The sequence below is a fragment of the Algibacter sp. genome (assembly GCF_039977455.1).
Taxonomy (GTDB): domain Bacteria; phylum Bacteroidota; class Bacteroidia; order Flavobacteriales; family Flavobacteriaceae; genus Algibacter_B.
Genome location: NZ_JBDWDG010000029.1, coordinates 57,672 through 223,503 on the forward strand (window position 1 = coordinate 57,672; position 165,832 = coordinate 223,503).

Sequence of the window (165,832 nt, forward strand, 5' to 3'; positions counted from 1 at the left end):
ATATAATCTGAACAATAAGCTTAATGTAAATGGTGGTAAAATCGAAATAGGTTTGCGCTTCATTAACAAAAAGGCCCATCCAAAGTGGTGTTAAGGCTATACCAATAATCCCGGAGATACTCGCATTAAAAATGGCAGCAGGAATATTCCCTTTTGCCATAGATACCATTACTACAGACGACGATACTGTAGATGGTAGCGCAGCTAAAAAAAAGAAAGCTAGCCAAATGGTTTCATGCGTTTCATTTTGTATTAACGGACGTAACCCTAAAACTAACATAGGAAAAATTAAAAACGTAGCGCTTTGTACTAAAACATGTAATTTCCAGTTTTTAAGCCCCGCTTTAAGCTTTTCCGGACTCAATTTAAGCCCATAAAAAAAGAATATAAGCGAAATTCCTACCGTACTAATTGTATCGATAGGAATTTTGCTGTCACTTACGCCCCATTGCGGGAAAAAGTAAGCCAATATGATTACGCCAATAATAGATAAAACAAATTTATCAATCTTAATATTCTTCATCCTTAAATGTATAAACTATACAACAAGAAATAAATATGGATTTCCAGTAAAACTCAATTCAAAAGAAATTTATTTATTTCCACTAAAATTACTTAGGAAACTTGTTGCGAATTTCATCTAGGCATAAATTATGAATACTACCAGCGTGTGTATGTTTTTTAGAAGTATCAGGAACATATGTACCATCTTGAACTTGTCCGCCTATTTTTTGGTAAGCTTCTCTAAAACTTTGCCCCTCAACAACCAACGTATTAATATTATCTACGGTAAACAAGTACTTGTATAAATCGCTGTTTACATCAACATCTTTCACAATAATTTGTTGAATCGAATAATTAAAAATATCAAGAATATCTTTTAACTCTTCAAAAGCAGCAATCATGTTTTCCTTTAATAACTGGTAATCTCTATGGTATCCACTTGGTAAATTACTAGTTATCAATACCATTTCACCTTGTAAAGCTTGGATTTTGTTACACTTACCACGAATCAATTCAAATACATCCGGATTCTTTTTATGAGGCATAATACTACTACCTGTTGTTAACTCATCTGGGAACGAGATAAAGCCAAAATTCTGACTCATATATAAACACGTATCCATAGCAAAACGCGACAAAGTATTACATAAACTACCTAAAGCTGCTGCAATAGTTCGCTCGTTTTTACCACGCCCCATTTGTGCTGCAACCACATTGTATTTTAGTGTAGCAAACCCCATTTCTTTAGTCGTTAATTCTCTATCAATAGGAAATGAACTTCCGTAACCCGCAGCCGAACCTAAAGGGTTTTGGTCTACAGTTTTTATTGCGGCATCCAATAAAAACACATCATCAATCATAAGTTCTGCATAAGCCGAAAACCATAAACCAAATGATGATGGCATAGCCACTTGCAAATGCGTATAACCTGGTAAAACCTTGTTTTTATAAGTATCTGCTAAACCTAAAAGCGTTTCGAAAAGTGTTTTTGTTTTATCTTTAATAATACCCAAGTTCTCTTTGTAATATAAATGACAAGCCACTAAAACTTGGTCATTTCTAGAACGTGCGGTATGAATTTTTTTTCCAACTTCGCCTAAAGACTTTGTTAATTCAAATTCAATTTTAGAGTGTACATCTTCAAACTGCGCATCGATAACAAAGGTTCCTTCTTCAATTTGCTCTTCAAGAACTTTTAATCCGCCCAATAATTCCACCAATTCTTCAACCGAAATAATTCCGATTTTCTGCAGCATTTTTGCATGCGCTTTTGATGCAATAACATCATATTTTGCAATATGAATATCAATTTCACGGTCGTTACCTACTGTAAATTGTTCTATTTTTTTATCGATTGATATGCCTTTATCCCAGAGTTTCATTTTAGTAAATTTTAATTCTTAAAATTTAGAATAAAGAGAAAAGACTGCTTCGCTTTTAGAACAAAGACTACTAACATACTATTTTTAAGTCTTGTCTCTTGATTCTATATCCTTATTTCTATAATACTTTTTCTAATAATTCAATATATATCTGTACACCTTCCTCAATTTCATTTAAGTAAATAAATTCGTTTGCTGAATGTGATCGTGTGCTATCTCCTGGCCCTAATTTTAAACTCGGACATGTTAATACCGCTTGATCGGATAAGGTTGGTGACCCATAAGTGGTTCGTCCCATAGCAACGCCTGCTATTACCAAATCGTGTTCCACAGGAATACTAGACGAATTTAAACGTAAACTACGTGCTTTTATACTTGTAACTGGAGCCTTTTCTTGTAAGATTTCGGCAATTTCTGCATTGCTATACGCATCGTTTACACGAACATCAATCACTAAATCGACGTGCGCTGGCACTACATTATGCTGCGATCCTGCATTAATTTGTGTTACGGTTAGCTTTACATCGCCTAAAGCTTTAGAGCCTTTTTCGAACTTAAAATCTTTAAACCATTGTAACGCATCAATAGTATTATAAATGGCGTTATTTTCGTTTGGATGTGCTGCATGACTTGGTGTACCTTCTATAACTGCATCAAAAACCACCAAACCTTTTTCGGCAACGGCCAAATTCATTAAAGTAGGTTCGCCAACGATGGCTACATCTACTTTCGGGATTATTGGAAGCATACTATTAAGCCCGTTTGGACCACTACTCTCTTCTTCCGCGGAAGCGACAATAACTAAATTATATTTTAAATTTTCCTGATTATAAAAATGGGTAAATGTCGCTATTAAAGACACCAAACAGCCACCAGCATCGTTACTTCCTAAACCATATAATTTACCGTCTTGAACAAAAGCCTCTAACGGATTATTGGTATACGCCGAATTTGGTTTTACCGTATCATGATGCGAATTTAACAATAGCGTTGGCTTGCTTTCATCAAAATGCTTATTGACTGCCCAAACGTTATTTTTTGTGCGTTTATAATCGATTTTATAACGTGTAAACCAATCTTCAATATGCAACGCTGTTTTATCTTCTTCGGAAGAAAAAGACTGTGTTTCTATCAGCTTTTTTAATAGCGATATAGCATCTTGTGTTAAGTCTTGTATGGGCATATTATAGTGTTATGGTTGTAAAATTATCATTTTCTTGCGTTAACATAGATGTATTACCCATATTTATAGAATTTACACCACCACGTAAGGCATCAAAACAGTTTTCTAACTTAGGTAACATGCCATCTGCAATAATACCTTTAGCTAACAAATCTTGATAGGTTTTTGTGTTGATATGTTTTACTACCGAGTTTTTATCATCTATATCTTCTAAAACGCCATTTAATTCAAAACAATAATAGATTGATGTGTCGTATAATTGACTCATACCTACCGCCACTTGAGAGGTAATAGTATCAGCATTAGTATTTAACAACTGTCCGTTTCCGTCGTGTGTAATAGCACAAAAAACAGGTGTAAAATCGGCTTGAATTAATTTATCGATTGACTTATAAGCCACCGCTTTAACATCGCCAACAAAACCAAAATCGATGTCCTTTACCGGACGCTTATCAGATTGTATGCTGTTAACATCGGCTCCTGTTAATCCAATGGCGTTGGTATTTAAGGCTTGCAGTTTGGCTACCACATTTTTATTAACCAAACCACCGTAAACCATAGTTATAACTTCTAAAGTTTCGGCATCGGTAATTCTTCGACCATTTACCATTTTAGACTCAATACCTAACTTGGAGGCCATATGCGTTGCACGTTTACCACCACCATGAACCAATATTTTCTTGCCTTCTAAATTCGAAAATAATTTTAAAAATGCCTGTAAAGCGTTTTCATCTTCAATAATATTTCCTCCTATTTTTACTATGGATAGTTTTTCTTTCATATTTATCTTGAAATCTTTTTGGCTTTAAAAATTTATGGTTTATTTATTTAAAAACCACCAAGAAGTTTGAGTAACCTCACAAGTTGCGTGTTACTTTAAATCTTCTAATATCTTTTTAAGCACTAATTGCGCTGCATAGGTTCTGTTATTTGCTTGCTGTATTACCAAAGAACTATCAGTATCCAATACAGCATCTTCAACTACTACATTTCTTCTAACGGGTAAACAGTGCATAAATTTTGCATCGCCAAGTTTAGCTTTAGTTATCATCCAATTAAGATCTGTATTGATTACTTTTCCGTAATCCTGATACGAGCTCCAATTTTTAGTATACACAAAATCGGCATCTTTAAAAGCTTCCTCCTGATTGTGATAAATTGGTGTATCTCCTGTTATTTCTGGGTTTAAATCGTAGCCTTCTGGATTAGCAATTACAAACTCAACATCCATTTTTTGCATGGCTTGAGTAAAACTATTTGCAACAGCATGAGGTAATGCCTTTATATGAGGCGCCCAACTTAAAACCACCTTTGGTTTTTTAACCTTAGCATGTTCTGAAATGGTAATCGCATCGGTTAACCCTTGTAGTGGATGCCCTGTGGCACTTTCCATATTTACAATAGATACTGAAGCATATTTTTTAAAAGCATTTAAAACCTGCTCGCTATTATCTTTTTCTTTATCGGTTAAGGTAGGAAACGCTCTTACTGCTATAATATCGCAGTATTGAGATACTACGGCAGCAGCTTCTTTAATATGTTCTGCTGTATTACCATTCATAATAGTACCATCTCCAAACTCAATTCCCCAAGCATCGCCAGAAACATTCATAACAATAGGATCCATACCTAAATTTAAAGCTGCTTTTTGAGTACTTAACCGCGTACGTAAACTAGAATTAAAAAATAATAAACCCAATGTTTTATTTTTTCCTAATGCTTTATGCTCAAGCGGGTTTTCTTTAAGTTTTTTGGCCTCTTTAATCCAAGTATTGATGTTGTCTATATCGTTTATTGACGTGTAATTCTTCATTATATGCTCGCCTATGCGGGTATTTTTTTAATTTAACTTTATTTCTTTTATATGTACTACAAGGGTTTTGAAACATTGCAGGATATTTTTGTAAACGCCACTTTATCTTCCATGGCATTTATCATAAAATTATCCTCTAATCCGTTTACAATCCAAGTTTCTATATTTGCAGCCTTAGCTACCGTTGCGGCTTCTATTTTAGATTGCATGCCACCACTTCCGTGTGTAGATTTCGAATTTACAACTTGAGCTCTTAAAGCATCAAAATTATCCACGTCACTTATGGTTTTAGGTGTTCCTTTTTCGATAGATTCCTTGGTATAAATACCATTTGTATTGGTGGCAATTATAAATAAATCAACATTTAAAAGTGATGCTGTTAAAGCTCCTAATTTATCGTTATCACCAAATTTAATTTCATCAGTTGCAACGGTATCGTTTTCATTAATAATAGGAATGTAATTATTGTTTACCAATACATTAATAGTATTTACAATATTGGTTTTACTTTCCTGCTTTTCAAAATCTGAATACGACAATAAACACTGCGAACTCAACAAGCCGTATTCTCTAAATATTTCTTGATAGATTCGTATTAAATGTGGCTGCCCAATAGATGCCAAGGCTTGTTTTACAAAAACTTCTTCCCGTTGGCTTTCTAGCTTTACAAATTGTTTTGCCACAGCAATAGCGCCAGAGCTTACAATAATAAACTCGTGAGTATCTTGAAGTTTTTGTATTTGATTTGCAATATCTTCAATTTTACCACGCGATAAATTATCGGTTTCTTTCGTTAGCGTATTAGAGCCAATTTTTAGTAAAATGCGTTTTTTCTTCATTATTTAAAACTTCACCTGCTTATTTTAAAACACTAATTATGCGTAGTTTGGTTATCTTACTTGTCCACTACCATGAACATACCATTTATTAGTTACTAAATGTTGTAAGCCAATTGGTCCGCGTTGGTGTAATTTATCGGTACTGATGGCTAACTCGCCACCTAAACCAAACTCGAAACCATCAGTAAAACGTGTTGATGCATTATGATAAACAGCACCACAATCTACGCTAGCCATAAAATTTTCGGCAGCACCTTGCGCACTAGTTACTATTGATGCCGAGTGGCCACCACTATATTTATTAATCATTTCAATCGCCGCTAAAGTATGTGGTATACTTCCAATAACGATCTTATAATCTAAAAACTCTTTATACCAAATATCATCGTTTTCAATCGGTTTAACCGATTTATAATCAGCTAAAGAATCATCTCCTAAAACTTCAACATGATGTGATGCTAAGCGTAATAATAAATCTTCAATAAATTGTGCCTTATTAGGTAAATCACTGTCGATTAACACCTTATCCACAGCATTACATCCAGAAACCTTTTGGCATTTTGCATTTACAATAATATCCAAAGCCATTGCAGCATCGGCATGTTTATGCACATACACAAAGTTATTACCGCGTCCGCTAACAATAACAGGACATTTAGCATGTTGCTTTACAAATTCGATTAAACGTTCGCCACCACGTGGCACAATTAAATCTAAGGTTTGTGTTGGGTTTTCTAAAAACGCTTGTGTTTCGGTGCGATTATAATTTAAATACTCTACCCATTCTGTACTTACATCATGTGCTTGTAATGCTTTATGCCATAAATCCACAATAGCTAAGTTAGAATTTAGAGATTCTTTACCGCCTTTTAATAAAATTTTGTTTCCCGATTTAAAAGCAATTCCTCCGGCTTCTATAGTAACATCCGGACGCGACTCGTATATAATCATGACCGTACCAAAAGAAGCTGTTCGGTTATAAATTTGCATGCCATTATCGTGTGTAAAGCTAAAACGCTCCACACCAACAGGATCTTCTAATTCTGCTAACTGACGTAAAGACTCAATCATGCCTTCTATTTTAGCGTCGTTAACTTTTAAACGATCACTCATAGCCAAATCACTATCATCATAGCTATCCATATCTATTTTATTAGCATCTAGGATAGTTTGTGCGTGTTCTTTAACCAATTCCTTCATGGAATTTAATACGGCATTACGTTTATGTATACTTAGTGTTTTGTTCATTTTTCTAGCTTACTTTTACAGCTTCTTCAATCTCAACCAACGCTTCAACCAACGCTTCAAAAAACATATTAATATGATCTCTTCTTAATGTTAAAGGAGGTAATATTCTTAATAATTTTTTATTTGAGGCACCTCCGGTAAAAATATTATGATTATAAATTAAATTCTTTCTAAGGTCTCCAACTTCAAAATCGAATTCTAAACCTAACATCAATCCTCTACCTTTTATATTTTTTATTTGCGGAATAGTTTTGGCTAATTTCATGAAATAGCACGACATCTCATTTACATTATCTATTAACTTATGCTCTTCAATAACGTTTAAAACCGATAAACCTGCAGCACAAGCTAAATGGTTACCACCAAAAGTTGTCCCTAACATTCCAAATTTAGCTTCAATATCTGGATGAATTAAAATCCCTCCAATAGGAAAACCGTTCCCCATGCCTTTTGCTATCGAAATTACATCTGGCGTTACATTATAGTGCTGAAATGCAAAAAACTTGCCTGAGCGTCCATAACCAGACTGTACCTCATCGGCAATAAACATGGTGTTATTTTCTTTACAAAGTGCATCAACAGATTCAAAAAACTCGGCAGAACCTTCATCTAAACCACCTACACCTTGAATAAACTCGACAATAACCGCACAAACATCACCTTTTTCAAGTTCCGCTTTTACACCTTCAATATCGTTTAACTCAAGAATAGTTACTTTTTGCTGCGCATTAATTGGCGCAATAATATTTGGGTTATCGGTTGCCGCTACAGCAGCCGACGTACGACCATGAAAACCATTTTTAAAAGCAACCACACGAGATTTTCCCGTTTTAAACGATGCCAATTTTAAGGCATTCTCGTTAGCCTCGGCACCAGAATTACATAAAAACAACTCATAGTCTTTACAACCAGAGAGCGCTTCTAATTTATCGGCAAGCTCTACCTGTAATGGGTTCTGAACTGCATTAGAGTAAAACCCTAATTTAGCAACTTGCGATGCTATTGCATCAACATAGTCCGTATGCGCATGTCCAATAGAAATTACAGCATGACCTCCGTAAAGATCTAAATACTCGGTTCCTTTTTCATCATAAACATAAACACCTTTTCCTGAAACAGGCGTTACATCATACAACGGGTAAACATTAAATAGTGGCATATTATTTGGTTTTAATTTGGTTTATTTTTTCAAACGATGCGTTAATTCCTTTAATAAGCGACGAGCTTAAACCTTGGTGTTCCATTTCGTTTAAGCCTTCAATAGTACAGCCGCTAGGTGTTGTAACACGATCTATTTCTTCCTCTGGGTGTTTGCCAGATTCTTTTAATAAGGTTGCCGCACCAAAACATGTTTGCATAGCCAATTCGTGCGCCTCATGAGCCTCAAAACCTAACTGAATAGCGCCTTGTGTTGTAGCCCGAATTAAACGCATCCAAAAGGCAATTCCGCTCGCACAAATTACTGTTGCTGCCTGTAATTGTTCCTCAGGAATTATCATAGATCGCCCCATACAATTAAAAATAGTTTTTGCTAATTCTACTTTAGCCTTAGCCATTTCATTTACCGAAATACAGGTCATAGATTGCCCCACAGAAGCCGCCGTATTAGGCATAGCGCGAATAACAAAACTATCTATCCCAACAATATCTTCAATTCTTGAAATTGCAAAACCTGTTATTACCGAAATAATAACATGATTTTTATTAAGTAACGGTTTTAAATCCTTTAAAATAGCCTCAAAATGACGAGGTTGAACCGCAAAAATCAAAATATCAGAATTTTTAACAGCTAAAGCATTATCCGAAGTAAGCTGAACATTATCAAACTCCTCAAACCCTTTAATTGAATTTACGTTTCGTTTGGTTAAATACAACGTTGTTAAAGCAGATGTCGTTACTAGTCCTTTTGCAATAGACTGTCCTAAACTTCCTGCTCCTATAATTGCTACTTTCATATTAACTCTTTTATCGCACCCTTAAAAAAGGGAATCTATTTATTTAATTTTGGCGCCTGCCTGCCGGCAGCCAGGTTACCACACCTTTCGTCTATGCTCAGGCTAGGCGGCCGAGCTTGGATCCTGTCTTGAGCGCAGTCCAAACGTTGCAAGTCCCTCACCTCCTTTGTCGGACTGTGGGCTTTCCACTGCAATCCCTAACGCGGCAAAAAACCTTATAGGCATTAACGAAAACTTTCACGCTACTCTTCCTTTTGAGGAACCTAAGTCGACTTCCTAAAAATAAGTTGCCTTTAAACCTAATCCTAAAGTTTCTTCTAATCCATACATTAAATTCATGTTCTGTACCGCTTGACCAGAAGCGCCTTTTAATAAGTTATCAATTACACTGCTAATTAACAATTTACCGTTGTGTTTATGTACATGCACTAAACATTTATTAGTATTTACAACCTGCTTCATGTGTAAAAAATCATCAGCTACAAATGTAAATTTAGCATCTGCATAAAATGCTTCATATATTGCTTTTGCATCTTCTACTGTACCCTCATAATCGGTGTAAATTGTAGCAAAAATACCTCTAGAAAAATTACCTCTATTTGGCATAAAAATAATTTCAGAATTAAAGCTAGGTTGCAATTGATTAACCGACTGGTTTATTTCTCCTAAATGCTGATGTGTAAACGGCTTGTAATACGAAAAGTTATTATCTCGCCACGTATAGTGTGTGGTTGCAGACAACGAAGTTCCTGCGCCTGTTGCACCTGTAACAGCATTAATATGCACATCGTTTCCAAGTAAACCAGCATCTGCCAATGGCAACAACCCTAATTGAATAGCCGTGGCAAAACATCCTGGGTTTGCTATATAATTGGCACTTACAATAGCTTCTTTGTTTAATTCTGGTAAGCCATAAACAAATGATTTACCGTTAAAAACCTTATCGGCTTCTAACCTAAAATCGTTACCTAAATCAATAATTTTTGTGTTATCAGAAAACGTATTAGCCTCTAAAAACTTAACAGAATTTCCATGACCTAAGCATAAAAATAAAACATCCACATCTGGATTTACGGTGTCTGTAAATTTTAAATCTAAAGTCCCAACTAAATCCTGGTGTATTTTACTAATCTTATTACCAGCGTTACTTGTACTAAACACAAAATCAATTTCGGTTTCTGGATGGTTAATTAATAATCTAATTAACTCACCTGCCGTATAGCCTGCACCACCAATAATTCCTGCTTTTATTTTTTTCATTTCTTATACTTCTTTCAGACCTGCACTGTTTTTAAAACCTCGCAGGTCTTTTAAATTCGTATTATGAGTTTACTTGTCTGTAAATTTTATTTTGATTCCCTATAATTTTGATAAATCCTTTTGCATCCTCTGCGGTCCACGCTTTATTTTCTTCGCCATACGTACTAAACTTACTAGACATTAAATCATGATCTGAAACAATACCGTCTAAAGAAAAGTGGTATGGTTTTAAAGTCACTACAACATTACCAGAAACCATTTTTTGTGAACTTTGCAAAAATGCTTCTGTATCTCGCATTACAGGATCTAAATATTGTCCTTCATGCAAATGCATGCCGTAAAAACTAGACAGATAATCTTTATGTTGTAATTGCCATTTTGTTAAGGTATGCTTTTCTAACAAATGGTGCGCCTTTACTGTAATTAAAGCTGCAGCGGCTTCAAAACCAACACGCCCTTTAGTACCTACAATAGTATCGCCAACATGAATATCTCTACCAATAGCGTAAGCCGAGGCAATATTATTTAGGGTTTCTATATTAACTTCCGGAGTATTTTCTTCGCCATTTAGCGCAACAAACTCCCCGTTTTTAAAAGTTAAGGTTACTTTTTCTTCCCCTTCTTTTTCTAACTGAGAAGGATAAGCCTCACTTGGCAATGGTTTTTCAGACTTTAACGTCTCTACACCACCAACACTTGTTCCCCAAAGTCCTTTATTAACCGAGTATTTAGATTTCTCCCATGGCATATCAATACCTTCAGATTTTAAATAATCTATTTCCTCTTGTCTGGTTAATTTTTGATCTCTTATAGGCGTAATAATTTTAATATTTGGTGCCAAAGTTTGGAAAATCATATCGAAACGTACTTGGTCATTTCCTGCCCCTGTACTACCATGAGCAATATATTCAGCGTCAATACTTTTAGCATATTCAATAATTTCTATAGCTTGAATAATACGCTCTGCACTTACAGAAAGTGGGTATGTACCATTTTTTAATACGTTTCCAAAAATTAAATACTTCACTACTTTTTGGTAAAATGTAGCTACAGCATCAATATTTTTATAAGTTGAAACGCCCATTTTATAAGCGTTACTTTCAATATGCTTAATTTCTTCAGTTGTAAAACCACCAGTATTTACACTAACGGCATGTACATCATATTCTTTTGATAAACTTACTGCGCAATATGAGGTATCTAAACCTCCACTATATGCTATTACTAATTTTTTCATTTTATTATTTTGTATAACTTATTCTATAATCTAAATTTGTTTTAAATGACCTATTTCAGACTTGAAACATTCATTAACATAATATTTAAAATTCAACTCATCACGTAATTTTCCTAGTTTCTCTAGTTCCTCAACTAATCCCACAGACATTTTAGCTAGGGTAACGTGAGTCATCCCCAATAATTCGTTATAATGATGTACTTTAGGAGTTTGTGCAACCGAAATTAAAAAGGAATTAGAAAACAACTCGGTCATTCTGGACATTAGTAATAACCCAAGGTTATAATTACGACATTCGCGATCTACCCACAAGGAGGTACGTTCATAAACAGAATGCCCTTTTACCTGATGCTCATGAACAAAAATATGACCATAAATTCTATCATCTTTTTTCAATATAAAACAGCCATTTTCAGCACGAGTTCTCAACATGTCAACATCTACATAATACAAGGTAGAGAGCTCTTTAGATCGTTCTGAAATTAATTCCAATGTTTTATTTGAAAGTTTATAAACTAGCTTTATTTCTATGTCCTCATTAAAACAATAGTCTTCAGCTTTCTCTATAACACTTATAATATCTGTATCCAATATAGTATCCATTTTACAACCCCTTTAAGGTATATTTTTAAATCATTCAAAATCAACAAATGACCTTAAAACAATTGATTAGATTAAGTATCTATTACAAAATAATTACTTAAAAAATCTATTCCAAAAAAAATAACGAAACTTAGAAAGCGAATAGCTTTCTTAAACTGAATAGCCCCTAGGGGCGAGTTTTAGGAAAACGTACAACAGTTGCTTTAGTATTTGCTACTAAAACAGAAGAGATAAGAGATATGTTGTTTCCTGTTTTCACTGAATAACTACCTTAACTATTAACTCTAAATCGTCGGCGTAAGCCCCTTTCGTTAATATAAGCAGCAAAATTACAACTAATTATGGATTACACAACATTAAATACAAAAAAATAAAGGCTCTATGGTTTTTCTCCATAGAACCTCTTATAAATTATTTTATTCATAATATTTAATGATACTAACCAAATCATAACATGGGTTACTAAATAAAACCCTAATTGCCTATTTTGGCAAAACAAATGGTCTTAAAGATGTTTTATTAGCAGAAGGAAAATCTTCAGGTAATTCCGTTTGGGTTACTTTATTTGTTGCAGCCCATTCTGTTCCTCGCTTTAATAGGGTTATAAAACCAACACATTCAAAAGATGTGGCATCGTGTCCCAATGTGGTATGAAAAATTCTTCCCTGACCATATTTTACTACCATAGCAACAGGCTCTTTTTGTTCCAATTCTGGTTTTTTCTTGGTAGATACTGCGGTTGCTAAAATGGTTACATTTTCGGCGGGCCCTCTCAGGAAAGCATAACATTCGTCTGGTGCATGCATCCAAACCTTTGGCATTCCTTTTGTAATTGGGTGCTCTGTATTATAATTTGTTACTGGGAAAGCCTCTCTTTTACCGTGGGTTCCTCCTTTCCCCGGACTATAATCTTTTTTTGGCTTATTATCCTTATCTATATATAAGTATGGGCCGTGTTTTTCGGTGCGACCACCCCAACCACCAATCGCAATCATTTCATTATAAGCTGTCCAATCTGGAAAACTATTATCGGCAGCATGAACACTAACAAAACCTCCGCCATTTTTAATGTATTTTTCAAAATTCAACTGAACTTTTTCTGGCCATGAAGCAGCTTTATAGCCAAAATTAGAAATTATCACATCATATTTTGAGAATTTTGGATTAAAATCCGGATCGGTTTTTGGCTTACCCTCAATACCTTCAGGTACATTTGCAAAGCCTAACCAACTTTTGTTTTCCTCACTATTATTTAAATATTTAGTTCGGGCAATATCTACGGTAAACAAGCCAGTTTCTTCAAGGTACCGCTTCATCATAATGGTCGATTTTGGCCATACCGTATGGTTATTTTGTCCGTCTACTATTAGCACTTTTATTTTACTCTTAATTGGGTTATTTGCATAGCCTTTTGTAAAAAAACAAAGACTTATTAGTAATACAACAATACGATTTATCATCATTTCTATTTTTTTTATAATTCCCTTACCCAAATATTTCTATAACTCACACCACTATTATCGCGGTGGTCTTGCAATTTTATTGGCGCTTTGCCATGTGGTTTATTTTTGGGCCAACCAATAAACTCGGTAGTGCCTTTAATTTCATAATGGTCTTGAATTAACACACCATTATGCAGTACTGTAATAGTACCTGATTTTGTTTTATTACCAGCGTCTTCAAACATGGGTGCATGATAAATAATATCATAAACATTCCAATACCCTGTTTTTGAAGACGCCTTAGCCAACGGAATACCCTGTTTGTATATAGATCCTACTTGACCATTTACATAGGTTTCATTATCGTTATTATCCAAAACTTGCACCTCATACCTGTTTTGCATAAACACACCACTATTAGAACGGTGCTGACCACTCCCTATAATTTCTTCTGAAGATTTCCATTCAATATGAAGCTGGATATCGCCAAAATTACGTTTGGTTTGTATATCGCCTGCCTTGTTTTTAACCGTCATACTTTTATCCGAGTTTAAAACCCATGTCACATTTGAAGAATCAACAGAAGACACCCACTCATTAAAACTCTCACCATTAAAAAGCACAATGGCATCCGACGGAATTTGAGTCTCCTCGTTTACCGTAACGACTTTAGGTATTGGCTCCCAAACTTCGGTTGCTTTGGGCTTTTTTGGCTCTATGAGACCTTCGGTAGATTCATTTTTATGTTTAGAATCCACGGGAACAATCTTGCTGCTACAAGACGTAAAAACTAAGACTATTAAAAGTATTAAAACTTTATTCATTAAATACCTAGGATGCTTTTTAAATAATCTTCATCAATTTCGCCTCCAGCAAAATCATCAAAACTACGTTCGGCAGATTCAATAATATGCTTTTGAATAAATGGCGCGCCTTCTCTAGCGCCCTGATCGGATGATTTTATGCAACATTCCCATTCCATAACCGCCCAAACATCACAATTATATTTTGTAAGTTTTGTAAAAATCCCTTTAAAATCTACTTGGCCATCACCTAAAGAACGGAATCGGCCTGCACGATCTTTCCAGTCTGAAAAGCCACCATAAACGCCCTGCTTTCCGGAGGGATTAAACTCAGCATCTTTAACATGAAACGATTTAATACGCTCGTGATAATAATCGATAAACGTTAAGTAATCTAGTTGCTGAAGCACAAAATGACTTGGATCGTAAAGTATATTAGCACGTTTATGATTTCCTGTAGCTTCTAAAAAACACTCGAACGATACACCATCGTGCAAATCTTCTCCAGGGTGAAGTTCATAACACACATCGACCCCTTGCTCATCAAAATGATTTAAAATTGGAGTCCAACGTTTTGCTAATTCTCCAAAGCCCATTTCTACCAAACCTTGAGGACGCTGTGGCCAAGGGTACACCGTATGCCACAATAAAGCTCCTGAAAATGTAGCGTGCGATTTTAAACCTAATCGCCCACTAGCGGTTCCTGCTTTTTTAACAAAATCGATTGCCCATTCTGTTCTGGCCTTAGGATTTCCGCGTACATATTCTGGTGCAAAACCATCAAACATAGAATCGTAAGCCGGATTAACCGCCACTAATTGTCCTTGTAAATGCGTTGATAGCTCTGTAATTTCTAAACCATACGAATTTACTTTTCCTTTAAGCTCATCGCAATATGTCTGACTTTTGGCAGCCTTTTCAACATCGATTAAACTAGATTCCCATGTTGGTATTTGAATTCCTTTATATCCTAAATCGGCAGCCCATTTACACATACCATCTAAACTATTAAATGGTTCTTCACTTCCCGCAAACTGTGCTAAAAAAACTGCTGGTCCTTTTATTGTTTTCATCTGTTTAAATTTTATTATTTTTTATCGGTCAGACTAGCCTGCCGGCTGGCAGGTGAAATGCGCCATTGAACACCTCGATTTGTAAACCAAAATGTAATGGCTCATTTCATATTTTAATTGGTTTTATAAATCTAGCCAAACATTACCCGACTTGTTCGACTCTACACATTTTTCGATAAATTTCATCCCACGAACACCATCGTAAACGTTGATAAATTCGCCCTTATCATAGTCTAAACCACGAATTGCTTTTGCTACACCATAGTAAATATTCCCCATAGAATCAAAAATACCTTCTGGATGTCCTGGAGGTAATTTTGTTCCATCTAAAGACACTTCGCCATTGTAAGCATGACCAGGTTTTAATATTTGCACTGGCTTATCATCTGTTAGATGGTATAAAAAATTTGGGTTTTCTTGCTCCCAATTAAATCCGCCTTTAGAACCATAAATTTTAACTGTAAGTCCATTTTCTTCGCCTGTTGCAATTTGGCTTGCTCGAATAACCCCTTTTGAATAATCGGAGAAACGAATTAACACCGTACCATCAACATCCAATTGAACATCTTCATAGCGTGTGTTTAGGTCGGCTAAAACAGATTTTACTTCGTTACCCGTAAGGTATTCTGCCATATTAAAAGCATGAGTTCCTATATCGCCAATACAACTACTAATTCCAGCTTTTGTAGGATCCAAACGCCAAATAGTTTTACGTACTTCTTTATCGTGAAGTATTGGATTTATCCAACCTTGATAATATTGAATATCTACTTTATGAACTTCACCAATTACGCCAGATTGAATCATTTCGCGCATTTGCCTAACTATTGGATATCCCGTATAGGTATAGGTTACAGCAAATACTGTTTTTGCTTTTTTAACAGCTTCTTCTAGTATTTCTGCCTCTTTTAATGAAGTCGTTAAAGGTTTTTCGCAAATTACATGAAAACCATTATCTACCAATTTTTTCGCCATTGGAAAATGCAAAAAATTAGGCGTTAAAACGGAAACTACTTGAATCTTTTCATCTTCAGGCAATTTTGATTCCCCCTCAACAAAGGCATCTAAATCTTTATAAATTCGATTTGTAGGTAAGCCAATTTTTTCAGCGAAAGCGATACTATCATTCACATCTGGATTAAAAACACCACCAACAATTTCAAATTGATCATGCATTGCCGAAGCCACTCTGTGAAGTACTCCAATTAGCGAATCGCCTCCACCTCCTAAAATTCCGAGTTTAATTTTTTTTGCCATTACTATTTTGTTTGTTTTTTTATTTTACACTCATTTTAACCCCTTTTAGCTTTGATTAAAAAAAGTTAAATGTATTATTTAACAACTAACAAGCCACATTAAGCCTGTTGTGTTTTTTCTCTTTTTTTCATGTATATATTTAATCCAATAAAAGCCACAATAAGAATTGCAGGCAATATCGACATGGTTCTTAAGGCTTCAACAGCATTGGCATCGTCCATAAGTTTTCCCATAACAGGAAGTACTAATGATACCGAAAACATTCCTGCACCACCCATAATTGAAAGTCCTAAGGCTCCTGTTTCTGGTAAATATTCTGCCACAAAACCTAACATGGTTGGCCAAAAAAATGTTACTCCCACAGCAAATACTGCTGCGGCTACAAAGGTCATTCCGCCACTAGTAATGGTTAGTAACCATAAACCTATAAAGGTGAATATGGCCGAATACAAAAGCATTCCAGATGGTTTCAACTTATGCACTACTTGACCAGCAAATAAGCGACCTAAAGCCATAATACCGTTAATAAACGCTAAAACTAATAAAGGTACTGCCACCGACTCTTTTAATAGTGATTCAATTCGTTGTGTGGTTCCTAATTCGGATGCTGCTGTTAAAAACATACATAACACCATAAATATAAACAACGGTTTACCAACACTTGAGAACATTTTTTTATTGCTAATTCCCATTTGAACACGCTCTGTAACTGGGAATTTTTGTCCAAAAAACAGTATAGCATAAGCAAACAAAGGAACAAACAAAGTAGCCACCATTATTTGCCAACTTAAGCCCATTACATCCATAACTAACCAACCAACAATGGAGCCTATTACAATTCCTCCAGGAAACCAAACATGAAAACGATTTAACATTTTAGTTTTTTGATCGCTATACATCGAAGCTACCATGGGGTTTAATGCTGCTTCCACCATACCGTTACCGATACCCACAAATAATGTTGCCAAAAACAAAGAGGTCATGGAGTCTGCCATAATAGTCCAAACAATACCTATAGCATGGGTTATAAATGCTATCCATGTAATTTTTTTAATTCCTAAAAAATCAACCATCGGGCCACCAAAAATCATAGCTAATGTAAACCCGAAAAAAGCAGGTGTAAACGCATATCCAATTTGTTCAAGTGTAAGTCCTACGCCTTCTGGCCCAAAAACGGTTTCTAATCTTGCTCGAATAGCAAAAGTCATTGCAGTTGTAATTAAAGCAAGGCAACTCCCTAGAAAGAGTCTTCCTTTGTTAATGTTTTCCATCTTAAAATATTTAGTTTAGTGAGTGTGAAATTTACTATATCATATTTAATTTTGAACAAAAAATATTAAAGTAAATTATACCTAGTGAAAATAGGTAATAGAAATTAAAACAATGTGTGTAATTATTCAATGAAAGATTTTAAACACTTTCCAACTGCAAAATAGCATGTTCTACCCGATAATTATTTGGAGAACATTTTTCGTGTTTTTTAAATACAGTTGCAAAATATTGACTTGTGGTAAATCCAGCCATATACGCTACCTCCGAGATTGAAAGCTCGCTCTGCTCCAAAAGTAATTTTTTAGCTAACTCTAACCTTTTCATAGTTAAATAGCGCATTGGCGTAACATTTGTTAAGCGCTTGCAATGGTGTGTAAATCGAGTAACACCAACACCTGCGGACTCAGCCATAAGTTCAACCGTCCAATTTTCGGAAAGATTATTACCTAGCTCCTCCAAAAAATATTTTACACTTCTAGAACTATCTGTTAAAGATTCGTTTAAAACAATATCATCGGTATTTAATAAATCTAATAATAGAATTAATAAATAATTTACTAGTAACCTGATTTTTGAAGCATTACTTCCAGCCACGTCCGTATTAACGGCTTTATAAATCCTAGAAAAACAATCTCGAATTTTTTGATCGGTTTTCCAAACAGACTTTTCGTTTTGTCTTAGTATGGTTGTTAATCGATCTAAATCTGATGGTGTTAAAGTAATCCAATCTGGCCAAACCCAATCTTGATGAGGCCTACGCACGCCTAAATCGATTATAACCCAATAAAATTTTCCCATCCCAACATACGGATTTCCCACTTTATGAGCTTCCCAAGGACGCGTAATTGTTAAATGATTTGGTGAAAGTATGACCTCCTTGTTTTCTTGAGCATAAGGCATACTACCCGATTCTAAAAAATGAAACTCTAAGCCTTCATTTCGGTGCCAATCCAAACCCCAATCCTGAGGCTCACTAGCATCCCAATAACCAATACTATTAAGGCCTATTGTATTTTGGTCTAGACGATCTCCAGGATAGGTGTGTCGTGCTAAGGCTTTAAATTTTATTTTTTTTCTATTGAAAGCATCTATTAAAGGCACACAAGTGTCTGCATGATATACAATACCATCGCCTTTAAAAGGTTCTATTTTAACTTTATTAACTTTCACTGAAATTATTTAAACAATACAATGGCAAATTAGTCAATTAAACACAATCAAACAAGTATACTATTTTCACATCTATTCAGATAAAAAAAACAACCTTAAAAACTTATTTTTTTAACTGAAACAACAACGCCGCTAATGCCATACTTAAACCAATAAACTCCCTTGACCCCTCTAAATATGCCTTTTCATAAACCATTTTTCCAAAAATCTCAGATTTATTATCCGTTTTAAACCAATCTAACAGCAAACTAAAATGCATTGCAGCATAAACCACTAAACCTGCAGAAAATAAAATGATAATTACTTTAGGGATTACAATATAATTAGACACTAACATAATAACTGCTATACTAAAATAAATTAAAAACCATATTACTGGGTCTGGGTCATTTAACTGAACTACAGCAAAAATGACAAACAAACCAAAAAGTATAAAATTGATTATTTTTTTTACCCCTGAGGATTGTGCTTTAATCATATTGTTTTTAGAATTAACATTAAAAATCAAAAATAGATAATCTAAAATTAAATTACAGATTTCGTATTAAAGTCATCAACATTGACCTTGAAAATATTTCATTCACTTATAACGAACATTATTAAGATTATATTTTTATAAATTTGCGTTCTCTTAAAAAAAACCAATTATATCTACCCTAAGAAATATTATGAATAATTTAAAATTTACTTTTTACGTTTTAATAGCAGTTCACTCCTTGTTTATTAGTGCTCAAACATCAATTACCGGCACAATAAAGGACACAAACAACCAACCTATTACTGGGGCAAGTGTGATTCTTAATTCTGAACCAAATAATTTTGGCACTACTAATTTATCAGGTCAATTTACTTTAGTAAACATCCCCAATGGAAATTATACTTTAACCGTTTCTCATATAGGCTTTAAAACCATTAACGACCAAATAACCGTTAATTCCAATAGCACAAATTTCAATTATACACTAAAAACAGATATATTAAACCTGCATACCATAGTTGTTACCGGCAATTTCTCTCCTAAAACCCAATTAGAATCTAGCACATCGGTAACAACACTAAATGCAAAATCGATTAACCAAGTTTACCCACAAGGCACCGCTAATTTACTTCAAAATATCCCTGGAACGTATACCGATGCTTCTGCTGGCGAAGTTTTCACTAGAGTGTATACTAGAGGGATTTCAGCAGCTTCAGAAGACGATATGGGTTGGTATTACGTTTCCTTACAAGAAGACGGTTTACCTATAAGCTTGGTACAGCACTCGTATTATGGACCAGATCTTTTCCATCGTGTTGACTTAACAACTTCTAGGGTTGAAGCTTTACGAGGCGGCACCGCTTCAATAACCACTATGAATGCTCCTGGAGGCGTTTATAACTTTATATCTAGAACTACTTCGGAAAAATTAAATGGTGAAATACAATTGCAAAATGGTATTCAAGGTGAAGGCAACCCATTATACCGCGTTGATGCCGTTTTAGGAGGTGGCTTTGGCAATGATTGGTTTTTTAACCTTGGTGGACATTACCGCCATAATGATGGCGCAAGAAACACCGATTTCACTTTTAGTAAAGGTGGACAATTTAAGTTTGATGTTAAAAAGGAAAACTCACGAGGCTATTTTAAATTCTATGGAAAATATTTAAACGATTACACCAATAGATATAATGGTGTAGCTGCGACAAATTGGAACAATCCACAAGCCGCTTTTGGGCAAGACTTTAATACCACAGCCTTATTAATGCCTGAGTTTAATGCCACCATTCCGGATGGGCGACATTTAAATACCACAAACAAATTCAACCCTTCTAATGGAGTTCATGCTAAAGATTTAGCTTTTGGAGTGGATTTATTTCAAAACTTAGGTAATAATTGGTCTGTTAAAAATAATATGAAATTTTCTGCTAAAAACGCAAACTGGCAAACCTCTATTAGCAACGCTTTTGTTTCAATTAGCGACCCTACGGTTTATTATTTAGTGAGCAACGGAAATCCTTTTCCTGTTGGACAAATTGTATTTAAAGATGCAAACTCAGGAAACGAACTTGCTAGAATTGATAATAGCGGTATTTTTAGTGGCAACCCTTCTGAGTATTTAACAGATGGCACTTTACCAAACGATGCTGTAATGGGAACCTCAACATGGTACAAAGACAATGCTGCCGACGAATTTATGCAGCAACTAACCCTAAGAAAAGAGTGGGATAATCATGATTTAAATTTTGGCTTTGCTACTGGTTTTTCAGATACATCGGTATTTACTCAAGGTAGTTTTGCATTTTCAACTTACGAAAACAATCCTAGAATGTTACAAGTTACTTTAGAAAACCCTGGGGATCCTGTATTAGCGTTATCCGATGAATATGGAATAAGTAATTATGGCGGGTTATTTTTTACTAATAGTCGTGCTAAAATTAGTCAGATTGCAACATTTGCAAACGACCGATGGAAATTGTCTGATAAGCTAAACCTAGATTTAGGACTGCGATTTGAATCCATAACCCACAAAGGAAGCAACGACCGTTTTGCGCCTTTTACCCAAGATGGCGGACTAGATGGTGATGAAACCACGGCCTACGACAACAATATTTTAACACCAACTGGCGAACGCGATAATTTTAATTACAACTATAATTATGTATCGTATTCTGCCGGTTTAAATTACAAACTAACTGACGACGCCTCTTTATTTGGTCGTTTATCACAGGGCAATAAAGCACCAGAATTAAACTATTATTTTAACAATTTTGCAAATGTCCCTATCAATAAAGCAGGAGCTATTCAAAAAATTAATCAAGTTGAAATTGGATTAAAATCTGCAGTAAAATCGTTTTCGTTCACCAGCACCTTATTTTGGAGTGAATTAAAAAACGTTGGTGTTTCTAATTTTGAATTTGATGGTGAAACAAGCAGTATTTTCTATACACCAATTCAATTTAATAGCTCACGCACATTAGGACTAGAATGGGAAACTAGCTACACTCCTTTGTCATACCTAACATTTCGTTTTAACGGCATTCTGCAAGACCCTAAAGCAACAAACTGGAACATATATGATGCTGCCGGAACGGTTGATGTAAGTGATGATAGTATTACCGATTATTCAGGAAACACCCTAGCCTTTAACCCTAAATTGATGTTTAATGCTGCAGCCGAATTTTCAAAAAACAAACTATCTTCATTTTTAAAGTGGAAGTATACTGGAAAACGCGAAGGAAACATTGCTAATGCGTTTCAATTAGATGCCTATAGTGTTTTTGACGCAGGACTTGGTTATAAAATAAGCAAAAACATAAGTGCTAATTTACTAGTAACAAATCTGTTTAATTCTGATGGACTTGCTAACTTTTTTGGAGCCAACTCTTTTGGAGCGAATGCTAATGGGGTAACTTCTGAATATATTAACGAAAACCCAGATGCTAGCTTTATTGTAGTACCTATTTTACCAAGATCTACCTTATTACAACTAAATTATAAATTCTAAACTAACACAAGCCTTCATAAAGTTATTGTTAGCCTAATTAATGACATTAAACTGAGCATTATTGGTATTTTAACACCAAAGGAAATTATAAAATAATAAACCATAAAAAAAGCGAATCTAATTAAAAACTAGATTCGCTTTTGTTTTGAGATAAGACTAAAATTATTTTCTTCTTCTCTTTTTCTCTTCCTTTTTAAGTTCCTCTAAGGTCCAATAGTCTTCCCTGTCTTTAGATTGTGCTCTAGCGTTTCTAACCACTTTTCTATCAACATTATCGGCATCATTCATAGCTCTTACATAACTAAGTACATCTGCAATCCATTGATCGCTATTATCTTTAAGAGGCATCATTATACCATACTCTTTACCTTCAATTGGGCCAATTAGTCCGTTTAATAAAATCTTACTTAACGTACCCTTATCTCCTGTAACTCTTTCGCTACCTATTAAAGATGGTGCAATTAGACCTCCATCTTCTGTTGGCAACCCTTTTAAATCGGCACCGTGACAAGTAATACATAATTGTTTATAGGCATCATAACCCTTAACAATACTTAATCTAGAACCTAAACCTCTACCAGAAATCCTCTTTTTAAGTTGTGCTAACTGAGAGTCATCTTTCTTTAAACTTTCAACTACAGCATGGGAGATAATTTCATGACCTTCATATTGTGTTTTAATAGTGTTTAGGAGTTCTGTAGCCTTTTTATCTTTACTATAGCGTAAACTTAAAGCCAATTGGTTTACTACATTTACATCAGCATCAACAATTAACTTTTCTAAATCTTCAAGAATATTTGTATCGCCTGCCTTTAGGAAATTTTCGCTCAACCTAATTGCGGTAAGTCTAACGCGATAATCTTCGTCATGTAATTTTTCAGTAATTAAGGTTTGATCAATATTATTTAAACCTTCTAAAGTCCACAAGGCTGTAACACGCTCTAAACCTAAATCTTTATCACTATTAAACAAGCCATCCATAAAAGAAGTATTATCTCGAGCTATAGCTTGTAATTCTGGAATAACGGATTCATCACCTTTTAAAACAATTAACTTTTGTGCTGTGTTTCTATACCAACCATTTCTATGACTTAGATATGGTATTAATTCGGATGCTTTCTTTCCAATTAAATTAGGTTTTTTATCCAACTCTATATCCTCATGTACAATTCTATAAATTCTACCTTTTCCAATATTTTTATCCAATTCCTTTCGCAGAATTACTGGTCTTAAAAAACTTCCTTTTTTGGTCCAGTTACTTTCTTGAATAATACCGCGATACATATCTACAATATAAAGTGCACCATCAGGACCTGTTTTTGCTTGTAATGGTCTAAAATTTAAATCTGTTGAAGCCATAAACTCAGCGTTATCATAGGCATTATAAAGTACCTTTTTGCCGTTTTCATTTTTTATTTTCGCTCTACGAATTAGCCTTCCTACAGGTTCAGGAATAAAAAGATCGCCATATAAACTAGGAGGTAATTTATGTCCTCTATAAATTTCTTGTCCAGCCACACCCGTAAAATGGTTAAGTGTACCGTCTTCACGCAATCTTTTTGGACCTCCTTGAACATCTGGAGTACCAACTACCGGCCAAGGCTCCGAAAAACCTTCTGAAAGACGACCTTTTGCATTAAACTCACCGTAAACTGGTGGCTGTTGGAATCCGTAAGCCGGATTTTCACTACCCGCAGAAGAGTAATACATATTACCTAAGTCATCTTGAGTAAGTCCCCATTGCCCTCTACTTGGCATGTTTTCTAGAGAATCTACCTCTACTTCCCCATTACTTTTAAATTTAAATCGAACTGGATTATACGTTGTATATAACCAGTTATCTAAATTCCAAATTAGCCCACTTTGTTGATGTTCTAAATTTCCACCACGACGGTTTGGATTATAGTAAACACGTTCTTTTTTATCGGCAACACCATCGCCATCGGTATCCTTATAACTCCATAAATCGTATGAAAATGTTTCATTAACAATTAATTCGTTTTCAAGAGGTAAAATCATTCTTGGTAATAATAAGCTATCAATAAAAACGGTGCTTTTATCCATTTTACCATCACCATCTAAATCTTCAAGCATTTTAATTTTACTAATGTTTCTATTAGTACCGCTACCATTAACATCTTGCATATATGTATTCATTTCTGCCACATACATTCTACCATTCCCATCCCATGCAATGGTTACAGGTTCATCAATCATTGGTTCGCTAGCAACAAGCTCCACTTTATAACCTTCAGGTAAATAAAATGTTTTCATGCTTTCCTCTGGCGAAAGAAATTCTGAGGAAGCCTCTTTTACTATTTCCGGTTTTTCGTAAATTTTATCGACATATTCTTTTTTTCCACAACTGAAAAGTGACAAGAAAACAACTGAAAGTGTATAAACATTTTTAAATTTCATGGTAAATGGTTAGAGTTTAGATTATTATTATTTGTAAAAAAGTCAATTAGAAGCCTTTTATTAATATGTAAAATTACTAGTACTATTAGAAGTTTATGATAATTTATTGCTCCAATGCTATAACAAGGATTTCAAAAGGGCGAAACATCCATTAATTAATATAAATACTTTTAAGCATAGAGTCCAGTTTTAGTAAAAAAAAAGTCTTTCTGTGTGTTTACTTATAAACTAAGCACAATAGAAAGACTTGAGTATAACTTAAAAAAATTGTCAATGTTACTCAACAATTAACTTTCCTTTCATTAAAGCATAATGCCCAGGGAAACTACATAGAAAATCGTAAGTACCAGCTTCTGGCGCATCAAATTCTATAACGGTTGTTTCACCAGCACCAACAAGGTCTGTATGTGCAATAACATCTTTACCATTTTCAGGAATATATTGCGTGGCTTTAGCTGTAGCTGCTTTGTTTCCAAATGCGGTTAAATTCACCCCTTTTTTTAATAAAACAAAATTGTGTCCCATAACATTTTTGTCCATTTTACCTATATGCTTTAAAGTAACCTTTACTTTTTGACCCGCTTTTACACGAATTTCCTTTTTGCTAAATTGCATAGCATCATTTCCGGTAATAACCACATCGTTTTGGTTACTTTTTGTTTCCTTAACTACCTCTGTTTTCTTATCGTATGAAAACCCTTCTTTCTTTTTTTCTTCCTTACCACCACATGCTACTAACACCATTCCAGAAAAAATAGCTACTGCCAAATACTTAATTGATTTCATCTTATAATTTTGTTTAAATTTAATTTACTTGCTTTACTATAACCTCAAATATACACATATAAAGGCTTAGTATAGTACAATATTTTTCAGTGAAAAATTCTATACTATACTAAGCCTAAATTAAAATAATTCCTTAAAGAATTACAAATTACTTAAAACCAATTTTTACTTGGAAAAATTAAGCTTTATAAAATATAATCGGTGCTAATAAAATTAGAAGTTTTCTTATCTAATAATTCGTTTAAAATAGCATTATTATAAGGGTTGTCTTTTGACGCCACAAAGGTTCTTATTGAGAACGAACGTAAAGCATCATGTACACTTAGTGTACCAAAAGCAGAATCTTTTCGTCCTGTAAATGGATATACATCTGGTCCACGTTGGCAAGAGCTATTTAAGTTAACGCGACAAACTAGGTTTACTAAGGTATCAATTAATGGTGATAATGTTGTGATATTTTTACCAAACAAACTTACTTGTTGACCATAATCAGATTCAGCCATATCATCTAAAGGCTCTTCAATATCCGAGAATGAAACCACAGGTACAACAGGTCCAAATTGCTCTTCGCTAAACACACGCATGTCTTTAGTAACCGGATATAAAACGGCTGGAAATATAAAATTCTCTAATATTTCACCACCTTTTTTATTAATGACCCGCGCTCCTTTTTCTTTTGCATCATCAATTAATTCTTGAATATAAGCAGGCTTTTCGGTTTCTGGAAGTGGTGTTAATTTAACACCAGATTCCCAGGGGTTACCAAACTTTAATTGATCGACTTTAAAAGCAAAACGCCTGTTAAACTCTTCCACTACAGATTCGTGAACATATAACACTTTTAATGCTGTACAACGTTGACCGTTAAAGGACAAAGTTCCTGCAATACACTCTTCAACAGCTAAGTCTAAATCGGCATCAGGTAAAACAATTGCAGGGTTTTTAGCTTCTAAACCTAAAACCATTCTAAGTCTATTTCCTTTAGGATGTTGAGATTGCAAAGCATTCGCCGAAGCACTATTCCCTATTAAAGCCAGTACATCTATTTTTCCCGATTGCATAATTGGAGTTGCCAATACACGGCCACGACCGTAAACAATGTTTACAACGCCCTCTGGGAAACTTTTTTGAAACGCTTCTAATAATGGTGATATTAATAAAACCCCTAGTTTAGCAGGCTTAAAAATAACAGGATTTCCCATTATAAGCGCTGGAATTAATAAGGTAAAAGTTTCATTTAAAGGATAATTGTAAGGTCCTAAACACAACACAACTCCTAATGGACCACGACGAATATGCGCGTAAACTCCTGAGTTTTTCTCAAATTTAGCAGAATCTCTATCTATTTGCTTATAAGCCTCAATAGTATCATAAATATAATCAACAGTTCTATCAAACTCTTTTTCAGAATCCGGTAGGTTTTTGCCAATTTCCCACATTAATAATTTTACAACTTCTTCACGCTTGGTTTTCATTTCTTCAACAAAACTCTCCATGCATGCAATTCTATCGCCAACTTTCATGGTTGGCCATAAGCCTTTACCATTATCGTAGGCTCGAGTTGCAGAATCAAGAACCTCTAAAGCTTCTTTTTCGCCTAACTGCGGAATTGTTCCTAGTAGTGTTTGCTTATAATCGCTAGTAGAAGATATAGTTGAATAAACCTCGGCAGTTTCGCCTTCCCAATGTTTTAATTCACCATCGGACAAATAAGTTGACTGATGCAAAAGGGATTCAATTTTATAATCCTCTGGAATATCTTTAAAAGGATGCTTCATAACTCTTTTTAGTTTTTTTAAAGTCTAAAACCCGTATAGATTTTAAACTTCTCTTATTAATTTGTTTATAACCAAAATAACTAAATTTTACTTAGAATTATACTCAGAAATTCAAATAACCACTAAAATTAGAACGCAAACGATTTCGCAAATAAGATGACATAAAGTTGTACAAAATCACACTAAAAACTGAAACAAATTAGGCTTATCATTTAAATAATCGCCATAAAAATTACGTTGTTTCATTTTGGAAATTAAGGGTTCTAAATCGGCTGCCGATTTTAGTTGTACACCTACCACTGCAGCCCCGTTTTCTCGGTTGGTTTTTTTAGCATACTGAAAATACGTGATATCGTCATCCTCTCCTAAAATATCTACCACAAACTCCTTTAAAGCACCTGCTCGTTGAGGAAAGTTTATTATAAAATAATGTTTTAAATTGGCGTACAGCAGTGCGCGTTCTTTAATTTCGGGAGTTCGCGTGATATCATTATTACTGCCACTAACCACACAAACAACATTTTTACCTTTAATTTGTTCAGCATAAAAATCTAGAGCAGAAATACTCAATGCCCCAGCAGGTTCAACCACAATAGCATCTTTATTATAAAGTTCTAAAATGGTTTCGCATACTTTGCCTTCAGGCACGGTAATCATATCGGTTAAATTTTCTTTACAAATGGCAAAGGTTAAATCGCCAACACGTTTTACAGCTGCTCCATCTATAAATTTTTCAATTTTTTCGATGGTTGTATTTTTATTGTTTTTAAGTGATACAGACATGGAAGGAGCACCTTCTGGCTCGACTCCAATAATTTTAGTTTGAGGCGATAAAGTTTTAAACACCGTTGATAAACCTGCTGCTAAACCACCCCCACCAACAGCTATAAACACATAATCAATTGGATGGGTTGCTTGTTCTAAAATTTCTAATGCAATAGTAGCTTGTCCTTCAATTACTTTTTTATCATTAAAAGGATGAATAAACGTTTTACCCAACTCATCGCATTCTAACATAGCAGCATGATACGAATCATCAAAAGTATCCCCAATTAATTTAATTTCTATAAAATCTTCACCAAACATTTCCACCTGTTCCACCTTTTGGTTAGGGGTTGGCGCTGGCATAAAAATAGTTCCTTTAATTTTTAATAGTTTACAAGATAAAGCTACACCTTGGGCATGATTACCAGCACTGGCACACACTACACCATTTAAAGCTTGTTGTGGCGTTAGCGAGCTAATTTTATTATAAGCACCTCTAATTTTATACGACCGCACTTGTTGTAAGTCTTCGCGCTTTAATAAAACATTGGCGTTATACTTTTTTGAATACCTTAAACTTTCACTTAAAGGTGTTACTGTGGATACCGTTTTAATAGTTTCCGCAGCAGCTTTTACGTTTTCTATACTCGGAAAATAAGTGTGTTTATTCTGACTCATTTGTTAGTGCTTATCATGCTTATGCAAGGTACTTAATCCTTTTTTTTTATTAAACCATTTCTCACTTAAATTAAGAAATGGCATAAAAAAACCTGTCTAGATGAAAACATCAGACAGGTTTTTGAAATATAGTTTAGTTTAGTTGTACTCGGAACTTATACTATTGGCTTCATAGCCGTCATAGATCCTCTTAAGAACTCACCAACTTTTTCAACTGGGTGATTTCTTAAAGCAGCATTTACTTCTATAAGTTTAGCGTTATCAACACCTTCACCATTATCTTTAGCGTAAGGTTTTCCAATAACATCTGTTTTTATATTTTTCATAAAATCAGCTAATAAAGGCTTACAAGCATGGTCGAACAAATAACATCCGTACTCTGCAGTATCAGAAATCACACTATTCATTTCGTATAATTTACGTCTTGCAATAGTGTTTGCAATAAGTGGAGTTTCGTGTAAAGACTCATAGTATGCCGATGCATCGATAATTCCAGAATCTGTCATAGCTTCAAAAGCTAATTCAACACCTGCTCTTACCATAGCTACCATTAACACACCGTTATCGTAGTACTCTTGCTCAGAAATTTCAACATCACCTGCTGGCGTTTTTTCGAAATTAGTTTCAGCAGTAGCTGCTCTCCATGTTAATAAATCATGATCATTGTTAGCCCAATCCGCCATCATTCCGGCAGAAAAACGACCTTCAATAATATCATCCATATGTTTTTGGAATAATGGACGCATAATATCTTTTAATTCTTCTGATAACTCAAAAGCTTTAATTTTTGCTGGGTTAGACAAACGATCCATCATGTTAGTTACACCACCATACTTAAGACCTTCTGTTACAGTTTCCCAACCGTATTGAATTAATTTTGAGGCATAACCTGCATCAATACCTTCTTCAACCATTTTATCGAAACAAAGGATAGAACCTGTTTGTAACAATCCACAAAGGATAGTTTGTTCTCCCATTAAATCAGACTTTACCTCAGCAATAAAAGACGATGCTAAAACACCGGCTCTATCACCTCCAGTTGCTACTGCATAAGCTTTAGCTTGTGCCCAACCTTTTCCTTCAGGATCATTTTCTTCGTGTACAGCAATTAATGTTGGCACACCAAAACCTCTTTTATACTCTTCTCTCACCTCTGTTCCAGGACATTTAGGCGCCACCATAATAACGGTAAGGTCTTCACGTACTTGAGTACCTTCTTCAACAATATTAAAACCGTGAGAATAAGATAATGTTGCTCCTTTTTTCATTAAAGGCATAACAGCATTTACAACACTTGTATGTTGCTTATCTGGTGTTAAGTTTAATACTAAATCTGCAGTAGGAATTAATTCTTGGTAAGTACCAACTGTAAATCCGTTTTCAGATGCATTAATAAAAGATTGACGTTTTTCTGCAATAGCAGCATCACGTAAAGCATAAGAAATATCTAAACCAGAATCTCTCATGTTTAATCCTTGGTTTAACCCTTGAGCTCCACACCCAACGACTACAATTTTCTTTCCTTTTAATGCGGTTACTCCATCAGTAAACTCAGAAGCATCCATAAATCTACACTTCGATAATTGATTTAATTTATCTCTTAAAGATAGTGTGTTAAAATAATTTCCCATTTTATATTTAATTGTTATTATTGGTTATCGAATGCTTTTAGCAATTCGGTTATTTTCATTTGATCTTTTGTAACTGCAATGCGTCCAGAACGCACAAATTGCATTATGCCAAAACCATTTAAATCGCGTCGCAGAGATTCAATTTCGTTTCGTCTACCCGATTTTTCAAGCACAAAAAACTCTTTGTTTACGGTTACAATTCTAGCATAGCTTTCCTTAATAATATTCTGAATTTGCGGTTCGTTAAACAACAAATCAGATTTTATTTTAAACATACAAGACTCTGTAAATATGGTTTCGTCTTCAGTATGGTAATATGCTTTTATGGTTTCAACTTGTTTTTCAATTTGCTTAACAATTTTACACGCTGTGTCTTCGTTAATATTAACAACAATTACAAAACGATTGACACCATCAATCTCAGATTGTGATGTTGTTAAACTTTCGATATTGATATGTCTACGCTGAAAAATAGCTGAAATACGATTCAATAAACCGATATTATTTTCGGTATAAATTGATATTGTGAATGATTGTATATCTTCGTTCATCTCTATAATCTTAACTTAATCTTACATCTGAAACCGATGCTCCTGATGGAATCATTGGAAACACGTTATCTTCTTTTTCAACACAAACCTCTAAAAAATAAGACTCTTTTGATGCCATCATTTCTTTTACAGCTTCTGCCAATTCATCACGTTTAGTAACTTTTCTAGCCTTAATGTAATAACCTTCGGCAATAGCTACAAAGTTTGGATTTGTCATTTCGGTTGATGCATAACGCTTATCAAAAAACAACTGTTGCCATTGACGCACCATACCTAAAAATTCATTATTTAAAACCACAATTTTAACAGCGGCTTTTTGCTGAAAAATGGTTCCTAACTCTTGAATATTCATTTGGTAACCACCGTCGCCAATAATAGCAACTACCTCACGGTCTGGCGCTGCCATTTTTGCTCCAATAGCTGCGGGAAGCGCAAACCCCATAGTACCCAAACCACCCGAAGTAATATTACTTTTTGTAATATTAAAATCGGCATATCTACAAGCAATCATTTGATGCTGTCCTACATCTGAAACAATTGCTGCATTCCCATTACTTTCTATATTGATTTGCTTTAAAACCTCGCCCATGGTCAACCCTTCTTTTGTTGGGTTGATATCACCATTAATAACTTGGTCGAATTCAATAGCATATAAATCTTTAAATTCTTTTAACCACGCGTCGTGAGTATTAGTATTTAAAGCTTCAGATAACATGGCTAAACTTTCTTTAGAATTTCCTAAAACAGCAACATCTACTTTTACGTTTTTGTTAATTTCTGCTGGGTCAATATCAAAATGAATAATTTTAGCCTGTTTGGCGTAACTATCTAAATTACCGGTAACACGATCGTCAAAACGCATACCTATAGCAATTAAAACATCGCACTCGTTAGTTAATTTATTTGGTGCATAATTACCATGCATACCAACCATACCAATATTTAAAGGATGTGATGTTGGAAATGCCGACGCACCAAGAATTGTCCACGCCGAAGGAATACCAGCCTTTTCAATAACGGTTTTAAGTTCTGCTTCGGCTTGACCTAAAATAACACCTTGCCCCCAAACAATCATTGGTTTTTTAGCATTATTAATCAATTCCGCAGCAGCGTTTATAGCCTCTTGACTAGTTTTTGGTACAGGGTTATAACTTCTAACACCTCTACATTTTTCGTAATTAAAATCTAACTCAGCAACTTGCGCATCTTTAGTAATATCGACCAATACTGGTCCTGGTCTTCCGCTTTTAGCAATGTAAAATGCTTTGGCAATAGCCGCAGGAATATCTTCTGCTTTAGTAACTTGGCAATTCCATTTTGTTACTGGTGTAGAAATACCAACTATATCGGTTTCTTGAAAAGCATCACTACCTAATAAATGTGAAAACACTTGCCCAGTAATACACACTAATGGTGTAGAATCTATTTGAGCATCTGCAATTCCTGTTATTAAATTGGTTGCCCCTGGTCCTGAAGTTGCCATTGCAACGCCAACTTTACCAGATATACGCGCATACCCTTGAGCGGCATGTGCTGCACCTTGTTCATGACGCGTTAATACGTGATGTATTTGGTCTTTAAATTTATATAATTCGTCATACACAGGCATAATTGCTCCTCCTGGATATCCATAAAGAATATCAACACCCTCTGCCATCAAACTTCTTACTACAGCTTCGCTACCTGATATACGTTGTGTTTTTTCTGCCACTTCTTGGTTCTTGTTAAATGTTTGTGTTTTCATAGTCTCAACGTTAAATGATGAGATTCCTACCCGCGCAGGAATGACAATTTATTACAAATCAGTTACACAGCCTTTTGAAGCCGATGCTACCGTTTTTGCGTATTTGTATAATATTCCTTTATTGTGTTTTAATGCTGGTTGTACCCATTGCGCTTTTCTTTCTGCTAATTCTTCATCAGATAGTAAAACATTAATGGAGTTATCTTCAGCACTAATTCTAATTTTATCACCAGTTTTTATTAATCCAATAGTTCCACCATTTTGTGCTTCAGGTGTAATATGTCCCACAACAAAACCATGTGTACCACCAGAAAAACGTCCATCGGTAATTAATGCTACCGATTTTCCTAAACCTGCTCCCATAATTAATGAGGTTGGTTTTAACATTTCGGGCATTCCTGGACCTCCTTTTGGACCTACATATCTAATTACGACCACATCACCTCTTTCAACTTCACCATTAGAAATCCCAGTATTTGCTGCTTGCTCACCATCGTAAACCACAGCTTTCCCTTCAAATAATAAACCTTCATTTCCTGATATTTTTGCAACGGCACCTTCGGTTGCTAGGTTACCATAAAGAATCTGTAAGTTACCTGAAGATTTTAATGCTTTATCCTTTGGAAAAATAACATCTTGATCATCCTCAAAGGAAAGAGGCTCAACATCAGCTAAATTTTCAGCTAAGGTTTTTCCTGTTACGGTTAAACATTCCCCATGTAAGTAACCATTATCTAGCAGATACTTCATAACAGCTGGCGTTCCACCAACACCATGAACATCTTCCATAAGGTATTTTCCAGATGGTTTTAAATCGGCTATTAACGGCGTTCTATCGCTTACACGTTGAAAATCCTCTAACGTAAACTCAATATCTGCAGCATGTGCAATAGCTAAAAAGTGCAACACTGCATTTGTAGAACCTCCTAAAGCATTTACTAACGCAATCGCATTTTCAATAGATTTTTTCGAAATAATATCTAAAGGCTTTAAATCTAATTCTAAAAGGTTTTTAATAGCTCTTGCTGTTCTTTCGCTTTCCGATAATTTATTAGGATTTTCTGCAGGAATAGATGAGTTATATGGTAATGCAAACCCCATACATTCAATTGCCGAAGCCATTGTATTTGCGGTATACATACCACCACAAGCTCCTGCTCCTGGAATAGCACTCTTTATAATTTCTCTATATTCTTCTTCACCAATTTCGCCAGCTACTTTTTGACCTAAAGCCTCGAAAGCCGAAACGATATTTAATTTTCTTCCTTTATATTTCCCAGACGCAATCGTTCCTCCATACATCATAATTGACGGACGGTTTAAACGCAACATCGCAATAACTGCTCCTGGCATATTTTTATCGCATCCAACAACAGAAACTAAAGCATCATAACTTTGCGCGTTCATTACCGTTTCAATTGAATCTGCAATAATATCACGAGATGCTAAAGAGTAATTCATACCCGAAGTTCCCATAGAAATACCATCACTAACACCAATAGTATTAAACCCTAAACCTACCATATTGGTTATTTTACACTCAATTTTAACCTCGGCAGCTAAATTATTTAAGTGCATGTTACATGGGTTTCCGTCGTAGCCAGTACTTGCAATACCCACTTGAGCCTTTTGCATGTCTTCATCTGTTAAACCGACTGCATATAACATGGCTTGAGATGCTGGTTGAGATTCGTCTTGTGTTAGTCTTTTACTATGTTTATTAAGTTCTTTCATATTTATTGCAAACAACTTTAGTCTTTAGCTTATTTTATTTTTGTATTCTCAGTAAATTCAGCTTTTTATTAAAAACTCTTCAATTTCACCAAAACAACTTGTCGAAATTAATTTATTAGCTTCTTATAGCCGATAACCTTTGTCTTTTCAGGTTAAATCCATGACTGTAAAAATCAACTCAATCACCTGTTTACCAGCTTTTTAGATGGATTTTTTTATGATGTTCAAAACAAAAAAAAAGTTCATAAAAAAACCTTCCTAATTCAGGAAGGTTATTATTATTTAATTTTGTTTTAAACACCCTTCCTTAGCCTTGTGAAATAATCACAAGGACATAAATAGGGCGCATATTCAAAAAATGTTTTTTCATCAGGATTGTGCAAATATTTACATTTAAATTTTAACAGCCAACTTATTGCCAAAAAAAACAAAAACAGACACACATATTCTTTTATTTTTTTACTTTTGCGAAAACAAATAATAAGAGGAAAGATTTGACTGATTGCAACCTCTTTACATTAAAATTTAAGTTAATGTAAACAAAAATGCTAAAGGCAGTGTAAACTTCCTTCGACGTTCTCGTCAAATCTTACCGTAAAATAATAATTATGGCATATTTATTCACTTCAGAGAGTGTATCTGAAGGACACCCAGACAAGGTCGCAGACCAAATTAGCGATGCATTAATTGATAACTTTTTAGCTTTTGATGCAGCATCGAAAGTAGCTTGTGAAACATTAGTTACAACAGGACAGGTTATACTTGCGGGCGAAGTAAAATCGACCACCTATTTAGATGTACAAAAAATAGCAAGAGACACCATAAACAAGATTGGTTATACCAAAGGCGAATACATGTTTGATGGGAATTCTTGTGGCGTTTTATCGGCCATTCATGAGCAATCTCAGGAAATTAATCAAGGTGTAGACCGTGGTATCAAAGAAGAACAAGGTGCTGGCGACCAAGGCATGATGTTTGGTTATGCCACTAACGAAACCGAAAACTTTATGCCTTTGGCTTTGGATTTATCGCACAGAATTTTAATTGAACTTGCTGAATTACGTCGTGAAGAAAAAGACATTACGTATTTAAGACCAGATTCTAAAAGCCAGGTGACTATTGAATATAGCGATGACAACGTGCCGCAACGAATTGATGCTATTGTGGTATCGACGCAGCATGACGATTTTGATGAAGATGAAACCATGCTTGCTAAAATTAGAAAAGACATCGTTGAGATATTAATACCAAGAGTAGTTGCTAAACTTCCTGAAGATACTCAGAAACTATTTAACGACGATATTACCTACCATATTAACCCAACAGGAAAATTTGTAATTGGTGGCCCACATGGCGATACTGGTTTAACTGGACGTAAAATTATTGTTGACACCTATGGTGGAAAAGGTGCTCATGGTGGTGGTGCATTTTCTGGAAAAGACCCAAGTAAGGTAGACAGAAGTGCTGCTTATGCAACAAGACATATTGCTAAAAACTTAGTTGCAGCTGGAGTTGCAGACGAAATTTTAGTACAAGTAAGTTACGCTATTGGTGTTGTTGAACCTATGGGGATTTTTGTAGATACTTACGGAACTTGCCCGTTCAATTTAACCGATGGTGAAATTGCCGAAAAAGTTTCTGAAATTTTTGACATGAGACCATTTGCTATTGAAGAACGTTTAAAATTACGCTCACCAATGTACAGCGAAACTGCCGCTTACGGACACATGGGGCGTAAAAACGAAACCATAACCAAAACTTTTTCTCAGCCTAATGGCGAAAACATAACACTAGATGTTGAGCTATTTACTTGGGAGAAATTAGATTATGTTGATAAAGTAAAAACCGCTTTTGGGTTGTAAAACTTAAAGCTTAATTTATAATTAAAAGACCACTTTTTTTAAGGTGGTCTTTTTTTATGCGTTTGACTTTATCAAAATTTTCACCTAAATTCGTTTAACATCGGTTAGCTTTAATAAAATAACAAAGCGCAATATGCCACTCTAAATTAAATCCTTAGCTATGAAATATACCATTTCAAACACCATTAACAAGCCTATTAAAGTAGTGGCAGAAAAGTTTATGGAACCTGATGGCGCTTTACAATGGATGGAAGGCCTACAAAAAATAGAGCGCTTGTCTGATAAGCCTTATGAAGTAGGTGCTAAAAGCAGATTTCATTCCTTGCATAAAAATAAAAAGTTTGTCATAAATGAAACCATCATTGAACAAAACATGCCTTACCAAATCAAGTTTGCATTTACCAGTTCGATGGGATACAATGAAGTGGAAATGGTATTTGAAAAACTAAATGATAATACCACAAAACAAATCAACAACAGTTATTTCCAATTAAAAGGAATTATGAAATTTATTGGCCCTTTAATGAAAGGGATGTTTAAAAAGCAATCCATGAAATATTTGAACGCTTTTAAAGAATATGCAGAGAAATAACTACTATTACCAACAACTTGTGTAATTCAGTGCGTGGCATTTAATGGTTTTAAGAGAAACCTAACAGATTTCTGCATTTTCTTCCCTTTTTGCTAAATTTATCATAGCACTCAATCGTAACAAAGCGACACGCAGACACGTAAAACAAACTTGCCAAAACCCTTAGAATATGAAAACTCTCAAAATTTTACTTTTTATAATTGCAATTATAAATTCCAATAAAGGAATGTCTCAAAACATAGCATCACATCAGTGGGAAAATCGGGTTTTATTAGTTTTAACAGATGCTACTGACACCATTACTTTTCAAAATCAAATAAAAGAATTACAAACACAAGAAAACGAGCTAACAGATCGAAAACTTATAGTTTACCAAATAACAAAACATACTTACCATATTGGTTTAAAAGATGCCGAATGGCAGAATGCATCCAAACTTTATAATAAATACAATTCGGCAAACTCCCCTTTTGAAGTTATATTAATTGGTTTAGATGGGGGCATAAAGTTAAGACAAAGCCATTTACTAACCTGTAAGACCTTATTCGAGACCATAGACGTTATGCCAATGCGAAAATCTGAATTAAAGCGAAAGCGCAAATAATTTAAAAATAAAACCCAAAGCTCCCGGTAACACCAAATTTACTTGCATCAGGCTATAGCGCTTAATCTTTATAAATTCCTCTACAAATAAAGTCTATTCTAAGCACTTTAAAAATAATAGCTACACCTAAACTGCATTCCTAGCACAACGCCTTAAAAAAACTAAAAGAAACAGAAACGGCAGTTCAATTCCGATAAATTTTGGTCCTACTATATTAATATTTAGAAGCTACATATTTTGGAATAAAAACCTACCTTTAAAAAAAACTGTATTATTACCTTACCAAAACTAAGCTTATTTACAACTGCAAGTATTTGATTACCAATACATTACAATCTGTTGATTCGTCTTTTAACGCACAAAAATGCGTTTAATCGAAAAAAGACAGTTTATTTCTAGAAATAAACTAACTTCTGTTTTCTAACACTTAATTATATAAAAAGATGCAAACAAAAAACAAAGCTATTACATTTGCGTTTATCCTTTTAGCATTGACTTTTACTACAAATATGAATGCCATACAAGGAAATAGTGGCAATGGACAAGGAGGAGGAACAAGCAACAACGATGGACAGCACAATTCTACCAGCGGGAGTACACAAACAAATGGTGCTTCAACCAATAATAATGGTAACGGTGGAAACAGTGGGGTTCCTCTAGACGGTGGTCTCGGCGTTATATTAGCTGCTGCCGCCATATTTGGAATTAAAAAATTACGTGAAAAATAGTAAGTAATTTATTATTTTAACCAAATTGCATTCATAAAAAAGGGCTTATATAAGCCCTTTTTTATATTTTACAAATAAAAAATAATACTTTGGCATGTTAAAAATAAAACCCAAAGCTCCCCGTAACGCCAAATTTTCTTGCATCAGGATATAGCGCTTTATCTTTGTAATTTCCTCTAAAATTAAAATCTATTCTAAGTACCTTAAAAATATTACCTACACCTAAACTATATTCGTAATATGGCTCATTTGATGGTGCCACTAACTCGATATTATTAGGATTACTTGGCACATTATTTAATACAACGTTTTTGTCTGTTATACTTCCCATAACACCGCGTACACTTACAATTTCTCGCAGATTTAACTTACGTAAAAACGGAATTCTTGAAAATAAGCGCCCGTTAAAATTATGCTCAAAATGAAAAGAAGCATAAGTATCGGACACAAACTCGTAAAAATCAAGCTGTGAAAAAGTATTATAAATTGAAAAATACGATTGATTTCCTGGAATAACACTCAACAAACCAAGTGGTACTTCACCAAAGGTTTTACCAGCCTCAAAGGTAGTATTTAACCTTCCAAAACCACCCATTTGCCAAGGTTGTGTGTATGAAAACTGCACTTTAGTATAATCGAAGTCGCTATTAAACAAACTTTTATCCCCACGTGTTACTTGAGCAAACAAACGCGAGTAATAATCGTTAGCTACTCTACGTTCCACCCCAAAACCAGTCATTTTACGTCCTGGAAAATAAGACACCGATAAGTTGGATTCAAATTGTGTTATTTCTGAAGCTATACCAGTTGGCGTATTATAATCTAAACTAAAAGTTGGCGATGCCGATTCTAAAGTCCTGTAATTCCCTCCTAATCTAAAAATAACATTACGCCAAGGTTCTGCTTCAACCGCCAAACTTGTTAGATTAATATTGGTAAGTTTATCGTTTGTACTTGTTCCCACTACTGAAGACGATGCTAAACTCCTTCCCAATACATCGGTACTAGTAGTTAAGCTAGCTCCTATTTGCTCGATATCACGTCGGTTTCCTCCAGAAATAATGAGTCGGCTTTTTTTATCGACTAGCCATTTACCAGAAATTCCATATTTAAATTTATCGTCGTCCACTCCATAGGCTAAAAACCCTTCTAATCGCCATAAATCATTCGGCCCAAAATAGGTTCGCCCTCCAGTTCTTAAACGTAAACCTTCAACTTCGTTATATCCAAAAGTTGAAAAAACGGGTCCATAATCTAAAGGCAACGTATTAAACTCAATATACCCCGAAGCTAAAATGCTACCTAAATTATACAAACGTTTAAACTTTTTAACCGTTTTAAGAGTGTCTAACATTTTATAAACCCCTTTCTCGTCTTTATTTAAAGCTTCTAATCGGTTTTCACCCCAAAACTCATCATCTCTATTATAAACATCCTTATCATAATTATAAACTTCTGCATCGTAGAATTTTTTATCCTTTTCAATATCAAACTTATAATTATTGTATAATGTGGTACGTTTTCCGTAAACACCTCGAGACTTTTCTTTTTTATTAAAAGCAAAATCCGACAACATATAATCTCTTGTCACCAAGAAAAGAGAATCGCTTAACACCTCGAATTCCTGCTCAATATAAATTTCTTTAACCCAGTTAATATTGGCACTTTTTGAAGCTTGAAGATTAATTTCCTTAAGAGCATAGGTGGTATCTGCCACCCAAAAATCGCCTTTAAAAGTCAATTCATTTTTTCGTCGTGGGTAGTAAATAATATTATAACACCATTTATTATCGATAAAAGCACTGTCGGACAAAACATAGTTATAAGTGTTAATGCCTGTTTTAGATATAGGACTAACAAAACTTTTATCGAAAAATTTCATGTAATTATCGTACACGTTAAAATCAGAATACAAATCGCCTATAAAATCTATAATAATTTGATTATCACTAAATCCGGAGTTTTTGTTACCTAGTAAGTCTTCTTTGGTTTTATTAATAACATTATCGCCATATACTTTTGAAACGGCTTCGTTTATAAAAATAGGCAAATAGGTTTTTCCTGTAACGTTTGATGTATCTACCTCGTTAAACACAAACTCCATACCCTTAAACAGCTTGCTTTTAATAAGCGCACTATCTATGGTATTTAAATCGAATTCTACTTTTTCGTATTTATCGAATTCGTATTGTTTAAATTGCTTTAAACCATTACTTCGTTTATGTGCCCAAATTTTTCTTAAAATGTCTATAGCCGGATTATCCTTTTTAGATTGTTTTCCAGACACAATAAGTACCGTATTTAATTCGGCGGTTTCTTCTTTAAGGACAAACTTTAAATTGTAGTTTACCTTTTTTTCTAATGGTACATGTAACGTTTCGTAACCTATAAAGGTAACAACCAACCCATCCCAAGTAGCATCAGACTCTAAATAGAATTTTCCATTTTCGTTAGTTATGGTACCTTCTGTAGATCCTTTAAACACAATATTTGCGAAGGAAACAGGTTCATTATATTCATCGAACACAAAACCACTAACTTTGGTTTGTGCATACGCAGAAGATAATCCGAGGTAGAAAAGGGCAATAATTAATCTTATATTCATAATACAAAAAAACTTCATCAACAATTATGCTAATGAAGTTTATATAACGTAAAAAATGTTGTTTTATTTATATAGTACCTTTTTAACAGCTTTGATAACTTCGGTATAATCCGGTAACCATTCTGCCAATAAAGTAGGAGAATAAGGCGCTGGAGTATCAGCTGTGTTTATTTTTACTATTGGCGCATCTAAATAATCAAATGCTTCAGATTGCACTAAATATGTAATTTCGGTTGCCACATTTCCAAAAGGCCATGCTTCTTCTAAAATTACTAATCTGTTTGTTTTTTTAACCGACTCAACAATAGCCTTTCTATCTAAAGGACGAACCGTACGTAAATCGATAATCTCACAAGAAATACCTTCTTTCTCTAACTCATCGGCAGCCTTGTAAGCTTCTTTTATAATTTTACCAAAAGATACGATAGTAACATCTGTACCTTTACGTTTTAATTCGGCAACACCAATTGGTACAATATACTCACCTTCTGGCACTTCACCTTTATCACCATACATTTGCTCACTTTCCATAAAAATAACTGGATCGTCATCTCTAATTGCAGCTTTTAATAAACCTTTTGCATCGTAAGGATTAGATGGTACAACTACCTTTAACCCTGGAGTATTTGCAAACCAGTTTTCGAAAGCTTGCGAGTGTGTTGCTCCTAATTGACCTGCAGAACCTGTTGGCCCACGAAATACAATAGGACATTTAAACTGCCCACCAGACATTTGTCTAATTTTTGCAGCATTATTTATTATTTGATCAATTCCAACTAAAGAGAAGTTAAAAGTCATGTACTCTACAATTGGTCTGTTTCCCGTCATTGTAGACCCGATAGCGATACCAGCAAAACCAAGTTCTGCAATAGGCGTATCGATAACACGCTTTGCTCCAAATTCATCAAGCATTCCCTTTGATGCTTTATAAGCTCCGTTATACTCAGCTACTTCTTCACCCATTAAATACACGCTTTCGTCTCTGCGCATTTCTTCGCTCATTGCTTCGCAAATGGCTTCTCTAAATTGAATTGTCTTCATTGAATATATTTTGATTCGAATAGCAAAAATAACAATAAATGAGTTACCCTCTTACAAGTTTTTTTTAAAATTTACTATGCATGCATAGTAAATATTTAGAATTTTATATTTAACTTCGTAAACTGAAAAAAACAAGACATCTAAATACATAAAAAAATGAAAATATTAGTGTGTATAAGTCACGTACCGGATACAACATCGAAAATTAATTTTAGCGAAAACGATACTAAATTTGATACTAGTGGCGTACAATTTGTTATTAACCCAAATGACGAATTTGGTTTAACACGTGCTATGTGGTTTAAAGAGAAGCAAGGTGCTTCGGTTACCGTGGTTAATATTGGTGGTGCAGAAACTGAACCTACTTTAAGAAAAGCATTAGCTATTGGCGCAGATGAAGCTATACGTGTTAATACCGTAGCTACCGATGGATTTTCTGTAGCAAAACAACTAGCTAATGTTGTTAGTATTGGCGGATACGATCTAGTTATTGCTGGTCGTGAATCTATTGATTACAATGGCGGAATGGTTCCTGGTATGGTTGCTGGTTTGCTTAATGCTAATTTTGTAAATAATTGTATTGGATTAGAGGTTGATGGCACTTCAGCTAAAGCCATAAGAGAAATTGATGGTGGAAAAGAAACTGTTTCAACATCCCTTCCTTTGGTTATTGGTGGCCAAAAAGGATTGGTTGAAGAGAGCGATTTACGCATCCCTAACATGAGAGGTATAATGATGGCTCGTAAAAAACCATTAAATGTTGTTGAACCTGTAGATGCCAATCAAGAAACGGCCTCAGTTTCATTTGAAAAACCAACACCAAAAGGTGCAGTTACTTTAGTATCTCCAGATAATTTAGACGAATTAGTAAGTTTACTTCATAACGAAGCTAAAGTGATTTAATCATATATTAAATCATCCTGAGTTTATTTTCAGGATCTTTTTGATGTAAACGATAAAAAATAATTAAGATTCCCTTCATTACGGGAATGAAAAACAAAGTAATATATGTCAGTCTTAGTATATACAGAATCAGAACAAGGTGCCTTTAAAAAAACAGCTTTCGAGGTGGCTTCTTATGCAAAAGCAGTTGCAAATCAATTAGGAACTACGGTTACTGCTGTAGCCATAAACGCAAACGACACTAGTACCTTAGGTACTTATGGCGTAGATAAAGTGTTAAATATAACCAATGCGCAACTTGATAAATTTAATGCGAACGCATACGCTTCTGCCATTAAACAAGCTGCCGAAAGTGAAAGTGCACAAGTTGTTGTTGTAAGCTCCAGTGCAGATAGCAAATATTTAGCACCCTTATTAGCCGTAGGTCTAAATGCGGGTTACGCGTCAAACGTGATAGCAGCGCCATCAAATACGAGTCCCTTTACTGTAAAACGTACCGCATTTACCAATAAAGCTTTCGAAAACACTCAAATAAGCACCGATATTAAAATTGTAGGTGTATCTAATAACGCCTTTGGGTTAGTTGAAAATAGTGGTAGCGCTTCCGCGGAAGAGTTCTCGCCTAATATTCCAGAACTAGGAGTTACAGTAGAATCGGTTGATAAAGCTACAGATAAAGTATCAATTGCTGATGCTGAAATAGTAGTGTCTGGCGGTCGAGGGTTAAAGGGTCCAGAAAACTGGGGCATGATTGAAGAACTTGCAGATGTTTTAGGAGCTGCAACAGCCTGCTCTAAACCAGTTTCAGATTTAGGGTGGCGTCCACACAGTGAACACGTTGGGCAAACAGGAAAACCTGTAGCATCAAACTTATATATAGCTATTGGAATTTCCGGAGCTATACAACATTTAGCCGGAATTAATGCTTCAAAAGTAAAAGTAGTAATTAATACAGATCCAGAAGCACCTTTCTTTAAAGCTGCAGATTACGGTGTTGTTGGAGATGCTTTTCAAGTGGTTCCCGAATTAATAGAGAAATTAAAAGCTTTTAAAGCACAGCAATAATATTTTGTAATAGCAATTATAGCTTATTTTTAAATTATAATTGGTATAATACTATAGAACTGCTTAAATTAGCATTTTGACTTAAAATTGCCTTGTGCAGTTGGTAAAGTTCTAATTTAAGCAGTTCTTTGCGTTTTTAATACATTATGAGTTTAGTAAGATTAAATATAAAAGGCATTTCCTACAGCCAAACACAAAATGGCGCATATGCTTTAATTTTAAATGAAGTAGAAGGGGACCGCAAACTACCTATTGTTATAGGGGCGTTTGAAGCGCAGTCTATTGCCATTGCATTAGAGAAGGAAATTAGTCCGCCTCGACCATTAACACACGATTTATTTAAAAACTTTGCCGATAGATTTGATGTTGTTGTTAAACAAGTTATCATACATAAATTGGTTGATGGCGTTTTTTACTCTAGCTTAATTTGCGAACGCGATAAAATTGAAGAAATTATTGATGCCCGAACTAGTGATGCTATTGCGTTAGCACTTCGTTTTGAAGCACCAATATTTACATACAAAAATATTCTTGATAAAGCCGGTATTTACTTAAAAGTGAACCCTAAAGAAGAAGACGAAAACGAAACTCAAGACAGTATTTTAATGGATGAGTTAGTGGCTTCTGAGTTAGAACCTAAAGACGAACCACGCGAACGTTTCCAAGGTAAAACTTTAGAAGAACTTCAAACAATGCTTGAAGAAGCCGTTATAAATGAAGATTATGAGAAAGCCGCTCATATTCGTGATGAAATCTCAAAACGAGAATAACCCTTAATTTTTAGTATGAAAAAGCTGTTTTTGCGCATTGCTGTTATATTTTTATGTTTCACCTCATCAGTTATAGCGCAAGATATAGACAAAACAGATGCCACTGAACTTATTGAAGAAATCTCGCAAACAGAAACTGTTTTAGTAGATTCTACATCTATTAATTTGGCTGAAATCAAAACAGAAGCAACTCAAATATCACAAATTCCTACAAGTACAAATACCATTACACCAAGTCAAGGATTCTCCATAACTAGTTTGTGGCGAGGTGTATTAGGAATGGTTACTTTAGTTTTCGTGGCCTTCCTTTTTAGTAGTAACCGCAAAGCCATTAATTGGAAAATTGTTGGTATTGGGTTAGCCTTTCAATTACTTATTGCAATAGGTGTTTTAAAAGTTGAAGTCATAAAAACTATTTTTGAATTTATTGGCAGCCTATTTGTTAGCGTTTTAGATTTTACAAGGGCTGGAAGTAAATTTCTATTTGAAGGCTTGGTTGTAGACATGGATACTTTTGGCTTTATTTTTGCCTTTCAAGTACTCCCAACTATCATCTTCTTTTCAGCATTAACCTCCGTACTTTTTTACTTAGGAATTATTCAAAAGGTAGTAAAAGTAATGGCTTGGTTACTTTCCAAAACATTAAAAATATCCGGAGCAGAAAGCTTAAGTGTTGCCGGAAACATCTTTTTAGGACAAACCGAAGCCCCACTTTTAATTAAGGCTTACTTAGAAAAAATGAATAAGTCTGAAATGCTGTTGGTTATGATTGGTGGTATGGCCACTGTTGCAGGGGCAGTGCTAGCAGCCTATATTGGCTTTTTAGGTGGAGACAATCCAGAATTAAGATTATTTTACGCCAAGCATTTATTAGCAGCATCGGTAATGGCTGCACCAGGCGCAATAGTAATTTCAAAAATTCTATATCCGCAAACCGAAGATGTAAACACCGATGTATCAGTCTCACAAGAAAAAATAGGTTCAAACTTTTTAGATGCTATTGCTAATGGCACGACTGAAGGCTTAAAACTTGCTGTAAATGTTGGCGCCATGCTTTTAGTATTTGTTGCTTTTATTGCTATGTTTAATGGTATTTTAGGTTGGGTTGGCGATGTTACTTCAATTAATGGTTGGATAGCCACTAATACTACCTATAAAAATTTATCTCTTGAGCTTATTTTAGGCTACATTTTTGCTCCGCTTATGTGGCTTATTGGTGTTGCAAAAGAAGATATGGCTTTAATGGGGCAACTATTAGGAATCAAATTGGCAGCTAGTGAGTTTATTGGTTATATTCAATTAAGAGATTTAAAAGAAGTATCAAACGTTGTGCATCTTAATTACGAGAAATCAATAATCATGGCTACTTATATGCTTTGTGGATTTGCTAATTTTGCATCTATAGGAATTCAAATTGGCGGAATTGGTTCTTTGGCTCCCGGACAGCGCAAAACGCTTTCTAAATTTGGAATGAAAGCCTTAATTGGTGGTACTATTGCTTCGTTAATCTCAGCTACTATTGCCGGTATGATTATTGGCTAAAGGTAAACCGTTGCAGAAAAATACTTTTTTTCTAAAGCCAACACCTCGTTAATAACTTTTAATATCTAACGGGGTTAAAAAACACCAATAACCTCTCTTTTTCTTTAATTTCGTAACTGCAAAGAAATGAGCTTCATTGCTACCCAAATAACTTTTTAAATAAAAGATTTCTGCTTTGACAGGAATATCGCTTATGAAACAATATCACGACTTAGTAAAACACGTTTTAGAAAACGGTAACGAAAAAGGAGATCGCACAGGAACAGGAACTAAAAGTGTTTTTGGTCACCAAATGCGATTCGATTTAAGTGAAGGCTTCCCTATGGTAACCACCAAGAAACTACATTTAAAATCTATTGTTTATGAATTACTTTGGTTTTTAAAGGGGGATACAAACACCAAATATCTTACCGAAAACGGTGTGCGTATCTGGAATGAATGGGCTGATGAGAATGGCGATTTAGGACCTGTATATGGTCACCAATGGCGTAATTGGAATAATGATGATATTGACCAAATTAAAGACATCATACATACATTAAAAAACAACCCAAATAGCAGGCGTATGTTGGTTTCAGCATGGAATCCATCGGTTTTACCAGACACCTCTAAAAGCTTTGGTGAAAATGTAGCTAATGGCAAAGCGGCACTTCCGCCTTGTCATGCCTTTTTTCAATTTTATGTAGCCAATGGAAAACTGTCTTGTCAACTATACCAACGTAGTGCAGATATATTTTTAGGCGTGCCTTTTAACATTGCATCCTATGCTTTATTCACCATGATGATGGCGCAAGTTTGTGGTTATGAGGCTGGTGAATTTATACATACCTTTGGCGATGCACATATTTACAGTAATCATTTTGATCAGGTTGAATTACAACTCTCTAGAGATATTCGTCCGTTGCCAAAAATGATTTTAAATCCAAACATTAAAGATATTTTCGACTTTGATTTTGAGGATTTTACTTTGGTTGATTATAATCCGCATCCGCATATAAAAGGTGCCGTAGCCATTTAGTAACACCAAAAAGAGTGGTCTAAATAGTTACAGAAACATTACAAAAAAAGGAACAAAAAAGCACTTCAAACGAGGTGCTCTTTTGTTTATATGTAAGCGTGATTATAATTTTATAATCCCGTTTTCTGCTCCAGCAAAATCATTCCACGCATAAGCATCAGCTGCATCGTCGTTTACATAAACACCATCAACAACATACTTAAACTCGTAAGAATTACCAGATTCTAAATCAACAGTCCCCTTAAAAGATCCATTTTTTAATTTTTTAAGTGGAGCCTTTTTAGCATTCCATTCATTAAATGATCCAACTACAGATACCTTTTTAGCATCTTCTGCTGGTACAGTAAATGTTACTTTACAAACTGGTTTACTTTTTAAAAATTGTTTTTTAATAGCCATAATTCTATGTTTTAATATTTTAATTTAATACTTAAAAGCATTACAAATTTACTAACAAATTGAAATCCGTAACTATTTAAGTCTCTTTACTTTTAAAAAATTATCGATTTGGCAAAATGTATTCTTCAAAACAATCAAGTATGTAATAAATTACCTATTAATTTAAAGTATTATCATATACAAACAACCGCTTTACACTGATTATCAGGTCGTTTTAAAACCAAAATCTTTTAATTTATATATTTAAAGTAAGTATTTTATTATTCTATTTAAATTTAGTAAAAAGGATTAACTTTACACTCTTTATTTTACAAATATGTTCGGAAAAAAGAAATCTATACCACAAATTGACAAAGACCAATTAGAGCTTATTGAAAATGCTCAAAAACGTATAAAACAGAAAAAAAATTTATATGTGCATTTTGTTTTGTTTCTATTAGGCTGTGTTTTTTTAATTATAGCTAATACAGTTTTAAATATTGCACCAGATTTTAAACCATTTGGTAAAGAATGGTTTTTAACGGCAATTATTATTTGGCTATTCTTGTTTATATACCACTTATTTAATGTGTTTGTTACTCATAAATTTATGGGAAAATCATGGGAAAAAGCGCAGTTAGAAAAATTAGTAGCTAAACAACAAAACCGGATAGAAAAATTAAAAGCTGGTTTTATTAAAGAAGAAAGCAAACTAGCAAAGAGTGAAGTGTTTAATCAAGAAAGCACCAAAGCCGTTAAATCTGGTAAGGAATTAACCATTATTGTAGCTGCAGCCGAGAACAATGCCATTGGTTTAGGCAACAAATTAATTTGGCATTTAAGTGACGATCTAAAACGCTTTAAGGCGCTTACAAATGGTCATCATATTATTATGGGGCGCAAAACATTTGAAAGTTTCCCAAAACCTTTACCAAATAGAACTCATGTTGTTATTACACGCCAAAAGGACTATGAAGTACCAGATGGTGTTATTGTTGTGCATAATTTAGAAGATGCTATTGATGCATCAAAAAAAGATACTAATCCTTATATTATTGGTGGCGGACAAATATACAAGCAAGCCATGGCTATAGCCACTAAAATTGAGCTTACACGTGTACATGAAAGCTTTGAAGCAGACACTTACTTTCCAGAAATTGATACTAACCTTTGGAAAGAAACTGCAAATACGTTTCATAAAAAAGATGATACTCATGCTCATGAGTTTTCATTTTTAACTTATACTAGGGTTTAATTTTTTTAATGGTTTTATAAATAACACAACAAAAGTGTTGAACTAAACCAACAAAAAAATCAATGGTTCTGTTACAAATTTCAGTAATTTTGCCACATGGTAAAAGAGATACAACTTCGTATTACATTAAAGGAAGAGGAACAACCTAATATTCTCGTATTAAAATCTGCGATTAAGTTAGATATTGATAGGCAAGACATTACTGGAGTTAAAATACTCAGAAAGTCTATTGACGCCCGAAAACCAAAAATAATCCTTAACTATAAAGTTGCTGTTTATATTCGCGAAGCTTTACAAAAATCCTCCGCGTATCAATTTGAATATAAAAACGTATCAAAAGCCAAACCTATTCATATTATTGGTTTTGGTCCTGCTGGTATGTATGCTGCTTTACGCTGTATTGAACTAGGCTTTAAACCCATAGTTTTAGAACGTGGCAAAAATGTACAGGATCGCAGACGCGATTTAAAAGCCATAAACCAAGATCATTTTGTAAACGAGGATTCCAATTATTGTTTTGGCGAAGGCGGTGCCGGAACCTATAGCGATGGGAAACTATACACACGTAGTTTAAAACGTGGTGATGTACGTCGTATTTTCGAAAACTTGGTATTTCATGGGGCCACCGATCAAATTTTAATCGATGCGCATCCACATATTGGTACCAACAAATTACCTAAGGTAGTTCAAAACATTCGTGAAACCATATTAAATTTTGGCGGCGAAATTCATTTTGAAACCCGCGTTACAGATTTCGTAATAAAAGATAATCAAATAAAAGCCATTGAACTTCAAAACGGCAATGTACTAGATGTTGAAAAAGTAATTCTTGCTACAGGGCATTCCGCTAGAGATATCTTTTATTTACTACATAGAAAGGCCATTGCTTTAGAGGCTAAATCCTTTGCTATGGGCGTTCGTGTTGAGCATCCGCAACATATTATCGACTCCATTCAATACCATTGTTCTGGTAATCGCCATGAGTTACTACCCGCAGCTTCTTATGGTTTGGTTGAGCAAGTAAAAGATCGTGGTGTGTACTCATTTTGCATGTGTCCCGGTGGTTTTATCGTGCCTGCCGCAACTGCCAATGGCGAAGTGGTAGTAAATGGTATGTCGCCATCAAAACGAAATAATTTATTTGCCAACTCTGGTATTGTAGTAGAAATTAATGTCGATACCGATCTACCAAAATATGAGCAATTTGGTGTATTAAAAGGCTTAGAATACCAAAAAAACTTAGAACGTTTAGCATTTACTGCGGGCGGCCGAAGTCAGGTAGCACCAGCACAACGATTAACCGATTTTGTAGAAGGTAAACTATCAACAACTTTAAACGATACCTCGTATCAGCCGGGACTAAAATCTGCGCCATTACACTCTTTATTACCTAAATTTATTGGTGGCAGACTCCGAAAAGGCTTTGAGGCTTTCGGTAAAAAAATGAAAGGCTATTACACAGAGGAAGCCAATATTGTGGGGGTAGAATCTCGAACCTCATCGCCAGTTTCTATTCCAAGAAAAGAAAATTTACAACATACACAAATTACCAACCTTTATCCTTGTGGCGAGGGTGGCGGTTATGCTGGCGGTATTGTATCGGCAGCCATGGATGGCGAACGTTGCGCAGAGGCAGCAACAGGAAACCTTTAATTTAATAATTTGGGCATTACCACAAAGGTTGGGCTTTACGCAGTCGCTTTTTTGAGTGGAATACCTGCCTATCGGCAGCTAGGAGTGCAACAACACAAAAGAGCTTCAACAAATACTTAAAATGTTTTACATACACGATTTCATTAATTTAAAATCAATGAGTAACCCCTAACCCAAAACTCCAAACTTTCAAAAAACACTCTAGCTAGGTCTAAAGATTTATTGTTATTTTAGCCCCACAAAAACGAACAAACATGAACGCATACATTTTTCCAGGTCAAGGCGCGCAATTCTCAGGAATGGGTTTAGACCTTTACGAGAATTCACCTTTAGCACAAGAGTTATTTGAACAAGCCAATGAAATTCTTGGATTTCCTATCACAGATATTATGTTTGAAGGATCTGCCGAAGATTTAAAAGAAACCAAGGTAACGCAACCTGCCATATTTTTACACTCTGTCATATTAGCAAAAACATTAGGAGATAGTTTTAAACCCGATATGGTTGCAGGACATTCTCTTGGAGAGTTTTCAGCATTGGTAGCAAATGGTGCTTTAACCTTTAAAGACGGCTTAAAATTGGTCTCGCAACGTGCTTTAGCTATGCAAAAGGCTTGCGAGTTACAACCAAGTACCATGGCAGCTGTTTTAGGACTTGAAGATGATATTGTTGAAAAAATATGTGCCACAACCGAAGGTGTTGTTGTTGCCGCAAATTACAACTGCCCAGGACAATTAGTAATTTCTGGCGAAGTTGAAGCTATAAATAAAGCCTGCGAAGCTTTAAAAGAAGAAGGTGCACGTCGAGCATTAGTATTACCTGTAGGAGGTGCTTTCCATTCACCTTTAATGGAACCAGCACGTGAAGAACTTGCTGCAGCAATAAAAAACACCACATTTAGTAAACCTAACTGTCCTATATACCAAAACGTAACAGCCAATGCGGTAATTGATGAGGAAGCCATTAAAGCCAACCTTATTTCTCAATTAACAGCTCCTGTGCGTTGGACGCAATCTGTTCAACAAATGGTAGCTGACGGTGCTACGTTGTTTACCGAAGTTGGTCCAGGTAAAGTTTTACAAGGCTTAGTAAAAAAGATTAACAGAGCATCTGAAACCGCTTCTGCAACTTTCGAAATTAAAGGTTAAATGAAGCTTACCAAACGTTCTATATATATTATTTTAGTTATTGTTTTAACTATTGCAGCCGATCAAATATCAAAAGTAATAGTAAAACAAAATGTAACTTTAAGAACCGAAGTAAATCCCGGTGAACGCATTCCTATTATTGGGGATGCTTTTATTTTAATGCATGTAGAAAATACAGGGGCATTTCTTGGTATGGGTAGCGAACTTAACGAAACACTAAGAATTGTTCTTTTATTAGTGTTACCAATATTAGTTTTAGGTTTTGTCCTTCGTCATATATTTTTAGATAAATCTTTAGACAATTGGTCACTTTTTGCCTTTGCAAGTATTATTGGCGGTGGTATTGCTAATGTTTACGATAGAATTGTTTACGGAAGAGTTACCGATTTCCTATTTATAGATCTTGGCGGGGTTTTTAGAACTGGTATTTTTAATTTAGCCGATTTATCGGTTACAACGGGCATGATTATACTGCTTTTTGTGAGTTTTAGGAAGAAGAAAAGTAAAGAATAAAACAAAACCCGAAACATGTGTTTCGGGTTTTGTTTTTAGAGAGGTTTCTTGATTAACGTCCTAATGTTCATCCTCTAAGAAACCCGTTCTTTTATAACCTTCAAAATGATAAACATTACCAGGGTCATCTGAAAATTCACCATCAAACGAAATCATATCAGCAGTTACACCAAATGTACTAGTTGTACCATTTTTTACGATAGCTCCATTAGTAATAGTAACCGTTATCGCACCACTTATAAGATTAGTTCCTGAAAAGGTTAAATCACCTAGGTTAGCAGGCACTACAGCCTTAAAAGGCCAAATATGATTATCGGTTATTTGAATTTCTGTACCATTATCTGCATTTGAGTTTGATATGGTTATAAATTCATAATCCAATACTAGATTACCGTCTAAAAAAGTTTGCACGTAATAATCTCCAGACATTTCTATTACACTAGATGTTGTCACAGGAAAATCTTCAAACCCTTCTTCTGTTTCGCAAGCCAATACTAATAAGCAACTTAACAAGAATGTTTTTAAATATATTTTCATAATATCTCTAATTTTTATTAATTAATTTTTAAGAAATCTTCGAGTGAATATGCCACAACACCCAATAAATGTATTTAAGGTAATATCACCTGTAGCTAGTATTGTTCCGCTACTTCCAGCCTCATCGCTAGGATCAATAACAATATCACCAAAACGACTAGATTGCCTAGGTGCAATTATCTCTGTACTAGAGATTTGGAATAAAACAACGGCAATGTTGTTTGTTGGCAAAACATCATCTGCTTGGTAAACACCATCTGAAATTTTAGTTAGCGTCATTACGTGTGCAGAATTAGAGTCTCTTGTATAACTCCCACTTATATCACTAGATGCAATAAAGCTTGGATCATCCACCACTGCAACATACCTAAACGCTGTCCCGTCAAAACCATCAGCATTTGTAGCCGCATATTCTAATTTATATACTCCAGGTTGACTTGTATTTACTGTTCCTGATGTAGTAAATGGTAACTCATCGGTACCTGCTAAAGCTTTGACTCCAGAATCTGTAAAGGAAGAACCTGTTTGAATAAGAGCAAAGGGCTCATCAATTTCAAAACTTGGAAATATTGTAACTTCTGATGTAATTGGTGTAGTTTCAGAACAAGAAATTAACACAATTAACAAGCAAAGCACTGAAACCATTCCTGTGAATTTATTTTTTATTTTCATTATCTTATATTTTAAATTAAAAAATACTTTTCGGTTATTTTTGGTCCCACCATACTTTCTCAGTTAGTGAGGTTTTTTGAGTGATATTGGGGTTTTTAGAGGTTTCTGTATCAGGATAAAAAAGTGTATTAGGTGTTTGGTTACCCGTTAATACTGAACCTACAGATACCACAAAATTCCCAATGCTATAATCTTGATTACCTAGGGTTACTGTTTCTGGATATTGAGTTCTATTTGTCTCAAAAAAACCTTCTATATTATTCACATTAGCCAAGGATACCCATTTTTGAATTATAACCTGTCTTAAAGCTGTTTCAATATCTGGTGAAGCAACATACTCGTAGGTTCCGCCTGGATCTGTTAAAGCCATAGCTAAACTTGGGTCGAGTCCATACGTTAAAAAGGAATTTAAAACTCCGGCATCATATTTATCTTTGGCTCCTGAACCACCTGAATACCTGATTAATGCTTCTGCTTGCAGAAAATTACTTTCAGCTACTGTAATTAAATAAACTGGAGTCGTAGCTATAATGTTAGGTCTTGAAAAATTGGAAGCAACTTCAGAAGCGTAAGTGTCACGATCACCTTGATCAATACCTCTAAATATACCCGGAGTATCATCATTAAGTCTATAAATAGCGGCATCTCGAGGATCGCTATTTGTTCGTAAAAATTGAAGCAATGAATTACTCGCTATATTATTTACGTCTCCTAAACGGTCTATTTGAACATCATAAAAGGGGTTAGCTTTATTTTCGGCATCCTCATAAAGAGCAAATTTTGCATCAGTACTTATAAAATTATCGGCAGCTAAAAGTGCATTTACCGCTGAAGCATTTGCTTGACTAGTATAAGCCATTCTAATATAAAGCTTGAGCTTCAAAGTGTTTGCAAATTTAACCCATTCTTCCATCTCGGCATTATAAATGGCATCTTGAGCCCCCACATTTGATGGTATAGGGTTATTGGTATACTTACTTAATGCCGCATCAATTTCACCGATTAAACCAGAATAAATATCGCTTCCTAAATCGGGATTTGGCGTAATATTTTGATCTCCTAATAACGCTTCAGAATAAGGAATATCACCATATAAATCAGTTAACACCTGAAAAGTGTAAACTCTTAAGGCTGATGCTATTAAAAAAGAACCTGTATCACCTTCTTCGTCAGACTTTTCTAAAACAAACTTTAAGTCGTTTAAGCAACCTGCCCAAAGTTCATTCCATAATCTGTCTGAAAAATCAATATTCATATTATAGGTATCTAAAGAAAGATATTGCGAAGCACTAGGAGGTTGCGTATGATATTGCGCTAGAAAACCTCCAAGATTAGCTAATTGCCCACCCATTCCTGTTGCCAACGATCCTTGTGCAGCGGTTAACACAAAGCTTTTATCGACATTCACAGGGGTATTTGGATTATCATTTATATTCAAATGTTCTTCACACGAAGTAAAAAGCAGGAAGAAAAAAAGAAGTCTTAGTATATTTTTCATTTTTATATTTTTTTAATTAATTAAAATCTAGCCTTTAATGTAACCCCAAGACTTCTTGTACTTGGACTAGCGGAAAACTCACCAAATAGGCTGGTTAAATCTGTACCAAATGTGGACACTTCTGGATCAATATATTGATTGGATTCTGGAGTAAATAATAGCAAGTTCCTTCCTACAACCGTTATTGATAGCGATTCAAAAGGTGTGTTGCCTAGTATTTTATCTGAAAAATTATATCCAAATGTAAGTTCCCTCAACTTAACAAAAGATTTGTCGATAACATCGCCTCTTTCATTAGCTACAGCTCTATAATAATCATCCCAATGTTCATTATCTATAGCCGTTGTATTCTCTACGAAGCTTATATTCCCTGAACCATCATCAACTCTAATTACCGAGCCTGGAATGATGTATGGATTTCTATCATTTATTGTAGTTGTTATTGAATTTCCTGTAAAACGGGTATTACTAGCTGTACGGCTAAACATTAATCCGCCTTGCCTTATATCAAGAGAAAAACCTAGAGAAAAACCTTTATATGAAAAATTGTTATTAATCCCTAAAGTATAGTCATATTGCGTATCACCATAAACCTCTTTTTCTGGAGAGGCTATAGGTACACCATTATTATCTACAACAATATTTCCATTTGGATCCCTTAGTGGTACACTACCTTCAAGAAGCGCAATAGGCTCGCCTTCTCTAGCTACTAGACTTATGGTACTTAAACCACCAAGAGCAATTTGCTCTACCCTATCATCTAATTCCTTTAAAATAGCATCATTGGTTGAATAATTAAACGCCATGTCCCAATTAAAACCGTCGGTATTTCTAAAAAGACCTAGAGATAAAAGCGCTTCATAACCTTTATTCGATATGGTACCAATGTTTGCTGTTTGATTTGTAAAACCAGAAGTTGCCGCTAAGGGTAAACTTAAAATTTGATCTTCTACCGTTGCATTATAGTATGCAAAATCGATACTAATACGATTCTTTAAAAAAGATAATTCGGTACCAATTTCAAACTCTTTTCTTCTTTCTGGAGTTAAAACAGGGTTACCTGCTCTATTACCAACCTCAAAAGCATTTAATCCTCCTACAGGAAAAAGCAAATCCCTAAAACCCTGATTATCATTATTTCCAGCGACATTAACTGGGGAAACTTGATAAGGAGTTGTATCAACTCCTGTTTCTCCATAACCTACCCTTAATTTACCGTAACTAAGCACATCTTTAATATCTGGGAAAGTCTCTGTTATAACCCAAGAGGCATTTACACCTCCGTAAAGCACAGATCTATTTTCTTCGGGTAATGTAGAATACCAGTCATTTCTAACATTGGCTGTTACAAAGAGCATATCTTTGAAAGAAAATGTAGTTGAATTTAAAACGCCGTACAATCGCCTTTTAGACACTGAAGATGCTGCAGCTACCGGACTTGCAGAGTTAGATAATGAGTAAAAATCAGGAATATCTTGCGATGCTACGGTTGAGCTAGCCCCTAATGCTGTTCTATCGTTATAGTTAAAACCAAAAGTTGATGCGATATTGAAATCTTCATTGACATCAAAATTAAAATTCAATAAAATATCGTGATTTACTTGTTTTACAAAATTTTGGAACTCACCATAAAAACCAGGTTGCTCCGTAGTAGTTCCATCATTAGGAGTTCCTGGAGCAGCATCTATAATTGCGTTCCAAACTTTGGTATAATCTGAATATGAATCTAGACCTAACCTGTAAGTAACACTAACCCAGTCCGTAATTTTTGCACTAACATCAAATGAGCCATAAACTCTTTCTTTAGTATATTTAGCACCATCTTCATTAAGTGTAAAGTATGGGTTAGTAACACCAAAAGGGGTATAATAATTATCTACAGTATTAAAAGGATCATTTTTATAATCCTTGAATTCCGTAATATCAAAATCAGTTGGGATTTGCATTAAATTATTAATTACAGATCGACCTTGACCACCTTGAATTCCTGCCCCACTTGTACTAACATAATTCATGGTACCTCCAAAGGTTAAGAAATCCATTTCCGAATTAAAGGAAACTGAGATTGTGTTTCTTTCATTAGAATCATTGGCTGTTGGAAAAATACCATCGGCAGTTGTATTGTTAAAAGATAACCTACCAGTCGTATTACCAGAGCCTCCAGAAATTGCCATATTTGTTACATAAGCAGTTCCAATATCAAAAAAGTTTCTCCACTGATCCTCTTGAAAAGCATAACGTTTAATTTTTTGAGAGTTGTTAACCACATTACCCCAAACAAGAACTTCATCATTAAATCTTGGTCCCCAAGACCCATTTTCTCCTAAAAAGTGTTGCCCATCCCAACCTTGCCCAAATTCAGTTTGGTAGTTCGGTGCCCTCAAAAGGTCTGTAAAAGTAGCTTGTGTAGAAAATTCAATCCGCAATTTGTCTTTAGAGCCTTGTTTGGTGGTGATAATAACAACACCATTTGCAGCTCTAGAACCGTAGAGTGCTGTACTAGAAGCTCCTTTTAATATGGAAATTGATTCAATGTTTTCTGGATTTATATCTCCAGCGCCGTTACCAAAATCATACGAACGATTTAAACCATCAACCGAAGATGAGCCATTGGTTTGACTTGATGTTGAACCATTATTCACAGGAACGCCATCAATAATATACAAAGGTTGGTTACTCCCACTAAGTGAACTAAAACCTCTTATAATTATTCCAGATGAAGCGCCCGGATCTGTACTAGCATTCGAGATAACAACACCAGCAACTTTTCCTTTTATAGCATCAGATATATTTGTCTGAGCTCCTTGATTTAAATCTTCACTTTCAATAGTTGTTACTGCTGATCCAAGGGATTTCCTCTCTCGTTTAATACCTAAAGCAGTTACAACAACCTCTTGTAAGGCTTGTGTATCTTCAAGTAATTTCACATCCATTCTATCCGATAAGCCAACAACGACTTCTTTTGTGGCATACCCAACATAACTAAAAACAAGGGTTGAACCTTGATTAGCTTGAATTAAAAATTTACCATCAAAATCGGTTGAAGTACCAGAAGCGGTGCCTTTCACTAAAACTGTTGCTCCAGGAAGCGGCATTCCATTGCCATCTGTCACGGTACCAGAAATAGTTTGTCCTTGTGCAAACGTAAATTGCACAGTTAACGCCAAGATTAGCGCTAACAATCTACTAAACTTTTTTTTCATTTTAATAATATTAGAGTTAGTCTTCGCAGATTGAAAAAAGGTGGTAGCAAAGATTTTTCAAGTGACTAATTCAAAAAATTATACTTTACTATTTGTAAAAAAAGTTTAGAGGAATCTAAAGCAAGCAAAGTCCTTTTACTACCTACCTTTAACAATTGCGAGTTAAAAGAAGTTAAAATGACAGTGATAATGGGCAATCCTGATAATAATTAACCTAAGCCGTTAAACTATTACCTATTATTTACTTGTAGAATTTGTAAGCAAAGTATTAATATAATGAGAAGGCGTTGTTTTTGTAACTTTTTTAAAGGCTTTATTAAAGGTTACTTTATTATTGTATCCAACTTCGTAAGCAATATCAATAATATTTAAATTACCATGCGAATCTTCTTCTAAGATTTTAATAGCTTCTTTAATTCTGAAGCTATTTATAAGTTCAAAAAAATTCATTTTAAAATGCTCATTTATTATTTGAGACGCATTATGTCGTGTGGTATTTAATTTAAAAGCCAACAATTCTAAATTAATATTATTTTCTTTAAAAACTTTATCTTGAACAAGAAGCTTTTCTAGGTTTTCCTTTAACTCTGTAGATAGCGTACTTGTAAGTCCAGACTTTTGATATTTTTTTGAAAACAGTCTTTTATTTAAAGGTACAAAGGTATTATTAAACACATCGGACTGTACATACCCCAAATACACAATATAAATTAACATGAAACACATAAGTCCCACCATGGCATTATATATAATTATGGAAATATTGCCTAATTCCGTTAGAATAGACAGTCCATATAGTACATACGAAATAATATAAGCTATATAGACATTAAATATTCCGGCCTCCCATTTTCTTTTAAAAGCCGCATTTTTATAAATTTCGGAATATCGATTTGCTTTGAACAATCGCCATATAAAAAAGGAATAAATGATTAGCGATACTACTTTAGCTAAAAACACAACTACATTATAACTATAAGTTGATGCCTTTAATCCCAACATCATGCTGTACTTTTCATTTGCTGAAGCTAAATAAACTGGCAGTAAGAAAAACAATAAGCAAAGGCTTGGTAATAAATGTAAGGCATCTTTAGGTTTAAACTTAAAATTAGGAGAAACACTTTTAAAATAGAAATAAATCACAGGACCTAAAAGTAATACACAAGCAGAAGACAATCTATAGGTATGAGGGTATTGGTATCTCAAATTAGTGGCATACAAAACAAACTCCAAAATAAATAAACTTTGGATACCCACAAAAGTGGCTATTAACACCCTAGAATAAGGTTTAGCTTTTTTACTAAAATTAATGACTATTGTAAAGAAAAAGCCAATTAGTGCGGCATAAAAATAAAAAAAACACAATCCATCAATTTTAAAACTAAACAAGTCATTTAGCTTTTTATACTCGTCGGTTTCCTTAATGGGTTTAAAAGAATTGTCTTTTAATATTGAAAAATCAAAAGTATTATAAATATACTTTAAAGTGTATTTATAAGCATCTTTAGGCTGCTCTAAATCGGCATTTAAAAGAGCTAGTTTTTTAAATATATTAACAGAATCGGGGTGTTTGCTATTTGCGGCCTGCTCATATAAAACTAAAAGACCTAATTGGTTCATGTCGTTATTATGATTAACTTCATTCAACAAACTATCTAATTGTTTTTGATGCCCATCATGAGATAGATTTATTCCAGCAGTTTGAGCCATCGTTTTATTTATGAAAATAGAAAGACAGACAAATACAAAAAATAATTTGATTCCCTTAGTCATGAATAAGAAATTAGTAAGAGCGAAAATTGCAATTGTTAAACTACAAACTAACTTTTCCTTTCAAGGTATAAATAAAAATTCATGAATTTTCATATTTTTTCATTAAAAAGGTAAGCTCCGATAATAACTTCTACTTTTTGAACCTAAAATCAATATATACTTATAAACAAAAAGGCCGCTATATTAGCGACCTTAAGAACTTTTTATATTTAAAAATTATTAGCTTCTAACTTTCTGTTCCCATTTCCATGCAGAGCGCATAGCATCATCAAGAGACAATTTAGTTTTCCAACCTAATTCTTTATTCGCTTTTTCAGTATCAGCATAGGCAGAAATAATATCACCTTCTCTTCTACCAACTATTTTATAATTTAACTGTTTACCCGAAACTTTTTCAAAAGATTTTACAACTTCTAAAACCGAGCTTCCTTTTCCTGTTCCTAAGTTAAAGGTTTCATAGTTTGATTTGTTTTTATTTTGAAGCAACCTTCCTAAGGCAATAACATGCGCTTTTGCTAAATCGACTACATGAATATAATCGCGAATACATGTACCATCTGGTGTAGGATAATCATCGCCAAAAACAGATAATTCTTGACGTATACCTATACCTGTTTGTGTAATAAAAGGCACTAAATTTTGTGGCACTCCAATAGGTAATTCACCAATTTCAACAGACTCATGTGCTCCAACGGGATTAAAATAGCGCAATGCAATAGCTTTAATATTTGGTGTAACTTTACAGGTATCACTAATTATTTCTTCGCCTATTTGCTTTGTATTACCGTATGGCGATTCAGCTAACTTAACTGGTGCATTTTCTGTTATTGGTAATTCATCGGCTTGCCCGTAAACTGTACATGAAGAACTAAAAATAAATCCTGCCGATGGTAACTTTTTTAATTCTTTAAGAATATAAACTAAGGTCGAAATATTGTTTTCATAATATAACAAAGGTTCCTGCACACTCTCTCCTACCGCTTTGCTTGCTGCAAAATGAATAACACCTTTAATATCACCATGCCTAGCAAAAAATTGTTCTACTTTATCTTTTTCTTTTAAATCTAATTTTTCAAAAATTGGAGTTTTCCCCGTAATAGCTGTAATACCGTCTAATACTTTTTCTGATGAGTTTGACAAATCGTCAATAATAACAACTTCATAACCTTCGTTTTGTAATTCTACTACGGTGTGCGAACCAATAAATCCTAATCCGCCAGTAACTAATATTTTATCCATTTATAAATTTTATTATTGTTGTTGTTATAAACTCAATTTGTTCATCATCTAACTCGGTGTGCATTGGTAAAGAAATAACATCTTTTACTAATTGATTTGTTACCTCAAAATCAGATTCTACATATCTTTCATCTAAATACGCTTTCTGTTTATGTAACGGAATTGGGTAGTACACCCCACATGGAATATTTTTTTCGTTTAAATGCTTTACCAAAGCATCTCTATCTACACCTTTTACCCTTAATGTATACTGATGAAAAACATGACAATCGCATGTTTCGCAAATACCATCACATTTATTTACGGTTTTTGGAGTTATTATACTATCAATATCCTTAAAGGCGGCATTATATTTTCTTGCAGCCGTTTGTCTTGCCCTATTATAAGCATCTAAATTTGGTAATTTAGCATTTAGCACAGCCGCTTGTATACTATCTAAACGAGAGTTAACGCCAACTACATCATGATGGTATCGCTCGTACATCCCGTGGTTTACAATGCCTCTAATAGTATGCGCTAAATCATCATCGTTAGTAAAAATGGCTCCACCATCGCCGTAACACCCCAAATTTTTAGAAGGAAAAAAAGATGTAGCTCCAACATTTGCAATGGTTCCAGCCTTAACCTTTTTGCTACTACTATTTGTATAATCTGCACCAATAGCTTGGGCGTTATCCTCAATAACAAAAAGATTATGTGCTTTAGCAATTTCCATTATAGCCTCCATATTTGCACACTGTCCAAACAAATGTACAGGTACAATAGCTTTTGTTTTTGGTGTAATAGCTTTTTTTATGGCTTCTATATTAATGTTGAAATCATCCTCATTAACATCAACTAAAACAGGTGTTAATTTTAACAGTGCGATCACCTCTACGGTTGCAGCAAAAGTAAAATCGGCAGTAATAACCTCATCACCTTGCTCTAGGCCCAAGCCCATCATTGCTATTTGTAAAGCATCTGTACCATTGGCACACGGAATAACATGTTTTACGCCTAAATAATCCTCTAAAGATTTTTGAAACTTGTGAACTTCAGGTCCGTTTACAAATGCTGTATTTTCAATTACTTCTTGAATAGACGAATTAACAGCATCTTTTATGCCCGAATATTGACCTTTAAGATCAACCATTTGAATTTTCTTCATGTATAAAAAATTATAGTCTATTCTATTATATAACAACAATAAAGACTAATATGTACGCCTCCTTTTTTAGGGTTTGCTAAAAACAAAATTACAAAATTGATAGACGTTAACCAATGTATTTATTTTAAAGAAATGTATTTTAGCACTAAAAGAAAAAATATTGAGCATAATATATGACATAGGAATATATCTTACAGGACTTATGTTAAAATTAGGAGCCCACTTTAACACTAAGCTAAGAAAAGGCGTTATTGGTAGAAAAAACACCTTTCTAATTTTAAAAAACAACTTAAAAAAGGGTGATAAAACGCTTTGGTTTCATTGTGCTTCATTAGGGGAGTATGAGCAAGGTCTCCCTGTTTTTTTAGAACTCAGAAAACATTATAAAAACCATAAAATAGTTCTGAGTTTTTTCTCGCCTTCAGGTTATGAGATTCGAAAAAACTCACCTATTGCTAATGTGGTTATTTATCTTCCATTGGATACTAAAAGGAATGCTAAACGCTTTTTAGATCTATTAAATCCAGAACTTACCATTTTTGTTAAGTATGATATTTGGCCCAATTTTTTAAATGAATTAAAAGCAAGACATTTACGTGCCATCCTTATTTCTGCGGCTTTTAGAAAAGAGCAATCTTATTTTAAATTTTATGGAAAACAATTAAAACAAGCTCTTTTTGCTTTTGAACATATTTTTACTCAAAATGAAACCTCAAAAGCGTTACTTGAATCTTTAAATTATAAATCAGTTACGGTTAACGGCGATACGCGTTTTGATAGAGTTTACAGCCAATTAAGTCTAGATAACTCATTAAATTTTATTGAAACTTTTAAAAACAATCAACTTTGTATTGTTGCTGGTAGCACCTGGCCAGAAGGCGAAGCTTTATTTACTGAGTTTATAAACTCTCCAGTTTCAAAAGATTTAAAATTTATAATAGCCCCACACGATATTAAACCAGATCGCATAAAAAAATTACAGGAAAAAATTAATTCTAAAACGGTTCTGTTTTCTGAAAAAGACAACCATAATATAGCAGAACATCAAGTTTTTATTATTGACACGATTGGGATCCTTACTAAAATCTATAATTATGCCGATATTGCATATGTTGGTGGTGCCTTAGGCAATACAGGATTACATAACACCTTGGAACCTGCCGTTTTTGGTATTCCTATAATCATTGGCAATAATCACGTAAAATTTCCAGAAGCACAAGCCTTAATTAATAATGGCGGTATGTTTGTTATAGATAATCAAATAAATTTTAATAAAACACTTAATAGTTTAATATCGGATTGTGACTTTAGAGAACAAGCAGGGTCTCATAATAAAGCTTTTATAGAAATGAATAAAGGAGCTGTCATCCAAATACTAGATTATCTACGTATATAATATGTTCTTAAAGATGAGTTTTATAAAAGCAAAATTTAAAAACTAATTAATTAAAAAACACTAAAACAAAAACCGATGAAAAAATTATTATTAAGTTCAATTCTATTATTAGCACTAAGTTTCACGTCTTGTAGAGACACAAAAAAAGGCGAATCAATTGGAGATGCCATTGAAAACGCTGCTGATGCTGCAGGTGAAGCTGTAGAAAACGCTGCTGATGCAACTGGCGATGCTGTTGACTCTGCCGTAGATGCTACAGAAAATGCAGCTAACGAGGCAGGTGAAGCTGTTGAGAATGCTGTTGATGCAACTGGAGACGCTGTTAACTCTGCTGTTGATGCTGCAGGTAATGCCGTTGAAGAAGCTGGAGCAAAAGCTGGAGAAGTTGTAAATGATGCAAAAGAAAAAACTAGTGAAGCTGCTAATAAATCTGCAGATGCAATTAAAAAAGAAGCTGAGAAATTAAAAGCTACTCACTAATTAGAGATTAGTTTTTTAACAATTTATATAAACCACCTTTTAGGTGGTTTTTTTATGTCCAATTATCTTATAGCTTACACAGCATACGAAAGTAAACCAATATAATTATGGGTAAAATTAGGAAAGTATACTTGTTAGGCCTTTACTAATTAAACGTATTATAACTATTCTAAGGTCATTTTAACACCCTTAATTTAATAATACCAAACGCACGCTATATTACTTAAAATAATAAAGCGCTACTGTATTTCTACAATAGCGCTTTTATATTCGGTTGTAAAATATGATTTCTCATACCTTACCTTAACTACTAAAATTAGATTCCTAAACCTTGTCCACCACCAACTTGAATAGTTTCGGCAGTTAAGAATGAAGCATCGTCACTTACTAAGAAAGAAACAACAGAAGCAACATTTTCTGGTTGACCTAATCTACCTAATAAGATATTGTTTTTCCATGAAGCGAATACTTCTGGCTTAGTAGATTTAATTTGCTTATGGAAATCAGTATCAATAGTACCAGGAGATACTGCGTTTACTCTAATGCCGTATTCAGCTAAATCTTTAGCCAATGCTCTTGTAATAGCATGAACTCCGGCTTTAGAAGTTCCGTAAATACCAGCACCTGGTCCACCAGCATTCCAACCAGCGATTGATGTATAATTGATTATAGATGGATTCTCACCTTTTTTAAGGTAAGGGATTGCTGCTCTAGAAGCAAAAAATGTAGAATCTAAATTCAATGCCATTACGAATCTGTAGAATTCTGTAGTCATTTCTTCAAATCTAGAACGACCTCCTAAACCACCTGCGTTATTTATAAGCGCATCGATTTTTCCATATTTTTCACCAATTTTTTTAATGTTTTCTGAAACTTCATCTTCTTTAGTTACATCAAAACCATAATACTCTGAGGTGATTCCTTCCGCACTAAGTTCTTTTACTCTTTTTGCTCCAGCTTCATCATCAATACCATTTAATACAACAGTATATCCGTCTTTACCTAATCTTTTTGCTACTTGAAAACCAATACCACCTGTAGCACCTGTTATTACTGCTACTTTTCCATTTGAATTACTCATATTCTTTAAATTTGCGTTAATTATTCTATTATTTTTATAAATTTTATTTTTCTTTTAATGGCTCAATTTTTGGACATAATATCCATACACTGGCCATGGTAATAATTGCTAATGCTGCACCTATAATAAATGCAGGTGTATAATTACCCCCAGAAGTTAGCCAAGGTACTAATGCAGTTAAGCCAAATGCACCTAACTTAGCAGCCATTCCTGCAAACCCCGAAAGTGTACCTACTGTTTTACCTCCAAACAAATCGCTTGGTAACGTTTGCACATTTCCAATAGCAGTTTGGAAACCAAACAAAATAACGGCCATTAATAATACAGCTGTTACAGGTCCACCTGGATCTGCCATGGCCAATAATGCAGGCAACATTATAATACAACCTAGGGAGATAACAAACTTTCTTGTTTTATTTACTGTCCACCCCACTTTTATACGGTTTTGAGCTAAAAGCCCTCCAAACCAAGCACCTATCATAGCCCCTACATAAGGTACCCAAGCATAAAAACCAATCGATTTTACATCCATCCCATAAACCTCGTTTAAGTAAAGTGGAATCCAAAAAATAAATAACCACCAGATAGGATCTAATGCGGCTGATGCAATGATTACACCCCAACTTTCCTTATGTGATAACATCTTGGTTGTTTCCGGGTTATAACCCTCATCAAACTCTCCATCGTTATTTTCATCTTGATTTTGCTGTCCTGTTAAAATATACTCACGTTCTTCATCCGATATCCAAGGGTGGTTTTTAGGTGGCGATTTTACTAAAATCCACCAAGGAATAAGCCATAACAACCCTGTTATACCTACTAAGATAAAAATCCAATTCCAACTGAAATACACAGATAACAATCCAATAGTTGGAAAGGCAATAATGCCTCCAATTGCTGCACCAGAATTAAATAATCCTTGAGCAAAAGCACGCTCTTTGGTAGGAAACCATTCGGCATTTGCTTTTGCCGCACCAGGCCAGTTACCAGCTTCTGATATTCCCAACAACGCACGGAACAAACTCAAAGAGAAAATACCCTTTGCAAAGGCATGTAAAGCTGTTGCAATTGACCAAAACCCTATGGATAAGGTAAAACCAATTCTCGTTCCTAATTTATCGAAAATTTTCCCAAAAATAGCTTGACCAAAGGCATAAGAAAATATGAAAATAGTTGAAATTATAGCATAAATACTTTTTCGTTCATCGGGCGTTTTATCCGGATACAAATCCTTAGCAATATCTGGCCAAAGTACAGGCAATGCTTGCCTATCAATGTAATTTATAACAGTAGCTAAAGCAATTAAGCCTATAACCCACCATCTTAAACCTTTTAATTTCATATTTTTGGTTTTTACGAGGTTTGAACCTCTGGTTGTTACTAATTTAATTTTATTTATTTAACATTATAACAGTATTGATATAAGACGCTAAAATGGTCTTTCATTTTTTGTTTTGCCATTACAGTATCTTGCTTTTTAATGGCTTTGTAAATCTCATTATGCTCTTGGATACCAACAAGTGACTTTCTTTTATCACAAACATGATACTTTTCGAAATCCATAATAATTTGAGGAGTAATAGTTAACATAAATGTATTCATAGTACTATTACCACTTGCTTTAGCTATTGCTAAATGAAATAACAAGTCTTCTTGCACGGCATCTTCACCTAAATTCACTTTGGCTTCATAAGCATCTAATGCATCTTTAATTCGCTCTAAATCTTCTTCTGAACGTCTTAAAGCTGCCAACCTAACTGTTTTTAGTTCTAATAAAATTCTTGTTTCAACTAAGGACTTAAAATCTGGCTTCTCTAATCCTAAAATATCATCAATCATTCCGTTCATGGCTATAACTCCAATATTTGCGACAAACGTTCCGCTTTGAGGAATGGATCTTAACAAACCATAAAACTCCAATTTTTGAATGGCATCTCGAACATTACTTCTGCTTACCTTAAACTTTTCAGACAACATTCTTTCGGAAGGTAATTTATCACCTGGCTCAAGATTTTTAAAATTTATTAAATCTCTTATTTTGCCAATAATGGTGTTTTGCACCATTTGATTTTCACTTACCGATAATGATTCTAATTTCATATTTACTAATTTAATCGTTGGTTATAGGTCTTTTTTTTAATTAAAAAAAAGCAAACATACGTCTTATTTAAAGTATACTAAAATCAATGACTTACTTCTAACTCGTAATACTCTATTTTAGAATATGCTCCTTCATCTCTTGATTGAAAATAGTTACCTGCTTTAAAGTAGTTTTCGAAAATACCCCAACGACGCATATGTATATCTTCGTAAACTTTATACTCATTTCCATTTAAAATAACCACCATTTTACCTTTAGAAACCTTAACCTCTAAAGCGAATTTCCTAAACCCAACTTCTTGTTCAAAATTAAAGCCTTCATCATCACCCCATGCATCTTCATGCAATAATTCCTCATCAGATGCATTTAAATTTTTAAGCACTTTTGTTTTAACTCGAACCTTTCCATTATCCCAGTATATTTTTAAAATAGGAGGTGCGTTATTATCATCTTCACCAATTAAATCACGTTGTGCGTTTGTTAATCGACCATGAATCTGCATTATAATGGTCCGATGATATTTACCATTAGAATCTCTAGTAGTTTCGCCCATTCGTAAAACACCTTTCATAGATGCACCATCTTCGAAAGTCCAATTTTTATTATTACTCCCTGGTTCCATCTGCTCTCTTAATTCCGAACGTGTATACTTTGTATTAGCCGTTTTAGAATTGGTAGGCATAGCATGAAACACTATGGCTCCTCGAGTAGAATCGATATACATATAAGGTTTTGCAACTTCGATATTAGCAAAACCTAATATTTCTGGTGGCTCAATTTCATAAGGCTTTCCCTTTTCATTAGTTACAGGAAGCGTTACTTTCCAATGGCTTAAATCAATATCTGGCAGTTTGTATTTTTTCTTCTTTTTCTTTTTTGTTCTCTTTTTCTTTTCAACTTTAACATCCGATTCTGTATTGCCATCTTTTTGTGTTTGGCTAATAGCTGTTACAGATAAAAATGTTATCAATAAAATGCTTAATATTTCTTTTCGGAAGTTTGTCATTTCTATTTATAATTTATAAAAATTAGAATCCAGGAGTTTGAATTGAAATGTCATCTAAATATACTTCAGAACTACCATCTACACCACTAAAAGGAACCGCATAAAACACAGCTGTAGTAGTGGTAGCAGTAAATGTAAAGGTATGCTCTACGTATGAATTTGGATTCCCTGATACGGTGTATACCTTATCACTATTTCCTGCTAAATCATTCTCATCTTGAACTTCATTATTTAGCATATATATATTAAAATCGTCCATTGTTTCAGTCCTTACAAACATTGAAATAGTATATTCTACTCCAACTTCAACCGCAAATGGTTGGTATGCTCTACGTTCTGCCCCACTAAATTTTAAAGCATAGGTCCCTGAATTCTCGGATGTAGTAATACCAGCTGCTTTTAATCCTAAAGCCTTAAGACCTGCATTGGCCCATAAATAAGGACTATCAGATCCATCTTTTAATGTATTTGGAGGATCTACTTCCCATGCATCATTATTATCATCTTTATTTACTGTAAATTCATCCATGGTTCCGTTTAAAATTTTAGCTTCAACGGTTGCAGTAACACCTGTTGGCTGCCCAGAAGAGTCAAACCCTGGAGTTTGAATTGAAATATCATCTAAATATACTTCAGAGCTACCATCTACACCACTAAATGGGACTGCATAAAACACAGCAGTAGTTGAGGTAGCAGTAAATGTAAAGGTATGTTCTACGTATGAATTTGGATTTCCTGACACGGTGTATACCTTATCACTATTTCCTGCTAAATCATTCTCATCTTGAACTTCATTATTTAACATATATACATTAAAATCATCTGCTGTTTCCGTTCTTACAAACATTGAAATAGTATATTCTACTCCAACTTCAACAGCAAAAGGCTGATATGCTCTACGTTCATTTCCACTAAATTTTAAAGCATAGGTCCCTGAATTCTCGGATGTAGTAATACCAGCGGCTTTTAATCCTAAAGCCTTAAGACCTGCATTGGCCCATAAATAAGGACTATCAGATCCATCTTTTAATGTATTTGGAGGATCTACTTCCCATGCATCATTATTATCATCTTTATTTACTGTAAATTCATCCATAGTTCCATTTAAAATTTTGGCAGCAAAAGTAGCTTCAATACCTCCAATTGGAACGCTCTTTGTTATGGTTTTAGATACTCCAGCATCATTTGTGGTAGTTAATGTTACCTCATAAGTACCTTCACCAGCATACATGTGCATTGGATTAACCTCTGTTGATGTGTTACCATCGCCAAAGTCCCAACTATGAGAAACGGCTAATATGGATGCATCTGTAAACTGTACGGTAAAACCAGAAACGGCAAATGTAAAATCTGGAATTGTAGACAATACTAACCCTTCTATGTTTTTGGAAACCGAAACTTGAACACCTAAAAAGGTGGTTGCCGTAAGGGTTGCTTTAAAAGTTTCAGCCGTTTTATATACATGTATCGGATTAAAATCAGGATCTTCTTCTGAATCTTCTACACTCCATTCTAAAGTTTCTCCATCTCCAAAATCCCAAACTAAAGACATGGCACCAGAGGTTAAGTTTTCAAAAGTAACTTCTGAGTCTATTTTAGAAAAATTAAAATCAACAAAAATGGGAGCTACAACTGATGAATCTTCAGCAACCAAACCATCTGAACTTTTGGTCGTTAATGTTACTGTATACTCACCTCCTGTTTGATAAGTATAATTAGGATTAGCCTCTGTGGAGGTATTTCCATCTCCGAAATCCCATAAATACGATACGGCATCTGTTGAATAACTTCTAAACACAAATGACATAGTATCATCGGCACTTGTACTAGTTGTAAACAATGTGTTTGGTTGAATATTATTTACATTACCAGTTGGCGGAACGAATTCGTCGTAACCACTATCGTAACATGAAATAAAACCTAAAAACAGAGTAAACAGCGCCAATATGCCTCTATTTTGTTTTTTTATTAATTTATAAATCATAATATTAATGTTTTAAATTATTTATTGTTTTACTGATATTGCAAAAGCATCTAATCTACTTTCAACACCAGAATTTGTTAGCAAAATAATAACAGACTCGTATTCTCCAGCTTCAAACGTAATAGCATGTTGTTTAAAAACATCTGCCACACGACCAATGTTATTATCAGTTCTCGTTGCCACTATATTAGCTTCCAATCTGGCATCGGCAAGAGAAGCTGTTCCAGGTGCAATTAAAGACACGGTTAATTCACCATAAGCATTTTCTTCGAAAGCACTAAAGTATGTTAACACATAAGTCGCTCCAGGTGTTACTTCGATTTCTTGATAACCAACTCGAGTACCATCCGCAGGAAATTTAGCGGCTTGTAAACCGTCTGGTAAAATACCTAATTCGGATTTTGTATTAATTTGAAAAACGCTACCCCAAGCACTACTACTAGGAGCCCTCCACGAATCTCTTCCATCGCCAGTGCCATCAAACAAAGTATTATCATCAAAACCAGGTTCTCCAATTTCCGGTACAGGTATTGTTGGCACCACTTGAATAACCTCTACTCCTTTTTCTGTATAATCAGATTTACCAAGGTTATCGGTTACTGTTAAACCAATAGTATATTCGCCAGGTCCAGGGAAAGAGAATATTAACTCTTGGTCTTGAAGTGTTGCTGGTGGTAAGTTTGCAATCTGATTTTCTAAATCGGCTACATTTTGAATTACATCATCACTAAGATTGTTTTCAGCAGCTTCTAATTGAGCTTCTAACTCAATAATAGAAGCATTCATAACATCGACTTTAGCTGAATCTGATTCGCAAGGTATTTTAAATTTCAACTTTGCAATCTCCGCTTCTAAAGCAACAATTGTTGCCAATTCTGCATCTATTAATTGTTCTAATACAGGTAAATCTTTATTTATTAAGGATACCCCTTCTGCCGGTGCAATTGACCATTGATACGAAGTACCGTTTACCGCTAGATTTGAACCTGCTTGAAAATTATAATCATAATTTGCCGATAACTCTACTTCGTTACAATCGAACTCTGAGGTTGTAACATTGGTAAAACTGTAAAAAGGTGTTGGTCCGGTAATGTCCTCTAAATCTCCAACATCAGGAAGATCATCACTAACACAAGCTGTTAAAGAAACAAATGTTCCTAAAACTATATACTTTAAATTAATTAAATATTTTTTCATGATTGTTAAGATTTTAGTATCCGTTATTTTGTGTATAAAAACCAGGTAAGTTATCTATTTCTCTTTGTGGAAACGGAAGGTATTTCTTTTCAGATGTATAAAACAAACTGTTCTCATTAGAAAAGTTTTGAAGAACCTCATCGGCTTGACCAAATCTAACCAAATCATATAATCGTTGGTTTTCGTATACAAACTCGACTCTTCTTTCTTCTAATAATTGGCGCTTAGTTAGGTTAACTACCTCCTCTAGACCTGCTCTAGTTCTTACTTGATTAAATGCATCTAAAGCTCTAGTATCGGTTGTGCTTCCATCAATACCTACATCGCCTAAAATAGCTTCGGCGTATAGCAATAAAACGTCTGCATATCTTAAAACAATCCAATCGTTATCTCCAATTTCTCCATCGGTTGGAAATTTATCATTAAAAGTATCGTTAGTTTCATCAATAGGATTATAAGATAACACCTTAATACTAACCGGAAACCTTACTGGTTGCAATTCTGGCGTCATGACATCTAAAAAATCTAAAGACGCGATATTAACACCATTGGAAGGCCCTTGCAAGGTCATAGCAAAACTATGAGATTCTGAGTCCGTTTCTATTTGATCATCCAAACCACTATCGCTAGTTACATAGTTATCACTACTTACCAAATCATATGCAATTGAGAAAATTATTTCGTTGTTAATTTCGAAACCAGAATTATTAGACCAAGACCCATCAAGTACCACATCTGCATCTGCTGTAAATCCACCTGAAAATTCGTTTCCAAAAACACGACCATACTCTAAAGCTAAACCATAGTAATGTTCTTTATCAGATATAATAGCATCAGAATTTTGATCGACTGCATCCTCTCTATCTTGAGTTAAAAGACCATATCCAAAAGCGGCACTATTTTCTACAACTGAAGCTAATAAAAGTTCTGCTTCGCTATAATTAGGTGATGGTTGACTTAAATACGCCTTTGCAGCTAAGCAAATGGCAGCACCTGCCGATGGACGGTATTTATTTTGATCTACACCAGTTAAAAATGCGATTGAAGTTTTAAAGTCTTCAATAATTTTCTCGTAAACTTCTGCTTCTCCCAATTGCGGATAATCTAAAGCTTCACCTTTTGTTACATCTAAAACTTTATCTACATATGGAATATTTTGATAAGCTCTTACCAAATTAAAATGACATAAGGCTCTCATAAAATAAGCTTCACCTACAGTATATTGTTGACTTTCAGGAGCTAAAAAGCGGTTGTCAATTATGGTGTTTGCATGTTTAATAGTTGCCATATTATTGGAATAATACGTAGCAACATCGCCATTATTAGGATCTACATTATAAGCATTAATTGCTGGGAAATTTCCGTTTTCTGAATTGGCTCTTACATTATCTGACCTTAATTCTACTAACAAAAACTCGTTAGCAGGAACTTTTTGGTAGGCATCTAAAATTCCATTAGACAATAACTCGAAACCATTATCCGTTTGCAATAACTCTTCAATTGAAAGTGCTGTTGGATTACTAAGATCAAGTTCTCTTTCACAACCTACTAAAACGGCCATAAAAGAAAAACATAGTATTAAATTTATATATATATTTTTCATAATTAATTAAAATTGTAAGTTAATCCCTGCTGAAATGGTTCTCACTATTGGACCATCACCTCTTTGGTAACCAGAAGTTAATGCGGTATTTGCATTGTTTGATGTTTGTCCTTGTGCTTCTGGATTAAACCCTTCATAATCCGCTGCTGTAAAGTAAAATAAATTTTCACCTGTTACATAAAATCTAAGTTTACTTATGTTAACCTTTGATGTAAATGAATCTGGTAAAGAATAACCTAAGGTAATATTTCTTAATGTTACGAAAGATGCATCTTGAATATGATCGTCTGTAAACCTTCTATGCACCGTTAAATCTGCATCTGGAAAATTTGCTACTTCATTCACTGCCGATTCACTTGCATAGTAAAGTTGATCTAAATCTGCAACCCTAACTTCCGCTCCATGTGAACCTGACCATTGAAAAGATAAATCGAAATCATTATAATAGAAATCTGAACTAAAGTTCCACGTAAAATCTGGATAAGGACTTCCTAATTCTGTTCTATCTTCATCGTCAATAATACCGTCATTATTTAAATCTTTTACATAAACATCGGCATAATCATTATTGAATCTATTAAAAGGATTATCAACCCATTCCAATGGAATTTCCTTATCATAAACCCATCCATAAAAAGATGTTATTGGTTGTCCCACTCTAGCAATAAACTCGGTAGGTCTAGTATCTTGATCTATTCTAGAAATAATTTGCTCGTTAGACCCTAAGTCTTGAACCGTATTTCTATTTAAAGCAAAGTTACCAGAAGCCTGCCAGCTAAAGTTTTCGTTGGTAATAATTCTAGAATTTAATTCTATTTCGAAACCTTCATTTTTAACTTCACCTAAATTCTGTAACCAATTATCCGTACCATACGTACCCGATACTGGAGCAAAAAGAATTAAGTCATCACTTGTTTTTGTATAGTAATCTAGTGTTAAATTCATTAACCCTCTTCCAAATGTAACATCGATACCTGGATTAAACTCAATAACTTTTTCCCATCCTAAATCTTGGTTAGCTAATGTTAACCCTTTAACACCTGTTTCTCCATTATAACCAATTGTACCAAATGTTTCTTCAAATCTGTAAAGCGACTCGAATATGTTGTTGGAAATTTCATTTGACCCAGAAACCCCATAACTTGCTCTTAATTTTAAGAACGATACAAAATCACTATTGGATAAAAAGTTCTCGTTAGACATTACCCAACCTACAGATGCTGCAGGAAAGTATCCAAATCTTGAATTTGGTCCAAACCTTGTACTACCATCAGCACGCGCAGATAATTGTACTAAATATTTTTCTTTGTAGTTATAGTCAATTCTTCCAAAATAAGATACTAGCTTATCGGTACCATTATCAGTGTAAGTTGTACCACCGTCTGCAAGAGCTATATTATTATTAAAATCGTTTGTATACCCTACAGCTTCAGACTCTTGCCTATAAAAATCACGTTGTTGGTATTCGAAACCTAAAATTGAATTAAAATTATGACTTCCAATATCCTTTTTATATCTAAGAAGAGACTCAAATGTATATTGATTTAAAACATCTCTCCTTTCTAAACGGTAAGATTCCTGATCTCTATTTTCTTGACCTAATAAATAATCAAACTCATTGGTTTTATTATGTCTAAAAACACTAGAAACAGTTTGTTTAAAACTAAGGCCATCTGCTAATTGAAAATCAATATAAGAGGATGCATTTAAACTTAATTTTTTCTTAGTTCTAGAACGTTCTAAAAAGTGGACTAATGGATGAACATTTTTTGTAGTAGATAATGTTAAACCGCCAGAAGTTAAATCGCTAGCTACAGGAAGTCCTGTAATAGGATCTCTAAGAATTGCCCTTGGGTTATTTGGGTCTACAGTAAAAACATGATCAAAAGCTCTTGAAAAGCCATAGCTACCAACACCAAGGTTTTCGAATAATTTACCGGCATCTGTTGGGGTTCCAATATCTGTAGAGAAGTTAGTAACATAATCTAAATGATCTTCATTTAAATATAATGGAATATGCCCATACTGTCTTAAAGGATCTGTAAATCGAGCTGGCAATTTATTTTGATCGTTATAATTAACACGCAAGTTAGCCCCGTATTTAATTTTTTTGTTTTTTGATTTACTATCTACTTTTATTCTAGCATTATACTTTTTAAAATTATCTATTAGAGCTACACCTTCGTCCTCAAGATACCCTAATGAAGCTGTATAACTAGTTAATTCTGTTCCGCCTCTAGCAGCAAAAGAGTGGCTACTAATTACACCTCCTTCAAATACCTCGTCTTGCCAATTTTTTTCGCCATCGCCTAAAGACGCTATAAAATCCATAGCCTCAAGCTCTGCGTAAGCTGAGTTATAGTCACCTATAATTCTATCATAGTTTTGACTATCTGTTGAAATAGCGTTTACTTGACCTTGTAACCCATCTAACCTTAACCTTTCGTCGGCTATTGATGTATTGAAGTTATCATTTTTCTTTGCAAATTTAAATCCTGTAAAAGCATTATAGGAAAATGTTGTTTTACCAACAACACCTTTTTTAAGTGACACTAAAATCACACCGTTTGCACCACGTGAACCATAAATAGCTACCGAAGAGGCATCTTTTAAAACACTTATGGATTGAATATTATTATTATCAATTGAACCTAAAATATCAGAATCTGTTCCCAGCACAATCCCATCTACAACAATAAGTGGTGATGACGACCCTGTTATTGACCCTGGTCCTCTTAATGTGATTTTAGGATCTCCACCTGCTTCTGACGATACTGTTTGAATTCTTAAACCTGCAACTTTACCTCTAAGTGCATCTTCAACACGAGACACAGCCGCATCTTCTATTGCTTTTCCAGACACTTTAGTTAAGGCACTTGTAACATTTTTTTGTTTTTGATCACCATAACCAATTACAACCACTTCGTTTAATTGTGCTATATCTTCTTCTAAAGCTACATTAATTATTTTTTGATCGGCTACAATTACTGTTTTAGACACATAACCAATGTAGGAAAACTGCAGTACATCTCCACTATTTGCGTTAATTTGATAAAGCCCATCAAAATCTGTTGAGGCCCCAGTTGAGGTATTTAACACAATAACATTAACACCCGGAATAGGGATGTTATCGGCAGCGGAGACAACAGTACCTTTTATGGGCGTGCCCTGTGCATACAAGGTAATGTTGAACACCAACAGTACCATAAAAAAAAGCTTAGTTTTCAAATTCATAATAAGATAATTTGATTTTTAGTTTAGTTTGTTACTTACTTTTTTAATAACGAAAGCAAAAAAAATTTTAAAAGTGCAGTTTGATTAAACTTTTAAAACTGGATTTACATTGAGTTATAGAATTCCCAATGTAAATTGTTTAGTTTATTGGGAAACCAATTTGGTTAACCAAATTGGTTTCCCAAATATATGTTAATTTTTAGTATTAACAAAAAATAAAAACGGCTTTAACACTTTTACTCCACAAAACCCCTGTTATAGGGATAAAGACCACAATTGGCAACCTCCATTATAGGCTTACAACCAAGTAAAAGCGGAATAAGAACATCAATTGAGCTTCCTCCTTTACCTTTTTATATACATTTTTTAAGGTAAGTTCTCATTCTTGGCCATCCATGAGCTACTTACCAATTGTGAACTAGGATAGTAACCCATACTTCCTGCATCAAAAAACACATTAACAAGCAATAAATTGTTATAATAGCAGGTTTTTCCCTAAGTCTATTTCTCACCAAAATAGGACACATCACCACCACTTAAGAAATCTTCTCTTACCGGACTAAATGTGTCAATTAATTCACCTTCTTCCAAGCAAAGAGCACTATGTAATAAATTAGGCTCAATATAAATACCATCACCTGCTTCAACAATTTTCTTTACGCCATCAATTTCAAATTCAAATTTACCCGAAGCACAAAAAGTAGCTTGTGTGTGAAAATGTTGATGTGGAGAACCAAATGCTCCTTTTTTAAACTTCACTCTTACCATCATGATTTGGTTGTCGTAACCTAAAAACTTTCTTGATACACCTCCACCAAGGTCTTCCCATTCCATGTCTTTCGATATGACGTACTTTTCACTAAATCTTTTCATATTTATTATTATTTTAAAGGTTAATATTCATCCCTACATAATCCTTAATTTGAGTATCAAATTCTCGTTAGGGAAGGTTTATAATTTTTAATTTAGGTTGATTGTTTTATTTGAAATAATAAGAACCTGACCATTCATAATTCTCATTATTAATTTCTAATTTATGTTTCGTTTCCTTTTGAGTATTAGTATTGGCCGTAATAAACAGTTTAAAAACACCTTTTACATTGGTAATACCAATTGCTGTATAATCTTGGCTATCTAAAAGAATTTTTAAATCGCTTATATTACTGTTAGAATTTACTGCTGATTCCGTTACCGGACTATAACTACCGTGGGATTCTATTGCAGATACAAAGGTTGTGTTTTTAACATTTTTTCGTCTTAAAAGTAAAGCTGCCTCGCGTCTTAAATTAAAATCAGGATCGTTGGCACCTATTCTAGTAAATAACAAATCATCGGTATTATTGGTAACTGAAGTTAAGGTATAAAATTTACCCTTATTTAACCAAGACAGTTTACTATTATTACTTTGCGCCTTTGCAGCCCCCTCAATAAATAAATGTTGATACCCATTTTTATTCCCTAAAGGCTTTAGTATTTCCGGTGTTTTATAGTCAAAATTGGTTTGCAAAACCTGACCTAAAAAATAATATGGAAAATCATACTGGTTTGCTTTTTTGGAAGTTACCTTCATAATATCTAACACATAAGGTTTTTCAAAATCTTCATCCTTAATAACTGCCATAGTACGAAGCATTTCTGTACCCGGATAAGCGTGAGTATCAATGGCACTTGCTACCTGAACACTTTCATTCTCTGAAGAAAAATAATGTAACTCTGGATGATACTTATTACCGGTTTCAAATTTACCGTTAAAATGAGAAGTTTCGTTTTGTGTAACGGTGTTATGAGCTATGGTTTGTTTAGCCCAAGTTTTATTTTCTTTTAAATAATTTCCGCCGCCTTTTTGCTCAATATTTACAAAGCGTGCTAAACCATAATCCTGAATAACCTCATCGCCTTTTTCGTATAACGAATACGATAATTTATCGTAATGCCCATGACTAGAACCTTGTGCTGCGTATTTAAAAACCAGTTCTATACCTTCATTACGCAAAATACCTACACCACCTTGTGTTCCATCTGGCCCATCGGATAAGTTAATAGACTTTTTCTCGAAGGGCTTATCTTGTCCATTTTTTATTCCAAGGGCTACAGCCAAACCAGAATCATCTAACAATACTTTATTTTGTTGTTTAGCTATACTTAACAGCCCTGGATCTTGACCTCCAAAATGATAGGAGATATCTACAGCTGTTACTAACGCACTATTGTAATACGACATGCCTTTTTGACCATCGTTTAGTGGAAAAAAATCACCATCGCCATCAGACAAATTTAGAAGGGCGTTAATTGACTTTAAAAGCACCCCGTCTTTATATTCAAAAATCTTAACCTCTGGTCTTACATTATGTAAACCTTCAGCAAAAATTAAAAAAGGATACATGGCATACCTTTGGTAATATGGACCTTCATTATAATAGCCATCTGGAGAAAAAGGCTCTTCAATATTTGCTAAAAAACCAGCTTTTCCATCCTTATTAATGTATCCGCCATCATCATCTTTAGCAGTTTTATCCATTTGTAAGCCTTTAATACCGTACAAGGCACGCTCAATTAAATCCTCGTCACCCATAACCAAACCAATCATACCAACGGCAGCATTTCCCCATGTACTATGGTTGTGTACTCTATTGTAAAATTGTGGATTTTCTACAGAAATATAATCTGCAAACGGCTTAAATAAATTGGTTTCTAATTTGTTTCTTTCTTCCTCAGTTAAGTAATTATAAACGCAATCGTAGGCTTGACTAACATATACCAGCCAATTAGAATCGTTTAAACATTGCCAGAATAACTTGCCTCTAGCGTACGATCTTGTTTTAGGATGCACAGGTAAGGTTTTGTACATATCTTCGTATTGCATTAGCATATCTTTTACATACTTTGCATACTTTTGGTCATCTAAAATTTGATATAAAACACCAGCTTTTTGCATTATAACCATGTTACGTTTATGACGATCATGCGTATACCCACCCGAATAATCTTTTGGGATTGGCGTGTCTATACCTAATTTAATTTCGGCATCAATTTCTTCTTTTACTTCCTTTAAGGTATTATCGAAAATTGGAATATTACCTAATTGGGCTCTAATCTCTTTTACACCTTCCTTTGTCAAAATTAAATTTGGATGACCTCCTTGTTCATGATCCACAACAACGGCTTCTGTTTTATTATTACAAGAAAATAAAGAAATAAGCAGTAAACTTAAAAGTAAGGTTCTTTTTAATTTCATAGTTTAGTTTAAAATTTAGCTCCCAAAAACAGGATAGTTTCTTTTAAATTTAATTGGTGAATTACTAGCAGTATCAAACAAACTATTCAATCCCGCTTTTACATGAATAGCTTTTCTGTTGTTTAACACCGCTAATGATTCTAATTTTTAAGCAATCGTTAAAACCCAAAGATTGGTACCCATTCTGCTTAAACCATAGTAATTTTTTTTTGCTTTTCCAGAGATAAAAAAACCTATTTCTCAATCTGGCATGTACTATAATAAAGGCTCAAAATCAAAAATGATACCAATCTGGTTAACCAATTTGGTTTACCAAATATATAAGTATTTCCAACTTTAACAAAAAAATAATGCTTAAATCTTAAATTTAACATAATTTAATAAGAAAATACCTATAAAATAAGCGTTTAAAGTTATCTGAACTTTAAATAGTTTACTCCATTTTACATACCAAACATTCCATAAAAACTAATACATCAACTTCATTTCTAAGTTTTCTTGAACTTTAATCTGCCCAGAATTACTTAAGGTATTATTGGATTGTGAATTATTTTTTGCGCCCCATAAAACTGAAACAAAGGCCACTGGATTATTTTTAAAAGTATTTCCCGTAATATTTACATTTACAATACCATGATGATTTAGTAGTATACGGTTTTCTTCATTAGAGCCGCAATTTGTAAAGGTTGAATTTGAAACGAGAAGGTTTCCTCCAATTGTAGACTCATCATAACCACCTCGATAATAATCAACCACATTGGCTTTTACATTATTGAACTTACAATTATCTATGGTTAAGTATTCGGTGTTATAATCTCCTTTATCATTAATTTCTTCCGACAATTCAATACCATTCGCACAATCTGAAATGTTAGAATTATTAAAAGTAATACGCTCTGCAAAGGCTTCTTTATAAACCTTTAAAACGTAATTAAAATTACTTATTTCGGTATTTGAAACTGATAAACCAAAATGATTAGACATGTTTTCTTTTAAACTTGCAAAAGCATAATTGCCATTATTTCCCTTTAAATCTACATTATTAACCGTTAGTTTTCCTTTAGGATTAAGTGCAAAAAGCGGAGTATTAACAGCTCCTGAAAATAAAACCTGAGCTTTCCCTCCATCTGTAGATTGAATTGTTACCGTTTTATTAATAACTAATGACTGCTCTACCGTATAAACACCCGGATTTAAAACTATAATATCACCATTATTTGCCGCATCTAATTTTATTTGAATCTCGCTAGCATTAGAAACCTTGTGATAAACAGGTGTTTTGGCTTCACTTTCATTTGAAAACCAATCTGTACCGTATTTAGATTTATCAAGAATATTAGGATTTGCAATATCTTCTCCAATTATAGCTCCAATACTATTATTATCTTTTCTTGACTTACCGAATAAATCTGTTTCTATATTCTCGAAATCAAAGCCTTTGTAAGGTTCAATATCACTTGGTACACCAGTTGGAATTTTAATATTCTCAGATAGCGATTTTAACGTTAACGAAGCCTCCTTTATTCCACCAGCAAAATCCTTAAAATCAACACCTTTATTATCAACTATGTTATTTATAAAAGTAACTCCATCGGCTTTATCATTTTCAATTACAATAGCCTCTAAACCCTTTTCATTGTAAATAACATTGTTTGCCACAGTAGTTCTAATGGCTCTTGCCGAACGAATTTCAGACTTTGGTAACACCTCGGCTAGATCAATATTTGTACCCACACCAAATTGCCACGGTGTGCTACAATTGACATAAGTATTATAAGCCACCACAACATCGGTAACTTGATTATATCTGTTTTGTGGCGATTTTGGTATTCCGTTCATAACAGCTAACGGACTTCTAAAACTCGTACCTTTTAGGTTAAAAAAATAGTTGTTTGTTACCCAATGTCCGGTGTTAATAATTCGGATACCCCCATAATTTTTGTTAACACCATCTCCTATAAAATAGTTACCATCAATCGTACAATAATTACCATGTCTGGTTACTAAAGACCCTTCACTTTTATAAAACACATTGTTTCTAAACTCGTTAAAGTTGGTTTTGCTTGATATAACCTCAACCTCTCCATTACATTCTTCAAATAAGTTATTGGCAACCATAGTATAACTTGGAGCCATTGATGTAAAACTATTTCCTAATTGAATAGTCTCGCCACTTGGTCCTCCTTTTACAGGCCGTGGACCAAAATGATTATTAATAATTTGATGGTAGTTATTTATACTTTCAATTCCTTCTAAATTAACTCGTATTGTTGGTCCTCTATTGGTTTTGCCAGCAATATAGCAATTACTTAACTCGTTATGTCTACCCCAGAAATTAACCCATAAATCGCTATCATCGCGTTTAAGTTTATTAAAATCTTCTATAACGCAATTTGTTATTTTACAATTATTTGCAATTTCATCATCATTTATTTTAAACTCGACTACTGCTCTAGATGGCGAATACCCATTTTTAAAATGCAACCCTTGAACCACTAAAAACTGACCTCCAAATTTTAAATATGATTTACCTTCAATAGAAACTTTACCGGCTGTTTCTGCGCTTAAAACTATAGGACTGTCTTTTGTACCTTCGCCTCTAAACTTAATTTCTACATCTTTCCAAACACCATTTGCTAGAACAATGTTATCTCCAGGTTTAGCATCTTTAATCGCCTCATTTAAAGCCTGAATATTATCAACTTTAATACCGCTAACGCTTGTATTAGCGGATTCTTTACAACCAAAACTAAGGAGTAAAATACTTAGATAGATTAAAATAGTATTCTTGAATTTAAAATTAATGGAGTAATTCATTAGTATTATTTCTTTTAAGTTTATGTATTAATATCAACCAACTATAATATTAGGATTCATTCCACAATTTTTGAACAGCATTTAAGTCTTTTTTCATGGCATCAAAAACGACTTTTTTATCAACATTTAATGTAGTATGTCCCTTTTCTGCGCCTCCCAAATCATATTCTAAATGCAAAGAAACTGGAGGTTTTAATTTATACTTTTTTAGTATTTTAAAATAGGCATCAAAATCAACCATTCCCTCACCAATAGGCACATTAATAGTTTTCCATTGGCCATTAACCTTACCCCATTTAAAGTCTTTTAAAACAATAACTTTAATATGATTTTGTAAAAGTTTGAGTCCGTTTACCCAAGAATTCCCGCCTTCAACAACCGCATGTCGAATATCGTATTGGGTACCAAAAAATTGGGTGTTTGCTAATTCTAAAATAGCTTTAATTTCCCAAAAAGAAGCCCCTACTTTTACACCTGCATGATTTTGGTAACTACCAACAATATTATGCTGTGCATTTAACTCGCTAAGTTCTTTTATTTGATTTTTATAGATATTAATAGAATCTTCTAAGCTATGGTCTTCTAAATACTCAAACCAATTTGAGCGATAGCAATTAACACCACATTGCCCTGCCGTTTTTATTACATCTACATCGAGAGGGTTATTCACATTCTCAATACTTGTTGTAATTATTTTACATTGGGAACCACCAGATTCTATATCAGCAACGGCTTTAGGTAAATCTATTTTCACACGTTCTGGCAATACATGTCCTTTTGGCCTCACCGTTAAATCGACTCCAGAAAAGCCCATTCGTGCCGCCATTTCACCTGTAGTTTTATAATCTAAAAACTGAAGGTGTTTAGAAAAAATATGCACGGACAAATCATCATTATTGGAAGCGTTAACCCAATTTAACCCATTATTAGAAAACCCTAACATAGGTATTGCGCCTAAGGCTAAGGCCGATTTTTTTACAAATTCTCGTCTATTTTTTGATACCATAATTAAATTTTAGTAAACTAAAAAAAGCCTTTTATCTTAAAAAAAGGCCTTTTAATTAAACTATTTTACTGGTTACTCTACTATTATTTTTTTAGTTAAGCTTCCATCAGTAGCATTTACCTTTAAAATATAAATACCACGATTTAAATTAGAAATATCCAATTTACTATTAACCAAGTTGGTTTTTGAAATAACTTTTTGCCCAATTAAGCTATACATTTCTACTGAAATAACTTTTACAAATCGTTTTGTTACTTAGTCTTACTAAAGGTAATTTTGTTTTCATAATGTAATATTTTAGTTATAGTTTTAGTTTTAAATTCCTTTGGACGTAAAATTCAGTTTTTGGTTTTCCAAATTGGTTAACCAATTATAGATTTCCCAAATATATTACAAAATTTACGAATACACCTAAATTTTAACACAAAAAAAGAATTCTAACATCACATATTGGTATATTTTAATCAATTCTTTAAATACAATATTATAATTACACCTTAAGCTGAAGATCATGAATACCTTTTATTCATAAAAACCTTAACATTATTTCTAAAACGTGAGCTTTTAAGTTTTCACAATAATCTCTAGTGTTTTTCTAATTTGAAAACCAGATTGTTTTAACCGCTTCGAAATGACTCACATAAAACACATAAAAGCGATCTATAAAGCTTAGGATATGTTAAAATTAGTGAACAGCATTTAACAGAAAACGAATTTGATACAGGTAACTTGTCTGACACCTATACCTACTTAAAATCTTAATATTACTTCAAATTGTAGTTAATAAAAAAGCCCATATAATAACAACAATGGGCTTTAATAATAGTTTTTAATTTACTACGTGTGGCTTTTAAGCCATATCTAATTAATTATACATCTACTCCACCATTTCATTTCTAGTTAGATTCATTTTCATATCATGGTCATATTGGCAACAACCAGCTAAATCTTTATACGCTTCAACATTTCCAGAAACTTTTTCTGTATCATATCCTGATGCCCCAATTGCTTTGTGAATTGCCATTACATCTGTTTTTGTATCATCAAAAGACACATCAATTTTCTTTTTATTTACATCCCAATTTGCACTTGCAACGCCTTCAATAGCATTAGCTGCTTTTTCGATGGTTTTTTTACACATACCACAATTACCTCTAACACCAAAAGACACATCTGTCATAGCTATATTTTTAGACACTTCCGTTTTTGTTTCTGTGGCTACCTGCTTGGTGTCGTTTTTACAACTCGTTAAACCTATAGCCATAATTACAGCTACACTTAAAATTACATTTTTCATTGTTTTAAAATTTATTTATTGTTATTCTATTACTTGTTTTACTTCTCCACAGGTTAGCATTGCACCACCAAAATATGGATTGATTACTTTTTCTTCCCTGCTCAACCAATATGCTCCATTGTTATCGTCTACCATCGGACAAAACTCAACAAAGACTTTTTCGTTGACACCAAAGGTCTGAATCGCTCCAATTAAATGGGATGAGAGCTGCTTAAAATGATTTCGTTGTGATTCCAATTTTGAAGTATTTGAAATTGATGTTGCTGAAGCTTTTATTTCTTTTTCTAATAACATCCAATAAGCATGAGCCTCTTTATCTTTTAATCCCTTTATTTCCACGTTAGATAAATGACCCAATAGTCGTTTTGATTCTGTTATAACCTTATTATATTCGTCTTTCACCAAAGCATCTTTTAATTTGATATAATCATTAAAAACCACTTTTAATTGATTCTGAAAGTCCTTAGACACTTTTATTCTTTCTTTCCTATTATAAAGACTCGCATTATTTATTGAAGTATTCCTTTCCATACCTAGGTGGCCTTCATGACCAGTAATAACTTTACCGCCTTCTTTATTCATCATAGATTTCTTGCCTTGTAATTGCGCCGCAGCATCAACCGTAAATGTTCCATGAGTTACTATTTCATCTTCAATTTCCAAACCCTTTAGCACTTCATAATTATCGCCAATTTTATGACCTAAAGTTATCTCTCGCATTTCAAAAACAGGTTGATTGGGATCTGTTTTTAAATATACAACTGAACGCTCTCCAGTCCATAAAACTGCGGTAGATGGAATAGTTAATACCGGCTCTTTACTTGAAGTGATTCCTTTTACTTTTGCTTCAACAAACATTCCTGGTTTAAAGGCATCCTGTTTATTAGCAAGTACAGCTCTTAATTTTACAGTTCTTGTTTTGGTGTTTAAAACAGGATCTATAAAATCTACCTTAGCTTTAAACACTTTATTAGGATATGTATTGGAAGTTATAGAAATGGCTTGCCCTATTTTAAATAAATTAATTTGATTTTCATACACATCAAAATTGGCCCAAACCGTATTTAGATTCGCTATTTTGAGCAAAGGCTGACCTTGTTTAACAAAATCACCTTGTTCTACTAGCTTTTCAGAAACTGTTCCTGAAACCGTTGCATAAATCGGAACGTTTTCTTTAACCAAACCAGAAGTTTCAATTTGATTAATTTGACTTTCAGAGAGTTTCCATAATTTTAATTTGTTTCGTACTGCCTTATACAATGAAGGTTGCGATTCTTTTATTGAAGCCGCTGTAATAAGTTCTTGTTGCGCTGCATATAGTTCTGGAGAGTAAACAGTTGCTAATAATTGTGCTTTATTTACTTTTTCGCCTGTAAAACTCACATTTAGCTGTTCTATTCTTCCTGAAAAATAACTGACTTGAACTGCATTAGCGTCTTCATTTTCTACAATTTTTCCCGATAATTTAATTGTATTATCTTCTGATTTACCATGACCAACCATTGATGTTTGAATGTTTGCCAATGCCATAGCGTTTTCTGAAAGCTTGAATTGGTCTGCTAATAGACCCTCAGAGCTACTCGCCACAGGAATTAAATCCATACCACAAATTGGACAATCCCCTGGCTCTGGTTGCATAATCTGTGGATGCATAGAACACGTCCACATCTGGTTGGTTTCTGTCGCTGCATCATGATTGTGTTCTGATTCTATATTTGAGGACCCGCCAAAGAGCAGCCATCCTAACAACATTCCAACTGCAAATATCCCTACGTAAATTATATATTTTTTCATTTTTATATTTTTTTGTTCCTTAATCTCAATGCATTCCCAATAACCGAAACAGAGCTAAAACTCATGGCTAATGCAGCAATCATTGGCGATAATAATATTCCAAAAAATGGAAATAACACTCCTGCTGCAATGGGTATACCTAATGTGTTGTAGACAAGAGCGAAAAAGAGATTTTGTTTAATATTTTTCATTACAACATGACTTAGATTTTTTGCTTTTACAATACCATCTAAATCACCTTTAACCAAAGTAATCATAGCACTTTCAATAGCTACAGATGTTCCTGTTCCCATGGCGATACCTATATCACTTTTAGCCAATGCTGGTGCATCATTAATGCCATCGCCTGCCATAGCAACCACTTTTCCTTTTCCCTGTAGTTTATCTACTTCCCTAAGTTTATCTTCAGGCAACATACTAGCTTTAAAATCGGCAAGATTTAATGCTGATGCTACTGCTTGTGCAGTATCGTGATTATCGCCTGTTAACATAAGGACTTCAATACCTTTTTCCTGAAGTTTCTTAATGGCTTTAGCACTTGTTTCTTTAATTTTATCACCTATTACCACATAACCAATAACTGTTTTATCTATTGATAAATAAGACACTGTTTTACCTTGTTTTTGATAGGTTTTAGCCGCTTCAGCCATTTCCGAGCTTATCGCTGCATTGGCATAATCCATCATCTTAGGATTTCCCAATGCTACCTTTTTATTATTTATAGTACCTTCTACACCTTTACCTGTAACTGCACTAAAATCATCGGACTTTAAAATGTCAGCATTTTGCTCTTTACCATAGCTAACGGTAGCTTCTGCTAATGGATGTTCGCTATTTCTGTTCAACGAAACAATGTAATTAAGAATGTCATTTTCGGTTAAACCATCATCAAAAGACCCCACTTTTTCAACGGATGGCTTTCCTTCTGTAATGGTTCCTGTCTTATCTACAATTAGCGTAGTAACCTTATCCATTTTTTCGAGCGCTTCAGCGTTTTTAATCAATACACCATTTTGAGCACCTTTACCCACACCAACCATAACCGACATAGGTGTTGCCAAACCTAAGGCACATGGACACGCAATTATCAATACTGCAATAGCATTAACAAATGCATAAACATAAACGGGTTCTGGTCCCCAAATAGCCCAAACCACAAACGTTAGTACAGAGATAACAACGACAATAGGCACGAAATATCCTGATACTTTATCGGCTAAATTCTGGATTGGCGCACGACTTCTACTGGCATTGTTAACCATGTGGATAATTTGCGAGAGTAGTGTATCACCTCCCACTTTTTCAGCTTTCATTAAAAATGATTGATTACCATTTATCGTTCCGCTACTTACTTTATCATTAACTGTTTTATTAACTGGAATGGGTTCTCCTGTAATCATAGATTCATCAATAGTTGTATCGCCTTCTATTACCTCACCATCTACAGGAATTTTATCACCTGGTTTAACTTTAAGAATATCATATAATTCAATAGCATCTATGGATACTTCAACATCTTTACCATCTACTACTTTTATAGCTTTATTGGGCGCTAATTTTAATAATTCTTTTACTGCCGAATTGGTTTTACTATGTGCGCGAGCTTCTAAAAGTTGACCTAAAAGCACCAATGTTAATATGACGGTTGCTGCTTCAAAATAAACGTGTACTGCACCAGATTCCGTTTGGAACTGACTTGGAAAAATATTTGGAAAAAACATACCAAAAACACTAAATAACCAAGCTACACCAGCACCTATACCAATAAGTGTAAACATATTAAGATTCCACGTTTTTATACTTCTATAAGCACGTTCAAAGAACATCCAGGTAGCATAAAACACAACTGGAATGGATAACGCAAACTGAATCCAATTCCAGTATTTCTGTTCCATTATTTCGTTCAATGGATTGTTGGTTAGCATTTCACTCATGGTGATTAAGAAAACCGGTAATGTGAATATTAATGCAAGCTTAAACTTCTTTAATAGCTTTTTATAGGTTTTCTCTTCTGCTGAAATATCGGCCTCCATTGGCACCAAGTCCATTCCGCAAATTGGGCAAGCTCCAGATTGATCTTTTACAACTTCTGGATGCATGGGGCACGTCCATTGCTCTGATGATGTTGTGGACAGATTTTGTTCTTCGACTAAATCCATACCACAAACAGGACAATCACCAGGCTTATTATAGGTTTTATCGCCTTCGCAATGCATTGGGCAATAAAACACACCTGTACCTTTACCTTTAGGTTGTTTATCCTTTTCTTCTTTGGCATGATGATGTTCCCCTAATCTATGAATACTATAGTTTCCACCATCCTTCTTCAAAGCGTCTTGAAACCGTTCAATTGGAATATGAGATTCCATTTCAATTGTTGCTTCTGCTTTTTCGAAATTAACAGAAGCCTTTAAAACATTTTCCACTTTTGAAAGTGTTGCTTCAACATGAGCGCGACAACCGTTGCAAGTCATTCCGTGTATGTGATATGTATGTTTCATCTGTTGTTATTTATTTTTCCAAATGGTCAGGATATAATTCGCTAATAAAAACCTTGAATTGAATTATTATAATACCTCTGCTCATTTCATTGTTTACTGAATTAAATAATTAATTATAGTACTTTGAATATAATAGGTTTTAACAGCCTCTATTTGGTTCATCTGGAATTTCAATTGCAATTCTTGAATATCCAAAACATCATTAAAATCTATCATTCCTGTTTCATAATTTTTAATTAATATGCTCTCTGCATCCTTTGCTTGTTTTAAGTTCTTGGTTTGGGTTACATAACTTATTCTTGCTGAAACCCTATTGTTTACAGCTTTATCTAAAAGTGTTTCCAAAGTATTTAGGCGCTCTTGCTTTTGAACTGTTATTTCTTGCTGTTCTAACTCATTTTGCTTGGTGAGAGATTTATACTTTTTATTAAAAATTGGAATTGACAATGAAACCATGGGCATTACAATATCTTTTCCGTTATCCGTGAAGCTCATATCTGGTCTTTCAGAAACATTGATATAATCTAAACCGAAACCAATTATAGGGCTACTTTCTTTTTGGTTTAGCAATTCAGACTGCTCTATCGATTGATAAAGTTTATCATACTTCAACAATTCAGGATGTAATTCTAAATTTCCTGAAGTGATTTCAACCGCTCCCGAAGGCATCATTAAAGTATCAACCAGGGTAACAGCAACATCATTGTCCCTGTTCAAAAGATTGTTCAATTTAGTTTGTTCTGATAAATATTGTTGTCTCAAAACATCTAATAGTTGTTGCATTTCATTTTGACGCATTTGTAATCGTAATACATCTACTGCTGAAGCTTTACCAACTTCAACAGAGCTTAACGCCAATGTTTCATAGGTATCAAGTAATTTTATATTTTCAATGAGCACCTTTTGTTTCGCTTTGTTGGCGTTTAAATTGTAATAGGATTGCGATACCGATGCCATCAATTTTCGCTTCGCGATAACAATGTCTTCATATTTTGCATCTACCAATGAACTCACATAATTTTCTCGTGAAGAAATTGTTCCAAACCATGGCATCATCTGCTTTACTGAAAGTTTAAAACGTTGCGGACCAGTTCGGGTTTCTGGTTCGCTTACAAAATAACCTACACTAAATTCGGTATTAGATAGGGCATTGACCTCATTCACTTTTTCAGTAGCTCTTCTATACTGTAATTCAAACTTTTGAATTTCAGGATTGTTAGTTAATGCTTCATTAATAAGTGTTTCTAATTCTTGTGCATTTGCTTCTAGGACAAAGCATAAAGAACAAAGAATAAAGACTGTTTTGAGTACAATATGTTTATTGAAATTTTTCATTATTTATTTTTTTGTCTAACTTCTATTCTCTTTTTCCCTTATTCTTTTTAAAAGAAACTCTTCTCTCCAGCTATATAAAACAGGTACAATAAAGTAAGAGGTGATATCTATAACCATGCCTCCAAAAATGGGAATTGCCATAGGTATCATTATATCGCTTCCTTTTCCTGTGGATGTTAAAACGGGTAACAGCGCTAAAATGGTAGTTACTGTAGTCATTAAACACGGGCGAATACGTTTTTCGGCTGCTTGTAAAGCGGAAGTTCTAATACTCTTTTTATCTGAAGGTTTTTCTCGCTCAAATGTTTGTGTAAGGTATGTTGCCATAACAACGCCATCATCTGTGGCGATACCAAATAGTGCTATAAAACCAACCCAAACTGCGACGCTTAAATTGACCGTTTTCATATTAAAAAGGTCTCGCATATTCTCGCCAAATAAACTGAAATTGAAAAACCAATCTTGACCATAAAGCCATAACATAATAAATCCACCTGCAAAGGCAACAGTTATCCCTGTAAACACCATGAGTGAGGTAGGAACAGATTTGAATTGGAGATACAAAATCAAGAAAATAATAGCTAGTGCTAAAGGCACAACAACAGACAATGTTTTTTCTGCTCTTAATTGATTTTCATAAGTTCCTGTAAATGTATAGCTAATACCTTTTGGGACCGTTAATTCTTCAGAATCTATTTTTTGCTGAAACAAGGCTTGCGCATTTTCGACAACATCTACTTCTGCAAATCCATCTAATTTATCAAACAACACATAGCCAACTAAAAAGGTGTCTTCACTTTTTATAACTTGCGGCCCTTGTTCATACCGGATAGTTGCTAATTCACTTAATGGAACAGGACTGCCTTTTTCAACAGGAATATAAATACCTTTTATATCTTCTGGATTTTCTCGCAGCTCCCTAGGATAACGTACTCGAACAGTATAACGCTCTCGTCCTTCAACCGTTTGCGTTATAGCCATACCGCCAATGGCTACTTTTAGCACACTTTGCACATCTTCAATAGACACACCGTAACGGGCGATTTTTTCTCTATCAATATCAATTAGAAAATACGGTTTCCCTACAATTCTATCGGCAAAAACAGCTTCAACCTTAACGCCTTCAGCTTGCTTCAACAGAGTTTCCAATTGCATACCAAAGGCTTCAATTTGCTTTAAATCTTGTCCTTTTACTTTTATGCCCATGGGTGCACGCATGCCTGTTTGAAGCATGACCAATCTAGTTTCTATAGGTTGTAATTTTGGTGCAGAAGTAACCCCAGGAAATTTGGTAACTCTAACTATGTCTTTCCATATATCATTAGGACTATTAATTTCTGGTCGCCAATTTCGATAGAATTCCCCATCTTCATCTTCTATTAATTGAGTATGTTTAACGTTAGTAAAAACAGCATGTTCTGAAGTATTAGGGTTCGCGATAAACCTTCCGTCTTTCAACTTGAAAGCGCCATCATTATTTACTTTGTAACGTTGTATTTGCCCTTCGGCATTTCGCATGTATTCTGACTTATACTGAATCATGTTTTCATACATCGATAAAGGTGCAGGATCTAAAGCCGATTCTGTCCTTCCTGCTTTTCCCACTACGGTTTCAATTTCTGGAATGGTGGCTACAGCCATATCTAATTGCTGTAGCACGCGTTTATTTTCTTCAACACCAGAATGTGGCAAAGACGTTGGCATTAACAAAAAAGAGCCTTCATTTAAAGATGGCATAAATTCTTTTCCTGTATTATTCATTATCCATACTCCAGAAACAAGCACAGTTGCAGGAATCATTAAAAACAATAACTTGTTTGCTAATGCCCAATTTAAAATTTGTCCATAATACCGTCGTAAAATTGAAAATATCCCTAAAACTCCGAAGCAAATAATCGCTACAAAAATTAAGTTTACTAGAACACTTCTGTCAAAGCCTAATGGCCTCCAATATTCGGCTAGTAAAAATATAATGGCAGTACACGAAATAATAATATTTATAAGGTTGTTATTTTTCTTATTTAATTTACCCAAAACTCCAAGTAAACCTGTAATACCAAAAGCAATTAAAATAATTCCTAACCAATATCCAATACCCACAACTGCGATTCCAGCAACTATTAAAACACCATTTACAATGTATTTAAACGAGCTTTTAAGTGCTGTTTTTCGAAATAAATAAGCTGCAAAAGGTGGAATTAAAAACAAGGCAACAACCAAAGATGCTGATAATGCCATCGTTTTGGTAAATGCTAAAGGTCTAAACAATTTTCCTTCGGCACCTATCATAGTAAATACAGGCACAAAGCTGATTATTGTAGTTAATACTGCTGTTAAAATTGCCCCAGAAACTTCGGCGGTTGCGTTATAAACCACCTCATTTGTGGATAAGGCAGTACCATCTTCTCGTAATCGTAATGTGTCATCATCGAGATGTCGAATCACATTTTCGGCAAGAATAACGCCAACATCTACCATAGTTCCAATAGCAATAGCAATACCAGAAAGCGCTACAATATTGGCATCTACATGAAATAGTTTCATGGTAACAAATACCATTAATACTGCAACAGGCAACAACCCTGAAATTAAAATAGAAGCTCTTAAATTGAACACCATAACAATAATAACCAAAATGGTAATTAATATTTCTAGTGTCAAGGCTTCATTAAGCGTGTCTAATGTTTCTTCAATAAGTTCGGTACGATCATAAAAAGGAACAATTGTTAATTGAGATTTTCGTCCATCTGCCAAAACTTTTGAAGGTAATCCGCCTTCTAGCTCTTCAATTTGAACCTTTACATTGTTGATGACTTCCATTGGGTTAGCACCATATCGTGCCACTACAACACCACCAACAACCTCTGCTCCTTCCTTATCTAATATACCTCTTCGTGTTGCTGGACCTAATGCTACTTTACCAATATCTTTAATTTTAATTGAAGTAAAATCTTCGGAAGTCACTACAGCATTTTCAATATCTTCAACAGATTTTAAATAACCTAAACCACGAACTAAATATTCAGCTTGATTGATTTCTAAAGTCTGAGCACCAATATCTTGGTTACTACTTTTAACCGCTTTTACAACTTGGTTCAAACCAATGTTATATTGACGCATCAATTCTGGATTAACATCCACTTGATACTCCTGGACATAACCACCAATGGAAGCCACTTCGGAAACACCACTTGCAGAAGACAAGGCATACTTAACGTAGTAATCTTGTATACTTCTCAGTTCGTGTAAATTCCAGCCACCAGTAACATTCCCGTTTTCATCGCGACCTTCAAGCGTATACCAATATATCTGTCCTAAACCTGTAGCATCTGGTCCTAATGCAGGATTAACACCCTCTGGCAATAACCCATTTGGTAATGAGTTGAGTTTTTCAAGAATACGACTGCGACTCCAATAGAACTCTATATCTTCTTCAAAAATGATATAAATACTTGAAAATCCAAACATAGAAGAACTACGAATGGTTTTAACTCCAGGAATCCCTAATAAGGATGTGGTTAACGGATAAGTAATTTGGTCTTCTATATCTTGAGGCGAACGACCATCCCACTTTGTGAATACAATTTGTTGATTCTCTCCTATATCCGGAATGGCATCTACAGCCACAGGATTGGTAGGTAAAAATCCTGTATCCCAATTAAAAGGTGCATTTACTGTTCCCCACCCAACAAAAAGGACGAGTAACAGCACCGCTACGAGTTTGTTTTCTATTAAAAATTTGATGCTTTTATTCAGCATTAGTTTTGATTATTAAACAGTTAGACAATGGCGTTATTAAAACACCGCATACAACAAATTATCCTTATGACATTATACAGCCATAGGATAAAACAGTCTATCGTTTAAAAATCAAATTAAATAAGTCTCGTCAATCTTGAAGATGTCTTTTATGACGAGAGGTGGTTTGTATTCTTCAAAAGAAAATACCTTATTATCTAAACCTTCAAAAAGGTTAATATAAGTGTAAACAAAGGAAGCAATGATTACTTGATGCTCAAAAGAAATTTTGTCGACTTGCACTTGTAGTTCATCTTGACCATCAACAACCAACTGCTCATCATTACAACAATTCTTTTTTGTAATAGAACAACCTTCGGTTGAAGGTTTCTCCATGTCCATTCCACATCCTTCCGCTTTAAGCAACATAGCAGTTTCAACCAAAGTATCTCCACAATAATGCATATTAAGCGCAAATGACATGGTAGAGAATAACACTACAAAAGCCATGACCAAAGCTATTATTTTATGGAATACTTGTTTCATACTGCCTGTAAAGTTACAAAATTTTGAAATGACAGTCATTAATTAACAAGAGTTTAAGTATTCTGTAATAGGATTTGCATGTAAAAACCAATAATTAATTTCCAATAAACTAAGGGTAAATAAAACATCAATTTATAGAGCCTAAACTCTACCTAAATAAAAAGCCTTATCAAAATTTTGACAAGGCTTTTTATAAAGACGGGAATAGACTTCGTCGGGTCCCCGTTTTAATATGTTTATAAAGTCAATCCTAATCCTTGGATTACTTTTTTGTTTTAAAAATAAATATGAATGCGAGATTGCAGTACATTTTTAAATAAAAAAAGCCTTATCTAATAAAAGATAAGGCTTTAGTACTGAAGACGGGACTTGAACCCGTACGTCCTAATGGACATTGGATTTTAAGTCCAACGTGTCTACCAATTCCACCACTTCAGCATTGGTATATTTTATGAAAGTTTCAGAGCGAAAGACGGGATTTGAACCCGCGACCCCCACCTTGGCAAGGTGATGCTCTACCCCTGAGCTACTTTCGCAGTCATTTTAATGAACGTGCAATATTGCTATTGCGGTTGCAAATTTAAAATAATTCTAGGAATACCAAAGCCTTTTGCAAAAATAAATTAAAAAAATTTTAAGCCTGCTTTTTTTTGATCAACATTCGCTTAATTTCATTCAATTTCATAAGCGCTTCTACGGGCGTAAGTGTATCAATATCAATGTGTAATATTTCTTCTTTTATGTTTTCTAACAAAGGGTCGTCCAAATTAAAAAAACTAAGTTGCATGTCATCATTTATCGTTTTTACCTTATCGGTAAGCTCTTCACTTGAATGTGACTGCTCTAATTTCTTCAAAATCTTGTTAGCACGATGCAAAACTTGCTGTGGCATACCTGCCATTTTTGCCACATGGATACCAAAACTATGCGCACTTCCCCCTTCAACCAATTTTCTTAAAAACAATACATTGTCCTTTAACTCTTTTACCGACACATTAAAGTTTTTTATGCGCTCAAAAGTTTCACTCATTTCATTAAGCTCATGATAGTGCGTTGCAAACAATGTTTTTGGTTTTGCAGGATGCTCATGTAAATATTCGCTAATAGCCCATGCAATAGAAATCCCATCATAAGTACTCGTTCCACGACCAATTTCATCAAGTAACACCAAACTTCTATCGGAGATGTTATTAAGGATAGACGCTGTTTCATTCATTTCTACCATAAACGTAGACTCACCCATCGATATATTATCGCTTGCACCAACTCTAGTAAAAATTTTATCCACCAATCCTATTCTTGCTTCTTTAGCAGGCACAAAACTACCTATTTGAGCCAACAACACGATTAAGGCGGTTTGACGCAGTATGGCCGATTTACCAGACATATTCGGACCCGTAATCATAATAATTTGCTGCCCGGTTCTATCCAAAAACACATCATTAGCAATGTAAGGTTCTCCTATTGGCAATTGCTTTTCAATAACTGGATGGCGACCGTCTTTAATTTCTAAATCGAAAGAATTATCGAGCGCTGGGTAAATGTAATTATTATCCTTTGCTAATTGTGCAAACCCACACAAACAATCTATTTTCCCTATTAAAAAGGCATTTTGCTGTACAGGTTTTATATATTGATTTAACCATGTTACTAATTTAGCAAACAACTCCTGTTCTATGGCTTGTATTCTATCTTCGGCACCTAATATTTTGGCTTCGTATTCTTTAAGTTCTTCGGTAATGTAACGCTCTGCATTGACTAAAGTCTGCTTACGTATCCATTCTTCAGGAACTTTATCTTTATGGGTGTTTCTTACTTCTATATAATATCCAAAAACGTTATTGGATGCTATTTTAAGCGATGTAATACCGGTACGCTCACTTTCGCGCTCCAACATACTATCTAAATAGTCTTTTCCAGATTTCGACAAGCCTCTTAACTCATCTAATTCAGCAGAAAAACCAGGTGCAATACTATTACCTTTTAAAACATTTACAGGCGCATCCTCATTAACTGTTTCCTTTATTTTTTCGCGCAATACTTGACAACTTTGTAATGTATCGCCAATAATTTTTAAAGACTCATTATCGCAACTGGAAGCCAATTCTTTAATAGGTACAATAGCTTCTAAGGAGTTTTTAAGCTGAATAACCTCTCGCGGATTCACCTTACCAGTGGCTGTTTTAGAAATTAAACGTTCTAAATCGCCAATTTGCTTAATATGATTTTGAATGTTTTGAAGCACAGCCTCCTCTTTAGTTAAAAAACTAACCACCTCATGGCGCTGTTTTATTTTTTCAACATTTTTTAAAGGAAGCGCCAACCAACGTTTTAACAACCTTCCTCCCATGGGCGAAATGGTTTTATCAATAACATTTAAAAGCGTTACCGCATTGTTGTTTGTGGAGTTATAAAGTTCTAAATTTCTTATTGTGAATCTGTCCATCCACACATAATCATCTTCAGCAATTCTAGAAACGGAAGTGATATGTTGTAATTTATGATGCTGGGTTTCACCTAAATAATGCAGTATGGAACCCGAAGCTATAATACCTTCGTATAAATCTTCTATACCAAATCCTTTTAAGGTTTTTGTATCGAAGTGTTTGGTTAATGTCTCATAGGCATAATCGGTTTGATACACCCAATCTTCTAAATAAAAGGTATGAAAATCTTCTCCAAAAGTCTTATTAAATAAGCTCCGCTTTTGTTTAGACACTAAAACCTCGCTTGGACCAAAATTCTGAAGCAACTTATCAATATATTCTGCATTACCCTGCGATGTTAAAAACTCGCCCGTAGAAATATCTAAAAAGGATATCCCTATATATTTTTTATCGAAATACACCGAACATAAAAAGTTGTTCGACTTAGACACTAAAACCTCATCGTTTAAAGCAACTCCAGGCGTTACCAATTCTGTTACACCACGCTTTACAATGTTTTTGGTTTGCTTTGGGTCTTCTAACTGATCGCAAATAGCAACACGCTCACCAGCTTTTACTAATTTTGGTAAATAGGTATTTAACGAGTGGTGCGGAAACCCTGCCAATTCAATTTCGCTTTCACTACCTGCGCCACGTTTGGTTAAAATAATGCCTAAAATGCCAGCAGTTTTTACAGCATCGCTACCAAAGGTTTCGTAAAAATCGCCCACACGAAACAACAATAAAGCATCGGGATACTTTGCTTTTATAGCATTATATTGTTTCATTAACGGTGTTACTTTTTTTGCTTTTTTCATTTAACCTTTTTTCATTCTCATGAAGATGATAATCTCATCGAGAAAGTGATTTATAAGTGTTATTTTTACCAAAATTGTAGCTTGCAATGTACCATTAATTTCATGTTTTTTAAGGTTGATTCCTTAGAAGTTATCTACAATTGGAACGAGATTTCAACAAATAAAGGATTCCGTCTTCGCGGAAAAGAAAAAAAATATTATTAATGCGAAAACTTAAAAATAGCGAATTAGATAGATTAAGCGTTGATGCTTTTAAAGACGCCAAAAAAACACCATTAATTATTGTATTGGATAACATTAGAAGCTTAAATAATATTGGTTCGGTTTTTAGAACTAGTGATGCTTTTTTAATCGAAAAAATTTACCTCTGTGGCATAACTGCTAAGCCGCCGCATAAAGATATCCATAAAACAGCATTAGGAAGCACAGATACTGTGGATTGGGAATATGCTGAAAACACCTTAGATATAGTTGAAAAACTACAAGCCGACAACATTAAGGTATGCGCCATAGAGCAAGCTGAAAACGCCATTATGCTTAACAATTTTAAAACCGAAGCCAATACCAAATACGCTTTAGTTTTTGGTAACGAGGTAAAAGGCGTAGCTCAAAATGTTGTAAATACAAGTGATTTTGTAATTGAAATCCCCCAATTTGGCACAAAACACTCTTTAAACATTTCGGTAAGCTGTGGTGTAGTTACTTGGGACTTATTTAGTAAATTACAGCTATAGGTTATTAATAGATTCTTAATCTGCACCCATGCCAAAAAAAGCAAAAACACCATGGCCCACTAAAGATGCTATGAGTCAGATTTATGAGCAAAACCTTTGGGGAGGCGAAACGTCCGAATTTTATTCAGGATTCGGCTCCCACGATCCTAATATTATAACACCGTATTTAAACGCTATAATCGGTTTTTTAAAAACTCACAATACGCCTTTAGTGGTGTGCGATTTAGGCTGTGGCGATTTCAATATTGGCAAACATATTTTGCCACACACTAAAAAATATAAGGGTATTGATATTGTTGAAAGCCTTATTAACAGAAACCAAAACACCTTTAAAGCAGAGCATCTAGAATTTGTTTGTTTAGATATTTGCAAAGCCGAACTTCCGGAAGCAGATTGCATTATTCTTAGGCAAGTATTACAGCATTTATCTACCGCCGAAATTTTGGAGGTCGTCCAGAAAATCACCAAATACAAATACGTTATCCTTACCGAGCATGTACCCAATGGCGAATTCACCCCTAATAAAGATATTATTTCTGGTCAAGGCATTCGCATCAAAAAAAATAGCGGTGTAAACCTTCTAGAAGCGCCTTTTTTCTTAACCATTAAAGACCAAAAAATTATTGACGATTATATTTTAGAACACAATAAAGGACAAATCCTAACAACCTTATACACATTATTTTAAAGACTACACACGCCTAAAACAAGCCTTTTAAAGTGTTTTAAAATAGCAATTCAATAAATAAAAAACGGCGTTCTTAACAAGCTACTAAAAGAACACAGTAAAAAATTCCAAATAGATAATACTTAAAAAACAGAGCCCTAATTGAATAATTCTTGCAATTATTTTACCTAAATTGTTTCAGAAATTATTAATATTTATTTTATGGCTAATAAAAATCCAGAAGCAGAACGGTTAGAAGTTGATGACAATTACAGAAACTGGAAAAAATGGGGTCCATATTTGGCAGAAAGGCAATGGGGAACGGTACGCGAAGATTATAGCGACCATGGCGAATCATGGGAGTTTATAGACCACGACAAAGCTAGAAGTAACGCCTACCGCTGGGGAGAAGAAGGCATTGGTGGTTTTTGCGATTCGAGAGAAATTTTATGTTTAGCACCAGCCTTTTGGAACGGAAACGACAACATTTTAAAAGAGCGTTTATTCGGGCTTACCAATAACCAAGGTAACCACGGTGAAGATGTTAAAGAACTTTATTTCCACCAGGTATCTACACCAACACACACCTACAATAAATACCTATATAAATATCCGCATAGCAAATTTCCGTATTCGGACTTGGTAAACGTTAATGCATCACGAGGCAGACACGAAGACGAATACGAACTTTTAGATACCGGTTGCTTTAAAAACAATGCCTATTTTGATTGTTTTATAGAATATGCCAAAGCTGGTGTCGATGATATTTTAATGAAAGTAACGGTAGTTAACCGAGGTGATAAAGCGGCCGAAATTCATGTGTTACCACACTTTTGGTTCCGGAATTTCTGGAAACACAATATAAAGCACGAACGCCCAACCATAAAATCGACCAACAACTTCGCAGCACAATCTAGTAGCCCGCGAAATGGCGACTACTATTTTTATAACGAAGGTGGCGAGCAGTTATTTTGCGATAACGAAACCAATAACAAACGCATTTACAATATAAAAAACGATGTGCCCTATGTTAAAGATGGTATTCACGAGCATGTTGTAAACAGCAAAAAAACGGTCAACCCTAAAAAAACGGGATCTAAAATGGCTGTTTGGCATACATTTAATTTAAAAGCCGGCGAAGAAAAAAGCGTAAAAGTAAGACTCAGCAAAGACCCTTTAAATGATCCTTGGTCAGATTTCGATGCTATTTTTAACCAACGTATACAAGAGTGCGAAGATTTTTATAGCGACATTATACAAAAGGATTTACCAGAACAAAGACAGGAACTAGCAAGAAAAGCATTTTCTGGCTTGTTATGGACCAAGCAATTTTACTATTTCGATGTTTTTAAATGGTTATTTGGTGGCCCAGGAGAAGGCAAACCACAACGTACCAACATGCGAAATTTTAGCTGGCAACACCTTACCAACCGCCATATTATTTCCATGCCCGATAAATGGGAATACCCTTGGTATGCCGCCTGGGATTTAGCATTTCATATGGCATCGTTTGTAGAAATAGACCCGTATTTTGCAAAACAGCAGTTACTATTGTTTTTAGAAGAAAGCTATATGCATCCTAACGGACAGATTCCGGCTTACGAGTGGAATTTTAGCGATGTAAACCCACCGGTACACTCGTATGCCGTATGGAAAGTTTACGAAAAAGATAAAGCAAAAACAGGTAAAGGCGATAGGCAGTTTTTAGAAAAAGCCTTCCAAAAACTTCAAATAAATTACACCTGGTGGGTAAACCAAAAAGATAAAAGCGGCACCAACCTTTTTGAAGGTGGCTTTTTAGGACTAGATAACATTGGGGTTTTCGATAGAAACCACATGCCCGAAGGTATAACCCGTATGCAACAAGCCGATGCCACCAGTTGGATGGCCATGTTTTCTATTAATATGTTACGCATATCCTTAGAACTTGCCGAAACCAATAAAGTGTACGAGGAAGCGGCAGCAAACTTTTTTAGACACTTTTTAAATATCGCTTGGGCCATGCACCATATTGGTAAAAAGGATATTTCGCTTTGGGACGACCATGATAATTTCTATTACGATGTTGTGGAAATGGATAATGGCAGCACCGATCGTTTACGCGTACGCTCCTTAGTAGGAGTTATACCTATGTTTGCCGTAGAAATTATTCATAAAGATTTATTCGAAGATTTAAAAGAATTTAGATTTCGTGCCAACCGTATTATTAAAACCAGACCCGATTTAGCCTCTTTAATTTCTAATTTAGAAAAAACCAATGAAGATGGTAATTTTATGTTCTCCATAATGCGCGGGTTTAGGTTAGAGCATTTGTTAAAACGCTTGTTGGACGAAGACGAATTTTTATCAGATTATGGTATCCGATCGCTTTCAAAATACCATGAAAAATACCCCTTTGTATTTCAGCATCATGGGCGTCATCAAATACAGTATGAATCTGGCGAGAGTCGCTCCAACATGTTTGGAGGTAACTCCAATTGGCGCGGACCTATTTGGATGCCATTAAATTATATGATTATTCAATCGTTACGAAAATACTATACCTTTTATGGCGACGAGTACCAATACGAATTCCCTACAGGCTCTGGCAACAAGCTAAATTTAAAGCAAATTGCAAACGAGCTAACCAAAAGGCTTATTAAACTTTTTGAACCCAATGAAGATGGTAAATTCCCGTACCACTCTGAGGATGCCGACCAAGTATTTACAAAAGACGAACATTTTAAAAACGAACACTTTTTCTATGAGTTTTTTGATGGCGATAGCGGTAAAGGCCTTGGCGCCTCACACCAAACCGGATGGACCTCACTTATTGCTAATTTAGTAATGGAAATGGACGAGGATTAAAACTTTATAGCTTATAACAAAATCCCTTATCGGAAGGTCTTTATAAACGGATTTTCCTGTAAGGGATTTTTTTGTTTTTTGTAGGAGGAATTGGTTATATTTACGAGGTAACAAGAGCAAAAAACTTGCTTTATCCTGATATATTTTCAGGATATGAGTAATAAAAGTTATTATTTAACGAGTTACCTGCAAGCACAAAAACGAGACCTGAGCTAAAAATCAATTACAATAAATGGAAAACATAGGAGCTAAATTTTTACGAGCTGATTTACACATTCATTCATTTGGTGAGTTTGGTTCATTTGATGTTAATGATACATTAATGACTCCAATTGCAATAGTTGATACCGCAATTGAAAAAAAACTTAGTATAATTAGTATAACTGACCATAATGAAATTCATAATTCTCATACTGCAATAGAATACGCTAAAGGGAAAGATATTCTTGTTTTACCAGGTGTTGAATTAAGTACAACTCAAGGGCATTTATTAGTTTATTTTGAATCTTATAAAAACTTGAGAGATTTTTTCGGAAACTTAACTATAACTGAAGATAAAAAGATTTGCAATCAAGGAATTGTTGAATGCTTAAATTTAGCAAAAAACTATAACGGATTTGGAATCCTTGCGCATATAGAATTATCATCTGGATTTGAAAAAACAATTGGGCGATTTGGACCACCTATTGAAGAAATTTTAAAGCACGAAAATTTGTATGGTTTAGAGATTAGTTCAAGAACAAGTCTAAATTTCTATACTGATTTAGATGACAGTCCAGACAGGAAAAGACTCTTAAAACTGCGAAGAGAACACTTAGAATATGATGATAGTTATACACTTCCTAAATTAATGTCTTCTGATGCACATACATTAGACAAGCTGGGAACAAATGCAGAAGGCGAAACTAAATTAACAAGATTTAAAGTTGATGATTTAAATTATCATTCGATAAAGATTGCTTTACTAACTCACGAATCAAGAATAAGATTAGAAAATGAAGTACCCGAAATGCGTCCTATTATTCAAAGTATTGAAATTGAAGGTGGATTGCTAGATAGTATTAATGTAAAACTTAGCAATAACCTTACTTGCATTATTGGTAGTAGAGGTGCTGGAAAATCGACATTATTAGAAATAATTCGAGAGACATCAGGTAATAAATCTAAATCTACTGTTGTTGACTCAGATGTTTGGCCTCAAAAAATTAAATTAAAATATATTGATGAAGCTAATCAAATAATTGATTTTACAAGAGAGAAAAACAGTGAGTTGCAAAATATCACAGACCCAATAAATGGAATTTCAAAAGTAGATATAGAAACTTATGGTCAAGGAGAAACAGCTGACACAATTCAGCATAGTGACGAAAATCCTAAAGTTTTAATTAACTTCTTAGATGGCTTCTTAAAACTTGGAACTAAGAATTTAGAGGATATCGAATTAATTTCCTTGTTACTTGAAAATCAAAGTGAATCAAAAAAATTAAGAATAGGGTTATTAAGTTTTAAAGAAACCGAAAAGGCACTAAAAAATGAACAGAAAAAATTAGAAAAACTGCAAAAAGAAAAAGCAGGTGAATTAGTCAAATATCAAAATGCTTTAATCAAAGAGCGAGGTATAAGAAGTGAGTTAATAGATAGCTTAAAACAACTTATCAAAAATTACAAAGAAATTTTGAGTGATGACGATACCTTTACCAATTTTGAAGCATTGGTTGATACAGATATTATTGTAGGAAAAGACTATTTCAAAAAAGTTAAAGAGATTGTTTCAGATTTTTCAAAGGTTGTCAAAGCGAAGTCAAGTGAATTAAATGCAGAACTATCCACCAAAATAGCAGAGCTTAATGAACAACTTAATAATTGGAAAGCAAAAGAGAAATCAATTCAAGATAAAATCGATACTAAAAAAATTGAATTAGAAAAACAAGGTATTCCGTTTGACTTAGGTAAAATAAATCGAATATCTAAGGACATTGTAGATTATCAAAAAATAATAGCCAAACTGAATTTAGACAAGAAAAAACTAAAAGAGTTGGCTACTGAAAGAGAAACCTTATTAGCTAAAAGAATTCAGTTAAAAGATGATGTATACACAGAACGGAACAAGTTTGCTAAAAAGGCAAATGCAGATTTGAAAAACACAATTGATGGTTTCTTTATTTCAATAAAATATAAGAAAGGAAAGTTCTCTCCTGATTTTGATGCTTTGTTGAGGTCTAAAATGGATTGGAGAAATTTGAAAAAATCCAAAGTGATTTCAGAAAACCTCTCTCCTTTCGATTTTGTAGATGCTTGTAAAAATGGTAATAAAGACATTTTAACAGCAATTTATGATAGTGAAGGGAATCAATTACTCTCCGATATAGAGGCAACTAGTATAATTGACAAAACAATAAAGGAAAACAATTTTGAGGAATATGAAGCTCTTCATTTTGAAGACTTTCCTTCGATTATTGTAACGAAATCTATAAAAGAGGAAAGTGGTGACATAAAGTATTACAGTAAACCAATTTCCCAATTATCTTTAGGTCAACAACATTCTGTTCTATTAGGTATTCTTATGCTTTCTGATAGCAACAAACCATTAATTATTGACCAGCCAGAAGACAATTTAGATAGTGAATTCATTTACAAAACAATAGTCAAAAATTTAAGGAAAATTAAAGAGCAAAGGCAGGTTATTATAGTCACGCATAATGCAAATATTGCTGTATTGGGTGATGCAGAATTAATAATTCCATTGAAAAGCACTAGCATAAAATCTCACGTTTTAAGTTCTGGTTCAATAGACAGACAAGAAACTAGAGAAATTTGTTGCGAAATACTAGAAGGTGGAAAAAGAGCATTTGTTCAAAGACAAGATATTTACGGAATAAAATAAAGCCAGCAGGTAAAAATGTATATAAAAAAACAGGCGGAACAGCACTAAATTCAAAGGTTTTGGCTCTTATCAGAGTTCGTGCTTAACCGAAATTTTGGTGTTTCATAATCGCCTACTTTTCATATACTAACCGTAATCCACATCAAAAACAATTTCACCTTTCACCGAACCCCAACAAAATGATCATAGACCAAGAACAAATATTTAAAGACGTGCTTTCTAAACTAGAAGGCACAATTAACGAACAACGTTTTTTTAATACGTTCTTGGAGTTGTATCCTGAGGTTTGGAAAAAGCAAAAAATTATGTTTTCAAAATTTAATAAAAGTAAAAAGTTCGGGCAAACCATTCCGTTAGCAAAACCTGAGATTTCTTTACGAAAAGACATTAGGATCTGGTTACAAAAAAATCAAAAGAAGTCTTGATTTTAATTAGGTTTACAAAGCCTTTTAAGTGGTTTCAATTATAAACCACCTCAACCACTTTCCGTTTTTTATGCAACCTAAAATCTTTAAAGCTATCATTAATATCGAGCTTAATAATATTAGAATGCTCACTAATAGCGATTAAAAATTCATTGGTAATTTTAACCGTTTTTATCTGTTTTGTGGTTTCAGATAACAAACAAATCACTTTACTATGATGCCCTTGCTGTTTTAGGCTTAAAACCTGCGGTATAAGTATGTCGCCATCAATTTCCCAAATGGTTGTTTTATTTAGATAGGTGCTAAAATCTGCTTTAGTAACCTCAGCATTTTTAGACGGGTTTATTTTTAGGTAATTATCCATATCGAAATCTATTTCTAGCATTAAAACATGCCCTCTTTCAATAACATTAAAGGTTGCCGAAACAGAATCGTGAGCCACCATACCCGTATTACTAGAATTAAAAAACGCGATACATATTAGTATTAAAAATCTCATTTTACAACAATTTTAAGGGTTCCTAATACGCTGCCACTTTTTACAATACGCAACACATACACACCCGAGCTTTTTATGTTTTTAAACTCTAAAACGCCAGTACCCGATGTTTCACTAACGTTTTGCCCTGACATAGAAAACAACTCTGCCTTATAACTTTCTAAATGCGTCGATATTACCGAAAAGCTCCCGTTATTGGGATTGGAGTTTACGTAATACCCGAGATCTTCTAAATCGACATCGTGCGTGCTTAAATTAGCGCCACAACTCTCATCAAAAGATGTTTCAGGATTATCGGTAGCAAAAGGGTTTATATTGGGGTTGGTATCATCGCAATCGTAAGCGGTTACAAATCCATCACCATCGGCATCGGTATCATTTAAACCACCTGCCGAACTTATAAAGCTGTCGTTAAAATTCCCTTTCATACATCTTGAAATTTGAGGAAAATCTTGAGTTACCACATAGTAATATTCAAAGGTTTCTTGGCCTTGCGCTGTGGTTAAGGTTACCGAAGCTTCAATACCATTACAATCGTCTAAATCGCCTTTACCAGCAATGTACTCGAAATCGTTGGTATATTTCCCCGAATACGGTCCGCAAGGTGCAGAAACGCCATCTCCAGGACGTAAACCGCTTTTTAATTGAAAGCTAGGAAACAGTTCTTTAACGTTGCCATCTTTATCGGGCCCGAATCGATATAGAATAGGAAATCCATCGGACGCCCAACCTACTTGTAACACCTCTTGAGGTACGGTTTGGGTTGTTGAAATACCAGATGCTAGCTCCTCGACATATTCAAACATATTACCATGATAATGATAGCCCGAATTAGGATTTACGTGTGCCGAGGCACAATCTAGACCTACAAAATCTCTTCCATCGCCAATATTTGTTGTGGGCTCGAACACCCAATCCCAGTTGTATTCCCCAGTATTTTTATCTTCAAAAATAAATGGTGTTGCTGGTGCAGGCATCATATAAACGCCATTAAGGCTGATACCAAAATAGTTTACAGGCCTACCATTAGTTCTAGAAATACTGGTTGTAGTCCCTGATAATTCCGGATTTAAATCAAATTTATAAAGTCGGTAATACGGTTCTGGCGTTCTGTCTTCAACAAAACAAAAATTATGATTTGGGTAATTATTAGAGTACACCACACGCTGATTGCCTTCTAAAAACTCGTAATAAACACTTGGGTTTATTGGTGTACCGCAACAATCAATAGTATCGTAAGTTAACACATCGGTATCGCCACAGGTGTTATTACAATCGTCAATAGTAGTTTCGGTACCGTTTTGTATACCATCATTACAAGACCAATCAGTTCTTATAACTTGGGCTTCTTGTTGCAGCATGCTTTTAATGGTTTCCTGCTCGGTAGTTAGGTTTCCAATTAAATTGGTTTCTTCCATAATGTCATCAACAATATTGTAGAATTCCTGGTTACCATTTTCATCTTCAATAAGCTTATACGTCGCTGTTCTTGTGGCCCAAGATTCGGTATTATTACTTTCGAAATCGGTATAATTTATAGGTCTTGCTATTTGATTTGCAAAAGATAAAGCAGGTTTAAGACTCAGGCTATTTTCGGTACCGCCAAGTAATTGCACGCCTGCCAATTCTAAGATGGTAGCGTGTAAATCGGTAGCTTGGGTTAACCCCGCTTCAACTTCATTAACACGTGCTACAGATTTCCCTGTAATAATCATAGGAACACGAACACCGCCTTCGTACAACGATGCTTTGGCGTGTCCGTTTGGCCAATAGGTATTAGCGCGTCCTGGAGTGCCGTTATCGCCAATAAAAATAATGACTGTATTTTCTAGCGTTTCGGCATCCATACTTTTAATTAATCTATCGATCTCGTAGTCTAAATTTTCGATCATGGATAAATACGTACTTCTATCGTCTGTAGGTGTTGTGGTAAACGTTCCTTCGGGTGGTGTTTGAAAAGGCACATGAGGCGCCACGTGTGACAGCCATAAAAACCAAGGTTTTGTTTGATTGTCAACCCACGAAATGGCGCTATTGGTTAAATGCGTAGTGGCGTATTCGGTAATTTGCTCTTCGTTACCTTGGGCGTTTAATTTTGTCCAATCGTAATAATCGTCTACTTGAGCCGTAAAAATACCTTCGTAATAAGGCACACCAGAATCTGCTGGATGACCATAATTACTACTGCTATTACCACCAATGTGCCATTTACCTATAACAGCCATACTATAATCGGTAGTGCTTTGTTCTTTTATTTTAGTAAACAACGAAGTGTGACTTGTTTCTAGCACTAAAGGCGGTCTCATAACGCCTGTTTTTATGCCAAATTTACCACTCATAACTGCGGCTCGTGTTGGCGAACATTGTGGCGCTGCCCAACAATTGGTAAACGAAAGGCCTTGTTCTCGAAAGCCATCTATGGTTGGTGTTACCGGCAGACCCTCTTCTATTCCAAATCCTGAAACAGCGTCGATACCTAAATCATCGGCTATAATTAATAATATATTTGGAGATTGCTGTTGCCCTGATAGTATGGATGTAAAAAACAATATTGAGAACAGCGTTTTAAATAGTTTCATACTAATTATAGGTTTTCTGTGGAAGGTCAAAGCGTTATTTCATTTAGCGCTTTTAGAATCATTAGACCCTATGAACTAGTAAAAGTTTAATTGAACCTGAAAAACATATGAACACTACCGATATTTTATTCGGCAGAAATTTCATTTAATACCCACAAATAATCGGCACGATTGCCAACAAAATCCCTATTAGACACATCGATTATTTTTACATTAAAATCTTTTTGAGTCTTTAAAAACTCCAGATACCCAGCGTTTATTTTCTCTAAATACTCAATGGCTATATTTTGCTCGTAATCGCGACCTCGTTTTTTTATGTTTTCCTGTAAACGCTCGGTGTTTTGGTATAAGTAAATGTATAATTCGGGTTTAGCAATATCTTTATACATTAAGTAAAACAACTTGCGGTATAAATTAAATTCATCATCATTTAAAGTAATTTTAGAAAATATAAGCGATTTAAATATATCGTAATCGCTCACGATAAAATCTTTAAACAAATCGAGTTGCGATAAGTCGTCGCTAATTTGCTGGTAACGATCTGCAAGAAATGACATTTCTAAAGTAAAGGCGTATCGGCTTGCATCTTCGTAAAACTTAGGTAAAAAGGGGTTATCGGCAAAACGCTCCAAAACTAAACGCGCGTTAAAATCGTGAGCCATTTTTGTAGCTAAACTTGTTTTTCCTGCCCCAATATTTCCCTCGATAGCAATGTAATTCAACTTCGAAAATTGGTGTTGCTTACTCGGGTTTTTTAACCAGATGTTTATAGGTTCTAAAACCGAATCATCGTCGCAGTTGTCCAACAAAACAGATACTTGCGTGTTGTTTACCGGATGCTTTAGTTTAGAAGCTATATCATTAAGCGGTAACAAAACAAACCTGCGTTTAGCCATTTCTGGATGCGGCACTTGCAAGGTTGCTGTGTTTATAATCTCGTTTTCGGCAAAAACAATATCTAAGTCTATAATTCTAGCTTCGTAGGTGTTTGCTTGCGTTCGAGTTCTTCCTAAATCATTTTCAATTTTTAATAGCAAATCTAAAACCTCTTGGGGTTGTAAATAGCTTTCTAGCACAAGACAGCAATTAAAAAAGTCATCACTTTCAAAGCCAAATGCAGGCGATTTGTAAATTTTAGAAATTAGTTTTACAGTACCAATACGCACGTAAATGGTATCGATAGCATCTTGTAAATTCTTAAATTTATCACCTTTATTGCTTCCTAAAGCAATATGGTATGTTTTGGGTTTTAACATAGGGCGGCAAATTAATAAAAAGTAAATGGTTTCCTTTATATTTACAGAGCCTATTTATTCACAATCATATATGACATTAAAAGACAAACTTGCCGCTCAACGTATATACCTGTTATTAGGAGCGCTTTTCATAACATCGTTGGTGGTTTCCAATCTTATTTTTCAAAAGTTTTTTTACTGGTACCCCTTCGATTTTGAAATTTTTGGCAATAAGCTTTTTGAAATTTCGGTGGGCATACTACCCTATCCACTTACATTTTTAATTACCGATTTAATAAGTGAAATTTATGGTAGAAAACGGGCTAACGATGTGGTTGTCATTGGTATTTTCGCTTCTTTATTTTCGCTTTTAATTATTTTTATGGCCGATGCGGTTCCTGCAACCCCTTGGTCTTACGTAAGCGATAAAACATTTACAACCGTTTTTGGAAACTCTATGATTGCCGTTTTTGCAAGTATGCTTACTTACCTGTTTGCTCAGTTTGTAGACATTCAAATTTACCACTTCTGGAAACGCTTAACCAAAGGCAAACACTTGTGGCTAAGAAATAATTTTTCCACTTGGTTTTCGCAGTTTCTAGACACCTTTACTATTGTATTTTTACTCTGTTCGTTTGGCATTATAGATTGGGCAAACTTTAAAGGTCTTTTAGTTAGTGGCTTTTTATTTAAAGTTATTGTAGCTGCCTGCGATACACCATTATTATATTTAGGTGTATACCTTTTTAGAAAACGTTTTAAGTTAATAGTAAACGAAGAGATTGATTTGTTGTAATACCGAATGCGTTAAAATTACTAGTGCTTAGGTTAAAATTATATTAAACTTTTAGTTTACTTAGACCTAAAATAATTCACTCTCGTATATTTATACAAATCCCGAATACAATGAAAAAAGCCTTAAAAATTATTGGCATCACTTTACTTATTACACTTGCACTTTTAATAGCCATTCCGTTTGCTTTTCAAGGAAAAATTAAAGACATCGTAAAACAAACTATTAATAATAACCTAAACGCAAATGTAGAGTTTAGCGATGTGTCTTTAAGCTTAATAAAAAGCTTTCCGCAGGCACACGTAAGCGTAAGCGATTTAGTAATAACAAACCTAGAGCCATTTAAAGACGAAACTTTTGCCTCCATTAAAGATATTTCGTTTACCATGTCTATTAAAGAAGTTTTTAAAACAGCTAGCGAAGAGCCTATAACCATAAATTCAATTTATATAGACGAGGCACTTTTAACACTAAAAACCGATAAATTAGGAAACAATAATTACGACATTACTAAGGAAGATACGACTAGCACACCAACAACCGAAACTACTTCTAGTAATTTTACCTTTAGTATTGATGACTACCAAATAAAAAACAGTGCTTTAACTTATATTGACGATATTTCTAAAACATTAATTCACGTTTCCGAGTTAAACCACGAAGGGCATGGTACGTTTTCTGCAGAAACCTCAGAGCTTGATACCTATAGTGAAGCCAATGTAAGTTTCACATTAGATAGTGCAAACTACCTAAGCAGTAATCCTGTAAAGTTAGACGCATTAATAGGTCTCGATTTAGTAAATAGCAAATACACCTTTAAAGAAAACAAAGGGTACATAAACGATTTACCTTTAGAGTTTCAAGGCTATGTACAACTTGTAGAAGCCGGACAAGATATCGACATTACTTTCGAAAACCCGGGTTCAGATTTTAAAAATTTCTTAGCCGTTATACCTAAAACATATTCTAAAGATATTGCCAATGTGCAAACTTCTGGCGATTTTAAAGTAAAAGGGATAATTAAGGGATTAAGTTCGGACACTACAATACCTAAATTAGATATTAGTATAACATCCAACAATGCGTCTTTTAAATATCCTGACTTGCCAAAAAGTGTGGAAAATATTGTTATAAACACCGAAATAAAAAACACCACAGGAAACGTAGATGACACGTACATCGATATTAAAACTTTAAACTTTAAAATTGATGACGATGTATTCAAATCTTCGGCAACCATAAAAAACATCACTAAAAATATGTTAGTAAACGCCTATTTAGATGGCACTTTAAATCTTGCTAACATAACAAAAGCGTATCCTATAGAATTAGACAATACCCTTACCGGTATATTAAAAGCAAAACTTAATACAGCATTCGATATGGATGCCATAGAAACCAATGCCTATACGCGCATAAAAAACAATGGTTCGGCAAGCATTTCTAATTTTGTGTTTTCTTCGGAAGATATTGTTAATCCTTTTCATATTTCAGATGCCAATTTAACTTTTAACCCAGAAACGGTTTCGTTAACTAATTTTAATGCCAAAACTGGCGGAAGCGATATTCAGGCCAATGGAAAAATATCTAACTTATTAGGGTTTTTACTAAGCGACAATACCTTAAAAGGTAACTTTAATGTAAACTCAACTACATTTAAAGTCAGTGATTTTATGACAGAAAGTGAAACCGCTCCAGCAGAAAACAAAACCACAAGTAACGCCGAATCTTTAAAAATCCCAGCGTTTTTAGATTGCACCATAAATGCCTATGCTAAAACCGTAGTTTACGATAATTTAAACCTTAAAAATGTTACTGGAACCCTTTATATAAAAGATCAACAAGCAAAACTAGAAAACCTAAAGTCTAGTATTTTTGATGGTGCATTGGCTGTTTCTGGCGCTATTTCAACCAAAGAAGACACCCCATCATTTAGCTTAAATTTAGGGGCAGACGGCTTTGATATTGCTCAATCTTTTAAAGATCTAGAATTACTTAAAAGCTTAGCACCTATTGCAAAAATTCTTCAAGGAAAATTAAACACAAATATTAACCTTTCTGGTAAATTAGATAAAGAATTCACCCCAGATTTAGGTACCGTATCTGGCGATGCACTTGCCGAATTACTCGCTACACGAATAGGCACCGACCAAAGCGAATTAATGAATAAACTAGAAGGCTCGCTAAGTTTTATCGACTTTAGCAAACTTGATTTAAATGATCTTAAAACCAAATTATCCTTTGCCAACGGAAAAGTTAGTGTAAATCCTTTCGGTTTTAAATACCAAGATATTGCCATTACCGTTTCGGGCTCGCATAGTTTCGACCAAACTATGAGCTATAGTGCCATTTTTAATGTACCAGCAAAATATTTAGGCAGTGACATTAATAGACTAATTGGCAAAATAAATGATACCGAAGTAAACAAATTAACCATACCTGTTACGGCAAATATTGGTGGTAGTTTTACAAGCCCTACCGTTAAAACTGATTTAACAAGCGGCATTTCAAACCTTACCAATCAACTTATACAAATCGAAAAACAAAAACTCCTTAACCAAGGCCAAGACAAAGTAAAAAGTCTAATTGGCGATGTTATAGGGAGCAACAAAACCGAAACCGATTCGGCAAAAACACAACAAAATAATACCATAAAAGATGTTTTAGGAGGTATTATTGGAGACAACAAAACCAGCGATACCACAAAAACAACTACCACAAAAACAAACACTCAAGAAACCGTTAAAAACGTACTTAGTGGCTTATTAAGTAAAAAGGAAAAAGATACCGTAAAATAATATTTGGAAGCTACTACAATCCTGAGCCCACCCTAAGGATTGAATATTACTAAAGTTGTCATTGCGAGAAATGAGCAATATGGTAATCCTTAACCTATTTTAATTAGCATAATTATAGTTAGTTGGCTTAAAAAAGGATGCCGTTTCCATCTGTATTACGAACTAATTGGCTAGTGCTACTATTAGTCTCTAGTCTATTTCGCGTCAGCAGTACATCAAACCTTTAAAGATTTTATTGTAAAATCACTAAAAAACTCTAAAAAACGGCTCATTTCAGCTTATTTTCAATCAATTTTCGCTCATTTTAAATAAAAACAGTGATTTTTTAGGTTATTCCAACTATTTAGTTATATTATAAATTAGGTTTAATCTTAAACAACCAAAATATTATATATGAGGCAATTAAAAATCACGAAACAAGTTACCAACAGAGCATCTAAATCGTTAGATAAATACCTTCAAGATATTAGTAAAATCCCTTTAATTACTGCCGACGAAGAAGTTGATTTAGCTCAACGCATTAAAAAAGGCGATCAAAAAGCATTAGATACACTAACAAAGGCTAACTTAAGATTTGTGGTTTCTGTTTCCAAACAATATCAAAATCAAGGCTTAACTCTTCCCGATTTAATTAACGAAGGAAATGCTGGTTTAGTTAAAGCTGCAAAACGTTTTGATGAAACTAGAGGATTTAAGTTTATATCCTATGCCGTTTGGTGGATTCGTCAATCTATACTATCGGCATTAGCAGAACAATCTCGAATAGTACGACTACCATTAAATAAAATTGGCTCCATTAGTAAAATAAATAAAGCCTATTCGCATTTAGAACAAACCCACGAAAGGCCACCTAGCGCACACGAAATTGCAAACACGTTAGAGTTAACGGTTAGCGATGTTAAGCAGTCTATGAAAATTTCTGGTCGCCACGTGTCAATGGATGCACCATTTAAAGAAGGTGAAACATCAAATTTATATGATGTAGTTGCAGGGCAAGAATCACCAAGTCCTGATGCTAAATTACTTAAAGACTCGCTAAACCTAGAAGTTAACCGTGTTTTAGATACACTTTCCGAAAAAGAAGCCGAAGTTATTCGTCATTATTTTGGAATAAGCGTTAAAAGCCCAAAAAGCTTACAAGAAATTGGTGATGCTTTTGGTTTAACTCGCGAACGTGTAAGACAGATACGCGAAAAAGGCATTCGTAAGCTGCGTCATAACTCAAAAAACAAAGTATTAAGAACCTATTTAGGGTAAACTAAAACAAAAGAGTTCAATTTATTAGGTTTTTATTTTTAAAAACCGCAAATTTGCATCCCATTTTGGATTTTCAGAAAAAGCACTAAAATAAAGGCATATGTTAAAAATAATAGTTAAAGATGGTGAAAACATCGAGAGAGCTTTAAAACGCTACAAAAGAAAGCACAGAAATATTAAAGTAATGCAGAACTTAAGAGAAGGACAATTTTTTACAAAACCTTCTGTAAAAAGACGTCGTGAAGTTCAAAAAGCAGCTTATATTCAAAATTTAAGAGACCAAGAAGATATTTAGTCTTTAGTTTCAAAATGATATAAAAATCCTCTTTACAATTGTAAAGAGGATTTTTTGTTTATTATATATCTATAGAACGTTGTAAACAAAAAAGTTCCTTTGCTATAGCACTACAACCATATATTACTCAATAGTTATATTAACCACCAAACCCTCGTTTGCTCTAACATTAAAAACCCGTTCGTCTTCAAAAATTAAATACTGGCCTTTTATACCAACAAGTTTTCCGGTATACTTTAATTCTTTTTTAATATTTAAACTCTTCGGTTTTTCTGGATATTGAAGTACAGGAAAATCTATATTGGTTTCACTGTTGTTTTCTATAAAATAATCGGCAGCCTCACCAGGAATATGGGATTTTAAACGCTCTCGCCATTCTAACAGGTTTTCGTCTTCAATATCATTTTTTAGCATTTTTCGCCAATTGGTTTTATCGCCAACATAATCTTTTAAAGCTACTTCTGTAATTCCTGCCAAATAACGATTGGGAACCTCAACAATTTCGATAGCTTCATGTGCCCCTTGGTCAATCCAACGCGTTGGCACTTGATTTTTTCTAGTGACACCCACTTTTACATTACTAGAATTAGCCAAATAAACAATATGTGGTTGCAATTGCACCTTTTTCTCGTACTCTAAATCACGGTCCTCAATCCCTAAATGTGCGGTGCTTAATTCTGGTCGCATAATCCAATCGCCCGCTCTAGCGGTATCATAAAAACATTGTCTATCAAAACCTTGCCTAAATATAGGTTTATCCAGTCCGCAATTTAAACATTGGTATTTTATAAACTCTATGGTAACATTTTTTCCTATTAATTGATTCATATTAATGAAATCATTTTCAAAAACCAGGTAGTATTGAATAGGACTTCCAAACTCTGTTGCCATTTTTGTTAAAACACCTTGGTAGGTCATAAAAAAAAGTATTATTTTTAAAAAAATAAAGATAGAATAAATATGTCAATTCCCTTAGTAAATTCTATTGCATCGTGGTTTTTAAAAAAACGATTTCATCAAATTGAATTGTTCTTAAAATATCCGAACGAGGTGCAAAACGAACTACTTTTAAGCTTAATAGATTTTGCTAAAAACACCGAAATTGGCAAACAATACGACTTTGCTTCTATTAAAAATTATAAAACATTTGCAGAGCGTGTTCCAATTAAAAATTACGATGGTTGGCAAGATGATATTGAACGCTCCAGACGAGGAGAAAGCAATATTTTTTGGCCAACACCCATAAAATGGTTTGCAAAATCTAGTGGAACTACCAGAGCAAAAAGTAAGTTTATACCGGTAAGTGAAGAGTCCTTAGAAGATTGCCACTACGCAGCAAGTAAAGATTTACTTTGTATGTATTTAAACAACAACGAAGACTCACAATTATTTAATGGTAAAAGTTTACGCCTTGGGGGAAGCAAAGAATTATATAAAGAAAAAGGTACCGTTTATGGTGATTTATCTGCTATTTTAATTGATAACATGCCATTTTGGGCAGAATTTAGTAGCACACCAAGTAATAAGGTGTCACTAATGAACGATTGGGAACATAAAATGCAAGCCATTGTAAACGAAACTATCAATGAGAATGTTACTAGTTTAGCGGGCGTACCGTCTTGGATGCTTGTGTTATTAAATAATGTTTTAGAAACTACAGGGAAGCAAAACCTACATGATATTTGGCCTAACTTAGAAGTGTACTTTCATGGTGGCGTTAGTTTTACACCGTATAAAGACCAATATAAAAAACTACTTCCTAAACCTGGTTTTAAATATTATGAAACCTATAATGCTTCTGAAGGCTTCTTTGCTATTCAAGATCGAAATGATTCATCAGAATTACTTCTTATGCTAGATTACGGTATTTTTTACGAGTTCATTCCTATGGACATTTATGCAACTCCTCAAGAACATGCCATTCCTCTTAGTGAAGTGAAATTACACCAAAATTACGCCGTAATTATCACGACTAATGGCGGCTTATGGCGTTATAAAATTGGAGATACCATTCGGTTTACATCATTAAACCCCTACCGTATAAAAATTTCTGGCCGAACAAAACACCATATAAACGTGTTTGGTGAAGAACTTATAATTGAAAATGCTGAACATGCATTAAAAAAGGTTTGCAAGCGCACAAAATCCGAAATTGTAGACTTTACAGCAGCTCCCATATTTATGGAAGGTAAAGAAAAAGGAGCCCACGAATGGTTAATTGAGTTTAAAACACCTCCGGAAGACATCAACTATTTTAATGAACTGCTTGACAATGCTTTAAAGGCTTTAAACTCCGACTATGAAGCAAAACGCTACAATAACATTACACTAAACAAACCTAAAATCAATATTGCTAGACCTCAACTTTTTCATAACTGGCTAAAAAGTAATGATAAACTTGGGGGACAACACAAAATACCTAGACTATCTAACACGCGTGATTATTTAGAAGAATTACTAAAACTGAATGATTAGAATACTGTTGTAAGTCTTTTATTAAACGGCGCTAAACAAAAACAAAAAACCAACACCTAAATTCTATTTAGGGTTAACTTGGTCGACCGAAATAATCGATAAAAAACATCAAAACCGACAACATGTTACCAGAAAAGTTTTTAAACGAATATTTCGTCTTATAATCTAAAACCTAGTTTTAGGCTATGGTTACACTATCTATTAGGGTTACTTTTACATCAGTTTTAAACACAGACATAAATTTTTTATTTATATAGATATCCAATATTAATTAATTTCCCTAACTAAAAAAAAACCACACTAAACAGTGTGGTTTTTAGTTTTTTATACACCCTGTTTTCATTTTAAACAAAGCTCGGATTTCGATTCGTATGCTATTTTTATAATTTGTTTTTCATAATATGCGTTTAATACCAGAATATAACTTATACCTCTAACTTACCGCTATCATGAATAACCATTAGCCTCGCGACAGGAAATACATTAATCAAAAAGTTATGGCGCTGGATTAGGCATAGCCTCATGAACGGCATCAATTTGCTCTAAAATATCATCACTCAACGTCACATTAATACTCTCAATATTTTCTTTAAGTTGTTCCATTTTGGTTGCCCCAATAATAGTACTGGTAACAAAAGGACGTTGGTGTACAAATGCTAAACTCATTTGCGCTAAACTTATGTTATTAGCTTCTGCAATTTCTAAATACTTCTTAGCCGCCTCGCTAGCTCTTTCTCCACTATATCTTGCAAACCTTGGGAATAATTTTAGCCTGGCATCATCGGCCGCAGTTCCTTTTATGTATTTACCAGATAGCACACCAAATGCCATAGGTGAATAGGCTAATAGCCCTATATTTTCTCTTAAAGCAACTTCTGCCAAATCTCCCTCAAAAGATCTGGTTAACATAGAATATGCGTTTTGAATGGTAGAAATTTTTGGCAAATTATGTTGTTTTGATTCCTCTAAATAACGCATAGTTCCCCAGGCATTTTCGTTAGATACCCCTATATTTCTTATTCGCCCTGCTTTTATTTCGGCATCTAAACTATTTAAAATCTCATTAAAATTATCCTCCCATTTAGAATCTAATTTATAATCCCTAATCCCAAAGCGGTTAGTATCGCGCTCTGGCCAATGCAGTTGGTATAAATCGATATAATCGGTTTGTAGGCGTTTTAATTCTAAATCTATAGCTTCTTTTATAGCACTTGGGCTAAAACCTGTTGTTCTTATATGTGCGGTATAATCGCCGGGACCTGCAATTTTAGAAGCTAAAATAACTTTATCTCTATTCCCCGATTTTTTTAACCACGTACCAATAATTTTACTGGTTCGCCCACTCATTTCGGCAGTGGCTGGAACCGGATATAACTCGGCTGTATCAATAAAATTAACACCTTGATCTATTGCGTAATCTAATTGTTCATGACCTTCGGCTTCGGTATTCTGGTTTCCCCAAGTCATGGAACCTAAACATATTTTACTAACTTTTATATTGGTGTTGGGTAGTGTTGTGTATTTCATTAATTTTTATTTTTTCATTTCCGCGAAGACGGAAATCTTTTTAATTGAAAGGATACTATATATTGGAAAATTAGATTTATTTCAATGCTATAAAACGACACCCCTAAAACCCCCTCGAGGGGACAACCAAACCCTAAAAAAATAATTGTTTTTTTAAGTTAATTTTAAAAGATGCATTTATACTTATTGTTACAAATATAAAAAACCTATACCCCCTTTTTTTCCTAAAAAACTTAAATCTGTGTTAATCCCAATAAAAAAAACCGTTAAAAGGCATTTTAGCTTTTAACGGTTTTTTATGCGTTAGGGATTGAGGTATTTGTTGAAGCCCTTTTTGTGTTGTTGCACATATGCAACACAAAAAAACCAACGAACTAAAGCCCGACCCGTGTGGTAACCTGCCTCCCGGCAGTCAAGCGCCCAAATTTTACTCCTCACCTAATAACTTAGAAAGCTCGTCTAATTTTGGTGTTAAAATAACTTCGATACGTCTGTTTTTTGCCTTACCTTCCTTGGCCTCGTTAGAGGCCACCGGTGCGAATTCGCCACGTCCTGCTGCTGTTAAATTCTCTGGATTAATATCATTATTTTGACGTAAAATATTAACAATTGCTGTGGCACGTTTGGTAGATAAATCCCAGTTGCTAGTTAAAATCCCATTGCCTTTGTAGGGCACATTATCGGTATGACCTTCAATTAAAACAGCAATATCTGGATTCTGCCCAAGTACAGTACCTAGTTGCTTTACAGCGCGTGTACCCTCTGAACCAACAGCCCAACTCCCTGAACTAAAAAGTAGTTTATTTTCCATGGACACGTATACTTTTCCATCGCGCTGCTCTACGGTTAATCCTTTACCTTCAAAATCGGTTAAAGCTCTAGAAATGGCGTCTTTAAGTGCTGTCATTGCAGCATCTTTGGATGCGATAACTTGCTCTAATTCTGCTACACGGTTAGAGCGGTTTTCCAATTCTTTTTTAAGCTTTTCTAAACGTGCATTTTCTGCCGCTAAAGCTTGCTCTTTGGCTTCTAATTGCGCTAATAACTCTCTGTTTTTTTGAGAATTTGCAGCAATGGATGCCGAACTATTTTTCTCTAAAGCATCGTAAGACGCCTTCATATTATCTAAATTTGATTTCGCTGCGTTATACTCACCTTGTAACCTATCGCGTTCCGCTATAGCCTCGTCGTAAGCCGATTGTAATTGTTTTAATTCATTTTCCGCTGCTGTTTTTGCACTTAATAGTGCTTCGTTATTTGTGGATAATTTTCGATTCTCTTTTTTTAAATCAGCATACTTTGCTTCGAGGTCTTTATATATTTTTGGAGACACACAAGATGCTAATAATACAAGAGTGAATACTGTAAAAATGCTTTTTTTAATCATGTTGTTTGGCATTAATTTGTTATTAATTTTCAATTTCTAGCAGAATAGGACAATGATCGCTATGAACTGCATCAGACAGTATAACGGCTCTTTTTATGTTTTCTTGTAAAGGTTGCGCAACCATGGCATAATCTAATCGCCAACCTTTATTATTAGCGCGCGAATTAGCACGGTAACTCCACCAACTATACTGCTGTAAATCAGGATGAATAAACCTGAACGAATCGACAAAGCCACTTTCTATAAAATTTCCAATCCATTCGCGCTCCACTGGTAAAAATCCCGATACCCCTTTCATTTTTGGGTTATGAATATCTATTTCTTCATGACAAATATTATAATCGCCACAAATTACTAGGTTTGGAATGTCTTTTTTAAGATTGTTTATATACTCCTGAAACAGATCCATATATTCCAATTTATGGTTTAATCTCGCATCATTAGTACCCGATGGCAAATACAAACTCATTACCGAAACCCCATTAAAATCGGCACGAATATTTCGGCCTTCGAAATCCATAGACTCAATTCCGGTTCCGTATTCAATGTGATCGGGTTCGGTTTTACTTAAAATAGCCACACCACTATATCCTTTTTTTTGGGCACTATACCAATAGTTGTATTTGTAACCCGCATCCTCAAAAAGGCTTAAATCTAATTGCTCTTTCATGGCCTTTATTTCTTGCAAACAAATAACATCTGGATTTGCAGCTTTTAACCAATCGATAAAACCTTTATTTATGGCTGCACGAATACCGTTTACGTTATAGGATATAATTTTCATTAGAATTTTATTTATAATTTAAAAGACCCAGACCTTTTGTCGGGACACTACACTTTTTATATAAAGCGCATTGTTTCAGCTAAAATAAATAATACATTACTTTTACGCCATCATTTTACAGCAGATTTAACGAAAAGTATCAACAAAATATTTTAAACAATTTGTAGTTTACATACTTAATGAAGTATATAATTCCATTAATTATAGTTTTGATAGGATTTTGCGGGTTTTCGCAAAACCCATCGTCCAACTATAAAACTAAAAAATATGCTGTAAAAGACACCATTATAATTGATAGCGTAAGCATTAATTCTAATTACTTTTTTATTAAAAAAAAGGATAACACACCTATAGATTCCACCTACTATTCGGTTGATTTTTCTAAAGCCATTTTAAAATTTAAAAAATCTATTGATACCGACTCCATAATTATAAACTACCTAAAATTCCCTGAATTTTTAACAAAAACCTACCAACAGCTTGATGCGGGTATTATTGTTAAAAACAATAGCACCAGCCAAACTTTATATAAATTAAAACAACCTAATACAGATAAAACCTATGTACCGTTTGATGGCCTAACAACCTCTGGAAGCATATCGCGAGGTGTTACTGTTGGAAACAATCAAAATTCGGTTTTAAACAGCGAATTAGACCTTCAAATTACAGGAAAGTTAAATGATAAGGTGTCTTTGCGAGCGTCCATTCAAGATGCTAACATTCCGCTGCAAGAAAGTGGATATAGCCAGCGCCTAGATGAGTTTGACCAAGTATTTATCGAATTATTTAGCGACCGCTGGAATATTCGTGCTGGAGACATCGATTTAGAAAATACCAATTCCTATTTTTCAAGCTTTTCAAAACGTGTACAAGGTTTAAATTTCAACTTGAATTTAGGACATACGGATAACAGCACTAATTTATTTGCTGCAGGTGCCTTGGTTAGAGGGCAATTTAGCACGAGTCAGTTTACAGCTTTAGAAGGTAACCAGGGACCATACAAACTTCAAGGGCCAAATGGCGAATTATTTGTACTTATTGTTTCTGGTAGCGAAACAGTTTATGTAAATGGAATCCCAATAAAACGTGGCGAAGACCAAGATTATATTATTGATTACAATGCAGGTGAAATTATTTTTAATTCGACATATCCGATAACTTCCGAAATGCGAATAACTGTCGATTACCAATATAGCGACCGGAATTATTCGCGATTTGTTGGATATGGTGGTGGAAATTACGAAAGTAAAAAGCTAAAAATTGGGGTTTCGATGTATTCTGAAAATGATGCTAAAAATCAGCCTTTACAACAAAACCTATCAGAAGAACAAGTTGAAATTCTTGCCAATGCTGGCGATGATAAGTCGTTAATGGTAGCACCATCGGAAGTTCGAGATGAACTAAACGACAACCGCATTTTATATAAAAAAACACTTTTTGGCACTGTTGAAGGTTTTGAATTTTCTAACAATCCGGATGATGACTTGTATCGAGTAACTTTCACTTTTGTAGGCGATAATCAAGGTGATTATGCATTAAGTAATATAAATGCGATTAATAACATTTATGAGTATGTTGGCGTAAACCAAGGAAACTACGCCCCAATTGTTCAATTAGTAGCTCCAACTAACCTACAAATTGCGGTTTTAAATGGTAGTTATTCACCTTCGGAAAAAACAAATATAAGTTTCGAGGCTTCGGGTAGTAAAAATGATTTGAATGCTTTCTCAACTATAAACGACGATAATAACGATGGTTTTGCAGGGAAAATTAAAATCAATCAAAACCTTATAAAAAAAGATAGCCTTTGGACTATTGATGCCTATTTGGATAGTGATTACATCAGTTCTAACTACCGAAATATTGAAGGATTATATAATCCAGAATTTAACCGCGACTGGAATTTAGATATAGATAACACTAATGTCATTGAACTAAATTTAGGTAATCAAATCCTATTAAATTCTGGTTTAAGATTATCTCATCATAAAAAAGGGAGCGTCAATTACCAATTTGAACATTTAAATTTTTCTGATGGTTTTAATGGAAACCGACATATTACCTTTGCTAATCTGTTTTTAAATAAATTCAACATTTTATCATCTTCTAGTTTTTTAAATGCGGATTCCAATACAAACACCTCAACATTTTTAAGGTCTTATAATCGTATTATATATAGCATGAAAAATAGTTGGATTGGCACAAGACTAGCTGTTGAAGATAATAAACAACGTAATATTAGCACGCAAGAACTTACGGCTTTAAGTCAGAAATTTAAATCTTACGAAGTGTTTGTTGGTATAGGAGATAGCACAAATATTTTTACAGAAATCGGGTATAAAAATCGCGTAAATGACAGTATTAGAAATAATGAATTGCAAAAAGTAAATACATCCAACACCTTTTATTTAGACTCCAGACTTATTAAAAACAAAAACACGAATTTATCTTTATACGCCAATTACAGAACCTTAAATAATACTGATGACGCGTTAGACGATGAGAACTCTATAAACTCCAGATTACAATTTAACCAAAAACTATTTAATCAAATTTTTCAGTGGAACACAATTTTTGAAACCAATTCTGGACAATTAGCACAGCAAGATTTCACTTATGTAGAAGTTGAAGCAGGACAAGGTACATACACTTGGAATGATTATAACGAAAACGGCATTCAGGAGCTTGAAGAATTTGAGATTGCTCAATTTCAAGACCAAGGTATATACATTCGCGTGCTACTTCCTAATCAAGTTTATATAAAAACACATCAAAACAGACTGAGTCAAACCCTTACTATAAACCCCGCACAATGGTCGGTTTCAGACAAAAAAATTAAAAAATTCTGGGCGCATTTTTACAATCAAACTAGTTATTTAATTGATAGAAAAGTAAAACGAGACGGCGGTGATTTTAATTTGAATCCTTTTAATAATAGCGAAGAGGACCAATTAGGTTTACAATTAAACTTTAGAAACATTTTATTTTTTAATAGAGGAAAACAACGTTACACTACCTCTTATACATTTTTAGAAAACACAACAAGAAGCATCTTATCGGTTGGTTTTATAGAGAATGGTTTAAAAAGCCACCAGTTTAATTTTAATCATAAATTATCTGCAAACTGGTTAGTAAATATGCTTTCTGCCTTTGATACTAATGAGAGTATAAGCGAAAATTTTGCTAGTAAAAACTATAATTTTGATGAGGCTAGATTCAACCCTAAGCTTTCTTATTTATTTAACGATAATTCTAGCTTCGATATTTTTTACCAATACGCAAGTAAAAACAATACTATTGGCGATTTAGAAACTTTAAAACAACAGACTTACGGCGTGTCTTTTAGTTTAGCAAGCAGCCAACAAAGCGCTATTAACGGCGAATTTAATTACTTTTCTAACGATTACACAGGAAACTCCAATACGCCTGTAGCATACCAATTATTAGAAGGCCTACAACCTGGAAGAAACTTTACTTGGAGCTTATTAGCACAAAAAAAACTAACCAAATTTTTAGATTTAAACCTGAGTTATTTTGGTAGAAAAACAGAAACTAGTCGAACGATTCATTCCGGATCTATTCAACTAAAAGCCTATTTTTAAAAGTGCGTTTTAACCTTATCGACATCTGTAAAAACAGTTATAATTGTTTTAACAGCTTCGGTATAAAACTCTGGATGAATGTTTTCAAAATCATCTGTAGGTTCGTGATAATCCTTATGATCTTCGACCCCAAAGTATAAAAACGGAATGTTTTTTTTATGAAAATTAGCATGATCGGAAGTATAGGTCCAATTTTCTAATCTATCATAGCCATCATGACCAGTAACTAATTGTATTTTAGACGACGTTTTCACCTTCGAAATTAAATGCATTAAATTCTTATTGAAAGATCCACCAACAGCAAACAACTCATTTTTATTGCTTCGGCTTATCATATCTAAATTCAAATTAATAACAATATCTTTTAAAGGAACAATAGAATGATTTACATAATACTTAGAGCCTTGTAGGCCTAACTCTTCAGCATCAAAAGCAGCTAAAATAACGGTATGTTTTGGTGGGTGTATTTCAAAATATTCCGCGAAAGCGAATAAAGCACTTACTCCAGAGGCATTATCGTCTGCACCATTATAAATATGGCCCTGTTTAACACCTTCATGATCGTAATGCGCACTTATTACAATATATTTATTAGGAAACTCCAGGCCTTCAATACGCCCTAATATGTTAACCCCTTTATACTGCTTACCGCTTCTATGGAAAGTAAACGCTTGTTCAAACGAGCTACCCAAGGGTTTTACTTGTAACCTATGGAATTGATTAACAATATATTTTCGGGCCTTTAAAGCGCCTTTTTCACCTGTTCTTCGACCTTGAAATGCATCAGAAGATAACGATTTAACATGTTTTAATAAGGCATTTTTATCAAACGCATACTCCAAAGCCGATTCTGTTTGAGCCAAGACACTCGATCCTTGAAAAACAATGTAAAAAATTAGAATTAGGCGAAGTTTATTCATAAACACTATTAGTAAACAAATAACAAAGCCCATACCAACAAGTTGATATGGGCTTGAAATATATTTTAAATCGAACTACTTAACAGCAGATTTCATTAATTCTCTATTCATTCTTGCAATGTTATCTAAAGAAATTCCTTTTGGACATTCTACTTCGCAAGCCCCAGTATTTGTACAGTTTCCAAAACCTTCTAAATCCATTTGCGCCACCATGTTTTGCACACGATCTGCAGCTTCTACTTGCCCCTGTGGTAGTAACGCATATTGCGATACTTTGGCACCTACAAATAACATAGCAGAAGAGTTTTTACACGTAGCAACACAGGCACCGCAACCAATACAAGTAGCAGCATCCATAGCCTCATCGGCAGCATGTTTAGAAATTGGTAATGCGTTTGCATCTTGTGTATTACCAGAAGTGTTTACAGAAATGTAACCACCTGCTTGTTGTATACGTTCAAATGCATTTCTATCAACTACTAAATCTTTTATTACTGGAAAAGCTGCTGCTCTAAAAGGTTCGATTGTAATGGTATCGCCATCTTTAAACATTCTCATGTGTAATTGGCAGGTTGTTACACCTCTATCTGGCCCGTGAGCCTCACCATTAATGTACATAGAGCACATACCGCAAATACCTTCACGACAATCATGATCAAAAGCAACTGGCTCTTCACCAGAATTTACTAACTGCTCGTTCAAAACATCCATCATTTCTAAAAAAGACATGTGTTCTGAAATTTCAGTCACTTTATAATCTACCATTTGACCCTTTGAACTTGAGTCGGCTTGTCTCCAAATTTTAAGTGTTAAATTCATAATGTCTTTATTATTTGTATGAACGTTGTTTTAGTTCTATATCTTTAAATTCTAATTCTTCTTTGTGTAAAACAGCATCTGCAGGTTCCCCTTTATATTCCCAAGCAGCTACAAAAGCAAATTCTTCATCGTTACGTTTTGCTTCTCCTTTTTGAGGGCCATCTAACTCAGCAGACTCTTCTCTAAAGTGACCTCCACAAGACTCAGATCTCATTAAGGCATCTTTAGCAAATAACTCTCCTAGCTCTAAGAAATCTGCAACTCTTCCTGCTTTTTCTAATTCTGGGTTCATTTCATTTGCTGATCCTGGCACAGAAACCTCCTTCCAGAATTCTTCACGAATAGCCTTAATTTCGACCATTGCCTCTTCCAAGCCTTTAGCGTTTCTAGACATTCCTACTTTGTCCCACATTACCTTCCCTAATCTCTTATGGAAATAATCTACAGATTTTGTTCCTTTATTATTAATAAAGAAGTTAATTCTATCTGTAACCTCTTTTTCAGCAGCCTCAAACTCTGGGCTTTCAGTTGAAATTTTTCCAGTTCTAATATCATCGGCTAAATAATCGCCAATAGTATAAGGTAATACAAAATACCCATCGGCTAAACCTTGCATTAAAGCAGAGGCTCCTAATCTATTGGCACCGTGATCTGAGAAATTAGCTTCTCCAATACAGTAACATCCAGGAATGGTAGTCATTAAGTTATAATCTACCCAAACACCACCCATTGTGTAGTGTACCGCAGGGTAAATCATCATTGGTGTTTCGTATGGATTCTGATCTACAATTTTCTCATACATCTGAAATAAGTTTCCATATTTCGCTTCAACAATGGCTTGTCCTAATTCGTATATTTTTTCCTTAGAAGGGTTTGATATATTATGAATTTTTGCTTGCTCTTTTCCATAACGGTCTATGGCAGAAGCAAAATCTAAATACACAGCTTCACCGGTAGCATTTACACCATAACCAGCATCGCAACGCTCTTTTGCTGCACGAGAGGCAACATCACGAGGTACTAGGTTACCAAATGCAGGGTAACGCCTTTCTAAGTAATAATCTCTTTCGTCTTCTGACAAATCTGTTGGTTTTTTACGACCTTCACGAATTGCCATAACATCTTCCATATTTTTTGGAACCCAAATACGACCATCATTTCTTAAAGACTCAGACATTAAAGTTAATTTAGACTGATAATCTCCCGAACGTGGTATACAAGTTGGGTGAATTTGCGTATAACACGGGTTTGAAAAGAACGCCCCTTTTTTGTGGATTTTCCATCCTGCAGAAACATTTGAACCCATAGCATTAGTTGATAAGAAAAACACATTTCCATATCCACCAGAGGCAATAACCACGGCATGAGCAGAATGACGCTCAATTTCGCCAGTTATTAAGTTTCTTGCAATAATTCCTCTTGCCTTACCATCAACAACAACGACATCTAACATTTCGTGACGATTGAACATTTCAATCTTTCCACGTGCAATTTGTCTATTCATTGCAGAATAAGCACCTAGTAATAATTGTTGACCTGTTTGTCCTTTTGCGTAAAACGTTCTAGATACTAAAACGCCACCAAATGAACGGTTGTCTAACAATCCACCATAATCGCGAGCAAAAGGAACACCTTGAGCCACACATTGATCTATAATATTTGCAGAAACCTCGGCCAAACGATAAACGTTTGCCTCACGAGAACGATAATCGCCACCTTTTACAGTGTCGTAAAATAACCTATATGTAGAATCGCCATCGCCTTGATAGTTTTTAGCTGCATTAATTCCACCTTGTGCCGCAATAGAATGCGCTCTACGAGGAGAATCTTGATAAGCAAATGCTTTTACGTTATATCCTAATTCTGCTAAAGTAGCACAGGCAGATCCACCTGCTAGACCAGTTCCAACAACAATAACATCGATATTACGTTTATTTGCAGGGTTTACTAAATCTATATGATTTTTATAATCTGTCCATTTATCTTTAAGTGGACCTTGAGGTACTTTTGAATCTAAAGCCATAGTTTTAAGATTAATGGTTATTAATTAAATGATGAAAAAGCGCAATAATTATAAAACCTAAAGGCAGTATAATTGCATAAGCTTTACCAAATGTTTGTAAATTCTTTTTACGACCAGCTGTTGATCCCATAGATTGGAAAGCAGAAGTAAAACCATGTGCTAAGTGTAATCCAAGAAGGATAAATGAAATTACATAAGCCCCTACTCTTAATGGGTTTTGAAATTTCTCTACTAATTCGTGGTAATATCTAAATTCACCATTATGAAGCCCAGACATATCACCTACAATATATTTTGTATTAATCTCTGGAATCCAGAAATCAATAAAATGTAGTACGATAAAAGCTAAAATTACTAGTCCGCTGTAAATCATATTACGACTAGACCAAGAAGAATTTGCTGCACCATTATTTCTAGCATATACCACTCCATTAGCTTTTTTGTTTTTAAGCTCTAGAATGAACCCCATTATAAAATGGAATACTACTGCAAAAATTAATACCGGTTGCAATGCAAATTGCACAAGTGGGTTTGTACCCATAAAGTGTGATACTTCATTAAATGCATCTGGACTAAAAACAGATAACATGTTTATAAAAAGATGCTGAAGTAAAAAAAACATAAGGAAGAATGCAGAAAGCGCCATGGCTACTTTTCTTCCAATCGAAGATTTAAAAAATCCGCCCATTATTTTAGAAGTTGTTATTTTAATTTAAACAAAGGTAGGTATGGATGCTCTCTTAGACAAATAACAAATGTCCTGTTTTCTTTATTTAGAATGATTTTAAAGAAATTTATTATCCTTAATAAAAAAACACATAAATCAAGAATAACTAAAACATTATTATATTTTAATATCTATTTAACTGTCTTTCTGTTAAAATACTGATTCCACTATAACCTAACTAACTAAAAAAAAGGAGACCTATTGATAGCAGACCTCCTTTTTAGAATAATATTTTATGAATAAAAGTACTAATTGATAATAAGCTTTTTGGTTAAAACAGCATTACCTGAATGCATATCTACAAAATACATGCCTTTTGAGGCACTTTTTAAACTAATAGTTTTTAAACCCGTTGAATTTGACATCGTATTTTGAGAAATAAGTCTTCCACTAATATCGTAAACCACCACTTTATCTAAACTTATAGCACCGTCATAACTAATAAACAAATCACCTTTTGTAGGGTTTGGATACATTGTAATTCCTGCAGCTAAAATATCTTCTTGAACACTTAAAGAACAACTTGCAGGAGAATCCACTAATTCAGACTGACTACATATAGGCTGATTTGTACTAATGTCCTGTACTATTTGAGAAACCTCCTTATTATCATTATTTAAAGTCCTAATCACCTCTTCTTTAGCAATATCAAAATGCATTAAGTCATTGGTATCAATAACATGATCTATTTGTCTACAGTGTCCTAGCTCATGAAGTGCCACACTTTGAAAATCAAATTGTGTAGTTGATGGTGGATTATTAGAAAAATTCCAACTTGCGTCCCCATCAAATACAATATCAAACTCTTTAACATACCATACTAAACTAGAGGCTCCATTAATAGTTTCGCTACATGAAACATAATAGCTTGTTCTTTGACCAAGCACTAAATCTGGCAACCGCTCATCTGGATCAGAGCTTGAACTATTATCAAAAGCAATAACGTTTTTATTATCATTAACCGCTTTGTGAATAGCGTTTGCGTTGCTTGCTAAATTAACTTCATCCAACTCCCAGTTCATTTCTGTTTCACAACTCCAAGTTTCTAAGGCCAACTTAAAAGCATCTGCCACCCCGTTTATTCCAGCTAAATGCGCCGACATTTGCCAAGTATAACCACCGTTTCCATTATCGTCCACAAGTTGTGTAGGGTAAGCTGTATTATTAGTAATTATATTATTTTGAGCGTAATTAATTGTTAAGATACTAGAGGTTAAAAAACTACTGCCATCATTATGAGTAATTCTAACTTCGCCTGTTCCAGCTTGAGAAGGCACCTCAACCGTAATTTCAGTACCCGACCAAGTTAAAACTTGAGAATCTAGAGCATCTACAAAATTACCTCCTGCATTATCTGCATTTCTAAACCCTACTTTTCCTTTAACCGAACCGAAATCTGACCCAGAAATAGTTAATACAGACTTCGTACCAGCCGAAATAGTGCTAGGAGAGAAATTATCAACCTCAAACAACTTTGCATCGTTAGATTTTGAAAGTTTACTTTGAACCTTAAAAGCAACAACTTCAATAAAATCGGATTCTGTACGACTTTGTATTTCTTTATACAAAGTGCTTTCTATACCTTGTTTCGTGTTAAATGGATTTGAGGCTAAATCATTATTGTAATCGTATTTAAAAAAAGCTTGCGAAACCCCATAAGGCAAAAAATTAGAAGTTTTAGAAACACTAGAAGCTCCCAAATTCAGGTTGTTATCATATAATGTAAAAACACCTGCATCATTTACATTTAAATCTAAACTAGGGGATACTACTTGGGCTTCATTACCTAAAACACCTCCTAAGGTAATAATCTCCACAACAGATTTTACATCTCCTTTAAAAACCTTAAACACCTTTACTGTATTTACAGTATAAATTTTTTCGTGATTGGCATCCCAAAAAGACTGTTTTGCAATAACTTCACCTTCAATAACTAAACTCGATTTTTCAATTTGTTTCTCTAAAGATACCGGCTTTAACAAAATTTGAGCACCCAAAGTCTCTAAACTCATAATAATCAACAAACTAAGCAATGTGTACTTTTTCATTCTCTAAATTTTAAATAGGTTGGCGACACCTTTAATATCGGCATCAATAATATTAATATTTACGTGCAAATAATGCTTTTAGACTTTTTAAAAATGCTAAAACCAATAAAAAAAACAAAAATAAATAATTATTACTACTTTAAAATCAGCTTTTTAGAAATAAAATTTGATTCAGGAGAAAACAAATTAACAAAATACAACCCTTTTGAAACACCACTTAAATTCACAGGTATCAACTTGGTATTATCTGGAATATCAAGTTGAAAAACAACTCTTCCTCCAACATCGTAAACAACCACCTTATTTAAATTGAATACAGAAGACTCAATAAAGAATTCTTCTTTAGCAGGGTTAGGATAAATAGCTATACTATTCTCTAAACTACTATCCTCAACACCCAAATCACACGACCCCGAATAATTTGTCATTAAAGGAATTGATGGACTATTGCCACACACTTGGTTTGTTGTACTTCTTAAATGAATACTATTTGCAGCATCTATACTTTTGGTATCTAAAGTCTTATTAATAACATTATTAAAGAGTTTAAAATTCATAACATTTGAGCCGTCGTTTACATGACCTAACAAATGCGCATGCCCCAATTCATGTAAGGCTACGGTTTCAAAGTCATATTCTCCAGCGTCTAATGTTTCACCATCAAGACCAAAATACCAACTCGTTTCTTTATCAAAAACCATATCAATATCCACCACATAAGCAATAACACCTGTAGAACAAAATCGACCACCAAAAGACGTATATGTTACCCCTAATACACCAGCTTCAAGCTCAGATCCATTATCAAATCTTATAATATGACTATCAGCGGAAATATCACTCTCTGTTGTGGCATTCTCATCTATAATCCAATTTATACCAGTTTCACACCTCCAACTTTCCAAGGCTCTTTCAAAAGACGCCTTAGCTCCGGGATGAACCGTATCTGCAAAGAAATCTGTATAAAACGACCATGTGTTTCCTCCTTGTCCATTATCATCATAATGCTGTGCTTCATAAGCTTGGTTTTCCCCACTAATTTCAAACACAGCATTTACCGTAGCATAAGTCACGGTTAAACTACCAGACGATGTACTACTAACTCCATTTGAATCTGTAACACGAATATTACCAGTACCAGCAACACTAGGTACATAAACTTTAATCTCTGTATTGGACCACGATATAATTTCCGTATCCAAGGCATCAGTAAAAACCGCACCTCCCTCATCGGCATCTCTAAAACCAACCTTACCTTGAACTGCTCCAAAACCAGAACCTGTAATTACCAACTCTGTTTTTGTACCTGCTGTAACAGGTGTACTTGGGAAAGATATTCCTGACGGGATTAAAACGGCTGCATTTTTTTGACTAGCTTTAGCTGCTTTAAAAGCAACAACTTCTTTATAACTAATTTTTGTCAACTTTGTTAGCTTTCTGTAAAACGACGTTTCAATACCATCTGTTTTAGCAAAAACATTAGCTACAGCATCATTATTTAAGTCATATTTATAAAAACCTTGAACCGCACTATAAGTTTTAAATTGCTTTAATTTGGTAGTTGCTTTTAATTTAAAGTTACTATCGTACAGCGTAAAAACCCCCAAATTTCCTTTTTTAAGATTTAAACCATGTGAAACGACTAAACCATTTAACCCTACTGTTCCACCTAATTCTACAATCTCTATTTGCTGTAAAACTTCACCTTTAAATACTTTGTAAACATTAACAGTCGAAGCTGTGTAAATTTTTTCATGTGCCTCATCCCAAAAAGATCTTTGCGAAACAACCTCCCCTTCAACAACCAAACTAGAATTATCAATTTGTTCCTTTAGCGATATTTCTTTTAGCGATACCTGAGCAGAAACAGTATATAAATTCATTAAAAAAGTTAATGCCACAAACATTAATTTTAATGGTAACTTTCTAAACATAACTTTAAAATTTAATTAATACTGACGAGGGATTATCAAATATAGCAAATAAAAATCTACTTTTTATTTATACATTTACATCAGTGATAAAAATAAACATTATTAAACATGAAATATTTACCTATAGATAAGTCGCTTTTTGAAACAAACAGAAAACACTTTAAAGCTAAAATGAAACCTAATAGTTTAGCTGTTTTTAACTCCAATGATATTTATCCTATAAGTGCAGATAGCACGATGCCTTTTGAGCAACACCGCGATATTTTTTACTTAAGTGGTGTAGATCAAGAAGAAAGTATTCTAGTAATTTTTCCTGATTGCCCAAAAGAGCAACATCGTGAAATTTTATTTTTAAAAGAAACCAACGAGCATATTGCAGTTTGGGAAGGCGCAAAACTAACTAAAGAAAAAGCCTTTGAAACAAGCGGTATTAAAACGGTGTATTGGTTACAAGAGATGGAAAAAATCATGTTTGAATTAATGACCCAATGCGACACCATATACATTAATACCAATGAACACTACCGTGCTAATATTGAAACCGAAACCCGCGAAGACCGTTTTACAAAATGGTTGAAAAACAAATACCCTGCGCATTCGGTAGCTAAAAGCAACCCTATTATGCAACGTTTACGTTCCATTAAAGCCCCTGTAGAAATTGACTTGATTCAAAACGCTTGTAACATTACCGAAAAAGGGTTTCGCAGAGTTTTAGATTTTGTAAAACCTGGAGTTTGGGAATTTGAAATTGAAGCAGAATTCATGCATGAATTTTTACGAAATCGATCTAAAGGCTTTGCTTACACACCCATTATAGCATCTGGTAATAATGCTAATGTTTTACATTACGTAGAAAACAACCAACAATGTAATGCTGGTGATTTAATTTTATTAGATGTAGCTTCAGAATATGCTAATTACTCTAGTGATATGACAAGAAGTATTCCTGTTTCTGGTCGTTTTTCTGAAAGACAAAAAGACGTTTATAACGCTGTACTTCGTGTTAAAAATGAAGCCACCAATATGCTTATTCCAGGCACAGATTGGGCAGCTTACCATAAAGAAGTTGGCAAATTGATGACTAGCGAGTTATTAAATTTAGGATTATTAGACAAAGCCGATGTACAAAATGAAAATCCTGATTGGCCAGCCTACAAAAAATACTTTATGCATGGCACGAGCCACCATATTGGACTAGACACCCACGATTATGGTATACTAACCGAGCCTATGGAAGCCAATATGGTATTTACTGTAGAACCTGGAATTTATATTCCAGATGAAGGATTTGGAATAAGATTAGAGGACGATGTCGTTATTCAAAACACAGGAGAACCTATTAATTTAATGAAAAACATCCCAATAGAAATTGAAGAAATTGAATCTATTATGAATTCATAAAAAAATAAAAAGGGTCGTTTTAAAAACGACCCTTTTGCTTACAATACTAAATTCTTATATGTTACAGAGTGACTAATTCAAATAAATAATCGTTTAGTTTTTGTAATGTTTTAATTTTATCATTAGAATCAATTAATAAGGAAATATTATTATTACTTCCACCATAGGAAATCATTCTAATTTTCACATCTTGCAGTATTTGAAACAACTTGTAAGTCTCTTGATGATTCACAACAGAGTTTCCTACTAAGCAAACAATACTTTGGTTAGGATCAACTTCTATCGATGCTATTTTATCTAGCTCTGCCAAAATCTCACCTAAGTTTTTATCATCATCAATAGTTAAAGACACAGCCACCTCAGAGGTTGTAATCATATCGATTGATGTTTGGTAAGTTTCAAAAATTTCAAAAACTTTTTTCAAAAAACCATGAGCTTGCAACATTCTAGCCGATTTAATTTTTATGGCTGTAATATTATCCTTTGCAGCGATAGCTTTAATACCGTCCCCAGTAGTACTATTTGAAATCAAAGTACCATGAGCATCTGGCTTCATAGTGTTTTTCAACCTAACCGGAATACTATCTTTTCTAACAGGTGTAACAGTTTGTGGGTGTAAAATTTTTGCTCCAAAATAAGCTAACTCCGCAGCTTCCTCGAACGATAAGTTTGAAATAGCTTTTGTATTATCAACATATCTTGGATCGTTATTATGCATACCATCAATATCCGTCCAAATTTGAACTTCTTCTGCTTTAAAAGCTGCACCTATAATAGTAGCTGTATAATCACTACCACCACGTTGTAGGTTAGAGATTTCGCCAGCACTATCTAAACAAATAAATCCTTGAGTAATGTATATATCAGAATCATCTGCCGCCTGAAATACACGATCGAATTCTGTTTTTATATAATCGGTATCCGGCTCCTTAAAGTCATCAATACGCATAAAACTCAACGCAGGTAATAATGTAGAACTTACACCTTCTTGCTTCAAATAACTATTAAACATATAGGTAGAAAGCAATTCACCTTGTGCTAAAATCTTATTCTCTAAGGTTTCAGAATAAACCTGATTTGTACTTTCAACCAAAAGCTCAAAAACGCTTGATACATAATTTTTAACATCACTATTTAATTCTGCGTCATTTAAAAGCTCATCAATAGTAACAAAATAGGTTTTTAATAAACTATTAATTCTATCTATTGCAATATTAGGTTCATTATTTCTAATATCGCTAGCAATAGCAACTAATTGATTTGTTGTTCCGGACATTGCAGATAAAACAACTACTTTTTTACTGCCGTCGTTTATTATATTTTTCACTTCGCTCATATTTTTCACTGAGCCTACCGAAGTTCCACCAAATTTTAATACTTTCATTTTCACTAATTTGAGTAGCAAAACTATAACTCATTTACCAAACAACGATATTTTTAATAAAAAAAAGTTATTTTTACACAAATTGTTAAATAATTAACACTAAAGACGATTTAAGGACATGAAAACGGTATCAAACTGCGTTGAAGATATCTTAATAACGCAACCTTATTTAGAAGAAGCACTATCAAGAAACATCATAAATTTTAGTGCCCTTGCCATAGAGCTTGTAGAACCGATAAGCAAAATGCTTAAAAAGGACGTAAAGCCCGGAGCTATAATGATGGCTTTAAGGCGCTATAATCCTCCCGTTACCCTAGGTAACTCTATTAAAATGAAACGAGTAATACAAAATCTAGGCGACATTACAGTACGCTCCAACCTAACTGATTTTACAGTAAAAAACTCAACAACCTTAATAGATAATCATGCCAAAATTTTAGAACGCATTAACACCGAAGAAAAACTATTTTATGCCTTCACAAGAGGTATTCATGAAAGTAATATAGTTGTTTCTAGCAGTTTAAACGATTTTGTTAATCATCATTTAGAGAAGGAAAATTTTATTGCTATTCAAGAAAACTTATCGGCAATTAGCATAAATTTACCTCAAGACAACTCTAAAATAGCTGGTTTATACTATCATTTTTTTAAACGATTAGCATGGGAAGGCATTGTACTTTATGAAGTTTTATCTACTACCAACGAATTTACCATTTTAGTTGAAGACGAGTTTGTTGACAAAGCATTTACTGCCATTAAAAGAGTAAAATCTTAGCTTATTTATACCGTTGACTTTATCTTTGCCTGAGATAAGCAAAACATGTATTTAGACTATAAAGGCATAAAGATTTTTTTCACCGACCAGGGCCAAGGAACCACCCTAGTATTACTCCACGGTTTTCTAGAAAATGCTTCGATGTGGAATCCGTTTATACCAAAACTATCACAAAACAATAGAGTTGTCACTATAGATTTATTAGGTCATGGCAAAACGGGCTGTTTAGGGTATGTACATACCATGGAACTTATGGCCGAAGCCGTTCAAGCGGTTTTAAGCCATTTAATGGTTTCGCAATTTTATGTAGTTGGACATTCTATGGGTGGTTATGTGGCACTCGCTTTAGCTGAAAAAAATCCTGAAACATTAAAAGGTATATGCTTAATGAATTCAACCCCTAAGGAAGACTCACCCGAAAGAAAAAAAAATAGAGATCGCGCAATACAAGCCGTTAAAAAAAACCACAAGACCTTTATACAATTAGCTATAGGCAACTTATTTAGTCCCAAAAACCGTACTACATTTGCCGAAAATATTAAAAATTTAATAAAGGAAGCACAACAAACACCACTTCAAGGAATTATTGCCGCACTAGAAGGCATGAAAATAAGAAAAGACCGCACACATTTTTTTCATTGGAGGCCTTACAAATCTATGCTTATTATTAGCAAAAAAGACCCTGTTTTAAGTTTTAGCGACCTCATGTCTCAATCCATAAATACCAATGTGAACCTTGTAGAATTTGACGGTGGACACATGAGCCATATCGAAAATAAAGAGGAATTTTTGCACAAAATAATGCATTTTATCGAATAATATCATCTTTTTATCGATTAATTAGATAATTTGTAGTAAATTTATACAACCCAAATAATCTAATTATGAAAAAACCTAATTCAATTCCAAAAATGTATTGCAACCTTTTTGGTCATGATTATCAGGTTACCAAGCGCGTAACCTACCATGTAAAAGAGTACACTTGTAAACACTGCAAAACAGAACTTACAACAAACAGTAATGGAAGTTTAACCGAGCTTACTCCAAAATTTAAGGAGATAAACGCTATTCTTGAAAGAATTCACAACGCCAGAACGCAACGTTTAAAGAACAAAAACCTCTCTTCGTCGATTAATTAACTACTAATTATTTTAATAGACTGATTTTTAATACTTTTAGAATACTCTCTAAAATTAATTAATATATAAACCCAATGAAAAACATCCATTGCAAGGTGTTTGGACATGACTATAAAATAACTAGACACGTTACTTATCATGTAAAAGAATACACCTGCAAATACTGCAAAAGAGAACTTACTACAAGTGGAAACGGCAATTTAATAGCATTGACACCGAAATACAAAGAAATAAACGACGTTTTAGAACGCATACATCATAAACGCATTCTAAGGAAAAACAAAAAAATTAAAAAAGGTTTAGCTACAAACGAAACAAAACTACGTATAGCTTAATCATTAAATCCCTTCCACCCTTGAGCCTTTATAGGGATTCTTGTATCTGCTCTAGTCACTAAATGCAAACCTTCACGCGCCTCTTTTACGTGGCCAATAACCGTTAAATTAGGATTTGCTTTTATTTTAGGATAATCGTCTTGCGCAATTGTAAAAAGTAACTCATAATCCTCCCCTCCATTTAAAGCAACCGTAGTACTATCAATATTAAATTCTTCGCAAGTCGAAATAACTTGAGGATCTAATGGAATTTTGTCTTCATATAAATCACACCCTACTCCACTTTGTTTACAAATATGAATAATTTCAGAAGACAACCCATCACTTACATCTATCATAGATGTTGGCTTTACATCTAAATCCTTCAGTAATTTAACAATATCCTGTCTAGCTTCTGGCTTTAACTGTCGTTCTATTATATAGGAATACATTTCTAAATCTGGCTGACTATTAGGATTCACCTTAAAAACCTCCTTTTCGCGTTCTAAAACTTGAAGCCCCATATAAGCTGCTCCAAAATCTCCAGAAACAACAATCAAATCGTTTGGCTTCGCACCGCTTCTATAAACCTCGGTATCGGCTTCAATAGTTCCGATAGCTGTAACAGAAATCAATAATCCTTTGTTTGAAGAGGTGGTATCTCCACCAATAAGATCAACTTTATATAAAGCCGATGCCGCTTCTATTCCAGCGTACAAATCTTCTAAAGCTTCTAAAGGAAACCTATTTGAAACCGCAATAGAAACCGTAACTTGAGTAGCTGTAGCATTCATTGCATAAACATCAGATAGATTAACCATTATTGCCTTATACCCTAAATGTTTTAAAGGCACATAACTCAAATCAAAATGCACACCTTCAACTAATAAATCGGTAGTAACCACTACTTTTTTATCTTCAAAATTTAAAACCGCAGCATCATCACCAATACCTTTAACAGTAGAGGTTTGCTTAATTTCAAAATGCTTAGTTAAATGGTCAATTAATCCAAATTCACCTAGGTCACTTAATTGTGTTCGTTGTTGGTTTTTATCTTCTATCATAATGCAAAAATAAGAAGCTATATTTGTTTTTACTATCTTTAATATTTATTTAGCATTTTAATACATCTAATAATGACATTTTTACGCTCTTATCCCTACTTAATTCTTGTGTGTTTTTTTGTTCTTAATGCGCAATCTTGTAATGATGAGCCTTATGAAACACCGCCTGTAGTGGATAGCGATAATGATGGCATTTTAGATGATTTTGATAATTGCCCTTTTGTTAGCAACCCAAACCAAGAAGATGATGATAAGGATGGTATTGGAAATTTTTGTGATGACGGCTTTGTTAATCCTGCAGATACGCCATTAGCTATTTGTCAAAATGGTTTTGCCGATATTTATCCTTGTAAAGACTACGATTTAATGGCCAACATTCCATTAACAACCTTTGAAGCTAGTGCAGGAAATGATTGTTGGGGCTGGACAGACCCTACAACAGGAAAAGAATACGCTCTAATGGCAACCTCACACAACACTGCTTTTGTAGACATTACAAAACCAAACGAACCTATTTATTTAGGAAACCTTCCTACCGCAACCTCAAGCAGTCCTTGGCGAGATGTTAAAGTATATAAAGACCATGCTTTTATTGTAGCTGACTGTAGCCTAGGAAACGACCCAACTTGTAATGACGATCATGGTTTACAAGTATTTGATTTAACGCGGTTACGAAACGTACCTAATCCCCCAGAAACCTTTACCGCCGATACACATTTTACCGAGTTTGGCAAAGCACACAACATAGTAATTAACGAAGATTCGGGATACGCCTATATTGTAGGTGCTAACAGAAGCTCAACCTATCTTGGCGGACCTATTTTTATTAATATTCAAGACCCCAAAAACCCTGTTTCAGAAGGTGGCTTTAGTCAAGGTGGCTATTCACACGATGCCCAAGTAGTAACATATAATGGACCAGATAGTGATTATACTGGTAAAGAAATACTAGTAGGCAGTAATGAAAACGAAGTCGTTATTGCAGATGTTTCAGATAAAGCAAATCCAACTATAATTTCGACAATAAGCTATGCAAATGTGTGGTATGCCCACCAAGGGTGGTTTACACAAGACATGAAATATTTTATTTTAGGTGATGAGCTAGACGAAGCAAGAGCAGGAAACAACACAAGAACTATTGTTTTTGATTTTACAGATTTAGACAATCCTGTTTTTCATTTTGATTATTACGGGGAAAGCACTGCAATAGACCACAATGGATATATAAAAAACGACACCTATTATTTTGCAAATTACCGAGCAGGAGTACGCATGTTGAATATTTCTGCCATAGAAAATAAAAGTTTTACAGAAATTGGCTATTTCGACACCTACCCGCCTAACAATGGCACCGAATTTAATGGAGCATGGAGTATCTACCCTTATTTTTCTAGTGGAAATATTATTATTAGCGACATAGAAAAAGGCCTATTTATCATCAGAAAAAGTGGTACCTAATAGTGTGATTATGCCCATTTATTCAAAACATAATAATATTCTAGTTAATCTACTTGCTGTAGCGTTTTTATGCTTTAGCTGCTCTAAAACTGAAGAATCATTTGAAACAAAAACAGATTCCTTTTCTGTTGATTTTGTAAAATCCTTAGGAGGAACAAATAACGAAAGCGCTCAAGCCATTACCAAAACTATAGATGGTGGTTATGCAATTTTGGGCTATACGCAAAGTTTAGATGGTGACATTTCTAATAAAACCAATAAATCTTTTGATTATTGGATACTTAAATACGACCAATACAACAACCTTGAATGGCAAAAAACCTATGGCGGAACTGGTGATGATAGAGGCAACGATATTATTCAAACAAGAGATGGTGGCTATGCTGTTATTGGATTTAGCCAAAGTAACGATGGAGATATTACAAACAGCTACGGGGCACACGACTTCTGGGTATTGAAACTAACAGTTTCAGGTAACAAGCTATGGCAAAAAAACTATGGATTTTTAGGTGCAGACATCGGAAACTCCATAATCGAAACACACGATGGCAGCTTCCTATTAACTGGTGTATTAGATGTTTCAGCATCTAATGGCGAAGGAAACAGCAAAGATTCTAGTTCGAAATTTTCAAAAATTCAACATGCTGGAGGCGATTATTGGGCCATTAAAATAAATGTTTTAGGTGAAATTGAATGGCGCAACTATTACGGAGGCTCATTTACCGATACGCCTTATGATGTCATTCAAACAGAAGACAACGGATTTTTACTAGTAGGATCGTCAGACAGCAACGACGTGGATATAACAGGCAATATTGGCACCTATGATTTTTGGGTGGTAAAAATATCTGAAACAGGAGCTTTGCTTTGGGAAAAATCGTTTGGAGGCTCCCAAACCGATGAAGCTAGAGCTATAGTAAAATCGGAGGATGGAAACTATATAATTGTTGGCAATACTAGAAGCAATGATAACCACGTTTCTATTAATAAAGGGGCTGCTGATTTGTGGGCCATAAAAATATCACCAACCGGAAACCTAATTTGGGAACAATCTTTTGGAGGAACTAGTTTTGACGTCGCACAATCCATTTCTAAAACGGAAGACAATAATTACATAATCTCAGGAAATTCAAGAAGCATGGACGGAGATGTAACCAATAATTATGGTCAAAATGATGCATGGCTACTAAAGATAGATACTAATGGCAAACTGCTATGGCAAAAAACCATAGGAGGCACTGAAATTGATTTCGCTTATGATGCTGTAGAACTAAACAACAAAAGCATCATAGTAGTGGGCGACACTAGTAGTTCCAACTTTGATCTCTCAACTAACCACGGATTTTCAGATTTACTAATATATAAATTAAATTAATTGCATAAAATGAAAAGCATTTCCCTACTACTTCTTATTTTATTAATAATATCATCAGCATGCAGTAATGGTGATAAAGTCGAATTAACAAACGTAACCTTCAGTTTTAGCCATAATTGGGATGGAACCTCGGTTACAAATTCCGATTTCAATACCATAAAATTTACAAATGAATATGGAAACCAATTAAGTATTGAACGATTACGCTATCTTATCTCAAAAATCACTTTTCATAAAACTGATGGAAACACTATCGTTTTAGAAGACTACAACCTCGTAGATGTTACCAATAACCAAAACTTAAGCTTTATGCCTGCAGAGTTTGTAACAACAGGCGAATACAGCAATATCTCATTTACTTTCGGGTTTAATAATGAAGATAATGCCAACAATTATACCGATTTAAACACAGCCTCTTGGATTGTACCAGAAATTCTTGGTGGCGGTTACCATTATATGCAATTTGATGGAAAATTTTTAAACCAAGCAAATGAAGAACAAGGCTTTAACTACCATGCTATTCGAGCGGTAAACAATCTTGGAGAAACCTTAAGCTTCCCACAAGATACTTTTATAATTGTAAATCTAGGCCCAACAACGATAACCGATAACGCAATCTTTAATATTGAAATGGATATTGCCGAGTGGTTTAAAACACCATATACCTGGAACTTAAATGAACTAAATCAAACACTAATGCCCAATTCGGAAGCACAAATAATGATGCATAAAAACGGACAAAATGTGTTTAGTTTAAAATCTGTAAATCAATAATACATTTGAAAAAATGGCGATTTCATACTATGCTTTTTTTACTGATTTGTTTCGCTTGCGAGAATGAATCAGTAGAACAATACGTGGCAATGCCAAACCCTATAGACATCCCTAAACTATTTGAAGATAATATATTAGCACCACTAATTCCTGTTGATAATCCACAAACAGTAGAAGGCATTGCACTAGGGAAAAAACTATTTTTCGATCCTATATTATCTGGAAATAACACGCAGGCTTGTGCAGACTGTCATGCTCCACAACATGCATTTTCAGATTCGGCCAAATTTAGCGAAGGTATAAATGGCGACTTAGGCACCCGAAATTCAATGCCACTATTTAACCTAGCGTGGAATTACAATGAAAAATTCTTTTGGGACGGCAACACGTTTAGTTTAGAGCATCAAGTATTTGTTCCAGTTTCAGACCCAACAGAAATGAATAGCGATTGGAAGGAAGTCGAGCTAAAACTTCAAAACCACCTAGAATATCCAAGCCTATTTAAAAACGCTTTTGGCACCTCCAATATCGATTCTACAATAGTATCAAAAGCCATTGCACAATTTGAACGCACCTTAGTTTCTGCTAACTCTAAATTTGACCAATATCTTTTAGGAAAAATTGAATTAACTTCTAACGAGCTTAATGGCTTTAACGTTTTTATGGACGAAACGAAAGGCGATTGTTTCCATTGTCATGGCAGTGATAAAAATCCGCTTTGGACAGACAACACATTTCATAATAATGGTCTAGACACCACCTTTACTGATTTAGGATTAGGCGCCATAACAGGCGATCCTGCCGATAACGGAAAGTTTAAATCACCCTCATTAAGAAACCTAGCCTTTACCGCCCCATACATGCACGACGGCCGATTTTCTACATTAGATGAAGTTATTAATCATTACAGCGAAGGATTAAGAAACTCAGCAACCATAGACCCCTTAATGAAAAAAGAAAACCAAGGTGGTGTTCGCCTATCTGATAGCGATAAAGCCGATTTAAAAACATTCCTACTATCACTATCAGATTATGACTTCATAGCAAATTAAATCAAAATTAAAGTATTAGACTACATTTTTATTGTATTTCATCGAAAATAAAGTTGTTTTTATCCGATTTAACAAGTTTTTCACTAGATTTACAGTCCCCAAATCTTTCATTTCATGAACAAAACTACTTTAAATGCGTTTTGCATGGCCTATGGCCATAACTATTTCCGCTTAACTGAAGCTACAATTAACACACCCGAACTTATATGTAAGTCTTGTCGTGGTTATTTTAAATATGAAAATAACGGGATTATTACACCTTATTACAACACAGAAAGTAGTGAATTAACGGATCAGATTCTTCACAAAAAAACAGCTTAACCCGTTAAATTTATTTTCATATTACACCTATTATTTAGCACGAATCAACCTAGAAATCATACTATTGTTAATTGATAAGTAAAACCTATCAAACTATATACTAATATAATGTTAGGTTATTCGATTTTCAGGGACTTATATTGTATATTTGTGCTCTATTTAGAAACTGTCTTAATATATAAATTAATACACCTCTAAATTTAATAATAAAACAATATGATAAAAGTCTCTGAAACAGCAAAAAAGAAAGTGGTTGAGCTTATGACCGACGATGGTTATGACCCAACTAATGACTATGTACGTGTTGGAGTAAAAAGTGGAGGTTGTTCTGGATTATCGTACGATTTAAAGTTTGATAAGGAACAACAGGAAGGCGATAAAGTTTTTGAAGATAACGACATCAAAATCATAGTTGATAAAAAAAGCTTTTTATACCTAATTGGTACAACATTAGAATATTCAGGAGGTTTAAACGGAACAGGTTTCGTTTTTAACAACCCTAACGCCAACCGTACTTGTGGATGTGGCGAATCATTTTCATTATAAATTAAGAAAATAATATGTCGAAGTATACCGAGGACGATTTACGCGAAGAATTAAAAACCAAAGAATATGAATACGGGTTTTATACGGATATAGAATCTGATACATTTCCTATTGGTTTAAATGAAGATATTGTTCGTGCGATCTCTAAAAAGAAAGAAGAACCTGAATGGATGACCGAATGGCGTTTAGAAGCCTTTAAAGCCTGGAAAGAAATGGTTGAGCCTGAATGGGCAAATGTACATTATAAAAAACCTGACTTTCAAGCTATTTCGTACTATTCTGCACCAAATAGCAAACCAAAATACGATAGTTTAGACGAGGTAGACCCAGAACTTTTAGCAACATTTGCTAAACTAGGTATCTCGATTGACGAACAAAAAAAATTGGCTAATGTAGCCATGGATGTTGTGGTCGATTCTGTTTCGGTTGCTACAACATTTAAGAAAACTTTAGGCGAAAAAGGTATTATTTTTATGAGTATTTCTGAAGCTATAAAAGAGCACCCAGAACTTGTAAAAAAATATTTAGGTACCGTTGTGCCACAAAAAGATAATTTCTATGCCGCTTTAAACTCAGCCGTTTTTAGTGATGGATCTTTCTGTTATATTCCTAAAGGAGTACGTTGCCCTATGGAATTGTCAACATACTTCCGTATAAATCAAGCAGGAACAGGGCAGTTTGAAAGAACATTAGTAATTGCAGATGAAGGTAGTTATGTAAGTTACCTTGAAGGTTGTACAGCACCAAGTCGCGATGAAAACCAATTGCATGCTGCCGTTGTAGAACTAATTGCTTTGGATGATGCGGAAATTAAATATTCTACCGTTCAAAACTGGTATCCAGGAAATGCCGAAGGCAAAGGTGGTGTTTTCAATTTTGTTACCAAAAGAGGCTTATGCGAAAAGAACGCAAAAATCTCATGGACACAAGTTGAAACCGGTTCTGCTGTAACCTGGAAATATCCTTCATGTGTATTAAAAGGTGATAATTCGGTAGGAGAATTTTACTCCATAGCAGTAACAAACAACTACCAACAAGCCGATACCGGAACAAAAATGATTCACTTAGGTAAAAACACGAAGTCGACAATCATTTCAAAAGGAATTTCAGCAGGAAAATCTCAAAACAGTTACCGTGGTTTAGTTCAAATTAATTCTAGAGCAGATAACGCACGTAACTTTTCGCAATGTGATAGTTTATTAATGGGTAATGAATGTGGTGCACACACCTTCCCATATATTGAAGCTAAAAATAAAACAGCTAAAATAGAGCACGAAGCAACAACTAGTAAAATTGGTGAAGACCAAATTTTTTACTGTAACCAACGTGGTATCGATACAGAAAAAGCCATTGCATTAATTGTAAACGGGTTTAGTAAAGAGGTTTTAAACAAATTACCGATGGAATTTGCTGTTGAGGCTCAAAAATTATTAGAAATTAGTTTAGAAGGAAGTGTTGGATAAAATTTTTGTCATTCCCGCTCAGGTAGGAATTTCATCAATTTAACTGAAAACATTAATATTTATGAAAAGAGTATTATTAATTTTATTGGTATCTATCACAGTATTTACAAGCTGTAAAAACGATTCAAAATCTGAAAACCAAGACACTAGTAATTCATCATTAGAAGAAAAAACCGCAAAACAAAATGACGGACTTACGCTTTTAAAAGGTGAATTTGTGTATTACGATGGCGCTGCAGTTTTACAAACACATGGCAATATTTACGGTGTACTAATTACAGATAAATTAAAGGAATTAGATAAGCAAGCCCAAGGTTATAAAACAGAACCAACAGATATGGTTCTTGTTGAAATACGAGGGAAAGTTACAAATCAAAAGGACGAAAAAATTCTTTGGGACAATAAAGTTGAAATTATGGAAATCTTAAACGTTCAACCTACACCTAAAGAAAACAATAAAGTTATAAAATTAGAGAACTAACTAGAATAAAAAATAAACTACAAACTCTAAAGTCCATAGCAGAAGTAATCACTTGGGATTTTGAATTTGGAATTTTAAATATAAAGTATGTTAAAAATAAATAATTTACACGCAAGCATTGAAGATAAGAGCATCTTAAAAGGTATTAATCTTGAAGTTAAAGCCGGCGAAGTGCACGCTATTATGGGACCTAACGGTTCTGGTAAGAGTACACTAGCCTCTGTTATTGCTGGTAAGGAAGAGTACGAAGTTACCGAGGGGAATATTATTTTTGACGGTGAAGATATCGAGGAATTAGCTGCCGAAGAGCGCGCACATAAAGGCGTATTTTTATCGTTTCAATATCCTATAGAAATTCCTGGAGTTTCTGTTACTAACTTCATGAAAACAGCTATAAACGAAACACGTAAAGCAAAAGGTTTAGAGGATATGCCTGCAAAAGACATGCTTAAAATGATTCGTGAAAAATCTGAGCTATTAGAAATAGATAGAAAATTCTTGTCACGTTCATTAAACGAAGGTTTTTCTGGAGGAGAAAAGAAACGAAACGAGATTTTCCAAATGGCTATGTTAGAGCCTAAATTAGCGATCCTTGACGAAACTGATTCTGGATTAGATATCGATGCGCTTCGTATTGTAGCTAACGGTGTAAATAAATTAAAAAGTAAAGACAACGCTGTTGTTGTAATTACGCACTACCAACGTTTGTTAGATTATATCGTTCCAGATTTTGTACACGTACTTTACAATGGTCGTATCGTAAAATCTGGTGGTAAAGAACTAGCGCACGAATTAGAAGAAAAAGGTTACGACTGGATTAAAGAAGAAGTAAACGCTTAAAACAGTCTCAGTATTCAGTCTCGGTTTGCTGTAGCTCACCAAAAACTGATTACTTAAGATATCAAAACATAGTAAACAGTCTCAATCTTAGTTTTTCTTTTATTTAAAACTGAGACGACGACTGAAAACTGAAAACAATGGATTTAAAAGAAAAATTAGTATCGTCATTTTTAGCATTAGAAAACAAAGTTGATATAGACAGCTATGTGCATGATGTTAGAACTGATGCTATAAAAATATTTGAAGATAAAGGTTTCCCTTCTAAAAAAGAGGAAGCTTGGAAATACACCTCTTTAAATAGTATTTTAAAAGAAGATTATAGTGTTTTTCCTAAACAAGAAAACGCCCTAGAATTTAAGGATATTAAAAAGTACTTTATCCACGATATCGATACTTATAAAATCGTTTTTATAGACGGCAAATATGCTTCGCATTTGTCTCAAACCACACACGATGGTATCGATGTTTGTTTAATGTCTGCAGCATTAAGCAAACCCAAATACCAATTAGTTATTAATAACTATTTTAATAAAGCGGCCGAAAAAGACAGTTTAACATCCTTAAACACTGCCTTTTCTTGCGAGGGTGCATATATCCATATTCCTAAAAATAAAATAGTAGAAAAACCAATTCAAATTCTACATTTTTCAACGGGAAACGAGTCTGCTACCATGTTACAACCACGTAATTTAGTTGTAGTTGGCGAGAACTCACATGTACAAATTTTAGAACGTCACCAAAGTTTAACAGATAATGCTGTACTAACTAATAGCGTTACTGAAATTTTTGCTAGTAAACGTGCCATTGTCGATTTTTATAAAATTCAAAACGACAACGAAAACGCGACTTTAATAGACCATACTTTCGTTAAACAAAGTAGAGAAAGTTTTGCCTCGGTACACACCTTCTCTTTTGGTGGTAAATTAATACGTAATAATCTAAACTTCTATCAAGAAGGCGAACGTATCGATTCAACACTAAAAGGTATAACCATAATTGGTAACAAACAACATGTAGACCACAACACTCTTGTGCATCATATAGAACCCAATTGCGAAAGTCACCAAGATTATAAAGGTATTTTCGACGATAGATCTACAGGTGTATTTAACGGTAAAGTACTTGTAAATAAAGAAGCCCAAAAAACCAACGCTTTTCAAGCAAACAACAATATTTTAATAAGCGACAAGGCGTCTATAAACACCAAGCCGCAATTAGAAATTTTTGCCGACGATGTTAAGTGTTCTCACGGTTGTACCATTGGGCAATTAGACGAAAGTGCCATGTTTTACATGCAATCTAGAGGAATTCCAGAAAAAGAAGCCAAAGCACTTTTAATGTTTGCATTTAGTAATAACGTACTAAACTCAGTTAAAATACCAGAATTAAAGCAACGTATTACCAAAATTATCGCCAACAAATTAGGCGTAAACATTGGTTTCGATCTATAATATAATTTATCATTCCCTCGAAAGAGGGAATCTTATTTAAGAATTTAGTAAAATTTTTATTTGGAGCTAATCCCGCTTTCGGCAGTCGCTCTCTGCGAGGAGCTCCAACAAATGCCTCAATCGGGGCTAAATCATTCACCATGTTTAATGTAGAAGACATACGAAAAGACTTCCCGATACTTTCTCGTAAAGTAAATGGCAAACCTTTAGTGTATTTTGATAATGCAGCCACATCGCAAACCCCACAACAAGTTATCGATGTTATTGTAGATTATTACTCAAACTACAATGCAAACATACATCGTGGTGTGCATACATTAAGTCAAGAAGCAACCGATTTATACGAACAAGCGCGCCTTAAAATACAAGCACATTTTAATGCTAAGTTTGCGCACGAAATCATTTTTACATCGGGTACTACACACAGTATTAACTTAGTGGCAAATGGTTTTTCATCCCTTTTAAAAAAAGGTGACGACATCATTGTATCTGCATTAGAACATCATAGTAATATTGTACCTTGGCAAATGTTATGCGAACGTACTGGCGCTAGTTTAAAAGTCGTTCCAATGAATGACGAAGGCGAATTGGTCATTTCAGAATTCGAAAAATTACTATCCCCAAATACCAAACTTGTATTTGTCAATCATATTTCAAACGCATTAGGCACCATAAATCCCATAGAATTTATCATCGAAAAAGCACACCAAGTTGGTGCTGCCGTTTTAATTGATGGGGCACAATCGGCACCACACATAAAACCAGATGTACAAGCCTTAAATGCTGATTTTTATGTAACATCAGCACACAAAATTTGTGGACCTACAGGTGTTGGCATGCTTTACGGAAAAGAAGAATGGCTAAATAAATTACCCCCTTATCAAGGTGGTGGCGAAATGATAGCAGAAGTAACGTTCGAAAAAACAACATATGCCGCATTACCACATAAATTCGAAGCCGGAACACCTAACATTTGCGGAGGTATTGCCTTTGGAGCAGCGTTAGATTATATGAACAGTATCGGTTTCAAAACCATTGCCAATTATGAAAACGAGCTTTTAAAATACGCCACAAAAAAGCTTTTAGAAATAGACGGATTAAAAATTTACGGTACTTCAAAACACAAAACCTCAGTAATTTCATTCAATCTCGATGGTATTCACCCATACGATGTAGGCACCATTCTAGACAAACTTGGCATTGCAGTTAGAACAGGGCACCATTGCGCCCAACCCATCATGGATTTTTATAAAATTCCTGGTACCGTTAGAGCATCTTTTGCCTTTTACAACACCATTGCCGAAATAGATGTTTTAGTAGAAGGTATAAAAAAAGCAAAAATCATGTTAGCATAATTTATTTATCCTATTCACCTCATTAGTACTTCAACAATACTGGATAGTTTAAATTGTTAATTATATAACACTAACATGTGTTTTGTCGAATAATTAACAATTATTTAGCGTATTTATAAAATATTCTTCAAAATATTTTTATCTTCAGCAACGACTAATTCAAATTTTTATTAAAATGAAAAAATTACTTTTAAGCATGGCCGCTGTAGCCCTGTTATTCACAGCATGTGATGAAGACAAAAATGAAATCACTCAAGACCAAGAAATTGACATGAGTGATTTTTACGTTTACACCGATATTGACACTGAGGAAGCATCAAAACAAACTCAAGGAAAAGAAAGCACAAGATCTTGTTATGCCATGGCAAACTTGAATCGTCAATTAAACGAGAATCCAGGTTTGGAGAAAAAAATGTTTGAGGTTGAACACCACACAAGAAAGTTTCTTGCAGCCAAAGGAAAACCACCAACTGCAGGAGGCGGATCAGGAGGAGGGTCTGGAGAAACAGATGTTGATGTTTTACCAATTGAAGACAATTTAGGTATAATCAACATTCCTGTTTATATACATATTGTATATCCAGATGCCAACAGTATCTCTAATGCTCAAATAAATTCTCAAATGGCAACTTTAAATTCAGACTTTAGGGATATTAATACTAACCAACTTCCCTCAGGTACTACATTTGTAAATGATGCTACAGATGCAGAATTTAGTTTTTCATTAGCAGGGACTTTTAGACACAACGATTCAAAATCTTCTTGGGGCACAAATGATTCTGTAAAAAGCGCTTATCCACCAATTACTCCAGAAACTCATATGAATATTTGGGTTTGCGAAATAGGTGGAGGTATATTAGGATATGCTCAATTTCCTGGTGGAAACCAAGCAACTGATGGCATTGTTTTAGGTGGTGACTATTTTGGAAATACCGGTGGCGCATACGGTTTAGGTAGAACAGCTACTCATGAAGTTGGTCATTACCTTAACTTACGTCATATTTGGGGAGATGGAAAATGTAATAGAGATGATTTCGTCACAGATACGCCAACTGCTGGCGCTTCAAATGGAGGTTGTCCAACATTCCCTTCGGTGAGCTGTAAATCTGCTGATATGACTATGAATTATATGGATTACACTTATGATAGTTGTATGTATATGTTTACTGATGGTCAACGTAATAGAATGAGAGCTATTTTTACTTCTGGTGGCCCAAGAGCTGCAATGGTAGGAAACTAACTTTAAGCCCATTCTTATAAATATTTAAAAGGCGCCAACTTTGGCGTCTTTTTTGCATACTATTTTTAAAACATTAAACCCATGCAATTAATACAATTTTCAAGCCTTATTTTAACTATTTTTACACTACTATCTTGTAATTCCCAAAAAGGAACATCAAAGACCCAAGATAATCCCGAGCAAAAAACAATTCATTTATCAGGGACATATATCATATCATTAATAGGTACTAATAAAGATCTTCCTGATAATTTAACTATAACCTTTAATGAAGCTAATAACAAGGTTTCTGGATTTACAGGGTGCAATCGTTTTATTGGCAATTATTTTACGGATACAGCCACAATAAAATTTAGCGAATTAGCTTCAACAAAAATGTACTGTAAAGAAATCATGAATATTGAAGAGCAATTACTAAAGGCATTAGCCGAAGTTAATTCATTTTCTATTACAGATAACCAAATGAGTTTGAGAAAAAACAATGCGATTTTAATCAAAGCTTCAAAAGAAATTTCTAATAAGAAACAAGCCAAAGAAAATTATACAATCGAATATTCTGCTAAATCAAGAGGACTTGATAGACTAATAAATATTAATTATAAAAATATTTCAATAGTAGATGCTATAGACCAATCACCCTTTATAAAACCTTGCAGTGAAAACAATTGGGAAAATATTGTAAAAGCATTAAATTCTATTGATATTAAAAATATCTCGAACTTAAAAGCACCATCAGAAAAACGCTTGTTTGATGGCGCTGCAATTGCCAATTTAACCATTATTCATAATGGCAGAACCTATAAAACTAAGGCTTTTGACCATGGCAACCCACCTAAACCAATTGCTGAACTTGTTAAAGTAATACTATCAATATCCGAAAACATTGATTAGGAACTTTTGTTATTGTATTTTTGTATAAAAAGTAACCTATGAGTATTGAAGACATTCAAAACGAAATAATAGACGAGTTCTCAATGTTTGAAGATTGGGAAGAGCGTTACCAATATATGATTGACTTAGGGAAAGATTTACCCTTAATTAATGAACAATATAAAACTGAAAGCAACATTATAAAAGGTTGCCAAAGTAAAGTTTGGGTTCATGCAGAAATGAACGATGATAAAATAGAGTTTACCGCAGACAGTGATGCAATAATTACAAAAGGCATCATAGCTATTTTAATACGTACATTTTCAAATCAGCATCCACAAGATATTATCGATGCCAATACCGATTTTATTGATAAAATTGGTTTAAAAGAACATTTATCACCAACACGAGCTAATGGTTTAGTAAGTATGGTGAAACAACTAAAAATGTATGCCATAGCATACCAAACACAGTTAAAATAGTTTATTATGAGCGAAGCCATAGATACTGCCGAATTAGGCGAAAAAATAGTAAACGTACTAAAAACGATTTACGATCCAGAAATTCCTGTTGATATTTACGAATTAGGATTAATTTACGATGTATTTGTAAACGAGGATTACGATGTTAAAATATTAATGACCTTAACAACACCAAACTGTCCTGTTGCTGAAACGCTTCCTTTAGAAGTTGAAGAAAAAGTAAAATCCCTTAACGAAGTAAAAGATGCCGAAGTAGAAATTACTTTCGATCCGCCTTGGACACAAGAGTTAATGAGTGAAGAAGCGAAGCTAGAGTTAGGTATGCTTTAATTCAGCTTGCTATATTTAGTCTTTAGTAAACCGTACATCTAACAAAATTTTACACAAATAAACAACTTACATTCTTGAAAGACGAGATTATAAATCGCGTAGCGAATAGCAAACTAGTTACCATAGACCTTGAGGATTACTATCCTAAAGGTAATCGTGTATTGTTTGATATTAAAGATTGGCTTTTTGAAGGATTTGTGCTTCGAGAAAAAGATTTTAGAGCGCAAGTTAAAGCGTTCGACTGGAGCCAATATCAAGATGCTTATGTAGCATTAACGTGTAGTACCGATGCCATAATTCCGGGTTGGGCCTACATGTTTTTAAGTATTCAGCTAGAACCTTATGCTAAAAAAACAATAGTTGGTAATTTGGATAATTTAGAAACTTCTATTTATCAAGACATCATCAATACTATCGATGTTTCCGACTTTAAAAACAAGCCTATAATAATAAAAGGCTGTTCAAATAAACCCGTACCTCAAAACGCATACATCATGCTTTCCAACAAGTTACAAACTGTAGCTAAGTCTATTATGTATGGAGAGGCTTGTTCTTCCGTTCCCCTTTTTAAAAAATTGTAATTATTTTGTGACAAAACAATTATAGATGCGTCTAAAAGGTATATTTGTAAAAATTTTTAACAAAAATTAAAATTATGAAAAAATTATTTTTCACTTTATTATTATCTGTTAGCGTTTTATCAATAAACGCCCAAACAAAAGAAGAGCTACAAGCTCAGAAATCTGAAAAACAAGCTATCGCAGATGCTGCTCAAGCTGAAGCTAACGCTTTACAAGCCAAAATTAATGCTATTCCAGGATGGCGAAAAGGTGCTTTTGGTACAATTGGAGGAAACTTATCTAACTTTAACAATTGGTATTCTCAAGGCACTCCTAATAATGCTTCTGGTAACATTGGCTTCACTGTAAATGCTTTTGCTAATTTAATTGAAGACAAATTTTTCTGGAGAAACTCATTAAATACAAATTTAAACTGGATAAAACTAGACAATAAAGACAACGGAACGGATGCAGACGATAGTTTTGAGCCTTCTACTGATGTTTTTAACATCTCATCTTTATACGGTAGAAATATTACTAAAACACTGGCTGTTTCTGGATTAGCTGAATATAGAACAACTCTATTAGATAACTTCAACGATCCTGGATATTTAGATATTGGTATTGGTGCTACATGGACACCTATTGAAAACCTAATCGTAGTTGTTCACCCATTAAACTACAACTTTGTATTTGCTGATGGCGATTCTGTTTTCGATTCATCTTTAGGCGCTAAAATTGTTGCAGATTATACAAGACAAATTGGAGCTATTAACTTCAAAACAAACTTCTCTACATTCCAAAGTTACAAATCTGGAGATTTATCGAACTTTACATGGACAAACTCTTTTAGCTACACGTTATGGAAAATGATTGGTGTTGGTTTCGATTTTGGATTAAGAAGCAACAAACAAGAGGCTTTAAATTACATCCAAAATTTACCGATAGCAGATGGTGGTAACCCTTCTGAAACTTTTGATTCTGTAGACAACAAATTACAATCTTATTATACTATTGGTTTAAGTTATAAATTCTAATAACTTTTGCCTTAACGGAAGAAATAAAAAAACGCACATCAATTGATGTGCGTTTTTTTATTATTTTAACTATTTTTTATTGCCCTTAAATTTCCGTTTTTTCTTTTTACCACTGAAAATTCTTTTTAAAAATCCATCTCGTTTTTCTTCACGACAATCGAGATCGGAAACTACTTTATCTGAAGGTGTTTCAAAATAACTTTTTGTTATGCCGTTATACTTGGAATCTTTATTCAATTTAGAGTAAAACTTCGCGAATATTGGAAGTGCGGAATTTGCACCTTGCCCTAATCCGGTTGTTTTAAAACCTATGGCTTGGTTATCATTTCCAACCCAAGTTACGGTTACCAATTTTGGCGTAATACCAACAAACCAACCATCTTTATTATCTTGGGTAGTTCCGGTTTTTCCAGCAATATCACTTTTTAATCCATAGGTTGATCTTAATCTAGACGCCGTACCTTTATTAACTGTAGATTGCATGATTTCTAGCATAACTTGGCGAGTATAATCTTTAAAAGCAGGTTCTGCAACATCTGGCTCAAAGGCAGCTATAACCCTTCCATTTCTATCTGTGACTTTAGTAATTGAGAATGGCTTAACCGGTTTGCTATCATTTACATAACTAGCATAAGCACCTGTAAGCTCTTTTAAATTAATTTCAGTAACACCAAGCGCTATAGAAGGTAAATTAGGCAACTCTTTTTTAATTCCCAATCGCTTTGCTTGCTCTAATACCTTTGGAATTCCAACCTCATTTAAAACCTTTACAGCAATAGTGTTAACAGAATTACTCAGCGCCATTTCTAGATTATAATTAAGGTGCGGATCGTCATTTTCACCGCCAGAGTTTGACGGTGTCCAATTATTAAAATTACTATAAGTAACTTCAGCCAAAGAAAAATATGCGCATGGTTTCATCCCATTTTCAATGGCTGCCGTGTAAACAAAAGGCTTAAATGTAGAACCAACTTGACGTTCACTTTGCGACACATGATCGTATTTAAAATAACGATAATCAATCCCTCCAATATAGACTTTAATAGCTCCCGTTTTAGGGGCAATACTTAACATACCTGTATTTAAAAATTTCAAATAATGCTGTAAACTGTCTATAACACTCGCCTTTTTAATAGTATCTCCTTCCCATAGAAATAATTGGGTATCTTGTTTTTTAGAAAGCGAATCTCTAATTTGACCTTCAGTTAAACCTGCTTCCTTAAATACCTTATACTGCGGTAGTTTTTTTAAAGCAACTTCTATTAATTTCTTATTCTTCTGCCATGGGGCTGCACTTCCGTAAGAACGCTCAAAACTCTGCTGCAAGGTGATAAGGTGCTCTTTCATGGCCTCTTCGGCCATTTTTTGCATACCCAAATCCAGAGTCGTGTGTATTATAAGTCCGTCGCGATATAAATCGTAAGCTTCGCCATTTGGTTTTTTTATACTATCTAAAATAACCGCCAATTCTTTTTTAACCTGTGCTCTAAAATAAGGCGCAATACCTACATCGTGGTTAAACGATTTGTAATCTAGCCCCAATGACTTATTGGCGTAATGATTAGCAGAATCTTGAGACATATTTCCATACTTTACCATTTGACTGAGTACAACATTACGCCTACCCACGCTTCGTTGTGGGTGCAATCTTGGGTTGTAATAGTTATTAGCTTTTAAGGAACCAACAAGAGTGGCCGCTTCACCTATTGTAAGTTCAAACGCTGGTTTATTAAAAAATTTTCGCGCTGCGCTTTCAATGCCATAGGTATTGTCAGAAAAAGGCACCGTGTTGAAATACATGGTAAGAATCTCATGTTTAGAGTATATGGTTTCAATACGTTTCGCAATTATAGCTTCTCGAAATTTATTGATTAGCATACTAAAAAACCTATAATTAGTTCTTCCGTATAGGTTTTTTGCTAGCTGTAAAGTTATGGTGCTTCCGCCCCCAGCAGATTTATCTTGAAGTAAAATACTTTTTACAAATACCCGCATTAAACTCACATTATCAATACCATCATGTTCAAAAAAGCGAACGTCTTCAGTTGCCACTAAGGCGTCAATAAGGTGTTTTGGTAAATCTTCATAATGCAGAGGCTGCCTATCATAAACATAATATTTACCAATAAGTTGCCCTTCTTCATCTAAAACTTGAGTAGCTTCTTCTTGCTTAATAAAACTTAGTTCTGCAGGTGTTGGCACTTTTCCAAAAGCACCCAAATAAATACTAATGTATAGGCTTATAAAAAATATTAAAACGGATATGAAACCAACACTTACCCATTTCACCCATTTATTTCGAAATAAATTTTTAAGAAATACCATCTGTGGTTTTATCTATTCCATATCTTCATAATTGTAATCTGGATATAAGAATGCATTGTATGGAAAACGCGTAACGTGAATTTCGCGAACCTCATCATAAACGCGTTTTTTAAAATCCTCTAAATTCTTTTTATTTAAGGCAGAAATAAATAAAGCGTTATTCCCCACTTTGCTCATCCATGTGCTTTTCCATTCCTCAAGCGAGTAGTGTTTTTCGGTACGTTCGGTTTGCAGATCGTCTTCCTCCAAAGGTTCTGCGGTATAGGCGTCAATTTTATTAAACACCATAATGGTTGGCTTGTCACCACTTTTTATTTCTCCTAATATTTTCTCTACAGATGCGATGTGCTCTTCAAAATTAGGGTGAGAAATATCCACCACGTGCAATAACAAATCGGCTTCCCGAACCTCATCAAGTGTACTTTTAAAACTATCTACTAATTGGGTTGGAAGTTTTCTAATAAACCCTACCGTATCACTTAATAAAAATGGCAAGTTTTGAATAACGACTTTACGCACTGTGGTATCTAAAGTTGCAAACAATTTATTTTCGGCAAAAACGTCACTTTTACTTACAACATTCATAAGCGTAGATTTCCCCACATTGGTATACCCTACCAGAGCAACGCGTACCATTTTACCACGGTTACCACGTTGAACGGCCATTTGCTTATCGATGGTTTTAATACGAGCCTTAAGCAAGGCTATTTTATCGCGTACAATACGTCTATCTGTTTCAATTTCGGTTTCACCAGGTCCGCGCATTCCTATCCCCCCTTTTTGACGTTCAAGGTGTGTCCACATCCCTCTTAAACGTGGCAGTAAATATTCACATTGCGCTAATTCCACTTGAGTTCGAGCATAACTTGTTTGCGCTCGTTGTGCAAAAATATCGAGTATTAAATTAGTTCTATCTAATACTTTTACGTTTAGTATTTTACTAATATTTCGTTCTTGCGCAGACGATAACTCGTCATCAAAAATAGCGGTACTTATGTCGTTATCTTCAATAAATTGACGAACATCCTCCATTTTACCTGTACCAATAAAGGTTTTTGGATTAGGCATATCCATTTTTTGCGTAAAACGTTTTATAGCATATCCACCTGCGGTATAGGTTAAAAACTCCAATTCATCTAAATATTCTTTAGACTTTTCTTCATTTTGGTCTTTAGTAATAACGCCAATTAACACTGCGCGTTCTAAAGAAATATCTTTCTCTTCTATCATAATACAAAGTTACACAATTGCCATGATTTTATTTTTAATATTTTAATTCCATTTTTCGCCTATAATTCGATTAATTCTAATACCAATAAAATAAAAACTTCCAAATTATTCCCAACTACATCGCAACGTCTAATTTAAAAAATGATTATTATTTGTTTAAATATTTTTAGCATATTTTTGACTTATGACAGAACCTTTTGATGATATTCCTATGCGCCAAGATATGCAAGTTGTGGCGTTTTATAATGTTGAAAATTTATTTGATTTAAAAAACAACAAATTTAAACATGACAATGATTTTTTGCCGAGGTCTATTAAAAAATGGACCCCTAAACGTTACCAAAATAAATTACGAAAAATAGGTTATGCCATTTCTAATATTGGTAGACGAGAAACAGGAAAACACCCAGCATTGGTTGGTTTATCCGAAGTAGAAAACGCTACAGTCCTTAAAGATTTAATTGCCTCTAAACATTTAAAAGCATGTAATTATAGCTATATCCTTTTTGATTCAAAGGATGAACGTGGTATAGATGTAGCCTTATTATACGACACAAAAGTATTTAAAGTAACTCATTCTGAAGCTTTTACAATCGCGTTAACTGATCTAGATGGTTCTGAAGATTACACACGCGATGTTTTATTAGTCTCTGGAATTTTAGAAAACGAAAATGTTCATATTATTGTAAACCATTGGTCCTCTAGACGAGAAGGTCAAAAAGAAACAGAATTAAAACGTTTGGCATCTTCAAAAAAAGTAAGCGATATTATTGAAACTTTAAAAAAAGAAAATGAAGATGCTAAAATCTTGGTATTAGGCGATTTTAACGACACCCCACAAAACATTAGTATTAAACGTTTGGTAGACAATTATGGCTTATATAACCCAATGGAAACCTTACGGTCTTTTACTCGGGGCTCGGTAAAACATAGGCGCCAATGGTTTGTTTTCGATCAAATATTAGTTTCTACCAATTTTTTTAAGAGTTCTAAAAACGAATTCGAATTCTACAAAGCTAATATTTTTGATGAAGACTTCTTAAAGCTATTTAAAGGGCCATTTAAAGGATCGCCATATAGAACGTATGCTGGACCTAAATACATAGGTGGTTACAGCGACCATTTTCCAGTTTACATTATTTTGAAGAAATAATTATATGGCTTGAAAAAGCACAAAAGTCAACCCTAATATTGCAAGTGGTAATAACCAAAGCACATAAATATTATAAGATAACTTTTTATTTTTTAACATTTTAGCATTTAACACCTTCCGTTTTCTACCACCATATTGCATCCAATTTTTAAAATAAAGAAAAATAGAAACTAATATAATTAAAGTCCATGCTTTAGGTGCCGACATGGTATTAACATGCATTTGCCTAAAAAAGCCTGCAAAAAACACGCCTAAAAGCAATAGCAAACTGCATTGTAAACCAGTTACGTAAAACGTAGCAATATTATTAGCTTTCTTATTTTTTTTGATTTTGTAATACTGAAAGAAATGAAAAAAAAGGGCGTCGAATATGGTCATTGATTACTTTATATGCAAAGTTAATGTGAAATCTTTAAGATTAGCACAATTTTAGGATTTAGTTCGGTTTTTTTTATTTTTTCAAAACATCTTCTTCAAGAATATAATTAATATATCCTTCTGTAGAATTTTCTTTATAAATAATTTTTGCTGGGTTCCCTATAACTAAAGAGTTATCGGGAACATCCATATTTACAAACGAATTGGGAGCAATTAAAACATTATTACCAACCTTTATATTCCCTACTATAACAGCACCTGTACCTATCCAAACTTTATCACCAATTTTTGGACACCCTTTTAACTTTCCTCTATTTGCACTCCCTATTGTTGTAGAATGAGCTATGTTACAGTGCTTTCCAATTACTACATCGCGATTAATTACTATAGTTCCAAAATGCCCAATATAAAAGCCTTCTCCTATTGAGGTCGTACTTTCAATTTGATAGCCATATTTAAATGTAAGCTTTCTAAATATAATTCTATAATAAATCCCTAACAATGAAAGTTTTTTATGATTAGATACTTTTCGAAGATAATACATAAATCGAAAACCAGGTGTTTTTTTTCCGTCTCGCACGTTAATTAAACCCCCATGTCGATATAAATCGGCTTTAATAATGTTATTTATATTTCTACTTTTATCCATGACTATTTATAAATAGCAAACTTATATATTTTTAAGAGATATTTGTTATTTTATATATCTAGTGTAATTAAAACTATAACTTATAATCTACACTAATCTCATCTAATTCGTAAATGCCATCAAAGGAATCTTGCCCACTTCCAGTGTACTTAAAAGCAATATGAATAGTTCCTGAAATACAAGATAAATCGACATTACCCGAATTAAACCAAGCAGAAAAGGAATCGGAATCTTTAACAACATAAGCTGCCGATAACACACCCCAAGTTGCGGTGAGTATATTGGCTTCTACTCCATCCCAATCCAAGGAATACAAGACTTCCATATAACTACTATCAGCCAAACTATTAGAGGTTTTAAATCGTAAAGTTTCGCCATCTTGATCATCTAAATTTATAGCAGGCGTTATTAACCAGCCTATATTACTAATATCCCCAGAACTGGCCGATTGAAATCTAGCAGAACGCCCCAACGATGCGTTTGATGATGTAGACGAATAGCCTTCCCATGCTTCTGTTCCTCTTTCCATAAAATTTGTCCAACCATCAATCTCAACGGGTTTATTATTACTTTGATCTTCAAAATCTTCGTGTAGTAAATTACTAGCACCAACAGTTTCGGCAATGCCACAGGTTAATTCTACAGGATCGCAACGTGTATCATTATTTAAATTAATGTCTGCCGAACTATTTGGCACCAACACATTAAAATCATCGCCATAATCGCGACTAAAAACCCCGGTTACACTACCCTTACCTTGCGGAATGATTAAGGATTTAAAATCGGAAAATGTACTGGTTTGCATTATCATTTGTATTCCAGAATCACAACTTTCTAATAAGCGTAAACCATCAAACTCATCGAACGACTCGCTAGCATAGGTAGCCCCGAGTTCAAATCGATTTAATTGCATATTATCTAACTGAATCAAGGTGTTTTCATCGGCCTCAGATAAATCGGCCAACCCAGAAATTTTAGGTTGTATTTCTGCTATTTCATTGCTTCGTATTACGATATCTTTATATTCTGCCGGTTGAATTTGCTCTACCTGAACGGCATTTCCTTTTCCAATAGTTATCACTCCGCTAGTTTCTCCAACTGTTAATCCATCCATTTTCACATATACCTTTTGGCCAAATTGATAGGTATCAGATAAGCTGCTCACATTAATATCTACTTTAAAACCAAGTCGAGGATCTGTATCGGGACTACTATCATCCGTTTTATTCTGAATAATTAGCTCTTCAAAGAAGTTACCAGATTTATCAGAAGACACCACATAACCTTCAATATACAAATCGGTGTCATCGTCAATAATCACAGAAGTATTCCCATTATTTACAGCCTGTTCATAAAGCGATTTTACAGCCTTAAAAGTGGTTATTTGCTCTTGCGGAATACTAGGTTCTGTAATCGAAATTTCTGGCGTGCTATAATCTTCATCCTTTACGCAAGACGAAAAAAGCGTTCCCAAAATCATGATTTTTAAAAAAACTGAAATTTTATTCATAACTCGTATTTTTATTTTTTTTGGGGGCCGCCTGCCTAACGGCAGACAGGTTACCACATTGGTCAGGCTATCCGCTACAAGCCTAAATCCTGTGGGCTTTTATTCATGCTCTCCTATTTTATATTCAAGAATTCATGAACCAAAATGTTTACTACTACCCCAAACAGGCAGCACAACTTAATTAAACATTTAGGATTACCTTAAAACCTAACATTTAAATTTAAAAAATAGGTTGCACCTCTACCATACCAATATTTCGCACCAAAAACTGGAGTATCCAAAGCTTTATCATCTCGCAATTCGCGATAATTAGCATTTCTTCCTTGCTCGAAACCTCCCGTTTTATAAACTTCATCCAACACATTATTAATACTTGCAAAAAAGCCAATGTAATACTTACCTATTTTCCACGATTTTCCACCCACCAAATTCACCGACATATAATCCTCAAACCGTTCTTGTTTTAAAAGTGCTCTGGCTAAATCTTCATCATAATCATTAAACACATTTCCATCAAAATCGGTATTAAAATTAGAAGATCTGGTTAATGGACTGACATCTACATAGGTATCTTTAAAAAAATTGACCGTTGCACCAAACCACCAATAATCGGGGTCCCGATATTCAAAACCTACAGAAAATGCCGATTGCGGACCTGAGGCGAGCCTATAATTTTTTAAATTTGATTTACCAAAATCTTTAAATCCGTTTATAAATCCAGCGGCTTCTGCTTCATCATCCGGTTCTGTGGATAAAAATAAATTAGGGTTATTAGCATAAGTAAATTGCCCTACTGCCGCAGCCCCTTTAAATTTAATAGTAGGTGTTACTTGGGCTTCCACTCCTAGTTCTCCACCTAAATGCATTTTATCAATACCCTGCAAAATTTCTTGAACAAAAGCTGTATTATCGCCTCCAATTCCATCGGCAAAAAAGAAAGAAATCTCACTAGCATCTGCAATTTTAGTGTAATAACCCGTTAATTTAGCTTTTACAATTGGTGAACGAAATATATAACTCGCATCCATAGATATTACGGTTTCATTCCCAATATCTGGAACTGTATTATGATTTTCTCTAGAATTAGAATATGTGTTTTGAATGGTTGGAGCTCTTGAAATACAGCCAATATTAAAATCGATTACGTGTTTACCGGTTAGTTTATAAGTAACACCTCCTTTTGCGCCAAAACCTGTAAAACTAATCGTATGACCTCGACCTAATGAACTATCTGGAAAACCACCGTTTTGATACATACCCTCTCTTTCATATGTCGTGTTTTTCATACTACCCGAAACATAAAAATCTACTTTGTTATAACTGAATTGAGATTGCGCATAAATCCCTAATTCATTTGAAAAAAGATTATAATGATACTTAAATTTATCTCCTACACCCACAATTCTGTTTGGGTTTAACAAATCGTTTTGTGCTTCGTCAATTTGAGTAGCAAAACCATCAACATCCAAATAAGTTAATGCCCCTAGTAAATCAATTACCTCTGCAAAATTTTCAGATTTTAAAGATTTGTAATGTATTCCTGCATTGAATATAATATTATCATTTAATTGGTTGGTTAAAATAGTGTTTATTGTAATTTGTGTATCATCAACACGGTCTTCATACAAGGCATAAATGGCATTCCCTCCATTTTGAGAATTCCCTAGATTGGCTGAGTACATTGCATTCCAATCTATTTGACCATTATCTTGAAACGCTTTTAAAGCACCATAAGCAACACCTAAATTATCCGGAAAATTACGCTCGGCATAACTTGGTAACTTTTGATAATAGGTCGGACTCGGGTTTGAAGCCCCACCTTGTGGGAAACCATCAATTAAATCGGTGCCATTATAATCTAATCGGCTATTCCCTATTTTTCCGAATTGAAAGGCAACGTTGGTATTTAAAGTTGCCTTACTATTAAAATCCCAATAATGGTTCAACATAAGTATGGGTTCATTGACTTCTTTTATTCTAGAATTTCGTTTCTCACCATCTTGCCAACCCCAATATTCGTTATATTTAATATTCTTTAAATCAAAAACTTCTTGGGTATTGGGCGACGATTTACCTCTGCGGTTAGGCGTATAAATAGCGGTTAAATTAAGACTATGATTGTTATTTATTTTCTTTTCCACGGAAGTAAAAAAAGAATTTGAGCTATAACTTGTTGCATCTTGATAACCTTCATTTCCCCAACGTCTGCCTATAGAAATAGTGTAAGCCCAATTATTTTTCAACAAACCCGAAGCATGAGTTGCCATAAGCCTATTGGTGTAGCTTCTATTGGCGGACGAATAGGTTAACCGGCTTCCTGGTCTAGCTTTTGAAGCTCTTACATTTATATTGGTAGTGCCCAGTACACCACCAAAATTATAGTTTGAAGGTGTTAAACCCCATGTCAGTTCTTGATTTCGTAATACATCGTTTAAACCTCCCCAATTACTCCACTGTGGCCTACCGTTATAGGTTTTATTCATTTCGATACCGTTTATTAGAATAGAGCCATTTTTAGAATCTAAACCCCGTACACGAAAAAAAGATGAGCTGAACTCGAAAGCTGCGGTTCTTTGAAAAATATCTAATGATGATGCTAACAGCCCTGATATGTTATCTGCTCCACTTACATCATCATTCAACTCGTCGTCTGATAATGTTATGGTAAACAAATCTGCTGTTTGTGATAGGTCGCGTTCTAAAACCATATCTGAAATGTTAACTGTTTGTCCTACATTTACAATTATAGGATAACGTTTTGTAATAAACCCTGATTTTGAAATTCGTAGAATTTGCTCACCCAACGGAACATTTTCTTTAAACACGAATATCCCTAAAGCATCAGTCAACTTAAATAAACTCGATTTTTCAATTTCAACAGTAACACCCTCAATAGGTTCATAGGATAACACATCCAACACGCTACCTTCAATTACCGTGTTTTGGGCATGGAAAAGCTGGGATAAAATTCCAAATAAAAAAATGAAGGCAATTTTTTTCATAAGTAGTTTTGCAACGCAATGTTTTTAAATCGTCACTTTTTTAAAGATAAAATTTACGATATTTATTACAATTTAAAAACTTTGACTGTAAATTTTGTAATTTAACACCAATAAAATCTATGTATTGCGTAATGAAATTCTTAAAAAACTATACTATCATTATAGTATTAACTATGTCTTTAGGCATCTATGCGCAAGACAAAACATTCAAAATACATACGGTTGCTTTTTACAATCTCGAAAACTTATTTGATACTATAAATGATCCTAATAAATTCGATGAGTACAGCCCAATGATGGCATTGAAAGTAAATCGAGGAGAAGCATATCTTAATAAAATCAGAAATATGTCGCGCGTAATTTCTGAAATAGGTCAAGAAACCACTCAAAATGCTCCAGCTCTTCTAGGTGTTTGCGAAGTGGAAAACAAAACTGTATTAGAAGATTTGGTTAACGACTCTCTATTACTCAAGAAAAGCTATGGCATTGTACATTATGATTCGCCCGACATTAGAGGTATTGACGTGGCATTACTCTATCAAAAAACGATATTTACACCCATAAGAACTAGTTCTCATACTTTGAAAATTTATGATGAACAAGATCAAAAAAGAATATACACAAGAGACCAGTTATTAGTTAGCGGTAAACTAGAAGACGAA

At 34.2% G+C, this 165,832-nt stretch carries 128 protein-coding genes, 2 tRNA genes and 1 pseudogene (1 of these 131 running past the window's edge); 51 read left to right on the forward strand and 80 right to left on the reverse strand.

Annotated features, from left to right (window positions below; translation table 11 throughout):
• From ABJM36_RS13810 to ABJM36_RS13900, 19 genes are all read right to left on the reverse strand, one after another.
• A protein-coding gene (locus ABJM36_RS13810; protein WP_348452086.1) for a bile acid:sodium symporter family protein crosses the window boundary here: on the reverse strand, positions 1-523 show its 5' portion. The gene continues 446 nt to the left of window position 1, outside the view; the window shows 523 of its 969 coding nt (coding positions 1-523); the start codon lies at positions 521-523; its stop codon lies off the left edge, out of view.
• 88 nt (positions 524-611) lie between these two features.
• Positions 612-1,886 (reverse strand): argininosuccinate lyase, encoded by a 1,275-nt coding sequence (argH, locus tag ABJM36_RS13815; protein WP_348452087.1) that lies wholly within the window; start codon positions 1,884-1,886, stop codon positions 612-614.
• Between the two features lie 118 nt (positions 1,887-2,004).
• On the reverse strand, positions 2,005-3,069 hold the full coding sequence (locus ABJM36_RS13820; RefSeq protein WP_348452088.1) for a M20 family metallo-hydrolase: 1,065 nt from the start codon (positions 3,067-3,069) through the stop codon (positions 2,005-2,007).
• A gap of 1 nt (position 3,070) precedes the next feature.
• Entirely contained in the window at positions 3,071-3,850 is a 780-nt protein-coding gene (gene argB, locus ABJM36_RS13825; RefSeq protein WP_348452089.1) for an acetylglutamate kinase, read from the reverse strand.
• A 90-nt stretch (positions 3,851-3,940) separates the two neighbouring features.
• Entirely contained in the window at positions 3,941-4,882 is a 942-nt protein-coding gene (locus ABJM36_RS13830; RefSeq protein ID WP_348452090.1) for an N-acetylornithine carbamoyltransferase, read from the reverse strand.
• 56 nt (positions 4,883-4,938) lie between these two features.
• The gene (gene proB / locus ABJM36_RS13835; RefSeq protein ID WP_348452091.1) at positions 4,939-5,721 is read right to left on the reverse strand and encodes a glutamate 5-kinase; all 783 of its coding nucleotides are present in this window, start codon (positions 5,719-5,721) and stop codon (positions 4,939-4,941) included.
• Positions 5,722-5,772: 51 nt separating this feature from the next.
• On the reverse strand, positions 5,773-6,969 hold the full coding sequence (locus tag ABJM36_RS13840) for a glutamate-5-semialdehyde dehydrogenase (protein WP_348452092.1): 1,197 nt from the start codon (positions 6,967-6,969) through the stop codon (positions 5,773-5,775).
• Between the two features lie 4 nt (positions 6,970-6,973).
• Positions 6,974-8,128 carry an aminotransferase class III-fold pyridoxal phosphate-dependent enzyme gene (locus tag ABJM36_RS13845; protein ID WP_348452093.1) on the reverse strand — a complete coding sequence of 385 codons (1,155 nt, stop codon included), beginning with the start codon at positions 8,126-8,128 and terminating at the stop codon, positions 6,974-6,976.
• A 1-nt stretch (position 8,129) separates the two neighbouring features.
• Positions 8,130-8,924 (reverse strand): pyrroline-5-carboxylate reductase, encoded by a 795-nt coding sequence (gene proC / locus ABJM36_RS13850; protein ID WP_348452094.1) that lies wholly within the window; start codon positions 8,922-8,924, stop codon positions 8,130-8,132.
• Between the two features lie 276 nt (positions 8,925-9,200).
• Complete coding sequence (argC, locus tag ABJM36_RS13855; RefSeq protein ID WP_348452095.1) at positions 9,201-10,184, reverse strand: N-acetyl-gamma-glutamyl-phosphate reductase; 984 nt, start codon at positions 10,182-10,184, stop codon at positions 9,201-9,203.
• 61 nt (positions 10,185-10,245) lie between these two features.
• Positions 10,246-11,421: an argininosuccinate synthase domain-containing protein gene (locus tag ABJM36_RS13860; protein WP_348452096.1), complete on the reverse strand. Its 1,176-nt coding sequence runs from the start codon at positions 11,419-11,421 to the stop codon at positions 10,246-10,248.
• A gap of 30 nt (positions 11,422-11,451) precedes the next feature.
• Positions 11,452-12,024 (reverse strand): GNAT family N-acetyltransferase, encoded by a 573-nt coding sequence (locus ABJM36_RS13865; protein ID WP_348452097.1) that lies wholly within the window; start codon positions 12,022-12,024, stop codon positions 11,452-11,454.
• Between the two features lie 482 nt (positions 12,025-12,506).
• Positions 12,507-13,487 (reverse strand): ThuA domain-containing protein, encoded by a 981-nt coding sequence (locus ABJM36_RS13870; RefSeq protein WP_348452098.1) that lies wholly within the window; start codon positions 13,485-13,487, stop codon positions 12,507-12,509.
• 11 nt (positions 13,488-13,498) lie between these two features.
• Positions 13,499-14,290, reverse strand: coding sequence for a DUF1080 domain-containing protein (locus ABJM36_RS13875; protein WP_348452099.1), 792 nt, complete (start codon positions 14,288-14,290; stop codon positions 13,499-13,501).
• Entirely contained in the window at positions 14,290-15,342 is a 1,053-nt protein-coding gene (locus tag ABJM36_RS13880) for a sugar phosphate isomerase/epimerase (protein ID WP_348452100.1), read from the reverse strand. Before ABJM36_RS13880 ends, ABJM36_RS13875 begins: the two co-directional genes overlap by 1 nt.
• Before the next feature lie 123 nt (positions 15,343-15,465).
• Positions 15,466-16,599: a Gfo/Idh/MocA family oxidoreductase gene (locus ABJM36_RS13885; RefSeq protein ID WP_348452101.1), complete on the reverse strand. Its 1,134-nt coding sequence runs from the start codon at positions 16,597-16,599 to the stop codon at positions 15,466-15,468.
• A 98-nt stretch (positions 16,600-16,697) separates the two neighbouring features.
• Complete coding sequence (locus tag ABJM36_RS13890) at positions 16,698-17,870, reverse strand: MFS transporter (protein ID WP_348452102.1); 1,173 nt, start codon at positions 17,868-17,870, stop codon at positions 16,698-16,700.
• Positions 17,871-18,009: 139 nt separating this feature from the next.
• Complete coding sequence (locus tag ABJM36_RS13895) at positions 18,010-19,041, reverse strand: AraC family transcriptional regulator (RefSeq protein ID WP_348452103.1); 1,032 nt, start codon at positions 19,039-19,041, stop codon at positions 18,010-18,012.
• 103 nt (positions 19,042-19,144) lie between these two features.
• A complete protein-coding gene (locus ABJM36_RS13900; protein WP_348452104.1) occupies positions 19,145-19,519 on the reverse strand; it encodes a transmembrane 220 family protein in 375 nt (124 codons plus the stop codon).
• A 190-nt stretch (positions 19,520-19,709) separates the two neighbouring features.
• On the opposite strand from ABJM36_RS13900, the gene ABJM36_RS13905 reads away from it, so the two are divergent.
• Positions 19,710-22,526, forward strand: coding sequence for a TonB-dependent receptor (locus ABJM36_RS13905; protein ID WP_348452105.1), 2,817 nt, complete (start codon positions 19,710-19,712; stop codon positions 22,524-22,526).
• Between the two features lie 162 nt (positions 22,527-22,688).
• On the opposite strand, the gene ABJM36_RS13910 is transcribed toward ABJM36_RS13905, so the two are convergent.
• The 8 genes from ABJM36_RS13910 to ilvD form a co-directional block, all read right to left on the reverse strand.
• On the reverse strand, positions 22,689-24,944 hold the full coding sequence (locus tag ABJM36_RS13910; RefSeq protein ID WP_348452106.1) for a c-type cytochrome: 2,256 nt from the start codon (positions 24,942-24,944) through the stop codon (positions 22,689-22,691).
• Between the two features lie 276 nt (positions 24,945-25,220).
• Positions 25,221-25,730: an azurin gene (gene azu / locus ABJM36_RS13915; RefSeq protein ID WP_348452107.1), complete on the reverse strand. Its 510-nt coding sequence runs from the start codon at positions 25,728-25,730 to the stop codon at positions 25,221-25,223.
• Between the two features lie 185 nt (positions 25,731-25,915).
• Positions 25,916-27,508 (reverse strand): NADP-dependent glyceraldehyde-3-phosphate dehydrogenase, encoded by a 1,593-nt coding sequence (locus ABJM36_RS13920; protein WP_348452108.1) that lies wholly within the window; start codon positions 27,506-27,508, stop codon positions 25,916-25,918.
• 177 nt (positions 27,509-27,685) lie between these two features.
• Positions 27,686-28,951, reverse strand: coding sequence for a threonine ammonia-lyase IlvA (gene ilvA / locus ABJM36_RS13925; protein ID WP_348452109.1), 1,266 nt, complete (start codon positions 28,949-28,951; stop codon positions 27,686-27,688).
• A 155-nt stretch (positions 28,952-29,106) separates the two neighbouring features.
• Entirely contained in the window at positions 29,107-30,582 is a 1,476-nt protein-coding gene (gene ilvC, locus ABJM36_RS13930; protein WP_348452110.1) for a ketol-acid reductoisomerase, read from the reverse strand.
• 17 nt (positions 30,583-30,599) lie between these two features.
• Positions 30,600-31,133, reverse strand: a complete 534-nt coding sequence (ilvN, locus tag ABJM36_RS13935; protein ID WP_348452111.1) for an acetolactate synthase small subunit — start codon at positions 31,131-31,133, stop codon at positions 30,600-30,602.
• Positions 31,134-31,143: 10 nt separating this feature from the next.
• Entirely contained in the window at positions 31,144-32,877 is a 1,734-nt protein-coding gene (gene ilvB, locus ABJM36_RS13940) for a biosynthetic-type acetolactate synthase large subunit (RefSeq protein WP_348452112.1), read from the reverse strand.
• Between the two features lie 51 nt (positions 32,878-32,928).
• Positions 32,929-34,611: a dihydroxy-acid dehydratase gene (ilvD, locus tag ABJM36_RS13945; protein ID WP_348452113.1), complete on the reverse strand. Its 1,683-nt coding sequence runs from the start codon at positions 34,609-34,611 to the stop codon at positions 32,929-32,931.
• Between the two features lie 608 nt (positions 34,612-35,219).
• Between ilvD and metK the strand changes: the two genes are divergently transcribed.
• The 4 genes from metK to ABJM36_RS13965 all read left to right on the forward strand — a co-directional run bounded on the left by metK (position 35,220) and on the right by ABJM36_RS13965 (position 38,397).
• A complete protein-coding gene (metK, locus tag ABJM36_RS13950; RefSeq protein WP_348452114.1) occupies positions 35,220-36,473 on the forward strand; it encodes a methionine adenosyltransferase in 1,254 nt (417 codons plus the stop codon).
• A gap of 160 nt (positions 36,474-36,633) precedes the next feature.
• Positions 36,634-37,065, forward strand: coding sequence for an SRPBCC family protein (locus ABJM36_RS13955; RefSeq protein WP_348452115.1), 432 nt, complete (start codon positions 36,634-36,636; stop codon positions 37,063-37,065).
• A 169-nt stretch (positions 37,066-37,234) separates the two neighbouring features.
• Positions 37,235-37,669 carry a DUF4174 domain-containing protein gene (locus tag ABJM36_RS13960; protein ID WP_348452116.1) on the forward strand — a complete coding sequence of 145 codons (435 nt, stop codon included), beginning with the start codon at positions 37,235-37,237 and terminating at the stop codon, positions 37,667-37,669.
• A 443-nt stretch (positions 37,670-38,112) separates the two neighbouring features.
• A complete protein-coding gene (locus tag ABJM36_RS13965) occupies positions 38,113-38,397 on the forward strand; it encodes a hypothetical protein (RefSeq protein WP_348452117.1) in 285 nt (94 codons plus the stop codon).
• Between the two features lie 97 nt (positions 38,398-38,494).
• Here ABJM36_RS13965 and ABJM36_RS13970 read toward each other — a convergent pair whose 3' ends face one another.
• Positions 38,495-41,002: a DUF5686 family protein gene (locus ABJM36_RS13970; protein WP_348452118.1), complete on the reverse strand. Its 2,508-nt coding sequence runs from the start codon at positions 41,000-41,002 to the stop codon at positions 38,495-38,497.
• 63 nt (positions 41,003-41,065) lie between these two features.
• Complete coding sequence (locus ABJM36_RS13975; RefSeq protein ID WP_348452119.1) at positions 41,066-42,043, reverse strand: pyruvate dehydrogenase complex E1 component subunit beta; 978 nt, start codon at positions 42,041-42,043, stop codon at positions 41,066-41,068.
• Between the two features lie 156 nt (positions 42,044-42,199).
• On the opposite strand from ABJM36_RS13975, the gene ABJM36_RS13980 reads away from it, so the two are divergent.
• The 5 genes from ABJM36_RS13980 to ABJM36_RS14000 all read left to right on the forward strand — a co-directional run bounded on the left by ABJM36_RS13980 (position 42,200) and on the right by ABJM36_RS14000 (position 47,341).
• Positions 42,200-42,946, forward strand: coding sequence for an electron transfer flavoprotein subunit beta/FixA family protein (locus ABJM36_RS13980; protein ID WP_348452120.1), 747 nt, complete (start codon positions 42,200-42,202; stop codon positions 42,944-42,946).
• Between the two features lie 105 nt (positions 42,947-43,051).
• The gene (locus tag ABJM36_RS13985) at positions 43,052-44,011 is read left to right on the forward strand and encodes an electron transfer flavoprotein subunit alpha/FixB family protein (RefSeq protein WP_348452121.1); all 960 of its coding nucleotides are present in this window, start codon (positions 43,052-43,054) and stop codon (positions 44,009-44,011) included.
• A gap of 146 nt (positions 44,012-44,157) precedes the next feature.
• Positions 44,158-44,781, forward strand: a complete 624-nt coding sequence (locus tag ABJM36_RS13990; RefSeq protein ID WP_348452122.1) for a bifunctional nuclease domain-containing protein — start codon at positions 44,158-44,160, stop codon at positions 44,779-44,781.
• A gap of 15 nt (positions 44,782-44,796) precedes the next feature.
• Positions 44,797-46,323, forward strand: a complete 1,527-nt coding sequence (locus ABJM36_RS13995) for a nucleoside transporter C-terminal domain-containing protein (protein WP_348452123.1) — start codon at positions 44,797-44,799, stop codon at positions 46,321-46,323.
• Between the two features lie 193 nt (positions 46,324-46,516).
• On the forward strand, positions 46,517-47,341 hold the full coding sequence (locus ABJM36_RS14000; protein ID WP_348452210.1) for a thymidylate synthase: 825 nt from the start codon (positions 46,517-46,519) through the stop codon (positions 47,339-47,341).
• Positions 47,342-47,443: 102 nt separating this feature from the next.
• Here the strand turns inward: ABJM36_RS14000 and ABJM36_RS14005 are convergent, their stop codons facing one another.
• The gene (locus ABJM36_RS14005; RefSeq protein WP_348452124.1) at positions 47,444-47,740 is read right to left on the reverse strand and encodes an isoamylase early set domain-containing protein; all 297 of its coding nucleotides are present in this window, start codon (positions 47,738-47,740) and stop codon (positions 47,444-47,446) included.
• 316 nt (positions 47,741-48,056) lie between these two features.
• Here ABJM36_RS14005 and ABJM36_RS14010 point away from each other — a divergent pair, with 316 nt between their 5' ends.
• The 4 genes from ABJM36_RS14010 (at position 48,057) to lspA (ending at position 52,288) form a co-directional block, all read left to right on the forward strand.
• Positions 48,057-48,974 (forward strand): dihydrofolate reductase, encoded by a 918-nt coding sequence (locus ABJM36_RS14010; protein WP_348452125.1) that lies wholly within the window; start codon positions 48,057-48,059, stop codon positions 48,972-48,974.
• Positions 48,975-49,070: 96 nt separating this feature from the next.
• The gene (locus ABJM36_RS14015; RefSeq protein WP_348452126.1) at positions 49,071-50,627 is read left to right on the forward strand and encodes an FAD-dependent protein; all 1,557 of its coding nucleotides are present in this window, start codon (positions 49,071-49,073) and stop codon (positions 50,625-50,627) included.
• 254 nt (positions 50,628-50,881) lie between these two features.
• Complete coding sequence (gene fabD, locus ABJM36_RS14020; protein WP_348452127.1) at positions 50,882-51,775, forward strand: ACP S-malonyltransferase; 894 nt, start codon at positions 50,882-50,884, stop codon at positions 51,773-51,775.
• Positions 51,776-52,288 (forward strand): signal peptidase II, encoded by a 513-nt coding sequence (gene lspA / locus ABJM36_RS14025; protein WP_348452128.1) that lies wholly within the window; start codon positions 51,776-51,778, stop codon positions 52,286-52,288.
• A 60-nt stretch (positions 52,289-52,348) separates the two neighbouring features.
• Here the strand turns inward: lspA and ABJM36_RS14030 are convergent, their stop codons facing one another.
• The 7 genes from ABJM36_RS14030 to ABJM36_RS14060 all read right to left on the reverse strand — a co-directional run bounded on the left by ABJM36_RS14030 (position 52,349) and on the right by ABJM36_RS14060 (position 62,357).
• Complete coding sequence (locus tag ABJM36_RS14030) at positions 52,349-52,825, reverse strand: lipid-binding protein (RefSeq protein ID WP_348452129.1); 477 nt, start codon at positions 52,823-52,825, stop codon at positions 52,349-52,351.
• Between the two features lie 21 nt (positions 52,826-52,846).
• Positions 52,847-53,497: an immunoglobulin-like domain-containing protein gene (locus ABJM36_RS14035; RefSeq protein ID WP_348452130.1), complete on the reverse strand. Its 651-nt coding sequence runs from the start codon at positions 53,495-53,497 to the stop codon at positions 52,847-52,849.
• 34 nt (positions 53,498-53,531) lie between these two features.
• Complete coding sequence (locus ABJM36_RS14040) at positions 53,532-54,995, reverse strand: SusD/RagB family nutrient-binding outer membrane lipoprotein (RefSeq protein WP_348452131.1); 1,464 nt, start codon at positions 54,993-54,995, stop codon at positions 53,532-53,534.
• A 20-nt stretch (positions 54,996-55,015) separates the two neighbouring features.
• On the reverse strand, positions 55,016-58,198 hold the full coding sequence (locus ABJM36_RS14045; protein WP_348452132.1) for a SusC/RagA family TonB-linked outer membrane protein: 3,183 nt from the start codon (positions 58,196-58,198) through the stop codon (positions 55,016-55,018).
• A gap of 237 nt (positions 58,199-58,435) precedes the next feature.
• On the reverse strand, positions 58,436-59,908 hold the full coding sequence (locus ABJM36_RS14050; RefSeq protein WP_348452133.1) for a helix-turn-helix domain-containing protein: 1,473 nt from the start codon (positions 59,906-59,908) through the stop codon (positions 58,436-58,438).
• A gap of 282 nt (positions 59,909-60,190) precedes the next feature.
• On the reverse strand, positions 60,191-61,210 hold the full coding sequence (galE, locus tag ABJM36_RS14055) for a UDP-glucose 4-epimerase GalE (RefSeq protein WP_348452134.1): 1,020 nt from the start codon (positions 61,208-61,210) through the stop codon (positions 60,191-60,193).
• Positions 61,203-62,357: a DegT/DnrJ/EryC1/StrS family aminotransferase gene (locus tag ABJM36_RS14060; protein ID WP_348452135.1), complete on the reverse strand. Its 1,155-nt coding sequence runs from the start codon at positions 62,355-62,357 to the stop codon at positions 61,203-61,205. Before ABJM36_RS14060 ends, galE begins: the two co-directional genes overlap by 8 nt.
• 160 nt (positions 62,358-62,517) lie before the next feature.
• Between ABJM36_RS14060 and ABJM36_RS14065 the strand changes: the two genes are divergently transcribed.
• Entirely contained in the window at positions 62,518-63,753 is a 1,236-nt protein-coding gene (locus ABJM36_RS14065) for a glycosyltransferase N-terminal domain-containing protein (protein ID WP_348452136.1), read from the forward strand.
• 75 nt (positions 63,754-63,828) lie between these two features.
• Complete coding sequence (locus tag ABJM36_RS14070; protein WP_348452137.1) at positions 63,829-64,233, forward strand: hypothetical protein; 405 nt, start codon at positions 63,829-63,831, stop codon at positions 64,231-64,233.
• 316 nt (positions 64,234-64,549) lie between these two features.
• Here the strand turns inward: ABJM36_RS14070 and ABJM36_RS14075 are convergent, their stop codons facing one another.
• The 22 genes from ABJM36_RS14075 to mutS all read right to left on the reverse strand — a co-directional run bounded on the left by ABJM36_RS14075 (position 64,550) and on the right by mutS (position 97,952).
• On the reverse strand, positions 64,550-65,314 hold the full coding sequence (locus tag ABJM36_RS14075; protein ID WP_348452138.1) for an SDR family NAD(P)-dependent oxidoreductase: 765 nt from the start codon (positions 65,312-65,314) through the stop codon (positions 64,550-64,552).
• Positions 65,315-65,357: 43 nt separating this feature from the next.
• Positions 65,358-66,656: an MFS transporter gene (locus tag ABJM36_RS14080; protein ID WP_348452139.1), complete on the reverse strand. Its 1,299-nt coding sequence runs from the start codon at positions 66,654-66,656 to the stop codon at positions 65,358-65,360.
• Between the two features lie 53 nt (positions 66,657-66,709).
• On the reverse strand, positions 66,710-67,414 hold the full coding sequence (locus ABJM36_RS14085; protein WP_348452140.1) for a FadR/GntR family transcriptional regulator: 705 nt from the start codon (positions 67,412-67,414) through the stop codon (positions 66,710-66,712).
• An 83-nt stretch (positions 67,415-67,497) separates the two neighbouring features.
• A complete protein-coding gene (locus tag ABJM36_RS14090; protein WP_348452141.1) occupies positions 67,498-68,421 on the reverse strand; it encodes a polysaccharide lyase family 7 protein in 924 nt (307 codons plus the stop codon).
• Positions 68,422-68,443: 22 nt separating this feature from the next.
• Complete coding sequence (locus ABJM36_RS14095; protein ID WP_348452142.1) at positions 68,444-70,405, reverse strand: PKD domain-containing protein; 1,962 nt, start codon at positions 70,403-70,405, stop codon at positions 68,444-68,446.
• A 21-nt stretch (positions 70,406-70,426) separates the two neighbouring features.
• A complete protein-coding gene (locus ABJM36_RS14100; protein ID WP_348452143.1) occupies positions 70,427-71,602 on the reverse strand; it encodes a hypothetical protein in 1,176 nt (391 codons plus the stop codon).
• 13 nt (positions 71,603-71,615) lie between these two features.
• On the reverse strand, positions 71,616-73,205 hold the full coding sequence (locus tag ABJM36_RS14105; protein WP_348452144.1) for a RagB/SusD family nutrient uptake outer membrane protein: 1,590 nt from the start codon (positions 73,203-73,205) through the stop codon (positions 71,616-71,618).
• Positions 73,206-73,211: 6 nt separating this feature from the next.
• Positions 73,212-76,439, reverse strand: a complete 3,228-nt coding sequence (locus ABJM36_RS14110) for a SusC/RagA family TonB-linked outer membrane protein (RefSeq protein ID WP_348452145.1) — start codon at positions 76,437-76,439, stop codon at positions 73,212-73,214.
• Positions 76,440-76,940: 501 nt separating this feature from the next.
• Positions 76,941-77,312 carry a cupin domain-containing protein gene (locus tag ABJM36_RS14115; RefSeq protein WP_348452146.1) on the reverse strand — a complete coding sequence of 124 codons (372 nt, stop codon included), beginning with the start codon at positions 77,310-77,312 and terminating at the stop codon, positions 76,941-76,943.
• 106 nt (positions 77,313-77,418) lie between these two features.
• Complete coding sequence (locus tag ABJM36_RS14120; RefSeq protein ID WP_348452147.1) at positions 77,419-79,674, reverse strand: alginate lyase family protein; 2,256 nt, start codon at positions 79,672-79,674, stop codon at positions 77,419-77,421.
• 468 nt (positions 79,675-80,142) lie between these two features.
• Positions 80,143-82,491 carry a chondroitinase-B domain-containing protein gene (locus ABJM36_RS14125; protein WP_348452148.1) on the reverse strand — a complete coding sequence of 783 codons (2,349 nt, stop codon included), beginning with the start codon at positions 82,489-82,491 and terminating at the stop codon, positions 80,143-80,145.
• A 49-nt stretch (positions 82,492-82,540) separates the two neighbouring features.
• Complete coding sequence (locus tag ABJM36_RS14130; protein ID WP_348452149.1) at positions 82,541-83,497, reverse strand: sugar phosphate isomerase/epimerase family protein; 957 nt, start codon at positions 83,495-83,497, stop codon at positions 82,541-82,543.
• A 72-nt stretch (positions 83,498-83,569) separates the two neighbouring features.
• Entirely contained in the window at positions 83,570-83,728 is a 159-nt protein-coding gene (locus tag ABJM36_RS14135) for a T9SS type A sorting domain-containing protein (protein ID WP_348452211.1), read from the reverse strand.
• Between the two features lie 646 nt (positions 83,729-84,374).
• The gene (locus tag ABJM36_RS14140; protein ID WP_348452150.1) at positions 84,375-84,794 is read right to left on the reverse strand and encodes a cation transporter; all 420 of its coding nucleotides are present in this window, start codon (positions 84,792-84,794) and stop codon (positions 84,375-84,377) included.
• A 21-nt stretch (positions 84,795-84,815) separates the two neighbouring features.
• Positions 84,816-86,588 carry an efflux RND transporter periplasmic adaptor subunit gene (locus ABJM36_RS14145; protein ID WP_348452151.1) on the reverse strand — a complete coding sequence of 591 codons (1,773 nt, stop codon included), beginning with the start codon at positions 86,586-86,588 and terminating at the stop codon, positions 84,816-84,818.
• A gap of 2 nt (positions 86,589-86,590) precedes the next feature.
• Positions 86,591-89,089, reverse strand: coding sequence for a heavy metal translocating P-type ATPase (locus ABJM36_RS14150; protein WP_348452152.1), 2,499 nt, complete (start codon positions 89,087-89,089; stop codon positions 86,591-86,593).
• A gap of 93 nt (positions 89,090-89,182) precedes the next feature.
• Positions 89,183-90,424 carry a TolC family protein gene (locus ABJM36_RS14155; protein ID WP_348452153.1) on the reverse strand — a complete coding sequence of 414 codons (1,242 nt, stop codon included), beginning with the start codon at positions 90,422-90,424 and terminating at the stop codon, positions 89,183-89,185.
• Positions 90,425-90,439: 15 nt separating this feature from the next.
• On the reverse strand, positions 90,440-94,183 hold the full coding sequence (locus ABJM36_RS14160) for an efflux RND transporter permease subunit (RefSeq protein WP_348452154.1): 3,744 nt from the start codon (positions 94,181-94,183) through the stop codon (positions 90,440-90,442).
• A 111-nt stretch (positions 94,184-94,294) separates the two neighbouring features.
• Positions 94,295-94,708, reverse strand: a complete 414-nt coding sequence (locus ABJM36_RS14165) for a hypothetical protein (protein ID WP_348452155.1) — start codon at positions 94,706-94,708, stop codon at positions 94,295-94,297.
• A gap of 354 nt (positions 94,709-95,062) precedes the next feature.
• A tRNA-Leu gene (locus ABJM36_RS14170) sits at positions 95,063-95,146 on the reverse strand.
• A 26-nt stretch (positions 95,147-95,172) separates the two neighbouring features.
• A tRNA-Gly gene (locus tag ABJM36_RS14175) sits at positions 95,173-95,244 on the reverse strand.
• 98 nt (positions 95,245-95,342) lie between these two features.
• Entirely contained in the window at positions 95,343-97,952 is a 2,610-nt protein-coding gene (gene mutS / locus ABJM36_RS14180; RefSeq protein ID WP_348452156.1) for a DNA mismatch repair protein MutS, read from the reverse strand.
• A gap of 203 nt (positions 97,953-98,155) precedes the next feature.
• Between mutS and ABJM36_RS14185 the strand changes: the two genes are divergently transcribed.
• The 5 genes from ABJM36_RS14185 to ABJM36_RS14205 all read left to right on the forward strand — a co-directional run bounded on the left by ABJM36_RS14185 (position 98,156) and on the right by ABJM36_RS14205 (position 105,509).
• Positions 98,156-98,686: an RNA methyltransferase gene (locus ABJM36_RS14185; RefSeq protein WP_348452157.1), complete on the forward strand. Its 531-nt coding sequence runs from the start codon at positions 98,156-98,158 to the stop codon at positions 98,684-98,686.
• 28 nt (positions 98,687-98,714) lie between these two features.
• On the forward strand, positions 98,715-99,374 hold the full coding sequence (locus ABJM36_RS14190) for a class I SAM-dependent methyltransferase (RefSeq protein WP_348452158.1): 660 nt from the start codon (positions 98,715-98,717) through the stop codon (positions 99,372-99,374).
• A 201-nt stretch (positions 99,375-99,575) separates the two neighbouring features.
• Positions 99,576-102,200: a glucosidase gene (locus tag ABJM36_RS14195; protein ID WP_348452159.1), complete on the forward strand. Its 2,625-nt coding sequence runs from the start codon at positions 99,576-99,578 to the stop codon at positions 102,198-102,200.
• A 232-nt stretch (positions 102,201-102,432) separates the two neighbouring features.
• Positions 102,433-105,084, forward strand: a complete 2,652-nt coding sequence (locus ABJM36_RS14200) for a TrlF family AAA-like ATPase (RefSeq protein ID WP_348452160.1) — start codon at positions 102,433-102,435, stop codon at positions 105,082-105,084.
• Between the two features lie 179 nt (positions 105,085-105,263).
• Positions 105,264-105,509, forward strand: a complete 246-nt coding sequence (locus ABJM36_RS14205; RefSeq protein ID WP_348452161.1) for a hypothetical protein — start codon at positions 105,264-105,266, stop codon at positions 105,507-105,509.
• 34 nt (positions 105,510-105,543) lie between these two features.
• Here the strand turns inward: ABJM36_RS14205 and ABJM36_RS14210 are convergent, their stop codons facing one another.
• The 3 genes from ABJM36_RS14210 to folK form a co-directional block, all read right to left on the reverse strand.
• Entirely contained in the window at positions 105,544-106,008 is a 465-nt protein-coding gene (locus ABJM36_RS14210) for a DUF6702 family protein (RefSeq protein WP_348452162.1), read from the reverse strand.
• A complete protein-coding gene (locus tag ABJM36_RS14215; protein ID WP_348452163.1) occupies positions 106,005-108,587 on the reverse strand; it encodes a sulfatase-like hydrolase/transferase in 2,583 nt (860 codons plus the stop codon). Before ABJM36_RS14215 ends, ABJM36_RS14210 begins: the two co-directional genes overlap by 4 nt.
• 125 nt (positions 108,588-108,712) lie before the next feature.
• Positions 108,713-109,843 carry a 2-amino-4-hydroxy-6-hydroxymethyldihydropteridine diphosphokinase gene (gene folK / locus ABJM36_RS14220; protein WP_348452164.1) on the reverse strand — a complete coding sequence of 377 codons (1,131 nt, stop codon included), beginning with the start codon at positions 109,841-109,843 and terminating at the stop codon, positions 108,713-108,715.
• A gap of 70 nt (positions 109,844-109,913) precedes the next feature.
• Between folK and ABJM36_RS14225 the strand changes: the two genes are divergently transcribed.
• From ABJM36_RS14225 to rpsU, 4 genes are all read left to right on the forward strand, one after another.
• Positions 109,914-110,618 (forward strand): queuosine precursor transporter, encoded by a 705-nt coding sequence (locus ABJM36_RS14225; RefSeq protein WP_348452212.1) that lies wholly within the window; start codon positions 109,914-109,916, stop codon positions 110,616-110,618.
• A gap of 110 nt (positions 110,619-110,728) precedes the next feature.
• On the forward strand, positions 110,729-113,413 hold the full coding sequence (locus ABJM36_RS14230; protein ID WP_348452165.1) for an AsmA-like C-terminal region-containing protein: 2,685 nt from the start codon (positions 110,729-110,731) through the stop codon (positions 113,411-113,413).
• Positions 113,414-113,806: 393 nt separating this feature from the next.
• The gene (locus ABJM36_RS14235) at positions 113,807-114,670 is read left to right on the forward strand and encodes an RNA polymerase sigma factor RpoD/SigA (protein ID WP_348452166.1); all 864 of its coding nucleotides are present in this window, start codon (positions 113,807-113,809) and stop codon (positions 114,668-114,670) included.
• 100 nt (positions 114,671-114,770) lie between these two features.
• Positions 114,771-114,965 (forward strand): 30S ribosomal protein S21, encoded by a 195-nt coding sequence (rpsU, locus tag ABJM36_RS14240; protein WP_147765495.1) that lies wholly within the window; start codon positions 114,771-114,773, stop codon positions 114,963-114,965.
• Positions 114,966-115,088: 123 nt separating this feature from the next.
• Here the strand turns inward: rpsU and ABJM36_RS14245 are convergent, their stop codons facing one another.
• Positions 115,089-115,883 carry a DUF2797 domain-containing protein gene (locus tag ABJM36_RS14245; protein ID WP_348452167.1) on the reverse strand — a complete coding sequence of 265 codons (795 nt, stop codon included), beginning with the start codon at positions 115,881-115,883 and terminating at the stop codon, positions 115,089-115,091.
• 42 nt (positions 115,884-115,925) lie between these two features.
• Here ABJM36_RS14245 and ABJM36_RS14250 point away from each other — a divergent pair, with 42 nt between their 5' ends.
• Entirely contained in the window at positions 115,926-117,440 is a 1,515-nt protein-coding gene (locus tag ABJM36_RS14250; RefSeq protein WP_348452168.1) for a GH3 auxin-responsive promoter family protein, read from the forward strand.
• 495 nt (positions 117,441-117,935) lie between these two features.
• On the opposite strand, the gene ABJM36_RS14255 is transcribed toward ABJM36_RS14250, so the two are convergent.
• The 3 genes from ABJM36_RS14255 to ABJM36_RS14265 form a co-directional block, all read right to left on the reverse strand.
• Complete coding sequence (locus ABJM36_RS14255) at positions 117,936-118,967, reverse strand: aldo/keto reductase (RefSeq protein ID WP_348452169.1); 1,032 nt, start codon at positions 118,965-118,967, stop codon at positions 117,936-117,938.
• A 427-nt stretch (positions 118,968-119,394) separates the two neighbouring features.
• A complete protein-coding gene (locus ABJM36_RS14260) occupies positions 119,395-120,354 on the reverse strand; it encodes an OmpA family protein (protein WP_348452170.1) in 960 nt (319 codons plus the stop codon).
• Positions 120,355-120,376: 22 nt separating this feature from the next.
• Entirely contained in the window at positions 120,377-121,138 is a 762-nt protein-coding gene (locus tag ABJM36_RS14265) for an exodeoxyribonuclease III (RefSeq protein WP_348452171.1), read from the reverse strand.
• Between the two features lie 179 nt (positions 121,139-121,317).
• Between ABJM36_RS14265 and ABJM36_RS14270 the strand changes: the two genes are divergently transcribed.
• Positions 121,318-124,740, forward strand: coding sequence for a hypothetical protein (locus ABJM36_RS14270; protein WP_348452172.1), 3,423 nt, complete (start codon positions 121,318-121,320; stop codon positions 124,738-124,740).
• On the opposite strand, the gene ABJM36_RS14275 is transcribed toward ABJM36_RS14270, so the two are convergent.
• From ABJM36_RS14275 to ABJM36_RS14300, 6 genes are all read right to left on the reverse strand, one after another.
• Positions 124,737-125,660, reverse strand: a complete 924-nt coding sequence (locus ABJM36_RS14275) for a M28 family peptidase (RefSeq protein WP_348452173.1) — start codon at positions 125,658-125,660, stop codon at positions 124,737-124,739. The two genes, ABJM36_RS14270 and ABJM36_RS14275, sit on opposite strands and share 4 nt — an antisense overlap.
• Before the next feature lie 75 nt (positions 125,661-125,735).
• Positions 125,736-126,479 (reverse strand): succinate dehydrogenase/fumarate reductase iron-sulfur subunit, encoded by a 744-nt coding sequence (locus ABJM36_RS14280; RefSeq protein ID WP_348452174.1) that lies wholly within the window; start codon positions 126,477-126,479, stop codon positions 125,736-125,738.
• Positions 126,480-126,489: 10 nt separating this feature from the next.
• Positions 126,490-128,502 (reverse strand): fumarate reductase/succinate dehydrogenase flavoprotein subunit, encoded by a 2,013-nt coding sequence (locus tag ABJM36_RS14285; RefSeq protein ID WP_348452175.1) that lies wholly within the window; start codon positions 128,500-128,502, stop codon positions 126,490-126,492.
• Between the two features lie 10 nt (positions 128,503-128,512).
• Positions 128,513-129,190: a succinate dehydrogenase cytochrome b subunit gene (locus tag ABJM36_RS14290; RefSeq protein ID WP_348452176.1), complete on the reverse strand. Its 678-nt coding sequence runs from the start codon at positions 129,188-129,190 to the stop codon at positions 128,513-128,515.
• A gap of 287 nt (positions 129,191-129,477) precedes the next feature.
• Complete coding sequence (locus ABJM36_RS14295) at positions 129,478-131,277, reverse strand: T9SS type A sorting domain-containing protein (RefSeq protein ID WP_348452177.1); 1,800 nt, start codon at positions 131,275-131,277, stop codon at positions 129,478-129,480.
• A gap of 134 nt (positions 131,278-131,411) precedes the next feature.
• Positions 131,412-133,211, reverse strand: coding sequence for a T9SS type A sorting domain-containing protein (locus tag ABJM36_RS14300; protein WP_348452178.1), 1,800 nt, complete (start codon positions 133,209-133,211; stop codon positions 131,412-131,414).
• Between the two features lie 108 nt (positions 133,212-133,319).
• Here ABJM36_RS14300 and ABJM36_RS14305 point away from each other — a divergent pair, with 108 nt between their 5' ends.
• Positions 133,320-134,612, forward strand: a complete 1,293-nt coding sequence (locus ABJM36_RS14305; protein WP_348452179.1) for an aminopeptidase P family protein — start codon at positions 133,320-133,322, stop codon at positions 134,610-134,612.
• A gap of 61 nt (positions 134,613-134,673) precedes the next feature.
• Here ABJM36_RS14305 and ABJM36_RS14310 read toward each other — a convergent pair whose 3' ends face one another.
• On the reverse strand, positions 134,674-135,996 hold the full coding sequence (locus tag ABJM36_RS14310) for an aspartate kinase (RefSeq protein ID WP_348452180.1): 1,323 nt from the start codon (positions 135,994-135,996) through the stop codon (positions 134,674-134,676).
• A gap of 118 nt (positions 135,997-136,114) precedes the next feature.
• Here ABJM36_RS14310 and ABJM36_RS14315 point away from each other — a divergent pair, with 118 nt between their 5' ends.
• The 4 genes from ABJM36_RS14315 to ABJM36_RS14330 all read left to right on the forward strand — a co-directional run bounded on the left by ABJM36_RS14315 (position 136,115) and on the right by ABJM36_RS14330 (position 138,245).
• Positions 136,115-136,771 carry a hypothetical protein gene (locus tag ABJM36_RS14315; RefSeq protein ID WP_348452181.1) on the forward strand — a complete coding sequence of 219 codons (657 nt, stop codon included), beginning with the start codon at positions 136,115-136,117 and terminating at the stop codon, positions 136,769-136,771.
• A 45-nt stretch (positions 136,772-136,816) separates the two neighbouring features.
• Positions 136,817-137,590, forward strand: a complete 774-nt coding sequence (locus ABJM36_RS14320) for an alpha/beta hydrolase (RefSeq protein WP_348452182.1) — start codon at positions 136,817-136,819, stop codon at positions 137,588-137,590.
• A gap of 65 nt (positions 137,591-137,655) precedes the next feature.
• Positions 137,656-137,910, forward strand: coding sequence for a hypothetical protein (locus ABJM36_RS14325; protein ID WP_348452183.1), 255 nt, complete (start codon positions 137,656-137,658; stop codon positions 137,908-137,910).
• 74 nt (positions 137,911-137,984) lie between these two features.
• Positions 137,985-138,245: a hypothetical protein gene (locus ABJM36_RS14330; RefSeq protein ID WP_348452184.1), complete on the forward strand. Its 261-nt coding sequence runs from the start codon at positions 137,985-137,987 to the stop codon at positions 138,243-138,245.
• Here the strand turns inward: ABJM36_RS14330 and thiL are convergent.
• Positions 138,242-139,288, reverse strand: coding sequence for a thiamine-phosphate kinase (thiL, locus tag ABJM36_RS14335; RefSeq protein WP_348452185.1), 1,047 nt, complete (start codon positions 139,286-139,288; stop codon positions 138,242-138,244). The two genes, ABJM36_RS14330 and thiL, sit on opposite strands and share 4 nt — an antisense overlap.
• Positions 139,289-139,360: 72 nt before the next feature.
• Here thiL and ABJM36_RS14340 point away from each other — a divergent pair, with 72 nt between their 5' ends.
• The 17 genes from ABJM36_RS14340 (at position 139,361) to ABJM36_RS14420 (ending at position 154,923) form a co-directional block, all read left to right on the forward strand.
• Positions 139,361-140,746 (forward strand): choice-of-anchor B family protein, encoded by a 1,386-nt coding sequence (locus ABJM36_RS14340; protein WP_348452186.1) that lies wholly within the window; start codon positions 139,361-139,363, stop codon positions 140,744-140,746.
• Between the two features lie 10 nt (positions 140,747-140,756).
• Entirely contained in the window at positions 140,757-142,121 is a 1,365-nt protein-coding gene (locus ABJM36_RS14345) for a hypothetical protein (protein WP_348452187.1), read from the forward strand.
• A gap of 9 nt (positions 142,122-142,130) precedes the next feature.
• Positions 142,131-142,895 (forward strand): MbnP family protein, encoded by a 765-nt coding sequence (locus ABJM36_RS14350; protein ID WP_348452188.1) that lies wholly within the window; start codon positions 142,131-142,133, stop codon positions 142,893-142,895.
• Between the two features lie 29 nt (positions 142,896-142,924).
• A complete protein-coding gene (locus ABJM36_RS14355; protein ID WP_348452189.1) occupies positions 142,925-143,947 on the forward strand; it encodes a cytochrome c peroxidase in 1,023 nt (340 codons plus the stop codon).
• A 114-nt stretch (positions 143,948-144,061) separates the two neighbouring features.
• The gene (locus ABJM36_RS14360) at positions 144,062-144,268 is read left to right on the forward strand and encodes a hypothetical protein (protein WP_348452190.1); all 207 of its coding nucleotides are present in this window, start codon (positions 144,062-144,064) and stop codon (positions 144,266-144,268) included.
• A 216-nt stretch (positions 144,269-144,484) separates the two neighbouring features.
• Entirely contained in the window at positions 144,485-144,814 is a 330-nt protein-coding gene (locus ABJM36_RS14365; protein ID WP_348452191.1) for an iron-sulfur cluster assembly accessory protein, read from the forward strand.
• 14 nt (positions 144,815-144,828) lie between these two features.
• Complete coding sequence (sufB, locus tag ABJM36_RS14370) at positions 144,829-146,277, forward strand: Fe-S cluster assembly protein SufB (protein ID WP_348452192.1); 1,449 nt, start codon at positions 144,829-144,831, stop codon at positions 146,275-146,277.
• A gap of 61 nt (positions 146,278-146,338) precedes the next feature.
• Positions 146,339-146,758, forward strand: a complete 420-nt coding sequence (locus ABJM36_RS14375) for a hypothetical protein (RefSeq protein ID WP_348452193.1) — start codon at positions 146,339-146,341, stop codon at positions 146,756-146,758.
• 87 nt (positions 146,759-146,845) lie between these two features.
• Complete coding sequence (gene sufC, locus ABJM36_RS14380) at positions 146,846-147,598, forward strand: Fe-S cluster assembly ATPase SufC (RefSeq protein ID WP_348452194.1); 753 nt, start codon at positions 146,846-146,848, stop codon at positions 147,596-147,598.
• 137 nt (positions 147,599-147,735) lie between these two features.
• Positions 147,736-149,049 (forward strand): Fe-S cluster assembly protein SufD, encoded by a 1,314-nt coding sequence (gene sufD, locus ABJM36_RS14385; protein WP_348452195.1) that lies wholly within the window; start codon positions 147,736-147,738, stop codon positions 149,047-149,049.
• 140 nt (positions 149,050-149,189) lie between these two features.
• Positions 149,190-150,404, forward strand: coding sequence for a cysteine desulfurase (locus ABJM36_RS14390; RefSeq protein WP_348452196.1), 1,215 nt, complete (start codon positions 149,190-149,192; stop codon positions 150,402-150,404).
• A gap of 175 nt (positions 150,405-150,579) precedes the next feature.
• Positions 150,580-151,644 carry a zinc metalloprotease gene (locus tag ABJM36_RS14395; protein WP_348452197.1) on the forward strand — a complete coding sequence of 355 codons (1,065 nt, stop codon included), beginning with the start codon at positions 150,580-150,582 and terminating at the stop codon, positions 151,642-151,644.
• A gap of 81 nt (positions 151,645-151,725) precedes the next feature.
• A complete protein-coding gene (locus ABJM36_RS14400; RefSeq protein WP_348452198.1) occupies positions 151,726-152,535 on the forward strand; it encodes an META domain-containing protein in 810 nt (269 codons plus the stop codon).
• A gap of 38 nt (positions 152,536-152,573) precedes the next feature.
• On the forward strand, positions 152,574-152,996 hold the full coding sequence (locus ABJM36_RS14405; protein ID WP_348452199.1) for a SufE family protein: 423 nt from the start codon (positions 152,574-152,576) through the stop codon (positions 152,994-152,996).
• Between the two features lie 6 nt (positions 152,997-153,002).
• Complete coding sequence (locus tag ABJM36_RS14410; RefSeq protein ID WP_348452200.1) at positions 153,003-153,326, forward strand: SUF system Fe-S cluster assembly protein; 324 nt, start codon at positions 153,003-153,005, stop codon at positions 153,324-153,326.
• Between the two features lie 74 nt (positions 153,327-153,400).
• A complete protein-coding gene (locus ABJM36_RS14415; protein WP_348452201.1) occupies positions 153,401-153,907 on the forward strand; it encodes a DUF2480 family protein in 507 nt (168 codons plus the stop codon).
• Between the two features lie 74 nt (positions 153,908-153,981).
• Positions 153,982-154,923, forward strand: coding sequence for a DUF3078 domain-containing protein (locus ABJM36_RS14420; RefSeq protein ID WP_348452202.1), 942 nt, complete (start codon positions 153,982-153,984; stop codon positions 154,921-154,923).
• Positions 154,924-154,992: 69 nt separating this feature from the next.
• Here the strand turns inward: ABJM36_RS14420 and ABJM36_RS14425 are convergent, their stop codons facing one another.
• Complete coding sequence (locus ABJM36_RS14425) at positions 154,993-157,248, reverse strand: transglycosylase domain-containing protein (RefSeq protein ID WP_348452203.1); 2,256 nt, start codon at positions 157,246-157,248, stop codon at positions 154,993-154,995.
• 12 nt (positions 157,249-157,260) lie between these two features.
• Positions 157,261-158,478, reverse strand: a complete 1,218-nt coding sequence (hflX, locus tag ABJM36_RS14430) for a GTPase HflX (RefSeq protein ID WP_348452204.1) — start codon at positions 158,476-158,478, stop codon at positions 157,261-157,263.
• A gap of 184 nt (positions 158,479-158,662) precedes the next feature.
• Between hflX and ABJM36_RS14435 the strand changes: the two genes are divergently transcribed.
• Positions 158,663-159,631, forward strand: a complete 969-nt coding sequence (locus ABJM36_RS14435) for an endonuclease (RefSeq protein ID WP_348452205.1) — start codon at positions 158,663-158,665, stop codon at positions 159,629-159,631.
• Here the strand turns inward: ABJM36_RS14435 and ABJM36_RS14440 are convergent, their stop codons facing one another.
• The 4 genes from ABJM36_RS14440 to ABJM36_RS14455 all read right to left on the reverse strand — a co-directional run bounded on the left by ABJM36_RS14440 (position 159,632) and on the right by ABJM36_RS14455 (position 165,170).
• Entirely contained in the window at positions 159,632-160,009 is a 378-nt protein-coding gene (locus tag ABJM36_RS14440; RefSeq protein ID WP_348452206.1) for a hypothetical protein, read from the reverse strand.
• 73 nt (positions 160,010-160,082) lie between these two features.
• Positions 160,083-160,658, reverse strand: a complete 576-nt coding sequence (locus tag ABJM36_RS14445; protein WP_348452207.1) for a serine acetyltransferase — start codon at positions 160,656-160,658, stop codon at positions 160,083-160,085.
• Between the two features lie 73 nt (positions 160,659-160,731).
• A complete protein-coding gene (locus ABJM36_RS14450; RefSeq protein ID WP_348452208.1) occupies positions 160,732-162,168 on the reverse strand; it encodes a DUF5689 domain-containing protein in 1,437 nt (478 codons plus the stop codon).
• Between the two features lie 200 nt (positions 162,169-162,368).
• Positions 162,369-165,170: a TonB-dependent receptor gene (locus ABJM36_RS14455; RefSeq protein ID WP_348452209.1), complete on the reverse strand. Its 2,802-nt coding sequence runs from the start codon at positions 165,168-165,170 to the stop codon at positions 162,369-162,371.
• A 173-nt stretch (positions 165,171-165,343) separates the two neighbouring features.
• On the opposite strand from ABJM36_RS14455, the pseudogene ABJM36_RS14460 reads away from it, so the two are divergent.
• Positions 165,344-165,832, forward strand: a pseudogene (locus ABJM36_RS14460) (endonuclease/exonuclease/phosphatase family protein); the annotation flags it as partial.

Coding starts and splice junctions, on each gene's coding strand:
- argH (WP_348452087.1), bottom strand. CDS start 1,886: ATGAAACTCTGGGATAAAGGCATATCAATCGATAAAAAAATAGAACAA.
- ABJM36_RS13820 (WP_348452088.1), bottom strand. CDS start 3,069: ATGCCCATACAAGACTTAACACAAGATGCTATATCGCTATTAAAAAAG.
- argB (WP_348452089.1), bottom strand. CDS start 3,850: ATGAAAGAAAAACTATCCATAGTAAAAATAGGAGGAAATATTATTGAA.
- ABJM36_RS13830 (WP_348452090.1), bottom strand. CDS start 4,882: ATGAAGAATTACACGTCAATAAACGATATAGACAACATCAATACTTGG.
- proB (WP_348452091.1), bottom strand. CDS start 5,721: ATGAAGAAAAAACGCATTTTACTAAAAATTGGCTCTAATACGCTAACG.
- ABJM36_RS13840 (WP_348452092.1), bottom strand. CDS start 6,969: ATGAACAAAACACTAAGTATACATAAACGTAATGCCGTATTAAATTCC.
- ABJM36_RS13845 (WP_348452093.1), bottom strand. CDS start 8,128: ATGCCACTATTTAATGTTTACCCGTTGTATGATGTAACGCCTGTTTCA.
- proC (WP_348452094.1), bottom strand. CDS start 8,924: ATGAAAGTAGCAATTATAGGAGCAGGAAGTTTAGGACAGTCTATTGCA.
- argC (WP_348452095.1), bottom strand. CDS start 10,184: ATGAAAAAAATAAAAGCAGGAATTATTGGTGGTGCAGGCTATACGGCA.
- ABJM36_RS13860 (WP_348452096.1), bottom strand. CDS start 11,421: ATGAAAAAATTAGTAATAGCATATAGTGGAGGTTTAGATACCTCATAT.
- ABJM36_RS13865 (WP_348452097.1), bottom strand. CDS start 12,024: ATGGATACTATATTGGATACAGATATTATAAGTGTTATAGAGAAAGCT.
- ABJM36_RS13870 (WP_348452098.1), bottom strand. CDS start 13,487: ATGATGATAAATCGTATTGTTGTATTACTAATAAGTCTTTGTTTTTTT.
- ABJM36_RS13875 (WP_348452099.1), bottom strand. CDS start 14,290: ATGAATAAAGTTTTAATACTTTTAATAGTCTTAGTTTTTACGTCTTGT.
- ABJM36_RS13880 (WP_348452100.1), bottom strand. CDS start 15,342: ATGAAAACAATAAAAGGACCAGCAGTTTTTTTAGCACAGTTTGCGGGA.
- ABJM36_RS13885 (WP_348452101.1), bottom strand. CDS start 16,599: ATGGCAAAAAAAATTAAACTCGGAATTTTAGGAGGTGGAGGCGATTCG.
- ABJM36_RS13890 (WP_348452102.1), bottom strand. CDS start 17,870: ATGGAAAACATTAACAAAGGAAGACTCTTTCTAGGGAGTTGCCTTGCT.
- ABJM36_RS13900 (WP_348452104.1), bottom strand. CDS start 19,519: ATGATTAAAGCACAATCCTCAGGGGTAAAAAAAATAATCAATTTTATA.
- ABJM36_RS13905 (WP_348452105.1), top strand. CDS start 19,710: ATGAATAATTTAAAATTTACTTTTTACGTTTTAATAGCAGTTCACTCC.
- ABJM36_RS13910 (WP_348452106.1), bottom strand. CDS start 24,944: ATGAAATTTAAAAATGTTTATACACTTTCAGTTGTTTTCTTGTCACTT.
- azu (WP_348452107.1), bottom strand. CDS start 25,730: ATGAAATCAATTAAGTATTTGGCAGTAGCTATTTTTTCTGGAATGGTG.
- ABJM36_RS13920 (WP_348452108.1), bottom strand. CDS start 27,508: ATGAAGCATCCTTTTAAAGATATTCCAGAGGATTATAAAATTGAATCC.
- ilvA (WP_348452109.1), bottom strand. CDS start 28,951: ATGAGTCAGAATAAACACACTTATTTTCCGAGTATAGAAAACGTAAAA.
- ilvC (WP_348452110.1), bottom strand. CDS start 30,582: ATGGGAAATTATTTTAACACACTATCTTTAAGAGATAAATTAAATCAA.
- ilvN (WP_348452111.1), bottom strand. CDS start 31,133: ATGAACGAAGATATACAATCATTCACAATATCAATTTATACCGAAAAT.
- ilvB (WP_348452112.1), bottom strand. CDS start 32,877: ATGAAAACACAAACATTTAACAAGAACCAAGAAGTGGCAGAAAAAACA.
- ilvD (WP_348452113.1), bottom strand. CDS start 34,611: ATGAAAGAACTTAATAAACATAGTAAAAGACTAACACAAGACGAATCT.
- metK (WP_348452114.1), top strand. CDS start 35,220: ATGGCATATTTATTCACTTCAGAGAGTGTATCTGAAGGACACCCAGAC.
- ABJM36_RS13955 (WP_348452115.1), top strand. CDS start 36,634: ATGAAATATACCATTTCAAACACCATTAACAAGCCTATTAAAGTAGTG.
- ABJM36_RS13960 (WP_348452116.1), top strand. CDS start 37,235: ATGAAAACTCTCAAAATTTTACTTTTTATAATTGCAATTATAAATTCC.
- ABJM36_RS13965 (WP_348452117.1), top strand. CDS start 38,113: ATGCAAACAAAAAACAAAGCTATTACATTTGCGTTTATCCTTTTAGCA.
- ABJM36_RS13970 (WP_348452118.1), bottom strand. CDS start 41,002: ATGAATATAAGATTAATTATTGCCCTTTTCTACCTCGGATTATCTTCT.
- ABJM36_RS13975 (WP_348452119.1), bottom strand. CDS start 42,043: ATGAAGACAATTCAATTTAGAGAAGCCATTTGCGAAGCAATGAGCGAA.
- ABJM36_RS13980 (WP_348452120.1), top strand. CDS start 42,200: ATGAAAATATTAGTGTGTATAAGTCACGTACCGGATACAACATCGAAA.
- ABJM36_RS13985 (WP_348452121.1), top strand. CDS start 43,052: ATGTCAGTCTTAGTATATACAGAATCAGAACAAGGTGCCTTTAAAAAA.
- ABJM36_RS13990 (WP_348452122.1), top strand. CDS start 44,158: ATGAGTTTAGTAAGATTAAATATAAAAGGCATTTCCTACAGCCAAACA.
- ABJM36_RS13995 (WP_348452123.1), top strand. CDS start 44,797: ATGAAAAAGCTGTTTTTGCGCATTGCTGTTATATTTTTATGTTTCACC.
- ABJM36_RS14000 (WP_348452210.1), top strand. CDS start 46,517: ATGAAACAATATCACGACTTAGTAAAACACGTTTTAGAAAACGGTAAC.
- ABJM36_RS14005 (WP_348452124.1), bottom strand. CDS start 47,740: ATGGCTATTAAAAAACAATTTTTAAAAAGTAAACCAGTTTGTAAAGTA.
- ABJM36_RS14010 (WP_348452125.1), top strand. CDS start 48,057: ATGTTCGGAAAAAAGAAATCTATACCACAAATTGACAAAGACCAATTA.
- ABJM36_RS14015 (WP_348452126.1), top strand. CDS start 49,071: ATGGTAAAAGAGATACAACTTCGTATTACATTAAAGGAAGAGGAACAA.
- fabD (WP_348452127.1), top strand. CDS start 50,882: ATGAACGCATACATTTTTCCAGGTCAAGGCGCGCAATTCTCAGGAATG.
- lspA (WP_348452128.1), top strand. CDS start 51,776: ATGAAGCTTACCAAACGTTCTATATATATTATTTTAGTTATTGTTTTA.
- ABJM36_RS14030 (WP_348452129.1), bottom strand. CDS start 52,825: ATGAAAATATATTTAAAAACATTCTTGTTAAGTTGCTTATTAGTATTG.
- ABJM36_RS14035 (WP_348452130.1), bottom strand. CDS start 53,497: ATGAAAATAAAAAATAAATTCACAGGAATGGTTTCAGTGCTTTGCTTG.
- ABJM36_RS14040 (WP_348452131.1), bottom strand. CDS start 54,995: ATGAAAAATATACTAAGACTTCTTTTTTTCTTCCTGCTTTTTACTTCG.
- ABJM36_RS14045 (WP_348452132.1), bottom strand. CDS start 58,198: ATGAAAAAAAAGTTTAGTAGATTGTTAGCGCTAATCTTGGCGTTAACT.
- ABJM36_RS14050 (WP_348452133.1), bottom strand. CDS start 59,908: ATGGCTCAAACTGCTGGAATAAATCTATCTCATGATGGGCATCAAAAA.
- galE (WP_348452134.1), bottom strand. CDS start 61,210: ATGGATAAAATATTAGTTACTGGCGGATTAGGATTTATTGGTTCGCAC.
- ABJM36_RS14060 (WP_348452135.1), bottom strand. CDS start 62,357: ATGAAGAAAATTCAAATGGTTGATCTTAAAGGTCAATATTCGGGCATA.
- ABJM36_RS14070 (WP_348452137.1), top strand. CDS start 63,829: ATGAAAAAATTATTATTAAGTTCAATTCTATTATTAGCACTAAGTTTC.
- ABJM36_RS14075 (WP_348452138.1), bottom strand. CDS start 65,314: ATGAGTAATTCAAATGGAAAAGTAGCAGTAATAACAGGTGCTACAGGT.
- ABJM36_RS14080 (WP_348452139.1), bottom strand. CDS start 66,656: ATGAAATTAAAAGGTTTAAGATGGTGGGTTATAGGCTTAATTGCTTTA.
- ABJM36_RS14085 (WP_348452140.1), bottom strand. CDS start 67,414: ATGAAATTAGAATCATTATCGGTAAGTGAAAATCAAATGGTGCAAAAC.
- ABJM36_RS14090 (WP_348452141.1), bottom strand. CDS start 68,421: ATGACAAACTTCCGAAAAGAAATATTAAGCATTTTATTGATAACATTT.
- ABJM36_RS14095 (WP_348452142.1), bottom strand. CDS start 70,405: ATGATTTATAAATTAATAAAAAAACAAAATAGAGGCATATTGGCGCTG.
- ABJM36_RS14100 (WP_348452143.1), bottom strand. CDS start 71,602: ATGAAAAAATATTTAATTAATTTAAAGTATATAGTTTTAGGAACATTT.
- ABJM36_RS14105 (WP_348452144.1), bottom strand. CDS start 73,205: ATGAAAAATATATATATAAATTTAATACTATGTTTTTCTTTTATGGCC.
- ABJM36_RS14110 (WP_348452145.1), bottom strand. CDS start 76,439: ATGAATTTGAAAACTAAGCTTTTTTTTATGGTACTGTTGGTGTTCAAC.
- ABJM36_RS14115 (WP_348452146.1), bottom strand. CDS start 77,312: ATGAAAAGATTTAGTGAAAAGTACGTCATATCGAAAGACATGGAATGG.
- ABJM36_RS14120 (WP_348452147.1), bottom strand. CDS start 79,674: ATGAAATTAAAAAGAACCTTACTTTTAAGTTTACTGCTTATTTCTTTA.
- ABJM36_RS14125 (WP_348452148.1), bottom strand. CDS start 82,491: ATGAATTACTCCATTAATTTTAAATTCAAGAATACTATTTTAATCTAT.
- ABJM36_RS14130 (WP_348452149.1), bottom strand. CDS start 83,497: ATGGTATCAAAAAATAGACGAGAATTTGTAAAAAAATCGGCCTTAGCC.
- ABJM36_RS14140 (WP_348452150.1), bottom strand. CDS start 84,794: ATGAAAAATGTAATTTTAAGTGTAGCTGTAATTATGGCTATAGGTTTA.
- ABJM36_RS14145 (WP_348452151.1), bottom strand. CDS start 86,588: ATGAAAAAATATATAATTTACGTAGGGATATTTGCAGTTGGAATGTTG.
- ABJM36_RS14150 (WP_348452152.1), bottom strand. CDS start 89,089: ATGAAACATACATATCACATACACGGAATGACTTGCAACGGTTGTCGC.
- ABJM36_RS14155 (WP_348452153.1), bottom strand. CDS start 90,424: ATGAAAAATTTCAATAAACATATTGTACTCAAAACAGTCTTTATTCTT.
- ABJM36_RS14160 (WP_348452154.1), bottom strand. CDS start 94,183: ATGCTGAATAAAAGCATCAAATTTTTAATAGAAAACAAACTCGTAGCG.
- ABJM36_RS14165 (WP_348452155.1), bottom strand. CDS start 94,708: ATGAAACAAGTATTCCATAAAATAATAGCTTTGGTCATGGCTTTTGTA.
- mutS (WP_348452156.1), bottom strand. CDS start 97,952: ATGAAAAAAGCAAAAAAAGTAACACCGTTAATGAAACAATATAATGCT.
- ABJM36_RS14185 (WP_348452157.1), top strand. CDS start 98,156: ATGCGAAAACTTAAAAATAGCGAATTAGATAGATTAAGCGTTGATGCT.
- ABJM36_RS14190 (WP_348452158.1), top strand. CDS start 98,715: ATGCCAAAAAAAGCAAAAACACCATGGCCCACTAAAGATGCTATGAGT.
- ABJM36_RS14195 (WP_348452159.1), top strand. CDS start 99,576: ATGGCTAATAAAAATCCAGAAGCAGAACGGTTAGAAGTTGATGACAAT.
- ABJM36_RS14200 (WP_348452160.1), top strand. CDS start 102,433: ATGGAAAACATAGGAGCTAAATTTTTACGAGCTGATTTACACATTCAT.
- ABJM36_RS14205 (WP_348452161.1), top strand. CDS start 105,264: ATGATCATAGACCAAGAACAAATATTTAAAGACGTGCTTTCTAAACTA.
- ABJM36_RS14210 (WP_348452162.1), bottom strand. CDS start 106,008: ATGAGATTTTTAATACTAATATGTATCGCGTTTTTTAATTCTAGTAAT.
- ABJM36_RS14215 (WP_348452163.1), bottom strand. CDS start 108,587: ATGAAACTATTTAAAACGCTGTTCTCAATATTGTTTTTTACATCCATA.
- folK (WP_348452164.1), bottom strand. CDS start 109,843: ATGTTAAAACCCAAAACATACCATATTGCTTTAGGAAGCAATAAAGGT.
- ABJM36_RS14225 (WP_348452212.1), top strand. CDS start 109,914: ATGACATTAAAAGACAAACTTGCCGCTCAACGTATATACCTGTTATTA.
- ABJM36_RS14230 (WP_348452165.1), top strand. CDS start 110,729: ATGAAAAAAGCCTTAAAAATTATTGGCATCACTTTACTTATTACACTT.
- ABJM36_RS14235 (WP_348452166.1), top strand. CDS start 113,807: ATGAGGCAATTAAAAATCACGAAACAAGTTACCAACAGAGCATCTAAA.
- rpsU (WP_147765495.1), top strand. CDS start 114,771: ATGTTAAAAATAATAGTTAAAGATGGTGAAAACATCGAGAGAGCTTTA.
- ABJM36_RS14245 (WP_348452167.1), bottom strand. CDS start 115,883: ATGACCTACCAAGGTGTTTTAACAAAAATGGCAACAGAGTTTGGAAGT.
- ABJM36_RS14250 (WP_348452168.1), top strand. CDS start 115,926: ATGTCAATTCCCTTAGTAAATTCTATTGCATCGTGGTTTTTAAAAAAA.
- ABJM36_RS14255 (WP_348452169.1), bottom strand. CDS start 118,967: ATGAAATACACAACACTACCCAACACCAATATAAAAGTTAGTAAAATA.
- ABJM36_RS14260 (WP_348452170.1), bottom strand. CDS start 120,354: ATGATTAAAAAAAGCATTTTTACAGTATTCACTCTTGTATTATTAGCA.
- ABJM36_RS14265 (WP_348452171.1), bottom strand. CDS start 121,138: ATGAAAATTATATCCTATAACGTAAACGGTATTCGTGCAGCCATAAAT.
- ABJM36_RS14270 (WP_348452172.1), top strand. CDS start 121,318: ATGAAGTATATAATTCCATTAATTATAGTTTTGATAGGATTTTGCGGG.
- ABJM36_RS14275 (WP_348452173.1), bottom strand. CDS start 125,660: ATGAATAAACTTCGCCTAATTCTAATTTTTTACATTGTTTTTCAAGGA.
- ABJM36_RS14280 (WP_348452174.1), bottom strand. CDS start 126,479: ATGAATTTAACACTTAAAATTTGGAGACAAGCCGACTCAAGTTCAAAG.
- ABJM36_RS14285 (WP_348452175.1), bottom strand. CDS start 128,502: ATGGCTTTAGATTCAAAAGTACCTCAAGGTCCACTTAAAGATAAATGG.
- ABJM36_RS14290 (WP_348452176.1), bottom strand. CDS start 129,190: ATGGGCGGATTTTTTAAATCTTCGATTGGAAGAAAAGTAGCCATGGCG.
- ABJM36_RS14295 (WP_348452177.1), bottom strand. CDS start 131,277: ATGAAAAAGTACACATTGCTTAGTTTGTTGATTATTATGAGTTTAGAG.
- ABJM36_RS14300 (WP_348452178.1), bottom strand. CDS start 133,211: ATGTTTAGAAAGTTACCATTAAAATTAATGTTTGTGGCATTAACTTTT.
- ABJM36_RS14305 (WP_348452179.1), top strand. CDS start 133,320: ATGAAATATTTACCTATAGATAAGTCGCTTTTTGAAACAAACAGAAAA.
- ABJM36_RS14310 (WP_348452180.1), bottom strand. CDS start 135,996: ATGAAAGTATTAAAATTTGGTGGAACTTCGGTAGGCTCAGTGAAAAAT.
- ABJM36_RS14315 (WP_348452181.1), top strand. CDS start 136,115: ATGAAAACGGTATCAAACTGCGTTGAAGATATCTTAATAACGCAACCT.
- ABJM36_RS14320 (WP_348452182.1), top strand. CDS start 136,817: ATGTATTTAGACTATAAAGGCATAAAGATTTTTTTCACCGACCAGGGC.
- ABJM36_RS14325 (WP_348452183.1), top strand. CDS start 137,656: ATGAAAAAACCTAATTCAATTCCAAAAATGTATTGCAACCTTTTTGGT.
- ABJM36_RS14330 (WP_348452184.1), top strand. CDS start 137,985: ATGAAAAACATCCATTGCAAGGTGTTTGGACATGACTATAAAATAACT.
- thiL (WP_348452185.1), bottom strand. CDS start 139,288: ATGATAGAAGATAAAAACCAACAACGAACACAATTAAGTGACCTAGGT.
- ABJM36_RS14340 (WP_348452186.1), top strand. CDS start 139,361: ATGACATTTTTACGCTCTTATCCCTACTTAATTCTTGTGTGTTTTTTT.
- ABJM36_RS14345 (WP_348452187.1), top strand. CDS start 140,757: ATGCCCATTTATTCAAAACATAATAATATTCTAGTTAATCTACTTGCT.
- ABJM36_RS14350 (WP_348452188.1), top strand. CDS start 142,131: ATGAAAAGCATTTCCCTACTACTTCTTATTTTATTAATAATATCATCA.
- ABJM36_RS14355 (WP_348452189.1), top strand. CDS start 142,925: ATGCTTTTTTTACTGATTTGTTTCGCTTGCGAGAATGAATCAGTAGAA.
- ABJM36_RS14360 (WP_348452190.1), top strand. CDS start 144,062: ATGAACAAAACTACTTTAAATGCGTTTTGCATGGCCTATGGCCATAAC.
- ABJM36_RS14365 (WP_348452191.1), top strand. CDS start 144,485: ATGATAAAAGTCTCTGAAACAGCAAAAAAGAAAGTGGTTGAGCTTATG.
- sufB (WP_348452192.1), top strand. CDS start 144,829: ATGTCGAAGTATACCGAGGACGATTTACGCGAAGAATTAAAAACCAAA.
- ABJM36_RS14375 (WP_348452193.1), top strand. CDS start 146,339: ATGAAAAGAGTATTATTAATTTTATTGGTATCTATCACAGTATTTACA.
- sufC (WP_348452194.1), top strand. CDS start 146,846: ATGTTAAAAATAAATAATTTACACGCAAGCATTGAAGATAAGAGCATC.
- sufD (WP_348452195.1), top strand. CDS start 147,736: ATGGATTTAAAAGAAAAATTAGTATCGTCATTTTTAGCATTAGAAAAC.
- ABJM36_RS14390 (WP_348452196.1), top strand. CDS start 149,190: ATGTTTAATGTAGAAGACATACGAAAAGACTTCCCGATACTTTCTCGT.
- ABJM36_RS14395 (WP_348452197.1), top strand. CDS start 150,580: ATGAAAAAATTACTTTTAAGCATGGCCGCTGTAGCCCTGTTATTCACA.
- ABJM36_RS14400 (WP_348452198.1), top strand. CDS start 151,726: ATGCAATTAATACAATTTTCAAGCCTTATTTTAACTATTTTTACACTA.
- ABJM36_RS14405 (WP_348452199.1), top strand. CDS start 152,574: ATGAGTATTGAAGACATTCAAAACGAAATAATAGACGAGTTCTCAATG.
- ABJM36_RS14410 (WP_348452200.1), top strand. CDS start 153,003: ATGAGCGAAGCCATAGATACTGCCGAATTAGGCGAAAAAATAGTAAAC.
- ABJM36_RS14420 (WP_348452202.1), top strand. CDS start 153,982: ATGAAAAAATTATTTTTCACTTTATTATTATCTGTTAGCGTTTTATCA.
- ABJM36_RS14425 (WP_348452203.1), bottom strand. CDS start 157,248: ATGGTATTTCTTAAAAATTTATTTCGAAATAAATGGGTGAAATGGGTA.
- hflX (WP_348452204.1), bottom strand. CDS start 158,478: ATGATAGAAGAGAAAGATATTTCTTTAGAACGCGCAGTGTTAATTGGC.
- ABJM36_RS14435 (WP_348452205.1), top strand. CDS start 158,663: ATGACAGAACCTTTTGATGATATTCCTATGCGCCAAGATATGCAAGTT.
- ABJM36_RS14440 (WP_348452206.1), bottom strand. CDS start 160,009: ATGACCATATTCGACGCCCTTTTTTTTCATTTCTTTCAGTATTACAAA.
- ABJM36_RS14445 (WP_348452207.1), bottom strand. CDS start 160,658: ATGGATAAAAGTAGAAATATAAATAACATTATTAAAGCCGATTTATAT.
- ABJM36_RS14450 (WP_348452208.1), bottom strand. CDS start 162,168: ATGAATAAAATTTCAGTTTTTTTAAAAATCATGATTTTGGGAACGCTT.
- ABJM36_RS14455 (WP_348452209.1), bottom strand. CDS start 165,170: ATGAAAAAAATTGCCTTCATTTTTTTATTTGGAATTTTATCCCAGCTT.